This window comes from Actinomadura rugatobispora, assembly GCF_055379765.1.
This window is the reverse complement of the sequence record NZ_AP029191.1, coordinates 10,111,031-10,341,716: the sequence shown is the minus strand read 5'-3', so window position 1 is coordinate 10,341,716 and position 230,686 is coordinate 10,111,031. Positions and strand designations below refer to the sequence as shown.

The 230,686-nt window shown below is 73.4% G+C and carries 143 protein-coding genes (2 of these 143 cut by a window edge); 68 read left to right on the top strand and 75 right to left on the bottom strand.

Going from position 1 to position 230,686, the window contains the following annotated elements; translation table 11 throughout:
• From ACZ466_RS46215 to ACZ466_RS46195, 5 genes are all read left to right on the top strand, one after another.
• On the top strand, positions 1–2,767 hold the final stretch of the coding sequence (locus ACZ466_RS46215; RefSeq protein WP_464041966.1) for a SpvB/TcaC N-terminal domain-containing protein. 4,955 nt of this gene lie to the left of the window's left edge; only the last 2,767 of its 7,722 coding nucleotides appear in the window; the start codon falls outside the window, past its left edge; its stop codon occupies positions 2,765–2,767.
• Between the two features lie 18 nt (positions 2,768–2,785).
• The gene (locus ACZ466_RS46210; RefSeq protein WP_378279322.1) at positions 2,786–9,409 is read left to right on the top strand and encodes a neuraminidase-like domain-containing protein; all 6,624 of its coding nucleotides are present in this window, start codon (positions 2,786–2,788) and stop codon (positions 9,407–9,409) included.
• Positions 9,309–12,533: a Tc toxin subunit A-related protein gene (locus tag ACZ466_RS46205; protein ID WP_378279320.1), complete on the top strand. Its 3,225-nt coding sequence runs from the start codon at positions 9,309–9,311 to the stop codon at positions 12,531–12,533. Before ACZ466_RS46210 ends, ACZ466_RS46205 begins: the two co-directional genes overlap by 101 nt.
• A 76-nt stretch (positions 12,534–12,609) precedes the next feature.
• The gene (locus ACZ466_RS46200; RefSeq protein WP_378279319.1) at positions 12,610–14,826 is read left to right on the top strand and encodes a hypothetical protein; all 2,217 of its coding nucleotides are present in this window, start codon (positions 12,610–12,612) and stop codon (positions 14,824–14,826) included.
• A 111-nt stretch (positions 14,827–14,937) separates the two neighbouring features.
• A complete protein-coding gene (locus ACZ466_RS46195; protein WP_378279318.1) occupies positions 14,938–16,407 on the top strand; it encodes a tetratricopeptide repeat protein in 1,470 nt (489 codons plus the stop codon).
• 51 nt (positions 16,408–16,458) lie between these two features.
• Here ACZ466_RS46195 and ACZ466_RS46190 read toward each other — a convergent pair whose 3' ends face one another.
• A complete protein-coding gene (locus tag ACZ466_RS46190; RefSeq protein ID WP_378279316.1) occupies positions 16,459–17,124 on the bottom strand; it encodes an NADPH-dependent F420 reductase in 666 nt (221 codons plus the stop codon).
• A gap of 92 nt (positions 17,125–17,216) precedes the next feature.
• On the opposite strand from ACZ466_RS46190, the gene ACZ466_RS46185 reads away from it, so the two are divergent.
• Positions 17,217–17,600: a winged helix-turn-helix transcriptional regulator gene (locus ACZ466_RS46185; protein WP_378279314.1), complete on the top strand. Its 384-nt coding sequence runs from the start codon at positions 17,217–17,219 to the stop codon at positions 17,598–17,600.
• Here ACZ466_RS46185 and ACZ466_RS46180 read toward each other — a convergent pair.
• Positions 17,590–18,765 (bottom strand): cytochrome P450, encoded by a 1,176-nt coding sequence (locus ACZ466_RS46180; RefSeq protein ID WP_378279312.1) that lies wholly within the window; start codon positions 18,763–18,765, stop codon positions 17,590–17,592. The two genes, ACZ466_RS46185 and ACZ466_RS46180, sit on opposite strands and share 11 nt — an antisense overlap.
• A gap of 124 nt (positions 18,766–18,889) precedes the next feature.
• On the opposite strand from ACZ466_RS46180, the gene ACZ466_RS46175 reads away from it, so the two are divergent.
• From ACZ466_RS46175 to ACZ466_RS46160, 4 genes are all read left to right on the top strand, one after another.
• Entirely contained in the window at positions 18,890–19,705 is an 816-nt protein-coding gene (locus ACZ466_RS46175; protein ID WP_378279310.1) for an aminoglycoside 3'-phosphotransferase, read from the top strand.
• 132 nt (positions 19,706–19,837) lie between these two features.
• Positions 19,838–21,496 carry an MFS transporter gene (locus ACZ466_RS46170; protein WP_378279309.1) on the top strand — a complete coding sequence of 553 codons (1,659 nt, stop codon included), beginning with the start codon at positions 19,838–19,840 and terminating at the stop codon, positions 21,494–21,496.
• A gap of 77 nt (positions 21,497–21,573) precedes the next feature.
• Positions 21,574–21,828 carry a tautomerase family protein gene (locus ACZ466_RS46165; RefSeq protein WP_378279307.1) on the top strand — a complete coding sequence of 85 codons (255 nt, stop codon included), beginning with the start codon at positions 21,574–21,576 and terminating at the stop codon, positions 21,826–21,828.
• A 19-nt stretch (positions 21,829–21,847) separates the two neighbouring features.
• Positions 21,848–22,690 (top strand): alpha/beta hydrolase, encoded by an 843-nt coding sequence (locus tag ACZ466_RS46160; RefSeq protein ID WP_378279305.1) that lies wholly within the window; start codon positions 21,848–21,850, stop codon positions 22,688–22,690.
• 71 nt (positions 22,691–22,761) lie between these two features.
• Here the strand turns inward: ACZ466_RS46160 and ACZ466_RS46155 are convergent, their stop codons facing one another.
• Positions 22,762–23,556, bottom strand: a complete 795-nt coding sequence (locus ACZ466_RS46155; protein WP_378279303.1) for an SDR family NAD(P)-dependent oxidoreductase — start codon at positions 23,554–23,556, stop codon at positions 22,762–22,764.
• A gap of 132 nt (positions 23,557–23,688) precedes the next feature.
• Here ACZ466_RS46155 and ACZ466_RS46150 point away from each other — a divergent pair, with 132 nt between their 5' ends.
• Positions 23,689–24,507 carry an enoyl-CoA hydratase/isomerase family protein gene (locus ACZ466_RS46150; RefSeq protein WP_378279301.1) on the top strand — a complete coding sequence of 273 codons (819 nt, stop codon included), beginning with the start codon at positions 23,689–23,691 and terminating at the stop codon, positions 24,505–24,507.
• A gap of 37 nt (positions 24,508–24,544) precedes the next feature.
• Here the strand turns inward: ACZ466_RS46150 and ACZ466_RS46145 are convergent, their stop codons facing one another.
• Positions 24,545–25,324, bottom strand: a complete 780-nt coding sequence (locus tag ACZ466_RS46145) for a 2-keto-4-pentenoate hydratase (protein ID WP_378279299.1) — start codon at positions 25,322–25,324, stop codon at positions 24,545–24,547.
• A gap of 63 nt (positions 25,325–25,387) precedes the next feature.
• Positions 25,388–26,161: a 2-keto-4-pentenoate hydratase gene (locus tag ACZ466_RS46140; RefSeq protein ID WP_378279297.1), complete on the bottom strand. Its 774-nt coding sequence runs from the start codon at positions 26,159–26,161 to the stop codon at positions 25,388–25,390.
• Between the two features lie 232 nt (positions 26,162–26,393).
• Here ACZ466_RS46140 and ACZ466_RS46135 point away from each other — a divergent pair, with 232 nt between their 5' ends.
• Genes ACZ466_RS46135 through ACZ466_RS46110 form a run of 6 tightly spaced genes read left to right on the top strand, consistent with a single transcriptional unit; the run spans position 26,394 to position 32,791 of the window.
• Entirely contained in the window at positions 26,394–27,833 is a 1,440-nt protein-coding gene (locus ACZ466_RS46135; protein ID WP_378279295.1) for an aldehyde dehydrogenase, read from the top strand.
• Positions 27,834–27,884: 51 nt separating this feature from the next.
• Positions 27,885–28,298: a RidA family protein gene (locus ACZ466_RS46130; RefSeq protein WP_378279293.1), complete on the top strand. Its 414-nt coding sequence runs from the start codon at positions 27,885–27,887 to the stop codon at positions 28,296–28,298.
• Positions 28,299–28,303: 5 nt separating this feature from the next.
• Positions 28,304–29,968 (top strand): amidohydrolase, encoded by a 1,665-nt coding sequence (locus ACZ466_RS46125; protein ID WP_378279291.1) that lies wholly within the window; start codon positions 28,304–28,306, stop codon positions 29,966–29,968.
• Positions 29,969–29,988: 20 nt separating this feature from the next.
• Positions 29,989–30,510, top strand: a complete 522-nt coding sequence (locus tag ACZ466_RS46120; protein ID WP_378279289.1) for a 3-hydroxyanthranilate 3,4-dioxygenase — start codon at positions 29,989–29,991, stop codon at positions 30,508–30,510.
• Positions 30,507–31,778, top strand: coding sequence for an AMP-binding protein (locus ACZ466_RS46115; RefSeq protein WP_378279287.1), 1,272 nt, complete (start codon positions 30,507–30,509; stop codon positions 31,776–31,778). Before ACZ466_RS46120 ends, ACZ466_RS46115 begins: the two co-directional genes overlap by 4 nt.
• A complete protein-coding gene (locus tag ACZ466_RS46110) occupies positions 31,775–32,791 on the top strand; it encodes an amidohydrolase family protein (protein WP_378279285.1) in 1,017 nt (338 codons plus the stop codon). The genes ACZ466_RS46115 and ACZ466_RS46110 overlap by 4 nt, the downstream gene beginning before the upstream one ends.
• Here the strand turns inward: ACZ466_RS46110 and ACZ466_RS46105 are convergent.
• Genes ACZ466_RS46105 through ACZ466_RS46090 form a run of 4 tightly spaced genes read right to left on the bottom strand, consistent with a single transcriptional unit; the run spans position 32,750 to position 37,238 of the window.
• Positions 32,750–33,565, bottom strand: a complete 816-nt coding sequence (locus tag ACZ466_RS46105) for an IclR family transcriptional regulator (RefSeq protein WP_378279283.1) — start codon at positions 33,563–33,565, stop codon at positions 32,750–32,752. The genes ACZ466_RS46110 and ACZ466_RS46105 overlap by 42 nt on opposite strands.
• Positions 33,558–35,042: an MFS transporter gene (locus ACZ466_RS46100; RefSeq protein WP_378279281.1), complete on the bottom strand. Its 1,485-nt coding sequence runs from the start codon at positions 35,040–35,042 to the stop codon at positions 33,558–33,560. Before ACZ466_RS46100 ends, ACZ466_RS46105 begins: the two co-directional genes overlap by 8 nt.
• 4 nt (positions 35,043–35,046) lie before the next feature.
• Entirely contained in the window at positions 35,047–36,036 is a 990-nt protein-coding gene (locus ACZ466_RS46095; RefSeq protein WP_378279279.1) for an NADPH:quinone oxidoreductase family protein, read from the bottom strand.
• On the bottom strand, positions 36,033–37,238 hold the full coding sequence (locus ACZ466_RS46090) for a CaiB/BaiF CoA transferase family protein (protein ID WP_378279277.1): 1,206 nt from the start codon (positions 37,236–37,238) through the stop codon (positions 36,033–36,035). The genes ACZ466_RS46095 and ACZ466_RS46090 overlap by 4 nt, the downstream gene beginning before the upstream one ends.
• Before the next feature lie 139 nt (positions 37,239–37,377).
• Here ACZ466_RS46090 and ACZ466_RS46085 point away from each other — a divergent pair, with 139 nt between their 5' ends.
• Entirely contained in the window at positions 37,378–38,256 is an 879-nt protein-coding gene (locus ACZ466_RS46085) for an alpha/beta fold hydrolase (protein WP_378279275.1), read from the top strand.
• On the opposite strand, the gene ACZ466_RS46080 is transcribed toward ACZ466_RS46085, so the two are convergent.
• Together ACZ466_RS46080 and ACZ466_RS46075 are read right to left on the bottom strand one after the other, a co-directional pair.
• On the bottom strand, positions 38,225–38,722 hold the full coding sequence (locus ACZ466_RS46080) for an HIT family protein (RefSeq protein ID WP_464041965.1): 498 nt from the start codon (positions 38,720–38,722) through the stop codon (positions 38,225–38,227). The genes ACZ466_RS46085 and ACZ466_RS46080 overlap by 32 nt on opposite strands.
• Complete coding sequence (locus ACZ466_RS46075) at positions 38,719–39,381, bottom strand: TetR/AcrR family transcriptional regulator (RefSeq protein WP_378279271.1); 663 nt, start codon at positions 39,379–39,381, stop codon at positions 38,719–38,721. The genes ACZ466_RS46080 and ACZ466_RS46075 overlap by 4 nt, the downstream gene beginning before the upstream one ends.
• 173 nt (positions 39,382–39,554) lie before the next feature.
• On the opposite strand from ACZ466_RS46075, the gene ACZ466_RS46070 reads away from it, so the two are divergent.
• Positions 39,555–40,703, top strand: a complete 1,149-nt coding sequence (locus ACZ466_RS46070; RefSeq protein WP_378279269.1) for a sulfotransferase family protein — start codon at positions 39,555–39,557, stop codon at positions 40,701–40,703.
• 11 nt (positions 40,704–40,714) lie between these two features.
• The gene (locus ACZ466_RS46065) at positions 40,715–41,752 is read left to right on the top strand and encodes a hypothetical protein (RefSeq protein ID WP_378279267.1); all 1,038 of its coding nucleotides are present in this window, start codon (positions 40,715–40,717) and stop codon (positions 41,750–41,752) included.
• Positions 41,753–41,871: 119 nt separating this feature from the next.
• Here ACZ466_RS46065 and ACZ466_RS46060 read toward each other — a convergent pair whose 3' ends face one another.
• Genes ACZ466_RS46060 through ACZ466_RS46030 form a run of 7 tightly spaced genes read right to left on the bottom strand, consistent with a single transcriptional unit; the run spans position 41,872 to position 48,766 of the window.
• A complete protein-coding gene (locus ACZ466_RS46060; RefSeq protein ID WP_378279266.1) occupies positions 41,872–42,939 on the bottom strand; it encodes an ABC transporter substrate-binding protein in 1,068 nt (355 codons plus the stop codon).
• Between the two features lie 34 nt (positions 42,940–42,973).
• Positions 42,974–43,813 carry an ABC transporter permease gene (locus tag ACZ466_RS46055; RefSeq protein ID WP_378279264.1) on the bottom strand — a complete coding sequence of 280 codons (840 nt, stop codon included), beginning with the start codon at positions 43,811–43,813 and terminating at the stop codon, positions 42,974–42,976.
• Positions 43,810–44,613 (bottom strand): ABC transporter ATP-binding protein, encoded by an 804-nt coding sequence (locus tag ACZ466_RS46050; RefSeq protein WP_378279262.1) that lies wholly within the window; start codon positions 44,611–44,613, stop codon positions 43,810–43,812. Before ACZ466_RS46050 ends, ACZ466_RS46055 begins: the two co-directional genes overlap by 4 nt.
• 1 nt (position 44,614) lies before the next feature.
• Positions 44,615–45,628 (bottom strand): dipeptidase, encoded by a 1,014-nt coding sequence (locus tag ACZ466_RS46045; RefSeq protein ID WP_378279260.1) that lies wholly within the window; start codon positions 45,626–45,628, stop codon positions 44,615–44,617.
• Between the two features lie 17 nt (positions 45,629–45,645).
• Positions 45,646–46,311: a hypothetical protein gene (locus tag ACZ466_RS46040; RefSeq protein WP_378279259.1), complete on the bottom strand. Its 666-nt coding sequence runs from the start codon at positions 46,309–46,311 to the stop codon at positions 45,646–45,648.
• Positions 46,311–47,048, bottom strand: coding sequence for an IclR family transcriptional regulator (locus ACZ466_RS46035; protein ID WP_378279257.1), 738 nt, complete (start codon positions 47,046–47,048; stop codon positions 46,311–46,313). Before ACZ466_RS46035 ends, ACZ466_RS46040 begins: the two co-directional genes overlap by 1 nt.
• Entirely contained in the window at positions 47,045–48,766 is a 1,722-nt protein-coding gene (locus ACZ466_RS46030; protein ID WP_378279255.1) for a hypothetical protein, read from the bottom strand. Before ACZ466_RS46030 ends, ACZ466_RS46035 begins: the two co-directional genes overlap by 4 nt.
• A gap of 162 nt (positions 48,767–48,928) precedes the next feature.
• Between ACZ466_RS46030 and ACZ466_RS46025 the strand changes: the two genes are divergently transcribed.
• Positions 48,929–49,477: a GbsR/MarR family transcriptional regulator gene (locus ACZ466_RS46025; protein WP_378279253.1), complete on the top strand. Its 549-nt coding sequence runs from the start codon at positions 48,929–48,931 to the stop codon at positions 49,475–49,477.
• Positions 49,474–49,818: a hypothetical protein gene (locus tag ACZ466_RS46020; RefSeq protein WP_378279252.1), complete on the top strand. Its 345-nt coding sequence runs from the start codon at positions 49,474–49,476 to the stop codon at positions 49,816–49,818. The genes ACZ466_RS46025 and ACZ466_RS46020 overlap by 4 nt, the downstream gene beginning before the upstream one ends.
• A 15-nt stretch (positions 49,819–49,833) precedes the next feature.
• Here the strand turns inward: ACZ466_RS46020 and ACZ466_RS46015 are convergent, their stop codons facing one another.
• Genes ACZ466_RS46015 through ACZ466_RS46005 form a run of 3 tightly spaced genes read right to left on the bottom strand, consistent with a single transcriptional unit; the run spans position 49,834 to position 52,024 of the window.
• Complete coding sequence (locus tag ACZ466_RS46015; protein ID WP_378279250.1) at positions 49,834–50,511, bottom strand: haloacid dehalogenase type II; 678 nt, start codon at positions 50,509–50,511, stop codon at positions 49,834–49,836.
• 41 nt (positions 50,512–50,552) lie between these two features.
• Positions 50,553–51,125, bottom strand: coding sequence for a CGNR zinc finger domain-containing protein (locus ACZ466_RS46010; RefSeq protein ID WP_378279247.1), 573 nt, complete (start codon positions 51,123–51,125; stop codon positions 50,553–50,555).
• 41 nt (positions 51,126–51,166) lie between these two features.
• Positions 51,167–52,024: an AraC family transcriptional regulator gene (locus ACZ466_RS46005; protein ID WP_378279245.1), complete on the bottom strand. Its 858-nt coding sequence runs from the start codon at positions 52,022–52,024 to the stop codon at positions 51,167–51,169.
• Positions 52,025–52,102: 78 nt separating this feature from the next.
• On the opposite strand from ACZ466_RS46005, the gene ACZ466_RS46000 reads away from it, so the two are divergent.
• Complete coding sequence (locus ACZ466_RS46000; RefSeq protein ID WP_464041964.1) at positions 52,103–53,398, top strand: amidohydrolase family protein; 1,296 nt, start codon at positions 52,103–52,105, stop codon at positions 53,396–53,398.
• A 52-nt stretch (positions 53,399–53,450) separates the two neighbouring features.
• On the opposite strand, the gene ACZ466_RS45995 is transcribed toward ACZ466_RS46000, so the two are convergent.
• Complete coding sequence (locus ACZ466_RS45995; RefSeq protein ID WP_378291135.1) at positions 53,451–54,302, bottom strand: helix-turn-helix domain-containing protein; 852 nt, start codon at positions 54,300–54,302, stop codon at positions 53,451–53,453.
• Positions 54,303–54,373: 71 nt separating this feature from the next.
• On the opposite strand from ACZ466_RS45995, the gene ACZ466_RS45990 reads away from it, so the two are divergent.
• Positions 54,374–55,225 carry a phytanoyl-CoA dioxygenase family protein gene (locus tag ACZ466_RS45990; protein ID WP_378291133.1) on the top strand — a complete coding sequence of 284 codons (852 nt, stop codon included), beginning with the start codon at positions 54,374–54,376 and terminating at the stop codon, positions 55,223–55,225.
• A gap of 24 nt (positions 55,226–55,249) precedes the next feature.
• On the opposite strand, the gene ACZ466_RS45985 is transcribed toward ACZ466_RS45990, so the two are convergent.
• Positions 55,250–55,654 (bottom strand): ArsR/SmtB family transcription factor, encoded by a 405-nt coding sequence (locus tag ACZ466_RS45985; protein WP_378291131.1) that lies wholly within the window; start codon positions 55,652–55,654, stop codon positions 55,250–55,252.
• 101 nt (positions 55,655–55,755) lie between these two features.
• Between ACZ466_RS45985 and ACZ466_RS45980 the strand changes: the two genes are divergently transcribed.
• Both ACZ466_RS45980 and ACZ466_RS45975 read left to right on the top strand, forming a co-directional pair.
• On the top strand, positions 55,756–57,750 hold the full coding sequence (locus tag ACZ466_RS45980) for a heavy metal translocating P-type ATPase (RefSeq protein ID WP_378291129.1): 1,995 nt from the start codon (positions 55,756–55,758) through the stop codon (positions 57,748–57,750).
• 206 nt (positions 57,751–57,956) lie between these two features.
• The gene (locus ACZ466_RS45975; RefSeq protein WP_378291127.1) at positions 57,957–58,739 is read left to right on the top strand and encodes an SDR family NAD(P)-dependent oxidoreductase; all 783 of its coding nucleotides are present in this window, start codon (positions 57,957–57,959) and stop codon (positions 58,737–58,739) included.
• Between the two features lie 11 nt (positions 58,740–58,750).
• Here ACZ466_RS45975 and ACZ466_RS45970 read toward each other — a convergent pair whose 3' ends face one another.
• From ACZ466_RS45970 to aztA, 5 genes are all read right to left on the bottom strand, one after another.
• Complete coding sequence (locus tag ACZ466_RS45970; protein ID WP_464041963.1) at positions 58,751–59,116, bottom strand: hypothetical protein; 366 nt, start codon at positions 59,114–59,116, stop codon at positions 58,751–58,753.
• 46 nt (positions 59,117–59,162) lie between these two features.
• A complete protein-coding gene (locus tag ACZ466_RS45965; RefSeq protein WP_378291123.1) occupies positions 59,163–59,879 on the bottom strand; it encodes a DUF6882 domain-containing protein in 717 nt (238 codons plus the stop codon).
• Entirely contained in the window at positions 59,876–60,079 is a 204-nt protein-coding gene (locus ACZ466_RS45960; protein WP_378291121.1) for a hypothetical protein, read from the bottom strand. The genes ACZ466_RS45965 and ACZ466_RS45960 overlap by 4 nt, the downstream gene beginning before the upstream one ends.
• A 64-nt stretch (positions 60,080–60,143) precedes the next feature.
• Positions 60,144–60,614: a DUF4279 domain-containing protein gene (locus tag ACZ466_RS45955; protein WP_378291119.1), complete on the bottom strand. Its 471-nt coding sequence runs from the start codon at positions 60,612–60,614 to the stop codon at positions 60,144–60,146.
• 9 nt (positions 60,615–60,623) lie between these two features.
• Positions 60,624–61,286, bottom strand: a complete 663-nt coding sequence (aztA, locus tag ACZ466_RS45950) for a zinc ABC transporter ATP-binding protein AztA (protein ID WP_378291117.1) — start codon at positions 61,284–61,286, stop codon at positions 60,624–60,626.
• A gap of 48 nt (positions 61,287–61,334) precedes the next feature.
• On the opposite strand from aztA, the gene aztB reads away from it, so the two are divergent.
• Genes aztB through aztD form a run of 4 tightly spaced genes read left to right on the top strand, consistent with a single transcriptional unit; the run spans position 61,335 to position 65,590 of the window.
• Positions 61,335–62,219, top strand: coding sequence for a zinc ABC transporter permease AztB (gene aztB, locus ACZ466_RS45945; protein ID WP_378291115.1), 885 nt, complete (start codon positions 61,335–61,337; stop codon positions 62,217–62,219).
• On the top strand, positions 62,216–63,415 hold the full coding sequence (locus tag ACZ466_RS45940; protein WP_378291113.1) for a hypothetical protein: 1,200 nt from the start codon (positions 62,216–62,218) through the stop codon (positions 63,413–63,415). The genes aztB and ACZ466_RS45940 overlap by 4 nt, the downstream gene beginning before the upstream one ends.
• Positions 63,409–64,359: a zinc ABC transporter substrate-binding protein AztC gene (gene aztC / locus ACZ466_RS45935; RefSeq protein WP_378291111.1), complete on the top strand. Its 951-nt coding sequence runs from the start codon at positions 63,409–63,411 to the stop codon at positions 64,357–64,359. Before ACZ466_RS45940 ends, aztC begins: the two co-directional genes overlap by 7 nt.
• 37 nt (positions 64,360–64,396) lie before the next feature.
• Entirely contained in the window at positions 64,397–65,590 is a 1,194-nt protein-coding gene (gene aztD, locus ACZ466_RS45930) for a zinc metallochaperone AztD (RefSeq protein ID WP_378291109.1), read from the top strand.
• 97 nt (positions 65,591–65,687) lie between these two features.
• On the opposite strand, the gene ACZ466_RS45925 is transcribed toward aztD, so the two are convergent.
• Positions 65,688–67,358 (bottom strand): TROVE domain-containing protein, encoded by a 1,671-nt coding sequence (locus ACZ466_RS45925; RefSeq protein WP_378291107.1) that lies wholly within the window; start codon positions 67,356–67,358, stop codon positions 65,688–65,690.
• Positions 67,359–67,650: 292 nt separating this feature from the next.
• Here ACZ466_RS45925 and ACZ466_RS45920 point away from each other — a divergent pair, with 292 nt between their 5' ends.
• Positions 67,651–67,908, top strand: coding sequence for a hypothetical protein (locus ACZ466_RS45920; RefSeq protein WP_378291105.1), 258 nt, complete (start codon positions 67,651–67,653; stop codon positions 67,906–67,908).
• Between the two features lie 169 nt (positions 67,909–68,077).
• Here ACZ466_RS45920 and ACZ466_RS45915 read toward each other — a convergent pair whose 3' ends face one another.
• The 5 genes from ACZ466_RS45915 to ACZ466_RS45895 form a co-directional block, all read right to left on the bottom strand.
• A complete protein-coding gene (locus ACZ466_RS45915; RefSeq protein WP_378291103.1) occupies positions 68,078–68,698 on the bottom strand; it encodes a hypothetical protein in 621 nt (206 codons plus the stop codon).
• A 38-nt stretch (positions 68,699–68,736) separates the two neighbouring features.
• Positions 68,737–69,354, bottom strand: a complete 618-nt coding sequence (locus ACZ466_RS45910; protein WP_378291100.1) for a PASTA domain-containing protein — start codon at positions 69,352–69,354, stop codon at positions 68,737–68,739.
• A gap of 83 nt (positions 69,355–69,437) precedes the next feature.
• Complete coding sequence (locus tag ACZ466_RS45905; protein WP_378291098.1) at positions 69,438–70,259, bottom strand: SAM-dependent methyltransferase; 822 nt, start codon at positions 70,257–70,259, stop codon at positions 69,438–69,440.
• Positions 70,260–70,758: 499 nt separating this feature from the next.
• Entirely contained in the window at positions 70,759–71,148 is a 390-nt protein-coding gene (locus tag ACZ466_RS45900; RefSeq protein ID WP_378291096.1) for a hypothetical protein, read from the bottom strand.
• 20 nt (positions 71,149–71,168) lie between these two features.
• On the bottom strand, positions 71,169–72,611 hold the full coding sequence (locus tag ACZ466_RS45895; RefSeq protein ID WP_378291094.1) for a sialidase family protein: 1,443 nt from the start codon (positions 72,609–72,611) through the stop codon (positions 71,169–71,171).
• A 187-nt stretch (positions 72,612–72,798) separates the two neighbouring features.
• Between ACZ466_RS45895 and ACZ466_RS45890 the strand changes: the two genes are divergently transcribed.
• On the top strand, positions 72,799–73,338 hold the full coding sequence (locus tag ACZ466_RS45890) for a hypothetical protein (protein WP_378291092.1): 540 nt from the start codon (positions 72,799–72,801) through the stop codon (positions 73,336–73,338).
• Here the strand turns inward: ACZ466_RS45890 and ACZ466_RS45885 are convergent, their stop codons facing one another.
• The 3 genes from ACZ466_RS45885 to ACZ466_RS45875 all read right to left on the bottom strand — a co-directional run bounded on the left by ACZ466_RS45885 (position 73,339) and on the right by ACZ466_RS45875 (position 76,564).
• A complete protein-coding gene (locus tag ACZ466_RS45885; RefSeq protein ID WP_378291089.1) occupies positions 73,339–73,737 on the bottom strand; it encodes a DUF779 domain-containing protein in 399 nt (132 codons plus the stop codon). It abuts the gene before it with no gap.
• Positions 73,737–75,254, bottom strand: coding sequence for an acetaldehyde dehydrogenase ExaC (gene exaC / locus ACZ466_RS45880; protein ID WP_378291087.1), 1,518 nt, complete (start codon positions 75,252–75,254; stop codon positions 73,737–73,739). The genes ACZ466_RS45885 and exaC overlap by 1 nt, the downstream gene beginning before the upstream one ends.
• Positions 75,255–75,337: 83 nt before the next feature.
• Entirely contained in the window at positions 75,338–76,564 is a 1,227-nt protein-coding gene (locus ACZ466_RS45875) for a sigma-54-dependent transcriptional regulator family protein (protein WP_378291085.1), read from the bottom strand.
• Positions 76,565–76,711: 147 nt separating this feature from the next.
• Between ACZ466_RS45875 and ACZ466_RS45870 the strand changes: the two genes are divergently transcribed.
• The 4 genes from ACZ466_RS45870 to ACZ466_RS45855 all read left to right on the top strand — a co-directional run bounded on the left by ACZ466_RS45870 (position 76,712) and on the right by ACZ466_RS45855 (position 81,041).
• Positions 76,712–78,268, top strand: a complete 1,557-nt coding sequence (locus ACZ466_RS45870) for an alpha/beta hydrolase (protein WP_378291083.1) — start codon at positions 76,712–76,714, stop codon at positions 78,266–78,268.
• A gap of 188 nt (positions 78,269–78,456) precedes the next feature.
• A complete protein-coding gene (locus ACZ466_RS45865) occupies positions 78,457–79,689 on the top strand; it encodes a DUF418 domain-containing protein (protein WP_378291081.1) in 1,233 nt (410 codons plus the stop codon).
• 99 nt (positions 79,690–79,788) lie between these two features.
• On the top strand, positions 79,789–80,583 hold the full coding sequence (locus tag ACZ466_RS45860; RefSeq protein ID WP_464041962.1) for an SDR family NAD(P)-dependent oxidoreductase: 795 nt from the start codon (positions 79,789–79,791) through the stop codon (positions 80,581–80,583).
• Between the two features lie 35 nt (positions 80,584–80,618).
• Positions 80,619–81,041, top strand: coding sequence for a cupin domain-containing protein (locus ACZ466_RS45855; RefSeq protein WP_378291077.1), 423 nt, complete (start codon positions 80,619–80,621; stop codon positions 81,039–81,041).
• A 302-nt stretch (positions 81,042–81,343) separates the two neighbouring features.
• Here ACZ466_RS45855 and ACZ466_RS45850 read toward each other — a convergent pair whose 3' ends face one another.
• Positions 81,344–81,991: a response regulator gene (locus tag ACZ466_RS45850; RefSeq protein ID WP_378291075.1), complete on the bottom strand. Its 648-nt coding sequence runs from the start codon at positions 81,989–81,991 to the stop codon at positions 81,344–81,346.
• Positions 81,988–82,764, bottom strand: a complete 777-nt coding sequence (locus ACZ466_RS45845; protein ID WP_378291073.1) for a sensor histidine kinase — start codon at positions 82,762–82,764, stop codon at positions 81,988–81,990. Before ACZ466_RS45845 ends, ACZ466_RS45850 begins: the two co-directional genes overlap by 4 nt.
• Before the next feature lie 138 nt (positions 82,765–82,902).
• On the opposite strand from ACZ466_RS45845, the gene ACZ466_RS45840 reads away from it, so the two are divergent.
• The 3 genes from ACZ466_RS45840 to ACZ466_RS45830 are packed head-to-tail and all read left to right on the top strand — an operon-like array spanning position 82,903 to position 85,860.
• The gene (locus ACZ466_RS45840; RefSeq protein ID WP_378291071.1) at positions 82,903–83,577 is read left to right on the top strand and encodes an ABC transporter ATP-binding protein; all 675 of its coding nucleotides are present in this window, start codon (positions 82,903–82,905) and stop codon (positions 83,575–83,577) included.
• Entirely contained in the window at positions 83,574–84,527 is a 954-nt protein-coding gene (locus ACZ466_RS45835) for an FtsX-like permease family protein (protein ID WP_464041961.1), read from the top strand. Before ACZ466_RS45840 ends, ACZ466_RS45835 begins: the two co-directional genes overlap by 4 nt.
• Positions 84,508–85,860 (top strand): ABC transporter permease, encoded by a 1,353-nt coding sequence (locus tag ACZ466_RS45830; protein ID WP_464041960.1) that lies wholly within the window; start codon positions 84,508–84,510, stop codon positions 85,858–85,860. The genes ACZ466_RS45835 and ACZ466_RS45830 overlap by 20 nt, the downstream gene beginning before the upstream one ends.
• A gap of 33 nt (positions 85,861–85,893) precedes the next feature.
• Here ACZ466_RS45830 and ACZ466_RS45825 read toward each other — a convergent pair whose 3' ends face one another.
• Positions 85,894–88,827, bottom strand: coding sequence for a helix-turn-helix transcriptional regulator (locus ACZ466_RS45825; protein ID WP_378292817.1), 2,934 nt, complete (start codon positions 88,825–88,827; stop codon positions 85,894–85,896).
• A 214-nt stretch (positions 88,828–89,041) separates the two neighbouring features.
• Here ACZ466_RS45825 and ACZ466_RS45820 point away from each other — a divergent pair, with 214 nt between their 5' ends.
• Together ACZ466_RS45820 and ACZ466_RS45815 are read left to right on the top strand one after the other, a co-directional pair.
• Positions 89,042–93,244: a HAMP domain-containing protein gene (locus ACZ466_RS45820; protein WP_378292819.1), complete on the top strand. Its 4,203-nt coding sequence runs from the start codon at positions 89,042–89,044 to the stop codon at positions 93,242–93,244.
• 191 nt (positions 93,245–93,435) lie between these two features.
• Positions 93,436–94,302, top strand: a complete 867-nt coding sequence (locus ACZ466_RS45815) for a sensor histidine kinase (RefSeq protein ID WP_378292821.1) — start codon at positions 93,436–93,438, stop codon at positions 94,300–94,302.
• Between the two features lie 116 nt (positions 94,303–94,418).
• Here ACZ466_RS45815 and ACZ466_RS45810 read toward each other — a convergent pair whose 3' ends face one another.
• Positions 94,419–95,741, bottom strand: a complete 1,323-nt coding sequence (locus tag ACZ466_RS45810) for an MFS transporter (protein ID WP_378292823.1) — start codon at positions 95,739–95,741, stop codon at positions 94,419–94,421.
• 272 nt (positions 95,742–96,013) lie between these two features.
• Between ACZ466_RS45810 and ACZ466_RS45805 the strand changes: the two genes are divergently transcribed.
• The 12 genes from ACZ466_RS45805 (at position 96,014) to ACZ466_RS45750 (ending at position 107,536) form a co-directional block, all read left to right on the top strand.
• Complete coding sequence (locus tag ACZ466_RS45805; RefSeq protein WP_378292825.1) at positions 96,014–96,847, top strand: alpha/beta fold hydrolase; 834 nt, start codon at positions 96,014–96,016, stop codon at positions 96,845–96,847.
• The gene (locus ACZ466_RS45800) at positions 96,847–97,857 is read left to right on the top strand and encodes an asparaginase (RefSeq protein WP_378292827.1); all 1,011 of its coding nucleotides are present in this window, start codon (positions 96,847–96,849) and stop codon (positions 97,855–97,857) included. Before ACZ466_RS45805 ends, ACZ466_RS45800 begins: the two co-directional genes overlap by 1 nt.
• Before the next feature lie 107 nt (positions 97,858–97,964).
• Positions 97,965–98,963, top strand: coding sequence for a PDR/VanB family oxidoreductase (locus ACZ466_RS45795; protein WP_378292829.1), 999 nt, complete (start codon positions 97,965–97,967; stop codon positions 98,961–98,963).
• A 51-nt stretch (positions 98,964–99,014) separates the two neighbouring features.
• The gene (locus tag ACZ466_RS45790) at positions 99,015–100,268 is read left to right on the top strand and encodes a Rieske 2Fe-2S domain-containing protein (RefSeq protein ID WP_464041959.1); all 1,254 of its coding nucleotides are present in this window, start codon (positions 99,015–99,017) and stop codon (positions 100,266–100,268) included.
• A complete protein-coding gene (locus ACZ466_RS45785; RefSeq protein WP_378292092.1) occupies positions 100,258–101,103 on the top strand; it encodes an alpha/beta fold hydrolase in 846 nt (281 codons plus the stop codon). Before ACZ466_RS45790 ends, ACZ466_RS45785 begins: the two co-directional genes overlap by 11 nt.
• Positions 101,104–101,128: 25 nt before the next feature.
• Positions 101,129–101,299, top strand: coding sequence for a hypothetical protein (locus ACZ466_RS45780; protein ID WP_464041958.1), 171 nt, complete (start codon positions 101,129–101,131; stop codon positions 101,297–101,299).
• 1 nt (position 101,300) lies between these two features.
• Positions 101,301–102,623: a M20 family metallopeptidase gene (locus ACZ466_RS45775; RefSeq protein WP_378292096.1), complete on the top strand. Its 1,323-nt coding sequence runs from the start codon at positions 101,301–101,303 to the stop codon at positions 102,621–102,623.
• Positions 102,620–103,579: a DODA-type extradiol aromatic ring-opening family dioxygenase gene (locus ACZ466_RS45770; RefSeq protein WP_378292098.1), complete on the top strand. Its 960-nt coding sequence runs from the start codon at positions 102,620–102,622 to the stop codon at positions 103,577–103,579. The genes ACZ466_RS45775 and ACZ466_RS45770 overlap by 4 nt, the downstream gene beginning before the upstream one ends.
• Positions 103,576–104,430, top strand: coding sequence for an alpha/beta fold hydrolase (locus ACZ466_RS45765; RefSeq protein WP_378292100.1), 855 nt, complete (start codon positions 103,576–103,578; stop codon positions 104,428–104,430). Before ACZ466_RS45770 ends, ACZ466_RS45765 begins: the two co-directional genes overlap by 4 nt.
• Positions 104,427–105,473, top strand: coding sequence for an LLM class flavin-dependent oxidoreductase (locus tag ACZ466_RS45760; protein ID WP_378292102.1), 1,047 nt, complete (start codon positions 104,427–104,429; stop codon positions 105,471–105,473). The genes ACZ466_RS45765 and ACZ466_RS45760 overlap by 4 nt, the downstream gene beginning before the upstream one ends.
• Positions 105,470–106,795 carry an MmgE/PrpD family protein gene (locus ACZ466_RS45755; RefSeq protein ID WP_378292105.1) on the top strand — a complete coding sequence of 442 codons (1,326 nt, stop codon included), beginning with the start codon at positions 105,470–105,472 and terminating at the stop codon, positions 106,793–106,795. The genes ACZ466_RS45760 and ACZ466_RS45755 overlap by 4 nt, the downstream gene beginning before the upstream one ends.
• 57 nt (positions 106,796–106,852) lie before the next feature.
• Positions 106,853–107,536 (top strand): TetR/AcrR family transcriptional regulator, encoded by a 684-nt coding sequence (locus ACZ466_RS45750; RefSeq protein WP_378292107.1) that lies wholly within the window; start codon positions 106,853–106,855, stop codon positions 107,534–107,536.
• Positions 107,537–107,543: 7 nt separating this feature from the next.
• Here ACZ466_RS45750 and ACZ466_RS45745 read toward each other — a convergent pair whose 3' ends face one another.
• The 5 genes from ACZ466_RS45745 to ACZ466_RS45725 all read right to left on the bottom strand — a co-directional run bounded on the left by ACZ466_RS45745 (position 107,544) and on the right by ACZ466_RS45725 (position 143,009).
• A complete protein-coding gene (locus ACZ466_RS45745) occupies positions 107,544–118,259 on the bottom strand; it encodes an SDR family NAD(P)-dependent oxidoreductase (protein WP_378292109.1) in 10,716 nt (3,571 codons plus the stop codon).
• 40 nt (positions 118,260–118,299) lie between these two features.
• Entirely contained in the window at positions 118,300–128,307 is a 10,008-nt protein-coding gene (locus tag ACZ466_RS45740) for a type I polyketide synthase (protein ID WP_464041957.1), read from the bottom strand.
• 9 nt (positions 128,308–128,316) lie between these two features.
• Positions 128,317–138,396 (bottom strand): SDR family NAD(P)-dependent oxidoreductase, encoded by a 10,080-nt coding sequence (locus ACZ466_RS45735; protein ID WP_378291390.1) that lies wholly within the window; start codon positions 138,394–138,396, stop codon positions 128,317–128,319.
• 31 nt (positions 138,397–138,427) lie between these two features.
• On the bottom strand, positions 138,428–141,676 hold the full coding sequence (locus ACZ466_RS45730) for a type I polyketide synthase (protein WP_464041956.1): 3,249 nt from the start codon (positions 141,674–141,676) through the stop codon (positions 138,428–138,430).
• A 118-nt stretch (positions 141,677–141,794) separates the two neighbouring features.
• Complete coding sequence (locus ACZ466_RS45725) at positions 141,795–143,009, bottom strand: FAD-dependent oxidoreductase (protein WP_378291386.1); 1,215 nt, start codon at positions 143,007–143,009, stop codon at positions 141,795–141,797.
• 219 nt (positions 143,010–143,228) lie between these two features.
• On the opposite strand from ACZ466_RS45725, the gene ACZ466_RS45720 reads away from it, so the two are divergent.
• Positions 143,229–144,326, top strand: a complete 1,098-nt coding sequence (locus ACZ466_RS45720; protein WP_378291384.1) for a DegT/DnrJ/EryC1/StrS family aminotransferase — start codon at positions 143,229–143,231, stop codon at positions 144,324–144,326.
• Between the two features lie 63 nt (positions 144,327–144,389).
• On the opposite strand, the gene rfbB is transcribed toward ACZ466_RS45720, so the two are convergent.
• The 4 genes from rfbB to ACZ466_RS45700 all read right to left on the bottom strand — a co-directional run bounded on the left by rfbB (position 144,390) and on the right by ACZ466_RS45700 (position 147,531).
• Positions 144,390–145,403: a dTDP-glucose 4,6-dehydratase gene (gene rfbB, locus ACZ466_RS45715; protein WP_378291382.1), complete on the bottom strand. Its 1,014-nt coding sequence runs from the start codon at positions 145,401–145,403 to the stop codon at positions 144,390–144,392.
• A complete protein-coding gene (locus ACZ466_RS45710) occupies positions 145,400–145,849 on the bottom strand; it encodes a sugar 3,4-ketoisomerase (RefSeq protein WP_378291380.1) in 450 nt (149 codons plus the stop codon). Before ACZ466_RS45710 ends, rfbB begins: the two co-directional genes overlap by 4 nt.
• Positions 145,846–146,559: a class I SAM-dependent methyltransferase gene (locus tag ACZ466_RS45705; RefSeq protein ID WP_378291378.1), complete on the bottom strand. Its 714-nt coding sequence runs from the start codon at positions 146,557–146,559 to the stop codon at positions 145,846–145,848. Before ACZ466_RS45705 ends, ACZ466_RS45710 begins: the two co-directional genes overlap by 4 nt.
• A gap of 396 nt (positions 146,560–146,955) precedes the next feature.
• Positions 146,956–147,531, bottom strand: coding sequence for a TetR/AcrR family transcriptional regulator (locus ACZ466_RS45700; protein ID WP_378291376.1), 576 nt, complete (start codon positions 147,529–147,531; stop codon positions 146,956–146,958).
• A 61-nt stretch (positions 147,532–147,592) separates the two neighbouring features.
• Here ACZ466_RS45700 and ACZ466_RS45695 point away from each other — a divergent pair, with 61 nt between their 5' ends.
• Entirely contained in the window at positions 147,593–149,173 is a 1,581-nt protein-coding gene (locus ACZ466_RS45695) for an MFS transporter (protein WP_378291374.1), read from the top strand.
• Between the two features lie 40 nt (positions 149,174–149,213).
• Here ACZ466_RS45695 and ACZ466_RS45690 read toward each other — a convergent pair whose 3' ends face one another.
• The 5 genes from ACZ466_RS45690 to ACZ466_RS45670 form a co-directional block, all read right to left on the bottom strand.
• Positions 149,214–153,092 (bottom strand): type I polyketide synthase, encoded by a 3,879-nt coding sequence (locus ACZ466_RS45690; protein ID WP_464041955.1) that lies wholly within the window; start codon positions 153,090–153,092, stop codon positions 149,214–149,216.
• Positions 153,093–153,099: 7 nt separating this feature from the next.
• Complete coding sequence (locus ACZ466_RS45685; protein ID WP_464041954.1) at positions 153,100–163,659, bottom strand: SDR family NAD(P)-dependent oxidoreductase; 10,560 nt, start codon at positions 163,657–163,659, stop codon at positions 153,100–153,102.
• Positions 163,660–163,706: 47 nt separating this feature from the next.
• Positions 163,707–168,572 carry a type I polyketide synthase gene (locus ACZ466_RS45680; protein WP_378287367.1) on the bottom strand — a complete coding sequence of 1,622 codons (4,866 nt, stop codon included), beginning with the start codon at positions 168,570–168,572 and terminating at the stop codon, positions 163,707–163,709.
• A gap of 61 nt (positions 168,573–168,633) precedes the next feature.
• Positions 168,634–174,192 (bottom strand): type I polyketide synthase, encoded by a 5,559-nt coding sequence (locus ACZ466_RS45675; RefSeq protein WP_464041953.1) that lies wholly within the window; start codon positions 174,190–174,192, stop codon positions 168,634–168,636.
• A gap of 34 nt (positions 174,193–174,226) precedes the next feature.
• Positions 174,227–175,492, bottom strand: coding sequence for an activator-dependent family glycosyltransferase (locus ACZ466_RS45670; protein WP_378287365.1), 1,266 nt, complete (start codon positions 175,490–175,492; stop codon positions 174,227–174,229).
• 461 nt (positions 175,493–175,953) lie between these two features.
• On the opposite strand from ACZ466_RS45670, the gene ACZ466_RS45665 reads away from it, so the two are divergent.
• Positions 175,954–176,364, top strand: a complete 411-nt coding sequence (locus ACZ466_RS45665; RefSeq protein WP_378287364.1) for a cold-shock protein — start codon at positions 175,954–175,956, stop codon at positions 176,362–176,364.
• 21 nt (positions 176,365–176,385) lie between these two features.
• Here the strand turns inward: ACZ466_RS45665 and ACZ466_RS45660 are convergent, their stop codons facing one another.
• Together ACZ466_RS45660 and ACZ466_RS45655 are read right to left on the bottom strand one after the other, a co-directional pair.
• On the bottom strand, positions 176,386–179,100 hold the full coding sequence (locus ACZ466_RS45660; protein WP_378287363.1) for an ATP-binding protein: 2,715 nt from the start codon (positions 179,098–179,100) through the stop codon (positions 176,386–176,388).
• Between the two features lie 1,070 nt (positions 179,101–180,170).
• The gene (locus ACZ466_RS45655; RefSeq protein WP_378287362.1) at positions 180,171–180,941 is read right to left on the bottom strand and encodes a thioesterase II family protein; all 771 of its coding nucleotides are present in this window, start codon (positions 180,939–180,941) and stop codon (positions 180,171–180,173) included.
• Positions 180,942–181,202: 261 nt separating this feature from the next.
• Here ACZ466_RS45655 and ACZ466_RS45650 point away from each other — a divergent pair, with 261 nt between their 5' ends.
• From ACZ466_RS45650 to rfbA, 3 genes are read left to right on the top strand one after another with little or no spacing between them, the layout of a single operon-like run.
• Entirely contained in the window at positions 181,203–182,711 is a 1,509-nt protein-coding gene (locus ACZ466_RS45650) for an acyl-CoA carboxylase subunit beta (RefSeq protein ID WP_378287371.1), read from the top strand.
• Positions 182,712–182,728: 17 nt separating this feature from the next.
• Complete coding sequence (locus tag ACZ466_RS45645; RefSeq protein ID WP_378287361.1) at positions 182,729–182,992, top strand: acyl-CoA carboxylase subunit epsilon; 264 nt, start codon at positions 182,729–182,731, stop codon at positions 182,990–182,992.
• Positions 182,989–183,864: a glucose-1-phosphate thymidylyltransferase RfbA gene (rfbA, locus tag ACZ466_RS45640; protein WP_378287360.1), complete on the top strand. Its 876-nt coding sequence runs from the start codon at positions 182,989–182,991 to the stop codon at positions 183,862–183,864. The genes ACZ466_RS45645 and rfbA overlap by 4 nt, the downstream gene beginning before the upstream one ends.
• Before the next feature lie 18 nt (positions 183,865–183,882).
• On the opposite strand, the gene ACZ466_RS45635 is transcribed toward rfbA, so the two are convergent.
• From ACZ466_RS45635 to ACZ466_RS45595, 9 genes are all read right to left on the bottom strand, one after another.
• Positions 183,883–184,545, bottom strand: a complete 663-nt coding sequence (locus ACZ466_RS45635) for a TetR/AcrR family transcriptional regulator (protein WP_378287359.1) — start codon at positions 184,543–184,545, stop codon at positions 183,883–183,885.
• An 83-nt stretch (positions 184,546–184,628) separates the two neighbouring features.
• Positions 184,629–186,704 (bottom strand): MCE family protein, encoded by a 2,076-nt coding sequence (locus tag ACZ466_RS45630; RefSeq protein WP_464041952.1) that lies wholly within the window; start codon positions 186,702–186,704, stop codon positions 184,629–184,631.
• A complete protein-coding gene (locus tag ACZ466_RS45625) occupies positions 186,701–187,783 on the bottom strand; it encodes an MlaD family protein (protein ID WP_378287356.1) in 1,083 nt (360 codons plus the stop codon). The genes ACZ466_RS45630 and ACZ466_RS45625 overlap by 4 nt, the downstream gene beginning before the upstream one ends.
• Positions 187,780–188,823 (bottom strand): MCE family protein, encoded by a 1,044-nt coding sequence (locus ACZ466_RS45620; RefSeq protein WP_378287355.1) that lies wholly within the window; start codon positions 188,821–188,823, stop codon positions 187,780–187,782. Before ACZ466_RS45620 ends, ACZ466_RS45625 begins: the two co-directional genes overlap by 4 nt.
• Positions 188,820–189,881 (bottom strand): MlaD family protein, encoded by a 1,062-nt coding sequence (locus ACZ466_RS45615; protein ID WP_378287354.1) that lies wholly within the window; start codon positions 189,879–189,881, stop codon positions 188,820–188,822. Before ACZ466_RS45615 ends, ACZ466_RS45620 begins: the two co-directional genes overlap by 4 nt.
• Positions 189,882–191,006 carry an MCE family protein gene (locus tag ACZ466_RS45610; RefSeq protein ID WP_378287353.1) on the bottom strand — a complete coding sequence of 375 codons (1,125 nt, stop codon included), beginning with the start codon at positions 191,004–191,006 and terminating at the stop codon, positions 189,882–189,884.
• A gap of 1 nt (position 191,007) precedes the next feature.
• On the bottom strand, positions 191,008–192,030 hold the full coding sequence (locus tag ACZ466_RS45605; RefSeq protein WP_378287352.1) for an MCE family protein: 1,023 nt from the start codon (positions 192,028–192,030) through the stop codon (positions 191,008–191,010).
• Complete coding sequence (locus ACZ466_RS45600) at positions 192,027–192,890, bottom strand: ABC transporter permease (RefSeq protein ID WP_378287351.1); 864 nt, start codon at positions 192,888–192,890, stop codon at positions 192,027–192,029. The genes ACZ466_RS45605 and ACZ466_RS45600 overlap by 4 nt, the downstream gene beginning before the upstream one ends.
• Positions 192,890–193,675: an MlaE family ABC transporter permease gene (locus ACZ466_RS45595; protein ID WP_378287350.1), complete on the bottom strand. Its 786-nt coding sequence runs from the start codon at positions 193,673–193,675 to the stop codon at positions 192,890–192,892. The genes ACZ466_RS45600 and ACZ466_RS45595 overlap by 1 nt, the downstream gene beginning before the upstream one ends.
• A gap of 322 nt (positions 193,676–193,997) precedes the next feature.
• Here ACZ466_RS45595 and ACZ466_RS45590 point away from each other — a divergent pair, with 322 nt between their 5' ends.
• Positions 193,998–194,993: a hypothetical protein gene (locus ACZ466_RS45590; RefSeq protein ID WP_378287349.1), complete on the top strand. Its 996-nt coding sequence runs from the start codon at positions 193,998–194,000 to the stop codon at positions 194,991–194,993.
• On the opposite strand, the gene ACZ466_RS45585 is transcribed toward ACZ466_RS45590, so the two are convergent.
• The gene (locus ACZ466_RS45585; protein WP_378287347.1) at positions 194,893–195,585 is read right to left on the bottom strand and encodes a TetR/AcrR family transcriptional regulator; all 693 of its coding nucleotides are present in this window, start codon (positions 195,583–195,585) and stop codon (positions 194,893–194,895) included. The two genes, ACZ466_RS45590 and ACZ466_RS45585, sit on opposite strands and share 101 nt — an antisense overlap.
• A 176-nt stretch (positions 195,586–195,761) precedes the next feature.
• Here ACZ466_RS45585 and ACZ466_RS45580 point away from each other — a divergent pair, with 176 nt between their 5' ends.
• From ACZ466_RS45580 to ACZ466_RS45560, 5 genes are all read left to right on the top strand, one after another.
• Entirely contained in the window at positions 195,762–197,012 is a 1,251-nt protein-coding gene (locus tag ACZ466_RS45580) for an oxygenase MpaB family protein (RefSeq protein WP_378287346.1), read from the top strand.
• 920 nt (positions 197,013–197,932) lie between these two features.
• A complete protein-coding gene (locus tag ACZ466_RS45575) occupies positions 197,933–200,461 on the top strand; it encodes a sensor histidine kinase (protein WP_378287345.1) in 2,529 nt (842 codons plus the stop codon).
• Positions 200,458–200,928: a roadblock/LC7 domain-containing protein gene (locus ACZ466_RS45570; protein WP_378287344.1), complete on the top strand. Its 471-nt coding sequence runs from the start codon at positions 200,458–200,460 to the stop codon at positions 200,926–200,928. Before ACZ466_RS45575 ends, ACZ466_RS45570 begins: the two co-directional genes overlap by 4 nt.
• Before the next feature lie 9 nt (positions 200,929–200,937).
• Positions 200,938–201,312 carry a DUF742 domain-containing protein gene (locus ACZ466_RS45565; RefSeq protein WP_378287343.1) on the top strand — a complete coding sequence of 125 codons (375 nt, stop codon included), beginning with the start codon at positions 200,938–200,940 and terminating at the stop codon, positions 201,310–201,312.
• 73 nt (positions 201,313–201,385) lie between these two features.
• Positions 201,386–201,919, top strand: a complete 534-nt coding sequence (locus tag ACZ466_RS45560; protein ID WP_378287370.1) for a GTP-binding protein — start codon at positions 201,386–201,388, stop codon at positions 201,917–201,919.
• Between the two features lie 55 nt (positions 201,920–201,974).
• Here ACZ466_RS45560 and ACZ466_RS45555 read toward each other — a convergent pair whose 3' ends face one another.
• Complete coding sequence (locus ACZ466_RS45555; RefSeq protein WP_378287342.1) at positions 201,975–202,649, bottom strand: DUF1275 family protein; 675 nt, start codon at positions 202,647–202,649, stop codon at positions 201,975–201,977.
• Positions 202,650–202,736: 87 nt separating this feature from the next.
• Complete coding sequence (locus ACZ466_RS45550; RefSeq protein WP_378287341.1) at positions 202,737–204,518, bottom strand: SIP domain-containing protein; 1,782 nt, start codon at positions 204,516–204,518, stop codon at positions 202,737–202,739.
• Positions 204,519–204,681: 163 nt separating this feature from the next.
• Between ACZ466_RS45550 and ACZ466_RS45545 the strand changes: the two genes are divergently transcribed.
• Positions 204,682–206,178, top strand: a complete 1,497-nt coding sequence (locus tag ACZ466_RS45545; RefSeq protein WP_378287339.1) for a protein kinase domain-containing protein — start codon at positions 204,682–204,684, stop codon at positions 206,176–206,178.
• 36 nt (positions 206,179–206,214) lie between these two features.
• Here ACZ466_RS45545 and ACZ466_RS45540 read toward each other — a convergent pair whose 3' ends face one another.
• Positions 206,215–216,099, bottom strand: a complete 9,885-nt coding sequence (locus tag ACZ466_RS45540) for a Tc toxin subunit A-related protein (protein ID WP_378287338.1) — start codon at positions 216,097–216,099, stop codon at positions 206,215–206,217.
• A gap of 569 nt (positions 216,100–216,668) precedes the next feature.
• Between ACZ466_RS45540 and ACZ466_RS45535 the strand changes: the two genes are divergently transcribed.
• Entirely contained in the window at positions 216,669–224,552 is a 7,884-nt protein-coding gene (locus ACZ466_RS45535) for a SpvB/TcaC N-terminal domain-containing protein (RefSeq protein ID WP_464041951.1), read from the top strand.
• Between the two features lie 37 nt (positions 224,553–224,589).
• Here ACZ466_RS45535 and ACZ466_RS45530 read toward each other — a convergent pair whose 3' ends face one another.
• The 5 genes from ACZ466_RS45530 to ACZ466_RS45510 form a co-directional block, all read right to left on the bottom strand.
• Positions 224,590–226,863: a glycoside hydrolase family 3 C-terminal domain-containing protein gene (locus tag ACZ466_RS45530; protein WP_378287334.1), complete on the bottom strand. Its 2,274-nt coding sequence runs from the start codon at positions 226,861–226,863 to the stop codon at positions 224,590–224,592.
• Positions 226,864–227,157: 294 nt separating this feature from the next.
• Positions 227,158–227,517, bottom strand: a complete 360-nt coding sequence (locus ACZ466_RS45525; RefSeq protein WP_378287333.1) for a hypothetical protein — start codon at positions 227,515–227,517, stop codon at positions 227,158–227,160.
• Between the two features lie 435 nt (positions 227,518–227,952).
• Positions 227,953–228,846 (bottom strand): alpha/beta hydrolase fold domain-containing protein, encoded by an 894-nt coding sequence (locus ACZ466_RS45520; RefSeq protein ID WP_378287332.1) that lies wholly within the window; start codon positions 228,844–228,846, stop codon positions 227,953–227,955.
• Positions 228,843–229,646, bottom strand: coding sequence for an SDR family NAD(P)-dependent oxidoreductase (locus ACZ466_RS45515; protein WP_378287331.1), 804 nt, complete (start codon positions 229,644–229,646; stop codon positions 228,843–228,845). Before ACZ466_RS45515 ends, ACZ466_RS45520 begins: the two co-directional genes overlap by 4 nt.
• Positions 229,647–229,718: 72 nt before the next feature.
• On the bottom strand, positions 229,719–230,522 hold the full coding sequence (locus tag ACZ466_RS45510) for an SDR family NAD(P)-dependent oxidoreductase (RefSeq protein WP_378287329.1): 804 nt from the start codon (positions 230,520–230,522) through the stop codon (positions 229,719–229,721).
• Between the two features lie 117 nt (positions 230,523–230,639).
• Here ACZ466_RS45510 and ACZ466_RS45505 point away from each other — a divergent pair, with 117 nt between their 5' ends.
• Positions 230,640–230,686, top strand: the start of a protein-coding gene (locus ACZ466_RS45505) for an IclR family transcriptional regulator (protein ID WP_378287328.1). The gene runs 835 nt beyond the window's last position; the window shows 47 of its 882 coding nt (coding positions 1–47); its start codon is at positions 230,640–230,642; its stop codon lies off the right edge, out of view.

Sequence of the window (230,686 nt, the reverse complement as noted above, 5' to 3'; positions counted from 1 at the left end):
CCTCCCCTCTCGGGTGCACCTGGACATCGAAGGCAACCGGCGCGCGGTCATCGACGCCCGCGGCATCGCGGTGATGCGCGGCGACTTCGACATGCTGGGAAACCCCCTGCACACCCGCAGCCCGGACTCCGGCGAACGGTGGACGCTCCCCGACGTGACCGGCAAGCCGATCCGGTCCTGGGACAGCCGCGGCTTCCGGCGGCGCATGACCTACGACGGGCTGCGCCGGCCCCTGGCCGTCTTCGTGGCCGACACGGCGGACGAGCGCTGCGTCCAGCGGACCGTCTACGGCGAGGCCGCCGGTGAGGGCGCGAACCACCGAGGCCGCGTGCACAAGGTCTTCGACGGCGCGGGCGTCCTGGTCAGCGAGGCGTACGACTTCAAGGGCAACCTGCTGCGCGGCACCCGCAGGCTGCCGGCCGACCACCGGTCCGAGATCGACTGGCCGGAGGAGTCCGATCCCGCCACCGAGGCCCTCCTGGATGAGGAGGCGTTCACCGACGCCACCGTTCACGACGCGCTCAACCGCCCGGTCCAGGACGTGGCTCCGCATTCGAACCGGCCGGGAACGACCGTCAGCGTCACCCGCCCCGGCTACAACGAGGCCGGGCTGCTCGAACGGCTGGACGCCTGGCTCGACCGGCCGGACGAGCCGGACACGCCGCTCGATCCGGGCGGCGCCACCCAGCACGTCGTCGGGAACATCGACTACAACGCGCGCGGCCAGCGCGTGCTCGTCGAGTACGGCAACGGCGTCCGGACCGCCTACGCCTACGACCCGCTCACGTTCCGCCTGCGCCGCCTCACCACGCGGCGCGGCGGCGACCTCCTGCAGGACCTGACGTACGACCACGACCCGGTCGGCAACATCACCGGCATCCGCGACGGCGCCAACGACCTGATCTTCCACGATCAGCAGGTCGTGGCCCCCGGCGGCGAGTACCGCTACGACGCCGTCTACCGGCTCGTCGCGGCCCGCGGCCGGGAACACCGCGGCGGAGACGGGCAGGTCGGCCACGACCCCGCGGCCTGGACCGTGCGGACCCTGCCCAACGACGGCCAGGCCCTGCGCAACTACATCGAGACCTACACCTACGACGACGTCGGCAACATCCTCGGCATGCGCCACCACGAGGGCCCCAACCTCGACTCACCCGGCCCGGTCGTCTGGCACCGCCGCTACCAGTACGCCGTCGACGGCAACCGCCTGATGGCCACCAGCCTCCCGGGCGACCCGAAGGACCTGCCCGACCACGTGACCGCGCCCGGATACAGCGCCAGGTACCGGCACGACGCCCACGGCAACATGACCGCGCTGCCTCACCTGGAGTCGCTCGAGTGGGACGAGGACGACCGGCTGCGCGGCGTGGACCTCGGGGGCGGCGCACGGGCCTTCTACGCCCACGACGCCGCCCGGCAGCGCGTGCGCAAGGTCTGCGAGAAGGCACCCGGGCTGGTCGAAGAGCGGATCTACCTGGGCGGCTTCGAGGTGTTCCGGGTCCGGACCGCCGGCTCCCTCACGCTGGAACGCGAGACGCTCCATCTGATGGACGACGCCTCGCGCGTCGCGACGATCGAGAGCCGCACGCAGCTCGCCGGCGCGGATCCGTCGCCGGCGCGGCTCGTCCGCTTCCAGCTCGGCGACCACCTCGGCTCGGCCGTCCTGGAACTCGACGCCGACGCCCGGATCATCTCCTACGAGGAGTACCACCCGTACGGCACCACCGCCTACCTCGCGTCCCGGAACCGGCTCGAAACATCGAAGCGGTACCGATATACGGGCCGGGAGCGCGACGAGGAGACCGGTCTCCACTATCACGGCGAACGCTTCTACGCCTCATGGCTCGCGCGCTGGACGAGCTGCGATCCCCTGGACCTGGTCGACGGCACGAATGTTTTCGCGTACGTGAACGGTCGCCCCACCGGCATGGTCGATCCGGACGGAACCGCCGCGAAAAAGGCGACCACAGCACCAGGGGATTCTCGGAGCAAATACCGAGACGACTTCAAGCGGCGGCGCACCGACAACCCCAAGACACGGAACCGGCCTGGCGCGAAGGCCGGCGAAGAGTCGTGGAAGACGCCCAAGAACGAGAAGGGATGGTACAAGCAGGAACAACGAAGGACGAAAAGCAATTCACCCAGAAAGTGGCGGAATCCTCCTGGCGTGGAGGTCGGCCATCCGTACGACAAGCCGCACCATTCCCATGGGAACAAGGGCGGGCCCGGCCGACCGGAGACCGCCCAGGACAATGCGAACAAGAACCAGATCAGCCAGGGGCGGCCGAGTCCCGAGAAGGTGCTCCCGCTGCCGAAGTCCCAGGTTCCGGACAAGAGCGGGCCGCTGGTCAACGTTCCGCCGGAGAAGCAGTCGAAACCGCTGATCAACGAGCCGCCGAAGATCGACTCGGCGCCGCTGGTCAATGTGCCTCCGGCCACGGAGTCGGCACCCCTGGTCAACGTGCCTCCGGCCACGCCGGCACAACCGCTGGTCAACGTGCCGCCGGCGCCCGAGAGCCCGACGGTGCTGCGCACGAATCCCTCCGGCATGACGCCCGAGCAGATCGAGCGGGTGAAGCGGATGGACGTGCCGATCGAGAGCGACATGAAATTCCTGGACCACGTCGAGAAGGCCGTGGTGACCGCCGTGGTGATCGTCGGCGCGGTGGCGGCATTCGCGGCGGGAATGCGCGGCGGAGGGTCGCTCTCTCCGCAATACAATCCGGCGGTCATCCCGTTCGGGGCGAAAACACCTGACGGTGCTTAGCGGAAGGGGGCGGGTCTCGTGACGGCGTCCGGTGCGGCGGGGGCGAGGTTCCACATCGGCGGGACGGTGCGCGACGACGCGGGGGCTCCCGTCACCGCGGGCGTCGCCGTGGAGGTCGTCGACCTGCGGCTGGGCGGCGAGCATCCGATCGGCACGGCCGAGGTGCGGCCGGACGGCGCGTTCGCGCTGGCCTACGATCCGGAGCCGGTCCGGTCGGGTCCCGGAGCGAGCCTGGACCTCGTCGTGCGGGTCGTCCGGACGTCCGCCGACGGCCCCGCGGCGGAACGTCGCGTGCTCGCCCGCTCCGCGCCGCTCTTCGACGCGGGCCCGCACGAGCGGGTCGACGTCGTGCTCCCGGCGGAGGCGGTGCCCGTCCTCGACGAGCACAGCCGCCTCGTCGGCGACATCGCCCGCGGGCTGGCCGGCGCGGGCGGGCCCGCGATCGGGCCGGCCGGGTTCGTGGAGAACGCCGAACGCCGGGACGTGACGTTCGCGGCCGCCAAGAGCGGATGGGACGCCCGTGCCGTCGCCATGGCCTCGCTCGCCGACCGCGAGGCCGCGAGCACCGGTGTCCCCGCGCCGCTGCACTACGCGCTCTACCGGGCCGGGTTGCCCGCGGGCCCGCGGCTGTGGGCGCTCGCACCGGCCGAGGTGATCGAGACCGTCTGGGCGCGCGCCGCCGAGCACGGGATCATCGCACCGGAGCTGATGGCGGAGGTCCCCGCGAGCCTCGACGCGATCCGCGAGCTCGCCGGGCGGGCCGTCCTCGACCTTCCGGGCGGGGCCGGCGACGGGCGCCTGGACGACCTGCTGCGCGCGGCCCTGCCCGACGAGGCCGACCGGCACCGCTTCGCCCAGATCTACCGCGAGCACCGCGCCGCGCCCGAGGCGCTGTGGTCGCGGGTGCGCGAGGAGCTTCCGGGCAGCGCCGCCCGCCTGGAACTCGACGGCGCGCTGGCCGGCCTGACGCGCAACAACGCCCCGCTGATCGCCAGGCTCCACGACGGTCCGGGCCCGTCGCGGGTCGGCGATCTCGCGGCGGCCGGCTACCACCGGGCGGAGCGATGGCGGCGGGACCTCACCGCCGGCGTGCCGGTTCCCGACGACGTCCCGGGCGAGGACGAGGACGCCCGGCGGGACGCCTACGCGGCGCTGCTGGCCGAGGAGCTGCGGCTGCGCCATCCCACCGCGGTGCTGGGCGCCGAGGTGGCCGAGGGGACGATCCCGGTGGGCGGCCCGGCGGGGACCGATCGCGCGGTGGCCGGCTTCCTCGCCGAGCACCACGACCGGTTCGAGCTGGCCGTGCACCCCATCGACGACTACCTCGGCGCGCAGGCGATCGATCTCGCTCCGCCCGTCCGGGACGAGGTCGCCGCCCTGCAGCGGATCGTCGCCGTCGCCCCGACCCCGGAGGCGGTACGCGGGCTGCGCACGCTCGGCCTCGGCTCCGCGCGTGCGGTGGCCCTGCACGGTGAGGCGGCGTTCGTCGCGCGGTTCGGGTCCGCGCTCGGCGGCGCGGAGGTCGCCCGGGAGACCTTCCGGCGCAGCGATCAGGTCCACAGCGCGGCCCTCGCCACGGCCACCAGCCATCTGGTGGGCAGGGCGGCGCCGGAGGTGTTCGCGGTGCCGCGCGGTGGACCGGCCGCGGCGTCCGGTCCGGGTGCCCGGGCCCGCGCCGCGGCCGAACCGGCGGGCCTGGCGGCCGTGCGCAGGCTGCCGACCCTGGAGACGCTGTTCGGGCCGGGCGACGCCGGCGCCTGCGAGCATTGCGAGTCGGTCCTGAGCCCGGCCGCCTACCTGGTCGATCTGCTCGAGTTCCTCGACGTCGAACCGGCCGCGGCGGGCGGCCGCAGTCCGCTCGAGGTCCTGCTGGCGCGCCGCCCCGACCTGCAGCACATCGCGCTGAGCTGCGAGAACACCGAGGTCGAGCTACCGTACGTCGATCTGGTGAACGAGATCCTGGAGCACGTCGTCGTGCACGCCTCGATCGAGGGGTACGAGGGCCATGACGTGGAGCCGGGCACCAGTACGGCCGAGCTGCTCGCGTCACCGCGGTTCGTGGACGAGGCCGCCTACGCCGCGCTGCGGGCCGCGTCCTATCCGCTCCTGCTGCCGTGGGACCAGCGCCTGGCCGCCCTGCGGGCCTACCTGGCGCGGGCGGAGGTGACGCTCCACGGCGCGGTGGCCGTGCTCGCCGCCGACGACGCCGGCGGCCGGTCGTGGAGCGACGTCGTACGCGAACGGGTGGGTGTCGGACCCGCCGAGCGGGACCTGCTGTGCGGCCCCGCGGTGACGGCGCAGGCGCTCTTCGGCGACGACCCGGCGCGGGTGACGGAGGCGCAGCTGGTGAACGGCGTGGGCAACGCCCGCCGGCTCGCCCGCCGCCTCGGCCTCACCCCGGCGGAGCTCGTGAGCCTGGTCCGGACGCGGTTCGTCAATCCCGACGCCGGCCTGCTGGTTCTGCTCAGCACCCTCGGCGTCGGGCTTCCCGCGATCCAGGGTCTGCACGCCGGGACGATCTCGCCGGCGGAGTTCCGGGCGAAGCTGCGCCCGGACCTGGACACCGCGCCGTTCGGCGGGGACGTCGTCGCGTGGCTCGCGGCCCGGCACGACCGGATCATGAACATCGTCGTCCTCACCGATCCCGGTGGAGGTGAGCCGCCGGCCGGGGATTCGACCGGCGGCTTCGCGTCGCTGGAGCTGAGACGGGCGCTGCCCGACCCGGCCCGCAACCGGCTGCGGGCGGTCGATCTGCTGGCGATCGCGCGGTTCGTGCGCCTGCGGTCCCGGCTCGGCTGGAGCATCGAGCGCACCGATGACGTGGTCGCCGCGCTCTGGCCGGAGGCGATCCCGGTCACGGCGTCCGGCGCCGAGGTCCGGCGCGGCCTCGACACCGGCTTCGACACCGTCCTGGTCCGGCTCGGGCACCTGCTGACCGCGGTGGACCTGCTCGGGCTGGACGTCGAGGAGGACCTGCCCTGGCTGCTCGGCTGCTTCGCGCCACTGGGCGAACGCGGACCCGATGCCCCGTACCGCAGGCTGTTCCTCACCGCCACGCTGCTCGGGACGGATCCGGTGTTCGGTCCCGGCGCGGACGGCAGCCCGCCGGCGCGTCCGGGCGCCCTGCTGCTCGATCACGCCCCGGCGCTGCGGGCGGCGCTCAAGCTCACCGCCGACGAGTTCGCCGCCGTCGTCCGCGCGGCAGACGCCGGACCGGCGACGCCGCTGTCGGTCGCCTCGATCAGCCTCCTGTTCCGCTACGGCTACCTGGCCCGCGTCCTGCGGGTGGGGGTGACCGACCTGGTCGGCCTGATCGAGGCGACCGGCTGGCGGCCTTTCACCCCGCTGGACGGGCCCGATCCCGATTTCCTGAAGCTGATACGCCTCGTGCTGTCGATCCGGGAGTCCGGGCTCCCCGTCGCGCGCCTCGCGGCGCTGGCGCTCGGCACCGGCGGCGGCCCGGACGCGGCGATCATGCCGGTCCTCCGCTCGGTCCGCACCGGGCTCGCCGACCCTCGCGCACCGGGCGGCGGGCAGTGGAGCGAGGCGGCGTTGCGGACCGTGCTGACGTCGGTGTTCGCGCCGGAGGTCAGCGACGCGTTCCTCGGCCTGCTCGCGGGGGTCTCGACGTACACGACCGCCTACCACCAGGACCAGGCGTCTCTGGCGGGGCAGGTGCTGGCGGCCGCGCCGCGGCTCTCCTACGACGCGGCCCGGTCGCTGCTGATCCATCGCGGCGTCCTGACCCCGGAGACCGCCGCCGAGGTGACGGCCCTGCCGGACCTGCCGGCGGGCCTGGCCGAGGCCGTCGCGCGGCTGGTCAACGCCGGGCAGGCCGAATACCTGCCGCTGCTGCGCGCCCACCCGGTCCTGGAGAGGCGCTGGCGGGTCTGGGCCGCCACGCCCGACGACCCCGCCGATCCGGGCGGCGAGGCCCGGCGGGCGGCCTTGGGAACCGCGCTGCTGGAGGAGTTGCGCCCCGCCCTGCGAAGCCGGCGGCTCGGGGAGGTGCTCGGCGCCGCGACCGGCACGGATCCCGAGGAGATCGCGGCCTTCGTCGGGGATGCCGCCGCCATGCCGGGGGCGGCGGCGCCGCGGTCGGTGGGCGACGACCTGGCCGCCGTGACCGCCACCGGCCTGAGCGCGCGTTTCTGGGCGGGCCCGGTGGCGGACCCGTCCGCCGGCCCTCCGACACGGACCGCGCTCGCGCCGGAGATCCACTACGGGCCGGGAGCGGCCGGTCTTCGTGAGGCGGCCGGAATACCCGCCGGAGCGCTCAGCGGGGCGTGGGCCGCGTTCGTCGACCCGGCGGTCTCGGGCGCCTACACGCTGTCGATCGAGTCGGACGGCTCCGCGGTCACCCTCCAGGTCGACGGCCGGACGGTGGCCCTGCGCCGCGAGGGCGCGATCTGGACGACGGCGGCGCCGGTCGATCTCGTCGCCGGCCGGCCGGTGCGGCTCGCGCTGACCGCCAACGAGCTGACCGCGAGACTGAGCCTGCGGTGGCGGGCCGAGGGGGTCGCCCAGGTGGTGCTGCCCGGCGCCGTGTGCTGTCCCGCGGACGCCGTCGCGGCGTTCACCGGCGGCTACCGGCGGCTGCTGGCGGCCCTCGAACTGGCGGCCGCGTTCGGGCTCTCGCTCCGCGAGCTGCGCTTCTTCGCGCGCTCACCGGAGCATCGGATCGGCGACGCCGGCTGGCTGTCGGCGGTGCCCGCCGCCGCCGGCGCCGCGGCCTCGGCGACGCTGGTGCGGGCCGTCGCCGATCTCGCCCGGTACCGGCGGCTGTGCGAGCGCTGGGCGGTCACCGGGACTGCGATCATCGATCTGCTCGACGCCTCCGTGCCGGGCCCGCCGTCCGAGGCGGTCGCGGCGCTCGCCGGCGTCACCCCGCCGATCGTGGACGACGCCGCCGCGCATCTGGGCATGGACGCCGCGGCGCTGCGCGGGCTCGACGGGCTGTGGCGGGTGGCCGACGTGCTGGATCTGGTGCGCGGGCTCGCACTTCCGGTGAGCACTCTCGCCAGGACCATCCGGACCACACCGTCGGCGCAGGACGTACGCGACGTCCGGGACGGCCTCCGCGCGCGCTACGACGACGCCGCGTGGGCGGAGGCGGTGCGCCCGATCCACGACGAGCTGCGCCGCGCCGCCCGCGACGCCCTGGTCGAGCGGGTCCTGCACCTGGAGAACCCCGACCCCGACCTGACCGTCGACCAGGTCACCGGCGGGTTCACCTCTCCCGAGCAGCTCTACGAGAAACTGCTCATCGACGTGCGGATGGACCCCTGCATGACGACGTCCCGCATCGCCCAGGCGATCTCGACGGTGCAGCTGTTCGTCGCGCGGTTCCTGCTCAACCTCGAGCCCGACGTCGTCCCGGAGTCGGTCGATCCGCAGCGCTGGGAGGCGATGAAGCGCTACCGGGTCTGGGAGGCCAACCGCAGGGTGTTCCTCTTCCCGGAGAACTGGCTCGACCCCGATCTGCGCGACGACAAGTCGCCGTTCTTCCGCGAGCTGGAGTCCGAGCTGCTCCAGTCCGACATCACCGACCAGGCGGCCGCCACCGCGCTGGGGCACTACCTGGAGCGGCTCGACGAGGTGGCCAACCTGGAGATCGCCGGCATGCACGTCGACGAGCGCGTCGCCGCGGGCACCGGAGTGCCCGACCCGGTGGTGCACGTCATCGGGCGCACCTCCGGGGCGAAACGCGCCTACTTCCACCGGACGCTCGACGGGACCTGGCGGCCGTGGGAGCGGGTCAACGTCGACGTCCCGGACGATCCGGTGCTCCCGGTCATCTGGAAGGGCCGCTTCCTGCTGTTCTGGCTGAAGGTGTCCAAGCAGCCCGACGGCAGGCAACCCGGCCAGTTCGCCGCGAACGCGCCTGGGGAGACCCGGCTGGGGGATCTGGCCCTGCGGGACCTGACCCTGCGCTCGACGGCGTCCCTGACCGTGAGCCTGTTCTGGAGCGAGTACTACAACGGCCGGTGGCAGTCGCCGCGCACGTCCGACCCCGACCGGCCGATCGACCTGGGTGCCGAGTTCAGCGTGATCGGCGATCCGCTGACGCTGCGCCTGGCCTCGGCCATCGAGCACGACGACGCCGGGGTCCGGGAAAGTCTCGGCATCATCGTGCTCAACCCCAGTCCGGGCGGAACGGGCAACTCCCATTTCCGCCTCTACACCACGCACAGCCTGCCGGTCCGCAAGCAGGACGACACCGCCGGCTCACCGGGTTTCCCCGCCGCCCGGAAGTTCTCCGGCTCGGGCCCGCTCGTCGTCAACTACAACGACGACCCGTTCCATCCTCTGACGGTGCTGCGCGCCAGCCAGTCGCCCTACCTGGCCATCGGGCCGATGCACCGGCTGACGGATCCGCACCGGGCACCGTTCTTCTTCCAGGACCGCAGGCACGTCTTCTACGTCCATCCCGACCCGACCGATCCGGTGCGGCCCAACACTTTCGGACTCTTCCCGGGGCCGCTGGCCGCGCCGCCGGTGTTCCCTTCTCTCCAGTCTCTCCAGGCCGAGAGGATCCGCCATGGCCGACACGACGTCCTTCGTGTTCCAGAACCACTTCCACCCCTACGTGGGGATGCTGGTGGAACGGCTCAACCAGGAGTCGGTGGACGGCCTGCTTGACCTGGCGGTCCAGCAGGTCTCCGAGCCGTTCTTCGACCGGATCTACGATCCGAACGACCCGGCCGCACCCGGTGAGGACGCCAGTTTCAAGGTCACCTCGTTCCCGAAGAACATCGACGTCGGCGAGGCCGGCCCGTACTCGGTCTACAACTGGGAGCTGTTCTTCCACGCGCCGGTGACCATCGCGGTGCACCTGAGCAAGAACCAGCGCTTCGCCGAAGCGCAGCGATGGTTCCATCACGTCTTCGACCCGACCGACACCGGATCCGGCTCCGCCACACCCGTCCCCGACCGGTTCTGGAAGTTCGTCCGGTTCCGTAATCCGCGACCGGGCGACATGCCGCGGGTCGACGAGCTGGTGGCCGTGCTGAGCCGTCCGCCCTCCGAGCTCGGCCCCGAGGAGCGGATCCTGCTGGCCTCGGCCGCGCTGAGCTACGAGGCGCTGCGCCGCGAGCCCTTCCGGCCGCACCGGGTGGCCCGGACCCGCGTGGTGGCCTACCAGTACTACGTGGTGATGAAGTACCTGGAGAACCTCATCGCCTGGGGCGACAGCCTCTTCCGGCTCGACAGCGCGGAATCGATCAACGAGGCGACCCAGCTGTACGTGCTGGCCGGGAACATCCTCGGCCCCCGCCCGGCGGAGGTGCCCCGGCACCGGTCCGCGCCGCGCATGACCTACCGCCGGCTCAAGGACGCCGGAATGGGCGCGTTCGGGAACGCGCTCGTCGAACTGGAGAACCAGCTGCCGTTCGCCCGGACGACCGCACCGGGCGCGGCCGGCGCCGGGGCGGGCGGCACGGCGCTGCTGGGCATCGGGCGCACCCTCTACTTCTGCGTTCCGCGCAACGATCAGCTGGTCGGCTACTGGGACACGGTCGCCGACCGGCTGTTCAAGATCCGCCACTGCCAGGACATCACCGGGGCGGTGCGCAGGCTCTCGCTCTTCGCGCCCGCCCTCGACCCGGGGCTCATGTCCCGGGCCACCGCGGCGGGCGTCGACATCGCCGGAGCGGTCGCCGGCACCAGGGCGCCGGCCTCGCCGGTGCGGGCCGCGCTGCTGGTCCAGAAGGCGCTGGAGATCACGGCGGAGGTCAGGTCGGCCGGCGCCGCGCTGCTGGCCGCGATGGACCGGCGCGACGGTGAGGAGCTCGCGCGGCTGCGGCAGGGCCACGAGATCAGCATGGCGCGGCTCACCCGCGACGTCCGCTTCCTCGGCTGGAAGGAGGCCGAGGCGAACACCGAGGCGCTGCTGCGCGGGCGCGCCATCACCTTCGCCCGCTACCGCCATTTCCAGCTGCTGCTCGGCCGTCCCGAGTCCGAGGTCGACAAGCTGCGCGACGTCGGCCTGACCCGCACACCGGTGACCGAGGCGAACTTCTCCGACGTGCACGAGCGGCTGGTCGGCCGGTACGCCACCGCGATCGCCCAGGAGAGCCGGCCGGCGCCGCGCCTGGCGCGGGACGGCGACCCGCAGGTCCAGGCCGGCGCGGAGAGCCAGGGATCACTGGACCTGATCGCCAACGAGTACGCCGAACTGAACATCCACATGCCGGCGGCGCGGGACAAGCAGCGCGAGGCCACCGACATCGACATCATGTACGGAGTGCTCGGCATGCTGCCGAACATGGGCGTCGACATCGAGCCGCTCGGCGTCGGCGGTCACGTGGAGTTCGGCGGACCGCTGCTGTCGGCGGTCGGGCGGACACTCGCCTCGGCCGCCCGCGGAGCCGCCGAGCAGGACGCCTACGAGGGCGGCCGGGCGGCCAAGATCGCCGGGTACCAGCGCAGGGACCTCGACTTCGTCCAGCAGAGCAACCAGGCCGCGCTGGAACTGATGCAGAACGGACGCCAGCTCATCGCCGCGCTCGTGCACGAGCAGGTCGCACGGCGCGACCACGACGCCGTCGGGGAGCAGATCAACCGGGCCCAGGAGGTGGACGCGTTCCTGGCCTCGAAGGACACCAACACCGAGCTGTACACGTGGCTGCGCGGCGAGGTCGCGCGCGGCTTCGCCGAGTGCTACCGGACGGCGGTCGACGTGGCGCGCGCCGCCGAGCAGGCCGTGAAGCGGGAGCTCATGCGTCCCGAGATCGACGACACGACCTTCATCGGATTCTCGCACTGGGACACCGGCCGCCGCGGACTGCAGGCCGGGGAGCGGCTCCACCACGACCTCACCCGGCTGCAGCTGGCCTACCTGGAGAACAACCGGCGCGAACTCGAACTGACCACCCATGTCTCGCTGCGCATGCTCGACCCGCTGGCCCTGCTCGAGCTGCGCTCGCGCGGGTCGTGCCAGTTCACCGTCCCGGAATGGCTGTACGACCTGGAGGTGCCCGGACACCATTTCCGGCGCGTCCGCACGGTGGCGCTCAGCCTGCCCGCCGTGACCGGTCCCTACACCTCGGTCGCGGCCACGCTGTCGCTGCGGCGCAGCTCCATCCGGCGCGACCCGGGGCTGCTCGCCGACCGGTACACCCGGGTGCCGGGCGAGGATCCGCGGTTCCTGGACTACCCCGGCGCGCTGGAGTCGGTGGTGACCAGTACCGCCGTCCGCGACGCCGGGCTGTTCGACCCCGGCGCGCGCGACGACCGCTACCTGCCGTTCGAGGGGGCGGGCGCCGTCAGCGAATGGACGCTGAGCCTGCCCGCGGACCTGCGCACGTTCGACTACACGACCATCTCCGACGCCGTCCTGCACATCGGTTACACCGCCCGCGCGGGGGTACGGGCCGACGCCGTGGCCGCCGATCTGCGCGAGCGCTTCGCGGCCGCCACGGAGCGGACCCTCGCGCGGTCGTTCAGCCTGCGGCACGACTTCCCTGCGGCCTGGGCGGCGTTCCTGGGCGGCGGCGACGGCCTGTCGCCGCGGATCGACAGGAGCTGGTTCCCCTACTTCACCCGGTCCGCCACGATCACGCTGAACGCGGTCGAACTGTACGGGATCACCGGGGACGATCTCGTGCGGGGGCCGTCGCCCGTGGGGGCCGACGCGCTGGCGGCGCTCAACGCCGAGCTCGCCGCGGAGGGCGGTTTCACTCTGGTCGTCCCCGCCGACGACGCCGTCGTGCGTCGCGACCGGACCGCCGACCCCCATCTCATCGTCCGCTACACGATCCGTTGACCCGCGTGAGAGAGGGCCGGTCCACGATGAGCGTCAAGCTTCCCTGGATGACGGCTCCACGCGGCGGGACGCCCTGATGGCACCCGCCGCATGGACGGGGTTCGGGAGTCCGGGCGAGGTGACCTGGGCGCGGCCGGCCGGCGACGGCGCCACCATCGCCGTCGGTACCGCGGGCGGCCATCTCTACCTGCGCAGGCGCCAGGAGGCCGGGTGGCGCTGGGAGCGCATCGGAACCCCGCCCGGCGCGCTCGAAGTGCTCGACACCGCCCTGCTCGCCGTCGAGGGGTCGACCGCGAGCACACCGATCGCGGTCGGCGACGACTTCCGGGTCTGGCTGCACCGGCCGGGGACGGCGGCCACACCGTGGATCGGCCTCGACGGCCCGCACCTGGACGAGGGCCTGCCGTTCTACGCGGACTGTGGCGACATCGCCGTCAGCACGTCGCGCGACGGCGCGGAACTCCGGCACATGCTCGTGGTCAGCAGCGCTTCAGGACGGCCATGGATACGCCAGGGCATCCAACCCGGCGTCGCCTGGCTCCGGATCGCGTCGGACGAAGACAACGCGATCGCCGTGGAACTCGCGACGGCGTTCGCGTCCGTCGCGCCCGAGCAGGAGCCGCAACCGCATATCTTCGCCGTGGCCCAAGACCCCGAGAGCTCCGCGTCCCGCCTCCGGGTCGCCGTTCTCGAGAACTCCCTCTGGACCTGGATCGATCTGGGCGGCCCGGGTCCGGGCGTCGGACTGAGCATCGAAGGACTCTCGGCGACCAGCATTCGAGACGGCGGCGGCCGGCTCCAGGCGTGCGCCATCGTCCGGCAGACGCTCACCGGCAACGTCGGCATGGTCATCGGCTCGGGCCGGAGCTGGCGGTGGGGCAATCTCCTGCGGCCGCCCGTTCCGGACGAACTCGCGGCGGCCGTGGTCGCGGCGAAGGGCCCGGATCCCAGGCCCGGCGACGAGCCCGTCATCGTGGCCCGCGCGGGCCACGGCATCTGGACGCGCTCGCTGACCGGCGGCTGGACGAACCTGGGAACCACACCGCAAGACGTCGCCGTCGTCGACCCGACGGCCGCCTTCGACATCACCGCACCGGACGGGCGGCGACGCGTGTGGGCCACCGGCGTGTCCTGGGAGTCCGATCTGTGGACGTTCGAATCGGACGACACCGGCGTGCGGTGGGAGAAGCACGGCTGCCCCGGTTCGGTGGTCTCGGTCGTCGGGGCTCATAACGGGCCCCCGGGCGTCGCCGGGAGTAGCGGGGACCGCCTGGCCGTGGCGTACGTCGTCGACGAGCACGGTGCGCTGTGGAGCTGCGAGCAGTGGGGAAACCCTGTCGACGGCTTCTTCCCCTCGTCCTCTTCCTGGACCTCGCACGGCGTGCCCGCGGCCGGCGTCACCATCGCCGAGAGTGTCGGGGTCTACCCTCTGACCGACTTCGACCCGGAGCCGTCTCGGGCTTTCGTGGTCGGCAGCGATGGGCATCTGTGGGCGAGGGCGGTCGACGGGGTCGAGTGGACCTGGGTCGACCATGGCGCACCCACCGGCAGGTCGGTCAAGAGCGGCGTGGCGCCGATCAACACCGATATGGACCACGGCCCGACCGTGCACGTGATGGCCGACGACGGGCGGCTCTGGCTGCACGCCGGGTCCGCCGGCTTCTGGCGCTGGAGCGATCTCGGCGCGCCGCCGGGTCAGCTGATCTTCCGGGCCGTGGGCGCGGCCACGCCCCTGAGCGCGGAGGGACTGGTGCCCGCGGCCGCCGTGATCACCGGGGACGGGCACCTCTGGATCCACGTCACGGACGTCGACTCGACCGAGTGGAGCGACCTGGGCACCCCGGCCCCGGACGAGAAGGTCATCGCCGGGATCGGTGTCGAGGTCGTGACGGAGCCGCCCGACGCCATGGCCTTGGACATCGTGGTCGTCGGCTCACCGAGCGGGCAGGTGTGGAGCTGCCGATGGGCGCGGTTCGGAACTTCGAGCTGGACGGCGCACGGGCGTCCGGGCGACGCGCGCATCCGCGGCGGTATCGGGACCGTGCCCGATGCCACGAGCCCTTCGGGCTTTCTTGTCTCGGTCATCGGGAACGACCAGCAGGTCTGGGCGGCCTCTTCGGCGGCGCCGGGCGGAGCGTGGACGCGCTGGGACCCCCGGTCCACCGCGACCACGATCGTCGGCGGGAAGGCCGCCGTGCTCCTGGACATGCCGTGCGGGGTGCTGCTGGACGGCCGGCGGCGGGTCAACCTCGTGACCCCCGGGGCGCGGCCGGCGGACGGCGCGGGGTCCTGATGGCGGCCCCCGGATCAGAACGATCACACCGGGGTCTTGGTGGTGCCGGGGCGATGCCTCAGAGTCGGAAGGGACGGTTCGCCGCTTGCGCGGCCCGACCCAGGGAGTGCGATGCCCCCGATGGACGGCGAGTACGACGACCTGCACCGGCGCGCGGAGGCCGGCGACCCGGCCGCGATGAACGAGCTCGGCGTCCTGTTCAGCGGGGCGGGGCGGCAGGCCGAGGCCGAGGAGTGGTACCGGCGGGCCGCGGACGCGGGGAATCCGGTGGCGATGGACAACCTGGGCGTCAAGCTCGCGGAGGCGGGGCGCGTCCACGAGGCGGAGCAGTGGTGGCGCCGCGCGGCGGCGGCGGGCGACGCCGGCGCCATGAACAATCTGGGCATCCTGTTCAAGCGGCAGCGCCGGAACGTGGACGCCGAGGAGTGGTACCGGCGGGCCGCAGGCGCGGGCGAGGTCAACGCCCTCTACAACCTGGGCCTGCTCTGCAAGGAGGTGGGACGGGTCAAGGAGGCGGAGCTGCTGTGGCGCCGTGCCGCGGAGACCGGCCACGCCGAGGCCCTCGCCCAGCTGAGCGAGCTGTCCGAACAGGACGCGGACCTCTCCGGCCTCCGCGAGCGCGCCGAGGCCGGCGAGGTCGGGGCGATGACGGACCTGGGGATCGTGCTCACCGAGGCGGATCGCCTGGAGGAGGCCGAGCACTGGCTGGTCCGCGGGGTCAACGGCGGTGACGCCGACGCCCCGTTCAACCTGGGCGTGCTGTACGCGCGAACGGGTCGTACCGATCAGGCGCTGGAGTGGCTGGTGAGATCCGCCGAAGGCGGTAACCCGCACGCCTGCAACGGAGTCGGGCGGATTCAGGCCGAGATCGGCGAGACCGCGTCGGCCGTGGACTGGTTCAGAGCGGCGGCCGATGGCGGTGACACGGCGGCCATGGACAACCTGGCGGCCCTGCTGGACGAGCAGGGGCCGGGAGCGGAGAGCCGCGAGCTGAGGCAGCGGGCCGACCATGTGCGCAGAGCGCACAACAACGCTTCGCTCATGGAGCATATGGGGCGGACCGCCGAGGCCGAGGAGCTCCACCGGCGTGACGCGCGCCGTGGCGACAGCGACGCCATGTGCATGCTCGGGCGCCTGCTCAAGCGCATCGGGCGGCCGGAGGACGCCGAGCGGTGGCTGCGCCGCGCCGCGTTCACCGGAAGCGTCGGCGCGGCCAACGAGCTGGCGCTGACGCTGAAGCAGACGGGGCGGCTGGACGAGGCGGAGGAGTGGTACCGGCGCGCGCTGTCCTCCCAGGACGTCGACGTCATGTACAACCTGGCCATCCTGCTGCAGACCAAGGGACGGCGTGAGGAAGCCGAGCGGTGGTACCGCCGGGCCGCGGAGGGCGGCCACGATGACGCCATGTACAACCTGGCGAACCTGCTGGAGAAGATGGGACGGTCGCAGGAGGCCGAGTCCTGCTATCAGCGGCTGGCGGAGGCGGGAGACCGTGACGCCATGGGCAGGCTCAGCCAGCTCCTGGACGGGCAGGGGCGAGCGGCCGAGGCCCAGCACTGGCTTCGGCTCGCCCAAGGATGAACGGGACGGGGCCGTGACCTCGACGTCACGGCCCCTCTCCGGCCGGTGGGATCAGTCCTTGGCCGCTCGTGCCGCCGCGACGAGCGCCGGGTCGACGTCGGGCACGGCGAACCTCGGGTTGTGCCCCGCCGCGACGACCCTCGTGACGAAGCCGGCGGCCTCCTCCAGCTGCCGGGAGCCGGCGAGTCCTCCGACGACGGCGGTCCTGGCGCCGAGCTTGCCGATCAGCACGGCGGTGAGGTCGAGCGCGCCCTGGTCGTCGCCGCTGATCGCGACGACCGGCGCCGTCTCCGCGGGTCCCGCGTACGGCCACGACGCCCCGGCGAACAGGTGGAGCGCCTTGACCACGTGGGCACCGGGAGCGGCGAGCGCCACCACTTCGGCGGCGGACCCCGACCGGGGCAGCACCTCGCCCGTGGCGAAGTCGACCGGGTTGGTGCAGTCGATCACGGTCGTGCCGGCCAGCGTCCCCCGGGTGCCGCCGATGAGCGAGACGGCGTCCTCCAGTCCGCTCCAGGCGACCGCGACCACGACCACGTCGGCCCGGCCCGCGAAGCCGGCCGGGTCGACGGCCTCGGCCGCCGGTCCGATCTGGTCGGCGGCCCGGCGGGCGCGCGCCGGGTCGCGCCCCGTCACCAGCAACGGATCGCCGGCGGGGGCCCAGGCCCGGCCGAGCGTCACCGCGAGGTTCCCCGTCCCCAGGATTCCAATGTTCACAGTGCTCTCCCTCGTTCCGAAACGTGCTCCCCGGGACGCTACGGACGCCCTTCCTACCGTTCGGTAGGCGGCCGGATGGGAGAATGGACCGCGTGATCGAAGGTCCGTGCCAGACATTCGTGTCCGACTGCCACGTGCGCGTGGCGGCCGAACTCATCAGCCACGCCTGGGATCCCGTCGTGCTGTCGGCGCTGCGCCTGGGGCCCACCCGCCGCAAGGAACTGCTCGTGCGCATCGCGGGCGTCAGCGACAAGGTCCTGACGCAGGCTCTGCGGCGCCTCCAGGCGCGAGGGCTCGTCGCCCGGGCCCCCGAGACCGGGCGATCGTCGGCGCAGGCCGCCGTCTACCGGCTCTCCCCGCTGGGCGAGTCGTTCGCCAACGGGCCGCTGGTCCAGCTGGCACGGTGGGCGGCCGACAACCAGGCCGCACTCGCGGACGCCTCGGATCGTCGGCCGAGCCTGGGGCTCACCACGTGACGGGGACGGCCGTGGGGCCGGCGTCGGTCTGACCGCGGACCCAGACCAGGTCCTCGACGTCGCCCCGCAGCCGGAGGCCGGGCAGCCGCCGGGCGAGAGCGCTGAACGCGGCGGTGAGCTCGATCCGGGCGAGGGACGCGCCGAGGCAGTGGTGCGGCCCCCGCCCGAACGACACGTGCGCGCCGGCGGAGTCGCGGCCGGGTGTGAAGCGGTCCGGGTCGGCGAAGCGCCGGGGGTCGTGGTTGGCGGCCTCCAGCCGGACCAGCACCAGGTCGCCCGGCTCGATCGACGCGCCTCCCAGGTCGGCCTTCTCGTGGGCCCAGCGCGGGAACGGCTCGGCGATCAGACCGGCCAGGCGCCGCAGCACCTCCTCCACGACCGCGTCCAGTTCGGGCGAGTCGGCGAGCCCGTCCAGCCGGTCCTCGGTGACGAGCTGGATCACGCCGACGGAGATGGCGTTGCGCGAGGTCTGGTGGCCCGCCGCGATGATCGAGATCACCATGCCGATCAGCTCGCCGTCGCCGAGCCGCCCGTCCTGCGCGTCCCGCACCCCGATCAGGGCGCTGAGCAGGTCGTCCCCGAGCACACGGCGTTTCGCGGCGACCAGGTCGGCCGCGTACCGGGTCAGGTCGTCCCAGGCCTGCGCCGCGGCGGCCGCCGCCTCCTCGTCGGCGGTGAAGTCGCCGGAGAGCACCTCGACCAGCGTCTCGAAGCGGTCGCGCTCCTCGATCGCCACGCCGAGCAGGTCACCGATCACCTGGGTCGCCAGCGGGGCGGCGAGTCCCGCGACCAGGTCCGCGGGCGGCCCCGCGGCGGCGAAGGCGGCGACCTGCTCGTCCGCCAGGCGCTCGATGTGGGGACGCATCGCCGTGATCGCCCTCGGGGTGAACGCCTTGGAGACGAGCCGGCGCAGCCGCGTGTGGGAATCGCCGTCCTGGAACAGCGTGTCGTTGCCCGTGGACTCCAGGCCCGGCGGCGCCAGCCTGAACCGCGTGTCGGTCAGCACCCCCACCGCGTCGTCGTAGGACGTGACCAGCCACGCCCTCTGTCCTTCCGGGGTGACCACCCGGGCGACCGGCGCGTCGGCGCGCAGTCGCGCGTACGCCGGAGGCGGCCGCAGAGGGCCGGGCCTTTCGAACGGCAGGGTCGGATCGGTGGCGGACATGGCTGAGGCCTTCCTCGGTGGCTGCGTCGGACATGTCCAGTGAAAACTGTGACGTCGCGACAAGGTCAAACCACCCGGAAAACACTTTGTCGGCAGGCGCGTACCCTGGCAGGGTCGTGATCCTATGACCAGCCGCCCCGCCTTCTCCGAGGTTCCGACCGGGCCGGTGCCCGTCCCCGACGTGGTCACGGCGCTCGCCGGAGACGCCACCGTCACGCCGGTGTGGCGCAACGAGCTCGGCGGCCTGACCTTCCGCCTCGAGAACGACGGCGAAGGCACCCGATACGTCAAGTGGGTCGCCGCCGGCACCCCCGAGATCGACCTGCCCGGCGAAGCCGAGCGGCTGGCCTGGGCACGGCGCTGGGCGCGCGTCCCGCCGGTCGTCGACCACGGCACCGACGCCGAGGGCGCGTGGCTGGTCACCGCGGCCGTCCCCGGCCGATCGGCGGTGGAGCCCCGCTGGAAGGACGCGCCCGCGACCGCGGCGGCCGCGATCGGCCGCGGGCTGCGGCTGCTCCACGACGCCCTTCCGCCGGAATCGTGCCCGTTCGACTGGAGCGTCGAGCGGCGGCTCGTACGCGCCGACGAGCGCGTCGCCGAGGGCGAGGGGCCGGCCGAGTGGTCCCCCGAGCACCGGCACCTCGGCCTCGACGAGGCCCGCGCGCGGCTCGGCGACCCGCCCGCCATCGACCGTCTCGTGGTCTGCCACGGGGACGCCTGCACCCCCAACACCCTGCTCCACGACGACGGCGCCTTCGCCGCGCACGTCGACCTGGGGTCGCTCGGGGTGGCCGACAGGTGGGCCGACCTGGCGGTCGCGACCTGGAGCCTGGGCTGGGACTACGGCCCGGGCTTCGACGGCGTCCTGTACGACGCGTACGGGATCGTCCCCGACCCGGAGCGCATCGCCTACTACCGCCTGCTCTACGACCTGGCGTGACCGGCTCCGCGACCGCGGCCCGGCGCCGTTCCCGCTGAGCGGGATTCGGCACGTGACCTGCCTCACCACCCCTCCTAGCGTGTCCCCATCAATCGACCGGTGAAGGGCCACCCGGTCTCTCAGGGAGACGCAATGAAAAAAGAGGAACTCAGGGTCGTCGCGGCGTCCTCGGTCGGGACGGCGTTCGAGTGGTACGACTTCTTCCTGTACGGCTCGCTGGTCCCCGTGATCGGCAGCAAGTTCTTCGGCGAGTACGGCGAGGCGGCGCAGACGGTCTTCGCGCTCCTCACCTTCGCCGTCGGCTTCCTCGTCCGCCCGCTGGGCGCGGTGATCTTCGCACGGCTGGGGGACCTGGTCGGGCGCAAGGCCGTGTTCCTCCTGACGCTGATCATCATGGGGGTGTCCACGGTCGCGGTCGGGCTGCTGCCGACCTCCGAGGAGATCGGCGTCCTGGCGCCGGCGCTGCTCCTGATCTGCCGGATCGCGCAGGGGCTGGCGGTGAGCGGCGAGTTCGGCGCGGCGGTCACCTACGTGTCCGAGTACGCCCCCAATGATCAGCGCGGCTTCTACGTGGGCTGGCTCACCGGGACGACCGCGCTCGCCTTCAGCCTGTCGCTCGCCGCCCAGCTCGCCGTGCAGGCGGCGGTCGGCGTCGAGGCGTTCGACGCGTGGGGCTGGCGGATCCCGTTCATCATCTCCGTCATCCCGCTCGCCCTGTCGGTCTGGATCCGCCTCAAGCTGCACGAGAGCCCCCTGTTCCTCAAGATGAAGGAAGAGGGGACCCACTCCAAGGCCCCGCTGCGCGAGGCGTTCCGGGACCGGCGGCACCGCCGGATGATCGTCGTCGTGTTCGTCATGGCCGCCACGCAGTCGTTCATCGGCTACCTGTCGACCGTGTACGTGCTCACGACCATGCGGACCGGCTTCCAGCTCGACTCGCGCACCGTGAGCGCCGTCTTCATGGTCGTCTTCCTGCTGGGCTTCTTCCTGTGCGTCTTCTTCAGCTGGCTGTCGGACCGCATCGGCAGGCGGAAGGTCATGATCACGGGCCTGGTCCTGGCGGTCGTCACCGTCTTCCCGGTCTTCGGCGGCCTCACGAACGCGGCCAATCCCACCCTCGCCGCGGCTCAGGACGACGTCGCGGTCACCATCCGGGCCAACCCCGACGACTGCTCCTTCCAGTTCAACCCCGCGGGGACCGCGGACTACACCTCCGCCTGCGACCGGGCGCGCGAGGTCCTGCAGGGCAACTCCGTCGAGTTCCAGCGGGAGGACACCCGCGGCGCCACCGAGATCGTGGTCGACGGCGAGACGATCACGGCGGGTCCCACGCTGGAGAAGGACCTCGCCGCGGCCATCCAGAAGGCGGGCTATCCGGCCGAGGGCGCCGCGATCAAGGTGGACTCCGTCACCGACTTCCTGTCCTGGCCCGTGCTCACCGTCGCCGGGCTGCTGCTCCTCCTCGTGGCCTACGCGCAGATGGCCCAGGGGCCCGCGGCGGTCACGATGGCGGAGGTGTTCCCCACCCGCATCCGCGCCACCGCGATGTCCCTCCCCTACCAGGTGGGCGTGGGGTTGTTCGGCGGCTTCCTGCCGGCCACGATGGTCGCGATCGGCACCGAGGCCGGAAGCCTCACGACGGCCCTGTGGTACCCGGTCATCGCCATGGCGATCGGCTCGGTCATCCTGGTCTTCACCCTTCCCGAGACACGGGGCACCGACCTGTCCCGCGTCGGCGAGGAGGAGGAACCGGACGCGCGCGAGGGCGAGAGCGCCGGAACCCTGACCTGACCCATCTCACGGGTGGTGTGCGCTCCGGCCGCGGTGCCGGGGCGTACACCACGCTCTCGATTCCCAAGGATGCCTTGATGCCCATCATCGACGTGTCGTTGCTCGCCGGGCGCTCGGAAGGAGATCTCCGGCGGCTCATGCGCGCACTGCACGAGACGACCGTGGAGGTTCTCGGCGCACCGCCGGAGTCCGTCCGGGTGCTGATACGGGAGATCCCCCCTGCGCACTGGAGCTCCGGCGGCGTCACCATGGCGGAGAAGGCCGCCGACGCTCGCGAGAAGGCCGCCGACGGCGAAGAAGAAAAGGAAGACGGCGACGCGTATGGGAGATAGGGAAGAGGGAGGCGGCGGCATGCCGATCCGGTTCTTGCTGGTGCACGGCGCCTGGCACGGCGGGGCGCACTGGGGCCGGCTCGCCGAGATCCTGACGGGACGGGGGCACGACGTCCACGCCCCGGATCTTCCGGGCCACGGCATGTCGGCGCGCTTCCCCGCGTCCTATTTCGACAAGGACCAGCGGGATCTGGAACGCGCCCCTTCACCGATCAGGAACGTGACCCTGCAGGCGACCGCCGACGCGGTCGTCGCGGCGCTGGAGGCGCTGCGGCGACGGGCCGGGCGGGAGCGCGTCGTCCTGGTCGCGCACAGCATGGGGGGCGCGGTCGCCACGCGCGCGGTGCAGGAGGCCGCGCACCTGGTCGACCACGTGGTGTACGTGTCGGCGTACGTGCCGACGCTGCTGGGGAGCGCCGGCGCGTACCTGGCGCTGCCGGAGGCGTCCGGAGCCTCGGGCGGCGGCCTCTACCTGGGCGATCCCGGCGAGACCGGTGCCGTTCGGATCAACCCGAGGTCAACGGACAGGGCCTATCTGGAGGAACTCCAGGCGAGCTACTACACCGGCGTGCCCGCCGAGGAGTTCCTGGCGTACGCGCACGCGCTCACCCCGGATCAGCCGATCGATTTCCTGACCGGGCAGGTGGGCGCGACGGCGGACGGCTGGGGCCGCGTGCCGCGGACGTTCGTGCGATGCCTGCGGGACCGGGCGCTGCCTTTGGCGCTCCAGGACCGGCTGATCCATGACGCGGACGAACTGACCCCGGGCACCACGTTCCGGCAGGTGAGCCTGGACACCGGTCATGCGCCGTTCGCGTCGCTGCCCGGCGAACTGGCCGATCTGCTCGTCCAGGCGGGCTGAGGCCCGGACCGGCGCCGCGCCGGGCGGCCCTCCCTGATCAGGCTCGCATCGGGAAGGCCGCCCGGCGGTTCTCATCGGGCGCGGAACCGGGTGGTGCTCCACCCGCCGCAGACGGGCAGGGTCACGCCGGTGATGAACGAGGCGTCGTCGGAGGCCAGGAACGCGAAGGCGTTGGCGATGTCGCGGGGCAGGCCGACCCGCGGGATCGGACGGGACCGCGTCACCATGTCGTCGAACAGGCCGGCGCGGATCCGCTCGGCGGTGGCCGGAGTCTCGACCAGGCCCGGCGCGACCGCGTTCACGCGAATGTTCCGGGGACCGTAATCGGCCGCCATCTGCCGGGTGAGGCTGCTGACGGCGCCTTTCGCCGCCGAATAGGGAGCCGATCCGCCGACGCCCACGACCCCGAAAGCCGATGAGGTGTTGATGATGGATCCGCCCGCCTCTCCGAATTGCAGAACGGCCTGCCGCGACATGCGGAACGCGGTCGTCAGATTCATCGAGACGAAGAAGTCGAAATCCTCGTCGGTGGTGGACCCGGCAGGGCCGTCGCCCGCCTTCCCGGCGATGTTCGCGAGCACGTCCGGCGTGCCGAACCGCGTGGAGCACGCCTCGAACACCCGCTCCGCCGCGCCCTCCGCCGTCAGGTCCTGGACGTGGCCGGCGATGTCGAGCCCCAGGTCGCGGGCCTGCTCGCCGAGGGATTCCAGTCCGGCGGCGTCCAGGTCGACCGCGAGCACCCGGGCGCCGCGGGCGGCGAACAGCACCGCGGTCTCGCGCCCGATCCCGGACGCGGCGCCCGTCACGATGGCGGTCTTTCCGGCCAGCTGCGCGGCGACCGGACGGCTCGCCTCCGAATAGTCCATGCGTCCTCCGTCTCACGAGCCATGATGGCCCTCAAAGGGTACGGCAACCGGGCGCGGCGCCCTTATCCGCGTTTTCCATTCAGTGAGAATGGCCGGTGGCCGCCGGAACGCCCGCGTGCCAAAGTCGCCGGCATGAGCGAAACGAATCGCGAATCCGGCGCGGATCCGCGCGCCATTCCCGACGTCCCCGGCCTGGTCGTGTCGTTTCCCGGTCCGGGCGTGGCCCTGGTGGAGATCGACCGCCCGCATCGCCGCAACGCGCTGGACCGCGCCCTCCTGGACGGCCTCCCGGCCGTCCTGGGGCAGTTGAACGGCCGGGACGAGGTGCGCGTCATCGTGCTCTCCGGGCGCGGCGGGGCCTTCTGCGCCGGAGGGGACCTCGCCGTCATCGGGGACATGAGCGGCGAGTCGCCGGAGCAGGCCGCCGCCCGCATGGCCCGCGAGTTCGCGTCGGCGTCGCGGCTGCTGGGCTCCCCGAAGATCACCATCGCCGCGGTCGGCGGGCCCGCGGTCGGCGCGGGGCTCGCCCTGGCGCTGGCCTGCGACATCCGCGTGGGCGGCGGCGGGGCGGTGTTCGCGGCGCCGTTCATCAGGATGGCGCTGGTGCCCGACTTCGGGGTGTCCTGGCTGCTGGCCCGGACGATCGGGCCCTCCGCGGCGATCGACGTCGCGGTGACCGGCCGCAAGGTCGCCGCCGAGGAGGCGCTGCGCCGGGGCATGCTGACGGAGATCGCGGCCGATCCCCTCGGCGCCGCCCTGGAGAAGGCCGCCGCGATCGCCGCCGCGGTCCCGCGCATCGCCGCCGCGACCAAGACGCTCATCCGGGACGCCCTGACCACGGACTTCGACGCGGCGCTGGAGGCGGAGATCGGGCATCAGCTCGACGCCGTCCGCTCGGAGGAGTTCCGCCGGCACTGGTCGGCGTGGTCGGCGGCCGTCCGGGGGACGTGACGCCCCCCGGCGGCCCGGTCGCGCGGCGGCCCCCTGCTCATTCGCCGGTGACGGTCACCGCGCCCAGATGCCCGAACTCCGCCACGATGTGGTCACCGGCGCCCAGCGGGACCGCGTCGGTGAGGCCACCGGTGTAGACGCACCACCCGGCCTCCAGGGTGATGCCCCTGGAGGCCAGGGTGTTGGCCGCCAGGGCCAGCGCCTCCGCCGGGTGCCCCTGGACGGCGGCGCCGGTCGCCGTGTGCACGACCTCGCCGTTGACGTGCAGCACGCAGGGTTCCAGGGCCAGGTCCAGCCCGCGGGGCTGCAGCGCGAGGCTCCCGGCGACGACCCGTCCGGAGGAGGCGTTGTCGGCGACCACGTCGGCCAGCCTGAAGCGGAAGCCGGTGTACCTGCTGTCGATGACCTCGATGCCGGCGTGCACGGACTCGACCGCGGCCAGCGCCCGGGTGGCGGTCACCCCCGGACCCGCCAGGGGCTCGCCCAGCACGAACACGATCTCCGGCTCGACCCGTGGATGGATGAGGGAGTCCAGCGGGACGGGAACACCGCCGCCGAGGACCATCGCGTCCGTCAGCCACGCCGTGAGCGGGGAGTCGACGCCCATCCGCTCCTGCTTGGCCCGGGAGGTCAGGCCGAGCTTGACGCCGACGATGTGCTCGCCCCTCATGAGCCGGCGGGCGAGTGTCTCGTCCTGGATCCGGTACGCCAGTTCGAGGTCCAGCTCGGCCCAGTCGTCGGTGAAGCGGGCGAGGTGCTCGCGCCGGTTCTCCGCGTCCAGAAGCCGGTGCGCCGCCGCCGGGACGGTCCATTCCATGGCTCGTTCGCCTCCATCGGTCGTGGTGGGTGCTACAGGTGATCGCGGGCGGGTCCGGCCCGCTCAGGCCCTCGGACCGGCGAGATGCACGGTGACGACGCCGAGGCGGGTGAAGGCGGCCGTGACCGTCTGGCCGCCCCCGGCCCGGACGGCGGGGGTGAGGGGCCCGGAGAAGACGACCGAGCCCGCGGGCAGGGCCGTGCCGGCGTCTCCGAGAGCGTTGGCCAGCCAGGTGACGGCGTTGAGGGGCGACCCGTGCACGGCGGCGCCCGCTCCGGTCGCGGCGATCCGCCCGCCCTGGTACAGGACGCAGCCTTCCAGGCGCGGCTGGAAAGCGGTGAGGGGCACCTGCCGCGATCCCAGGACGAGGCCGCCCGCCGAGGCATTGTCGGCGATCTCGTCCTCGGGGCGGCGGCCCTCGCCGTCCTCCAGCCGCGAATCGCGGATCTCCAGGGCGGGCAGGGCGTGCGCGATCGCCGACGAGACGTCCGCGACGTTCAGGCCGGGGCCCTGGAGCGGCCGTCCGAGGACGAACGCGATCCCGGGCGCGACCTGGGGGGCGAGGTATCCGCCGGCTTGGACCGGCCGCGACTCCGGGTGGAACACCGTGGACATGAGATGGCCGTACGCCGGCCCGCCCTCGGGTCCCGCGGCGATCTTCCAGCCGCGGACGGTCGCCCCCTGCCGCTCCCAGTGCCGCACCAGCTCGCGCTGGACGGCGTAGGCGTCCACTTCGCTCACGCTTTCGCCAGAGGCCGCCGGCGGTGGCGCGGGGCTGCCGCCGGCGTGGGCGCGCAGCAGCGCCCGCGCGAATTCTTCCCGTCGTCCTTCGTCCACGCTTTCCTCCCCGATTCCGAGATCGGGGATCAACCTCCGCCGAGCCCGTCCGGCCGGGCAAGGCGCCGTTCCCGGTCAGTGGGAATCGCCTGGGAGGCGCCGCGGAACCGGCTCGCGGGCGGCTCGGCGAACCACCGGCCGGGCGATTCCCGGTGAGTGGAAGTCCATCGTTGATGGGCTCGGCGCCGCGCGGTGACAGTGGGTCCAGTCGAGCAGACCAGCGCGGGAGGACATGGTGGAGTCATTCGGGCACATCGTCGGCGGGCACGAGGTCCCGTCCGTCGATGGCGCCACTTTCCAGTCGGTGGACCCTGGTGAGCGCGAGCCGTGGGCCACGGTGGCCCTCGGGTCGGCCGCCGACGCGGACCGGGCGGTCGCCGCCGCCAGGACCGCGTTCGACGAGGGGCCCTGGCCGGAGATGGGCTATCCGGAGCGCGCGGAGGTCCTGCACCGCCTCGCCGACCTCATCGAGGCCAACGCGGAGGCCCTCGCGCTCGCCGACACCGCCGACATGGGCAAGCCGATCTCCGAGACCCGCGGCCACGACGTCCCGAGGGCGGCCCAGAACTTCCGCTTCTTCGCCGACCACGCCGCGATCACGGCGGCCGAGGCGTTCCCCATGGCGTCGGGTTACCACGCCTTCGCCCAGTACGGCCCGGCGGGCGTGGTCGCGGCGATCGCGCCGTGGAACTTCCCGCTCATGCTGGCGTCCTGGAAGGTCGCGCCCGCTCTGGCGTGGGGCAACACGGTCGTCCTCAAGCCGGCGGAGCAGAGCCCCGCGTCGGCGACCCTGCTCGCCCGCCTCGCCCTGGAGGCCGGGATCCCCCCGGGCGTGTTCAACGTGGTGCACGGGTACGGACCCGGTTCCGTGGGGCAGGCGCTGACCGAGTCACCGGGCGTCGACAGGATCACGTTCACCGGCGAGTCGAACACCGGGCGGGCCATCTCGGCGGCGGCGGCGCGCAACCTCACCCCGCTCAGCCTGGAGATGGGCGGCAAGGGCGCCAACATCGTCTTCGCCGACGCCGATCTGGACCAGGCGGTGGAGTGGTCGATCAAGGCCGTCTACACCAACAGCGGCCAGGTCTGCCTGGCCGGGAGCAGGCTGTACGTCCAGCGGGACATCTACCAGGAGTTCCTGGACCGCTTCCGCGCCGCCGCCGAGGCGCTGGTCGTCGGGGATCCCAGGGACGAGGCGACGCGGATCGGCCCGCTGTCCTCGCGGGAGCACCACGAGAAGGTGACCGGGTACCTGGACCTCGCCGTCCGGGACGGCGCGCGGGTCCTCACCGGCGGCCGGGGCCCCGGCTGGACGGTGCTCCCGAGCGTGATCGTCGGGGCCGGGCAGCGCGACCGCGTCACCCAGGAGGAGATCTTCGGCCCCGTGGTGGTCGTCCTCCCCTTCGACGACGAGAATGGTGCGGTCCAAGCGGCCAACGACACTCCGTACGGGTTGAACGCGATGCTCTTCACCAAGGACCTGTCCCGCGCGCACCGGGTCTCGCGGGCGCTTCGCGTGGGGACCGTCTGGACGAACTGCTTTTTCGTACGCGATCTGCGCGCGCCGTTCGGCGGGGCGGGCGACTCCGGTGTCGGCCGCGAGGGCGGCGCCTACAGCCGCGAGTTCTTCACCGAGCCCAAGGCCGTGGTCATGCGGATCGACCCGGCCTGACCGGCTCGCGGTCCACCTTTTGCCGGGGTCCATCTTTATCGAGGAGTTGACATGAGCATTCGTCCTGTAACGACGCGAAGTGCGCCCACGGTCGGTTTCTCCACGGGCACGGCGGCGCCGCTCTCGCAGGCCGTCGTCCACGGTGACACCATCTACTGCTCGGGCACGGGTCCGCTCGATCCGGAGACCCGCACGATCGTCTCCGACGTCTTCGAGGAGCAGGCCGAACAGACCCTGCGCAATCTGCTCGCCGTGGTGGAGGCGGCCGGCGGCAGCAGGGAGAGCATTCTCAAGTGCAACTGCTATCTGCGCTCCGCCGAGTACTTCCCGGCGTTCAACGGCGTGTACCGCCGCTTCTTCGAGAAGAATCCGCATTTCCCGGCCCGCACGACGGTGATCGCGACTCCGCACCGCGACGGCGTTCTCGTCGAGGTCGAGTGCGTCGCGGCCGTGACGGGCGGATGACCGCCATGCCCGATGATCCGCGGGATCTGCTCCTGGTCAACGGGAGGGTGCTGACCCTGGACCGGGACGGCTCGGTCGCGGCCGCGCTCCTGGTCCGGGGCGGCGCGGTGGGGGCGGTCGGTGACGAGGAAGAGGTCCGGCGGGCGGCGCGCGGCGGCGCGCGGGTGCTGGACCTGCGGGGCAGGACCGTCCTGCCCGGCTTGATCGACACCCACTGCCACTTCGAGCAGGCCGGCATGGACGGCGACACCGTCTCCTTCCGCGGCGCGGGCACCATGGACGAGGCGCTGCGGCGGGTGCGCGCGATGGCGGACTCGCTGGACGCCGGCGCCTGGGTGCGCGGGCAGGTGTGGAACCCCGTCCTGCAACTGCGCGAGGGCCGAGTCCCCACGCGCGCCGAACTCGACGCCGCCGGGGACGGGCGGCCCGTCTACCTGCCGATGGGGCACAGCACGTGCGTCAACAGCGCGGCCCTGCGCCTGGCGGGCATCGACGAGGACACCCCCGACCCCGACGGCGGCACGCTGGGCCGCGATCCCGGCACCGGCAGGCTCTCCGGCTACCTGTGGGAGGAGGCCCAGAACCTGGTGGCGCGGGTCGTCCCCGAGTGGACGCCGGAGCAGCGCGAGCACCAGCTCGCGGCGGCGATGCGGGCGCTGAACTCCTGGGGGATCACCTCCGTCGTCGCGGGCGCCCTGCCGCGCCGGGACGTGGAGGTCCTGGCCCGTCTCGCCGAGCGGGGCCTGTCGACCGTGAGGGTCGCAGCCATGGTGCTGCCGTCGGGCGAGCTGATCCCCTCGGTGCCGTTCGAGGAGTGGGAGGGCCTGGTCGGGGGCGGTCCGAGGCGGTACGGCGACGGGACGTGGCTGCGCGAACTGGGGGTCAAGCTGCTGATCGACGGCGGCATGACCTTGGGCACGGCCGCCACGCGGGAGCCGCACAAGCCGGACGGCCCCTACGCCGGCGACCTCCTCGTCGACGGTGAGCGGCTGGCCGGGCTCGTGTCCCGGGCACGCCGCGCCGGGTGGCGCACGGGCATCCACACGGTGGGCGACGCGGCCATCGACCTGGCGCTGGACGTCTTCGCCCGCGCACGCGAGGGCGACGGCCTGGCCGGCGGCACCGGGCCCGGGCCCGACATCCTGATCCACGCCAGCCTCATGCAGGCGGACCAGATGAAGCGGGCGCGCGACCTGGACGTGCTGGTCGCGCCCCAGACCCCGTTCCTGTGGAGGAACCGCGACGCCATCGCCGAGCGGATGGGCCCGCGCCGCGCCGAGGAGGCCGTGCCGCTGCGCTCCATGATCGACATCATGGGCCTCGCCCGCGTGGCGGCCGGGACCGACTACCCCATCAACGATCTGAACCCCTTCCAGAACCTCTACGCCATGGTGACGCGCAAGGACCGGCAGGGGCGGCCCAACGGCCCCGGCCAGGCGATCGGACGCGAGGAGGCCCTGCGCCTCTACACCACCTCGGGCGCCGCCCACACGGGCGAGGAGGGCGTCAAGGGCGCCCTGACGGCCGGGAGCCTGGCCGACCTCGTGGTCCTGGACGGGGATCCGCTCGCCGAGGACCCCGAGGCCCTGCTCGGCCTCGGCGCCGACCTGACCATCGCCGGCGGGGACGTCGTCTTCGACCGCCACGGCGAGCTGACCGCCACCGGCTGACCACCGCACGGAGAACGATCATGCTTCCCAGCCAGATGCCGATCATCGATCTCGACGGCGTCGCGCGCGAACTCGCCGAGTCGGGACGCCGCGTGAAGGTGCTGTGGCAGGACAGCGAGTCGCTGGCCTTCATCGCGCGCGGGCGCGAGTACCGCAGCGAGTTCCATCTCAACCCGAGCGACGAGGTCATGTACATGATCCGGGGCTCGATGAACCTGCACTACCGCGAGCCCGACGGGTCGGAGGGGGTCGCGGTGATCCCGGAGGGGTCGTCGATCTTCACCCCGACCGGGGTGGCGCACTCCCCGCGGTTCCCGCCGGACGCGTTCGTCCTGGTGATCGAGCGGCTCCGCCGTCCAGGCGAGCTCGACCGGTTCCGCTGGTTCTGCCCGGGCTGCGGCGGGTTCCTGCACGAGGAGAGCGTCCACATCGCCGACTACCGGGTCGATCCGGTCGCCGGCGCCTACGCGCGCTTCTACGGCAGCGTCGAGGCCCGGACGTGCAAGGCCTGCGGGACCGTCATGCCGGACGAGCGGCTGTGACCGCCGCCGAGGCGGCCGTCGGGTCCATCGGCGGCGCGCTCATCACGGCGCTGCGCAGGTTCCCCGGCCGGGAGGCGCTCGTCTGCGGCCCCGAGCGGCTCACCTACGCGCAGGTCGCGGACACCGTCGCCCGCCTCCGCCGGGCGATGGAGGAGGCCGGGCTCCGGCCGGGCGACACGGTCGCGCAGATCACGCGGAACCGTCCGGCGCAGTGGCTGGTGACCGCGGCGTGCTACCTGGCCGGGTTCCGCTCGGCCTGCCTGCCGCTCCAGGGGCTGCCCGCGGCGGTGCTCCGCGACCGGCTGGCGGCCGCCGCGCCGGCGCTGGTGGTCGTGGACGCCTCGCGCGCGGCCGAGATCGCCGGATGGGGCGCCCTCGGCGAGGAGGTCGTCTGGGTCTCGGACGGCGAGCTGGAGGGGTGGCGCGAGCTCGGGCGCATGGCCGGGGAGCAGCCGCCGTGCGGGCTGGGCGATCCCGCCCCGCCGTCCGCGGTCGTCCGCCTGGGCTACACCTCCGGCACGACCACCGGCACGGCGAAGGCGGTCCTGCTGTCCAGCGGCGCGCTGTGCTCGGTCGCCCTGATGAACCTGGCCCAGGCGGACTGGCCGGCGGCGCCGCGCGTGCTCTGCGCGGAGCCGGTCGCGGGCGGGTTCGGCAGCATGGTGGTGCCGACGCTGGTGCGCGGCGGGACGTTCGTCATGCTGGAGACCTTCACCGCTGACGGCTTCCTGGCCGCCGCGGCCGCGCACCGTCCGAACGTCCTCCTGATGATGCCGCCCGCGCTGCGGTCGGTCCTGGCGCATCCGGGCGCGGACCGGGTCGACTGGAGCACGGTCGACCTGATGATCTACAGCGGCGCCACGCTCGCGCCCGCGGAGATCGACCGGGCGCACGCGCTGTTCGGGCAGGTGCTGTGCGGGATCTTCGGCCAGGTGGAATGCCCCAAGACCATCGCCCTGCTCGCGCCGCACGATCACGTGTCCGGGGTGGCGGGTCGCGGCTCGTCCCTGGGGCTGCCCTACGCCGGCATGACCGTCCAGATCCAGGACCGGTCGGGCGCACCCTGCCCGGCGGGCGAGGCCGGAGAGCTGTGCGTCAAGGGCCCGGCCGTGATGGACGGCTACCAGGGACGGCACGACGCGGACCAGCCCTTCCGCGACGGGTGGCTGCGAACCGGCGACGTGTGCCGGATGGACGAGCACGGCTACCTCCACTACCTCAACCGGCTCGAGAACGTACTCGACGGACAGGACGGCGGAACCGCATGACGGCCGAGGAGACCGGCGGGCTGATCGACGTGCACAGCCACGCGACGCCCACCGCCCTGCTGGACTGGCTGGCCGGTCAAGGGCTGGCGGACGTGACCGAGGTCGAGACCGGGACGGTGCGGCTGGCCCCCGAGGTCTCAGGGGTCGCGGAGGGCACGCCCATCCCGCTGCACCGCTCCCAGTACGACGTCGACCACCGCTTGGCGGACATGGACCGCATGGGCGTGTGGCGGCAGGCGGTCTCGCTGCCCCCGTTCGTCACCTGCTCCGGCGCCGCCGACACCGGCCTCGCCCGCGAGGTCGTCGCCCGCGGGAACGACGCGCTGGCGGCCTTCACGGCCCGGGGCGGCGGGCGGCTCCTCCCCCTCGGCACGGTCCCGCTGGGCGTCCCCGAGAGCGTCGAGGAGGCCCGGCGGTGCCTGGACGAACTCGGCTGCGCGGGCATCGCGATCGGCTCGCACGGCGCGGGCCGCGAGCTCGACGACCCCGTCCACGAGCCGCTGTGGGAGCTGCTGGCGGAACGCCGCACGTTCGTGTTCCTGCACCCCAACGCCGTGTCCGGTGGCGCCAGGCTGCACGCGTACTGGCTGCCCCAGCTGGTCGGCTACCCCGCGGAGACGGCGCTGGCGGCCAGCCGCCTGATCTTCGGCGGGGTGCTGGAACGGCACGCCCTCACCCTGTGCCTGGCGCACGGGGGCGGCTGCCTGCCGGCCCTGGAGGGCCGTCTCGACCTCGGCTGGCACCGCAAGGCCGTCGCCCGCACCGTGCCGCTGCCGCCCAGCGCCTACCTGGGCCGCCTGTACCTCGACACGGCGACGTTCTCCGCGCGCCTCCTGGAGCGGCTGATCGAGGACTTCGGCGCCGACCGCGTCCTGCTCGGCACCGACTACCCCTTCGAGCTGGCCGACACCGAACCCGCCGCCACCCTGGACGCGCTGGCGATCGGCCCCGCCGACCGGGCCCGGGTGGGCTCAGCCAACGCGCGGCAGCTTCTCGGCCACCGGGACCTCTGACTCGTCCCCGGCCCGGTAGTGGTTCTTCGCCAGTTCCCGGGAGATGGACATCGCCGCCACCCGCAGCGCGGGCTCGACGGTCGACAGGGACCGCGCCCGGGAGTGCATGACGACCGACAGCGCCGCCACGACCTGCCGGTCCCGGTCGAAGATCGGCGCCGCGACGGACACGGTGCCCAGGGTCATCTCCTCGACGCACCGGGCGATGCCCGAGCTGCGGACGTCGCGGAGGGAGCGCATGAGGAGCCCCGGCATGATGACCGTGTGCGGGGTGTACCGGCGCATTCCGGCGCGCAGCACGGACTCCTGGAAGCCGGGGTTCGCGTAGCCGAGGAGCACCTTGCCCACGCCCGTCGCGTACAGGGGCAGCCGGCCGCCCACACGGGAGGCGACGGGCACCGAGCGCCTGCCCCAGACGCGTTCGATGTAGAGCGCCTCTCCCCCGTCCAGGACGGCCAGTTGCACGTTCTCGGACGTCGCCTCGTACAGGTCGTGCATGAAGGGCAGTGAGACGTCGCGGAGGGTGGTGGGCCGGGGGCACAGCGAGCCCAGCTCCCACAGGCGCAGGCCGATGCGGTACGCGCCGTCCTTCTCGCGCTCGAGGGCGCCGAGGTCGACCAGCTCGGTGACCATCCGGTGGACGGTGGACACCGGCAGGCCCGTGGCCTGGCTGAGCTGCACGAGCCGCATCGACGGCTGCTGCAGGGTGAAGGCGTTGAGGAGGGAGAAGACGCGGCTGGAGACGGACTTGTTCGGCCCATTGCCCTCAGGCATGGTCCACCTCCGAGGCAGAGGACCGAGTATCGGCCTGCGCGAGTCGTGGGTTTGAGTCTATCTCGAAAGGGCGGCCCGAGCCTGGTGCTTCTCGTCCGTCCCGGTGGCGGCGCAGGTCGGCGGCCATCACCGCGCACAGCACGACGGCGGTGGCGGTCATCGCGATCCCGAGGTCGGTGATTCCGGCCGGGGCGTCCGGGGACCGGGGCGCCAGCGCCCCGACGAGCCCGACCGCCGCGATCGCCCCGAGGTAGCGGCACGACTGGAAGAGGCCGCCCGCGACGCCCGCCAGGCGGTCCGGGGCGCGCTCGTGCATCAGCCACTGGAGCCCCAGATTGCACAGGCCGTACGGCAGTCCCAGCAGGACGCCGTCCGCGACCAGCAGCGCCACGGGGGTGCCGGGCGTGAACGCGATGATCCCGCCGAGCCCGGCCACCAGCGTCAGCGATCCGGCCATCAGCGCGTGCCGCAGCCGGACCCGGCGCAGGAGGGCGGGGGCGAGCACGGTCACCAGGGCGCCCGTCGCCGCGATGGGGAGTATCAGCAGGCCCGCCTGGCCGGTGGTGAAATGCCGCGTCTCCTGGAACCAGTGCGGCAGTCCGTAGAAGGCCCCGTAGTAGGCGAGATTGAACAGGATGAACAGCACGTAGACCCCGGTCAGACCGCCGGCTCCGGCGAGCGCGCGCAGGTCGATGAACGGCGTCCGGGCGCGGAGTTCCCAGACGACGAACAGCGCCGTCGCGACGGCGAACAGGAGCAGCCCCCGGAGGAACCCGCCCGTGGGCAGCGTCAGCATCATGTCCAGCAGGCCGACCACCGCCGCCGCGAAGAGCGCGATGCCCGGCGCGTCGATGCCGCCGAGCGCCCGCCGCCGCGACGGGCGTCCGGAGGACGGGCGTCCCGCCGATCGGGCGTCCCGGTCGAACAGCAGGGCCGCGGACACCAGCGCGGCGGCCGTCAGCGGCAGATTGACCCAGAAGATCCACGTCCAGCCGCCGGCCGCGACCAGGACGCCGCCGAGGACCGGGCCCACGGCACCGCTGATCGTGTTGACCGCGGCGATGCCGGTCAGCGCGCGCCCGCCGCCGAACCCCGGCCGCCTGAGCATGACCATCGCGCAGGGGAAGGCGGTGGCCCCGCCCACGGCCTGCAACGCCCTGCACGCCACCAGCGCGCCCAGCGTCGGGGAGAACGGGGCCGCGGCGGCGGCCAGCGCCGCCACCGCCATCCCGCCCATGAACACCCGGCGCGGACCGGCGGCGTCGGCGATCCGCCCCATCACCGGCTGGGCGACGCACGCGGTCAGGTAGAACGCCGTCACGATCCAGGTCACCGACGCGAGTCCGGTGCCGTAGTGCCGCTGCACCGGCACGAGCGCCACGGCCACCATCGAGGAGTTCAGGGGAGCCAGCAGCGTCCCCGCCATCAACGTGGCCAGCACGGCCCGGCGGCGGGGCGTGCCCGCGGCTGCGGTCACGCCGCTACTCCGCCCGCCCGGAGACCCGCAGCAGCATCTTGCCGCGCACCCGCCCGGCGGCCAGCTCCGTCAGCGCCGCCGCGCCCTCGTCCAGAGGGACGACCCCGTGGACGCGGGGGCGCAGTTCACCGCGCCGCGCCCAGTCGAAGATCTGCGCCAGGTTCCGCTCGTGGGCCTCCCGCTCGCGCCGGACGAACTCGCCGAAGAAGACGCCGACCACGGAGGCGCCCTTGACGAGGGGAATGTTCAGCGGGAGCGCCGGCACCGTCCCCGCCGCGAAGCCGACCACCAGATGGCGGCCCTCCCAGGCCAGCGCCCGCACCGCCGCCAGGGCGACGTCACCGCCGACCGGGTCGAAGACCACATCGGCGCCGCGGCCGCCGGTGGCGTCCTTGATCCGCTCCTTGATGCCGCCGTCCCCGTACGACAGGGTCGTCTCCGCCCCCTGGGCGCGGGCCGCCCCGGCCCGCTCGTCCGACGAGGCGCAGGCGATGACCCTGGCGCCGAGCAGCCGGCCGACGTCCACCGCCGCGGAGCCCACCCCGCCCGCCGCGCCCAGGACGGCCAGGGTCTCCCCCGCCCTGAGCCCCGCCCGCTGCACGAGCGCGTGGTACGCGGTCGCGTAGGCGACGAGGACGGTGGCGGCCTGCCGGTCCGGCACGTCCTCGGGCAGCCGCGTCACCCGGTCCGCCCGCACGATGATCGTCTCCCGGGCGCAGCCGAACTCCTCGTTGCCCGCGACCCGGTCGCCCACGGCCACCGACGCCACGCCGCCGCCCACGGCGGTCACCACGCCGGAGTACTCGCTGCCCGGCGAGAAGGGCGGGTCCGGCCTGACCACGTGCCGGCCGGCGACGATCAGGGTGTCGTGGAAGTTGAGGCCGACGTAGGCCACCGCGACCGCGACCTCGCCGGGTCCCGGGCGGGGCTCGGGCAGGTCGGCGACCGTCAGCAGGTCGGGCGTGCCGAGACGGTCGCAGATCAGCGCCTTCATGACCGCGGCGCCCCGTTCTCGCGGGACGCGACGACGCCCGAGGCGATCAGGTCGTCGATCTCCGCGTCGCCGAAGCCCGCCTCGCGCAGCGCCGGGCGGGTGTGCTCGCCCAGTTCCGGCGGAGGGGTGCGCAGTTCGGGCAGCCGGCCGTCGTAGCGGATCGGATGGTTGAGCACCGTCGCATGGGTGTCGCCCACGGGCATCTCCATGAGCAGCCCCTCCTCCGCCACCTGCGGGTCGTTCCGGACGTCGTCGTAGGTGGCGACCCTCTCGATCCAGAATCCGCGGGGCTCCAGGCGTTCGGCCAGATCCCGGTAGGTCCAGCCGGCCAGGGTCCGGGCGAGGAGCGCGGTGTACTCCTCGCGCCGGGTGCGGCGCGCCTCCTGGTCGAAGGCCGCCAGTTCGGCGGAGCCGAGGGCGGCGGCGAAGTCGTCCATGGCGCCGCTCAGCGCGATGACCGCGTGCGCGTCGAGGAGGCGGTAGACGCCGTAGGGAGGGTCGATGAACCAGGCGGCGAGGGAGCCGGGGCGGCGGACGTCGTCCTGGCCCTTGCCGCCCGAGTAGTACAGGGCCAGCGACTCCGCCTGCAGGTCCAGCCCGGCGCCCAGGAGGCTGGACTGGACGCGGGTGCCGCGCCCGGTCGCGAGCTTGCGGACGTACGCGGCCAGGACGCCCATCGCCAGCAGCGCCGCGCCGTGGTGGTCCGCGACGGGCGTGCCGGCGGCCGTGGCTCCCTCGCGGGCGTCACCGGTGACCGAGATCAGCCCCGAACGGGCCTGCACGAGCAGGTCGACGCCGGGCTTGCCCGCCATCGGCCCGGACGAGCCCCAGCCCGTCGCCGAGGCGTAGATGATGTCCGGCTTGATCTCACGCACCGCCTCGTACCCCAGCCCCAGCTTCTCCAGGGCCCCGCCGCGGTAGTTCTCCATGAGGACGTCGCACGTCCCGATGAGCGGCCGGAGGACGCGGAGCGCGTCCGGGTGCTTCAGGTCGACGGCGATGGACTTCTTGTTCCGGTTGACGGAAAGGAAGGTCACGCTCGTGTCGCCGAGGCGGATTCCGGCGCTCCCGGCCCGGCGTTCCCAGGCTCCGCCGAAGGGTTCGACCTTGGTGACGTCCGCGCCCAGATCCGCGAGGTACTGCGAGGCGGCGGGCCCCTGCACGAAATGCGAGAAACTGAGGACCTTCATTCCCTCGATCATGCCGGCTTCCTCGTTCCTGACGATTAACGGCTTCGCTGGGACCAGTCAGCCGCACCGCCCGCCCGTGTTCAATCGGCGATTTCCACTGAGCGGGAATCGCGGTGCTTCTCCGGGGCCGCGGCGCCCTCATACTCGGCTCATGCCCCATCGCGACTCCCCCCTCGGGCCCCCGCGGCGGCTCCGCGTCCCCGGCGCCGTGCTGAACTGCGCGGTCACCGGAGCCGGCGAGCCCCTCCTGCTGCTGCACGGCTGGCCGCAGACCGGCCACGCGTGGCGGTCGGTGGTCCCGCTGCTGAGCGACAGGTTCACCGTGGTCACGCCCGACCTTCCGGGCTTCGGCGCCAGTTCGCGGATGGACGGCGGATACGACAAGAAGAACGTGGCCCGGATACTCCACCGGCTCATGGCCCGGCTGGGCCACGACCGCTATCACGTCGTCGGCCACGACGTCGGCGGGCAGGTCGCCTACCCGCTCGCGGCGCTGTTCCCGAATTCGGTCAGGACCGTCACCTTCGTCGAGGCGGGCATTCCCGGGCTCGGCGACAGCGATACCGCCGCCGATCCGCTGCGCGGAGGGTCCTGGCATTTCGGCTTCAACATGGTTCCGGACCTGCCCGAGCTGCTATTGGCGGGACGCGAGCGCGCCTACCTGGAATTCCTCTTCCTGCGCGATTCGATCGGCCTCCACGTCACCGACGCGATCGACGCCGCGGCACTCGACGTCTACGCGCGGGCGCTGTCGGCGCCCGGGGCGGTCCGGTCGACGATGGGCTACTACCGCGCGCTGCCGACCGACATCGAGGACAACCGCCGCCTGAGCCGCGAGGCCCGGCTCGACCAGCCCGTCGCCGTCGTCGGCGCCGTCCACGGCATCGCGCTGAGCTGGCTGGCCTCCGTCGAGCAGGCGGCGAACGACGTCAGCGGCCATCTGGTCGAGGAAGCGGGCCACTACCTGCCCGAGGAACAGCCCGAACGGCTCGCGGCCCTCATATCCGCGATCGCCGGAACGGAGAAGTGACCGGCCACCCCCGCGCCTCGAGGTACCGCCGGACCTCGACGGCGATCTCGTCGCGCCGGGTGATGTTGAGATCGTGCTCCTCCGACCGTCCGAGCATGGTGAACACCCGGGGCCCGCGCCGTTCCTCAGGCAGGTCGTCCATCCGCGCGATGATGTGGAAGTGGACATGGGCGAAGCCCTCGGCCTCGGCGAACTGGGCGACGTAGGTCTTGACGCACCCGGTCACCGCGTGCAGAGCCCGCGACAACCGCACCTGCCACTCCCCGAGAACAGCGGCTTCGGCATCGGTCAGCTCGGCCACGGCGGTCACGTGCCGGAGCGGCATCAGGACCAGCCAGCCGGGCGTGCCCGTGCCGAACGCGTGCGCCGCCCGCCAGTACCGGTCGGCCGCGATGAGCTCGCGCGGCGGCAGCGAGCCGAGGCGCGCGTTGTCGTCGCAGACCGAACATCCCACTGAGAGCGTCACCCTTGTTCGGATCCGGGGTCGGGGCGCCGGTCGTCGCGGATCGCGTCCACGAGCACGCCGATGACCCAGGAGATGGTGCGGGTCGCCTGATCGTCGTCGAGGTTCCACGCGGTGATCAGGCGCTCGTAGGAGGGCAGGTGCCACAGGACGTCGAGGGCGGCCGCCGCCATCCGCCGTTCGGTCTCGGACCAGTCCGGTGCCGACGGGGCGACGGCGCGGACGAGGGCGTCACGGCGGCGCTCGTCCTCGGCCACCAGTGCCGGCTGCCGCGGGTACTCCCCGGTCCAGCGTGAGACGGCGAAGGAGGACAGCGCCGCGAACGCGCGTGCGGCGACGTCGGGGAGGCCGTCCAGGTCGAGCCCGGCGTAGGAGACGCCGGCCTCCTCCTCGAGACGCCGCATGACGGCGCCGTGCAGGTCCCGCTCCGTCGGGAAGTAGCGGTAGACGGTGCGCTCGCCGACGCCGGCGCGTTCGGCGACGGCCTTGAACGTCAGCCCGCGCCAGTCCCACGTCGCGAAGCCGTGCACCAGTTCCGAGGCCGCGGCGAGGATCCGCTCACGGGTCTCGGCGGCCTGCCGGCGCCGGACCGGGCTGTCGTAGCTCCGCCGCGGCCGTGCCGGCTCACTCCCGTCCTTGTCGGGTATTGCCGGGACGCTCATATTGATGGCATCCTACTGCCACCATATTCACGGCAGCGCACTGCCACGAAATTCCGGCCTCCCCCTCGCCCTCGAGTTCAACCGGCCCGGCACCCACCCGCCATCCGAACCACAGCAGTGCCCCGGACGCCGCCCATCGCAGATCGGGGCACACGGCTGAAGGGACCCACCCCATGGCCCCGCACCACGACCTGATCGAGGCTGCCCGAACCCAGACCGGACTCGACGACTTCGGCGACGACTCCTTCCGCGAAGGGCTGGAACGGCTCGTACGCTCGCTGCACGCGGAGGCCCGCCTCCACACCGCGGGCCAGGAGACCCTCCGCGGCCTCATCGTCAACCTGCTCGCACAGCGGCTGCAGGTCGAGGACTGGTACCGGCGCCACCCGGAGATCGACGACGAGCCGGTCGAACGGCCGCTGATCGGCCTCGGGCTGCCGCGCACCGGGTCGACGGCCCTGTCCTTCCTGCTGGCCGAGGACCCCGGCGCCCGGTCGCTCAGCCGGTGGGAGGCGGAGAAGCCGTGCCCGCCGCCCTCGACCGTCTCCGGTTCCGACGCCAGGATCGAGCGCAGCCGGGCCGTGGTGGAGCGGGAGAAGCGGGAGGAGAAGCGCCGCCGGGCGCTCGTCCCGGCCAGCGCGACCGGCCCCACGGAATGCCTGTCCCTGCTGGCGCTCGACTTCAAGTCCCAGATGTTCCAGGGCCTGGCCCTGGTCCCGTCCTACTCCTCGTGGCTGCTCCACGAGGCCGACCTCACCTCGGCCTACCGGTACGAGCGCCGCGTCCTGAAGCTCCTCCAGTGGGGCCGCCCACCGAGGCCGTGGCGGCTCAAGTCGCCGGCGCACCTGCTGTTCCTGGACCACCTCGACCGGGCGTTCCCCGACGCCCGGTTCGTGATGACGCACCGGGACCCCACCGAGGTCATCGTGTCGGCGGCCGACCTCTGCGCCGAGATCACCCGCAGATACAGCGACGACGTCGACCCGCACTACCTCGGCGCGCTCAACGTCGAGCACTGGTCGGTCGGGATGGAGCGGGCGCTGGCGTTCCGCGACCGCGACACCGGCGGCCGGTTCCACGACATCGACTTCCGCGCCATGCAGAGCGACCCGATCGGCGAGGTCAGGCGGCTGTACGCCTGGCTCGGCGAGCCGGTCACCGAGGCGTTCGAGACCGGCATGGACCGGTGGTGGCAGGAGAACGCGGCGCGGCGCGAGCCCAACGTCCACCCCGAACCCGCCGCGTTCGGGATCGATCCCGACCGGGTCCGTCCGCTGTTCGCCGGCTACACCGCGCGCGCCGCGCGCTGGACGGCCCGCTGAAAGGAGCACCCATGACCATCGACCTCACCGGCGGTATCGGCCCCGACCGCGAGACGGTGTTCGCCGAGCGCCCCGACGACCCCGAGATGCGCGATTCGGTCAGCATGTGGATCTCCGACGACCGGGGCGATCTCGGCATCCCCCGGGTGGGGATCGAAGCCGTCGCCTCGTCGTGGGAGGCGCACGGCGTGCAGCTCAACGTGGCCTTCCGCGACGGGACGGTGTACCGCCTGCGCGACTCCGGGAAGACCCATCCCGCGATCGACGCCGACGGGCGGCCCGCCGTCCTGGGCGGCGGCCCGCTGGCGTTCCGGTGCGTGGAGCCGTTCAAGACCTGGACCGCCACGTTCCGGGGCACGGCGGTACGGACGTCCACCGAGAACCTCATCGCCGGCGATGTCGACGGGCCGCCGGTCGAGGTCGAGTTCCACGTCGAGGCCACCATGGCGGTGCCGCCGTGGATCCAGGGTTCGCTCCTGCCCGACGCTGCGGAACGGCTCGAGTCGTCGGTCGAGGGGGACCTCATGGGCGGCCCGCGCTACGAGCAGCTGTTCCGCGCGAAGGGAACGCTGCGCGCCGGCGCCGACGAGCACGCCTTCACCGGCAGCGGGCTGCGGATCCGGCGCCAGGGGGTCCGGCACCTCGGCGGGTTCTGGGGGCACTGCTGGCAGTCCGCGGTGTTCCCCAGCGGCCGGGCGTTCGGCTACATCGCCTACCCGCCCCGCGAGGACGGGACGCCCACGTTCAACGAGGGCTTCCTCTTCGACGGTGACGGCCCGCTCATCCCGGCCCGAGTCGTCGAGGCGCCCTGGCTCGCCAGGCTGCGGCCCTTCGGTGAGGACGTCTCGGTCGTGTTCGAGACCGAACGGGGGCGGACGCGCATCGAGGGCGAGACGGCGCTGTCGACGTTCGACGTCACCGACCGCGGCCCCGAGATGCCGGACTTCCCGGCACTGCACCAGGCGGGGGTGCGGTACCGCTGGAACGGCGAGGAAACTTACGGGATGCTCGAACGCTCCACCATGCGCAACAAGATCATCTGGCCCTGACCGGAGGGCCGCCGAAACCCGCGCGGCCCTCCCCTTCCGGACGGCCTCAGCCGCCGGCTGGGGCGACGACCTCAGCCGTCGCCCCAGCCCCGAACGGTCGCTCGGGCGTGCAATGGGCACTACCGCCCTCGGGCCTCCTGGCGGGACTTTTCGGGGTCGAAGTCGTTGTACATCGGGACCAGCGAGTAGTCGGTCAAGGCTTGCACGGTCACCCCGCGGGCGTCGGCGTCCTTGATGACGCCGTACTTCAGGTAGGTGTCGAGCGTGTGCTGCAGGTCCTCGTTCTTCTGCAGCCCGTAGCGGCCGGCCGAGCCGGGTCCGGCCGAGATCTCCAGCCGCCGCGCCAGGATCCTGGTCGCGGTGCTGAGGTCGGTCTCCTTCCCGCCCGCCAGTTTGGCGGCCGGGAAGTTCTTCCAGTGCATCTGGATGGCGGCGCGCGGGTTCTCCTGGGAGAAGACCATCCCCTTGAAGAAGGCCCGGAACAGGCCGCCGATCGCCTTCGGGCGCTCCTGGACGTCCCGCTTCCGGCAGACCAGGGCGGACGTGCCGGTCAGCCCGTCGGTTTGCGAGCTCACCTCGACCAGCTCCCGGCCGAGCAGCTCACCGACGATCAGGTTGGAGCTGTCGTAGCCGGAGTAGGCGTCGATGTCGCCGCGTCTCAGCGCCTGGGCGGCCTGGGCGCCGTAGCCGACGGCGAGGACCTGGTCCTTGCTCAGAGGGCTGCCCTCCGTCTTGGCCGCCCCGGTCACCAGCTGCTCGTTGATGCCGCCGCGGAGGTTCACCCCGACGGTCTTGCCGGCCAGGTCGGCCGTCGTGCGGATTCCCGACCCGGCCGGGGCGACGGTGCGGAAGATGTTCCCGTTGACGGTGCCCACGATGACCAGGCCGGGATCGTGGCCGATGGCGGTGACCGCGTTGGCGGTCGAGCCGTAGGTGCAGGTGGCCCGCTCGTTCGCGACGGCCTGGATCGCGGCGACCGCGTTGGCCACCGGCTGCATCTCCACCCGCAGGCCCTCGGCCTTGAAGTACCCCATGGTCTCGGGGACCGTGGCGTAGGAGGCGGTGGCCGGGCTCAGCGTCTGGTCGGCGACGGCGAAGGTGATCTCGGTGCGCCCGTCCCCGGCACCGCACGCGGTGGCCGCGGCGAGCGTCAGGACGGCGGTCAGGAACGCGCGGGCTTTCCTCATGGCGGTCTCTCCAGTGGCGTCGGCGGGACGGGGGTCAGGCCCGGTAGCGGGCCAGGAGGCGGTTGAGCACCGCCATGGACAGCCAGATGGCGATCCCGAAGAAGCCCATGACGATCAGCAGCGCGTAGGTCGCGGCGATCGCCCCGTTCTGGGTGGCGGCCTGGATGGCGAAGCCCAGGCCCTCCCGCGCCGAGACGAACTCGGCCACGATCGCGCCGATCAAGGCGAGGACGGCGGCGGTGTTCAGCGCCGGGAGGATGTAGGAGACCGCGTGCGGGATCCGGAGCTTGAACAGGATCTGCCAGCGGCCGGCGCGCACCGACCGGAACAGGTTGTGCTGGTCCTCGCCCACGCTGGCCAGCCCTACCATCGCGTTGACCAGCAGCGGGAAGAAGGCGAGCAGCGCGGCGAGGAACGCCTTGGGGGCCAGGCCGTAGCCGAATCCCGCGATGACCATCGGGGCGATGGCCACCTTGGGGAAGGTCTGGATCACCACGAGGTACGGGTAGACGGCCTTGTGGACGGGTTCGGAGAAGGTGAAGACGACCGCGAGCACGAACGCCAGCACGGCCGCGACCGCGAGGCCGGCCAGCGTCTCGTAGGCCGTGGCGTAGACGTTCGGCCACAGCGCCCCGGAGGCGACCATGTCGCCCAGCGCGGCGAACACGTCCTGGGGCGGTGCGATGAGGAGCGGCGAGACCCAGGCGCGCTCGGCCGCCAGGTACCACAGCAGCAGGGCGCCGGCGAGGATCGCGACGCCGAGGAGGGAGGCCTGGACGTTGACGTTGCCGAGCGGGGCCCAGGGGCGGGCCGCGGCCGTTCCGGGCGCCTTGGCGGGCGCGACCGGCGGGGTGGAGGTGCGTGCGGAGGTCATTGGCTCTTCACCTGTTCCAAAGAGGCCCGGACGCGCTGGGTCGCCTCGAAGAACCCGGCGGTCGCCCGGACGTCGCGCTGCCGCGGCTGGGGAAGGTCGATGTCGATCACTTCGTGGATGCCGCCCGGCCTGGCCTTCATGACCACGATCCGGTCGGAGAGGTAGACCGCCTCGCTGATGCTGTGCGTGACGAACACGACCGTCTTGGGCTCGCCGCGCCAGACCCGCAGCAGCTCGTCGTTGAGCTCCTCGCGGGTGAACTCGTCGAGCGCGCCGAACGGCTCGTCCATGAGGAGCAGGCGCGGGCCGTCGATGAGGGAGCGGGCGATTGCGGCGCGCTGCTCCATGCCCCCGGACAGCTCGCGCGGGAGGCTGCCGGCGAAGTCCTCCAGCCGCATCGTGGCCAGAAGTTCGTCGGCGCGGCGGCCGGCGGCGGCGCGGTCGCCGCCGCGCAGCTCCACCGGGAGCAGGATGTTCTGGCGGATCGTCCGCCAGGAGAGCAGCGTCGGCTTCTGGAAGGCCACGCTCACCCCCGGCGGGGGCTCGGTGACCGTGGCCCCGTCGATCTCGACGCGGCCGCCGGTCGCGTCCAGCAGCCCGGCGATGATCTTCAGGAGGGTGCTCTTGCCGCAGCCGCTGGGGCCGATGAGGGAGATGAACTCGCCCGGCCGGATGTCCAGCGTGGTCGGGGCGAGCGCCTCCACGGCGGTGCGCCTGCGCCGGTAGGTCATGGCGACGTCGCGGACGGCGACGGCCGCCCCCGTCCGGGTCGCGGTGGTGCCGGGGTCAGCGGTGCCCATCTCATTCTCCTCCGCTCGCGAGGGCCGGCTCCGGGACGGGCGCGGGCGCGGGGACGCCCAGCACCTCGTCGTAGAACCGCAGCCAGTTGCCGCCCATGAGCTGCGCCGTCTCGTCGGCCGAGAAGCCGCGGGCGCGCAGCGCCTCGTCCAGGACGGGGAAGTCGCCGGGGCCGCCGAACCACGCGGGCGGCCCGCTGCTCGGCGCGCCGGTGGCCAGGCCCGCGCCCTGCTGCGGGCGCCGGCTCCAGCGCCCGCTGCGCATCCAGGCGCGGTACTCGTCGGTGCCGCCGACGTTGGCGTCGGTGCCGATGCCGACATGGGCGATGCCCGCGATGTCCACGGTGCGGGCGACCATCTCCGACCACGCGGCGGGCGTCTCGATGAAGCCGCGGGTCAGGTTGTGGTAGGTCGTCACGCCGATGACGCCGCCGCCCTCGGCCATCGCCTCCAGCACCGCGCGGGGCTTGTTGCGGGGATGGTCGGTGATGTCGGAGCAGTTGGCGTGGGTGATGGCGACCGGGCGCCCGGAGGCGGCGATCGCGTCCAGGGAGGTGCGGTTCCCGACGTGCGACAGGTCGATGACCATCCCCGCCCGGTTCATCCGCTCGACCACCTCGTGCCCGAACCGGGTGAGGCCGGAGTCGACCGGCTCGTAGCAGCTGCCGCCGACGTCGTTCTGGATGTTGTAGGTGAGCTGGACGACGCGCACGCCGATCTCGGCGAAGAAGTCGACGTAGGCCAGCCGTCCCTGGAGCATGGAGGAGTTCTGGAAGCCCAGCAGGAGGGCCGTGCGCCCCTCGGCCGCCAGCGCCCGGATGTCGGCGGCCGTGCGGGCGATCCCCACCAGGTCGGCGTTGTCCTCGGCGAAGTGCCGCCACTTCGCGACCGCGTCGAGCGACTCGGTGGCGTCCTCCCAGAAGCCGCAGGTGGTGGTGACCGCGCCGATGCGCGCCCGGCGCAGCGTCACCAGCTGGTCGCGCGTCATGCGCGAGCAGTTGAGTCCGTCGATGTACACGGGGTGTCCTTTCCGGGTCAGAGGATTCCGGACGGGGGCGGAGCCATCCCGGTGTGCAGCCGGGACAGGTCGGTGTCGATGCTCAGCGCCTCGTTGGAGGCGTAGTAGAGGGGCCACCAGACCTCCGCGGGCACCTCGATGCCAGTGCCGATCCGCGAGGGCGAGGGGGACGGGGCGCCGGGGAGCACCTCCACCCGGGCCTGCGAGCCCTCGGCGGTGACGGCCAGGCCGCGGCCGATCGCCGCCGCCCACAGCGATCCGGCTTCGAGCAGGTCGGCGTCGGCCAGTCCGCCGACCGTCACGGGCGCGCCGGGCCCGTCCGCGAACGCGCCCGCCAGCACGAACACCCCCACCAGCAGCGAGCTCTGCCCGCCGGCGTCGAGGCGGCGCGGGCCCGTCCGGCGCGGCGGCGCCCAGACGGGGCGGGCGGCGCGGTCGCCGAACAGCCCGCCGAACCGCGCCAGCGCGTCCTGGCCGAACCGGTCCACGCAGTCCACGACGAAGTCGCGGGCCCCGGAGCAGGCCCCGGCCGGGACGCCGGCCACCATCAGCAGCCGCTCGCACACCAGCCTGATCTCGCGCCGGTGGACGGTGAGCGTCCCGGCCATCGACTCGGGCGGGGTGATGGCGCTGACGTCGGGACTCAGCTCCAGCCCGTGGGTGTCCTCGAGATCGATCGTCATCAGAAGGTCCTTTCCTCGGCGATCAGTTCCGCGGAGGCGTTGCGCGCCATCTCCAGCAGCCGGCGGGTCATCTCCGCCACGACCGCCTCGTCCACCCGGACGGTCGGCGCGATCACGCTGAGCGCCCCCATGCAGTGCCCGCGGACCATCAGCGGCACCGCCACCGCGGTGATGTCGCTGCCCAGCCACTGGCTGCGCACCAGGGCGAACCCGCGTTCGGCGACCTCCGCGCAGGTCTCCGGATCGGCCAGCTCGGCGCCGCCCGCCCGCAGCCGGTCGCGCTCGCGCCCGGACAGGTGGGCGACGATCGCCTTGCCCGAGGCCGAGGTGGTGATGGAGATGCTCGTCTGGAACTTCTGCCGCTGGTAGATCCCGACCGGCTCGGCGCGCTCCACGATGAACAGGCCGCCCTGGTCGAGCACCGCGAACGACACCGCCTCCCCCAGGTCGGCCGCCAGCTGGCGCATCCGCGGCTGGAGGATCTCGGCGATGTCGGCCTGGGCGGACCGCATCCGGGCCAGGACCGAGACATGGTGGCTGAGGTGGTACCGGCCCGCGTCGTCCTGGGCGAGCCAGCCCGCCTCCTTGGCGGTGTGCAGGTACTGGTGCATCGCGCCCCGGCTCCAGCCGAGGCGGTCGGCCATCTCGGCGGCGGTGACCGGCCCGGAGGAGAACCCGACCGCGTCGATGATCTCCAGCATCTTCCGCGCGGTGGTGAGCACCTTGGTCCCGGTCATCGACGGCCCCCCGCCCACCAGTGGCGGGCGTCCGGATCGCCCAGCGCCTCCCGCGGCGGCGCGTACTCGAAGATCAGGCCGCGCAGCAGCCGCCGCTGGGCGTCCAGGGTCTTCTCCAGGCCGAAGCAGAACGCGTTGAGGACGTGGATCAGGTAGACGGGGATCAGCTCGTCGTCCCGGTAGTCGACCCGCGCCAGCGCGTACGGGCTGTCGGCGAGGTTCTGCACGAGGGCTGTGGCGCGGAGGGCGGAGGGGTGCGCCAGCAGCAGTTCGCCGACCGGCCGGTCCGCGGGCGCCCCGTCCAGCAGGGCGGCCAGCGCGCCGACCTCGTCCACCGGGTTGGTCGCCAGGTCGTAGGTGTCGGCGGGGATCTCCCGCGCGTGGCCGGAGCGGGGCTCCTCCGAGGCGCGCGACTTGTACCAGACGCGGTTGCGCAGGTCGCCGCGGTTGCGGGGGTAGTCCGTCGTCCAGGGCACGGTGGCGTGGATCGCGTCCCGCAACCGCGCCACCGACCAGGTGGGGTCGGGCCGCATCGACTCGTCCACCACCAGTTCCCCGAGGCGCGGCTCCCAGGCTTCGCGGTCGAGCTCCAGCGCGGTCGAGCGGAACAGCTCGACCGCCTCGGGGCCGGTTCCCGATGGACGCGCCGCCGCCACGGCGCCCAGCGTGAGCCCCGTCCCGTCGGCGTGGGCGCGGGCTCGCCGCGCCCGCAGTTCCCGCCGCATCTGGCGGAGCTCCCCGGCGACCATCGGGCCGCGGGGGAACAGCCGGTAGGGGGTCAGGTCCTCCTCCTTGGACGTGATGAGGCGGCCGAGGAGATCGTCGAAGAGGTCCAGCTCGGGCGCGTCCGCCGGCCACGCGAGGCTCATGGCGCGGGCGGTGGCCTCCTCGTAGAGCCCGATCCATCGGGAGACCAGCCGCGGGCGGTTCATGAAGAACAGCACCAGCCCCAGGGCCGAGCCGTTGCCGACGGCGACGCGCCGCTTCAGGCCGGGTGCCAGGCGGGCCGCGCCCGCGTCCCGCAGCCGGGCCAGCGACTCGACCAGGTCGAAGGAGATCTCCCGCATCATGTAGGCCGCGAGCATCTGCGCGTGGTACGGGAGCGCCAGGGGGTGGTCCGGCCCGTAGGCGCTGAAGTCGACGGTGCCGAAGGTGCCGTTGCCGTCCAGGCCGGTGTTCCGCAGCAGGTAGCCCGCCTCCAGCAGCCGCTCCTCGTCGGGCTGGCGCCCCGCCGCCAGGCTGTCCCGCACCTCGTCGAACGCCCGCAGGCTGCGGTTGGCGCGGAACCAGATCAACGTGCGGTCGGCGGCGCGGCCCGCGTAGAGTTTCGGCATCTCGCGGCGGGTCTGCTCGACCCGTTCGTCGTCGGGCTCGCCCTCCATGAGCGCGCCCAGGACGTCCCAGCTCGACCCGATGATCCGCGGTGTCCGGTTGACCATGCGGGGCTCGGCGGAGAAGGCGGCCACCGAGAGCACGTGCCCGCCCGCGTCGATGCGGTAGACCAGGGTCCCGTCCCCCTCCGGGGTCAGGTCCGCGCGCACCAGGCTGATCTCCCAGCGCTCGCGGTTCATCCGGTCCATCAGAGTCCGGGTGGCGCTGAGCGGGTTGGCGGGCAGAGCGGCCAGCCACCGCGGGTGCATCACCTCCGCCGGGGGGCGGGGCGCCGGTTCTCCCGGGGCGGGGTGGTGCGCCGCGCGTTGCGTCGCCTCGAACGACATTGATCCCCAATCCATCAATATTGGACGGCGTCCGTTATTTGGTAACGGGCACCGTAGATAGGGATTCCATCCGACGTCAAGAGGCGATTTCGGTGCGCGCGGCCACCAACGGAAATGACACGGATTTGTGTCATCTCAGCCATCACCGCTATCCTCGCGGGTGTGCCGAGTGACGCCGAGTTGATCTTCGCCGACCATGTCGGCCGCTTCTACGCACGCCAGTACGGCTTCCCGCCGATGGCCGGGCGCCTTCTGGGGTACCTGTTCGTCTGCGATCCGCCGCAGCAGACGATCGACGAGCTGGCCGAGGCGCTGCTGGCGAGCCGGAGCGCCATCACCGGAGCGGTCAAGCTGCTGGAGGGCTACCGGATGGCGCGCCGCACGCGTGCCGCCGGCGAGCGGATGGACCGGGTGAGCGTGGATCCGGCGACCCAGCAGCCGCAGAACTTCGAATCGGCCATTCACCGGGAGCATGCGGCGCTGTTCCGGGAGGGGCTGGCCCTGCTGGCCCACGCTCCCCCGGAACGCCGCGCGCCGCTCGAGGAGATGGTCGCCCTCGCCGAATTCCTCAGCGAACGACTGCCCGCGCTGGCGGCCGAGTGGCACGCCCATCGCGACGAGCTTCGGGCGACGGGCAGGCTTCCCGTCGCGACCGCGGCGTCCAGACGGTCCGGTGCGGCCGATCAGAGCAAGGGAGAGCACCCGTCATGACCGACCCCGACCTGTCCGCCCTGCGGGATCGAGCCGACTCCGGCGACGCGTCCGCGGTCGACGAGTTGATCGAACTGGCCACCGACCGCGGTGACCTGGAGGAGCTCCGCCGCTTCTCCGACCTGGGCAACGCGACCGCCACCGACCTGCTCATCGAACTCGCCACCGAGCGGGACGACATGGCCGAGCTGCGGCGCCTTTCCGACCAGGGCAACGCCACCGCGACCGACCAGCTCATCGAACTCGCCACCGAACACGACGACATGGCCGAACTGCGACGCCTGGCCGACCAGGGCAACACCACCGCCGCCGACCAGCTCCTGGAACTCACCGCCGAATAGCGGATTCCAGGAGAGTCAGGAGGCGGTGTTGGCGGCGACGATCGCTCTGGCGGTGTCGAGCAGGTCGTCGCCCGTGACGTCGGGCAGCGGCACGGTGTCCAGGCGCCGCCCCTCGCCACGGGAGATCCAGGCGGTGCGCATTCCGGCCTGATGGGCACCGAGCAGGTCCCAGCCGTGTGCCGCGACCATGCAGGCGTCGGACGCGTCGACGCCGATCCGGCGCAGCCCGTTGTCGTAGACCGCGCGGGCCGGCTTGTAGGCCTCGCAGGTGTCGCTTCCGACGACATGGGCGAACCGGTCGCGCAGTCCCGCCTCGGTGAGTGCTCGTTCGGCGGTCGCGGTGGGGCTGTTGGTGATGGTGGCGATGCGGAGGCCGGCGTCGGCGAGGGCGGCCAGCGCCTGCGACGCCTCCGGGAACGGCGGCAGGCAGCCCGCCGCCGCGACGGCCTGCTCCACCCCGGCCTCCGCCGGGTGCCCGGCCAGGACGAGGTGGCGGCGGACCGCGGCGCCCAGGTACTCGGTGAAGGGCCGGTAGCGGCCCGCGAGGGTGTCGGCCATCGCCTGGAAGACCGTGTCGTTCAGCAGGCTCAGCGCGGTGGCCGCGTCGTCGGACGGCGGCGGCAGCGCTCGCGAGATCGGGCTCGGGTCGAACAGGGTGCCGTTGAGGTCGAACACGACCCAGTGGATGCGCATGACCTCATCCTGAGGCGTCCCGTCCGCGTCGGCAACACCATCTAGATAGTGTTCCGCTGACGATAGGCCGCCACCTTGGCGCGGTTGCCGCAGCGACTCGCGGAGCACCACCGCCGCGGCCTGCCGCGAGACTGGTCGATGAACAGCATGCGGCAGTCGTCCATGCCGCACACCCGCACGGGCAGTGACGCCGCCCGCCCGGCCGTGACGACGGCGTCGCGCGCGATCTCCGCCAGCGCGGCCGCCACCGGCTCGGGGCTGTGCCGGGTCACCGTGGCGGTCCGCGGGTCGAACCTCGGTGTCGCCACCGGGCACTCCGCCCACTGGTTCACGGTGCGCGCATCAGCCGTGACGTCGCCACCGCCGAGGACGCCGCGCACCAGGCCGTCGATCGCCTCCCGGAGCACGACCGCGGATACGAGATCCCCGCGGGTGAGGGACGCGTCCGCGCCGGTAAGGCCGCACTCCCGCAGCCATTCGCCGAAGCGGTCCGGGGTCGGGATCCGCTCGACGCGCCGGTGTTCCGGGTCGCCGCGACGCCCGAGCGTCGCAACGAAGTCGAGGCAGAGCGCCCCCGCGTCGAACCGGAACTCTTCAAGCCGGGGTCTCGTCACGCTCTAGAAGGTTAGCGGCACCACGCCCGGCAGCGCGACGATCAGCGGCCGGTCGTCTCGCCATCGGGCGCGGTGGTCAGCCGTTCCCTGCGGAAGGCGGTCGGCGTCTGCCCGGTGTAGCCCTGGAAGGCCCGGCTGAAAGCGCTGGCGCTGTCGAACCCCACGGCCGTCGCCACCCCGAGAACGGTGCTGTCGTCCTGCGTCAGGAGCGTCATGGCGTGCAGCAGCCTGCTGTGCAGCAGGTACTGGCGCCAGGTCATGTCGGTGGCGGCGTGGAAACGGCGGCGCAGCGTGCGTTCCGACACGGTGACGGCCCGGCACACGTCCTCGAGCGTCACCGAGTCGAGATGCTCGTCGGTGTGGCGCATGACCGCCGTGATCAGCGGGTCGTTGCTGGCCGGGAGGAAGTAGGGCTGCTCGTGGTCGAGCCGCTCCAGGACCAGGTCGGCCAGCGCCTCGAAGAAGGAGTCGGCGACCGGGGTGCCGGCCCGCCGCCCTATGGGCCAGCGCGACGAATAGATGATCATCTCGCGGAAGACCGGTTCCACCGGCAGCACCCGGACCCGTCCCGCGCCGTCGCGCACCACGGCCGGGTCGAAGAACACCGAGACGGTCCGGGCCTTCTCGAAGGAGGCCTGGTGGGCCACCCCGGCCGGGATCCACACCGCCTGCCGCGAGGGCAGCCGGTAGCGCGCCACCGTGGTCTGGATCTGGACGATCCCCTCGAAGGCGTACTCGAGCTGGTGCAGGTCGTGACGGTGCCAGGGGTGGGGTTGACGTGCGGTGTCGCCCTCGAAGGCGTAGGCGCCCGCGGTCACCCCGGCCCTGTCGCGCATCGAGACCCACTGGGACGTGGCCGCTGGGGGCAGCAAGTCGGCCGTTCGTGCAATGCCGGTCATTCCTCAGGATTGTACTAATGACTCATGGGCCGGTCACTCCCCTGCCCGGCACCCGCCTCCGAGTGAAGGGAAGCGTCGTTGAACCGCGACGACATGATCCTGATCAGTGTCGATGACCACATCATCGAACCGCCCGACATGTTCGTGAACCACCTGCCCGAGCGCTACAAGGCCGACGCGCCGCGCCTGGTGCACCGCGACGACGGCACCGACGTGTGGCAGTTCCGCGACACCGTCATCCCCAACGCCGCCCTCAACGCCGTCGCCGGCCGCCCCAAAGAGGAGTACGGGCTGGAGCCGCAGGGCCTCGATGAGATCCGGCCCGGTTGCTACGACGTGAACGAGCGCGTCAAGGACATGGACGCCGGGGGCATCCTGGCCTCGATGAACTTCCCCTCCTTCCCCGGCTTCGCCGCCCGCCTGTTCGCCACCGAGGACCACGACTTCTCCCTGTCCCTGGTCCGCGCCTACAACGACTGGCACATCGACGAATGGTGCGCCGCCCACCCGGGCCGCTTCATCCCGATGGCACTGCCGGTCATCTGGGACCCCCAGGCCTGCGCCGAGGAGATCCACCGCGTCGCGGCCAAGGGCTGCCACTCCCTCACCTTCAGCGAGAACCCCGCCGCGATGGGCTACCCCAGCTTCCACAGCGAGCACTGGGACCCGGTCTGGCGCGCACTCGTCGACACCGGAACCGTCCTCAACGTCCACATCGGCTCCTCGGGCCGACTGGCGGTGCCCGCCGTGGACTCCCCGCCCGACGTGTTGATCACGTTGCAGCCGATGAACATCGTGTCGGCGGCGGCGGATCTGCTGTGGTCGCGGGTGATCAAGGAGTTCCCCGGCATCCGCATCGCGCTGTCGGAGGGCGGCACCGGCTGGATCCCCTACTTCCTGGAACGCGTCGACCGCACCTTCGAGATGCACGCCACCTGGACCCTGCAGGACTTCGGCGGCAAACTCCCCAGCGAGGTGTTCCGCGAGCACTTCCTCACCTGCTTCATCTCCGACCCCCTGGGCGTCCGCCTGCGCCACGACATCGGCATCGACAACATCTGCTGGGAAGCCGACTACCCCCACAGCGACTCCATGTGGCCCGGCGCCCCCGAAGAACTCCACCAGGTCCTGGCCGACTGCCAGGTCCCCGACACCGACATCGACAAGATGACCCACCAGAACGCCATGCGCTGGTACTCCTTCGACCCCTTCACCCACATCCCCCGCGACAAGGCCACCGTCGGCGCCCTGCGGCAGGCCGCCGAGGGACACGACGTGTCCGTCCAGTCCCGCAGCCACCGCGTCATCTCCCCCTCGGAGAAGCTCCAGGGCTACCGCGATCGCGCCCAGCGGGCGGTGGCGGCCAGCCGGTGAACCGGTGGCGCCGGCGATCTCGGTGATGCCCCCGGGCGGCGAGAGCGGGCGTTCAGGCGGTGGCGTCCCGCCGGTAGCGCGACGGGGTCGTGCCGGTCTCACGGCGGAAGGCGGTCGCGAAGTGCTGGGACGAGGAGTAGCCGAGATCCGCCGCGAGCATGGTGATCGGCAGGTCCGTCTCGCCGAGCAGCAGCCGGGCCCGCTCGATGCGCAGGCGGGTCCGGTACCGTCCGGGGGTCTCGCCGGTCTCGCCGCGGAACAGTGCGGTGAGGTGCGCGGGCGACAGATGGGTGGCGGCGGCCAGTTCACCGACCGTCAGGCCGTCGGCCAAGTGGGTCTCGATGAGCCGCCGGGCTTGGGCGACGGCCGGGTGCAGCGCCGTACGGCGGCCCGGCCGCGGCCCGTCGGCCAGCCGGGACGCCTCGATCACGAGCAGGGCGGCGGTGTGGGCCAGGCCGGACACGCGCAGCGGCTCGTGTGCGGTGACCTCCCGCAGGAACAGCTCGAACGGCGTGACCATCGACCCCGCGTCCGTGATCACGAACGGCCGGCTCTCCCGCCAGAGGGGGCGCAGGTCGTCCGGCGGCATGAAGGCGGCGGGCGCGAGGGCGGCGAAATAGAAGTGGTAGGGCGCCGTGCACGAGGCAGCCATCGCGTGCGGCACGCCTGGAGGGACCGCCAGCAGGCCGCGCGACGGCACTTCGCAGGCGCGGCCGGCCACGGTCCACCGGGTCGGCGGCCCGGCCAGCTGGAGGTACAGCTCCCAGACGTCGTGGACATGGGTCTGGATCACCCAGCTGGTGGGGGCGTGCTGGTCGCCGGCGTGGACGAGTCCGGGAACGCCCGCCCGCCGCAGGTGCGCGTGGAATCCGGCGCTGAGTCCAGCGGGCCGGTCGATGGACACCCGCGAATTATGTACAGGCGTCCGGGGATCGTGCACGCGACGGAAGGGCCGGTCGTCATAGCGTCCCGGGCATGGCGAACCTACCCTTCACGTCGCTGCCGACCGATGACGATGTGGCGTTCTACCGCGAGAACGGGTACTGGATCTCCCCGCCGATCCTCGGTGACGAGGTCCTGGACGCCGCCGAACGCGGCATGCGCCGCCACCACGCCGGCGACGTCGACCACGGAGTGCCCGGCGACCCCGACGGGAGCCTGTGGGGATGGCGTGCCGCGGACGGCGACGTGCTGCGCAAGAACGACTTCGCCTCACTGCGGGTCGAGGAACTGGCGCTCCTGGTCCACCAGCCCGTCATCGCCGCGTGCGCCGCCCGGCTCGCCGGGGTGCCGGAGATCCGGCTGTGGCACGACCAACTCCTCCACAAACCCGTCGGCCAGGGGCGGCGGAGCAACGTCGGCTGGCACGCCGACCGCCATTACTGGCGCGTCTGCTCCAGCCGGGAGATGCTGACCGCCTGGGTACCGTTCCACGACATCACCGAGGCCCACGGGCCGGTGATGTTCGTCCAGGGCAGCCACCGCTGGAGCGAGCAGGCCGATCTCAGCTTCTTCGATCAGGATCTGGCCGCGATCGAGCGTTTCGCCGCCAGGCACGATCTGCGCGTCGCCAGCGCCACGCTCGAACGCGGGCAGGTCAGCTTCCACCATTGCCGGACGCTGCACGGCAGCGGTCCCAACCGCGGCTCGGGGCCGCGCCGGTCGATCGCCGTCCACCTGCAACCGGGCGACAACCGGCACGTCCCCGGCGGGGTCGGCGCCGCGCACGACATCGACCGGCTGGTCGCGCTCCGGCCGGACGGCTCGCCCGACTACGCCGATCCTGCCCTGTGCCCCCGCCTGTGGCCGCCCGCCGGCCATCCGTAGATCGTTGGCGCGCGGCAGGCGGCGTCAGTACTCGCCCGGCTTCGCGGTGGCGGCGGTGGCCTGTCGCGGAGTCTCGGTGAGACCCAGTTGCAGGTGTTCGATGTGGTAGAGGGCGTGGTCGAGGAGCTCGGCGACGTGGTTGTCGTACAGGGCGTACACCACTGAGCGGCCCTGCCGGGTGCCGGTGACCAGGCCCAGGTTGCGCAGCAGCCGCAACTGGTGGGAGCAGGCGGACTGCTCCATGCCCACGGCGTGGGCGAGCTCGGTGGCCGGCAGCGGGCCTTCGCGCAGCCGGGCCAGGATCAGCAGCCTGGACGGGGTCGCGAGGGCCTGCAGGGTGGTGGCCACCTTGGCGGCGCTGGCCGCGTCCAGGGGTTTGCGCGGGACGGCGCTGTCGACGCTGTCGGCCTTGGCGGCTGCATGACCCATGGCGTGAGTCTATCCGCAGCCCCTTTTACATGAAGACATGTTCATCTATTCCTGTATAGTGGGCGCGCCTCCTGCCCGTGTGCTCACGAAGGACCCCGGCCATGGTCTCCACGCGCGTCACGCCCGCTCCGCCCCGAACCGGTGAAGCGGCGGCTCCACGGCACCGCACACGCGTCCTCGCGCTGGCCGAGGCGCGGTGGGCCGCGGCCGCCCTGGCGCTGTTCCTCGCCGCTCTGCCGCTGTACCTGCTGGACGCGCCCGCGTGGACGTGGGGCCCTCTGTTCGCCCTCGTCTACGCGACCGGCGGGTGGACGCCGGGCCGGGAGGGCATCCGGGCACTGCGCGATCGGACGCTGGACGTCGATCTGCTCATGGTGGTCGCCGCGCTCGGGGCGGCCGCCATCGGGCAGGTGCTGGACGGCGCGCTGCTGATCGTCATCTTCGCCACCTCGGGCGCCCTGGAGGCCGTCGCCACCGCGCGCACCGCCGACTCGGTCCGCGGCCTGCTGGATCTGGCGCCGGACACCGCCACCCGCCTCACCGGAGACGGACGCGAGGAGAGGGTGCCCACGGAGCGGCTCGCCGTCGGCGAGGTGATCCTCGTCCGCCCGGGCGAGCGGATCGGCGCCGACGGACGGGTGCTGGACGGGACCGGCCACGTCGAGCAGGCCACCATCACCGGCGAGCCGCTGCCTGTGGCCAAGCGGCCCGGCGACGAGGTCTTCGCGGGCACCCTCAACGGCACCGGCGCGCTCCGGGTACGGGTCGGCCGGAACCCGTCGGACTCGGTCATCGCCCGCATCGTGTCCATGGTCGAGGAGGCGTCACGGACCAAGGCGCGCACCCAGCTGTTCATCGAGAAGGTCGAACAGCGCTACTCGATCGGCATGGTGGCCGCCACCCTCGGCCTGCTGGCGGTTCCGCCGGCCTTCGGCGCCGCGCTCGGCCCCAGCCTGGAGCGGGCGATGACCTTCATGATCGTCGCCTCGCCGTGCGCCGTCGTGCTGGCGACGATGCCGCCGCTGCTGGCGGCGATGGCCAACGCGGGCCGGCACGGCGTGCTGATCAAGTCGGCCGTCGTCATCGAGCGCCTGGCGCGGGTCGACGCGGTCGCCCTGGACAAGACCGGCACCCTCACCGAGGGCACGCCACGCGTCGTCGACATCCGCCCGCTGCCGGGGAGCGGACTCGGTGGTGACGATCTGCTGGCGCTGGCGGCGGCGGCCGAGCACCCCAGCGAGCACCCGCTGGGACGCGCCATCGTGGGCGCCGCCCATCAGCGCGGCCTCAAGCCTGCCGCGGCGAAGGACTTCGTCTCCGTCCCCGGCCGCGGCGTGAGCGCCACCGTCGACGGCGTCGACGTCAGCGTCGGCAACCCGGACCGGCTGCTGTCCGGCCTGAACGGGCAACGCACCGCCGAAGCCGCGAACGCGGCCGCCGACCTGGACCGCCAGGGCCGCACCGCCGTCCTGGTCACCGTCGGCGGCCGTCCGGCCGGGGTGCTCGGCATCGCCGACCGCCTGCGGCCCGACGCCGCGACCGCCGTCGCCTCCCTCGCGGCGCTGACGGGGACCCGGCCGGTGCTGCTCACCGGCGACTCGTCCCGCGCCGCCGTCCGCCAGGCGGGCGAGGCCGGTGTCACCGACGTGCGCGCCGGACTGCTTCCGCAGGACAAGGTGGCCGCCGTCAGGCAGATGGAGAGCGCGGGGCGCAGGGTGATGGTGGTCGGCGACGGCGTCAACGACGCTCCCGCCCTCGCGGCGGCCCACTGCGGGGTCGCCATGGGCAAGGCCGGCTCCGACCTGGCGCTGGAGGCCGCCGACGCGGTGGTGGTCCGCGATGAGCTGGCCGCCATCCCCACGGCCGTGGCCCTCGCGCGCCGGGCCGAGCGCCTCGTGCGGCAGAACCTCGCCATCGCCGGGGCGTTCATCATCGTCCTGGTGACCTGGGACCTGGCCGGGCACCTGCCGCTGCCGCTGGGCGTCGCCGGACACGAGGGCTCCACGGTCATCGTCGGCCTCAACGGCCTGCGGCTGCTCCGCGAGTCCGCCTGGCGGCGCGCCCGTCCCAGCGGCCGGGGAGGCGCGTTCGTGTAGCATCGGCGCATGGGTTCCTGATCTTGTCCCCGCGTCCGCGGCCTCCGGCCCCGCGAGGTGAAGCGTCCGAGCCGATCAGGTCCCTCGGTTCATCGATCTCAGTGCTCCGGCTCCGCTCGCGTGCGCGTCGTCCCTGACGTGCGGGGCGGCCCGCGGTCCGCCGTGCCTTCCGATCACCCCGCTGAGCGCACCCCTGAGGAGACACGATGATCGATCCCCGCCTTGCCGGCCGCAACGTCCTGGTCACCGGAGGCGCCGGCAACATCGGCGCGGCCATCAGCCGCGCTTTCGCCGCCCAGGGCGCACGCGTGGCCGTTCACCACCTCGCGCAGGACGCTCCGGCGCCCGGGAACGCCGAGTGGGCCCACGCCACGCCCGACACCGGCGCGGCCCGCGAACTCGCGGACGAGCTCGGCAACGGCTCCTTCGCGATCAGCGCGGACCTGGCCGAGCCCGAGGCCGCGCGCCGGCTCGTGGCCGCGGTCGCCGACCGGCTGGGCACGATCAACGTCCTGGTCAACAACGCGGCCCACTGCGAGACGCCCGACACCCTCGACACCCTGACCCACGGCTCGCTGGAACGGCACTACCGGGTGAACGCCATCGCCCCGGCGCTCCTCACGGCCGAGGTGGCACGCCTGCACCACGACGGTGAGCCGCTGTCCATCGTCAACATCACGACCGACGCCGCACGGGCGTTCCCCGGCCAGACCGGTTACGGGACGTCGAAGGCCGCGCTGGAGGGCCTCACCCGATCCACCGCACTGGACCTGGCCGCGCGTGGCATACGGGTGAACGCCGTCGCCCCGGGCCCCGTCCAGACCGGCTGGATGGACGAGGACGTCCTCGCGCGGGCGACGGCGATCGTGCCGATGGGCAGAGTCGGCGAACCCGGCGACATCGCCGACGCCGTCGTGTACCTGGCCTCCCATCAGGCCCGCTGGGTCACCGGCCAGGTGGTGCAGGTCGCCGGCGGGCACGCGCTGTGACCGGGGGCGGGTCAGGCAGATCCGTCCCAATGCTCCCGGTCGTCGTCCAGACGGGGATCGCAGCAGAAGTGGTTGTCGCAAGGATCGCCCACTTCGCTGGCGTAGGCGGCGAAGTGCCGGAGAGGGTTCAGGACGGCCTGCGCGGTGCGGACTTCCAGCGCCGAGGCCGTTGGATCCAGCGGTTCGCCCCACGTGGACGGCGTGTCGTCGATGTCGAAGCACCTGACGCCGTCCACGAACAGTGTCCAGAGTGGGTGATCGGGAAAAGCGTTGATCCGCAGGACCCACCAGCGGCCGTCGACTTCGGCGGCGGCGGGGAAGTACCTGTGCCCCGTCCTGTGCCAGCGCGGCTCGGCCTCCAGCTCGCTGTACGACATCCCTCCAGTGTCCTCGCGCCGCATGAGGGTCCGTGCGGCCGGGGGTTCAGTTCACGGTCACGTGGTCGAGGAGGCCGTCGGCGGTGAAACCGGCGGTCAGGCCGTGGCCGTCGGCGTGGCGGCCGTCGATGACGGCGCCGGACTCCCTGATCCTGAAGCCGTAGTGGGCGGCGAAGCCGCGGACGACCCGGCGGTGGTCGGCGGGGAAGACCTCGATGGCCCGCATGATGAGCCGGGCGGCGTCGAGGCGGGGGAAGGCGTCGGCGGGAAGTCGCGGGTCGTCGACGTGCAGGAAGGCCGAGCCCTGGCCGTCGTTGACGCGGTACGCGTGGACCCCGTTGCCGCCCAGCAGCGCGGCCGCCGCGATGACCATCGTGGTCGCGGCCTGGTAGGGGTCGGGGAAGCCGGAGAAGTCCTGGTGGCCGGTGGCGAACTCGGGGATCCGACGCCGCCGCCCGAACTCGCGGATCTCGCGGACGCGGCTGAACGCGGGCAGCGTCAGGTCGAAGTGGGGGTTCTCCCACAGCCACAGCCATGTTCGGGGGAGGTGGGAGAAACTGCCCAGGAGGGTCGTGCCGTGGAAGGTGCGGTCGCCGCCCACGGTCATGACGCCGTCGTGCATGTCGAACTGGACGTGGCCGTCGCCGAGGGCGTCGATGAGGATCTCCTGGCGATGGATCGCGGCGGCCGATCCCTCGCACCCGAAGGCTTCGAATTCCGGGCTGTGAACGCCGCCCCGAGTCGGTCGCCCGCGCTCGCTCATCGGCGGTCGGTCGCGAACGCTGCGCCGCTGTAGAGCGGGTTCTTGCTCGCGCCTTGGACGATGCCGGGGCCGGAATCCTCCCAGCCCGACAGCCAGATCAAGAGGAACCACGCGGCCGGGACGCACGCGATCGCCGTCGCCGGCCACCCCAGCGTCACGAACCGGCAATCCACGCTGCGCCGGGGGCGCGTCTCCGCCATGCCGGCGACTCTGCCAGGGCGACCGCGGCCGTTTCAACCTGCGGAACGCACCGGTGGAGCGCGGTCATCCGTATTCGTCGACGTCCAGGTAGGCGCCCGTCATGAGGAGGAATTCCAGCACCCGCCGGTCGAGCCCCCATCCGAGGAGCTGATGCTGACCGGCGAGCTTCTGCAGCGCCGCCCCGGGCGGGCTGAGTTCCTCCTCCTCGCCGTCCTCGTCATCGAAGTAGCGGACGACCTCGAGGACCGCGCCGCCGTGCTCGGGACCGTGGACGCCCAGTTCCCGGGACAGTGCCACGACCCGATCCCGGTACGGGCCGAGCCGCTCGATGATCCGGTCGATCTGCTCGTCGACCCTGAGCCCGCGCTCCCTGCACACGATCTTCCACGTGTGCACCGCCGGCCGCGGCGGATCCACCGTACGGCTCCCGCGGACGGTCACCTCGTCCGGTTCCAGGCCCAGCCGGGCCGCCATCTCCGCCGCCGGGACGACCGGGCTGCGCAGCGCGAAATAGGCGTACTGGCTGATGCGCATCCGCGCACCCTAGTGCAGGATCGCGTCCGGAGGGCCCTGGCGGACGAGGCGGCCGTCGTCCAGGAGCAGGCAGTGGCCGGCGCGCCGGGCGGCGCCGGGGTCGTGGGTCGCGTGGACGACGGTGATGCCGTCGCCGGCCAGGTCGTCGATGATGTTCATGATCCGTTCCTGGGCGTCCTGATCGAGTCCGGCGGCGGGCTCGTCCAGGAGCAGGAGCCCGGATCGCTGGGCGAGTCCCTGGGCGATGAGCGTCCGCTGGCTTTGGCCGCCCGACAGCTCGCGCAGCTGCCTGCGGGCGAGATGGGCCACGCCGACGCGCTCCATGCATTCGGCGATCACGGCCTTGTCTTTCCGGTTGAGCGGTCTCCACCAGCCGCGGTGCGCCCAGCGCCCCATCGCGACCGCGTCTCGGACGGTCATGGGCAGCGCGGCGGGGATGTGGACGCGCTGCGGCACGAGCGCGGGACGGCCCGCGCCGGCGTGCTCCACAGCCCCGTCCGAGGGAGTCAGGCAGGCGGCGAGGACGCCGAGCAGCGTCGACTTGCCCGAACCGTTGTGCCCGACGAGCGCGGTCACGCGGGCGCGCGGCACGGTGGCGGTGATGTCGTGCAGCACCGTCGTCGCGCCGTAGCCGGCGCTGACTCCGCGCACCGTGATCGCCGTCTCTGTCACGGATCCCCCCTTGAAACTGATAACGGTTTTCATTGTAGAGTGCCCGGCATGGACTGGCTCCTCGCCCCGTTCGGGGTGTCTTTCGTGGAACGGGCGCTGTGGGGCGGGTTGCTCGTCTCCGGCATCTGCGCCCTGGCCGGCACGTGGGTCGTGCTGCGCGGGATGGCGTTCCTGGGGGACGCGATGTCGCACGGCATGCTGCCGGGCGTCGCCGCGGCCTCGCTGCTGGAGGGCAGCCTGTTCCTGGGTGCGGCGGTCAGCGCGGTCGCGATGGCGGCGGGGGTCACCGCCCTGTCGAGGTCGCCGCGGCTGTCGCAGGACACCGGGATCGGCCTGCTGTTCGTCGGGATGCTCGCCACCGGCGTGATCCTGGTGTCGCACTCGCAGAGCTTCGCGGTGGACCTGACGGCGTTCCTGTTCGGCGACGTGCTGGCGGTCCGTCCGGGCGACCTGGCCGTGCTGGCGGCCGCGCTGGTCGCGGCGGCCGTCGTCGCCGCCGCGGGGCATCGCGCCTTCGTCGCCCTGGCCTTCGATCCGCGCAAGGCCCGGACCCTGGGGCTGCGGCCGCGGCTGGCGCACGCGCTGATGCTGGGCCTGCTCACCCTGGCTATCACCGCGTCCTTCCACGTGGTGGGCACCCTGCTGGTGTTCGGACTGCTGATCGCCCCGCCCGCGGCCGTCGTGCTGTGGGCGCGCAGCGTCCCGCTGGTCATGGCGGGCGCGGCACTGCTGGGCGCGCTGTCCACGGTCGCGGGGCTGGTCGTCTCCTGGCATCTGGGCACCGCGGCCGGCGCCACCATCGCCGCCACCGCCGTCGCGCTGTTCTTCCTCTCGGCGCTCGCGGCCGGCCTGCGCGACCGCCGGCCCCGTCACGCCCCGCCGCCTCCGCGCGGGGGCGGCTCTCCGAGAAAGGAACCCGAGTACACCTCATGATCTGTGGCAGCAGAGGACGCGCATGGACGGCCGCCGCCGCGGCGACGGTCCTGCTGGCGGGGTGCGGCGGCGACTCCGGCTCCGGGGGCGCCTCCGCGGCACCGCAGCAGACGCCCCACGGCTACGTTCACGGCGCCGAAGAGGCGGCCGAGCCACAGTGGCGGCTGATCCTCGCCGAGCCGGACGGTGGCGCGGTCCACACGCTGGATCCCGCCACCGGCAAGGCCGCCGCCGTCGGCACGGTCCACGGCATCGAGGCGGTCGGCAGCGACGGGCGCTTCGCCTACCTGGCCACCGGCGGCGGAGTGCGGGTCCTCGACACCGGGGTCTGGACGGTCGACCACGGCGACCACGTGCACTACTACCGCGCCCGCGCCCGGATGCTGGACCTCGTCCCGGGCACGGGCGGTGCCGCCGACGTTCCCGGCATCGCGGGCGACCTCGCCCTCACCGCATTGTCGGCGCGCGAGGGCGTACGCGTGCTGGACCGCAAGTCCCTGGACGACACCGGGCGGATCGCCGAACCGGTCAAGGTCGCGGGCCGGGTGGCCGTCCCGTACGACGAGCACCTCCTGGTCGCGTCCGCCGGGGAGGGCCGGGTCACCGTCCACGACCGCACAGGCCGCGAAGTGTCGCGGTTCTCCGAGCCCTGTCCCGATCCGCGCGGGCAGGCGACGACCCGGCGCGGCGCCGTCGTCGGCTGCGCCGACGGGGCTCTGCTGGTGACCGGGAAGGACGGCGCGTTCACGGCGAACAAGATCGCCTATCCCGGCACAGTTCCGGAGGACGAACGCGCGGCGGAGTTCCGCCACCGTCCGGGGTCGCCCGTCCTGGCCGCCAAGGCCGGCGCCAAGGGCACCTGGGTGCTCGACCTGGCCGCCCGGAAATGGACCCGCGTCGGCTCGGGCCCCGCGCTGGCGGTGAACGCGGTGGGCGAAGACGCCCCGGTACTCCTGCTGGGCCGCGACGGCACGCTGCACTCCTACGACCCGGCCTCAGGCGAGCAGGAGGCGTCCAGGCGGATCCTCGGCGAGCCCGGCGGCGAAGCGGTGATCGAGGTGGACAGCGCGCGCGCCTACGTCAACGATGCCGCCGGAAAGGCCATCCACGAGATCGACTACAACGACGACCTGCGCCTGGCCCGGACGTTCGACCTCCCCTTCGCCCCGGTCCACATGGTGGAGACGGGATGGTGAGCGCACCGAGCGCTTTCGGACGGCGCCGCCTCGCCGTGGCCGTCCTGGCCGTGCTGTCCCTCGCGCTACCGATCTCCCTGGCGGGCTGTTCCGCGGCGGGCTCCGAGCGCTCCGGCGTCGTGGTCACCACCAACATCCTCGGCGACGTCACCCGCGCCATCGTGGGCGAGCAGGCCGAGGTGACCGTGCTGATGAAGCCCGGCGCCGACCCCCACTCGTTCGGCATCTCCGCGCAGGAGGCCGCGCGCGTCGAGAACGCCGCCCTCCTCGTCCACAACGGTCTCGGCCTGGAGGAAGGCGTGGCGCGCAACGTCGAGGCGGCACGCCGGCAGGGAGTGGCCGCCCTCGCCGTGGGCGAGTCCGTCGACCCGCTCCCCTACACCGAGGGGAAGACCGCACGGCAGCCCGACCCGCACTTCTGGACCGATCCAGTCCGGACGCTCAAGGCCGTCGATCTCATCGCGGCCCAGGTCGTGCGGCGCGTTCCCGGGGTGGACGCCGCGAAGGTCCGCGCCAACGCCGCCGCCTACGGCAGGCAGGTCAGGGAACTCGACGCCTGGATGAGGCAGCGGTTCGCGGCGATTCCGGCCGACCTACGCAGCCTGGTGACGAACCACCACGTCTTCGGCTACCTCGCCCGGCGCTACGGATTCACGGTCATCGGAGCCGTCATCCCCAGCGGCACCACGCTCGCCTCGCCCAGCGGCTCGGACCTCAGGTCGCTGGCCGACGCGGTCCGCCGGGCCGGGGTCCCCGCGGTCTTCGCCGACTCCTCCCAGCCGGACCGGCTCGTCCAGGTCATGGCGCGGGAGACCGGGCTGAACATCAAGGTCGTCCCGCTCTACTCGGAATCGCTCACCGGCGCGGACGGCGGAGCCCCCACCTACCTGCGGATGATGCGCGCCAACGCCGAGGCCATCGCCTCCGGCCTCACCGGACGATGACGCGGCACGACCCCGAACAAGAGAGCGGAGAGCAGCAATGAACAAGGTGAAGTCACTCCGGCCGCGTACCAAGGCCGTACTGCCAGGGGCGATGGTCGCGGTCGCCCTAGCGCTGAGCGCCTGCGGACAGGACGACCCCGGCAACCGGCCCGCCGCGCGGAGCGAAGCGCCGGCACCCGCCGCGGTGAAAGTGAAGGAGCCGCTCGTCGTGACCTATGACGGCGGCCTGCACATCCTGGACGCCGCGACGCTCAAGGTCGTCCAGAGCATCCCCCTCCCCGGCTTCATCCGGGTCAACCCCGCCGGGAACGGCCGCCATGTCATGGTCTCCACCTCGACCGGGTTCCGCGTCCTCGACGCCGCGGGGGCGACCCTGACCAAGGACGAGTTCGCCGCGCCCAAGCCGGGTCACGTCGTGCACCACGCGGGCAAGACCGTGCTGTTCTCCGACGGCGCCGGCAAGGCCACCATCTTCGACCCCCGCCGGCTCGGCGACGGGCTCCCCCAGTCCACCACCCACACCGCCCCGCACCCCCACCACGGCGTGGCCATCGCCCTCGCCAACGGCGAACTGGTGATCACCCTCGGGGACGAGGAGAAGCGCCCGGGCATCCAGGTCCTCGGCGCGGACCGCAGGGAGGTGGCCCGCAGCGAGGACTGCCCGGGCGTGCACGGCGAGGCCACGGCCAAGGACGAGACCGTGGTCATCGGGTGCGAGACCGGAGCCCTGCTCTACCGCGACGGCAAGATCACCAAGGTGCGGGCGCCCGACGCGTACGGGCGCGTCGGCAACCAGGCCGGCCATGAGGACTCCCCCATCGTCCTGGGCGACTACAAGACCGACCCCGACGCCGAACTCGAACGTCCCGAGCGGGTCTCCCTCATCGACACCCGGTCGGGAAGCCTGAAACTGGTCGATCTGGGCACCAGCTACACGTTCCGCTCCCTGGGCCGCGGTCCGCACGGCGAGGCCCTGGTCCTGGGCACCGACGGCGCCCTGCACGTCATCGACCCCGAGCGGGGCGAGGTCACCAGGAAGATCAAGGTCATGGACCAGTGGCGGGAACCGCTGGAGTGGCAGCAGCCCCGCCCCGCCCTCCACGTCCGCGACCACACCGCCTACGTCACCGACCCCGCCGGCAAGAAGCTGCACGCCGTCGACATCGACTCGGGGAAGGTCACGCTGACCGCGCAGCTGCCCCAGTCCCCCAACGAGATCACCGGCACCTGAGGACGGGCGCGGCGGCACGGCGCCCTGTACGCCGTCGCCGCCGCGTGTCACCAGGGTGTGGTCGGGACGTCGTCCGGCCCCGCGCTCATCTCCTCGGTCAGGCGGTCTCCGCCGCCTCGCCGGGGCGGCGGACGAATCCGTTCACGACCATGGGCAGCGACGCGTCCAGGCCGGCGATGTTCAGCACCCCGCCGCCCCGCGGATCGGCGATGGAGTGCCCGACGGGGGTCATCGCCGCGACGACCACGCGCACGGCCGGGTTCACCGCGCGCCTGTAAGCGGCCAGTTCCTGCGCCGGATGCCGCTGGCCCGCCCAGGTCTCGTTGTCGGTTAGCACCACGACCCCGTCCACCGCGAGCCGCTCCTCGCGCGCGTACACGAACGGCAGCGACAGGTCGGTGCCGCCGCCCGACGCCCGCCACGAGCCGATCTCCCGCAGGTTCGTGCGGGCCGTCACCTTGGACGCGTGCACGCCGGTGTCGACGTCGATGACGTGGCAGCCGCCGCCCTCGATCCGGTTGAGGATGACGGCCATCGCGTTCGCGACCTCGTAGGTGCTGCCCAGCGGAGACCCGCCCGAGAGCACCTTCGTGAAGGTCATCGACCCGGAGGAGTCGACCGCGACCAGCAGCCGGCGCCCCGACGGCTCGATGTGCCCGAACGACAGCTCGTACGCCTCCTCCAGCGCGTCGACCACGGCCGGGACCGGGGACCAGCGCTGCTCCTCGGCGCGCGGGTGGGGCTTGGCCGTCCCGGACCCGTACACGCGCAGGGCGAGGAACAGGTCCATCGGGTGGACGCGGGCCCTGGCCAGGGCGCGGGCGTCGGTCAGCCGCGCCGCGGCGCGGCGGGTCGCGTCGCCCATCGGCTTCAGCGTGCCGATGCGGGTCATCCGGGCGAGGTTGCGGATCAGCGCGGTCATCCCGATGGTGTCGACGAGGGCGTCCCACACCCCCGGGTCGGTGAGCACGGCGTCGGGGAGGAACTCCCACAGCACGCCGCGCTCCCGCACGACCCGGACCGCCTCGGCGGCGGTGGTGACCGACCGGGCCGTCAGGTAGGCGTCCACGGCGGGCAACTGGGCGCGGGCCTCGGCGTCGGTGACGTTCCCCGCGATCCAGCCCAGCAGCGCGCGGCGGGCCGGGGAGTCGGCCTTGGGGTGGGCGATGCGCAGCGCGTCGCGCAGGTCGAACGCCTCGCCCGCGGGCGTCCTGCGCTGCCGGGCCTTGCAGACCCGCCACGCCACCTGGTCCACCTCTCCGGTCAGGAACCAGGAGGCGAACATGCTCCGTGCCGCGCGTCCCGCGACGGGCGCGGTACCGCTCCCGGACCGGGACGCCTTGCCGCCCAGATTCTTGTAGTAGCCGAAGAAGGAGGCGAGGTGGTCGGTGGTGCGGGCGACCTGGGCCAGCGCGCCCTTGGCCGCCTGGCGGGCCGGCGGGTCGCCGAAGGTGAACGCGGCGGCCAGCGCGAACAGCGCGGGCCGGTTCTTGGGCGCCCGCGGCGGGCGGGCGGTGGAGATCTCGGTCGCCAGCCGCACCACCCGGGCGCCGTCGGCCTCGACCGCGTCGAACACGACCGCCGCGTTGTCGTCGGTGAGCTCGGCCTCGCCCGCGTAGTAGGTGCCGCCGACCGTGCCGAGGATGAGAAAGTCCTCCAGACGGGTCCACACGTCCTTGGCGAACCCGTACCCGCCGGCGTCGTTGCGGACCTGCTCGGCCGCCCGGCCCGGAAGGGGCCGTGTCTGCGGCGTCTCGACGGTGGACACGGACGTGAGGGGATCACGGGCCATGGTCCGGCCTCCAGGGCTTCGACGGGGAATTGCGCGGACACACGGGGAGAGCGGATGTGGTGACACCCACCGGGTTTTCGGCGCTCTACCTCTGAGCTACACCGGACTTCCGCCCGATGGCGGGATTCGAACCCGCGACAACCCCATTTGCAGTGGTAACCGACGGGCTTCGACCCGCTCTCCCCGCATGTCCGGCTTCGCACGCCGGGCCGGGAGCCTGCACGGATGTAGAACGACGACCACCGGAGATTCTCTGGAAAGGTAACCGATGGCCTTCGACCCGCGCGGGCACCGAGCCCGACGTACCGGATCAAAGTTATCGATCATCGACGACATCCGCACTCGATTATTTCTGGTCCGCCATCGCGGCGCGACGCAGACGCCGGAGACGAAGGCCTGGCTCACCGACGAGCTGGTCGCGCTCGACCCGCACAAGGCGGCGCTGTGCCCGGCGCGTCGGCCGCCTCCTCACAAACGCCGCTCACGGCGGACCTGGGCAAGATGGTCCGCGACCACACCGCCGTGAAGGTCAAGCCGTTCTGCACCGGCCAAGCGAGGCCTGCACACAACAGGCCGCGCCCTGTCCGGGGGCCGTCACAAGCCCAAGTGGCGGCGTGGCAACCCCTTGCTGCCGATCGCCGTGCCCATCAGGCTCCCGGTCGCGGGAGACCTGACTTGTGTGACGTCGTGACCACCTAATTCTCAAGGCCGAACACGGTGGACACTCGCTGTGCAAGCTCTTCCTCGGTGACCGTGGAATCCACCCTGAGCCCGTGGAGGCCCAGTTGCCGGGTCTGCTCGGTGAGCCGGTCGGTGAACAACGCGTCGCGCTGGAGCAGGTTCTGCAGCGCCTGCCGCGGGTCACCGGTCTTGGCGATGAATCCCCATGCCGGGCCGCCGCGGCCGTCGAACACCGCCTGGCGGAACTGGGAGGTCGGCAGCAGCCACACGGCGTGGCCCACGTCGGTGAGCAGGGGGTGGACGAGGTCGGGCAGCAGCCGGAAGCCCTCGGCGATCACCGGCCGGTCGGCGGGGAGGGCGAGAAGGTCTTCAATGATCAGGTTGAATCCTTCGCCGTGGAACCAGTGAAAGGTATCGAGCATCTCGCGCGGACTTCTGGCCACCCAGCGTTCGTCCATGTCCATGGCGGCGAACTCGCCCAGGTAAGGAGCTTGTTCCACGGGCATGCGGCGGGCGTGGCCGGGCATGGCCGCGTCGGTGTCGTAAATGCGCATCCCATACCGTTCGGCGATGCGTCGGGCGAGCGTGGATTTTCCGGACCCGCTGCCGCCGCCGATCCAGTAGACGTGGCGCAACCGCTCCCGCCGAACGTCTCGGGACATCCCGAAGGCGACTACGGGGTGCATGATCCCTTGCTGTCGGCGACTCGCAGGTTCAGCGTCGTGCCGTAGTGCTGGCGCATGCTCTGGCCGGCGGACGGGTCCTGGGCGCAGACGGCGCGTTCGAGGTGTGACCTGTCGTCGTATCCCTCGGTCACGATGGGCTGGCTGCTGACGATCGGAAAGCCGAGTTTCAAGGCGGCCTGTTTGGCCTCATTGCCGGTCTTGCCGACGAAGTTCGGCACGACCGGCCAACTGGAGACGCGCCCGTCGGGCGGACAGGGCACCTGCGGGGGCAGGAAGCCGAGCTCCACCTTCTTCGCCTGAGAGTCCTCGACCTGCGTGCAGACGATCCAGGTACCGGAGTAGGACTCACCATCGAACAGATGATTGTCAGGCAGAGCCCTGTACGCGGTGGTGTAGGCGGGCCAGGAGCGCCTCAACTCGCCGCTGACGGCATCGAGCGTCTTCCCTTTGAAGGAGGGCAATACGGGTGACGAATGTTGCGATCCTGCACCGCGCTCCGCGTCTGCTCCGGCGGAGGTGCTGCCATCGCCCCCGTCCGAGCAGCCGGCCAAGCCGAGCGCGGACATCGTCAACAGACTGAGAACAAGTGGCTTGATCCCTGCCATGTGCCGCTCCCGAGCGTGACCGCGTCGGCCGGCCGCACCCGCGCTCGGCACCAACGCGACAACGATGTTGCGCAGATCCCTGTTCAGGATTTGCGCCCTACTCCTGACAAGACGATGTGGTCGATTCCATCGGCGGGTGTGAGGTTCGGCCCGTCCGGCCACCAGTCGCGCAGATAGGTGAGCCCGGGCTCGACCAGCCGCAGCCCTGAGAAGAAGCCTTCGATCTCTTTACGGCTGCGGAAGTTGCCCGAGCCCATCGAACTGTTGTTGAACACATCGGAGATGTAGCGGGCGATCTGGCTGGCCTCGCTGTCGTCGTCTGGATCGTGCCAGTGGGTCAGCGCGAGATACGAGCCGGCGGGCAGCAGTTCGACGTACTCCTGCATGATCTCGTCCGGCCGCTGCTCGTCGGGGACGTGGTGGATGGTCGAGCACTGGATCAGCCCGATCGGCCGGGACAGATCGAGATGAGAGGTGATCACCGGATCGGCGAACAGGTCACCGGGACGGGTCAGATCCCCCGTCACGAATCGGGTGTTGTCGTTCTCCTCCAGCAGCGCCCTGCCATGCACGGCGACCACCGGGTCGATGTCCACGTACACCACGCGGGCGTCCCGGTTGAGGCGCTGGACGGCCTGATGGGTGTTCTCCGCCGTGGGCAGCCCCGAGCCGCAGTCGAGGAACTGGTCGATCCCGGCCTTGACCAGGAACCGCACGGCACGGATCAGCCATGCCCGATGCTCTTGCGCGAACCGCAGCGACTGGGGGATCTGCTCGATGACCTGGCCGGCGACGCTCCGGTCCACCTCGAAGTTGTCCTTGCCCCCGAGAAAGACGTCATAGACACGGGCGATACTCGCCTTCGTGGGATCGATCCGGGCCGACGCCGGGTCATCCTGAGCCATGTGTCCTCTCCAAGCCTGTGATCACCACCAGGGTCGAATACTAGGGGAAACCACCAGGTTTGGACGGCCCATACACGCCAGACCGCAAGCCCATCCACCCTCGCACCTCCTGTGGGCCGCACCCCTCACTCACCCCAAAACCGCCGGCGTCCGGGCGGGCCCGCGCCATGGGTGACAGGGGCAGCCGTTTTCGCGGGCCTACGCGGAGCCCGTCTCACGCCATGCAACCCCCCGCCAGCGTCGGCCCGTCTCGGCGTATGCCAGGTATCCACCCGGTGCCCGTGGCGTTCGGCCACGGGACGCACGCGGCGGCCATTGCGGATGGGTCCGGCCCGGATCAGGATGGTGGAAAGGTGTCGGGTGATCTCCCGGCGGAGTGGTGGAGGTGTTGCTGGTGAACGCCGCAACCGTGCGGTGCGCCTCGGCATGCGCACCAGACGCCGCCCACACCGCTTCGCTCACCGCCTGACCCGTTCGCACGCGCGGTGGGCGCATTCCCTCACTCGCCGCGGCCGGGTTCGGACTGCTGCCCCACGCCGGCGGCGTCGCGGGTTCGCTTGCGTGCCTGCTGGCCGCCGGCCTGGGGATGAGCGTGCACGCGCTGTTGTCGCGCGTGCTGGCCGCCGAACTCGTCGCCGGCGCGATCGGCAGGCAGCGCGTCTACTCCACCTTGATGATCGCCATCAACGTCGCCGCCTCGATCGGCCCGTTCCTGGCCATGCTCACCTACCGGGGCGGCGACGCGCGACCGCTGTTCATCGTTATCGCCGCCTGCTACCTGCTGGCCGGAGCCTCCCTGGCCTTCGGCGTCCCCGCGCACCTGCGCACCCCGGCCGCCACCACCCGCCGGCCGGTCGGCCGCACGATGCTGCGCGCCGGCCGTCATCATCGTCCGGCCGCGGGCTCTGATCAGGGGGTGGTACGGACGTGGGCGGCGGCGCAGGCGGGGGCGTCGGGGGCGGACCAGGTGCTGGTGAAGCCGTGGCCGGTGGCGACGAGGCCCATCTGCTCGCCCACGAAGAAGCCGCGGGGGCTGGACGCGTCGGGGATGCGGGGAGCCCGGCGCATGTCGAACGACCTTGTCGTGAGGCGGTTCTCGCGCCACTTCGCGGTCGGGCCCGTGCAGGGGACGCCGGGGACGGGACGGCAGCGGGCCAGCCAGCGGTCGGTGAGCAGCGGCGTGCCGGGACCGTTGTGGCGGAAGTCGGAGTAGGAGACGGCCAGGGTCCCGTCGCGGCCCACCGCGGCCGAGACGGTGAAGGCCTGCTGGTCGCCCGCGGGGATCGTGGTCGGGGTCCGGTTCACCTTGATCGGCTCGGTCCAGGTGCGGCCGCCGTCGCCGGACGAGGTCAGGGCGACGCCGTCGGCGGCGCCGCCGCCGAACCGCGCGTCCTGCCAGACCGCGTACAGCCGGCCGGTGCGAGGGTCGATGGCGGTGTCGGAGAGCAGGCTGGTGGTGTGCGATACGTGGTCGCCCGTCTCGGGGTCCTGGATGGTGATCCTGGACCTCATGTCGGCGATCTTCCGCGGCGCGGACCAGGTCGCGCCGCCGTCGGTGGAGCGGACGGCCTGCAGGCTGTACTCGCTCAGGCCGGGGCCGCCCCTGAAGCGGATGTGGGTGTGCAGGTCCAGCAGGGTGCCGTCGCCGAGCACGGTCAGGCGGTGCCCGGTGGCCATGCTGCCCTCGGCCGGTTCCACCACGATGCGGGGAGGCGTCCAGGTGCGCCCGCCGTCGGTGCTGCGGCTGATCCAGCCCTGGTTGCGAGTCCGCGCCTCCGCGGGGAAGCGCGGGCCGACCACGTACAGCACGTCGGGGTCGCGCGGGTCGGGCACCGCCTGACCGGCCGCGACCACGCCCTGCCGCGGATCCGGCTCCTCCAGGATCACCGAGGGGCGGGTCCAGGCCCGGCCGTCGTCGGAGCGGACCGACAGCGCCGCGGACGCCGACCCGTCGGCCATGTCGACGCCGGCGGTGACCACGAGCCCGCCGTCGCGGGTGAAGGTCGCCATGGGATCGTCGACGTAGTCGTAGCGGCCTCCCGAGCAGCGGGTCAGGCCCCGCACCACCGAGCGCTTCCAGGTGCGGCCGCCGTCGCGGGTGACCGCGGCGACCACGCCGCGGTGGTGGTCCTGCGGCCACACGGCGGCGATCCGGCGGGGGTCGGACGGGTCGGCGGCCAGGGTCGGCTCGATCGCGCCGTCCGCCTTCTCCGCGTCCAGGGCCCCGGGAGCGCAGCCGGAGAACGGGCTGTCGCCGGACAGCCGTGACCGCTCACCTCCGTCCGCCACGGCGGCGGAGACGGGCAGCAGCGCGATCACCGGTGCGGCGAGGACGGGCAGGGACTTGCGCATCGCGAACTCCTTCCAGATGGTGATCGCGATTGTCCGAACCCGTTCACGGGGCCGTCGTCCCACACCCGAGGTAACCTCTCGTGCTCCCCCGGGCGCAGACGCACCGACCGGCGCTACTCCCGGCCCCCTCCCGGTGAGGGCCCTCTACCGTGGGACCGCCACGAGTTCTCCGAAGGGCGGCGAGGGCGTGAAGGTCGCACTGGTAGTGCTGCTGTTCGCCGTTTTCGTGGGCTTGTTCTATTTCCTCGACCACGACGAACAGGAGTTGGCCGCCGGCTCGGTGGCGGCCGGAGACAGGCCTTCACCCGCCGACGGGCAAGGGTTCGCCTATCGGATGTCGGCCGGGCAGACGGTCGGTTCCACCTATACGCTGCCGAATCTGAAACGACGCTGGACCGAGCGGATCGGCGTCCGTCCCTACTATTACCTGTACGGCGCCGTGGAATTCCGCGCCGACCGGCGCTGTGCGTCCAATGCGCGATTCGAATGGCGGCTGGGCAGGGAGCGGGATCGTCTGCCTTTGACCCACCGGGTCCGGTTCAACGGTCTGCGCGTCGCCCCGGGCTCTCTGCGGCTGAGCGTCCGGCTGGACGCGCCCGCCCCCTGCTCGGGAACGCTGTGGTTCCACAAGCCCACCGTGGCGAACATCCAGCCTTACAGGGACAGCGAAACCAGGTCGTCGCCGAGCGTCGAGACCGTTAGACGTTGGGGTGGTCCGCCTGCTTGATCACCCCTCCCCGTTCGGGAGGGGCGGCTCGGCTTGGATGCGTTCGGCCTCCTGGTCGGTGAAGAGGCGGGAGCGGATGAGGAAGCGCACGCCGTCGGGCGCCTCCAGGGAGAAGCCGCTGCCTCGTCCCGGAACCACGTCCACGGTCAGGTGGGTGTGCTTCCAGTACTCGTACTGTGCGGCGCTCATCCAGAACGGCGTCCCGTCGTCGACATGGCCCAGCAGCACGTCGGCGCCGCCGACCAGGAACTCCCCGCGCGGGTAGCACATCGGGGAGCTGCCGTCGCAGCAGCCGCCTGACTGGTGGAACATGACCGGGCCGTGCCGCCCGACGAGGCTCGCCAGGGTCCGCGCGGCGGCCGGGGTGAGCCGGACGCGCTCGACCCGTCCGGGTTCCATCAGAAGAACCCCAGGCGCTTGGGCGAGTAGCTGACCAGCAGGTTCTTGGTCTGCTGGTAGTGGTCGAGCATCGCGCGGTGGTTCTCGCGGCCGATGCCCGACTGCTTGTAGCCGCCGAACGCGGCGTGCGCCGGGTAGGCGTGGTAGCAGTTGGTCCACACCCGGCCCGCCTTGATGGCGCGGCCCATCCGGTACGCGGCCGAGCCGTCCCGGGTCCACACGCCCGCGCCGAGCCCGTACAGCGTCTCGTTGGCGATCTTCAGGGCCTCGTCCGTGGAGTCGAAGGTGGTGACCGACACGACCGGGCCGAAGATCTCCTCCTGGAAGATCCGCATGTCGTTGGTGCCCTTGAAGATCGTCGGCTCGATGTAGTGGCCGCCCTCCAGGCCCGGGACCGTGCGGGCGCCGCCGCCGGTCAGCACCTGCGCGCCCTCCTGCCGGCCGATGTCCAGGTAGGACAGGATCTTCTCGTACTGGTCGCGGGACGCCTGCGCGCCGATCATGGTGGCCGGGTCCAGCGGGTCGCCGGTCACGATCGCCTCGGTGCGCGCCACGCAGCGCGCCATGAACTCGTCGTAGATCGAGGCGTCGATCAGCGCCCGCGACGGGCAGGTGCACACCTCGCCCTGGTTGAGCGCGAACATCACGAACCCCTCGACGGCCTTGTCGAGGTAGTCGTCGTCGGCCGCGGTCACGTCGGCCAGGAAGATGTTGGGGCTCTTGCCGCCCAGCTCGAGGGTCACCGGGATGATGTTCTGCGAGGCGTACTGCATGATCAGCCGCCCGGTGGTGGTCTCCCCGGTGAAGGCGATCTTGGCGATCCGGGGGCTGGCGGCCAGCGGCTTGCCCGCCTCGACGCCGAAGCCGTTCACGACGTTCACCACGCCGGGCGGCAGCAGGTCGGCGACCAGCTCGATCAGCAGCATGATGCTGGCCGGGGTCTGCTCGGCCGGTTTGATCACCACGCAGTTCCCCGCGGCCAGCGCCGGGGCCAGCTTCCAGGTGGCCATCAGGAGCGGGAAGTTCCACGGGATGATCTGCCCGACGACCCCGAGCGGCTCGTGGAAGTGGTAGGCGACGGTGTCCTCGTCGAGCTGGCTGATCCCGCCCTCCTGGGCGCGGATCACGCCGGCGAAGTAGCGGAAGTGGTCCACGGCCAGGGGCAGGTCGGCGGCGAGGGTCTCGCGTACGGGCTTGCCGTTCTCCCACGACTCGGCGACCGCGAGCCGCTCCAGGTTCTCCTCGATGCGGTCGGCGATGCGGTTGAGCAGCACCGAGCGTTCGGCCACCGGCGTCGCGCCCCATCTGTCGGCGGCGGCGTGCGCGGCGTCCAGCGCCAGGTCGATGTCGGCGGCCCGGGAGCGGGCCACCCGGGTGAAGACCTGGCCGTCGACCGGGGACGGGTCGTCGAAGTACTCCCCGTCGACCGGCGGGACGAACTCGCCGCCGATGAAGTTGTCGTAGTGGTCGGCGTAGGACACGACGCTGCCGTCGGTGCCCGGCTTGGCGTAGACCATGGGGTGCCCTCCTCTGTGATGGAGGACACGATGCGCCGCGAAGGTTGTCGGAAGGTTGCCGCCGCCCGGTCGCCGGGGCGCGTTCAGTCGCGGAGGGCGGCGTCGATGCGGGCGGCGGTGATGCCGCGGCGGCCGTCGGACGGCCCCAGCAGCCGGTGCGCGTGCTGGTGCACCTCCAGGTCGTAGCGGTGCCGCTCGCCGTACGCCAGCGCGTGCTCGGGTATCGGGGAGGCGAGGACGGCCCTGCGCACCGCGACCTCCAGGTACTCCCGCCACCGCACGACGCCGGGCGCCTCGGACTCGGGCAGCAGCGGGCCGGCGTAGCGCCGGACGGCCGTCGCCGTGTCGCCGGAGGCCAGCGCGTCCAGGACGGCCGCGGCGTCGCACCCGACGGGCTCGGTCAGCGTGTAGCGGCGCTGGGCCAGCGCGCCTCCGAGCGCCCTGCGCAGGTGGGAGACCTGCGCCTTCAGCGAGGTCATCGCCACCGGCCGGTCACCGTACAGGGCCTCGCGCAGCCGCTCGGGGGTGAAGCCGTCCGGCTCCAGCGCCAGCAGGGCCAGGATCTCCAGCTGGCGCGGGCGCAGGGGCAGCGGGGCGCCGTCCCGCAGCGCCCGGCCGTCGCCCAGGCAGTCGAGCGTGACGCGCGGCACGGCGGAGGACGGCGGGGCGGCCGGCAGCCGGGCCAGCCGGCCTTCGATGCCCGCCGCGAGGGTGCGCACGGTCGGCATCACCATCGGGTGCGAACGGTCCCAGGTGCTCGACAGGTCCAGGACGCCCAGCAGGCGCCCGCCCGGCCCGCGCAGCGGGGCCGCGTAGCAGACCCAGCCGTGCAGCGCCTCCACCAGGTGCTCGGCGGAGAACACCGTCGCGGGGCCGCGGTCGCGCAGCGCGAGGGCCGGGGCGCTGGTGCCCATCGCGGTCTCGTCCCAGCGGCCGCCGGGCGCGAAGTTGACCCGTTCGGCGCGGTCGCGCATGACCCGGCCGCCGTAGGTCCACAGGATCGTGCCGGAGGCGTCGGTCACGGCCGCCACGAAGCCCGCGTCGTCGGCGATGGAGCGCAGTTCGGAGGCCATCTCACCGACCGGGCCGGCCAGCGGCGACGCCCGCCACCGGTCCACCACGTCCGCCCGGCCGGGCGCGCTGGCACGGCGCGGATCGACCACGACCCGCGACCGGTCCCACGACGCCGCGATCTCGGTGCGCAGCGCCGATCCCGGTTCGGGCGGGCGAGGGTCCCGGCCGTCCATCAGGCGCGACCACTCGCGCACCAGCCGCGACCGCCGGGTCCGCAGAGCTCCGTCTCCTGCCATCTGGCCCCTCCCGGCCTGAGATCCCGGTCACATCCGATTGTGACACCGCGGGACCCGGCGCGCCGCCCCGCGGTGGGGCTGGCCCCAGTCCGGCCCGGAGGGCTTGCCGCAATGACTTCGGGCCCGGCGGCGGATGGAATGGGGTCCATGATCATCACACGCTGGGCCATGGCCGCGACCGCGCTCGGCGCCGCCGCGCTCGTCGGCTGGGCCGGTGCCGCGCCCGCCTCGGTGTCGGCCCCCCGCTCCCCCGCGCCCGATCTGTCGCTCCACCTCGGACAGCGCCCGGACTGGGGCGCGTGTCCGGCCGATGCCGCGGATCTGGTCGAAGCGGGCGCGCAGTGCGCGGAGGTGACCGTGCCGCTGGACTACTCGGACCCCGGCGGCCGCTCGATCAAGCTCGCGATCTCCCGGATCAGGGCCGGCGACCCGGCGCACCGCCGCGGCATCCTGCTGGCCAACCCGGGCGGGCCCGGCGGGCCGGGGCTGGAGTACGCGGCCCGGCTGCGTCCCGCGCTGAAGGACGCGGCGGACCGGTACGACCTGATCGGCTTCGACCCGCGCTTCGTCGGCCGCAGCACCCCGATCCACTGCGGGCCGTCCCCGAAGGCGCCGCCGACGTACTCCCGGAGGGAGGCGTTCGAGGCGTCCGTGCAAAACGCGCGCGACACCGCGCGGCGCTGCCACGAGCACGGCGACAACGCCGCGCTGCTCCCCCACGCCTCCAGCCGCAACGTGGCCCGCGACATGGACCTGATCCGCGCCGTCCTGGGCGAGCGTGAACTGTCCTACTACGGGGTGTCCTACGGCGGCGACCTGGGCGCCGTCTACACCCAGATGTTCCCCCGCCACGCCGGCCGCGTCGTGATCGACAGCGTCACCGACCCGGCGCTGACCCAGTACGAGAACTTCCAGGCCTCCGGCCGGGCCCAGGAGCGCGGGCTGGACGAATGGGCCGCCTGGACGGCCCGGCGTTCGGCCGAGTACCGGCTCGGCGACACGCCCCGGCAGGTCCGCGCCGTCGTCGAACGCGTCGGCTCCCGAGTGGACCGCGGCCCGCTCCCCATCGGCGACCACGTGGTGGAGGCGAGAGTGCTGGGCCTGTTCCTGCGCCAGATGGTCGGCAACGGGGAGAGCGACGCCACCCTCGCCAAGGCCGTCCGCAACCTGGCCGACGCCGCCGAGGGCCGGGACGTCGAGCCCATCCCGGAGCTGAGCACGTGGCTGGAGCTGTTCAGCACGCCGAGCCCGGAGCTGGACAACCAGTTCAACAGCGGCAACGCGATCTTCTGCGGCGACGGCGGCTGGCCGGCCGGGGGCTGGCCCGACGACCCCGAGCGGTACTGGCGCGACGCCGAGCGCGCCCGCCGCACCCAGCCGGTCTTCGCGGCGACGGCCAACGCGATCTTCCCGTGCCCGTTCTGGAGGACCGAGCCCCGCGAACCGGGGGTCGAGATCGGCAACCGGGTCCCCCTGCTGCTCCTCCAGGCCACGCGCGACAACAACGTCCCCTACACCGGTGCCGTGGCCATGCACCGCAAGCTCAAGAGCTCGCGCATGATCTCGGCCGACCTCCGCTCCCACGGCGTGTACGGACGCGGCGTCGACGGGCTGACCCCGGTCCCGTGCGCGGACCAGGCCGTCAACGCCTACCTCCGTACCGGCGCCCTGCCCGCCGCCGACCTCATCTGCCCGGCAGGGTGAACGGGATCGCGCGCCCCCGTCCCACGTGGTGAGCGGGGGTCTCCGGGGTTACCGTGGAGGTTGGTGCCGGGGACGATTCCTGCGCCTGCCGCCACGGCATCCGACACGGACACCGACCGATGAGCCATCGGATTCTGGACCCTCGCGCCTGGGCCGGGGCGCGCCGCCATCGTCGAGGACGAGAGCTCGTGAGGCCGGGCGAGGTGCCCGCCCGGCCGGGAAGCTCGCGCGCTCCGCCGGCTCCGCCCTCCGCGCCGCCGGAGGGGAGGCTGGTCGGGCTGGACCTGGCCCGCGGGCTGGCCGTGCTGGGGATGTTCGCCGCCCACATCGGGCCGGACATCGAGGACGGGGGCGTGGCCGGCACGGTGATGCAGCTGACGCACGGCCGGTCCGCCGCGCTGTTCGCCCTGCTGGCCGGGGTCACGCTGGTGATCATCGGTGGCCGGCGGCGGCCCAGGACCGGACTGGACGGCCGGCGGGCGAGGGCGAAGATCACCGTCCGCGCGGTGGTCCTGATCGCGCTGGGCACCGGGGTGGCGATGCTCCCGGCCCCGGTGGACGTGATCCTCGCCTACTACGGGCTCTGCTTCCTGCTGGCGCTGCCGCTGGTGCGGCTGCGCGCCGGGACGCTGGCGGTCATCGCCGCCGTCCTGGCGGTGGCCGGTCCCCTGCTGTCCTTCGGGGCGCGAACCGTCCTGGACGAGCAGGCCTGGGCGCAGTCATGGGAGCACGCGATCGCCCTCTACGACCCGCTCGAACGGCTGAGCCACGAAGGCGTCGTCGACCTCGTGCTCACCGGGGCCTACCCGGTGCTGAGCTGGCTGCCGTACATGATCGCGGGCATGGCCCTGGGGAGGCTGGACCTGAGGGCCGCCCGGGTGCGCCACCGGCTGCTGGCCGCCGGGTCGGCGCTCGCGCTGGCCGGCTACGGCGCGTCGTGGCTGGCCTTCCACCTGATCCCCGGGGTGCCCGCGGCCATCGCGGACTCGGGCTGGCTCGAGTCGGGACCGGTGACCTGGTGGCAGGGGCCGGAGACCGGGACGGTGGACACCGGCACCCCCGCCCTGCTGCTGGTGGCGGCACCGCACAGCGGGACGCCGTTCGAGATCGTCGGGAATCTGGGCGTGGCGATCACCGTCGTGGTGTGCGCCGTCGCCCTCACCGACCGGTGGGCCCGGGTACGCCGGCCGCTGCTCCCGGTGATCGCCGTGGGCACCATGTCGCTGTCGGTCTACGTCGCCCACATCGTCGTGCTCGCGCTCCTGGACTCCGACGACACCTTCGGCGGGCTGCCCGTCCTGTCCGCCTTCATCGCCGCGGCCCTGGTGCTGGCGGTGCTGTGGACCCGCCACTTCCGGCGCGGCCCGCTGGAGCACCTGCTCAACGCCGCCGCCCAGGCGGTGGCACGACGCCTCAGATGACGGCCGCGGTCCGGGGCTCCCTTGACACCTGTGTGCGGTCCACTGACAATCGGCACCTAGAGAAAGATCCTTCGCTATTGCGAAGGATAAGGAGGGGCCATGAAGGACGCAGGACGTCTCGCCGGCAAGGTCGCATTGGTGACGGGCGCCGCGCGCGGGATCGGGCACGCGACGGCCGCCCGGTTCGTCGAGGAGGGCGCGCGGGTCGCCGTGGCCGACATCAACCTGGAGGGGGCGGCGAACGCGGCCGCCGCGCTGGGCGCGGCGGCCGTCCCCGTGCACCTGGACGTGACGGACGAGGGCTCGTGGACCTCCGCCGTCGAGTCCGTGGTCGAGCGGCACGGCGGGTTGGACATCCTGGTCAACAACGCGGGCATCGGGGCGGGCGGCCCGCTGCACGAGGCACCCCTCGCCGATCACTACCGCGTCATCGACGTGAACCTGCACGGCGTGCTGCTGGGCATGCGCGCGGTCACCGGTGCGCTGTCGGCGGGGGGCGGCGGGGCGATCGTCAACATCTCGTCCATCGACGGGCTGGTCGGCATCCGCAACCTGACCAGCTACGTCGCCTCCAAGCACGCGGTGACCGGGATGACGCGTTCGGCCGCGCTGGAGCTCGGCCGGTTCGGCATCCGGGTGAACTCGGTGCACCCCGGGGTGATCGCCTCCGAGCTGGTCCGGGAATCGGCGGCGAGAGGGATCCTCGATCGACTGGTCGAGAGGCAGCCGATCCCGCGGATGGGCCGTCCGGACGAGGTCGCCGCGCTGGTGGCGTTCCTGGCGTCCGAGGAGGCCTCCTACTGCACCGGCGCGGCCTTCGTGGTCGACGGCGGGCATCTGGCGGGACCCTGGCGGGAGGACTACACGGGCGCGGGCGCCGCTTCGGCGGGCTGACCGGCTTTCACACCCACCTCGGAAGGAGCGGGCCGATGACCGACGACACCGACCGGCAGGGCGGGGAGGAGAGGCCCCGGCAGTTCTTCTTCGACGTCGCCGAGATCGCGGGCCGGACGACCGCGGAGATCTTCGGTGAGTCCGAGGAGGCCGAAAAGTATTTCGAGCTGTTCGGCCGCGACCTCGTCACCAAGGCCATTCTCCAATCTCCGCAACTGTCCGTTTACCATGAAGCGGCGAAGCCCGGTGAGCGGGTCAAGCCGCACCGCCACGGCACCCACCAGCTGAACTACGTCCTCCGGGGCGAGCTCATCTTCGGCCGCCGGCACGTCGGCCCCGGAATGGGCTTCTTCACGCCCGACCTGCTCTATTCGTGGCGCGCCGGCGACGAGGGCGCCGAATGGATCGAGATCCACGCCGGTCAGCCGGGCGTCTTCCTGCGGCAACGGGAATTCTGACGCGGCGCGGCGACTCGCGGCCGAAAAGGAGAGGCAGGGGGCCGGTCCGGCCCTCTGCCTCTCCCCCGCCGACGCCGGCGGTAACCACCGCACCGACCGGTGCCCCGCGCGTTCTTCACGTGCGGGACCGGTCGTCTCAGTCCCTCGCAAGCCTCCTTGGCCTCGTGGAGCACTTGATCGCGGTGCTCGCCCTCTGCGGTACATCTCATTTCTTGCACGACATCATGCCCGATATGCACTGACTCGGGCTAAAACTGGCTATTTGACTGGATCATTGCCGATCGCTGGATCTCATCTCCCGGTCACTCCGGCGAACCGGGAACGACGAGACCCGACTCGTAGGCGACCACCACGGCCTGGGCACGGTCGCGCAGACCCAATTTGGCGAAGATACGGGCCACGTGGGTCTTGACCGTCGCCTCGCTGAGCTGCAGGCGGGCGGCCAGCTCGGCGTTGGACAGGCCCCCGCCGACCAGGCGGAGGACCTCCTTCTCCCGCGGTGTCAGGCCGTCCAGGCCCCGGGGCTCCGGCGCCGGGCGGGCGAACCGCTCGACCAGGCGGCGGGTGATGGAAGGGGCGAGCAGCGCGTCGCCGGTCGCGACGAGCCGCACCGACGCCACGAGGTGCTCGGGGGTGACGTCCTTCAGCAGGAACCCGCTGGCCCCCGCGGCGAGCGCCGCGTACACGTACCGGTCGAGGTCGAAGGTGGTCAGCATCAGCACCCGGCACGCCGGGTCGTCGGCCAGGACGCGGCGGGCGGCCTCCAGGCCGTCGATGCCGGGCATCCGGATGTCCATCAGCACCACGTCCGGCCGCAGCCGCCGCGCGGCCGTCACCGCCTCCAGCCCGTCGGCGGCCTCGCCCGCCACCTCGATCCCGGCCCTGCTCAGGATCATCCGGAATCCGCCGCGCACCAGCGTCTGGTCATCGGCGATCAGCACCCGGGTCACGGCCGCTCCAGGGGGATGCGGGCCCGCACCCGGTAGCCGCCGCCCAGCCGCCGCCGCGCGTCCAGGTCGCCGCCGTACACCGCGACCCTCTCGCGCAGCCCGGCCAGGCCCCGGCCGGGCTTGTTCTCCGCCGGGGCGGGCCCGGTCCCGGTGAGCACGCTCGGACCGGTGTTGAGCACCTCCAGCCGCAGGTTCCGCGTCCCGTAGCCCACCGTCACCTCCGCTCTCGCCCCGGCCGTGCCGTGTTTCAGCGCGTTGGTGAGCGCCTCCTGGACGACGCGGTAGCCGGTCGCGTCGATCCCGGTGGGCAGCGGCCGCGGCTCACCGGTCACCCGCACGTCCACCGGCAGGCCCGCGAAGGCGATCCGGTCGACCAGGGTCCCCAGGTTGGCGAGTGAGGGCTGCGGGGCGAACGCGTCGCCGTCACCGTCCGGGGCGGGCGCGAGCACCCCGAGCAGGTGCCGCAGCTCGGTCATCGCCTCCCGGCCGGTCCGCTCCACGGCCAGCAGCGCCTCCTCGACCTCGCCGTCGAGGCCGTGCCGGGCCGCGCCCGCCTGCACGACCATGACGCTGACGCTGTGGCTGACGATGTCGTGGAGGTCGCGGGCCACCCGGGCCCGTTCCTCCTCGACGGCCCGGCGCGCCGCGGCCTCGCGCTCGCGTTCCAGCAGCCAGGTCCGGGCGCCCAGGTCGGAGCGGCGCCTGCGCCGCTCCCACAGGGCCCACGCGCACGGGCCCGCGACGAGCAGGGGGACGATCCACGCGGGCAGCACCCGTCCATCCTGGCGCGGTCCCGGACGGATCGCATCATCCTGGCGGGCCAGTGCCCTACATCCGTCGGATGACCCGGCGCCGCACCTACACCCGGGGCCCGACGCGCGGGCGGCGTCCCGCCTCCTACCGTCACGGCCATGGAACCGATGGTCCGGATGACGGACGTGCGCAAGGAGTACGGCGAGACCGCCGCGCTCGCCGGGGTCAGCCTCGACGTCAAGGCGGGCGAGGCCGTCGCGGTGATGGGCCCCTCGGGGTCGGGCAAGTCGACCCTCCTCAACATGATCGCCGGCCTGGACCGGCCCACCTCGGGCACGGTCGCGGTGCGCGGCGAGGACATCACGGCGATGGGCGAGGCCGCGCTGGCCAGGTACCGGCGCCGCCGCGTCGGCATGGTCTTCCAGTTCTTCAACCTGCTCGACGACCTGCCGGTGCTGGAGAACGTGATGCTGGCCGCCCAGCTGCTCGGCACCGCGCGCAGGCAGGCGCGGGCCCGGGCGATGGAGCTGCTGGACGAGCTGGGCATCGCCGACCGCCGCAACGCCTACCCGGTGGTGCTGTCGGGCGGGGAGCGGCAGCGGGTCGGCGTCGCCCGCGCGCTGATGAACCGGCCCGCCCTGCTGCTGGCCGACGAGCCGACCGGGGCGCTGGACTCGCGGGCGGGCGAGCAGGTCATGGACCTGCTCCTGGACCTCAACCAGATCGGCCAGACCCTGCTGATCGTCACCCACGACGAGCGGCTGGCCACCCGGTGCGCGGACCGGGTCGTGGCGTTCGAGGACGGCCGGGTGGCCGCCGAGGTGACCCGGTGAGGGCGGTGTGGCAGGCCGCGCGGTTCGCGGTGCGGCGGCGCAGGCTGCAGACGTCCCTCATCACGCTTGTGCTGCTGCTGTCCAGCGCGACGGTCGTGCTGGCGCTGGGCCTGCTGGTCACCGTGGACGACCCGTACGACAAGGCGTTCGCGCGGCAGCGGGGGGCGCATCTGACGGTCACCTACGCCCCCGCGAAGGTCACGGCGGCGCAGGCGGCGGCGTCGGCGTCCCGGCCCGGCGTCACGGCCGCGGCCGGCCCCTTCCGCACGCAGATCATGAACGTGTCCGAGGGGAACGGGCGCGGGCTGCTGCCGCCCGGCCCCCTCACGGTCTCCGAGCGGGCCGGGCGCGACGGCGACCGGGTGGACCGGCTGTGGCTCAAGAGCGGCCGCTGGGCCACGGCCCCCGGTGAGATCGTGATCGGCAACGACGTCCGGTTCCCCTTCGACCCGATCGGGAGGACGGCGACCTTCGGCGACGGCCGCGCCTTCACCGTCGTCGGGACCGCGGGGTCGATCACGCGGTCCGCCCAGGCGTGGGTGGCGCCGGGGCAGCTGACCGCCCCCGACGGCCTGCAGATGCTCTACCGGCTCGCCGACCCGGGGGCCCCGGCCGGCACGGTCACCGCCGGCCTGCCCGCGGCCTCGAGCCAGAGCTACCTCGTGCCCCGCCAGAAGGCCACCGAGGACGGGAAGGTCGTGATCCCGTTCCTGATCGCGTTCGGGATCGCCGGGCTGATCGTCGCGGTGCTCATCATCGGGAACGTGGTCAGCGGCGCGGTGGTGTCGGGGTTCCGGCACATCGGCGTGCTCAAGGCCCTCGGGTTCACCCCCGCCCAGGTCACCGGCGTCTACCTGGCGATGGTGGCGGTGCCGGGGGTGCTGGGCGGCCTGGCGGGGATCGTGATCGGGAACGCCCTGGCCGGGGGGGGTGATCGGCGCGTTCGGTGAGTCGTTCGACCTGCCGACCGCCAGCGGGGTCTCGGTACGGGTGGACGCCCTGGCCCTGGCGGGGGTGCTCGCGGTCGTCGTCGTCACCGCGCTGGTGCCGGCGGTCCGGGCGGGCCGGATCCCGGCCGCGGTCGCGGTGAGCGCGGGCGCCGCGCCGCGCCGCGGCCGGGCCCTGCGGATGCAGCGGGCGCTGGCGCGGACGCGGCTGCCGCGCCCGGTCAGCCTGGGCCTGGGCCTGCCGTTCGCCCGGCCGGGACGGACCGCGCTGACCGTCAGCGCCGTCGCGTTCGGGGTGGCGGCGGTGACGTTCGCCTACGGCCTCGACCGGTCCGTCAGCTCCTACTTCGCCGACGCCGAGCTCACCGAGACCGTCCACGTCCTGGTCCCCAACGATCTCGGCCGGCCGGTGTCGCTGGACGGGCGGCCCGGCACGGCGAAGGTCGCGCTGACCCGGTTCGAGCAGGTGCACGTGCCCGGGTTCGACCGGGCGGTGCACATGAAGGCCTACCAGGGCTCCGTCACCGACCGGCACGGCCACCGGCTGGTGCGCGGCCGCTGGCTGGCCGGGCCGGGCGAGGCCGTCGTGGGCGACCCGTTCCTGAAGACCGGCGGCAAGAAGATCGGCGACAGCATCGTCGTGACCAAGGACGGCAGGAGCGTCACGCTGCGGATCGTCGGAACCGCGCTCGTGGACGGCGGCGACTCCGTCATCACGGACTGGGCGTCCCTCACCCCGCTCACCGCCCGCACGACGGCGCCCGAGTCCCCGGGCCCCGGTCCGCACGCGCGCATGGCCTTCTCGATCCTGGAGGTCACCCTCACTCCGGGCACGTCTCCGGACGCCTACGTCGCCGCGCTCAAGCGGGACGGGGTGGAGGCCACCACGGCGGCCGAGGGGATCGAGGCCGGGCGGGTGGTCCTCCTCGGGCTGGTCACGCTGCTGACCCTGGGGCTGACCGCCGTCGCCGGGCTCGGGGTGTTCAACACGGTGATCCTCAACACCCGGGACCGGGCGCGCGACTTCGGCGTCCTGAAGTCGCTGGGCGCGACACCGGGGCAGGTCCTGACGGTGGTGCTCACCTCCATGGCGGCGCTGGGCCTGGCCGGCGGGCTGGTCGGGCTGCCGCTGGGCGTCGCCGCCCACCGGGTGGTGCTGCCGGCCATGACCGGCACAGGCGGCCTCATCCTCCCCTACGGCCTCCTGGAGATCTTCCCTTGGCCGCTGATGGTCCTGTCCGTCCTGGCGGGCGTGGCGATCGCGCTGCTCGGCGCGCTGATTCCGGCCGGGCGGGCGGCCAGGATCGGGACGGCGGCGGCCCTGCGCTCGGAGTGAGGCGCGTTCCGCTCGGCTCGGAGTGAGGCGCGGTCAGTCGGCCGTGTCCTCGTCCGCGGTGACGTCGCCGGGCGCCTCCTCCGGGGCGATGCGGGCCAGTTCCACCCGGGAGGCGATGCCGAGCTTCCGGAAGACCTGCCGCAGGTGGAAGGAGACCGTGTGCGGGGACAGGAACATCTGGGTGGCCACCTGGCGGTTGGTCAGCCCTTGGGCGACGAGGCACGCGACGTTGCGCTCGGTGTCGGTGAGGCTGTCCCAGCCCGTGGACGGCCGCTCCGCGTAGGCCCAGTGGCGGCGCCGTACGCCCAGGTTCCGCAGCCGGGCGCGCACGCGGGCCGCGTCCCTGAGGGCGCCGATCCCCCGGTACCCCTCGGCCGCCTCGTCGAACTTCTCGACGGCGGCCTTGCGGTCCTCGATCAGCAGGACCCCCAGGTCCTCGGCGGCGGAGGCGACGCTCCAGGGGTCGCCGTACTGGGCCCCGGCCTCGGCGAGCGCCGTGGCGTCCCCGTGCAGGATCCCGTGCGCGTGGGCGGCCGCGGCGGAGAGCACGGGATGGGCGGGGTTGTCGTGCGCGATCTGCCGGGCGGTCTCCACCACGTCCATGGCGGCCGGCCGGCGGCCCGCGGCCAGGGCGGTACGGGTCATCCAGGCCGCCGCGTTGGGTTCGAGCATGAGCATCCAGCGGCGGTTCCGGACGTCGGCGTAGACGCTGCGGAACCCCTCCATCGCCCGTTCCGGACCGTTCTGGGCCTCGGCGACCGTGGCGGCGGCCCAGGTGCTCCAGAACGATCCGTACATCGCGCCGTGCGCCGCCCGCTGCTCGGACTCCGCGCGCTCGACGTGCCGCACGGCCACCTCCACGTTGCCCCGCCGCAGCTCGACGATCGCCAGGACGGCCAGTCCGAACAGCGCGAACGCGTGGGCGCCCAGCTCGTCGGCGGCCTTCAGCCCCGACTCGGCCTCCGTCATGGCGTCGTCGGGGCGGCCGGCGGCCAGCGCCAGGCAGGCCCGGAAGAAGGCAGGGGCGCTCGCGAACGCGATCGGCCCCGCGGCCTCGACGTCCGCGGCGGCGTCCTGGAGGACGCTCTCGGCCTCGGCGTACCGTCCCACCCCGAAGAGGCAGCGGAACAGGAACAGGCGGGGATGGGCGCGGCGGGCCCCGAGCACCGCCGTGCTCGCCAGGCGCACGGCGTCGTCGATGTCACGGAAGGCGTCCTCGCCCCGCGCCTCCTCCCAGGCGAGGTGCGCGCTGAGCAGCAGCGCCCCCATCACCGCGGCGTCGGCGTGCCCCGCCCGGTCCGCGAGGATCGCGTTCGCCCTGGCCCGGCCCCGCCCGAAGTCGTGCGAGGCCATCAGGCCCTGGAACACCACCAGTTCCGCCAGGCCGCGGACCTCGGGGTCGAGGTCGGGCCGCGCGAGCAGATCCTCGGCCTCGGTCACCGCCTGGACGGGCCGCCCGCTCTGCAGCAGGATCAGCGCCAGTTCGTACCGCAGGCGGTCGGTCCACCGCCCGGACGGCGCCTTCCGCAGCGCCTGCCGCGCGAACTCGACCGCCTCGCCGAGCCGTCCCGCGGCCGTGAGCGCCTCCACCGCCGTCACCGCGCGTGCGTGGAGATCGGCGTCGGCCGGGGCGGTGAGCTCCAGTGCCCGGACGGCCAGGTCCGCCGCCGAGGGCGGCGAATAGGGCAGGACGGCGCGCGCCGCCCGCTCCAGGCCGTCGAGCGCCCGCGCGTCCCCGGGCCGGGCGCAGCGCATGAAGTAGGTGGCCGCCGGGACGACCGCGCCGCGCCGCAGCAGCATCTCCCCGGCCTGGCGCTGGATCGCCGTCCGCACCGGCTTGGAGATCATGTCGGTCGCGATCTGCCAGAGCAGGTCGTGCCGGAACTCCAGCCGGTCCACGGCGGGCACGACGAGCCCCGCCCGCACCGCCTCGGTGAGCCGGGGCAGCAGCCTGTCGACCGGCTCGCCGAGGATCTCGGCGAGATCGTCCACCGAGAAGGAGCGGCCCAGGACCCCGGCCACCTGGAGCAACTGCCGGGCCGGCGCGGACAGCGCCATCAGGCGGCTCCGCGCGTTCGCCCGGACCCGTCCCGCCGAGGGCGGCTGCGGGCGGCCCGGGGCGGCCCCGGCCGCCCCCTCGCGTTCGCGTGCCCTCAGCAGCTCGACGAGGAGGAAGGGGTTCCCGTCCGCGCTCGCCGCCATGGCGAGGACGTCCGGGCCGGGCGGCGCGCCGAGGACGTCGGCGGCGACCTCCGCCACCGCGCGTTCGTCCAGCGGCCCGAGGACGACGCGGGCGGCCCCCTGCCGCTCCAGCTGCCGGTACAGGCCGTCGACGGCGGAGTCGCCGATCCCGCTGGTGCGGGCCATGATCCAGCCGAGCGGATAGGAGGTGAGCTCGGGCACCAGGGACCGCAGCGTCAGCTGGGTCGTCGGATCGACCCACTGCAGGTCGTCCAGCATGATCAGCAGCGGGCCCTGGCCGGCCCGCTCCTCCAGGCGGGCGCGCACCCGCTCCACCAGCACCAGCCGCAGGTCGGCCGCCCCGGTGACGGGCACCTCCCCCGCCGGCACCTGCGCCGAGCGCGGCGACCCCGAGGACCACAGCGATTCGGTCGACCACATCGATCCCGGCGGCACCGGTTCGGGCGACGCCAGCTCCGGCTCCCCCAGCGCGGTCGCCAGCGGAGCCAGCGGAGCCAGGCGCCCGAACTCGTCGGCGGGGCCGTGGGCGACCTCGATGCCCGCTCGCGCGGCGGCCTCGGCGGCCTCGTGGAGCAGGCGGGTCTTGCCCATCCCCAGGCGGCCCTCCACCAGCACCACGCCGCCCCGGCCCTCCCCTATCTGCCGCAGGAGTGCGGCGATGGGCCGCCATTCACGGGTGCGGCCGCGCCAGCCTGGCCGCGACAAAGGGGCGTCCCGGCCCGCACCGGTGTCGTGCGGGCGGCCGTTCCCCCCGTCCACCCCCATGAGTCCATGACACATCGCGACAGGCGTGCGCGCAATATTCCAAGCACCATGCCGACCAGCGAGGACGAGCGGCACAGGCTACATGAACGTGCGATGCGCAAGCTCCTCCGGCCGAATCAGAATGGCGGGGCAGAGAAAATTCAAAAATGTAAATCTTCCTTCAAGCACCATCAGTGAAAACGTAAATTTCAGCTCCGGGTATAGCGTGAAACTCATGGCCACAGATCCGATCCGAACGGTCGAGCTGCATCCGCTGATGGCGGCGATGCAGGCGCTCCGCGACGGGGACTTCCGGGTCCGGCTGCCGACCGACCAGGAGGGCCTCCCGGCCGAGCTCGCCACCGTCTTCAACCAGATCGCCGACCGCAACCTGCACCACGCGGAGGAGCTGCGACGGGTCCGCCGCGAGATCGTCCGCCACGGCCGGCTCGACGAGCGGCTGGCGGCCAGCCCCGGGCAGGGCTCCTGGACGGCGACGATCGACGCCGCGAACACGCTCGTGGACGCCCTGGTCGTCCCGACCGTCAACGCGAGCCGGGTCCTGGAGGCGGTCGCCGAGGGCGACCTGAACCAGCGGGTGGACCTGCACGACGACAGCCGCCCGCTGCGCGGCGGCCTGCGCCGCCTCGGGCAGACCGTCAACCACATGGTCGACCAGCTGTCGCTGTTCACGGGCGAGGTCACCGGCGTGGCCCGCGAGGTCGGCACCGAGGGGCGGCTCGGCGGGCGCGCCAAGGTGCACGGACTGACCGGCACCTGGCGGGACGTCACCGAGGCCGTCAACACGATGGCCGGCCGGCTCACCGCCCAGGTCCGCGACATCGCCCTGGTCACCACGGCCGTCGCCCGCGGCGACCTGACCCGGACGGTGACCGTCGAGGCGACCGGCGAGCTGCTGGAGCTGAAGCTCACGGTCAACACGATGGTCGACCAGCTGTCGGCGTTCGCCGACGAGGTCACCCGCGTCGCCCGCGAGGTCGGCACCGAGGGGCGGCTCGGCGGGCGCGCCCAGGTCCGCGGCGTGTCGGGGGTGTGGAAGGACCTCACCGACAGCGTCAACTTCATGGCGTCCAACCTCACCTCCCAGGTGCGCAACATCGCCGAGGTCACCACCTCGGTCGCCAACGGCGACCTGTCCAAGCAGATCACCGTGGACGCCCAGGGCGAGATCCTCCAGCTCAAGAACACCGTCAACACCATGGTCGACCAGCTGTCGGCGTTCGCCGACGAGGTCACCCGCGTCGCCCGCGAGGTCGGCACGGACGGACGGCTCGGCGGGCGCGCCCACGTCCGCGGCGTGTCGGGGGTCTGGAAGGGGCTGACCGACAACGTCAACTTCATGGCCGACAACCTGACCTCGCAGGTCCGCAACATCGCGCAGGTCGCCACCGCCGTCGCCCAGGGCGACCTCAGCAAGAAGATCGACGTCGACGCCCGCGGCGAGATCCTGGAGCTCAAGTCGACGATCAACACGATGGTGGAGACGCTGTCGGCGTTCGCCGACGAGGTCACCCGGGTGGCCCGCGAGGTCGGCACCGAGGGCAACCTCGGCGGCCAGGCCCAGGTCCGCGGCGGGTACGGGGTGTGGAAGGACCTCACCGACAGCGTCAACGAGCTCGCCCTCAACCTGACCAACCAGGTGCGCAACATCGCCGAGGTCACCACGTCCGTCGCCAACGGCGACCTGTCCAAGCAGATCACCGTGGACGCCCAAGGCGAGATCCTCCAGCTCAAGAACACCGTCAACACCATGGTGAACCAGCTGTCGGCGTTCGCCGACGAGGTCACCCGCGTCGCCCGCGAGGTCGGCACCGAGGGGCAGCTCGGCGGGCGCGCCCACGTCCGCGGCGTCTCGGGGGTCTGGAAGGACCTCACCGACAACGTCAACTCGATGGCCGAGAACGTGACCTCCCAGGTCCGCAACATCGCCCAGATCGCCACCGCCGTCGCCCAGGGCGACCTCAGCAAGAAGATCGACGTCGACGCCCGCGGCGAGATCCTCCAGCTCAAGACCACGATCAACACCATGGTCGACCAGCTGTCGGCGTTCGCCGACGAGGTCACCCGCGTGGCCCGCGAGGTCGGCACCGAGGGCAACCTCGGCGGCCAGGCCCAGGTCCGCGGCGTCTCCGGGATCTGGGAGGACCTCACCGACAACGTCAACGAGCTCGCCCTCAACCTCACCAACCAGGTGCGCGCCATCGCCGAGGTGACCTCCGCCGTCACGCAGGGCGACATGTCCCGCCTGATCACCGTCGAGACCCGCGGCGAGGTCTCGGAACTGAAGGACAACATCAACAAGATGGTCTCCAACCTCCGGGAGACCACCCGCGCCAAGGACTGGCTGGAGTCCAACCTCACCCGGCTGGCCGGGCTGATGCAGGGGCACCGCGACCTCATGGAGGTCGCCGACCTGGTGCTGCGGGAGCTCACCCCGCTGGTCAACGCCCAGTACGGCGCCTTCTTCCTGGCCGACACCGACGGCGACGGCGCCGCGGGCAAGGGGCTGGCGTACATCGCCGGCTACGCCTCGCAGGGACGGACCGTCGACACCGCCGAGATGCCGGGCCACGGCCTGGTGCAGCAGGCCGTCCAGGAGAAGAAGCGCATCATCGTCGAGCACGCCCCGCCCGGCTACATCACCATCGACTCGGGCCTCGGGGAGGGCACGCCGGCGAGCGTGGTCATCATCCCGGTCCCCTTCGAGGACAAGGTGCTCGGCGTCATCGAGCTGGCCTCGTTCAGCCGCTTCTCGGACGTGCACCTGGCCTTCTTCGACCAGTTCGTCGACACCATCGGCGTCGCGATCAACACGATCATCGCCAACTCGCGGACGGAGGCGCTGCTCAGCGAGTCGCAGCGGCTCACCACCCAGCTCCGGGAGCGCTCCAGGGAGCTGCAGCGGCAGCGGGCCGAGCTGCAGCGCTCCAACGAGCAGCTGGAGGAGAAGGCGGCGCAGCTGACCTCCGCCTCCAAGTACAAGTCGGAGTTCCTGGCCAACATGTCGCACGAGCTGCGCTCCCCGCTGAGCTCGCTGCTCATCTACGCCCGGCTGCTGGTCGACAACGCCGAGGACAACCTGTCCCCGGACGAGCAGCTGTTCGCGCGCAACATCTACCAGTCGGGCTCCGACCTGCTGCAACTGATCAACGACATCCTCGACCTGTCGAAGGTCGAGGCCGGCCGGATGGACATCCGGCCCAAGTACCTCCCGCTGGCCAGGCTGCTCGACTACGTGAACGCCACCTTCCGGCCGATCGCCGCGGACCAGGGGCTCGGCTTCGACATCGAGGTCTCCCCGGACGCCCCCCACGACCTCTACTCCGACGGGCAGCGGCTCCAGCAGATCCTGCGCAACCTGCTCTCCAACGCGTTCAAGTTCACCTCGGAAGGCCATGTCAGGCTGCGGGTGGAGCGGGGCACGGAGGCGGGCGAGGGGATCGCGGCCGAGGACGTCGTCGCCTTCACCGTGGAGGACACCGGCATCGGCATCCCGCAGGAGAAGCTCAGCACGATCTTCGAAGCGTTCGAGCAGGCGCACGGCCCCAGCGGCCGCACCGGCGGCACCGGCCTGGGCCTGTCCATCAGCCGCGAGCTCGCCGGCCTGCTCGGCGGCAAGATCACGGCCGAGAGCGAGCTGGGCCGCGGCAGCTCCTTCACCCTCTACGTGCCCGTGGTGCGGCCGCTGCCGGCGGACATGGGCGAGCAGCCCGCGCAACGCGGCGAGGCCGCGGCCTGGGCTGAGCCCGTCCCCATGGGGCCGCGTCTCGGCGCCCCGGCCGAGCTCTCGGAGGGCGAGGCCGCCGGATCCGCTGAGGCCGCCGAGCCCGAGCCCGGTCTCGCGCCCGCGCCCGCGCGTCCACGGCCGATCGCCGCCGTGCCCGACGCCCGGACGGCCGACGGAAGCGTGCGCCGCGCGGCGGCCCGGGCGGCGCAGCCGTCCCACGGGACCCGCCCGGAGCAGGCGGCACGGCCGCCGGCCGGCTCGCAGGTCCTCATCGTCGACGACGACCCCCGCATGATCACGGCGCTGACGCACGTCCTCGGCCGGGCGGGGATGTCGGTGGTGCACGCCATGAACGGCGAGGAGGGCCTCGAGGCGCTCGAACGGAACCCGGACGTCTCGCTCGTCGTGATGGACATCATGATGCCGGTGATGGACGGCTACGAGACCATGCGGGCGATCCGGGAGGACCCCCGGTACGGCGATCTCCCGATCATCGCGCTCACCGCCAAGGTCATCGCCGGGGAGCGGGAGAAGGTGCTCGCCGCCGGCGCCAACGAGTACGTCCAGAAGCCGGCCGATGTGAGCGTGCTGCTCGGCGTCGCCCGCTCCCTGCTCGATCCCGAGGGCGCCGGCGCCGAGCCGTCCGGCGACGCCGCGGCGGCGGCCCCGGGCGACCGCGGTGACGACTGATCCGCCTGTGACCCGGGGGCCGGGGAAGGCGTCCGCGGGGCCGCCGGGCCATGGTCATCGGCGTCCGTGCAGGCAACCCCGCATGGATGTGCGATATGCGGGGACGGGGCCATCGACGAGGATCGAGGTGTACCAGAACGCGCCCGTCGCGGTCGGACAAGGCGCCGGGCGAACCGAGGACACGGCTCCGAATGGATCAGCTGATCAGATTGCGCCAGTACGTCGAGGCGCTCGACTCACTGCCGGGAACCGACGGTGACGAGGGCCCGCGAAGCATGCAGAACGACATGCTCACATCCCACGGCGAAGGCGACGAAGAGGTCACCCGGCTCACCCGCTCGGTCGCACGCTGCATGGGGCGGTTCGAGCAGGCGCTCCGGCGGCAGCGCCGGTTCGCCTCCGACGCCTCGCACGAGCTGCGCGGCCCCATCACCGGCCTGCGCGCCCGTCTGGAGGAGGCGCGACTGCATCCGGACCAGACCCGGATGGACGATCTGATCGAGGACACGCTCTCGGACGTCAAGCGGCTGGAGTCGATCATCACCGACATGCTCATGCTGTCGCGGTTCGAGGCCACCGGGAGCGAGAACGGCAACGGGGGCAGGAAGGTCAAGGCGATCGACCTGGCGGAGCTCGTGGCCTCGGAGGTCGCCCGCCGGCCGGACCGGCTCGCCAACGAGCTGCGGCTCGAGCCCGGTGTGATCGTCATGGGCGCGCGCGGCGAGCTGGCCCAGGTGCTGGCCAACCTGCTGGACAACGCCCAGCGGCATGCCGACAGCACGGTGACCATCGGGGTGCGCCGCGACGGGGACGGCGCCGAGCTGATCGTCTCCGACGACGGCGACGGGATCGACGCGGCCGACCGGGAGCGGATCTTCAAGCGGTTCGTCCGGCTCGACGCCTCGCGTGAGCGCGACAGCGGCGGTACCGGCCTGGGCCTGGCGATCTGCCGCGAGATCGCGCACGCCCACCACGGCACGCTCGAGGTGGGTGGGTCCGCCGGCGGCGGGGCCCGCTTCGTCCTGCGGCTCCCCTGCGCCCGCCGCGACGCTCACTGATCGTCGCGGACGGCCCTGGGCTGAGCCGGCGGGCTCAGGCCAGGGCCGTGCGATCGGCACGGAGGCGCTGCCGGAGGGCCACCGCGGGCGGGATGCCGTCCGGGAAGCAGGTCCCGTCAGGAACCCGGGGGGACTGACGCCGTCCGGGCGGCGGGGCGGGGGGCGCGGGATTCGTCCGGCAGGCGCAGGAACAGCCCGGCGGCCAGGGAGATGAGCGCGACGATCGCCATGTAGATCGCGATGGCGTGCCAGCCGCCGGTCGCCGACCGCAGTGACGTGGCGAGGGCAGGGGCGATGGCGTTGCTCCCGATGAGGCCGATGGTGAAGGCGATGGACATGCCGCTGTACCGGATCGCCGAGGGGAAGACGGCGGAGAAGTACGCGGGGACGACGGCGTAGTTGGCCGAGTAGCCGACGAACAGCAGCGCGAAGCCGAGCAGCATCCAGCCGTACTCACCGGTGTCCAGCAGCGCGAACCAGGCGAACGGCAGGACGACCAGCGACGCGGCCCCGCCCAGGAAGACGGCCCGGATCCCGATCCGGTCGGCCAGCCGCCCGAACAGCGGCACGCAGACCAGCACGACCACGGTGGCCGGCAGGAGGACGGAGAGCATCCTGTCGTTGCTCAGCCCGAGGCCGTTCTTGCCGTAGGAGAGGGAGTACACCGTGGCCATGGTGAAGGCGGTGCCCGCGCAGACGATGGCGAACGCGACCAGGACCACGGTCCGCCAGTGGTCGCGGAAGAGGTCGGCGACCGGCAGCCGGTGCACGGCCCGGTCCTGCTTGACCTCGTGGAACTCGGGGGTCTCCTCGACCGCCAGCCGGACGAGGAGACCGACGATCACCAGCAGCGCGCTGAGCAGGAAGGGGATGCGCCAGCCCCACGCCAGCATGGCCTCGTCGTCCATCGCGAACACCGGCAGGAACACCAGGTTGGCCAGCAGGAGGCCGGCGGTGGTGCCGGTGTTGACGAGGGAGCCGAAGAACCCGCGCCGCTCGCGGCCGGAGTGCTCCACGGTCATCAGGATGGCGCCGCCGTACTCGCCGCCGGCCGAGACGCCCTGCAGGATCCGGGCGATGATCAGCAGCACCGGCGCGGCGATCCCGATCGACTCGTAGTCGGGCAGCAGCCCGATCGCGAGGGTCGAGAAGCCCATCAGGACGAGGGTCGCGACCAGGACCGTCTTGCGGCCGAGGCGGTCGCCGTAGTGGCCGAAGATCAGCGCGCCGAGCGGTCGCGACAGGTATCCGACGGCGAAGCTGGACAGCGCCAGCAGTGTCGACACCAGCGGGTCGTCCGCCGGGAAGAACAGATCGCCGAAGACGATCGACGCCGCGAGGCCGTAGCACGCGTAGTCGTAGTACTCGATCGTGGTGCCGACCCAGCTTCCCAGCGCGGCCTTGGTGCGCCGGCGTGCTGCGGTGGTCGTGGCGGTCATGGGCGCCCTCCGAAGGACAGGGACGGGGAACGCCTCGATCCCGGGGGCGGGATCGCGGCCCGGTGCCGGTGGCGTTCATCCGAGCTTGCCGTACTATGTACGGCACAAAGAACGCTTGTCAAGGGGCGGCCGTCCGATGAATCCCGGGTGACATTTACCGAGGTCGGAGCGTTCGCGCCGCTGCGCCATGATGAATCCCTGGTCTTTTTCTACTTTGAACCGTACAAAGTACTGACAGCATCCGTACCGACACCGATCTCCGGAGGTCGACAGTGAACGAGCGATCGGCGGTCACCCCCGGCCCGCCGGCCGGGATCCCGCAGGTGAGAGCATATGCGGCGACCTCGCACGGGCTGATCCACTACGTGCGGGACGGCCGCGGCGCCCCGGTCCTCCTCCTGCACCAGACACCGCGTTCGTGGGACGAGTACCGGGACGTGCTCCCCCTCCTGGGCGCCCGCTTCCGGGCGATCGCGATGGACACGCTGGGATTCGGCGCGTCCGACCGGCCCGCGGGCCCCTGGAGCATCGAGCTGTTCGCCTCGGGCGTGCTCGCGCTGTGCGACGCCCTGGAACTGGACCGGGTCGCGTTGGTCGGCCACCACACCGGCGGGGTGATCGCCACGGAGGTGGCGGCCCGCGCGCCCAAGCGCGTCAGCGCCCTGGTGCTGTCGGGGGTCCCCTACGTGGACGCCGCGCGGCGGGCCGAGGTCGCGAGACGGCCGCCCATCGACGAGGTGACGCCCCGGCCGGACGGCTCGCACCTGATCGACCTGTGGAACAACCGCCGGCCGTACTACCCGGACGACCGCCCCGACCTGCTGGACCGCCTGGTACGGGACGCGCTGAACGTCCTGGACCGCGTCGAGGAGGGGCACCGGGCGGTCAACGCCTACGAGATGGAGAACCGCATCGGTCTGGTGCGCGCGCCGGCACTGGTGATGTGCGGGGAGCTCGACGAGTTCTCCCGGCCGGACATGGACGCCCTGGCCGGACGGCTCGGCGCGCGCACCGAACTGCTGCCGGGCACCGGCGTCCCCTCGGCCGACCACCGTCCCGACCTGTTCGCCGCGGCGGTGGCGCGCTTCCTCGGCCAGGTGCTGTGATGGCCCCGAGGGTGACGTGGATCCCGACCGGCGGCACCATCGAGGCCGTCGGGCGGGACCGGCTCGACCTGGTGTCCTACGGCGAGAGCGGGCGCCGGATCACCCCGGCGGAGATCCTCGCGGGGCTCCCGGAGCTGGCCGGGGTCGCGGAGGTGCGGGCGGTGCCGTGGGCGGACCCCGGCCGCGCCCAGCTCCCGCCGAGCCACGCGTGGACCCTGGCCGACCTGACGGCTCTGGCACGGCTGGTGCGGCGGGCCGCGTCCGAGTCCGAGGGCGTGGTGGTCACCTGCGGCACCAACGGCCTGGAGGAGACCGCCTACTTCCTCGACCGCGTCCTGGACGGCGACTCCGTCCCGGTGGTCGTCACGGGCGCGATGCGTCCCGCGTCGGCGCTCGGCCGGGACGGGCCGGCGAACCTGCTCAGCGCGGTCCGGGTGGCGGCGCACCCGGGGGCGCGCGGGTGCGGGGTTCTGGTGGCGCTCGACGACGCGATCCTGCCGGCCCGGGACGCGACCAAGGCGACGACCTACCATCGCGGCGCCTTCCGCTCCCCCGCGTTCGGGCCGCTGGGCTTCACCGACGCGGACGGCGCGGTGGTCCTGCGCCGCCGCCCGGCGCCCTCCTCCCCCCGCGCCCGGTTCGATCTGGACGCGCTGCCCGACGCGCCGCCGCGGGTGGACGTGATCGCGTCCTATCTCGGCGCCGACGGGGCGCTGGTGGAGGCGGCGGTGACCGCCGGGGCGCGCGGCATCGTCCACGCGGGGCTGGGCGCGGGCCATCCCACACCCGGCGAGTGGGCCGCGCTGAAGCGCGCCGCCGACGCGGGGGTCCTGGTGTGCCAGGCCGCGCGCGCGGGGTCGGGGCGGGTGGTGGCGCACGGCCCGATCCGCTCGGGGGGCTTCGTCGCGTCCGGCGACCTGAGCCCGTGGAAGGCGCGCGTCCTGCTCAGCCTGGCCCTCGCCCGGGGCGATGACGCCGCCGCCGCGCAGGCGGCCTTCGACGACGCCTGATCGAGCACCGTCCTCGCAGGTCAGGACGCTTCAACTTGACTCCGTACTTTAGACCGTACATAGTACCGACCACAGTGATCCCACCCCCGATCCCGACGGAGGCCGACGTGAACGAACCGGTGGACGACCCCGGCGAGGGAGTGCTCGAACTCCGGGTCGAGCAGCTCCGCCGGGAGTCCGAAGCGGTGCTGTCGGTGACGCTCGCCGACCCCGAGGGCGGCCTGCTCCCCGCCTGGGGGCCCGGGGCGCACATCGACCTGGAACTCCCCGGCCTGGTCCGCCAGTACTCGCTGTGCGGCGACCCCGCGGACCGCCGCACCTACAAGATCGCCGTCCTGCGCGAGGAGGACTCGGCGGGCGGGTCCGCCTACGTCCACGACGAGCTGCGGCCCGGCGACCTGGTCGAGGTCGGCGGCCCCCGCAACCACTTCGCCCTGGTGCCCGCCGAGCGCTACCTGTTCGTCGCGGGCGGCATCGGGATCACCCCGATCCTGCCGATGGTCAACGCGGTCGAGGCGGCCGGAGCGGACTGGCGGCTGGCCTACGGCGGCAGGCGCCGGGAGACGATGGCGTTCCTGGACGACCTGGCCGAGCTGGCCGAGCCGCACGACCCCGCCGGCCGCGGCGGCAGGGTCGGCGTCGTCGTCGAGGCCGAGAGCGGACCGCTCGACCTCGGCGCCCTGCTGGGCCGCCCGGAGGAGGGCACCGCCGTCTACTGCTGCGGTCCCGGCGGGCTCCTGGACGCGGTCGAGGAGCGCTGCGCCGCCGCGTGGCCCGAGGGCGCCCTGCACCTGGAGCGCTTCCAGGCCAAGGAGTACGCCGTCGACCCGGCCTCCGAGCGGGCCTTCGAGGTGGTCTGCGCGCGCTCGGAGATCACCGTCCCGGTGCCCGCCGGCCGCCCGATCGCCGACTGCCTGGACGAGGCCGGCATCGCGGTGCCGACGGCCTGCCGCGAGGGCGTCTGCGGCAGCTGCGAGGTCAAGATCCTCGACGGTACGGCCGAGCACCGCGACTCGCTGCTGTCCCGCGCCGAGCAGGAGGCGGGGCAGACGCTCATGGTCTGCGTCTCCCGGTCCCGCTCCGCCCGCCTGGTGCTCGACCTGTGAGCACCCCGGCCGCCGCCCCCGCATTCACCCCGACGAACCTGGAGGTCAGCCTTGGCCGAGACCGCTGAGACCCCGAACGGCGCGCCCGCCGCCGCGAGGCGCCGCCCGCGCCGCGCCCCCACCGGCGCCTCCGCCCGGACGGCCGCGCCGGGCGGAGGCGCCGCCCCCTCCCCCGCCGGGCAGGACTGGTCGGCCTGGCCCGTCTACAACGACGCCGCCCTCGGCTTCCGCGACTTCTGGTACCCCGTGGAATGGGCCAGGAAGATCGGCTCGAAGCCGGTGCCGGTCACCCTGCTGGGCGAGAAGATCGTCCTGGTCCGGGACGGCGGCACCGTCCGGGCCCTGCACGACCGCTGCCCGCACCGGGGCGTGCCGCTGTCGCTGGGCCGCCGCCAGTTCGACGGCACCATCAGCTGCCCCTACCACGGGTGGACGTTCGACCTGGAGGACGGCAGGCTCTGCGCCGTCCTGACCGACGGGCCCGAGTCGCCGATCTGCGGCAAGCTGTCGGTCCGCACCTACCCCGTCCGGGAGCGGCTCGGGCTGATCTGGGTCTACGTCGGCGACGGCGACCCGCCTCCGGTGGAACGCGACATCCCGGCCGAGCTCACCGAGAACGCGTTCGTGATGGGCGGGCGCACCGACATCCGCAAGGGCAACTGGCGGTTCGCCGCCGAGAACGGCTTCGACGAGGGCCACGCCAAGTACCTGCACAACACGGCGCTGTGGCGGCTGTTCAAGGTGATGCCCGCCTGGAACAAGACCCGGATCGTCGAGTCGGACACCGGCGGCTGGCTCATCCGGGTCCAGGACGAGGTGCACTGGGAGGCCGAGTTCCCCGGCTACGGCACCTGGACCAACAAGCGGTGGTGGAAGCGGATGCCGCTGCCCGACCACCCCGGCAAGTCCGCCGACGTCAACCCGGTCATCGAGGGGATGGACATCCCCGGATTCGTGTCGATCAGGCTGCCCGGCCTGCTCCGCGTCGCCTACCCGCACTTCATCCACTACGAGTGGTACGTGCCGGTGGACGCCGACCACGTCCGGTACGTGCAGATCATGGTGCGGTTCGAGGACGGGCTCAAGGCCAAGGCGTTCAAGGCCAAGTATTTCGCCTGGATCCGCTGGCTCTTCCACGGCCAGTTCACCGGCCAGGACGCCTGGATGGTCGACGTCATGGACGCCCCGCCGGAGAAGCTGTACCGGCCCGACCTGTCCCTGACCGCCTGGCGGCGGCACATCGAGAAGAGCGGCCTGAAGGTCCAGCCGGCCCCGGGTCCCGGTGGGCGTCCCGGTGGACGCTGAGCCGCCGGCCGGCCGGGACGTCGAGGCCGGAGGGGTGCGGCTGCGGGTCGCCGAACTCGGTTCGGGCCGTCCCACGGTTCTGCTGCACGGCGGCGGGCCCGGCTGCACGGCCTGGACCGACTTCGGCCCGGTGGCCGACCGGCTCGCGCGGGGACGGCGGCTGATCTTCGTCGACCTTCCCCAGTACGGCGCGTCCGAGGCCCCCGCCATCACCGGCCCGGCCGTCTCCTTCCACGCCGCCCGCGTGCTGGGCGTGCTGGACGCCCTCGGCGTCGCGCGGGCGGACTTCGCGTGCCAGTCGCTGGGCGGCTCGGTCGCGCTCGCGCTCGCCGCCCGGCATCCGGACCGGGCCGGGCGGCTGGTGGTGACCGGCAGCCAGCCCGTCCCCGCGCCCTGCGGGGTCCGGTCCGACACCGCCCTCGGCCTGCGCGCCCGCGCCGCCTACTACGGGGGCGATGGTCCCGCCCCGGAGAAGATGCGGGCCCTCATCGCGGAACTGGAGTGGCACGACCCGTCCGGCCTGCCCGAACGGACGGTCCTGCTGCGCCACGAGGCGAGCACCACCCCGGCGGCCCTCGACCTGGCCGCCGACCCCGGCCGCCGCGGCGTCCCGGAGGACCTCACCGCCGACCTGACCCGCGTCCGGTCCCCCGTCCTGCTGCTGTGGGGCGAGCACGACCCGTTCGCCGGGCCCGCCTACGCGCAGTCGCTGGCGGCCCGCCTGCCCCGCGCGGACGTCGCCGTCCTGGGCCGTACCGCGCACCATCCCGCCGAGGAGCGGCCCGCCGCGTACGCCGCGCTGGCGGCCGCCCACCTGGACGGGGCACTCCCGTGACCATCCACCGACCGGAGGTTCGTCCATGTCGCGCAAGGTGACCCGCAAGACCCTGCTCTACGCCGCGGCCATCGGGGCCGGGCTGGCCGCCGCCGGCCCGCTGCGCCGGGCGGCGAGCCTGGCGTTCCTGCACGCCACCGGCACCGTCGTCCGGGACGAGCGGCCCGCGGCGCGCCCGGCGGCGGGGGGACGCTGACATGCCCGCACCGCTCGACCCGCAGCGGCGCGCCTGGACCGAGGCCGCGCGGGCGAAGATCGACCCCCGCCGGCTCACCGACCTGATCGCCGGGATGGTCGACATCCCGAGCCCGACCGGCGAGGAGGGGCCGCTGGCCCGCTGGCTGGCCGAGCGCCTCGGCGAGGCGGGGCTGGAGGCCCGCTACCAGCCGATCGACGACGGCCAGGGCAACGCGGTCGGCCGGCTGCGCGGCGACGGCACCGGCCCGGACCTGCTGCTGTACGCCCCGATCGACACCCTCACCGTAGGCACGGAGGAGGAGGACGTCCCGCAGGCCGGCCCGGGGCTGCGCGACGACATGCGCCCGTCCGCCGCCGTGAACGGCGACTTCGTCATCGGGCTCGGCGCGAGCAACCCCAAGGGGCACGGCGCCGCGCTGATCGCCGCCGCCGAGGCGGTGGCCGCGGCCGGGATCCCGCTGCGCGGGGACGTGATCGTCGGTCTGGGCGCCGGCGGCATGCCCACCAACCGGCGCAACGTCCCGCACGCCCGCCGGTACAACGCCGGGCAGGGCAACGGCTGCTCGTTCATGCTGGAGCAGGGCGTGTGGGCCGACTACGCCCTCATCGCCAAGCCCGGCTGGACGGCCGCCTGGGAAGAGGTCGGCCTCTGCTGGTTCGAGGTGCGGGTGCACGGCACCTACAGCTACGTCGGCAGCCGGCACAGGATGGCCTACCGCAACCCCATCGTCGACGCCGGGACCGTGATCGCGGGCCTGGAGGAGTGGTTCCCCGAGTACAGCGCCCGCCACACCGCGGGCCTGGTCGCCCCGCAGGGCAACATCGGCGGCATCGAGGGCGGCTGGCGGCGCACGGCGTCGCTGTCCCCGGCGACCTGCCGCTTCCACGTCGACCTGCGGATCAGCCCGCGCACCACGCCGATGCAGGCCAAGCGCGAGTTCGCCGAGGCGATCGACCGCATCCGCGCCGCCCATCCGGGGATCCGGCTGGACTGGGAGATGACCCTCGCCATTCCCGGCACCCAGACCCCCGAGGACAACTGGATCGTCACGGCCGCCAAGGCCGCCTGGGAGGACCTCGAAGGACGGCCCCACGAGCCGATCCTGAACAACAGCGGCGCCACCGACGCCAACATCCTGCGCGCCCGCGGCATCCCGACCGCCCGGACCGGCATGGACCGGATCGGCGACGACGCGCCGATGCGGCTGGACTTCCCCGCCGGCATGAACGTGGTGGACGTCCGCGAGGCCCGCAAGCTGGTGCGCGCGCTCGTCCACACGATCGTCGACACCTGCACCCGCACCCGGGAGGAGGTGGCGTGAGCGAGATCTTGCTCGGGGTCGGTGCCTCGCACAGCACCCTGATGAACACCCACTGGGACGAGGTCGACCATCTCGACGGGGCGCACCGGTTCCGCGACGGCCTCGCCGAGGCCCGCCGGCTCGTCGAGCGGGCCCGCCCCGACGCCGTGGTCGTGATCGGGTCCAACCACTTCCGCGGGTTCTTCCTCGACCTGATGCCGGCGTTCACCGTCGGCGTCGGCGCGGTGAACGGCGCGGGCGAGGCGGGCACGCCGGCAGGGCCGCTGCCGGTCGACACCGCCCTGGCCCGCCACCTGGTGGACTCCCTGGTCGGCTCCGGGTTCGACCCCGCGTTCTCGCTGCGGCTGACGGTCGACCACGGCATCACCCACGCCCTCCAGTACCTCGTGCCCGGCCTCGATGTGCCGGTGGTCCCGGTGGTGGTCAACATGTTCGCGCCGCCGCTCCCGTCGCTGCGGCGCTGCCACGCGCTCGGGTCGGCGATCGGCGCGGCCGTGCGGTCCGACGGGACCGGCAAGCGGGTGGTGGTGATCGCCTCCGGCGGGCTGTCGCACCGGCTGCCGTGGCCCAAGTGGTACGACGCGCTCAGCGACGACGACCGCTTCCTGGTCGAGGCATGGCTGAACGGCCGCGACTCCTGGAGCGAGTACGAGGTCCGCCGCCGCCAGATCATCCGGGCCGCCGCGCCCGACATCGACCCCGGCTTCGACCGGTGGTTCCTCGACCTGCTGGCACGCGGCGACCTCGACCCGATCACCGCCATGGGCGACGACGAGATCACCCGGCGGGCCGGCAACGGTGCCCAGGAGATCCGCGCCTGGGTCGCCATGGCCGCCGCCGTCGGCTCCGCCGACGGCCGCACCCTCGCCTACGCGCCCGTCGACGCCTGGCTCACCGGCATGGGCGTCGCCGCCCTCCACCCCCAGAACACCCCCCGACAGGAGTCTCACGCATGACCATCTGGACCGACCTGACCGGTATCGACTTCGCCGTCCGCCACATCGACGTCGGCGGCCTGCGCACCCGCGCGCTCCAGGCGGGCGACGGCGAGGCGATCATCTTCCTGCACGGCACGAGCGGGCACCTGGAGGCGTTCGCCCGCAACTTCCCGGCCCACGCGGCCGGGTACGCCTGCCACGCCATCGACATGATCGGGCACGGGTACACCGACGGGTCCGGCGAGCCGTACCGCATCCCCGGCTACGTCGACCACGTGCTCGGCTACATGGACGCCTGCGGCATCGACCGGGCCCACTTCGTCGGCGAGTCGCTCGGCGGCTGGGTCGCCGCGCGGCTCGCGGCCGACCACCCCGGCCGCGCCGGGCGCCTCACCCTGGTCGCCCCCGGCGGCACCGTCGCCAACCCGGCCGTCATGGAACGGATCAAGACCAGCACCCGCGCGGCCGTCGCGACCGACGACATCGAGCTCACCCGCGAGCGGCTGCACCTGCTCATGCACGACCCCGCGGCCGACGTGTCCGAGGAGCTGGTGCGGGTACGGCACGCGATCTACCACCGGCCCGCGTTCGTCAAGGCCATCGACGACCTCCTGTGCCTCCAGGAGATGGAGAACCGGCGCGAAGACCTCCTCACCCCCGAGCAGATGGGCCGCATCACCGCCCCGACCCTCATCGTGTGGGGCGCGCAGAACCCGTTCGGCGACGTCCCCGAGGCGTACCGGATGCGCGACGCCATCCCCGGCTCCCGGCTCGAGATCTTCGGCGAGTGCGGCCACTGGCCCCAGCACGAGCACGCCGACCGGTTCAACGCGCTCAACCTGGCGTTCCTGGCCGAGGGACGCGCATGACCACCCCGGCCGCCTCCCCGGCCGCCGTCCCGGACGTCGGGATCCGCGTTCCGCCCTGCGCCCCCGCAGGACAGGTGGTCGAGACGGTCCGGCGGGCCGAGCGGCTGGGGTTCGACCAGGCGTGGTTCCCCGACTCCCAGCTCCTGTGGCGGGACGTCTTCACCACCCTGACCGCCGCGACCCTCGGCACCGGCCGGATCGGGCTGGGCACCGCCGTCACCAACCTCGCCACCCGGCACCCGGCCGTGCTCGCCTCCGCCGCCCGCAGCGTCGCCGAGCTGGCCGAGGGGCGCTTCACCCTCGGCCTCGGGGTCGGCAACAGCTCGGTCGGGCCGGTCGGGATGCGCCCCTCGACCGGCGCCGAGATGCGCTCCGGGATCGCGACACTGCGGGCCCTGCTGGACGGCGAGGAGTGGGACTTCGGCGGCGGCGCGGTCTCCCGGCTCCGCGACCCCGCGCGGGTCCCGCTGTTCATGGCCGCCAGCGGCCCGCGCAACCTGCGGCTGGCCGGCGAGATCGCGGACGGGGTCGTGCTGCTCAGCGGCGTCTCCCCGGACACGCTGGCCGACGCCTCCGCGCGGGTCCGGGACGGGGCGCTGGCCGCGGGCCGCGCCCCGGTCCCGCTCGTCGCCTCCGCGTACTGCGCGGTCACCGACGACGTGGAACGGGCGGCCCGGCAACTCAAACCGATCTGCGCCTCCATCGCGCAGACCGGCGGCACCAAGGCCCTCGCCCTGGCCGGGATCGACCTGGACGTCCCGGACCGCGTCGGCGGCGTCTACCCCGACCTCGTCCACGCCGAGGACTGGGAGTCGGCCGTCGCGATCTGCTCGCGGTGGGTCAGCGACGAGGCCGCCGCCGCGTTCGCCCGCGCCTTCTGCCTGTTCGGCACGGCCGAGGAGATCGCGGCCCGGCTGCGCGGGCTCGGCGCCGCCGGGGTCCGCGGCGTCTACCTGCAGCATGTCGGGTCGTACGACCTGCCGCACGAACTGATCGACACCGTCGGGGAGGGCGTCCTGCCGCTCCTGCGGGAGGGAGCGTGACCGTCCTGGCGGATCTGGCCGGCCGATCGACGCGGGCGCCGCTGGAGGCCGGCGCCCCGATCCGGTCGCTGGCGGCGCTGCACGTCCTGGACACGGCCGGCTGCGTGATCGCGGGCGCGTCGCATCCACTGGCGGCCGGGCTGGCGGCGCTGGCCGGGGTGAACGGCGGCGGCGGGCTGCCGGTGACAGGGCTCGCGGGCAGGCATCCGCTGCGCACGGCGGTGCTGGTGGAGTCCGTGCTGGCGCACGTGGACGAGTACGACGCGCTGCATCCCGCCGCGGCCGTGGTGCCGTCCGCCGTGACCGTCCCCGCGGCGCTGGCGGTGGCCGACCACGAGGATCTTCCCGGCCGTGCCGTCGTGGACGCGGTGATCGCCGGGTACGAGGCGGTCGTCGAGGCCGGGGCGCGGTTCGGCGGCCCCCGCCTCTACGAGCGGGCCTGGTGGCCGACCGCCCTGTTCGGGGCGCTCGGGGCCGCGGCGGCGACCGCGTCGCTGCTCTCCCTGGACCGGGACCGGACGACCGCCGCCCTCGGCATCGCGTCCGCCGGGCTCGGCGGCCTGCTCGGCTCGGACGTCCTGGGCACGGGCCACTACCTGCTCACCGGACGCGCCGCCGCCGACGGCGTGGAGGCCGCCTACCTGGCCCGTGCCGGAGCGGACGCGAGCGGCACCCTGCTCGACGGACCCGCCGCGGCGGCCCTCGGCGCGGACCTGGCGCGGACCCGGCCCGGCGGTGCCGACGGCCCGCACCTGGCCGGCTGCTCCTTCAAGTCGTATCCGTGCGCCCGCCCGCTGCACGCCGCGCTGGACGCCCTCGCCGCGCTCATGGAACAGGGCGTCCCGGTGGCGGCGGCGCGGCGGATCGACATCGGCCTCCCCGGGCCGCTGCTGCGGTTCGTCACCGCCGACCGGAACCCGCCCGGCCCCACGGAAGCGGCGGCCAGCGCCGCGTTCGCGGTGGCCGCCCTGCTGGCGGGCGCGGCCGGCGACGTCGCCTTCTACCGCGGCACGCTCCCGCCCGGCACCCCGGAGATCACGCTCATCCCGGCCCCGGACCTGGAACGCCACCTGCCGGAGCGCTGGAGCGCCCGCGTGATCGTCCGGCCACCGGGCGGCGGCCCGCCCCGCGAGGAGATGCGGGAGGCCGCCGCGGCACCGGACGAAGAAGACCTCAGGGCCAAGTTCCAGCGGCAACTCGGCCCAGCCCGTGACGAGCGGGCGGCGGACGCGTGGATCGCCCGCTGCCTCGCCCTGGACGAGGTCCCGAGCGCGCGTGACCTGCGCCGCTCGCTCCAGGACTGCTGCTCAGCGCGACATTAGTACCGTATCCTGTACCGTGCTGGAGATCACCGGCGGAACGGGGAGGAGTCAGCGCACATGGCCCGCACGGGTTCACGGCGCGGTGGGCGCACGGTCAGCCTCGAGGGCATCGTCGAGGCCTCGCTCAAGATCGCCGACACCGAGGGGCTCGACGACCTCACCATCCGCCGCATCGCCTCCGAGCTCGGCGTCGGCGCCATGACCCTCTACGGGTACGTGCGCAGCAAGGAGGAGATCCTCGACGCGATGGCGGACCACGTCCTCGGCGGGATCCGCTTCCCCGAGGCCGACTCCTCGGACCCCGCGGCCGTGCTCCGGGCCGCCGCGACCGGCTTCCTCTCCATGATGCGGGAGCACCCCAGCATGGTGCAGCTGATGACCAGCCGGGTCACGATGAGCATGCACTCCATGGAAGGCGGCATGGAGGGGGTCCTCTCCCGCTTCCTGGAGGCGGGCCTGCCCCCGGAGACGGCCGTCCGCTGCTACTCCTTCCTCATCACCTACGCGCTCGGGTTCGCCGGCTACCAGCATCCCCGGCCCTGGGGGCACACCGACCGTCCCGAAAGCGCGGAGCTGCGCCGCCAGCGCAGGCACTTCTACGCCTCCCTCCCGGCCACGAAGTTCCCGAGCGTCGTCGCCATCGCCGAGCACCTGGTCGACCTCCCCGCCGACGCGCAGTTCGACTTCGGCGTCGAATGCTTCATCTCCTCGGTCCTCGCCGGCTTGGAACGCGATCGCTGAACCGCGCCTACGGCTGCAGCTCCTCGTCCAGGATCTCGAAGAGCTCGGCCGCGCTCGCCGACCGCAGGGCCTCGGTCTCCTCCCGAACCTCGTTCTCCCGGTCCCACCGGGAGGCCAGCCCGCGCAGCCGCGCCGAGATCCGGCGGCGCTGCTCGTCGTCCCACTCCGTGCCCGCCAGGGCCGACTCGAGCCGGGTGAGCTCGGTCTCCAGGGCGGCCTCGCCGCCGCCGGTCAGCTCCCCGAACAGGTGCCGGGCGATGGCCGAGGCGGTCGGGAAGTCGAACACCAGCGTCGACGGCAGTCGCAGGCCGCTGGTCGCGCCGAGGCGGTTGCGGAGCTCGACCGCCGACAGCGAGTCCAGGCCCAGGTCCAGCAGCCCCTTGTCTGGATCGATCGACTCGGGTCCGTCGTGGCCGAGCACGCCGGCGATGTGGGTGCGCACCGTGCCCAGCACCAGGCCCTCGTCGGCGGGCTCCTCGGCCAGCCGCCGGGCCAGGACGGGTCCGTCGGCGGGCCGCGCGGCCGCCCGGCCACGGCTCCGGACCAGCCCGCGCAGGATCGCGGGCACCTCCTCCGTGGCGGCCCGGGCCCGGATTCGCGTGAAGTCCAGCCGGGCGGGCACGAGCACCGGCACGCCGAGACCGAGCGCGGCGTCGAACCGCGCGAGGTTCTCCTCGGCGCTCTGGGGGACGATCCCGGAACGGCGCATCCGGCGGAGATCGGTCTCGCCCAGCCGGCCGGCCATCCCGCCGTCCGCGGCCCACGCCCCCCAGGCCAGCGACAGCCCGGGTGATCCGGCCGCGCGCCGCGCCTGCGCGAGGGCGTCCAGGAAGGTGTTCGCGGCGGCGTAGTTGCCCTGCCCGGGGCCGCCGAACAGCCCGGCCGCCGAGGAGAACAGCACGAACGCGGCGAGCCGGTCGCCGGAGGTCAGCTCGTGCAGGTTCAGCGCGGCGTCGATCTTGGGCCGGAACACCGTCTCCAGCCGCTCCGGCGAGAGCGCCGGGATCACCCCGTCGTCGAGGACGCCCGCGGTGTGGAAGACGCCGGTGAGCGGATGCGCGTCCGGGACGCCCCGCAGCAGCGCGGCCAACTCGTCCCGGTCCGCCGCGTCGCAGGCGACGACCTCGACGGACGCGCCCAGTCCGGTCAGCTCGGCCACCAGCTCGCCCGCCCCCGGCGCGGCGGGGCCGCGGCGGCCGGCCAGCACGAGGCGCCGGACGCCGTGCCCGGTGACCAGCCGGCGGGCGAGGTGCGCGCCGAGCCCGCCCGTGCCACCGGTGATCAGCACGGTGCCGCCGGGTGCGAACGCGGGCCGCTCCGCGTCGCCTGCCCCGGCCGTCCTGGCCAGGCGGCACGCCCTCGGCACGCCGTCGTGGAGGGACAGTTCCGGCTCAGCCGTGCCGATCGCCGCCGCCAGCCCGGCGCGGGACGCGCCGGTGCCGTCGAGGTCGACCAGGGCGAAGCGGCCCGGGTTCTCCGTGCGGGCGGAGCGCACCAGTCCCCACACTGGCGCGTGCGCGAGGTTGGGGGCTTCGTACGGGCCCGTCACGACACCCGAGGTCACCACGGTCAGGCACGACCCGTCGAAGCGCTCGTCGGCGAGCCAGGACTGCAGGACGGCCAGCACCCGGGCGGACACCGACCGCGCGGCGTCCCGCAAGTCCCCTTCGGCCGGGTCCGGGACGGGGAACACCACATGCTCGGGCACCGGACCCGCCGCGGCCAGGGCGTCGAGGTCCGCGTGCCGTTCGGCACCGGTCAGGCCCAGATCGTCATCGCCCAGCACGGCGCAGCGCGCCGGACCCGTGCCGTCAACGGGCACGGGCGTCCAGTCCACCTGGAACATGGCCCCGGACCCGCCTACGGGGCGCAACTGCTCCGCGGGGACCGGCCGCGAGACCAGCGAGTCGACCACGAGCACCGGCGCCCCCGCCGTATCCGCGGCGTACAGCGAGAGCCCGCCGTCCTCCGCGGGAGCGAGACGCACCCGCAACGCGGCGGCGCCGTCGGCGTAGACCGACACCCCGGACCACAGGAACGGCAACCGGAGCTCGTCCTCCTCCGGACCGGCCAGGAGCATCGCGTGCAGGGCGGCGTCCGACAGCGCCGGGTGCAGGCGGAAACGCTCCGCCTGCGCCTCCTCCTCGGCGGGCAGGGCGACCTCGGCGAACACCTCGTCGCCGCGCCGCCACACCGCCGTGACGCCCTGGAACGCCGGGCCGTAGCCGAGTCCGCGGTCCGCGAGGCCCTCGTAGGCCCCGTCGAGGCCGACCGGTTCGGCGCCGGGCGGGGGCCACCGCGTCAGATCGGCCACCGGGGCGGGCCGCGCCGGGCCCAGCACTCCGGTGGCGTGGCAGGTCCACCCCGCGTCCTCCCCGGTGTCCTCCTCCTCATCCTCGGGCCTGGCGTGCACGCCGAGCGGACGCTCGCCCGCCTCGTTCTCCGGGCCGACCACGACCTGGAGCAGGACCGCGCCCCGCTCCGGCACCGGCAGCGGCGCCTGGAGCGTCAGCTCGCGGACGGCGCCGCCCCCGGCCTCGTCCGCCGCCCGCGCGGCCAGTTCGAGCAGGCCCGTACCGGGCAGGAGCGCGGAGCCCAGCACCGTGTGGTCGGCGATCCACGGGTGCCGGTCGAGCGACACGCGGCCGGTCAGCAGCACGCCGTCCGAATCGGCGAGCGGCACGGCCGCGGTCAGCAGCGGGTGCCCGGTGTCCCGCTGGCCGAACTCGCCGGGCGTCCCCGCCGAGGCGGAGGCGTCCAGCCAGTACCGGCGGCGCTGGAAGGCGTAGGTCGGCAGGCCGACGCGGCGGGCGCCGGAGAAGTAGACCGGCCAGTCGATCCGCACGCCGTGCGCGTGGAGCCGGCCGAGCGCCTCGGCCAGTGCGCCCGGCTCGGACCGGTCGCGCCGCTGGACCGGGACGAACACCGCGCCGGGGACGCTCTCCTCGCCCATGGACGTCAGGACCGCGTCCGGGCCGATCTCCAGGAAGGCGGTCATGCCCTCGTCCGTCATCGCCCGGAGGCCGTCGTGGAAGCGCACGGTCTCGCGAGCGTGCCGCACCCAGTAGGCGGGCGTGCACAGCTCCTCCGGCCCGGCCACCCGCCCGGTCACGTTGGACACGATCGGGATCCGCGGGGGCCGCGTCTCCAGGCCCTCGACGACGGCCGCGAACTCGTCCAGCATCGGCTCCAGCAGCGGCGAGTGGAACGCGTGGCTGACGCGCAGCGGCCTGGTGGGACGGCCGTCGGCCGCGAACCGGTCGGCGACCGCCGCGACGGCCGCCCGGTCGCCCGACAGCACGACCGACTCCGGCCCGTTCACGGCGGCGATGCTCACGTCGCCGGTCAGCAGCGGCAGGACCTCGGCCTCGGCGGCGCGCACCGCGACCATCGCGCCGCCCTCGGGCAGCGCCTGCATCAGCCGTCCGCGGGCGGCGATCAGCGCGCAGGCGTCGGCCAGCGAGAACACCCCGGCGACGTGGGCCGCGACGACCTCCCCGACGGAGTGCCCGGCGAGCATGGCCGGGCGCACGCCCCACGACTCCAGCAGCCTGACCATCGCCACCTCGACGGCGAACAGCCCGGGCTGGGCGAACCCGGTCTGGTCCAGTTCCGCGCCGTCGCCGAACACTACCTCGGCGAGCGGGCGCTGCAGGAGGGGGTCGAGTTCGGCGCACACCGCGTCGAACGCCTCGGCGTAGGCGGGGAACGTGTCGTACAGGGCGCGGCCCATCCCGGCCCGTTGCGCACCCTGGCCGGAGAACAGGAAGGCGGTCCGAGCCGAAGGGCTCGAAAGCTCGACCGGATGCGTACCGTCGCGCAAAGCGGCGAGGCCGCGCAGCAATTCCGCCCGGTCGCGACCGGCCACCACGGCCCGGTGGTCCAGCGCGGCGCGCGAGGTCACCAGGGACAGGCCGACGTCGGCGAGGGACGGCTCCGCGTGCCGCTCCAGGTGCGACAGCAGGCGCCCTGCCTGCGCCCGGACGGCGGACTCGGTGTGGCCGGACAGCAGCCACGGGACCTCGCGGCCGGGTTCCGTGCCGGCGGCGGGCTCCGGGGCCGGGTCGGCGGGGCGTTCGATGATCACGTGCGCGTTGGTCCCGCTGATCCCGAAGGAGGACACGGCGGCGCGGCGCGGCCCCTCGGTGCCGGGCCAGGCGCGGCGGGCGGTGACCAGCTCGACGGCCCCCTGCTCCCAGTCCACCTCGCCGGACGGGGCGTCCACGTGCAGGGTCTCCGGTACGACGCCGTGCCGCATCGCCTGCACCATCTTGATCACACCGGCGACGCCGGCGGCCGCCTGGGTGTGCCCGATGTTGGACTTGATCGTTCCGAGCAGCAGCGGACGGCCGGCGGGACGGTCCTGGCCGTAGGTCGCCAGCAGCGCCTGGGCCTCGATCGGATCGCCGAGCCGGGTGCCCGTCCCGTGCGCCTCCACCACGTCGACGTCGGCCGGGGCCAGCCCGGCGGCGCCGAGCGTCCGCCGGATGAGGTCCTCCTGCGCCGGGCCGTTGGGCGCGGTCAGGCCGTTGCTGGCCCCGTCCTGGTTGACCGCCGAGCCGCGCACCACGGCCAGCACCGGATGCCCGTTGCGGCGGGCGTCCGACAGCCGTTCGAGGACGAGCACGCCGACGCCCTCCGACAGCCCGGTGCCGTCGGCGGACTCGGCGAACGCCTTGCAGCGCCCGTCCGGCGACAGGGCGCGCTGGCTGCTGAATCCGATGAGGACCTCGGGCGAGGCCATCACCGTGACGCCGCCCGCCAGCGCCAGCCCGCAGTCCCCCTGCCGGAGGGCCTGCGCCGCGAGGTGCAGCGCCACCAGCGAGGACGAGCAGGCGGTGTCGACGGTCATCGTGGGGCCCTGCAGGCCGAAGGTGTAGGCGACGCGGCCGGAGGCCACGCTGGGCAGGCTGCCGTTGCCGAGGTACGGCTCCAGCCCGCTCGGCGCGTCCGTGACACGGCCGAAGCCGTACTCGCCGTACATCACGCCGGCGAACACACCGGTGTCCCCGCCGCGCAGCGTGTCGGGGGCGATTCCCGCCGACTCCAGCGCCTCCCAGGAGGTCTCCAGCAGCAGCCGCTGCTGCGGGTCCATGGCGAGCGCCTCGTGCGGGCCGATCCCGAAGAACTCCGCGTCGAAGTCCGCGGCATCGTGCAGGAACCCTCCGGCCTGGGCGTGGGTCTTGCGCGGAACGCCCGGATCCGGGTCGTACAGGTTCTCCAGGTTCCAGCCCCGGTCGGCCGGGAACGGCGACATCCCGTCCCGGCCGGACTCGACCAGGCGCCACAGGTCGTCGGGGTCCTTCACCCCGCCCGGGAAGCGGCAGGCCATCCCGACGATCGCGATCGGGTCGGTGCCGGCGGCCACGGGAGCGGCGGCCGCCGTCGCGGACGCCGCGGTCTCGCCGAGCAGCCGGGTGCGCAGGTACGCCGCCAGCTCCCCCGCGGTGGGGTGGTCGAACACCAGCGTCGCGGGCAGTTTCAGGCCGGTGGCGAGGTTGAGCCGGTTGCGCAGCTCGACCGCCGTCATCGAGTCGAACCCGAGGTCCCGGAAGGCGCGCCGGAGGTCGAGCCCGCCGGTGCCGGAATGTCCGAGCACCGCGGCGGCATGGGCCGTGACGAGGTCAAGCAGCATCGTCTCGGCGTCGGCGGCGGGCAGCCCGGCCAGCCGGTCCGCCAGCGTGCTGCCCGCCGTGCTTCCCTGCCCGCCGGCGGCCCGGCGCACGGGCACGCGGACGAGCCCGCGCAGGACCGCGGGCAGCGACACCGCGTCGCGCGCCCGCAGCGCGGGCACGTCGAGCAGCACCGGGACCAGGACGGGCTCGTCCTGGCCCAGGGCCCGGTCGAACAGCGCGAGGCCCTCGGCGCCGGAGAGCCCGCGCACGCCGGAGCGGGCCATCCGGGCCACCTCGGCGTCGGTGAGGTGCTCGGTCATCCCGCTGCGCTGCTCCCAGAACCCCCAGGCGAGCGAGACGGCGGGGAGCCCGTGCGCCCTGCGGTGGCCGGCCAGGCCGTCCAGGAAGGCGTTGGCGGCGGCGTAGTTGCCCTGACCGGGGTCACCGAACACGTTGGACAGCGAGGAGAAGAAGATCAGGTCGATGTCCGGCCGGTCGCGGGTCAGCTCGTGCAGATGCCAGGCCGCGTCCGCCTTGGGCCGCAGCACCGTCGCGATCCGCTCCGGGGTGAGCGAGTCGATCATGCCGTCGTCCAGGACGCCGGCCATGTGCACCACGGCGGTCAGCGGGCGCTCGGCGGGGATCCCGGCGAACAGCCGGTCGAGCTCCGCGCGGTCGCCCACGTCGCACGCCGCCAGGGTCACCTCGGCGCCGAGCCCGGCGAGCTCGTCGCGCAACCGGACCGCGTCCGGCGCGGCGGGGCCGCGGCGTCCGGCCAGCACCAGGTGCCGGACCCCGTGCTCGGTCACCAGGTGCCGGGCCAGCAGCGCGCCGAGCCCGCCGGTGCCACCGGTGATCAGCACCGTGCCCGCGCCCCGGTCCCGGGGCTCCGGGGCCTGTGCCGGCTCTGGGTTCTTTACCGGCTCGGGGGCGCGGGCCAGCCGGGGCACGAGCACCTCGCCGGCGCGGAAGGCGAGCTGCGGCTCGTCGGTCCCCAGCGCCCGCGCCAGCGCGGCCTCGGCCGGGACACCACCCTCGACGTCGGCCAGGACGAGCCGGTCGGGATGCTCCATCTGCGCGGACCGCACCAGGCCCCACACCGCCATGCCCACCGGGTCGCCGGCCTCGTCCGGGCCGGTCGCCACGGCCGCGCCGGTGAGGAGGACGAGCCGGGACGCGGCGAAGCGCTCCTCGGCGAGCCATTCCTGGACGAGCGCGAGCACCCGCCCGGTGCTCGCCCGGACCGCGTCCGGCACGGCGGTGCCGGCGGGTTCGGGCGGGCACGCCGCGAACACGGCCTCGGGCACGGGCCCACCGGCGTCCACCGCTGCCACCAGCGCGGCCAGATCCGGGTACCGCTCGCAGTCCGTGCCGAACTCGTCCTCGCCCAGCACGGCGAACCGGCCCACCGGCACGGCCCCGGCCGGAGGAAGCGGCGTCCAGGTCACGCGGTACAGGCCCGCGCCGTCCGAGCCCGCCCCGCGGACGGCGTCGGCCGACACCGGCAGCATGTCCAGCCGGGCCACCGAGAACACCGGCTCGCCCGCCACGTCCGCCGCCTGCACGGTCACGCCGCCCTCGGGCACGGGTGCCACCCGTGCGCGCAGCGCCCGCGCACCCGTCGCGTAGAGCTCCGCCCCGTTCCACGAGAACGGCAGCAGCGTCGGACCGTCGTGGTCGACCAGACCTGTGTGGAGCACGGCGTCCAGCAGGGCGGGGTGCAGCGCGAACGCCCCGTCGCCGGCGTCCTCGGGCAGCTCCACCTCGGCGAAGACCTCCTCGCCGCGCCGCCACATCGCGCGCAGGCCCTGGAACACCGGCCCGTACTGGTAGCCGTGGTCGGCGAGCCGCGGGTAGAGCCCGTCGAGCGGGACGGGCTCGGCTCCCGGCGGCGGCCAGGCGTCCGGCGCGAACGGCTCGCCGCCCTGCGCGATGGGCAGGGCCGTCGCGAGCGTGCCGTCCGCGTGCAGGGTCCAGGGCGCGTCCGGGTCGGCCGCCTCGGGACGCGAATGCACCGACACGGCCTGCCGGTGCGGGCCGTCCCCCGGCTCCACGACGACCTGCAGCCGCACATGCCCCCGCTCGGGCAGCACCAGCGGCGCGTGCACGGTCAGCTCCTCCAGCACGGGGCAGCCCACCTGGTCACCGGCCTGGACGGCCAGCTCCGCGAAGGCCGTGCCGGGCAGCAGCACCGCGCCGAACACCGCGTGGTCGGCCAGCCACGGATGCGACTCCAGCGAGAGCCGCCCGGTCAGCACGGTGCCCTCCCTGCCCGCCAGCGACACGGCGGCGCCCAGGATCGGATGGGTCACCGAGGCCAGGCCCGCCGCGGCGGGGTCCCCGCCCGGCTCCACCAGGTCCAGCCAGAAGCGGCGGTACTGGAAGGCATAGGTGGGCAGCGGCACGCGGCGCGCCCCGGACCCGGCGTAGAAGGACGCCCAGTCCACGGGGAGGCCGCGCACGAACAGCTCGGCCGCCGAGATCGCGAAGCGCCGGAGGTCGCCCTCGCCGCGGCGCAGGGACCCGGCCGCCACCGCGCCGGAGCCGGCCGCGTCGGCGGTCGCCTGGACGTCGGCGGTCAGCACCGGATGCGGGCTGACCTCGATGAGGAACCCGTACTCCTCGTCGAGCACCGCCCGGACTGCCCGCTCGAAGTCGACCGTGCGGCGCAGGTTGGTGTACCAGTACGCGGCGTCGAGCCGGTCGCCGTCCAGCCGGCCGCCGGTGACCGCCGAGAAGAACGGCACCGCCGCCGGGCGCGGGCTGATCGGTGCCAGATCGTCCAGGACCCGCCGCTCGATCCTCTCCACGTGCGCCGAGTGGGAGGCGTAGTCGACCGCGACCTTGCGGGCCCGGATCTCCTCGGCGGCGCAACGGGCCAGCAGCTCCTCCAGCGCGGCGGCGTCACCGGACACCACCACCGACGACGGCCCGTTGACCGCCGCCACGGTCAGCCGGTCGTCCCACGCCGCCAGCAGCTCGCGCGCCCGCGCGACCGGCAGCGACACCGACGCCATCCCGCCGTGCCCGGCCAGCTCCTCGGCGATGGCCCGGCTCCGCAGCGCGACGACCCGGGCGGCGTCCTCGACGGTGAGAGCGCCCGCCACGCAGGCGGCGGCGATCTCCCCCTGCGAGTGGCCGACGACGGCGGCCGGCTCCACACCGTGGGCGCGCCACAAGGCCGCCAGTGCCACGTTCACGGCGAACAGCGCCGGTTGCACGACGTCCACCCGGTCCAGGGACGGCGCTCCGGGGACGCCGCGGAGCACGTCCGTCAGGGACCACTCCACGTGCGGGGCCAGCGCCGCCGCGCACGCCTCCAGTTCGGCGGCGAAGGCGGGCGAGGAGTCCAGCAGGTCCAGTGCCATCCCCTGCCACTGGGACCCCTGCCCGGGGAACACGAAGACGGCCTTGCCGCCCTCGCCCTCCACGCCCTGGGTCAGCCCGGCGGCCGGGGCGCCCTCGGCGAGCGCGGACAGGCCCGCGCGCAGGGTGTCCAGGTCGGTGCCGGTCACGACCGCGCGGTACTCGAACGTCGACCGGGTGGTCACCAGCGACAGCCCCACGTCGGCGGGGCCCGACCCGGGATGGTCGTCCACGAAGGAGAGCAGGCGCGCGGCCTGGGCGCGCAGCGCGTCCTCGTCCCGAGCCGACACCACCCAGGGCAGCACGGCCGGCGCCGCGCCCTCCGCAGCCGGGGGCTCCTCCACGGGCTCCTCCGCGGCGTGCGCCTCCAGCACCACGTGGGCGTTGGTGCCGCTGACCCCGAACGAGGACACCGCGGCGCGCCGCGGCCGGTCACGCTCGGGCCACGGCCTCGCCTCGGTGAGCAGCTCGACCGCGCCCTCCGACCAGTCCACCTCCGGCGACGGCGCGTCCACGTGCAGCGTCCGCGGCAGTTGCCCGTGCCGCATCGCCATGACCATCTTGATGATCCCGCCCACGCCCGCGGCGGCCTGCGTGTGCCCGATGTTGGACTTCAGCGATCCCAGCCACAGGGGATCGTCGTCCTGCCGCTCCCGGCCGTACACCGCCAGCAGGCTCTGCGCCTCGATCGGGTCGCCCAGCCTGGTGCCGGTGCCGTGCGCCTCGACGGCGTCGATGTCACGGGACGTGAGCCGCGCGTTGGCCAGCGCCTGCCGGATCACCCGCTGCTGCGAGGGGCCGTTGGGCGCCGTCAGGCCGTTGCTGGCGCCGTCCTGGTTCACCGCGGTGCCGCGCACGACGGCCAGGACGGGGTGCCCGTTGCCGAGGGCGTCCGACAACCGCTCCAGGACGAGCATGCCGACGCCCTCGCCCCAGCCGACGCCGTCCGCCGCGGCGGCGAACGACTTGCAGCGCCCGTCCGGCGACAGCCCCCGCTGGCGGCTGAACTCGACGAACGTGCCCGGCGTGGCCATCACCGTCGCCCCGCCCGCCAGCGCCAGGCCGCACTCCCGGGTGCGCAGCGCCTGGACGGCCAGATGCAGCGCCACCAGGGAGGACGAGCACGCGGTGTCGACGGTGACGGCGGGCCCCTCCAGCCCCAGCGTGTAGGACACCCGGCCGGAGGCGACGGCGCCCGTGGTGCCGTTCCCCAGGTAGGCCTCGTACTCCTCCATGCCGCGGGCCCGCACGCGCACGCCGTAGTCGTGGTACATCAGGCCGGTGAACACCCCGGTCCGGCTGCCCCGCAGCGAGCCGGCCGCGATCCCGGCCCGCTCCAGCGCCTCCCAGGCCGTCTGCAGCACCAGCCGGTGCTGCGGATCGCTCGTCATCGCCTCCCGCGGCGACATCCCGAAGAACGCCGCGTCGAACTCGGCCGCGTCGTGCAGGAACCCGCCCTGGTCGGTGTAGCTCGTGCCGCGCCGCTCCGGGTCCGGGTCGTACAGCGTCGCCGGGTCCCAGCCGCGGTCCGCGGGGAACCCCGAGATCGCGTCCCGGCCCTCCTCCACCAGCGACCACAGATCCTCGGGAGACCGCACGCCGCCCGGGTAGCGGCAGCTCATGCCCACGATCGCGACCGGCTCGCTCGCCTGCTCGGTCACCTCGCGCAGGCGCTCGCTCGTGGTGTGCAGCTCGGCGGTGACCCGCTTGAGGTAGTCGCGGAGCTTCGCTTCGTTCGCCATCAGGACTCCGTCGGTTCCGCCCCGCCCGGGGTGAGGGTGGTCATTGGCCCAGCTTCTTGTCGATGAAGTCGAAGATCTCGTCGTCGGACGCCGACTCCAGCCGGTCGGCGACGCCCGCGCCGGCGGTCGCCGCGTTCCTCTCCCGCCACCGGTCGAGCAGCCTGCCCAGGCGCTCGGCCACGTCCGCCCGGGCCGCCGCGTCGAGCGTCCCGATCTCGGCGGAGTCCGGCTCCGCGAAGATCTGCTCGAGCCGGTCCAGCCCGCCCAGCAGCGACACCTCCGCCGCCTCCTGCGGCGGGCGCACCTGGAGATCCAGGTACTCGGCCATCGCCGCCGGCGTCGGATGGTCGAACATCAGCGTGGCCGGCAGCCGCACACCGGTCGCGGCGATGAGTCGGTTGCGCAGCTCGACCGCCGTGAGCGAGTCGAAGCCGAGTTCGTCGAACGCCCGGCCGGGCCTGATCGCCTCGGTCGTGGCGTGCCCGAGCACGGTGGCCACCTCGGCGCGGACCAGGGACAGCAGCGCCTGCGCGCGGTCCTCCCCCGTCATCGCCGCGAGCCGCGTCAGGAGCGAGGAGCCGCCGGCCTCGGCGGACGCGGCCACCGCCCGGCGCCGCGCTTCCGGCACCAGACCGCTCAGCAGCGGCGGCAGCAGCCCCGAATCCCGCTGGGCGCGCAACGACGCCGTGCTCAGCCGCGCGGGGACGACCGCGGCGAGGTCCGCGGCGGAGGCGAGGTCGAACAGGGCCAGCGCGTCCTCGGCGGGCAGCGGCGCGACCCCGACCCGCTCGACCCGCTTCATCTCCGCGGCCGTGAGGTGCGCGGTCATCTCGCTGGCCTGCTCCCACAGTCCCCACGCCATCGCGACCGCGGGCAGGCCGTGGGAGCGGCGGACGGCGGCGAGCCCGTCCAGGAACGCGTTCGCCGCCGCGTAGTTGCCCTGGCCCGGGGTCCCGAGGACACCGGCGGTCGCGGAGAACAGCACGAAGAGCTTGAGATCGAGGCCCTCGGTCAGGTCGTGCAGGTGCCACGCCCCGTCCGCCTTCGGGCGCAGCACGGTGTCGAGCCCGTCCGTGTCCAGCGCCGTCACCAGGGAGTCGTCCAGGACCCCGGCGGTGTGCACCACCGCCGTGAGCGGGTGCTCTGCCGGGACGGCGGCCAGCACGGCGGCGAGCGCGTCCCTGTCGGCGACGTCGCAGGCCGCGAGCGTGACCTCGGCCGCGCCCAGCCCGGTCAGTTCAGCGCACAGGTCCCGGGCGCCGGGCGCGCCGGCACCGCGCCGGCTGACCAGGAGGAGCCGCCGGGCGCCGCGCTCGGCGACCAGGTGCCGGGCGACCACGGCGCCCAGGCCCCCGGTGCCGCCGGTGATCAGCACGGTGCCCTCGGCGAGGTCGAGATCGGCCGTCCCGGCCGTGTCCGCCGCGCGGACCAGGCGGGGAACGCTGATCGCACCGGCGCGGATCGCCAGCTGCGGCTCGCCCGTCCCCAGGGCGGAAGGCAGGACACTCCGCGAGTCCGGGGCGTCGTCCACGTCGGCCAGCACGAACTGCCCGGGATGCTCGGACTGCGCGGACCGCACGAGGCCCCACACGGCGGCTCCGGGCAGGTCGGCGGGCGCGTCCGCGCCGGGCTCCACGGCGCCCCGGGTGAGGACCACCAGCCTGGACTCGGCGAGCCGCTCGTCGGCGAGCCAGGATTGCAGAGCCCCCAGCACCCGGCCTGTCGCGGCGCGGACGGCGGCGGGCGTCTCGCCCGCGTCCACCGGCCCAGCCGGGAACACGACCGCCTCCGGCACCGGAGCGCCCGCGTCCAGCGCCGCGCGCAGTTCGTCGACGTCGTCGGAGTCGACGACCTCCGGGCCGGTCGCACCGGCCTCGGCGGCGTTCCACTCGACCCGGTACAGCCAGTCCCGCACGTTCTTTCCGGCGTCGGCCGGGCGCACGGCCGAGAACCGCCGCAGGACCAGCGACCCGATCGACGCCACCGGGGCTCCCGTGGCGTCGGTGGCGTCCACGGACACGGCGCCGCCGTCGGCGACCGCGACCCGTACCCGCAGGCTCGCGGCCCCGGCCGCGTGCAGCGCCACCCGGTTCCAGGCGAACGGCAGGGCCGCCCCCGCGTCCGGGTGATCGGTGAGGCCGAGCGTGTGCAACGCGGCGTCGAGCAGGGCCGGGTGCACGCCGAAGCGCCCGGCGCCGTCGTGCAGATCGTCGGGAAGGGCGACCTCGGCGCAGACCTCGTCGCCCAGCCGCCAGGCTGCCCGCAGCCCCCGGAAGGCGGTCCCGTAGTCCAGCCCGCCCTCGGCGGCACGGTCGTAGATGTCCTCGACCGGGATCGGCGTCGCGCCCTCCGGCGGCCACACACCCGGATCGGCGGCCGGCTCCGGCGGGGTGTCCGGTGAGAGGACACCCTCGGCGTGACGCGTCCACGGCGCCTCGGGCGGGGCGTCCTCGGCGCGCGAGTGCACGGTGAGCCTCCGCCGCCCGTCCTCGCCGGGGGGATCGACCACGACCTGGATCGGCACCCCGCCCGCCTCGGGCAGCACCAGCGGCGCCTCCAGGGTCAGCTCCTCCAGCAGCCCGCACCCGACCTGGTCGCCCGCGCGGAAGGCCAGCTCCACGAACCCGGTCCCCGGGAACACGACCGCGTCGGTCACCCGGTGATCGGCCAGCCATGACTGTGTCCCGGCCGACAGCCGCCCGGTCAGCACCGTCGTCTCCGAGTCGGCCAGCGGAACGGCCGCGCCGAGCAGCGGATGCTCCGCCGCCACGAGGCCGGCCGAGCCCAGATTCCCGGGAACGGCGGAAGTGTCGAGCCAGTAGCGGCGGCGCTGGAAGGGGTAGGTGGGCAGATCGACGCGCTGGGCGGCGGTGCCCGCGAACACCGGCGCCCAGGACACCGGCCCGCCGCGCGTCCAGAGCCGTCCCAACGCACCGATCACCGACGACACCTCAGGCTGGTCCTTGCGCGACACGGGGATGAACTCACCCGCCCCCGTCGCCGACAGCACCGCCGACGGCCCCACCTCCACGAAGTGGGCCACGCCCTCGGCCTCCAGCGCACGAACCCCGTCACAGAACCGGACGGTCTCGCGGACGTGCCGGACCCAGTACTCGGGGGTCGTCACCTCGTCGGACTCGACCAACCGGCCCGTCAGATTCGACACCAACCCCAGACGCGGAGCGTGGGACTGCACGGAAGCCAGCTCCTTGGCGAAGTCCTCCAGCATCGGATCCATGTGCGCGGAATGGAACGCGTGCGACACCCGCAACCGCGTCGCCTTGACCCCTCGCTCCTCCAGCGCCTTGGCCACCGAGGCTACGGCGTCCTGATCACCGGAGATCACCACCGAGGCCGGGCCGTTGACGGCGGCGATCTCCACACCACCCTCCAAGAGCGGTGTGACGTCCTCCTCAGCGGCGGCTACGGCGACCATCGCACCGCCTTCTGGGAGCGCCTGCATCAACCGGCCACGCGCCGCCACCACCTTGCACGCGTCCTCAAGGGACCACACCCCGGCCACATGAGCGGCCACCAGCTCACCGATCGAATGACCACCGACGTAGTCGGGCCGCACGCCCCATGACTCCAGCAGACGGAACAGCGCCACCTCGAACGCGAACAGGCCCGCCTGCGTGAACACCGTCTGATCGATCAAGTCCGGGCGCTCCCACACGACCTCGCGCAGCGACCCATCGAGCAGGCCGTCGAACTCAGCGCACACCTCGTCGAACGCGCTCGCGAACACCGGGAATGACTCGTACAACTCCCGGCCCATCCCCGACCGCTGCGCGCCCTGGCCCGAGAACAGCACGGCCGTCCGGCCGCCCGGAAGATCGTCCGTGCGCGGCGCGGCGTTTCCGGCCAGTTCGGTCAGGCCGGCGATCAGCTCATCGCGGTCCGCCCCGACGACGACCGCCCGGTGGTGCATCGCCGAACGCGTGGTCGCCAACGAGAACCCGACATCGACGAGATCCAGCTCAGGGCGCTCGTCCAGCCACGACGCCAGCCGGGACGCCTGCTCGCGCAGGGCGTCGGTGCTGCGCGCGGACACCGCCCACGGCACCACCGGCAGCACCTCGCCGGCGGGTTCGGCCGTGGCAGCGGGTTCCTCTTCGGGCATCTCCTCGACGATCACGTGCGCGTTGGTGCCGCTCACGCCGAACGAGGACACCCCGGCCCGCCGCGGACGATCGTCCGCCTCCCACGGCACCGCCTCGGTCAGCAGTTGCACCGCGCCGGACGACCAGTCCACCTCTCCGGACGGGGCGTCCAGGTGCAACGACTTGGGGACGATCCCCTGCCGCATCGCCTGCACCATCTTGATCACACCGGCCACACCGGCGGCCGCCTGGGCGTGGCCGATGTTCGACTTCACCGACCCCAGCAGCAGTGGCCGGCCACCCGGGCGGTCCTGACCGTAGGTCGCCAGCAGCGCCTGGGCCTCGATCGGGTCGCCCAGACGCGTCCCCGTGCCGTGGCCCTCGACGACGTCCACGTCGGAGGCCGACAGCCCCGCGTTGGCCAGCGCCTGGCGGATCACCCGCTCCTGCGAGGGACCGTTCGGGGCGGTCAGGCCGTTGGAGGCGCCGTCCTGGTTGACCGCGCTGCCCCGGAGCAGAGCGAGCACGCGGTGGCCGTTGCGGCGGGCGTCGGACAACCGCTCCAGCACCAGTACGCCCGCGCCCTCGGCCCAGCCCGTCCCATCGGCGGCGGCCGAGAACGCCTTGCACCGGCCGTCCGGAGCCAGCCCGCGCTGGCGGGAGAAGTGGATGAACGGCTGCGGTGTCGCCATCACCGTCACGCCGCCCGCCAGCGCCAGCGAGCATTCGCCCTGCCGCAGCGACTGCGCGGCCAGGTGCATCGCGACCAGCGACGACGAGCACGCCGTGTCGACGGCGACCGATGGGCCCTCCCATCCGAAGGTGTAGGAGATCCGGCCCGAGAGGACGCTCGTGGAGTTGTTGACGTCGACGAGGTAGTCCTGCAGGTTGTTCGTACCGACGAAGACGCCGATCTGGTCGCCGTGGGTCGAGGCGGGGTCGATGCCCGCGTTCTCCAGGGCCTCCCACGAGCTCTCCAGCAGCAGCCGCTGCTGGGGGTCCAGCAGCCGCGCCTCGCGTGGGGAGATTCCGAAGAACTCGGCGTCGAACCCGGCCACGTCGTCGAGGAAGCCGCCGGCGCGCGCGTAGTGCTTGCCCGGAAGGCCGGGCTCGGGGTCGTAGAGCCTGTCGACGTCCCAGCCCCGGTCGCGGGGGAAGTCCGACATGGCGTCCTCGCCGCGGTCGACCAGGCGCCACAGGTCCTCGGGCGACCGCACCCCTCCCGGGTAGCGGCAGCCCATCGCCACGATGGCGATCGGCTCGTCGACCGGCGCGGCCACCGCCACCGCGGTCGCCCGGCGAGGTCCGTCGTCGGTCAGCAGCCCCTTGATGTAGCGCGCGACCGCGGCGGCGTTGGGCTGGTCGAACGTCAGCGTGGCCGGAAGCGTCAGGCCGGTCGCGGCGTTCAGGCGGTTGCGCAGCTCGACGGCCGTCACCGACTCGAAGCCGATGTCGCGGAAGGCCCGGTCGGCGGGGACGGCCTCGATCGAGGCGTGCTGGAGCACCGCGGCCGCCTCGGCTCGGACGATCTCCAGGAGCGCCTGCTCGCGCCTCGCGTCGGGCAGTCCGGCGAGGCGTGCCGCGAGCCCGGACTTCTCGGTCGCGGCCTCGGGTGCGGCCTCCGGGGCGTTGAGCAGCCGTTCGACCTCGGGGATCCCGGCGAGCAGCGGGCTGGGCCGGAGGGCCGTGAAGATCGGCGCGAACCGTTCCCAGTCGATGTCGGCGATGACCACTTCGGGATCGTCGTGGTCCAGTGCCCGCCCGAGCGCGAGCAGGGCCAGCGGCGGGGCCATGGCGCGGATGCCCTGCTGGATCAGCTTCTGGTCGATGTCGAGGCCGGAGGCCATGCCTTCACCGGCCCACAGCCCGAACGCGACCGTGGACGCCTTGAGTCCACGCGCCCGCCTCCGCCGCGCCAGGGCGTCCAGAGAGGCGTTCGCCGCGGCGTACACGGCCTCCGCCGCGCCGCCCCAGATACCGGCCACCGAGGAGAAGCAGACGAACGCGTCCAGTTCGCGGTCGAGGAGCTCGTCGAGGAGTTCGGCCCCGGTCACCTTGGCGCCGAGCACGGCGGCGGCGTCGGCCGCGTTGAACTCGTCGAGCCCGCCCTGGCCGCCGACCCCCGCGGTGTGGAAGACCGCCGTCACCTCGTGCTCCGCAAGCAGGTCGCTCAGGGTCGAGCGGTCCGTCACGTCGCAGGCCACGATCGACACCCGCGCTCCGGCGGCCTCGACCTCGGCGGCGAGCCGGTCCGCGCCCGGAGCCGCGGCGCCCCGGCGGCTGGTGAGGACGAGATGCCCGGCTCCGTTCTCGGCCAGCCGGCGGGCGACGGCCGCTCCGATGCCGCCGGTGCCGCCCGTGACCAGCACGGAACCGCGCGGCCGCCACGCCGGCGGCGGGCTGGACGCGTCCGGCAGCGGGGCGGGGCGCAGCCGGCACCCGAACAGGCCGGACGCGCGCACGACGACCTGGTCCTCGGACGAGTCACCGGCGACCACGCCGACGAACCGGTCCAGCGTCCGGTCGTCCAGGTGAGCGGGGAGGTCGACGAGCCCGCCCCATCTTCCGGGCCGTTCCAGGCAGATCGACCGGCCGAGCCCCCAGAGCCCGGCCTGACCGGGCTCTGGCCCGGGGTCGGCGGCGCCGACGGACACCGCGCCGCTCGTGCCCACCCAGAGGGGCGCCTTGATGCCGGAGTCGTCCAGGGCCCGCACCAGCAGGACGGTGTTCGCGAGGCGCCGCGCCACGGCCGGATGCTCTGGATGCGGCTCGTCGTCGAGCGCCAAGAGGGACAGCACCCGGTCGAACGGCCCGCCCTTCGCCTCGAGGTCGTCGATCCGCGCGGCGAGGCCGCTGCGGTCGGACTCGGCCGGTTCCAGCGTGACGGCGGTGATGCCGCGCTTCTCCAGCAGGGACGGGTCGGGCACCAGCGCGTGGCGGGCGTGGCCGTCCGGGACCACGATGAGCCATCTCTGCGGGGACTGCGGCACGGCGGTGTCCGGCAGGGCGCGCCAGTCGATCCGGTAGCGCCAGCCGTCCACGGTTGACTGGTCGTCCCGGAGCCGGCGCCACGAGGACAGTTTGGGCAGGAGGCTGCGCAGAGCCTCCTCGTCGTCTCCGTCCGCTATTCCGAGGGTGCGGCCGAGTCCTTCCGCGTCGCCCTGCTCGACGGCCGTCCAGAAACCGGAGTCTTCCGTGTCGGCGGCCGCTTCGGCGGAGTCGTAGAGCCAGTAGTGCTGACGTTGGAAGGGGTAGGTGGGCAGGTCTTCGACAGGTCGCCGCTCGGCGGCGTTGAAGATCGTCTGCCAGTCCAAGGCGACTCCGGCGCTCCACAACCGCGCCATCCCCCGGGAGAAGGCCCGCACCTCGGGCTCGTCCTTGCGCCACAGCGCGACGAACCCGACTTCATCGCCCTCCAGGCACTCCGGGCCGGACGCCGACAGCACCGCCGACGGCCCGACCTCCACGAACCGGGCCACACCTTCGGCCTCCAGCGCCCGAACCCCGTCACAGAACCGGACGGTCTCGCGGACGTGCCGCACCCAGTACCGGGGATCGGTCACCTCGCCCGCATCGACCATGCGGCCCGTCAGGTTCGACACCATCGGAATGCGCGGCCGGCCGTACTCCACCCCTTCGAGGACGGCCCCGAACTCCTCCAGCATCGGGTCCATCAGCGCCGAGTGGAAAGCGTGCGACACCCGCAACCGGGTCGTTCTGATCCCGCGCGCCTCCAGTTCACCCACGACCGCCTGCACGGCGTCCCGGGCGCCCGACAGCACCACCGACTCCGGCCCGTTCACCGCCGCCAGCCCCACACCGTCGCCCAGCAACGGCGTGACCTCGGCCTCGGAAGCGCGGACCGCGACCATGACCCCGCCGTCCGGCAGGGCCTGCATCAACCGGCCGCGCGCCGCCACGACCTTGCACGCATCCTCCAGCGACCACACCCCCGCCACGTGCGCGGCCGCCAGCTCACCGATCGAATGCCCGCCCACGAAGTCGGCCGACACGCCCCACGACTCCAGCAGGCGGAACGACGCGACCTCGAAGGCGAACAGGCCCGCCTGGGTGAAGACCGTCTGATCGATGAGGTCTTCCCGCTCCCACACCACCTCGCGCAGCGGCTCGTCCAGCAGGCCCGCGAACCCGCCGCACACCTCGTCGAACGCGCTCGCGAACACCGGGAACGCCTCGTACAGCTCCCGGCCCATCCCCAGCCGCTGCGCGCCCTGACCGGAGAACAGCACCGCGACCGACCCGCGCGTCACCGTCCCGGGCACCACAACGGCGTCGGGGGCCCCCTCGGCCAGCGCCTTCAGACCGCGCAGCAAGTCCGCCGGGCCGTCGCCCACCACGACCGCGCGGTGTTCCATGGCGGTGCGGGTGTTCGCCAGTGAGAACCCGACATCGGCCGGGTCCAGGTCAGGACGTTCCTCCAGCAGCGGAACCAGCCGGGCGGCCTGCTCCCGCAGCGCGTCGGCGTTCCGCGCCGACAGCGGCAGCAGGACCGGCCCTTCCTGCCGGGAGGTCCGCTCCGGCGGGGCGGCCGCGGCCTCCTCGGGGGCCTCTTCGAGGATCACGTGCGTGTTGGTGCCGCTGATCCCGAACGAGGACACCCCCGCACGCCGCGGACGGCCATCCACCTCCCACGGCACGGCCTCGGTCGCCAGCTCGATCGCGCCCGAGGACCAGTCCACCCGCGAGGAAGGGGCGTCCACGTGCAGCGATCCGGGCACCACAGCGTGCCGCATCGCCAGCACCATCTTGATCACACCCGCCACACCCGCCGCCGCCTGGGCATGACCGATGTTCGACTTCACCGAACCCAGCAACAACGCACGATCAGCCGAACGCCCCTGCCCATAGGTCGCCAGCAACGCCTGCGCCTCGATCGGATCACCCAGACGCGTCCCCGTACCGTGCCCCTCCACCACGTCCACATCGGTCGCCGACACCCCGGCGTTGGCCAGCGCCTGGCGGATCACCCGCTCCTGAGAGGGGCCGTTGGGCGCGGTCAGGCCGTGGCTGGCGCCGTCCTGGTTGACGGCGGTGCCGCGCAGGACGGCGAGCACGCGACGGCCGTTGCGGAGGGCGTCCGACAGCCGCTCCAGCAGCAGCACCCCCACGCCCTCCCCCCAGCCGAGCCCGTCCGCGCCCTCGGCGAACGGCTTGCTCCGGCCGTCGGGCGCCAGGCCGCGCTGGCGGCTGAACTGGAGGAAGACGCTGGGCGTGGCCATCACGGTCGCACCGCCGGCCAGAGCGAGCGAGCACTCGCCCCGGCGCAGCGACTGCGTGGCCAGGTGCAGGGCCACCAGCGACGACGAGCAGGCCGTGTCCACCGTCACCGCAGGGCCCTGCAGCCCAAAGGTGTAGGCGATGCGGCCGGACAGGACGCTGCCGGCGCTGCCGATGCCGATGTTGGCTTCCAGGTTCGTCGGCACCTTGGACAGGCGGGCGCCGTAGTCGCCGTGCATCACGCCGGCGAACACGCCCGTGTCGGTGCCGCGCAGCGCGCCGGGGACGACGCCGGCGCTTTCGAGGGTCTCCCAGGAGACCTCCAGGAGCAGCCGCTGCTGGGGGTCGATGCCCACCGCGTCGCGCGGGCTGATCCCGAAGAAGGCGGGGTCGAACTCGGCCGCGTCGTGCAGGAAGCCGCCCTCGCGCGTGTAGGACCGGCCGCCCCGCTCGGGGTCGGGGTCGTAGAGCGCGGGGTCCCAGCCCCGGTCGGCGGGGAACGGGGAGACGGCGTCGGCGCCGTCGGCGAGCAGCCGCCAGAACTCCCGCGGTGTGCGGACCCCTCCGGGGAAGCGGCAGCCCATCCCGATGATCGCGATCGCCTCGTTGGACGCGGCGGTCACCTCCAGGTTCGCCTGGCGGAGCCGCTCGTTCTCCTTCAGCGCGCTGCGCAGCGCCCGGACCAGCTTGTCGTCAGCGTTCGGCATGACCTTCCCTCAGGAGTCTGCGTCGTCGAGTTCGTCGCTCAGCGCGAGGCGGATCAGCTCGTCGGCCGCCATGGAGTCCAGGTCCTCGCCGCCGCCGTCGGCCCGCGCGGGCGCCGGGGCCGTCGCGGCCGGCCCCTCGGCGAGCCGGAGCAGCGGGGCGAGCAGGCCGGACTCGCGGAGCCGGGCGATCGGGATGTTCGCGAGGGCCTCCCGGGCGGTGGCGTCCGGATCGCCGGCGGGGGCCGCGGCGGTCCGGCCGTCGTCGAGCTTGCCGTGCAGGTGGCCGGCCAGCGCGGCCGGAGTCGGATGGTCGAACACCAGGGTGGGGGGCAGGCCGAGCCCGGTGGCGGTGACCAGGCGGTTGCGCAGCTCCACCGTCATCAGCGAGTCGAAGCCCAGCTCCCGGAACGGGCGCTCGGGGTCGATGGTGCCGCGGCGGTGGTCGGCGACCGTGGCGATGTGCGTGATCACCAGGTCCAGCAGTCGGTCGCGCAGTTCCTCCGAGGTGAGGCCGTCGAGGACCACCGTGGCGTCCGCGGCCGGGGTCCGCGGTCCGGCGGCGGCCCGCGTCGCGGTGCGCAGCAGGCGGCCGAGGACGGCCGGTGCGGACTCCTGCCCGCGCAGCCCGCCCAGGTCCAGCCGTGCGGGGACGAGGGCGGGCACGTCCGCGGTGTGGGCGATGTCGAAGAGTTCGAGGCCGTCCGCGGTGTCCAGCGGCGCCACGCCGATCCGGCGCATCCGGGCGAGGTCGGCCGAGCCGAGCGAGCCGGTCATCGCGCTGGCCTCCGCCCACATGCCCCAGGCGAGCGCGGTCGCGGGCAGGCCGCGGGCCCGCCGGTGCTGGGCGAGGGCGTCGAGGAAGGTGTTGGCGGCGGCGTAGTTGCCCTGCCCGGGGTTGCCGATGACGCCCGCCACCGCGGAGAACAGCGTGAACATCGACAGGTCCGTGCCGGCGGTCAGCTCGTGGAGGTTCCAGGCGGCGTCGATCTTGGGGCGCAGCACGGCCTCCAGCCGTGCCGGGGTGAGCGCGGCGACGACGCCGTCGTCGAGCAGGCCCGCCGCGTGCACGACCGCCGTGAGCGGACGCTCGGGCGGGATCGTCCCCAGCAGTCCGGCGAGCGCGTCCCGGTCGGCGACGTCGCAGGCGGCGACCGTCGCCTCCGCGCCGAGCGCGGCGAGTTCGGCGGCCGCCTCGCCGGCGCCCTCGGCCGCCGATCCGCGGCGGCTGACCAGCAGCAGGTGCCGGGCCCCGTGCCGCTCGACGAGGTGCCGGGCGATGAGGCGGCCGAGGGTGCCGGTGCCGCCGGTGATGAGCGCCGTCCCCTCCGGGTCGAACGGGACGGGACGCTCCCGGTCCCCGAGGTCGGGGAGCCGGGCCAGGCTGGGCGCGTGGGCCTGCCCGTCGCGGACGGCGACCTGCGGTGTGAGACCGGCCTCGGCGTCGGGGAGGAGCCGGGCGAGCAGCTCGTGGGACGCCGGCGCCGCGTCGAGGTCGATCACGCTGAACCGGCCGGGGTGCTCGGCCTGGACGACCCGGAGAAGCCCCCAGGCCGGCGCCTGGGACAGCCCGGTCACCCGGTCCTCCGGCAGCGCCCCGACCGCGTCGCGGGTGAGCACGACCAGATGCGCCCGGCCGAAGGTCTCGTCGGCGAGCCACTGCTGGATCAGCTCCAGCAGGGCCGCCGTCGTGTCCCGTCCCGCCGAGGCCGCGTCGGCGCCGGTGTCGGGGTCGGCGTCGGGGAGCCCCACAGGGACGACGACGATGCCGGGGACCTCGGCGCCGGAGCCGATCGTCTCCCGCAGGGCGGCGAGGTCCGCGTGCCGCGGGGCGTCCGGAAGGCCGTCGGCCTCGCCGAGCACCGCCACACCGGTCGCGGGCAGGTCGCGGTCCGGGTCCGGCGACGGCATCGGGTCCCAGTCCAGGTGGAACAGGGACTCGTGCCGGGGCGCGGTGAGCGAGGCGCGCAGATGCCGCTCGGAGATCGGCAGGATCGCCAGCGAGTCGACCGAGGCCACCAGGGCTCCGGACTCGTCGGCGACCGTCACCTCGGTCCCGCCGTCCTCCGCCGGCGCCATGCGCACCCGCAGGGCGCGCTGCCCCTCGGCGCGCAGGTCGACGTCACGCCAGGCGAAGGGGATGCGCGGCCTTCCCCCGTCGTCCTCGGGATCGGCCAGGAGACCGGTCAGCTCCTCCGGTATGCCGTCGGCGCCGAGGACGTGCAGGCAGGCGTCCATCAGCGCGGGATGCAGGCGGAAACCGGCCTGCTCGATCGGGTCCGCGAGCCGGACCTCGGCGAACAGCTCCGCGCCCCGGCGCCAGGCCGACCGTACCGACCGGAACGCGAGCCCCCACAGGTAGTGGGCGCGCTCGTCGTGGCGGGCGTAGAGCGACTCCCCGGATTCCAGCGCGACGGCGTCGCGCGGCGGCCACTCGACAAGGTCGGCGGGCACGGGCCGCGTGGCGTCCTCGCCCTCCGCGAGGAGGCCGTGGGCCAGCGCCACCCACGGCTGCCCGGACTCGGTCGAGCGGCAGCGCACCGTGACCGGCCGGACCCCGTCGTCGCCGGCGGGCGGCCCCACGCGGACCTGCAGCTCGAACACCTGGTTCTCGGTGAGGACGAGCGGCGACTCGTGGGTCAGCTCCGCGAGCCGGGCGCAGCCGATCTCCCGGCCCGCCCACGTCGCGGCCTCGACCCACGTGGTGCCGGGCACCACCAGGCTGCCGAGGACCAGGTGGTCGCGGACCCAGGGCTGCGACCGCAGGGAGATCCGGCCGAGGAAGAGCACCCCCGAGTCGTCGAGGTCGATCCGCGAGGTCAGCAGCGGGTGGTCCGCCCCGTCCCGTCCCGCGACGCCGTTCGCCGTTGCGGACGCGGACGGGGGCGCGAGCCAGAAGCGCTCGCGGTCGAACGCGTACGTGGGCAGGTCCAGGGTGCCGTCGCGGTGCCCGTCGTGGCAGGGCGCCCAGTCGACGGGCAGCCCGCGCACGTGCGCCTTCGCGAGCGCCGTGGTGAAGGCGGTCGCCTCGTGGCCGCCGCGCAGCAGCGGGACGAACTCGGCGCCGTCCAGCCCGGGGTGCTGCTTGGCCAGCGCGGTGAGCACCGGATCGGGCCCCAGTTCGAGGTAGGTGGTGGCGCCGAGCCCGCGCAGGGTCTCCAGGCCGTCGCTGAAGCGCACGGCGTGCCGGGCGTGCCGCACCCAGTAGTCCGGCGAGCCCAGTTCCTCGGCCGTGGCCGGTTCGCCGGTGAGGTTGGAGACGATCGGGATCGACGGCGCCGCGAAGGAGAGCCCCGACAGGACCCGGCGGAACTCCTCGCTCACGGCGTCGATGTGCGGCGAGTGGAAGGCGTGGCTGACCGCGAGGCGCTTGGTCCTGCGGCCGTCGCCCGCCCAGGTCGCGGCGATCTCCTCGACGGCGGCCCGGTCGCCGGAGACGACGACCGCGGTGGGCGCGTTCACGGCCGCGATCGACACCCGGTCGTCCAGGCCCTCCAGCGACGCGCGGACCTCCGCCTCCGTCGCCTCCACCGACAGCATGGCCCCGTCCGCGGTGATCGCCTGCATCAGCCGGGCCCGCGCGGTGACCAGCGTCGCGGCGTCGGCCTCCGACAGGACACCGGCGACGTGCGCGGCGGCGATCTCCCCCACCGAGTGCCCCAGGAGATGGCCGGGCACGATGCCGTGCCGCTCCAGCAGCCGGTAGAGCGCGACCTCGACGGCGAACAGCGCGGGCTGCGCGTACTCGGTGCGGTCGAGCAGTTCCCGGTCGGCGTCGTCCGGGCCGAACAGCACCCGGGCGAGCGGGACGCCCAGGTGCCGGTCGAGGTGCCGGCACACCGAGTCGAAGGCTTCGGCGTACACCGGGTTCGTCTCGTACAGCTCCCTGCCCATGCCGGGCCGCTGGCTGCCCTGCCCGGTGAACAGGAAGGCGGTCCCGCCGGAGGCGGGCGAGCCGAGGACCGTCCCGGGGGCCGGCTCGCCGGCGGCCAGCCGGTCGAGGGCTTCGAGCATCTCGTCGCGGTCGCGGCCGACCACAACGGCCCGCCGGTCGAAGGCGTGCCGTGCCGCGAGGGCATGTCCGACGTCCCGCGCGCTCACCGCGGGCCGCTCGCGCAGATGCGCCGCCAGCCGTCCCGCCTGGGCGCGGAGGGCCTTGTCGGTCTTGGCCGAGAGGGGCCACGGCACGTCCCCCGCCGGAGGTCCGGGGTCCGGCTCCGGGGCCGGCGACTCCGGTACGGCGGGGGCCTGTTCGACGATCACGTGGGCGTTGGTGCCGCTGATGCCGAAGGAGGACACGCCCGCGCGGTAGGGGCGGCCGGCGTCCGGCCACGGGATGTCCTCGGTGACCGGCGTGACGGCGCCGGCCGACCAGTCGACGTGCGGGCTGGGCTCGTCGACGTGCAGGGTTCGGGGGATCCGGCCGTGCCGCATCGCCATGACCATCTTGATGATCCCGGCGACCCCGGCCGCGGCCTGCGTGTGCCCGATGTTGGACTTGACCGACCCGAGCCACAGCGGGCGATCGCCGTCCCGGTCCTGGCCGTAGGTCGCCAGCAGCGCCTGCGCCTCGATCGGGTCGCCCAGCACGGTGCCCGTCCCGTGCGCCTCGACGGCGTCCACGTCCGCGGGGCGGAGGCCGGCCGAGGACAGAGCCTGGAGGATCACGCGCTCCTGCGACGGCCCGTTCGGCGCGGTCAGGCCGTTGCTGGCGCCGTCCTGGTTGGTCGCGCTGCCGCGGATGACGCCCAGCACGCGGTGGCCGTTGCGTTCGGCGTCGCTGAGCCGCTCCAGCAGCAGCAGCCCGGCGCCCTCGCCCCAGCCGGTGCCGTCGGCCGCCGCGGAGAACGGCTTGCAGCGGCCGTCGGGGGCCAGCCCGCGCTGCCGGCTGAACTCCAGGAACACTCCGGGGCTCGCCATGACGGTGACGCCTCCGGCCAGTGCGAGCCGGCACTCGCCGGACCTCAGCGCCTGCCCGGCCAGGTGCACGGCGGTCAGCGACGACGAGCACGCGGTGTCCACCGTGATCGCCGGTCCGCGCAGCCCGAAGGTGTAGGCGATCCGGCCGGAGGCGACGCTGCCGGCGTTGCCGGTCACGATGTAGCCGGCGGCCTCGTCGCGGGGGTTGCCGAGGCCGCCGCCGTACTCCTGCGACCAGGAGCCCACGAACACGCCGGTGTCGCTTTCGCGCAGCGCCGCCGGGGCGATCCCGGCCCGCTCGAACGCCTCCCAGGCCAGTTCGAGCATCAGCCGCTGCTGCGGGTCGATCGCGAGCGCCTCGCGGGGGCTGATGTCGAAGAAGGCCGGGTCGAACTCGGCGGCGTCGCGGAGGAACCCGCCGGTCCTGGCGTAGGAGGTGCCGGGGTGGTCGGGGTCCGGGTCGAACAGCGTGTCCAGGTCCCAGCCCCGGTCGGCGGGGAAGCCGGTGATGGCGTCGGCCCCCTCGGCGACCAGGCGCCACAGGTCCTCCGGGGTCCGGACGCCGCCGGGGTAGCGGCACGTCATGGCGACGACGGCGATGGGCTCGCCGTCGGCGGCCCGCTCCCGCGGCGCCGTGACGGCCGCCGCCCGCCGCCCGCCGGCGAGCTCCTCGCGGACGTGGTCGGCCACGGCCGCCGGGGTGGGGCGGTCGAAGGCCAGGGTGGTCGGCAGCGCCAGCCCGGTGGCCGCGATCAGCCGGTTGCGCAGTTCGACCGTCATCAGGGAGTCGAACCCGAGCGCGCGGAACGGGCGTCCGGGGTCGATGGCGGCGGGCTCGGCGCCGGTGACCGCCGCGGCGTGCGCGACGACCAGCCGCAGCGTGCGCTCACGCTGCTCGGTCTCGGAGAGCCCGGCCAGCCGCTCCCGCAGCCCGGACGCCGCGTCGCCGCCGGCGGCCGGGGCCGTGCCGCCGGCGAGCGCCTCCGCCGCCTCGGGGAGTTCGGCGAGCAGGGGCCTGGGGCGGGCGGCGGCGAACAGGGGCGCGAACCGCGCCCAGTCCACGTCCGCGACGACGACGCCCGACTCGTCCGCGGCCAGGATCCGGTGCAGCGCGCCGATCGCCGGTTCGGGCGCCATGGCGCCGATGCCCTGGCGGCGCAGCTGCTCGGCGAAGCCGTCCTCGTCGCCCATTCCGCCGCCCGCCCAGGCGCCCCAGGCCACCGCCGTGGCGGGGAGGCCGCGGCCGCGGCGGTGCTCGGCCAGCGCGTCCGCGAAGGCGTTGGCGGAGGCGTAGGCCGCCTGCCCCGCGCTGCCCCAGACGCCGGCGATCGAGGAGAACAGGACGAACGCGTCGAGGTCGTCGAGCTCGTCGTCGAACAGCTCGCTCAGGGCGGCCGCCGCGGCGGCCTTGGCGTTGACCGAGGCGAACTCGGTGACCGACATGTCCGCGATGGGGGTGCGCCGGTTGACGCCGGCGCAGTGCACGACCGTGTTGATCGGGCCGTGCCGGTCCCGGATCCGCTCCACGAGTCCGGCCAGGGCCGCGCCGTCGCCGAGGTCGCACGCGGCGATCGTGACGGCGACGCCGAGTTCGGTGAGCTCGGCCTCCAGCTCCGCCGCGCCGGGGGCCTGCGGGCCGCGCCTGCTGACCAGCACCAGATGCTCCGCGCCCGCCCCGGCCAGCCAGCGCGCGACGTGCGCGCCGAGCGCCCCGGTGCCGCCGGTGATCAGCGCCGTGCCGCGGGCGGACCATTCGGGTTCGCCGGGGGCCGCGGCGGACGGCGCGGGCAGCAGCCGCCGGACGAACGGCCCGGAGGGGCGCACGGCGATCTGGTCCTCGCCGTCCGGCGCGCCGAGCGCGGCGCAAAGGTGCCGGGCGAGGTCCTGGCCGTCCAGGTCGCCGAGGCCGGTGGGCAGGTCGACCAGACCGCCCCAGCGCCCCGGGTGCTCGAGCCCGACGACGCGGCCGAAGCCCCAGATCTGGGCCTGGCCGGGGTGCTCGACCCGTTCGGACCGGCCGATGCTCACCGCCCCCCGGGTCACCAGCCACAGCGGCGCCTCCACGCCGGCGTCTCCGAGTGCCTGGACCAGTGCCAGGGTGCTCGCCGATCCGACGGAGACGTGCGGCTCGTCCGGATGCGGACGCTCGTCGAGACCGAGCAGCGACAGGACCCCGCCGGCCTCGCCCTCGCCGACCTCGACGGACAGCCGCGCGGCCAGCGAGGAGCGGTCGTCGTCCTCGGCCACCGCCATTCGCCGGATGTCCAGGCCCCGCCCGGTCAGGGAAGCGGCGACGGCGTCCACCCAGGGGTCCTGCGCGTGCGAGGCCGGGACGGCCAGCAGCCAGGTGCCGGTGAGCGGGGCCGCGGCGGGAACCGGCAACGGCATCCACTCGACCCGGTACCGCTCAAGCCCCTCGGCGGCCTGCGCGGGGCCGCGCCCGCCGGTTTCGGCGCGCACCCAGTAGCGCGTCCGCTGGAAGGGGTAGGCGGGCAGGGCGACCCGCCGTCCCCGGTGGATCGTGCGCCAGCCGACGGGCACGCCGTGAACGTGCGCGCTCGCCAGGGCGGCGGCCAGTTCCCGTACGTCGTCGCGGTCGCGGCGCAGTGTCGCGATGGCACCGGGAGCACCGACCATCCCGGTCAGCGTGCCGTCCGGGCCGACCTCCAGGAACGCCTCCACGCCCTGTTCCACGAGGGTCTGGACGCCCTCGTGGAAGCGGACGGTGTCGCGCACGTGCCGCACCCAGTGGTCCGGGTCGCGCAGTTCCCCGGCGGAGGCGATCTTTCCCGTGCGGTTGGAGACGATGGGGATGCGGGGGGTGCCGAAGTCCAACCCGGCCACGACCGCCCGGAACTCCTCCAGCATCGGTTCCATGAGGGCGGAGTGGAAGGCGTGGCTCACCGTGAGCCTGCGCGTCCGGTGCCCCTGCTCGGCCACCGCGCGCGCGACCGCCAGGACCGCAGTCTCGTCGCCGGAGATCACCAGCGAGTCGGCGCCGTTGACGGCGGCGATGTCCACCGCGCCCGCGCCGTGGGCCTCCAGATGGGGCCGCAGGAGCTCCTCGGTGACGCCCACCGCGACCATCGCGCCGCCCTGCGGCAGCGCGTCCATCAGGCGGGCCCGGGCGGCGACCATGGCGGCGGCGTCGGGAAGGTCGAGGACGCCGGCCACGTGCGCCGCGGTGATCTCGCCGACCGAATGCCCCGCCAGGTAGTCCGGCTCGACGCCCCAGTGTTCGAGCAGCCGGTAGAGCGCGACCTCGAAGGCGAACAGCGCCGGCTGGGTCAGGCCCGTGCGGTCCAGCGACTCCCCGGTCCAGACGGTCTCGGCCAGCGAGCCGCCGACGAGGGGATCGAGATGCGCGCACGCCTCGTCGAAGGCCTTGGCGAAGACGGGATGGGCGTCGTAGAGCCCCCGGCCCATGCCCGGGTACTGGCTGCCCTGCCCGGCGAACAGCAGCGCCGTCCTGGCCGGGGCCTCGGCGCGGCCGCGGACGACGTTCGGCGCGGGCGTGCCCTGGGCGAGCGCGGCGAGCCCGCTCAGCAGCTCCGCGCGGGTCTCGCCGATGACGGCGGCGCGGTCGTCCAGTGCGGGACGGGCGGTGGCCAGCGTGTGCGCCACGTCCGCCAAGGGCACGTCCGGGTCGGCCGTGACGAACTCGGCCAGCCGCGCCGCCTGGTCCCGCAGAGCCTGCTCACCGCGCGCGGAGATCAGCCACGACGTGGGGCCCTCCGCGCCGCCGGCCTCCTCCTGCGGTTCCGCGGCGGCCGGCTCGGGGGCCTCCTCCAGGATGACGTGCGCGTTCGTCCCGCTGATGCCGAACGAGGACACGCCCGCGCGCCGGGGCCGCCCGTCGCCGGGCCAGGACCGCTGCTCGGCCAGCAGCGAGACCTCGCCGGACTCCCAGTCCACGTGCCGGGACGGCTCGCCCGCGTACAGCGTCCGGGGCAGGACGCCGTGCCGCATCGCCTCCACCATCTTGATCACGCCGGCGACCCCGGCGGCGGCCTGCGCGTGCCCGATGTTGGACTTGACCGAGCCCAGCCACAGCGGGCGGCCCGGCGGGCGGCTCTGCCCGTAGGTGGCCAGCAGCGCCTGCGCCTCGATCGGGTCGCCCAGAACGGTGCCCGTCCCGTGCGCCTCGACCGCGTCCACCTCGGCCGCCGTCACCCCGGCGTTCGCCAGCGCCTGCCGGATCACCCGCTGCTGCGCGGGCCCGTTCGGCGCGGTCAGGCCGCTGGAGGCGCCGTCGGAGTTCACCGCCGATCCCCGCACCACGGCCAGCACCGGGTGCCCGTGGCGCCGCGCGTCCGCCAGCCGCTCGACCAGCAGCAGCCCGACGCCCTCGCCCAGCCCGGTGCCGTTGGCCTCCGCGGAGAACGCCTTGCACCGGCCGTCGGGGGACAGACCGCGCTGCCGGGAGAACTCCACCAGCAGGCCCGGCTCGGACATCACCGTCGCGCCGCCGACGACGGCGAGCCCGCACTCCCCGCCGCGCAGCGCCCGCACCGCCAGGTGCAGCGCGGTCAGCGACGACGAGCACGCGGTGTCCACCGACACCGCGGGGCCCTCGAAGCCGAAGGTGTAGGCCAGCCGCCCCGAGGCGACCGCGGGAAGGGTGCCGGTCAGCACGTGGCCCTCGACCGACTCGGCCCCGTCGTGCATCCGCGGGCCGTAGTCCTGGGCCATCATCCCGACGTACACCCCGGTGTCGCTGCCCCGCAGCCCCTGCGGGTCGACACCGGCGTCCTCGAACGCCTCCCAGGCGACCTCGAGCAGCAGGCGCTGCTGGGGGTCCATCGCCAGCGCCTCGCGGGGGGCGATCCCGAAGAACGCCGCGTCGAAGTACTCGGCGTCGGACAGGAAGCCGCCCTCGCGGGCTGTCACCGTCCCGTGCCCGTCGGGGTCGGGGTCGTACAGGCCCGCGTCCCAGCCGCGCCGCCGCGGATACCCGCCGATCGCGTCGCCGCCCGAGTCCACCAGCCGCCACAGATCCCGCGGTGACCGGATGTTCCCGGGGAAGCGGCAGGCCATGCCGATGATGGCCACCGGTTCGCTCGCCCGTTCCTCCAGGTCGCGCACGCGCTGCCTGGCGCGCCGGAGGTCGGCGGTCACCCACCTGAGGTTCTCCAGGAGCTCCTGCTCGTTGCCCATCCGATCCTCGCTCACTCGGTGGTCGTCCCGGTCGGCCGCGGCGGCATCAGGGCCCGCCGAACTCGGTCTTGATGATCGTGAGAAGCTCGTCCGCGGTGGACGACTCGAGGTCCCCGCCGGGACCGCCGGTCCCGTTCCCGGGCCCGGAGTCCCAGCGGGACAGCAGTGCGCGCAGCCGGCCGGCGATCGCCGCCCGCTCGTCGTCGGTGGTGACCGCCGTCGACAGCGCCGCCTCCCAGCGGTCGAGCTCGTCCACCAGGCCGGCGGCCGTCGGGGCGGAGTCCGGCACCAGGGCGGTCCGCAGATACTCGGCCAGGGCGGCCGGCCTCGGGTGGTCGTAGATCAGGGTGCTGGGCAGCCGCAGCCCGGTCGCGCGGACGAGCCGGCGGCGCAGCTCGACCCCGGAGAGCGAGTCGAACCCCAGTTCCTTGAAGGACAGGCCGGCGGCCACCTCCGACGCCGACTCGTGGCCGAGCACGATCGCGGCCTGCCGCCGCACGGTGTCCAGCACGACCGTCTCGCGTTCGGCCTCGGACAGGCCGCGGAGCCGGTCCGCGAGCGTCGTGGTCTGCGGCTCGTCGGGCTCTTCCTCCGCGCCCGCGCCCTCCGGTTGCGGCACGCTCGGGGCACCGGTTCCGGGCGCCTCCGGAGCAGGCCAGTACCGGCGGCGCTGGAAGGCGTAGGTGGGCAGCCCGACGCGCCGGGCGCCGCTGCCCGCGAACACCCCGTCCCAGTCCACCGCCGCGCCCCCGGCCCACGCCTGCGCCAGGGAGGCGAGGAAGCGCCGCGCCCCGCCGTCGCCGCGGCGCAGCGACCCCACCGCCAGGACCTCGCGACCGGCGTCCTCGGCGATGTCGTTCACCCCGGAGACCAGCACCGGATGCGGGCTGACCTCGATGAAGACATCGTGACCGCCGCGGACCAGATCCCGCGTGGCGGCGTCGAAGCGGACGGTCTCGCGCAGGTTGGACAGCCAGTACCCGGTGTCGAGGGCGGCGGTGTCCAGCCGCTCCCCGGTGACCGTGGAGTGGAACGCGAGCTCGCCGGAGGTGGCGGACAGCGGCCCCAGCGCGTCGATGAGCTCTTCGCCGATCCGCTCGACATGGGCGGAGTGGGAGGCGTAGTCCACCGCGATCGACCGGTTCCAGACCCCTTCGCCGTCGCAGGTCTTCCCGAACTCGGCCACGGCCTCCGGGTCGCCCGAGACCACGACGGCCCTGGGGCCGTTGACCGCGGCCACCGACAACCGGTCCGGCCAGTGTTCGATCCGTGCCGCGGCCTCGCCCGCGGGCAGCGCGACCGACATCATCGCGCCGGTCCCCGCCAGGCGCTCGCCGACCAGGCGGCTGCGCAGGGCGACGATCCGCGCGGCGTCCTCCAGGGACAGGGCACCGGCCACGCACGCGGCGGCGATCTCCCCCTGGGAGTGCCCCACGACCGCGTCCGGCTCGACCCCGTGAGAGCGCCACAGGCCCGCCAGCGCGACCATCACGGCGAACAGCGCGGGCTGGACGACGTCGACCCGCTCCAGCGACGGCGCGCCCGGGTCGCCGCGCAGCACCTCGGTCAGTTTCCATTCCACGAACGGCGCCAGGGCGCTCTCGCAGTCGGCGATCAGCCCGGCGAAGACCGGGGACCACGCGAGGAGCTCGTCGGCCATCCCCGGCCACTGCGAGCCCTGCCCCGGGAAGACGAAGACCGTGCGGCCCCGGGTCGCGGCCTCGGACTCCACCACCTCGGCGGACGGGTCGCCCTCGGCCAGCGAGGCCAGCGCCGCGAGGAGCCCGTCGCGGTCGGCGCCGACGACGGCCGCGCGATGGGACAGCCCGGCCCGCGTCGTCGCCAGCGACAGGCCCACGTCCGCCGGGTCCAGCTCGGGGCGGTCCTGGACGAAGGACACCAGCCGGGCCGCCTGTGCCCGCAGCCCCTCGGCCCCCTGTCCGGACACCACCCAGGGGACGGCGTCCATGGGCGTGCGGACCGGCTCGTCCGCCGCCTCGGACGGCACGTCGCGGGAGAGCACGACATGGCAGTTCGTTCCCCCGACACCGAACGAGCTCACCCCGGCGAGGCGCGTGCCCTGCCCCGGCCAGGGCTCGGTCGCGGTCGGCACCCGCAGGTTCAGCGACTCCAGCGGGATGTCGGGGTTGGGTGACTCGAAGTTGAGGCTCGCCGGCAGCTCGCCGTGCCACAGGCTCAGCACCACCTTGAGCAGCCCGGCGATCCCCGCGGCCCCTTCGAGATGGCCGACGTTCGTCTTGACCGAGCCGACCGGCAGCGGGCGGCCGGAGGGCCGGGCCGCGCCCGGCACCGCGCCGAGCGCCGCCGCCTCCACCGGGTCGCCGCGCCGGGTGCCGGTGCCGTGCAGCTCGACGTACTGCACCTCGCCCGGGGCGACGCCGGCCCGCCGGTACGCCTCGCGCAGCACCTCTTCCTGGGCCGCGACGTCGGGCGCCGTCAGGCCGGGGCCGCCGCCGTCGTTGTTGACCGCGCCGCCGCGGATCACGCAGCGGATCTCGTCGCCGTCGGCGGTCGCGTCCGAGAGCCGCTTCAATACGACCAGCCCGCCGCCCTCGCCGCGGACGAAGCCGTTCGCCCTGGCGTCGAACACGAAGCAGCGGCCGTCCGGCGAGAGGCCGCCGAACTTGGCGGCGCCGACCGTGCTGTCCGGCGCCAGCGTGAGGTTGACGCCTCCGGCCAGCGCGAGGGACGACTCGCCCCTGCGCAGGCTCTCGGCGGCCATGTGCACCGCCACCAGCGACGACGACTGGCCCGTGTCCACCACCAGGCTCGGCCCGGTCAGGCCGAGCACGTAGGAGAGCCGGTTGGCGATGATCCCGCGGTGCAGCCCGGTCATCGTGTGGCGGGTGATGGCGGCCGGGCCGCGCCGGTGAAGCAGGGTCGCGTAGTCGTCCCAGATGGCGCCCACGAAGACCCCGGCACGGCTCCCGGTCAGCGTGTCCGGCGCCAGCCGCGCGTCCTCCAGCGCCTCCCAGCCCAGCTCCAGCACGAGCCGCTGCTGGGGGTCCATCGCGACCGCCTCGCGCGGCGACACCCCGAAGAAGCCGGCGTCGAAGCCGGCCACCCCGTCGATGAAGCCGCCCCAGCGGGTGTTGGCCTTCCCGGGCGCCGCCGGGTCGGGGTCGTAGAACGCGCCGGCGTCCCAGCGGTCGGCCGGCACCTCGGTGACCGCGTGCTCGGCGGTTCGCAGCAGCCGCCACAGCTCCGCCGGGCCGGCCGCACCGGGAAGGCGCGCGGACAGACCGATGACGGCAATGGGCTCGTCCCCTTCCACAGAATCCGGACCCGGCCGCCGAGCACGTTCCCGTCCATTGCCGAACATGGCCACTCGCGAAACCCCCACCTTCTCAGGTCAATTCAGAGATCGGGCAAGTGAATGAGGCGCGCGCCCTTCAGGCCGCGATTCGCGGCGCCGAAATCGGCTCGTCCCACCTCTCGCGGTGGTCGTACACCCAGCTCAGGGAGGCCGTCTCGTTGAGCGTGACGCGCTTGAAGAACAGCGGCAGGACCAGGTCCCGCATGCGGCGGCGGAACTGGCTGGAGACGATCATCAGGTCGCCCGCCCGCTTGCCGAAGGCGACCATCTTCTCCACCCGCGGCCGGCGCAGGCTCACGAAGCGGCCCAGCGCCTCCTCGACGTCGGGGATGTCGCGCAGGCACTTGCCGAGCACGACCGAGTCCTCGATCGCCATCGACGCGCCCTGGCCGGCGGCCGGCGACACCGCGTGCGCGGCGTCGCCCATGATCACCATCCGCCGGTCCTGCCACGCGGGCACCGTCGGCAGGTCCTGGATCGGCCAGGGCGCCCAGATGTCCTCGGTGGCCGCGATGATGTCCCGCGCCGCCGTCTTGTCCTGGGAGAACAGCTCCAGGAGCCGGCCCCGCCACTCGTCCGGGCCGATGGCCGCGAGCTCCTCCCGCGTCGGCTCCTCCGGCCAGTGCGGCGCCGCGTACCACCAGATCTGCCCGTCGGCGTCGTGCACGTAGGAGAAGAAGCAGCGCTTGCCGAGCAGCATGTACTCGGTGCCCGGCTCGCCCGGCGCCGAGACTCCGTCGGCGTAGCCGCCGGTGTTGACCAGCCGGCCGAAGCGCGGCCGCGGCGCCTCCGGGTCGATGATCTTCCGGACGGTCGAGTGCAGGCCGTCGGCGCCGATGAGCAGGTCGCCGTCCACCTTCCGGCCGTTCTCGAAGTGCCCGACCACCCCGTTCGGGGTGTGCTCCGCGTCGACCAGGCGCATGCCGAACTCGAACGGGATGCCGCGGCGGATCGCCTCGTCGCGCAGGGCCACGTACAGGTCCGCGCGGCGGACGGCGCGGCTCACGATCCCGTTGGGGCCGGCCTTGCCGTTGGGGACCAGGGACAGGCTCCGGCCGTTGCCCATGAAGTAGCGGTTCCGGGGGATGTCGAACCCCTTGTCCAGCGCCGTGGAGATCCCGAGCTCGTGCAGGGCGGTGTGCCCGTTCACGGCGAGGACCAGGTTGGTGCCGACCCCCTCGGCGCCCCTGTCGTAGGCCTCGAAGACGACGGGGTCGTAGCCGGCCTTCTGCAGCGCCATGGCGCTCGCCGGCCCGGCGACTCCCCCGCCGATGATCAACGCGGTGGTCATGCGCTCTCCTGTCGAAAGGTCGTCATGCGCCGGCAGGCAGCGTTTTTCCGCACCGGGGCCTGCCAGGGAACGGTTGGTCGAGCATAAGCGCGGGACAACCCGCTCCCCCAAGAGGGGAAAAACGAAATTGCGGGTGTTAGGGGGCGTCTAGGGGTAGGGGCCGGCGGCCGGCTCGGCATAGTTTCAGAATCGGCAGGAGTCCATTCACGAAGGGGCCCCATGAACGTCCCATTCCTCGATCTGCGGGCGCCGTACGCCGAGCTGCGGACCGAGATCGACCAGGCCGTCCAGCGGGTGCTGGGCTCGGGCCGGTACCTCTTCGGACCCGAGCTCGAGGCGTTCGAGGACGAGTTCGCCGCCTACTGCGACGCCGCGCACTGCGTCGCGGTGGGCAACGGAGGCGTCGCGCTGGAGCTGGTGTTCCGGGCGCTGGACATCGGCCCCGGGGACGAGGTGATCGTGCCCTCGCACACGTTCTTCGCGACCTGGGCGGCGGTCTCCGCGGTCGGCGCCCGCCCCGTCCCGGTGGAACCGGAGGAGGGCACCCGCAACCTCGACCCGGCCCGGATCGAGGCGGCCGTCACCCCCAGGACGCGGGCGATCGTCCCGGTGCACCTCTACGGGCAGCCCGCCGACCTGGAACCGATCGGCAAGATCGCCGAACGGCACGGACTCGCCGTGGTCGAGGACGCGGCCCAGGCGCACGGCGCGCGCTACCGCGGGCGCCGGATCGGCGCCGGTTCGCTCGCCGCCACGTTCTCCTTCTACCCGGGCAAGAACCTGGGCGCCCTGGGCGACGGCGGCGCGGTCGTGACGCGGGACGCGGCCCTCGCCGAGCAGCTGCGGCTGCGGCGCAACTACGGGTCCCGCGTGAAGTACCACCACGAGGTCCAGGCGGGCAACACCCGCCTGGACGAGCTGCAGGCGGCCGTGCTCCGGGTCAAGCTGCGGCGGCTGGACGAATGGAACGCCCGCAGGTCCGCGGTCGCCGGGCGCTACCTCCGGGAGCTCGCGGACGTGGACGGCCTCGAACTGCCCGCGGTGGCACCGTGGGCGGATCCGGTCTGGCATCTGTTCGTGGTGCGCTCGGAGTTCCGGGACGAGTTGCAGGAGCGGCTGGCCGGCGCGGGCGTCGGAACCCTGATCCACTACCCGGTGCCCGTCCACCTGTCGCCCGCGTACGCGTCCCCCGACCGGCCCGCCGGGTCGCTGCCGCTGGCCGAACGCCTCGCCGCGGAGGTGCTCAGCCTCCCGATCGGACCCCATCTGTCCGGCCGGGAGGTAGACGCCGTCGTGGCGGCGGTGCGCGGCGCCTGAGCACGCGGGCCCGGGGCGCGCCGCGCACGAGCGCGCCCCGGGCACGGGCGGGCGGCGGCGGGGTCAGCCCGCCTGGGACGGCACGAGGTCCTGGCCGGGGTACAGGTCGGCGAGCGCCTTGACGGGCTCCCACCAGCGGGTGTTCTCCCGGTACCAGGCGACCATGTCCGCCAGCCCCTTCTCGAAGGAGATCACGGGCTCGAAGCCCAGCTCCTTCTCCAGCTTGGTCCCGTCGATCGCGTAGCGCAGGTCGTGCCCCTTGCGGTCCTCGACGTGCTGCACGAGAGCGGGGTCGGCCTCGCACAGATCGAGCAGCCGCCGGGTGATCCCCAGGTTGCTGACGGGCGTGCCGCCGCCGATGTTGTAGACCTCGCCCGCGCGTCCCCCGGTGAGGACCAGGTGCAACGCGCGGCAGTGGTCCTCGACATGGATCCACTCGCGCACGTTGCGCCCGTCCCCGTACAGCGGAACCGGCTCGCCGCGCAGGAGCCTGGTGATGAACAGCGGGATGAGCTTCTCGACATGCTGGTACGGCCCGTAGTTGTTGGAGCAGCGGGTCACCGAGACGTCCAGGCCGTGGGTCCGCCAGTACGCGAGCGCGATGAGGTCGCTGCCGGCCTTCGACGCCGCGTACGGCGAGCTGGGCACCAGCGGCCACTCCTCGCTCGACGAGCCCGTCTCGATCGAGCCGTACACCTCGTCGGTGGAGACGTGCACCACCCGCTCGACCCCGCCGCGCACGCACGCCTCCAGCAGGACCTGCGTGCCGCCGACGTTGGTGTCCACGAACTCGGCCGGCTTCTGCAGCGAGCGGTCCACGTGGGACTCGGCCGCGAGGTGGACCACGGCGTCGTGGCCGGGCACCAGGTCGCCGAGGAGCCCGGCGTCCCGGACGTCGCCCTGCACGAACGTGAGCCGCGGGTGGTCGGCGGGCAGGTTCGCCCGGTTGCCCGCGTAGGTGAGGCTGTCGAGGACGGTCACGGCGGCGCCTTCGTGACCGGCGTAGTCTCCCTCCAGCATCGCGCGCACGAACTGCGAGCCGATGAACCCGGCCGCTCCCGTCACCAGAACCCTCATCGGTCCTCCCCCGGCGTCCCGTCGCCGCTCAGAGGCCCTCGCCCGGCCCGGGCGGCGTCGCGCAGGAACTCGTCGTAGTCGCGGTAGTAGTCGGACTCCTCGTAGTGCCGGGACGCGAGCACCACGGCGACCGCCCCGGAGGAGAAGTTCGTCAGGTCGCGCCAGATCATCGGCCCGATGTAGAGGCCGACGCCGGGGTCGCTCAGCCGGTGCCGCCGCCGCTCGAACCCGTCGTCCAGCGTGATGTCGAAGCTGCCGTACGCCGCGATGACCAGCTGCTCCAGACGGCGGTGGGCGTGGCTGCCCCGGTCGGCCCCGTCCGGGACGTCACTGATCGAGTAGTAGCGCTTCACCTCGAACGGAATGTGCTGGGAGGTCTCGACGACGAAAATGCATCCCACCTCGTCGCGGTGCTCCTCGAGCTTGATGATCTGCGGGGCGATCATTTGCCGACTCCGACGAAAAGGCCGCGGCCGGTGGCCAGGCCGTCGACGTATTCCACCGCGAGCCCCGCCCGCCGGAAAGCGTCCTCGTACTGCACTTGTTCGAAGAGCGTGCAACGGTGCGTCTCGGTGAAATGCCGGGCCCCGGACTCGGCGTCGGCGATGACGTAGTGCACCGTCATCAGCGACGCGTCGCCGTCGAGCCTGGAGTGCGAGAGCCGGACGATGTCGTAGCCCTCGACCTCGACCGCGTCGCTGGCGACGTACCCGTCGAGAAAGGTCTCGGGGAACCACCACGGCTCGATGACCACCACACCGCCCGGCTCGAGGTGCTTGGCGAACGTCCCCAGCGCCGCGTCCAGGTCCTCCGTCGTGCCCAGGTAGCCGATGGAGCTGAACAGGCAGGTGATGGCGTCGTAGCCGCGCGGCAGCCCGAAGTCGCGCATGTCGGCGCGGTGCAGCGGGACCCCCGGCGTGCCGGCGCCGGCCACCGCGAGCATCGCCTCGGACGCGTCCAGCCCCTCGACGCGATCGAACAGCCCGGCGAACCTGCGCAGGTGCGCGCCGGTGCCGCAGGCGACGTCGAGCAGGGAGCCGGCGTCCGGCCGCCGTTCGCGGATCACCTCGGCGACCCGGCCGGCCTCGGCCTCGAAGTCCTTGCCGCGGGCCTCGTGCAATGGCTCGTAGATTTTCGCCGCATCGATCTCGTACATATGACCTCCGCAAAGAGTTCCCGAGGCTCAGCCGCCGTTTCGACCAGCCGCCGCGCGAGACATTCGGCGGTGTGCGGCGGATTCGCGGCGAAGAAGCTTGACGCCTCAGTGGGCCACGCTGCGCCGATAGCGTTGCTGCCGTCATGTTAGGAGTGGCGGAATTGGGCCAACAACCCCTACTCGTCCCCTAGAAGAAAGGGCCCACAGTTTCTTGGAAAAGGGGGCGTGGGCGGTGTTCCCGGGTAGGCGTGCGCGCCCGTCCGCGGCCGCGCGAACGGGATCCGGCGGCGATGACGGGGCGATGGCGATGGCAGCGCCGGCGCGCGGCTTCACGGGCAGCGCGACATCGTGGAGCGCCGGCTCGACCGGGCTGACCGACGCGAACGGCTCGAACGGCTAGTCCAGCATCACCCGGAGGGCCTCGCCGATGTCGGCGCCCGTCGGCGCGTGCTCCGGCTCCAGCAGCCACTGGAGCGCGAGGCCGGGCAGCATCGCGACCACGAGCGAGGCGATGGTGCGCGCCGTCCGCTCGTCGGCGTTCGGGGAGAGCTTCTGGATCCCCGCGACCAGTCCGCGCCGGGTCTCCTCGAAGCCGGCGGCGAGCTGCTCGCGGACCTCGGGGATGTGCTCCGCCTGGGCGAACGCCTCCATGGCGGAGACCCACAGCGTCCGGTGGGTGGCGAAGGACTCCACCAGCAGGGTGCACGCGGTCTCGAACCGCTCGAGCTGGTCGCCTTCGGGGTCGACGTCGGTGGACAGCGCGCTCATGACCGTGTCGAGCTCCTCGCCCCACTCACCGAACGAATCGATGATGGCGGTGGTCAGCAGCGCTTCCTTGGAGCCGAAGTGGTAACCGATCGAGCCCAGGTTCGTCTTCGAGGCGGCGACGATGTCGCGGGCCGTCGTACGGCCGTACCCGCGCTCGTAGAGGCAGCGCTTGGCTCCCATGAGCAGATCTTCACGATGTCCCACGTCGAGATCCTATCAATCATCCGTGCTATACAAACTTATAAGACGTTCGTATAATCGAGCCATGGTCAACACTGAAGCACGAGCCGGCAGGCGCGAGTGGATCGGCCTCGCCGTGCTCGTGCTGCCCACGCTGCTGGTCTCCATGGACATGACGGCGCTGTTCTTCGCGCTGCCGGCCCTGAGCGCCGACCTGCAGCCGAGCAGCTCGCAACAGCTCTGGATCATGGACATCTACGCCTTCCTGCTGGCCGGATCCATGATCACGATGGGCGCGCTGGGCGACCGGATCGGCCGCCGGAAGGTGCTGCTCATCGGCGCCTGCCTGTTCGGCGTGACGTCCGTCCTCGCGGCCTACGCCAGTACCGCCGAACTGCTGATCGCCGCCCGGGCCCTGCTCGGCGTCGCCGGCGCCACGCTGGCCCCCTCGACCCTGTCCCTGATCCGCAACATGTTCCACGACGCCCAGCAGCGCCGGACCGCGATCGCGATCTGGACCGCCGGCTTCTCCGGCGGCGCCGGGCTCGGGCCGATGCTGGGCGGGCTCCTGCTGGAGAAGTTCTGGTGGGGGTCGGTGTTCCTGGTCAACGTGCCCGTCATGATCCTCCTCCTCGTCCTCGGGCCGCTGCTGCTGCCGGAGTACCGCGCCCCGAAGGCCGGAAGGTTCGACCTGTTCAGCGCGTTCCTCTCGCTCGCCGCGGTGCTGCCGGTGATCTACGGCGTGAAGATGGCCGCGGAGGACGGGGCCGACCCGCTCCCCATCGGATCGATCGCGGTCGGCCTGGTCGTCGGCTACCTCTTCCTGCGGCGCCAGCGGCGGCTCGCCGACCCGCTCATCGACGTCGGGCTGTTCGCCAACCGCGGCTTCAGCACCTCCATCGGCGCCAACGTCCTCAGCATCTTCGCCATGGTCGGCTTCGGCTTCTTCGGCACCCAGTTCATGCAGCTCGTGCTGGGCATGCGCCCGCTCGAGGCCGCGCTCTGGACCCTGGTCATCGCACCCTCGATCGGCCTGTCGGTGATCGTGGCCAGCACCCTGGTCCGGTGGATCCGACCCGCGTACGTGGTCGCCGGCGCGATCGCGCTCATGGGCGCCGGCTTCGTCATCCTCGCCCAGGTCCAGGTGGACAGCTCGATGCTCGTCCTGGGGCTGGGCTTCATCATCCTCACCGGCGGCGCGGGCGCGGTGGGCGCGCTCGCCGTCGACATGATCGTCGCCGCGGCCCCGCCGGAACGGGCCGGCGCCGCCTCCGCGCTGTCGGAGACGGGGTCGGAGTTCGGCGGCGCCCTCGGCGTCGCCATCCTCGGCAGCATCGGCGCCGCCGTCTACCACGACCGCATGGACGACGCCGTCCCGCAGAGCCTTCCGCCGGAGGCCGCGGAGGCCGCCAGGGACACCCTCGGCGGCGCCTCGGAGGTCTCCAGGCACCTGCCGGAGCAGATCGGGATGCCGCTCGTCGAGACCGCGCAGGAGGCCTTCGCCGCGGGGATGCGGGTGTCGGCGGTCACCGGCGCGGCGATCATGGCGGTGACCGCCGTCATCGCCGCGATCACCCTCCGGCACCTGAACCCGGCCGGCGCCGCGGAGGACGCGGTGGAGGACGCGTCGCCCGCGCGGACGCCGGAGCTGGTCGATGAACCGTGAACCCCTGAACGCGGCAGCCGCGGCCGGCCCCGGGTCCGGGTCAGCCGCGGCTGCCGCGCAGCCAGTCATCGACGGCCTCGGCGGTCGTGGCGGCGTGCGCCTCTTCCAGCATCGTGAAGTGGTCGCCGGGCACCCGGATCGAGGTGTCGGCGCCCGGGAAGACGGCCCGCCAGTCGTCGGAGCCGGACACGGCCGCGTCCCGCGCGGCCAGCGCGATCGGTTCCTCGGCGCCGACGAAGAGGACGGGGGCGTCGAGGCCGGCGAGCCCCTCCTCGCCGATCAGCCGGACGTAGCGCCCCATCGACGACAGCCGGGGCGCGGTGAACGGCCCGAGCTCCGACTCCCGCTCGAGCAGGCCGTAGAGCATGCTGTCCCAGACCGCCCTGGTGGCCTCGTTGTAGACCACATAGGTGTCGAGCAGGACCACCGTCTCCGGGCCGCGCCCGAGCCGCTCCAGGTGGGCTGCGGTGGCGTGCGCGAGGATCCCGCCGGACGAGGTGCCCAGGAACGCGAAGGGGCGGTCCCCCGCGTCGCGCCGCACGGACTCGGCGAAGACCTCGACGGCGGCCCGCATCGATCCGGGCAGGCCCTCCCCGCGATTGACGCCCGGCACCCGCAGCGCCGACACCTCGCGAACGCCGCGGAAGTGTTCGGCGAAGCGCACGTACTGCTGCACCCCGGCGAGAGCCATCGGCGACGGGAAGCAGTAGAGGACGGGCTGCTCGGGCCCGCCCGCGAGCCTCACCGGCGGCGGCACCTCGTCGAGGTCGCCGACGGAGTCGACGCGCGGCCGGGTCGCGGCGACGGCCTCCAGCATGTCGAAGCCCGGCTGCATGCGGCCCGCGCGCACCGCCTCCCGGAAGATCGCGCTCAGCGTGTCGCCCTCCGAGCCGAGGGCGGGCCCGGACGGCCCCTGCGGGTTCTGCGCCAGCTCCGCCAGCACGTGCCGGACGAGCTCGTCCGGCGTGGGAAAGTCGAACACCACCGTGGTCGCGAGCTCCAGCCCGGTGGCCGTGTTCAGGGCGGCGCGCAGTTCCAGCGCGGTGGCCGAGTCGAAACCGCTCTCGAAGAACCCGAGCTCCGGATCGACCTCGTCGGCCGAGGCGTGGCCGAGCGCACGGACGGTCAGAGCCAGCACGATCTCCCGCACCCGCAGCTCCCGTTCCTCCGGGGGCAGCTCGCCGATGTCAGGCCCCAGCCGTTCCGCCTCCAACTCGGGCACGGCCGCGGCCAGCGCTGACACGTCGTACACGCCCGCTGCGGGAGTCTCGAGCCAGTAGCGGCGGCGCTGGAAGGCGTAGGTGGGCAGATCGACGCGCCGTGCGGCGGTGCCCGCGAACACCGGTGCCCAGGACACCGGCCCGCCGCGCGTCCAGAGCCGTCCCATCGCACCGATCACCGACGACACCTCAGGCTGGTCCTTGCGCGACACGGGGATGAACTCACCCGCCCCCGTCGCCGACAGCACCGCCGACGGCCCCACCTCCACGAAGTGGGCCACGCCCTCGGCCTCCAGCGCACGAACCGCGTCACAGAACCGGACGGTCTCGCGGACGTGCCGGACCCAGTACTCGGGGGTCGTCACCTCGTCGGACTCGACCAGCCGGCCCGTCAGATTCGACACCAACCCCAGACGCGGAGCGTGGGACTGCACGGAAGCCAGCTCCTTGGCGAAGTCCTCCAGCATCGAATCCATATGCGCGGAATGGAACGCATGCGACACCCGCAACCGCGTCGCCTTCACCCCTTGCGACTTCAACGCCTCGGCCACCGGGGCTACGGCGTCCTGGTCACCCGAAATCACGACCGACGTCGGGCCGTTGACCGCAGCGATCTCCACACCGTTCTCCAGGAGGGGTGTGACGTCCTCCTCGGCGGCGGCCACGGCGACCATCGCACCGCCCTCAGGAAGCGCCTGCATCAACCGGCCACGCGCCGCCACCACCTTGCACGCGTCCTCAAGAGACCACACCCCGGCCACATGCGCGGCCACCAACTCACCGATCGAATGACCACCGACGAAGTCGGGCTGCACACCCCACGACTCGACCAAGCGGAACAGCGCCACCTCGAACGCGAACAGGCCCGCCTGCGTGAACACCGTCTGATCGATCAAGTCCGGCCGCTCCCACACGACCTCACGCAACGACTCATCGAGCAGGCCATCGAACCCGGCGCACACCTCGTCGAACACGCTCGCGAACACCGGGAACGACTCGTACAACTCCCGGCCCATCCCCGACCGCTGCGCGCCCTGACCCGAGAACAGCACGGCCGTCCGGCCGGGGCTCACCTGCCCCTGATCGAGCACTCCGGCACCGGAGGCCAACTCCTTGAGAGCGCGGGCGAAACCGTCCCGGTCCTCGGCCACCACGACCGCGCGGTGATCGAACTCGGCGCGCGTCGTGGCCAGGGAGAATCCCACGTCCAGCACGGACGGCCCGTGCGGGTCGTCCAGGAGCGTCGCGAGCCGGGACGCCTGCTCCCGCACCGCCGCCGGGCTCCGGGCGGAGATCACCCACGGGACCGGCACCGGTTCGGGACCTGACCGGGCCTGGGACGCTTCGGTCTCCTCGGCCGGCCGCTCGATGATCACGTGCGCGTTGGTCCCGCTGATGCCGAACGAGGACACCCCCGCACGCCGCGGACGATCCCCCGCCTCCCACGGCACCGCCTCGGTCACCAGCTCCACCGCGCCGGACGACCAGTCCACCTCCCCGGACGGGGCTTCCACGTGCAATGACTTGGGGACGATCCCGCGCCGCATCGCCAGCACCATCTTGATCACACCCGCCACACCCGCCGCCGCCTGGGCATGACCGATGTTCGACTTCACCGACCCCAGCAGCAACGGCCGGCCACCCGAGCGGTCGCGCCCGTACGTCGCCAGCAGCGCCTGCGCCTCGATCGGGTCGCCCAGACGCGTCCCCGTGCCATGGCCCTCCACCACATCGACCTGGTCCGCGGGCACACGGGCGTTGGCCAGCGCCTGGCGGATCACCCGTTGCTGGGAAGGACCGTTCGGGGCGGTCAGGCCGTTCGACGCGCCGTCCTGGTTGATGGCGCTGCCCCGCACGACGGCCAGCACACGATGGCCGTTGCGGCGGGCGTCCGACAAGCGCTCCAGCGCCAGCAGCCCCATGCCTTCCGCGAAGACGGTGCCGTCGGCGGAATCGGCGAAGGCCTTGCACCGGCCGTCCGGAGCCAGCCCGCGCTGCCGGGAGAACTCCACGAAGGTGCTCGGCGTGGCCATCACCGTCACGCCTCCGGCCAACGCCAGCGAGCACTCCTCGTGGCGCAGCGACTGGACCGCCAGGTGCAACGCGACCAGCGACGACGAGCAGGCCGTGTCCACCGTCACCGCGGGCCCCTCCAGGCCGAGGGTGTAGGCGACCCGCCCGGACACGATGCTTCCCGAGCCGTGGCTCCCGGGGTAGTCGTGGTACATCACTCCCGCGAACACGCCGGTCCGGCTGCCCCGCAGTCCGGTGGGGTCGAGCCCCGCGCTTTCGAACGCCTCCCAGGCGCCCTCGAGCAGGAGCCGCTGCTGCGGGTCGGTTCCCAGCGCGTCCCGGGGCGACATGCCGAAGAACGCGGGCTCGAACTCGCCCGCGTCGTGCAGGAAGCCGCCGTGCCGGGTGTAGCTGGTGCCGGGACGGCCGGGCTCGGGGTGGTAGAGGTCGTCGACCGGCCAGCCGCGGTCGTCCGGGAACTCGGTGATCCCTTCGGTTCCGGTCTCGACCAGCCGCCACAGCTCCTCCGGCGAGCCCACCCCGCCCGGGAACCGGCAGGACATGCCGATGATCGCCACCGGCTCGTGCGACACGGCGGCCAGCCTGCGGTTCTGCTCCCGCAGGCGCTCGTTCTCCTTGACGGAGACGCGCAGGGCCTCGACGACCTTTCCGTCCGGACTCGTCATGGCAGCGTCATCCCTCTCGTGTCGCGTCGTCGATGCCGTTCCCGCCCATCACCAGGCTGACCAGGCTGTCGGCGTCCATCGCGTCGATGGACTCGCCGTCGATCGGCTCGCCGCCGCCGTCCGGGCCGTGCCCGCCGTTCGCGCTCCCGCCCCGGTCGTGGATTCCGGCGAGTTCGAGGAGGCTGTCCAGCAGTCCTGCGTCGCGGAGCCGCGCCAGCGGGATGGCCTGGAGCATCGCCCGCACGTCCGCCGCGCGGGCGTCCTCGGCGCCGGGCTCGGCGGCGTCGAGTTCAACGGTGAGGGCCTGGGCCAGCGCCCGCGGGTTCGGATGGTCGAAGACGACGGTGACCGGCAGGCGGAGTCCCGCCGCCGCGTTGATCCGGTTGCGGAACTCCACGCCGCTGAGCGAGTCGAAGCCCAGTTCGCTGAAGGCCCGGTCGGGCTCGATGGCGTGGGTCTCCCCGTGGCCGAGGACCAGGGCGGCCGTGGAGCGCACCAGTTCCAGCAGTTCGGCCGCGCGCTCGTCGGCGAGGAGCCCGGCCAGGCGGCCCCGCAGCGCCGCACCGGCGTCGGCGCCGGCGGCGGTCCGCCGGGCCGTTCCCTGGACGAGTCCGCGGAGCAGCGGCGGCAGCTCGTCCCCGAGCGCGGCCAGCGTCCTACTGTTCAGGCCGACCGGCACCAGCGCCGGATCACCGGCTGCGGCGGCCGCGTCGAACAGCTCCAGGCCCTGTTCCACCGGGAGCGGCTCGATGCCCATGCGCTGGACGCGGCGCGCGTCGGCGCCGGTCAGGGCCGAGGCCATCCCGTCCCCGGCCCAGACCCCCCACGCCAGCGAAAGCCCGGGGAGTCCCTGCTCTCGGCGGAGTCGCGCCAGCGCGTCCAGGACGCTGTTGGCCGCGGCGTAGTTGCCCTGGCCGGGGGTGCCGAACACTCCGGCCGCCGAGGAGAACAGGACGAACGCCGACAGGCCGAGGTCTGCGGTCAGCTCGTGCAGGTTCAGCGCCGCGTCGACCTTGGGCCGCAGCACCGCGTCCAGGCGTTCCGGGGTGAGAGAGGGCAGCGTCCCGTCGTCCAGCACCCCCGCCACGTGCACGACCCCGCTCAGCGGATGCTCGGCGGGGATCCCCTCCAGCATCCGCCGCGCCGCGTCCCGGTCGGCGACGTCGCAGGCGGCGACGGTCACGGTCGCGCCGAGACCGGCGAGTTCGCCGACCAGTTCGGCGACGCCCGGGGTGCCGGCGCCGCGGCGACCGGCCAGCAGCAGGTGGCGGACGCCGTGCCGGACGACCAGATGCCGCGCGACCAGCCGGCCCAGCGTGCCGGTGCCGCCGGAGACGAGCACGGTCCCGTCCGGGTCCCAGCCCACCGCCGCCGCCGTCGTCGTACCGGGGTCTTCTTCCCGCAGGGGCTCGGCCCGGGTCAGGCGCGGCACGTACACCTGACCCGACCGGATGGCGACCTGCGGTTCTCCCGCCGCCAGGGCCAAGGGGACCGCGTGGTCCCCCGAGTCGGCGTCGACGTCCACGAGCACGATCCGTCCGGGGTTCTCCGACTGGGCGGACCGGACCAGTCCCCACACGGCCGCGCCGGGCAGGTCGGTGGCGGGCGCCTCGTCACCGGCGTCCACCGCGCCCTGGGTGACGACGACGAGCCTGTCCTCGTCCGACCGTTCGTCGGCCAGCCATTCCTGCAGGACGTCCAGGATCCGATGGGTCCCGGCGCGGACCGCGTCCGCGGTGGCCGCTCCGGGGCCGAAGCGCACGACGACCGGCTCTGCGCCCCCGGCCACGGCCGCCTTCCCGTCCGGGACGAGCTCCCAGACCACGCGGAACAGCGAGTCGGGCGCCCCGCCCGCCGCCGCCGGGGCGAGCCGGTCGAACGCGACGGGCCGCAGTATCAGTGCCGCCGCCGAGGCCACGGGAGCGCCCGCGGCGTCGGCGACCTCCACCGACACGGTGTCCTCCCCCTCAGGCCGGATCCGGACCCGCAGGTCGGTGGCACCGGTGGCATGCAGGTCAACCTCGGACCAGCTGAACGGCAGCAGCGTCCGCCCGCCGGAGGCATCGCCCGCCGCGATCACGTGCAGCGCGGCGTCCAGCACGGCCGGATGGATCCCGAACCGGTCGATCTCGGCATCGGCCCGCTCCGGGAGCTTCGTCTCGGCGAAGAGCTCGTCGCCGCGCCGCCACGCACGGTGCAGGGCGCGGAACTCCGGTCCGTAGTTCAGGCCCGCGTCCGCCAGCCGCTCGTAGAAGTCCTCCAGGACGAGCGGCTCGGCCCCGGGCGGCGGCCACTGGGTCAGATCCGCCGACGAGGTGCCGGCTCCGTCCCCCGGGGCGAGCAGCCCGGTCGCCAAGCGCGTCCAGGTGTCGTCGGACGTGTTCTCGGGACGGGCGTGCACGGCGAAGAACCGCGCACCGTCCTCCCCGGAGGCGGCCAGTGCGAGCTGGACGTTGACCCCACCGGACTCGGGCACTACCAGCGGCGCCTCGATCGTCAGCTCTTCCAGGCGGGCCAGGTCGACGCGGTGACCGGCGTGGAAGGCCATCTCCACGAACGCGGTCCCGGGCAGGAGCACGGTGTCGCCGACCATGTGGCCCGCCAGCCAGGGGTGCGTCTGCAACGACAGCCGCCCGGTGAACAGCAGCCCTTCCGAGTCCGCCAGTTCGACGGCGGCACCGAGCAGAGGATGCTCGGCCGGGGAGGCCCCGCCGGCCCCCAGATCCAGCCAGTAGCGCCGGCGCTGGAACGCGTAGGTCGGGAGGTCGACGCGCCGCGCGCCCGTACCGCCGAAGACGCCCTCCCAGTCGATCGGAACGCCGACGACCTGGGCGCGTCCGAGCGCCGTCATCAGGACGGGGGGCTCCTCGCGATCCCGGCGCTGCAGAGCGATCAGCGTGGCGGCGTCCTCTCGCACGCATGCCTCGGCCAGCCCGGTGAGCACGCCGGTCGGGCCGCATTCGAGGAAGGAGCGGACTCCCTGGGCTTCGAGCGTCCGGACACCCTCACAGAATCGGACGGTTCCGCGCACGTGCCGCACCCAGTACTCGGGGGTCGTGACCTCGGCGGGGTCGGCCAGGCGGCCGGTCAGGTTCGACACCAACCCGAGACGCGGGGCGTGGAACTCGACGGCGGCCAGTTCCTTGGCGAAGTCCTCCAGCATCGGATCCATCAACGGCGAATGGAACGCGTGCGAGACCCGCAGCCGCGTCGTCTTGCCCCCTCGCGCCTCCAGCTCCTTGGCCACCGATGCGACGGCGTCCTGGCCACCGGAGATCACCACCGAGGCCGGGCCGTTGACCGCCGCGATCTCCGCCCCGTCCTCCAGCAGGGCCGCGACGTCTTCCTCAGCGGCGGCGACGGCGATCATCGCCCCGCCCTCCGGGAGCGCCTGCATCAACCGGCCGCGCGCCGCCACCACCTTGCACGCGTCCTCCAGCGACCACACCCCCGCCACGTGCGCGGCCACCAGCTCACCGATCGAATGACCGCCCACGAAGTCCGGCCGCACACCCCATGACTCGACCAGGCGGAACAGCGCCACCTCGAACGCGAACAGGCCCGCCTGCGTGAACACCGTCTGGTCGATGAGATCCGGCCGCTCCCAGACGACCTCGCACAACGACTCGGGCACAAGGCCCTCGAACGCCGCGCACACCTCGTCGAAAGCCCGCGCGAACATCGGGAACGACTCGTACAGCTCCCGGCCCATGCCCACCCGCTGCGCACCCTGACCCGAGAACAAAACCGCGACCGAGCCGCGCGACACCGTCCCCGACACCACACCGGGATCCGGCGTCCCCTCCGCCAACGCCCTCAGGCCACGCGAGACCTCGTCACGGTCACCGCCCACCACGACAGCGCGATGGTCCATCACCGAACGGGTGCTCGCCAGCGAGAACCCGACATCGACGAGATCCAGCTCGGGACGCTCGTCCAGCCACGACGCCAGCCGGGACGCCTGCTCGCGCAGGGCCTCGGGGCTGCGCGCCGACACCGCCCACGGCAGCACCGGCACCACCGCGCCGGCGGGCTCCGCTCTCCCGGCGGGCTCTGCTTTCCCGGCGGGCTCCTCCTCCGGCACCTGCTCGACGATCACGTGCGCGTTGGTGCCGCTCACGCCGAACGAGGAGACCCCGGCCCGCCGCGGGCGATCGTCCACGTCCCACGGCACCGCCTCGGTCAGCAACTCCACCGCGCCGGACGACCAGTCCACTTCGCCCGAGGGCTGGTCCACGTGCAGCGACTTGGGGACCACCCCGTGCCGCATCGCCTGCACCATCTTGATCACGCCCGCGACACCCGCGGCCGCCTGGGCATGACCGATGTTCGACTTCACCGACCCCAGCAGCAACGGCCGATCGCCCGAGCGGTCGCGCCCGTAGGTCGCCAGCAGCGCCTGGGCCTCGATCGGGTCGCCCAGACGCGTCCCCGTGCCGTGCCCCTCCACGACGTCCACATCCGACGCGGACACACCGGCGTTCGCGAGCGCCTGACGGATCACCCGCTCCTGCGACGGACCGTTCGGCGCGGTCAGGCCGTTCGACGCGCCGTCCTGGTTGACGGCGCTGCCCCGCACGACCGCCAGCACGGGGTGGCCGTTGCGGCGGGCGTCCGAGAGCCGCTCCAGCACCAGCACGCCCGCGCCCTCGGCCCAGCCCGTCCCGTCGGCGGCGGCCGAGAACGCCTTGCACCGGCCGTCCGAAGCCAGCCCGCGCTGCCGGGAGAACTCCACGAACGTCTCGGGTGTGGCCATGACGGCCGCTCCGCCGGCGAGCGCGAGGGAGCATTCGCCCTGCCGCAGCGACTGCGCGGCCAGGTGCAACGCGACCAGCGACGACGAGCACGCCGTGTCCACGGTCACCGCCGGGCCCTGCAGCCCGAAGGTGTAGGCGATCCGGCCGGAGGCGATGGCGCCGGTGCTGCTGCTGCCGACGTAGTCGTGGTACATCAGGCCGGTGAACACCCCGGCGCCGGTCCCCCGCAGCGTCGCGGGGTCGATTCCGGCGCGTTCGAACGCCTCCCAGGTGATCTCCAGCAGCAGCCGCTGCTGCGGATCGATCAGGAGGGCCTCCTTCGGGCTGATGCCGAAGAACGCCGGGTCGAAGTCGGCGGCGTCGTGCAGGAATCCGCCCTCGCGCACGTAGCTCGTGCCCGTCCGGCGCCCGGTCGGGTCGTACAGCCGCTCGACGTCCCAGCCGCGGTCGGCGGGGAAGCCGGAGATCGCGTCCCGGCCCTGGTCGACCAGCCGCCACAGGTCCTCGGGCGAGCGCACCCCGCCGGGGTAGCGGCAGGCCATGCCGACGATGGCGATCGGCTCGTCGGTCGCGGCGGACGTGCGCGCGACCGGGGCGGGCGCGTCCGTGACGCCGGTCAGTTCCTCCTCCAGGAACACCGCCAGCGCGGCGGGGGTCGGGTGGTCGAAGACGAGTGTCGCGGGGAGCCGCAGTCCGAGCGCCTCCCCGAGCCCGTTGCGCAGGTCCACCGCTGTCAGCGAGTCGAAGCCGAGGTCCTGGAAGGCCATGGACGGGTCGACCTCGGCGGGAGAGCCGTAGCCGAGGACCGCCGCGACCTGCGCGGCCACGAGGTCGCGCAGCGCCTCGGTCCGCTCCTGCTCCGGCAGCGCGCGCAGCCTGTCGGCGGGACGCCCGGCCGCGTCGAGGCCGGACGCGGCCGCGGGGCGGGCGGGGCGCCACAGGCCGTGGAACACCGGCGGCAGGACCGGCAGCCTGCGGAGGGCCGCGGCGTCCAGCTTGACCGGCAGCGGCGCCGGTTCGTTCCCGGCGAGGGCGAGGTCGAGGTGGGCCAGTCCCTCGGCCTCGGACATCGGCAGGATTCCGGTGCGCGAGAGGCGGGAGCGGTCGGCCTGGTCGAGGCTTCCGGCCATTCCGGCGTCCTGCGCCCACAGCCCCCACGCCAGGGAGAGGGCGGGGAGGCCATGGGCGCGGCGGCGGGCGGCGAGGGCGTCGAGGAAGGCGTTGGCGGCGGCGTAGTTGCCCTGCCCGGCGCCGCCGAGCACTCCGGCGATGGACGAGAACAGCACGAACGCCGACAGGCCGAGGTCCTCGGTCAGCTCGTGCAGGTTCAGCGCGGCGTCGACCTTCGGCCGGAAGACCGTGTCCAGGCGCTCGTCGGTCAGCGCGGTGGCGACGCCGTCGTCCAGCACTCCGGCGACGTGCACGACGGCGGTCAGCGGGCGGTCGGCGGGGATTCCCGCGAGGACGGCCGCCAGGGCGTCGCGGTCGGAGGCGTCGCAGGCCACCAGGTCGGCCTCGGCGCCCAGGGCGTCCAGTTCCTCCAGCAGGCCGGCGGCACCCTCGGCGGCGGCGCCGGAGCGGCTGACGAGCAGCAGCCGGAGGACGCCGTGCCGGGCGGCCAGGTGCCGGGCGACGAGGCCGCCGAGGTATCCGGTGGCGCCGGTCACCAGCACCGTGCCGTCCGGGTCCAGCCCCGGGCCCGTGCCGGTCCCGATCCGGGCCCGGGCGAGGCGGGGGACCGACAGCTCGCCGCCGCGGACCGCGACCTGCGGCTCGCCGGAGGCGAGCACGGCGGGCAGCAGGGCGGCGATCTCGTCGGCCGTGGCGGCGTCGTCGGCGTCGACGAGCACGATCCGGCCGGGGTTCTCCGACTGCGCCGCCCGCACGAGCCCGCTCGCCGCCGCGGCCGCCGGGTCGAGGGCCGCGGCGTCCCCGCCGGGCGCCACCGCGTTCCGGGTGAGCACGACCAGCGTGGACGCGGCGGTGCGGTCGTCGCCGAGCCAGGACCGCAGGGCGGCCAGCGTGCGCGAGGTCGCGGTGCGGACGGCGTCCGCGCCGGTTCCGCCGGGGCATTCGGTCACCACCGCGGCGGGGATCGTGTCGCCGAGCCCTTCGAGGTGCCCGACGGAGAGCGGCCCGGCGGGTGCGGGGTGGAAGGGCTGCCAGGTCAGGCGGTAGAACGAGGTCGCGGCGCCGCCGTCCCGTACCGTCCGGTCCACGGGCATGGGCCGGGTCACCAGCGTCTCCACCAGGGCGACCGGCGCGCCGGAGCCGTCGGCGACGCGCATCGCCACCTCTCCGGTGCCGGGGTCGCGCACCAGGTGGACGCGGGCGGCCGTCGCGCCCGTGGTGTAGAGCGAGACGCCGGACCAGGAGAACGGCAGCCGGGCCGCTCCCGGCTCCTCGCCGTCACCGGCGAACCCGTACAGCCCGAGCACGTGCAGGCCCGCGTCCAGCAGGGCGGGGTGCAGCCCGAAGCGGGCCGCGTCGGCGGCCGCGGACTCCGGCAGGCTCACCTCCGCGAAGATCGAGTCGCCGTCCCGCCAGGCGGCCCGGAGCCCGGTGAACACCGGTCCGTAGTCCAGGCCCATGGCCGACAGCTCGTCGTAGACGCCGCCGACCTCGACGGGCTCGGCGGCGGCGGGGGGCCAGGCGCCCAGGTCGAAGCCGGGCGGCGAGGCCGCGGCGCCGAGCCGGCCGCCGGCGTGCCGGGTCCAGGCGGCATCGTGGCCGTCGTGGTCCGGGCGGTCGGGCCGGGAGTGCACCGACAGCGGCCGCCCGCCCCGCTCGTCCGGTTCGCCCACCGTCACCTGGACCACGACGCCGCCGCGGTCGGGCAGCGCCAGCGGCGTCTCCAGCGTGAGCTCGTCGATCCGCGGGCAGCCCGCCTGGTCGCCCGCGCGCACGGCCAGGTCCACGAACGCGGTGCCGGGGAGCACCACGGTGCCGCCCACCCGGTGCTCGGCCAGCCAGGGATGGGTCTCGACCGACAGCCGGCCGGTCAGCACCACGCCGTCGGAGCCCGCCAGGGACACCGCGGCGCCCAGCAGCGGATGCTCGGCCGCCGACAGTCCCGCCGCGCGGACGTCACCGCCGCCGGAGGACGTGTCCACCCAGTGGCGGCGGCGCTGGAAGGGGTAGGTCGGCAGGTCGGCGGGCCGGGCCGCGGTCCCGTCGTACAGTGCCTCCCAGTCCGGCGGGACGCCCCTGGTCCACAGCTCCGCCAGCGCGCGGACGGCCGACTCGGGCTCCGCGCGCTCCTTGCGCAGCAGCGGGACGAAGCCGGCGCCCTCGCCGGTGAGGCAGCCCCGTCCGGCGGCCGACAGCGCGGTGCCGGGGCCGGCCTCCACGAACGTCGTGACACCCGCGGCCTCCAGCGAGCGCACCGCGGCGAGGAACCGCACCGGGCGGCGCACCTGCTCCACCCAGTACGCGGGGTCGGCGATCTCGGCGCCGGCCGCCTCGCCGGTCACCGTCGACACCAGCGGAATGCGCGGCCGCTCCCAGGTCACCGACTCCACCACCGCGCGGAACTCCGCCAGCATCGGGTCCATGTGCGCCGAGTGGAAGGCGTGCGAGACCCGCAGCCGGGTCACCTTGCGGCCTTTGGCCTCCAGCGCGCCGGCCACCGCCAGCACGGCGTCCTCGTCACCGGACACCACCACCGACGCCGGGCCGTTCACCGCGGCGATCTCCGCGCCGCCGTCCAGGAGCGGCGCGACCTCCTCCTCGGCGGCGGCGACCGCGGCCATCGCGCCGCCGGGCGGCAGCTCCTGCATCAGCCGGCCGCGGGCCGCGACCACCCGGCAGGCGTCCGCCAGCGACAGCGCGCCCGCAACGTGCGCCGCCGCCAGTTCGCCGACCGAATGCCCGGCCAGGTGGTCGGGGACGACGCCCCACGACTCGATCAGCCGGAACAGCGCCACCTCGACCGCGAACAGCGCGCACTGGGCGTACCGCGTCTGGTCGAGGAGGTCCGGGCGGGACCACATGACCGCCCGCAGCGGCTCGGGCAGCGACGCGTCGAGTTCGGCGCACACCTCGTCCAGCGCCCGCGCGAACACGGGGAAGGCCGCGGCGAGGTCCCGGCCCATCCCGATCCGCTGCGAGCCCTGGCCCGGGAACACCACGGCGCACAGCCCGTCGCCGGGCGCGCCGCGCACGACCTCGGGCCCGCTCCGCCCCTCGGCCAGCAGGCCCAGTCCGGCCTCGGCGGCCGCGCGGTCGTCCGCCACCACCACGGCGCGGTCCTCGAACGCGGTCCGCGCCGTCGCCAGGGACATCCCGACGTCGACCGGGTCGGCTCCCGACCGCAGCAGCGCCAGCACGCCGCCGGCCTGCGCGCGCAGCGCCGCCTCGCCGCGCGCCGACACCGGCAGCGGCAGGCCGCCGGCCGGCCACCGCCGCTCGCCGCCGGCGTCCCCGGCGGTCTCGGGCGCGTCCTCCGGCGGCGCCTCTTCGACGATCATGTGCGCGTTGGTCCCGCTCACGCCGAAGGAGGAGATCCCGGCGCGGCGCGGCCGGTCCTCACCCGGCTCCCACGGGCGCGGCTCGGTCAGCAGCCGCACCGCGCCCGCCGACCAGTCGACGTGCGTGGACGGCCGGTCGACGTGCAGCGTGCGCGGCAGCCTCCCGTGCCGCATCGCCTCCACCATCTTGATCAGGCCGCTGACGCCCGCCGCCGCCTGCGCGTGGCCGATGTTCGACTTCACCGACCCGAGCCACAGCGGGCGGTCGCCCGCGCGGCCCTGCCCGTAGGTCGCCAGCAGCGCCTCCGCCTCGATGGGGTCGCCGAGGGTCGTCCCCGTCCCGTGCCCCTCCACGGCGTCGACCTGCTCGGCGGTCAGCCCGGCGTTCGCCAGCGCCTGCCAGATGACGCGCTGCTGCGACCGGCCGTTGGGCGCGGTCAGCCCGTTGGACGCGCCGTCCTGGTTCACCGCGCTGCCCCGCACCACCGCGAGCACCCGGTGCCCGTTGCGGCGGGCGTCCGAGAGCCGCTCCAGCACCACGATCCCCACGCCCTCGGCCCAGCCCGTGCCGTCGGCCGCGTCGGAGAACGCCTTGCACCGGCCGTCCCTGGCCAGCCCGCTCTGCGTGCTGAACGCCACGAACGGCGCGGGGGTGGACATGATGTTCACCCCGCCGGCCAGCGCCAGGGCGCACTCGCGCTGCCGCAGCGACTGGCACGCGACGTGCAGCGCCACCAGGGAGGAGGAGCAGGCGGTGTCGACGGTGAGCGCGGGGCCCTCCAGACCCAGGGTGTAGGACACCCGCCCGGAGATCACGCTGCCGGCGCTGGCCGTGCTCAGGTACGCGGCCGCCTCAGGGGACGAGGCCAGGAGCGTCGAGTAGTCCTGGCCGCCGCTGCCGACGAAGACGCCCACCGGTGTCCCGCGCAGGCGGTCGGGCACGAGGCCGGCCCGTTCGAGCGCCTCCCAGCTCACCTCCAGGACCAGCCGCTGCTGCGGATCCATGAGGGCGGCCTCGCGGGGCGAGATCCTGAAGAACCGCGCGTCGAAGTCGGCGGCGTCCTCGACGAACCCGCCCTCGTGGGCGTACTCCTCGCCGAGGACGTCCCCGAGCCGCCAGCCGCGGTCGCCGGGGGCGTCCCCGATCGCGTCGCCGCCCGCGTCGACGAGCCGCCACAGGTCCTCGGGCGACCGCACGCCCCCCGGGTACCGGCACGCCATCGACACGACGGCGATCGGCTCCTGCTCCGCGTCCTCCATCCGGCGCAGCCGCTCGCGCGCCTGGTGCAGGTCGGCCGTGACCCGCTTGAGGTAGTCGAGAAGCTTGTCTTCGTTCGCCATCCCCAGCCTCGCCAATTCCGTTCGTTTCGCCGAAGCCGCACACCCGGTCAGGTGATGCCGAGCTCCTTGTCGATGAAGTCGAAGACGTCGTCCGCGGAGGCCGCCTCGAGCCGGTCCGCCACGCCGCCGCCCGCCGCGTCCGCCGCGGGCTCGGTCAGCCGTCCCACCAGCGCCCTGAGCCGTTCGACCACCCCGTCGCCCTCGATCCGCTCGCGGGGCAGCGTCGCGATCGACGCCTCCAGCCGGTCCAGGTGCGCCTGGATCGGCGCGTCGTCGCCGCCGGCCGACAGCCGGGTCCCGAGGTGGGCCGCCAGCGCCGCCGGGGTCGCGTGGTCGAACACCACGGTCGCGGGCAGCCGGACGCCCGCCGCCCTGCTCAGCCGGTTCCGGAAGTCGACCGCCGTCACCGAGTCGAACCCGATCTCCTTGAAGGCGCGGCCGGGCTCGATCTCGTCGGCGTCGTAGCCGAGGATCGCGGCGACCTGGGCGCGCACCAGGCCCAGCAGCGTCCGGTCGCGCTCGGTCCCGGTCATCCCGGCCAGCCGCTCCGCCAGTTCCGAGGAGCCGGCGGCCTCGTCGTCCGGGTCGGACTCCGCGCCCTGCTGCGCCTCCCGCGCCTCCGGCAGGTCGAGCAGCAGGGGGCGCCGCCGTGCGAGCGTGTAGGGCGGGACGAACCGCTCCCAGTCGATGTCGGTGACCACCAGGCCGCTCTCGCCGCGGTCGAGCGCCTGCCGCAGCGCGCCGATGGCCAGGTCCGGGTCCATCTCCTTGATGCCGAGCCGCCGCAGGAACTCCCCGGCGGCCTCGTCGACCATCCCGCCGCCGCCCCAGGATCCCCACGCGACGCTGGTCACGGGCAGTCCCTGGGAGCGGCGGTGCGCGGCGAGCGCGTCCAGGTAGGCGTTCGCACCACCGTAGGCGCTCTGCCCGGACGACCCCCACACGGCGGCGCCCGAGGAGAACAGCACGAAGGCGTCCAGGGGCCGGTCCGTCAGGAGGTCGTGCAGGTGCCGTGCCCCGGCGACCTTGGCGCGGACGGCGTCCGCGAAGGCGTCCAGCCCCATGGCGTCGATGGGGCCCGGCTCGGGCAGCACCCCGGCCGCGTGGACGACGGCGGTCACGGCGTCGGCCTCGCCGAGGGAACCGAGCAGCTCGTCCAGGGCCTTCCGGTCGGCCACGTCGCAGGCGGCGATCGTGACCCGCGCGCCCATCCCCGACAGCTCCGCGGCCAGCGTGTCGGCGCCCGCCGCGCCGGGGCCTCGGCGGCTGGTCAGCAGCAGGTGCCCGGCCCCGTTCGCCGCCAGCCAACGCGCCACGTGCGCGCCGACCCCTCCGGTGCCGCCGGTGACCAGGACCGTCCCGCGGGGCTTCCAGGCGGGCCGGGCGCCCACCGGGCCCAGCGGCGCCCGGACCAGGCGCGCGGCGAACGTGCCGGACGACCGGACGGCGAGGCGGTCCTCGCCGGTCCGCCCGGCCAGCAGGCCGACGACCTGGCGGGCGGCCCGCCGATCCACCGCGGCGGGCAGGTCGATGGTGCCGCCCCAGGTGTCCGGGCGGTCCAGCGCCAGGACGGCGCCCATCCCGTACACCACGGCCTGCATCGGGTCGACCGGGTCAGCGGCTCCCGGCACGTGCACCGCCCCGGCCGTCGCGCACCACAGCCGCCCCGTGTGGCCGCGGTCGCCCAGCGCCTGGACCAGGGCGATCGTGGCGGCGACGCCGCGGGACAGCACGGGGTACTGGGGATGCTCGCGTGCGTCGAGCGCCAGCAGGGACAGCACGGCGACGGAGGAGTCCGTGCCCGCGAGCCGGTCGGCGAGAGCCCGGCGGTCGTCCGCGTCCGCTCCGACTCGCACGATCCGGGCGCCCGCGGCGGTGAGCTCGGCGAGCAGCGTCCGCGCCGGCTCCTCGTCGGCGACGCTCTCCGGGACCAGCGCCAGCCACTCCCCGGGAAGAGACGCGGCCGGCTCGCCGTGCACGGGACGCCAGTCGACGCGGTACCGCAGGCCGGACGTGCGGCCCTCGTCCTGGGACTGCTTCCACCAGGACGACAGCGCCGGCAGCACCCCGTCGAGCGCGGCCCGTTCGACGCCCAGGCTCTGCGCCAGCGCCGCTCCGTCGCCCTCGGCCACGCTCGCCCAGAACGCCTCGTCCGGCCGGGCCTGCGACTCGGTACGGGCGGGCTCGGTCACCCAGTAGGGCCGGGTCTGGAACGCGTAGGTGGGCAGGTCGACGCGGCGGCCTCCGGCGAGACGGCCGCCCCACTCCGAGCCGCCCCACTCCGAGGCGAGGCCGCGGACGTACAGCTCGGCCAGCGCGCCGAGCAGCCGGTCCGGGCCGCCCTCGCCGCGGCGCAGGCTGCCGGTCACCACGGCCTCGCGGCCGAGGTCGTCGAGCGTCTCCTGGACGCCGATCGTGAGCACGGGATGCGGGCTGGCCTCGACGAACGCCGCGTACCCGGCCTCGGCCAGGGTCCGCACCGCGGGCTCGAACCCGACGGTTCGCCGCAGGTTGGCGTACCAGTAGGCCGCGTCGAGATCACCCTCCCCGATCCAGTCGCCGGTCACCGTGGAGAGCATCGGCACCGCGCCCGTCCGCGGCCTGACCGGCGCCAGGTCCCGCAGCAGGCGCTCCTCGATCGACTCGACGTGCGCCGAGTGGGAGGCGTAGTCGACCGGGACCCGCTTGGCCCTCACGTCCTCGGCGGCCAGTTCGGCCAGCAGCTCGTCGAGCGCGCCGGAACCGCCCGACACCACCACCGACCCGGGACCGTTGACCGCCGCGATCGAGAGCTCGCCCGGCCACCGTTCGAGGCGTTCGCGCACCCGCTCGGCCGGCAGCGCTACCGAGGCCATGCCGCCCCGCCCCGAGGGCATCTCGCCGATGGCCTGGGAACGGAGCGCGACGACCCGCGCGCCGTCGACCAGCCCCAGCAGGCCCGCTACGCACGCCGCGGCGATCTCGCCCTGCGAGTGCCCGACCACGGCGTCCGGGTGGACGCCGGAGGCCCGCCACTCCTCCGCGAGCGACACCATGACCGCCCACAGCACCGGCTGGACGACGTCCACCCGGTCCAGGCTCCCCTCCGAGGAGTCCCGCAGGACCTCGGTGAGCTTCCAGTCCACGAAGGCCGACAGTGCGCGCTCGCAGTCGGCGATCCGCGCGGCGAACACCGGTGAGGTGTCCAGCAGTTCGGTGGCCATGCCCACCCACTGCGAACCCTGGCCGGGGAACACGAAGACGGTTCTGCCGCTCAGGTCGGCCGTGCCCATGACGACTCCGGCTCCGGGGTCGCCCTCCGCCAGTCCGCGGACTCCGGCCAGCAGCTCGGCCGGGTCCCGTCCCGTCACGACCGCCCGGTGCTCGAACGGGGCCCGGGCGGACGCCAGCGAGTGCCCGATGTCGACGGGGTCGAGTTCAGGATGGTCGTCCAGGTGCGCGGCGAGCCGGGCGGATTGGGCGCGCAGCGCCCGCGCGGACCGTCCCGACAGGGGCCACGGGACGCCGACCGCCGAGGTCCCGCGCGGTTCCCCGGGGCTGGCGAGCCGTTCCGGCTCGGCGCCCGCGGGCGGCTGCTCGACGATCACGTGCACGTTGGTGCCGCTGGCGCCGAACGAGGACACCCCGGCCCGGCGCGGGTGGCCGTTCTCCTCCCAGTCCCTCGGCTCGGTGAGCAGCCGGACGGCGCCGGCGGCCCAGTCCACCTTCGGCGTGGGCTCGGCCACGTGCAGGGTCCGCGGCAGCACGCCGTGGCGCATCGCCTGCACCATCTTGATGATCCCGGCGATGCCCGCCGCCGCCTGCGGATGCCCGAGGTTCGACTTGATCGACCCGAGCCACAGGGGCCGGTCCGCCGGACGCGCCCGGCCGTAGGTCGCCAGCAGGGCCTGGGCCTCGATCGGATCGCCCAGCTTGGTCCCGGTGCCGTGCGCCTCCACGGCGTCGACCTCGTCCGGGGTCACCCGGGCGTTGGCGAGCGCCTGCTCGATGACGCGCTTCTGCGCCGGTCCGCTCGGCGCCGTCAGGCCGTTGGAGGCACCGTCCTGGTTGACCGCCGAGCCGCGGATCACCCCGAGGACCTCGTGGCCCTCGGCCAGGGCCCGCGACAGCCGCTCCAGCACCAGCACGCCCACGCCCTCGGACCAGCCGACGCCGTCGGCGTCCGCGGAGAACGACCGGCACCGGCCGTCCTTGGACAGGCCCCGCTGCTTGGAGAACTCCACGAACATGGCCGGGGTCCCCATCACGGCGACGCCGCCGGCCAGCGCCAGCGAGCACTCGCCCGCGCGCAGCGCCTGGGACGCCAGGTGCACGGAGACCAGCGACGAGGAGCAGGCGGTGTCCACCGACACCGCCGGCCCGACCAGCCCCAGCGTGTAGGCGACCCGGCCGGAGACCAGGCTGCCCGCGCCGGTGCTCCCGGCGTAGTCGTGGTACATGACGCCGGAGAACACGCCCGTGTCGGTGCCCCGGACGCCCGCGGCCAGACCGGCCCGCTCCAGCGCCTCCCATGACACCTCCAGCAGCAGCCGCTGCTGCGGGTCCATCTCCGCGGCCTCGCGCGGCGAGATCGAGAAGAACCCGGCGTCGAACTCCGCCGCGTCGTACAGGAACCCGCCCTCGCGGACGTACATCCTGCCCGGCCGGTCCGGCTCGGGGTCGTAGAGCCCGTCGACGTCCCAGCCGCGGTCCGCCGGGAAGGCCCCGATGGCGTCCCGGCCGTCGCTGACCAGCCGCCACAGCTCCTCCGGCGAGTTCGCCCCGCCCGGGTAGCGGCAGGCCATGCCCACGATCGCGATCGGCTCGGCGGAGCGCTCCTCCAGGTCCCGGAGCTGCCGGCGGGTCTGCTGCAGGTCCGCGGTCGCGCGCTTGAGATAGTTCCGAAGCTTGTCGACCTTGTCGTCATCGGCCATGGTCAGTGCACCAGCTCCCAGAGGACGCGCCGGAGTCCGTCATGTACGTGTCGGTGTTCGTTCAGGAGGCGCCGAGCTCGGCGTCGAGGACCATGAACAGCTCCTCGTCGCTGGCGGCGGTGTAGTCGTCCGCGCCCGGAGGGGCCTCGGCCTCCTTGCCCTGCTCGCGCCACTTGCGCAGCACGGCCTCCAGCCGCGCGGTGATCCGGGCGTGCGAACCGTTCGCGTCGGTGCCCGTCAGCACCGCCTCCAGCCGGTCGACCGCCGCCAGGGCCGGCGCCGCCGGATCGGCGTCCGCCGGGGCGAGCTCCTCGGCGAGGTGGCCGGCGAGCACCGCCGAACTGGGGTGGTCGAAGACCAGCGTCGCCGGTAGCCGCAGCCCGGTGGCGGCGGCGAGGGCGTTGCGCAGTTCGACCGCGGCGAGCGAGTCGAAGCCCATCTCCTGGAACGCGCGCTCCGGCTCGATCCGCTCCGGGCCCTGGTGCCCCAGGGCCCTCGCCACCTGCGTGCGCACCAGGGCGAGCAGTTGCTCCTCGCGGTCCCGGGCGGGCAGGCCGGCGAGCCGCTCGCGCAGATCCGCCCCGCCCCCGCCCTGGCCGGCCGCCCGTTCGGTACGGCGCACGGGGCTCCGCACGATCCCGCTCAGGATCGCCGGAACGCCGTCCTCCCGCCGCCGCAGCGCCGGAAGGTCCAGCCGAAGCGGCACGAGGATCGCGTCCTCGTGGACACCGAGCGCCATGTCGAACAGGGCCAGGCCCTCCTCCTCCGGCATGGGCGGCATGCCGAGCCTGTGCATGCGCCGCTCGGCCGCCTCGTCCAGATGCGCGCCCAGCCCGGCTTCGCCCGACCACAGCCCCCAGGCCAGCGACGTCGCCGCCTGGCCTTGGGACTTGCGGTACTCGGCGAGCCCGTCGAGGAAGGTGTTGGCCGCGGCGTAGTTCGCCTGCCCGGCCCCGAGGACCAGCCCCGCGGCGGAGGAGAACAGCACGAACGCCGACAGGCTCAGGTCCTCGGTCAGCTCGTGCAGGTGCCAGGCGGCGTCCGCCTTGGCGCGCAACACCTTCTCCACCTGCGCCTCGGTGAGCGCGCCGACGACCGCGTTGTCGACCACGCCCGCCGCGTGGACCACCGCTGTCAGCGGCCGCTCCGGGGGGACGGCCGCGAGCAGGTCGCCGACGGCGCCGCGATCGGACATGTCGCACGCCGCGATCCGGACGTCGGCGCCCAGGGCCGCCAGTTCGTCCCGCAGTTCGAGGGCGCCGGGCGCGTCCGGACCGCGCCGGCTGGCCAGCAGCAGCCCCCGGACGCCGTGCTCGGCGACGAGGTGACGGGCGATCAGCGATCCGAGGCCGCCGGTCCCGCCGGTGATCAGTACCGTTCCGGCCGGGTCCCAGACGTGCCGGGTGCCGGCGCCGGCGTCCACGGCGACCCTGGACAGCCGCGGCACGCACGGCTCCCCCTTGCGGAGGGCGATCTCGGGCTCGCCGGAGGCGAGGGCGCCGGCGATCCCGCGCTCGGACGATTCCTGCCCGTCCAGGTCGAGGAGGACGAGCCTGCCCGGGTTCTCCGCCTCGGCGGAACGCACCAGGCCCCAGATCGCGGCGCCCGCCAGGTCGGCGACGCCCTCACCCGGTATCGCGGCCACCGCGCCCCGCGTGACGACCACCAGCCGCGAGGACGACCAGCGCTCGTCGGCCAGCCAGGCCCGCACCTGCGCCAGGACCTCGTTGATCGAGGCGCGCAGCCGCGGGAGGACCTCCCGGTCCCCGTCCCCCTCGGCCGCCAGGTGGGGAAGCAGGACCACGGTGGGCGGGAACCCGCCGTCGTCCACCATCGCGTTCAGCGCGGCCAGATCGCGGTGGCGGCCCGCGCCCGGCACGTGGTCGAGGCCGGGCCCGGCGATCGCCACGGTGTCCACGGTGTCCTCCGCGCCGGACGCGCCGAGGCCCGCGGGGGCGATCCAGTCCAGCCGGAACAGCGACCGCGTGCCCGCCGCGGCGAGTTGCTCCGCCGACACCGGACGGGCGACGACCGACTCCACCGTCGCGACGGGGGTCCCGGCCGCGTCGGCCATCTGGACGGCGGTCCCGCCTCCGGCCGGGGCGAGCCGCACCCGGACGGACCGCGCCCCGGTGGCCTGCAGCGAGACTCCCGTCCAGGCGAACGGGATCCAGGTGTCGCCGCCGCCCCGTCCCGCGCCCCCGTCGAGCAGCAGCGCATGGAACGCGGCGTCCAGCAGTGCGGGATGGATGCCGAACCGTGCGGGATCCGGCGCCGCGTCCTCCGGCAGGTCGACCTCGGCGAAGACCTCCTCGCCGCGCCGCCAGGCCGCCTGGAGCCCCTGGAAAACGGGACCGTACCCGTATCCGCGCTCGGCCAGCCGCTCGTACAGCGCGTCGAGCGGAACAGGCTCCGCGTCCTGGGGCGGCCAGCTCGTCAGGTCGGCTGGGGACACCGCCGCCGCACGCGTCAGGACGCCGCTGGCGTGCAGCGTCCACGCCATCTCCGGCGAAGCGTCCTCGGCCCGGGAGTGCACGGAGACGTGGCGGTCGCCCGAACCGTCGTCCGCCTCCACGGTGACCTGGAGGCAGACACCGCCGTTCTCGGGGATGATCAGCGGCGCGGCCAGGGTCAGCTCCGCCAGCACCGGGCGGTCCACCTGGTCGCCCGCGCGGAGCGCCAGTTCGACGAGCCCGGTCCCGGGGAACAGCATCGCGTCCAGGACCTGGTGGTCGGCCAGCCACGGGTCGGTCTGCGCGGACAGCCGCCCGGTCAGGACGACGCCGTCCGAACCGGCGAGCGGCAGCACGGCGGGAAGCAGGGGATGACCGGCCGGGACCTGGCCCAGCCCGGTCGGGTCGGGCGCGGACGCGGCGGCGTCGTTCTCCAGCCAGTAGCGCCGGCGCTGGAAGGGATAGGTGGGCAGGTCCTCGATGGGGCGCCGTTCGGCGGAGTTGAAGATCGCTTCCCAGTCCAGGGAGACGCCGGAACTCCACAACCGCGCCATTCCCCGGCAGAAGGCCCTGGTCTCGGGCTCGTCCTTGCGCGACAGCGCGACGAACCCGCCTTCATCGCCCTCCAGGCACTCCGGGCCGGACGCCGACAGCACCGCCGACGGCCCGACCTCCACGAACCGGGTCACGCCCTCGGCTTCCAGCGCGCGGACCCCGTCACAGAAGCGGACGGTCTCGCGGACGTGCCGGACCCAGTACTCGGGCGTCGTGACCTCGTCGGGGTCGGCCAGCCGGCCGGTCAGGTTCGACACCAGCGCCATGCGCGGGGCGTGGAACTCGACGGCGGCCAGCTCCTTGGCGAAGCCCTTCAGCATGGGATCCATGTGCGCGGAATGGAACGCGTGCGAGACCCGCAGCCGCGTCGTCTTGGCCCCTTGCGACTTCAACGCCTCGGCCACCGCTGCGACGGCATCCTGGTCACCCGAAATCACCACTGAGGCCGGGCCGTTGACCGCGGCGATCTCCGCCCCGCCCTCCAGCAGGGCCGCGACGTCCTCCTCGGCGGCGGCGACGGCGGCCATCGCCCCGCCCTCCGGGAGCGCCTGCATCAACCGGCCACGTGCCGCCACGACCTTGCACGCGTCCTCAAGGGACCAGACCCCTGCCACATGAGCGGCCACCAGCTCACCGATCGAATGACCACCCACGAACTCCGGCTGCACACCCCACGACTCAAGCAGGCGGAACGAGGCGACCTCGAAAGCGAACAACCCCGCCTGGGTGAACACCGTCTGGTCGATCAAGTCCGGGCGTTCCCAGACGACCTCGCGCAACGACTCAGGCAAAAGACCTTCGAATGCCGCGCACACCTCGTCGAACGCGCTCGCGAACACCGGGAACGCCTCGGACAGCTCGCGGCCCATGCCCAACCGCTGCGCGCCCTGCCCCGAGAACAGCACGGCCGTCCGGCCGCCCGGAAGATCGTCCGTGCGCGGCGCGGCGTTTCCGGCCAGTTCGGACAGGCCGGCGATCAGCTCGTCCCGGTCCGCCCCGGCCACGAGCGCACGGTGCTCCATCGCCGAACGCGCGCTCGCCAGCGAGTACCCGACATCAACGAGATCCGGCTCAGGGCGCTCGTCCAGCCACGACGCCAGCCGGGACGCCTGCTCGCGCAACGCGTCGGCGTTCCGCGCCGACAGCGGCAGCATCGCCGGGCCGCCCGGAGACGTCCGCTCGGACGGAACGGCCTCGGCCTCCTCGGACGCCTCCTCGGACGCCTCCTCGGACGCCTCTTCAATGATCACGTGCGCGTTGGTCCCGCTGATCCCGAACGAGGACACCCCCGCACGCCGCGGACGGCCGTCCACCTCCCACGGCACGGCCTCGCGCACCAGTTCCACCGCGCCCGAGGACCAGTCCACCTCGCCCGACGGCTCGTCCACGTGCAGCGATCCGGGCACCACACCGTGCCGCATCGCCAGCACCATCTTGATCACACCCGCCACACCCGCCGCCGCCTGGGCATGACCGATGTTCGACTTCACCGACCCCAGCAACAACGCACGATCAGCGGAACGCCCCTGCCCATAGGTCGCCAGCAACGCCTGCGCCTCGATCGGATCACCCAGACGCGTCCCCGTACCGTGCCCCTCCACCACGTCCACATCGGAGGCGGAGAGCTGCGCGTTGTCGAGCGCGGCACGGATGACGCGCTGCTGGGACGGTCCGTTCGGGGCGGTCAGCCCGCTGCTGGCGCCGTCCTGGTTCACGGCGCTGCCGCGCAGGACGGCCAGCACGCGACGGCCGTTGCGGCGGGCGTCCGACAAACGCTCCACCAGCAGCACGCCCGCGCCCTCGGCCCAGCCGACCCCGTCGGCGGAGGCCGCGAATGCCTTGCAGCGGCCGTCCGGCGCCAGTCCTCGCTGGCGGGAGAAGAGGACGAAGCTGTCCGGGGTGGCCATTACGGTCGCGCCGCCGGCCAGGGCGAGCGAGCACTCGCCCCGGCGCAGCGACTGGGCCGCCAGATGCAGGGCCACCAGCGACGACGAGCAGGCCGTGTCCACCGTCACCGCGGGCCCCTCCAGGCCGAGGGTGTAGGCGACCCGCCCGGAGACCATGCTTCCGGCGCTGCCGTTGCCGACGTAGCCGTCGAGGTCCGCGGGCACGGCGTCGACGTGGGCCGCGTAGTCGTGGTACATGACCCCGGCGAACACACCGGTGCGGCTTCCCCGCAGCCGGGACGGGTCGATGCCGCCGCGCTCGACGGCCTCCCAGGAGGTCTCCAGGAGCAGCCGCTGCTGCGGGTCCATGGCCAGCGCCTCGCGCGGGCTGATCCCGAAGAAGTCCGCGTCGAAGTCGGCCGCGTCGTAGAGGAAACCGCCCTCGCGCGCGTAGGACTTGCCGCTGCGGCCCGGATCGGGGTCGTAGAGCCCGTCGACGTCCCAGCCCCGGTCGCGGGGGAAGTCCGACACGGCGTCCACGCCGTCGGCGACCAGGCGCCACAGCTCGCCGGGGGTCGTGACTCCGCCGGGGTACCGGCAGCCGATCCCGACGATCGCGATCGGCTCGTGCTCGCGTTGCTCGGTCTCGGCCAGCCGCCTGCGCGTCTCGCGCAGTTCGGTGGTCGCCCGCCGGAGATACCCGAGGAGCTTGGCCTCGTCGGTCATTCAGCTCACCCCTTCGTCCGGGCCGCGGTTCCCGTCAGCGACGGCGCCGCGCGGCCAGCTGCTCCAGGTCCGGCACCGCGTCCGCGGGGCTCGGCGTGGCCAGCAGCTCCTTCTGGATCCGCGCGGCGCCTTCCTTGAACGACGGGTCGTCCAGCAGCCGCGCGAGACCCGTCCGCAGGGTTTCGCCGGAGAGGTCCTCCGGCATGATGGTCAGCCCGGCGCCCCGGCTCTCCAGGAGGCCGGCCAGGGCCGGCTCGCCCCACAGGTTGCCGGGCGTGACCAGCTGCGGGACGCCATGGGTGATGGCGGTGCCCATCGTGGTGGCGCCGCAGTGGTGCACGACGGCGTCGCAGGTGGGCAGGAGCGCGTTGAGCGGCACGAAGTCGAAGACCCGGACGTTGCCGGGGACCGGGGCACCCCCCAGTTGCGCCTCGGTCAGGGTCGCGATCACCTCGGCGTCGAGTTCCGCCACGGCCTCGAGCAGCTCGGCGATCGGCGTCCCCTCGATCTCGACGTTGCGCGCCGTGATGCCGAAGGTCATGCACACCCTCCGCCGTTCCGGCGGCTCGAGCAGCCAGTCCGGGATCGTGGACGGGCCGTTGTGGGGCACGAAGCGGACGGGGAGGTTCGGCACGTCGACCGGGATCCGCATCCACGAGGGCATCGGATCGATGGTGAGCTGGCCGGTGACCGTCTCCTCGTCGAACTCCTGGCCGAACTGCTCCAGCCGGCCGGCCAGCCACTCGCCCATGGGGTCGTCCCGCGGCCCCTCCGGGTGCCGGGCCCGCAGCTCGTGGAAGAGGGCCCGCATCCTGGCGAAGTGGTCCTGCCCGAACAGCATGCGCGCGTGGGCGGCGCCGGTGGCCTTGGCGACGACCGGGCCGACATAGGTCAGGGCGTCCCAGATCACCAGGTCGGGCTGCCAGGACCGGGCGAACCGGACGACGTCGTCCAGCATCCGCTGGTCGGCCTGGTACTCGGAGATGAAGTTGGAGTAGAGGCCGAGGGCCCCCTTGACGTAGTCGAGGGTCAGCTTCTCGGGCCGCGTCTCGGCGAGGTCGAAGCCCATCCGGTAGGGGGTGCCGTCGTCGGGCAGCGCGTCCAGCATCTTCGCGTCGGCCGCCATGTCGATCTCGGTTCCGGCCACCACCGCGGTCAGTCCGGCCCCGGTGATGTCGCGTTCGAGGTTGGGGCGGCTGGCGACGCAGACCTCGTGCCCGGCGGCGCGCAACGCCCAGGCGAGGGGGACCATGCCGTACAGGTGGGTGCTGGCCGCGAAGGTCGTGAACAGAACTCGCACGCATTACTCCAACCGCGCTCGTCGGTGCCCAGCGGAAAGGGATGCTCCGGGACCGCGCGCCCCGCGTGATCGGAGGATTTTGCCCCGATCATGCACGGAATCGCGCCATTTCACCCTTGACGCTACCGACGAACGCCGCGCGGCCCCCACCCCTAGACCTCCCTTAACCGCCCCCTAGAACGGCGGCGAGCTGGGAAGGAGTGAGGGGAACCACCACCCCGCCCTCCATGTACAGATGTATAAGACGGAGGTATACTTCTGATCGTCCCCAGCCAGGACCGGAAGTCGAAGTTCGGCGGCGGCCGATCAGCTCAGTGACCCACGGGGGTCCGGAAACGACGAAGAGAGAGGATCGACGTGGCCAGTTCGAATGGATGGATGGCCGGGTGGGACACCAGGGCGACCTGGCGGAGATTCGCCGGCCGGGACCCCCGCCGCGTCCGCTCGGCGGGTCTCGAGTGATGCCGGCGGGCAAGGTTCTGCGCTTCGACGGCATCAAGGGCCGCGGCCTCATCACCCCCGAGGAGGGGGGCGCGGCGATCACCGTGCACGCGAACGACCTGCAAGGCGACAAATATATGTTCCGGCCCGGGGCGGCGGTCTCCTATGACATCGAACACGGAGACCACGGATCGAAGGCGGTCAATGTGAGACTTCTTGATGGCGATTCACCGGCGATACTGTACGCACTGCCCGGCGAAATGCGTGACGAGGAGAGCACCTCGGGGGACGTGCTCTCCATGGACGAGTTCATTCAGGAGGTCACCGAACTGATCATCCGCTCGATGTCCACGCTCAGCGCCGAGCAGATCATGGAATTGCGCACCCACCTCGCCCGGTTCGCCCGGTCGCACAAATGGATACAAGAGTGAGCCGCGGCACGCCGGCCCGGTTCAGGCCGTATCGGTCAGCTCCATCGGAAGGTCGACCGGCAGTTCGGAGCGCCGTTTGATGCTCAGCTTCCGGTAGACGCGGGTCAGGTGCTGCTCGACCGTGCTCTCGGTGATGTAGAGCTTCCGGCCGATCTCACGGTTGCTCAGCCCGCGGGAGGCCAGCGTCGCCACCTTGCGTTCGGCGGCGCTGAGCACCTCCAGCCCGGCGGTCCCGGCCCCGTCCACGGCCTTCGAGCTCGGCAGCAGCCGGTCGTGCAGGACGCTGGCGCCGCACGCCTTGGCCAGCTGGAGCGCGTACCGGGCCATCATCCGGGCCTGGCCGACGTCGCCCACGGACTGCCGGGCACCGCTCAGCTCGGTGTACGTCAGCGCCAGCTCGTACCGGTCGCCGCAGTCCTGGAACAGGTCCGCGGCCTTGCTCAGCAGCCCGATCCGCTCCTTGGCGTCGGCGGTCATCGCGAGCACGCGCAGGGCGACGCCCCGGACGCGGGGGTCGTCGCCTCCGCCGAGCGTCATCTGCTCGCGGAGCAGCTCGCGCGCGGGGTCGCGCTGGCCCATCGCGAGGTAGGCCTGCGCGAGGTCGCTGCGCCACGGCACCACCGCGGGGTGGTCCAGCCCCCACTGGACCGCGTGCCTGCCCGCGGACTGGAAGTCGTTGACCGCGGCGTGCAACCGGTTGGTGACCATGTGGTGGTGCCCGCGGGCGTGCAGCATCGCCAGCCAGAACCGGGAGTGCTTGGCGGACTCCGGGACCACGTGCCTGAGCAGCCTGCGGGCCTCGTTGAAATTGCCCATCGCGGTGTTGGCCAGGACGAGCTTGGCCAGCGGCGAGCACAGCGCCACGCCCCAGCCGTGCGCGGGCAGCGCGTGCAACGCCGCCCGCGCCTGTCCCTCGGCCCCCGTCAGGTCGCCCCTGCGCAGCGCGATGCCCGCGCTGACGTCCAGCAGGACGGCGCGGCGCGTCTCGTCCGCCCCGTCGAGGAGGTGGCCGCACCAGTAGCTCGCCCGCTCGATCCGGCCGTGGTGGATCAGCAGATGCATCGCGCCGATGATCGCCTCGGGCGTCGCGTCGCCGATCCAGCAGCGCTGCAGCACCAGTTCCGCGTTGTCGAGCGACTCCGGGCCCTCGGGCACCGGCGTGAAGCGGGCCCGCGCGGGCGCCGCGCCGGCGTCCGCGCCCTCACCGGGCGCCGGCGGCGGCTCAGCGACGGCGACGATCTCCGGGATCCAGCCGTTCAGCCACTCCATCGTGAGCCGGTGGTCGGCCGGGGCCAGCCGGCGGGCCGCCGTCCCGTTCAACCGCTCCAGCACCACCACGGCGTCGGCGGAACGCCCGAACCACGCCAGCGTGCGGATCAGGAGCAGCGCGTCCTTGGCGTCGAGCCGGCCCGCGGCGTCGGCGGCCATCAGGGCGTCGAGATGCCTGATCACCGCGGCGGCGTTGAGACGCCACTGCGCGCGGACGAGCGCGGCGGTCAGCGCCGCGGAACGTTCCTCGCTGAGCCGGCCCTGCAGGGCCAGCTCCAGACATTCGGTCGCGTCCTTGACCTTGTCGCGTGCCAATTGGTGCTCGGCGGCCGACTCCAGGATCGGCACGGCCCAGCACGGCGACGCGTCACCGGCCGCGACCAGGTGCGCGGCGATCTCCACGTGCGGGGCGTGGTCGTCGTGCAGGACCTCGGCCGCGCCGAGGTGCAGCTCCGCGCACTCCTCGCCGGGAATGTCGCCGAGCACCGCGAAGCGCGCCTTCTCGTGGCGGAACCGGGGGCCGTCCATCAGCCCGTCGTTCCGCAGCCCTTCCAGGTGAGCGGTCACGGCGACGCTCTCCGCCCCGAGCACCCGGGCGATCGTGTCCGGCGTGGCCGACCGTCCCAGCACGGCGGCCGCGCGCGCGGTGAGCAGCAGCTCGTCCTCGCCCCGGTGCAGGCAGGTCAGCACGGCGCGGGCGAAGCGCTCGTCGACGATCGGCTCCCCGCTGCACAACCGGACACGCCGCGAGTGCGCCCGGAAGTCCTCGGCCAGGGCGCGCACGATCAACGGGTTGCCACCGCTCAGCCGGTGGCACTCCTCGGCGAACCCGGGAGTGACCGTGGAGGTCCCCAGCGTGTCCTCGACCAGCCGCTCGACCTCGGCCGGCGACAGCGATCCCAAAGTGATCTGCCTGAAGTACGGCTGGCGGGCGAGTTCGACCCGCAGCGCCCGCTGCTCACGGCCGAGCGACTCCCGCTGGTTCAGGATCAGGAGCACGCGTGCCGCGCCGATCCGCCTTTGCAGCCGCAGAAGGACCTCCAGCGACGCCTCGTCGGCGAAGTGGACGTCATCGACGACGATCACCAGCGGACGCGTTCTCGCCAGTTTCAGCAGGGCGCTGCACACGCGGTGCAGCAGCCTTTCGTTCACGTTCCCGCGGCCGTTGCCCGGTGCCGGGGCCTCTTCTTCTCCCCAGCCCGTCACGGTTTCCCCGATGTCCGGTGGAAGCTGCGCGCTGTCGAGAAGCTGAGAGATCACCCCCAGCCATACGGTGCGTTCCGCGGCGGAGCCCACCGCGCTCAGCAACAATGCACCGGATTCGGCCACGAATTGGCCGAACCGGTAAGCGAGTTCGGTCTTTCCACTCGCCACTCCCCCGCTGACGAGGACGACTCTGCCCTCTCCTCGGGTGCTTTCCAGATAACGGAACTTCAGCTCTTCGAAGGATGTGCCTTGTGCCGACATAGTCGTGATCACCGTGAGATTCCCCAAGATCACTATGACTAACCATGGGGAAACCTACCCGATCCATGTACAAATGTCTAGCGGATCAATGCGCCACGGCTTGAAATCACTTGACTGCGGAGCGTGGCCGTATATCCTGGTTGGTTACCGCGAGGTATGTAGGAACCTGCCAAATGATCCTTCCGCGCACTGTCAAGAGCCGTCAACTTCGTGTCCGACGCCATTACCCTGGCCTTCACGTTCAGGAAATGTCACGGCCATGACAGGAGAACGATCTCCCGCCAATAGTCATGCGCGCCCAGAGCCGTCTGACCTGCATAACCACATCCTTACAGCCAAGGTCACACCGGGCCGTCAACCTCGCGCCGGATGCCGACGGCAATCAATTATTCAACAGTTTATGAGTTCCCCGGGCAGTAGGGCGGCCCGCGGCGCGCCGCCCTGGCGCCCGCCGCCCGCCGGCCTCGTCCGCGGTGCAACTTTTACTTCTCCGTAACCTCGCGTCAGCATTCACCGGTATACACCGACCGCCGCAGACCGTCACCAATGAATGACAAGATCGCTGTAATGCACACGCGAGATGGCGCCTGGATGAAGGAACACCGCGACGACCGGCTCAGTACACCGCGGGCGACGTCACACCGAATCCGGCCCGCCCTCGCGGGGCGGCCACGCCGCGCTCGAAACTGTCGGCCGCCGCCGTCCTGACCGGGCGCGCGTCACCACCATCACGGCGCCGACATCCCTTTCTCACCGCCCCGCAAGGAGACAACGCCCCCCTCACCGCCCTCACGGCCGCCCTCAAGCACCAGGGCGCCGGCGCACATGTACCGACCGGACGCACCGTCCGAGGCGAAGTGCAGGCGGGGAGTGCAGGCAGAGGGAACCCAGACGAAGGAGCCGGAAGGGCTTGGGCTTGTCTCGACGTGCCTCAGGTACCGCGCGAGCGCGTTACCTGGCAGGTGAGGCGAAGCCGGAGGCGAGCCTCACCGGCCAGATCGCGAAGCGATGCCGCGCTCGCCAAAGGCCCGGTTAGGGGCGAGCCGCCAGGCGAGCGACGTAGGCCGGGACTAGAAACACAGCTCGGCGAGGCGCTCGATGGTGGCGGCCGGCTGGGAGGTGAGGTAGAAGTGGCCGCCCTTGAAGACGTGGAGGTCGAAGCCGGCGGTCGTGTGCCCTCGCCAGGCGTTCGCCTCCTCGAGGGTGACCATGGGGTCGTCATCGCCCACGAAGACCGTGACGGGGCATGCCAGGGCCGCGCCGGGGTCGCTCACGTAGGTCTCCACGGCCTGGTAGTCGCCGCGGATCGCGGGCAGGGCCGCGCGCAGCATCTCGGTCTCGTCCAGCAGCCTGGGGTCGGTGCCGCTGAGCCGGGTGATCTCGGCGATGATGCCCGCGTCGTCGCGCCGGTGCACGGCCTCCTGGCGGTACCGGGACGGAGCGCGCCGGCCGGAGGCGACCAGCAGGCTCGGGGCCCGGAACTCCCGCTCCATCCGGCGGGCGACCTCGAAGGCGACGATCGCGCCCATGCTGTGGCCGAACAGCGCGACCTTCCGGTCGCCGCCGCTCGGCGGCCCGCCGTCGAGCCAGGGCCGCAGGGCCGCGAAGACCCCGTCCGCGAGCTCCCCGATGTCGGTGATGGGCTGCTCGGCCCGCCGGTCCTGGCGCCCCGGGTACTGGACCGTCAGCACCTCGATCCCGGGCGCCAGGGCGGCCGACACGGGATGGTAGAAGCTCGCGGAGCCGCCGGCGTGGGGAAAGCACACCAGGCGCGTCCCGGCGTCGGGAGCCGGGTGGAACCGCCGGATCCACGCGGCACTGTCGACAACGAAATCCGGCATCGGATTCAAACCTCTCCGCAAAGGCGCCTGGCTCTCTTCCCCACCGTGCCGCCGCGCCCCGCGGACCTCAACCCCTAGCGACCCCCAAGGGGGTGATAGCGGGCGGATAGGGGCCGCCTCCGCTGGCCACGGCGGCATGGCCGCGGGAACACTGGAATCCGGCCGGTCCACCAATACGCGAGGTGTCATATGGCGTTCTCCGCCAACGCGGCTCCGGTCCCCGAGATGCGGTCGAAAACCGAAGAACTGAACGCGGCCAGAATGGACGTGGAACAGGGACCGTCAACGCGGGCGACGCAGGCGCAGCACGACAAAGGCAAACTCACCGTACGCGAACGGCTCGATCTGCTTTTCGATCCCGGGACCTTTCGTGAGATCGAGGGGTTCCGCCGGCACCGGGCCACCGGCTTCGGCCTGGAGGACCGGCGCCCGCCCACCGACGGCGTGGTCACCGGCTGGGGCGAGGTCGAGGGACGGAAGGTGTTCGCCTACGCGCACGACTTCCGCGTCTTCGGCGGCTCGCTGGGCGAGGCGCACGCGGAGAAGATCCACAAGCTGATGGACCTGGCCGAGGCCGCGGGCGCACCGCTGGTCAGCCTGAGCGACGGGGCCGGGGCCCGGATCCAGGAGGGCGTGACCGCGCTCGCCGGGTACGGCGGGATCTTCCGCCGCAATGTGCGGGCGTCCGGGGTGATCCCGCAGATCAGCGTGATGCTGGGGCCGTGCGCCGGGGGCGCTGCCTACTCCCCCGCGCTGACCGACTTCGTGTTCATGGTCCGCGGCATCTCGCAGATGTACATCACCGGCCCGGACGTGGTGCAGTCAGTGACCGGCGAGGAGATCACCCACGAGGAGCTCGGCGGAGCGCAGGTGCACGGCACCGTCTCCGGCGCGGCCGCCATCGTCTGCGACGACGAGGAGGAGTGCCTGGCGGAGGTCCGCTACCTGCTGTCGCTGCTGCCGTCCAACAACCGGGAGCTGCCGCCCGCCGTGGCCTGCGACGACCCGCCGGACCGCCGGACCGAGGCGCTGCTGGACCTGGTCCCGGCCGACCCCGCCCAGGCCTACGACATGCGCGCCGTGCTCGGCGAGATCGTCGACGGCGGCGACCTCTTCGAGGTGCACGCGACCTGGGCGCCCAACATCATCTGCGCGCTGGCCCGGCTCGGCGGGCACCTGGTCGGGATCGTGGCCAACCAGCCCGCCTGGCTGGCCGGCGTGCTGGACATCCACGCGTCGGAGAAGGCCGCACGGTTCGTGCAGATGTGCGACACCTTCAGCATCCCGCTGGTCACGCTGGTCGACGTGCCGGGGTTCCTGCCGGGCCGGGAGCAGGAGCACAACGGGATCATCCGGCACGGGGCCAAGCTGCTGTACGCGTACTGCGACGCCACGGTCCCGCGCGTCCAGCTGATCCTGCGCAAGGCCTACGGCGGCGCGTACATCGTGATGGACTCCCGGTCGATCGGCTGCGACCTGTCGTTCGCCTGGCCGACCAACGAGATCGCGGTCATGGGCGCGGAGGGCGCGGCCAACGTGGTGTTCCGGCGGGAGATCGCCGCGGCGGACGACCCGGAGGCGATGCGGGCCCAGCGCGTCAAGGAGTACAAGCAGGAGCTGATGCACCCCTTCTACGCGGCGGAGCGGGGCCTGGTGGACGACGTGATCGACCCCGCCGACAGCAGGTCGACCCTGATCGACGCGCTGACGACGCTGCGGGCCAAGAACGCGCGGTTGCCGTCCCGCAAGCACGGCAACCCCCCGATGTGACGACGGAGGACTGACCCGTGACCGAGCAGATGGACCTGCGCATCGTGCGGGGTACGGCCGGCGACGAGGAGATCGCGGCCCTGGTGGTCGCGCTGACCGTGGTGCGCGCGAGGACGGCGGCCGGGCCGGCGGCCCGTGTCGTCCGGCGGGCCGGCTGGAGCACGGACCGACACTGGAGCCGGACGGCATGGCACGCGTGTCCGGGAATGTGGGCCCCCGAGGACGGGCACCCGATCGTGGAGCACCGCCCCGCCCTCGCCGCGGGAGGCCGCCTCCGATGAAGGGCATCCTTCTCGCCGGCGGGTCCGGCACCAGGCTCAACCCGATGACCATCCCGGTGTCCAAGCACCTGCTGCCGATCGGCGACAAGCCGATGGTCTACTACCCGCTCTCGGCGCTCATGCTGGCGGGGATCACCGACATCCTGGTCATCTCGACGGAGGCGGACCTTCCGCACTACCGGCGGCTGCTCGGCGACGGGTCCCAGCTCGGCATCCAGATCGACTACGCCGTGCAGGACGAGCCGAACGGCATCGCCGAGGCGCTGATCATCGGCGCGGAGAAGATCGGCGATGATCCGGTCGCCCTGATCCTCGGCGACAACATCTTCCACGGCGCCGCGTTCCAGTCGATCCTCGAGGAGAACGTGCGCAACGTGCACGGCTGCGTGCTGTTCGCCTACGGGGTGAAGGATCCCGAGCGGCACGGCGTCGCCGAGTTCGACGAGGCCGGCCGGCTGGTCTCCCTGGAGGAGAAGCCCGCGCGCCCGCGCTCCAACCGCGCGGTGACCGGGCTCTACCTCTACGACAACGACGTGGTCGACATCGCCAAGAACGTCCGGCCGTCGGCGCGCGGCGAACTCGAGATCACCGACGTCAACCGGGTCTATCTCGAGCGCGGGCGGGCGCGCGTGGTCGATCTGGGCCGCGGCTTCGCCTGGCTGGACACCGGTACGCCGCAGTCGCTGCTCCAGGCCGGCCTGTACGTCCGGACGCTCGAGGAGCGGCAGGGCGTGCGGATCGCGTGTATCGAGGAGGTCGCGCTGCGCATGGGGTTCATCGACAGCGACGCGTGCCATCGGCTGGGGGCGGCCATGGCCAACTCCGCCTACGGCCAGTACGTCATGGCCGTCGCCCAGGAACTGGCGAGCTGACCCCGCCTCGGCCTCGGTTCATGTGGCCGCGGGTTCGGGGGCCTGCCGACCGCGATCGATGAGCTCGGGGAGGACTCGGTCGATGAGGTTGAGCAGGACCTCCTTGAGCAGCAGGTGCGCTTGGGCCCGCGGCAGCCGGGCGTGTTTGAGCCATTCCCGGCTGACGTTCTCCGCCAGCGCCGAATAGCAGCGGAAGGCCGCCCGGATCTGGGGGTGGGTGCGGGAGTGCGCGGCGAGGCCGACGACTTGGGTCATGTGGTCGACGGCGCCGTCGCGGGCCTCCTCCAGAATGTGTTCCAGGTCGTCGTCGCCTCCGGAGGAGGTCAGGTCCAGCGCGGCGATCCAGGTCTCCCGGTTGCGTTCGAGGAGTGTGAGCCAGGCGTCGATGCTCTGGGAGACGCGCTCCTCCATCGTGACGCCGTCCGGGAAGGCCGGGGTGGGGATCGGCGGGACTCTGAGCATCTCCCTGACGGCGGCCAGGTACAACTCCCGTTTGGTGCCGAAGTAGTGGTTGAGCAGTCCGCGGCTGACTCCCGCGGCCGTGGCGATGTCGGTGTTGGAGACCGACGCGTAGGGGCGCCGGCTGAAGAGCTCGCGAGCACAGGCCAGGATCTGGTCACGCCGCTCGTCGGGCTCTTTGCGGACGCGGCGCGGCGCGCCGTCCGGCATGTGCCTGCTCATGGTGTCCTCGGTCCGGCCGGCTACTGGGCGGCAGGAGGATGAGGCGACCTGCCGGAGGCGGCGTGTCAGGCCGCGGCCGCCGCTCAGCCGCCGGAAGAGGGGGCGGGAGTGGGAAGGGGGGTTCCGTCGCCCTGCTTCTTGCCGTTGGGGTCGGTCATGGATTCGTCGGCGGCGCCGACCGAGGTCACCTCGGTGACGCGCCACCGCTCGCCCTTGCGTACGAGCCGCATGTCCAGGTGGGAGCCCAGGACGCGGCGCGTGCCCGCCGAACTGCGCACCTCCGAGTCCATGACGACGATCGCCCGCGCCGTGGAGTCGTCGATGTCGCCGAGGTAGACGCTGCGGACGGTGGCGGTCGCGTCGGCCTTGAGCCTGGTGATGACGCTCTCCAGGCCGCCGGTGAACGCGACGTCGTAGGTCTTGGCGAAGTCTTCGGAGGCCAGTGAGAGGACGCGGTTCCGGGCCGCCTGCAGGTTGCGGTGGTCGTAGCTGAGCAGGGCCTGCCCGAACTCGCCGGCGCGGGCCCGGACGTCGCGCCGGTCGCCCTCCACGGTCGCGGCCTGGTCGGCCTGGTGCCACTGCAGTCCCGCGGTGACGACGGACGCGAGCAGGACGAGCGCGAACACCGCCCTGGTCAGCGTCGCCCGCCCGGGCAGGCGCGCGCGCCGTCCGCCCCGGTCTCCGGGTGCGTCGTCGTCCGCCTTCGGCTGCTCGCCGTCCCGGTCCTTGCCCTCCGGCTCGTCGGCCTGGTCTTCCTTCTTGCTCTTGCTCTGGGCGTCCTCCCGGCCCTCGCCGTCCAGGTCCTCGACCTCTGCGGGCTCTTTCGTCTCCGTCTTGGCTGGCATGCGCTCCTCCGTTCTGGGGGTCATCTCCGCGCGCGGATGCGGGCGGCGCGTAGGGCTCGTGCGGATTGGAAGACGACCACCGCGAGCACGAGCAGGCCCGCGCCGGGCGGCAGCAGCGGCAGCCAGCGCGAGGGGGCGGTCTGTTCGTCGGCGGAGCCGACGGGCCGCGCCGTGATGGTGGGCTCGGCCGCGCCCGGCGCGGGCGTCGCCGGCGTCCTGGCCGCCTGCCGTTCCTTCTCTTCCTTGGACGAGGCGGACTTGGCCGTCTTCCCGGTCTCCGGGCACAGCTCCATCGCCGGGGCCTTCGGGCGCGGGACGGGACTGGCGTATTCGGTGGCCGCCCGCGAGCCGGAAACGGTGATCACGGGCGAGACCCTCATGTAGGCCCCGGAGGCGTCCCGGGCGGTGACATCGCTGACCAGGGCCTGGAGCGTGGGGGACCATCTCCAGGACGTGCCGGACCTTGGCCGAGTTGGCGGGGGTGAGCAGCGGCCTGGACGGGGTGGCGGCGGCGGTGAGCAGGCAGCCCAGGCCGGGGCGGGACTTGTCCAGGAGCCGGTTCACCTCGCGCAGGGCCGCGGGCCCCTCCTCCAGCACGGTGTTGAGCTGTCCGCGGCTCTGCCGTACCGAGGCGGTGACCCGGGCGAGGTCGCCGATGCCGGACGCCAGTTCCCCGCGGTGGCCGGACAGCGTGGCGGTGAGCCGGGTGAGCTCGACCGACAGCGCGTCCAGGGTGCCGGCGTTGGCGGCCAGGGTGGCGGTGAGCTGGTGGGTGTCGGCGAGGATGCCGTTGATGGAGTCGCCGCGTCCCTGCAGGCCGGTGGCGGCCTCGTGCACGAGCGTCCGGGCGTCGCGCGGGTCGACGGACCGCAGCGTCCGGCTGAGTCCGGCGAACAGCTCCTGGTAGTTGACGGTGGGCGCGGTGCGCGCGACCGGGATGTGGTCGCCCTCCTTCAGGATCGCGTTCCCGGGCCGCGGCGGCTGCGTGAGCTCGATGTAGGGCTCGCCGATCGCCGACTTGCGCAGCACGCGGGCGCCGACGGCGGACGGGACGCGCGCGTCCCGTTCCAGGTCGAGCCGCACGGCGACGTGGCCTTCCCGGAGCCGGACCTGGCCGACCGTGCCGACCCGCACGCCCCGGTGGGTGACCTCCAGGTCGGGGTTCAGGCCGGGCGAGGTGGCGAATTCGGCGGTGACGTGGAAGGGCCGTTCGAGGGCGTCGATGCTGATGATGCTCCGGACCGCCCACACGGCCAGGACCACGCCCAGCAGGGCGAAGAAGACGAGGTTGATGGCGATGCGCGGCTGTCTCATGGGCGCGGTCCCGCCAGGTCGTTCCAGGGCTTGCGCGAGGTCGCCTCGGCGGCGGTTCCTGGTTGCGGCAGGAAACCCTTGATCCAGAGGAAGAGCAGTGCCTGGCCGCTGTGGGAGACCGAGGGGCCGCGCAGGAAGGTGAGCACGGCGTTCGCCAGTACCTTGAGGTCTTCCCCGCCCCGTACGGCGGAGGCGAGCAGCGCGTCGGCGCGGCGCAGCAGGGTGGCCAGCCGGTCGGCGTGGCGGGCCTGCACGTTGGCGTTGAAGGAGCGGGCGAGTTTCAGCAGTTGCTGGATGGCGCGTTTGAGCTGGGCGCGGTCGGCCTGGAGGCGTTCGGTCGCCAGCGTCACGTTGCCCGGCAGCTTGTCGATCTGGGCGTGGCCCTTGCGCAGCGAGCCGCCGAGGCGGGCGAGGTCGTCGAGGGCGCGGCCGAGCTCGGAGGAGGAGGCGGCGTAGCTGTCGGAGACGTCGGCGGCCTTCTTGATGAGGGTGTTGAGCTGCCGGCCCTTGCCGCCGAGGGCGGCCGCGGACTCGCCGGTGATCGTGGCCAGGTCCTGGCCGCCCAGCGCGGCCAGGAGCGGGCCGAGCCGTCCGCTGATCTGCTCCAGGTCCGGCTGGACGGAGGTCTGCGCGATCGCCGCGCCGCGGGCCAGGAACGGGCCGGTGCGCAGGTCGCGGCCGGGGGGCGGGTCGAGGCGCACGTAGTTCTCGCCGAGCAGGGACGACTTGGCGATGGTCGCGGTGGTGCCGGCCGGGATGCGGCGGTCGTCGCGCAGGGCCATGGTGACCCGGGCGCGGAATCCGCTGAGCCGGATCCCGGTGACGGTGCCGACCCGGATGTCGGAGACCTGGACGCTGTGGCCGACGACCAGGCTCTGCACGTCGTCGAAGGTCGCGGTGAGGACCATGTCGCCGCGGGGCGCGCCGATGGTCTGCAGGGAGCAGCCGCCGGTCCCCGCGACCACGACCAGCGCCATCGGGACGGCGACGGCCTTCAGGACCAGGGGCCGCCTCGCCGCCCGGCCCTGCTTGCCCGGACGGTCGCGCAGACCGGCCGGGCGGATCTCGCGTGCGCTCATCGCGGGGCCTTTCCGGGAGGTGGGGTGCAGTTGGCCAGTGCGGGCTGCCCCTCCAGGCAGGGGACGGTGCCCCACCCCATCGCGGTGAACAGCGGCTGGAGCCAGGCGCGGAGGGTGCCGTGCACGACCAGGCGGATGGTCGCGACATGGTTCTGCCGGTCCCATGCCTGGACGGCGACGTCGGCGAACTTGCCGAGGGCTTCGATGGACTGTTCGAGGGAGCCGGCGTTGGCCTTGAGGGTCATCACGATGTTGGACAGGTCGGTGACCGTGCTCGGCAGGGTCTCCTGGTAGGCGGTGACGAGCACCTCGCTCTTGCGGATGGCGCCGGCCAGGCCCTCGACGAAGCCGTTCAGGCGGGTGCGCTCCTCGGCCAGCGTGCGGCTGGTGGCGGAGAAGGAGTCGATGAGCTCGCCGAGCCGGCGGTCGCGGTGGTTGAGGTCGGCCGCCAGCGTGCGCAGTCCTTCGGCGAGTTTGACGATCCGCTGGTCCTGGGCCGCCAGGTTCTGGGTGAGGGTGGCCGTGCCGCGCAGCGCGTCGTTGACGTCGCGCCCGTGCCCCTGGACGCCGTCGGCGCCGCGCGCCACGGCCGAGCCGAGCCGGCGGCCGTCGATGGACCGGTTGAGCCGGGCGAACGCGGCGAGCGCCTCGTCGATCTCGACGGGCAGCTCGGTGCGCTCGACGGGGATGACCATGCCGGGCGGTGCCTTGGCCAGGCCGGGGCGCCACGCGGGGCGCAGCTCGACGTACCGTTCGCCGAGCGCGTTCGCCGAGGCGATGACGGCGCGGGCGTCCCGGGCCACCGGCACGTCCGCGTCGATGGCCAGCTCGACGCGCACCCGGTCGCGTTCGGTGGTGATGGAGGTGATGCTCCCGGCGTCGGCGCCCATGACGCGCACCCTCGACTGCTCGTACAGCGAGGTGGTGCGGGCGAAGTGGACGGTGAGCCGGTAGCCGTCGCCGCCGCGCGCGGTCACCGCGCATCCTCCGGCGGAGGCGGTGACGGCGAGTGAGAGCGCGATCGCGATGAGCCGCTTCACGGCCGGCCTCCTTGGGTCGCCTTGGCCTGGGCCCGCCGGGCGTCGGGCAGCTGACGCGCGAGTTCGGCCAGGTCCTGGGGGGACAGCGGGCCGAGGCCGGTGGCCAGGACCTCCAGCCAGGGCCCGTTGCCGCCGGCCGCCGAGAGGCCGCTGAGCGTCGGGCCCGCCCAGGCCAGGAGCTGGTTGAAGTCGCCCGTGGTGGGCCGCAGGGTGCCCAGGGTGCCGCGCAGGTCGTCGATGACGGTGACCAGCCGCCGCTGCTGCTCGTCGATCAGGCGGGTCATCGCCGCGACGGTGCTCCCGCCGGCGCCGAGGAACGTCGACAGCTCCTGGCGCCGCCGGCGCAGCTCGTCCAGCATGATCTGCACGTTGGCGAGCAGCTGGGACAGCTGCCGGTCCTTGCTGCGGGCCAGGTCGAGCACCCGTTCGCCGTTGGTGAGCAGCTTGTCGATCTGGGGGTCGGAGTCGTTGACGGTCCGCGCCAGGTCGGCGAGGTTGCCCAGCGTGCGGCCGAGCCGGGCCCGGTCGTGCGGGTCGACCTCGCCCAGTTCCGCCATGATGCGGTTGATGGAGTGGCTGTCGAGCCGGGTGATGGTGTTGGTCGACTCGTTCAGGACGTCGTTGACCGTGGTGGGCGTGCCGGTGCGTTCGAGCGGGATGCGGCGGCGCCCCTCCGGCAGGTCGGCCAGGTGCGGTGTGGTGACCGGGCCGGACAGGCGCAGGTAGCGGCCGCCGAGGACGTTGGCGACCTTGACCTCGGCGCGGGTGGCCGGGCCCAGGTCCACCCCGGCGTCGACCTTCCAGGTGGCCAGCACCCGGGCCCGGCCGTAGTCCGGCCGGACCGCGGTGACCTCGCCCGCCCGGATGCCCGCGACGCGGACCTCGTCGCCGGCCCGCAGCCCGCCCGTCTCGGCGAACACGCCGGTGACGGTGTAGCGGTCCTGCAGCAGCCCGCGGGTGCCGACCACGTAGACGGAGGCCACCAGCGCGAGGAGCGAGCCGGCGGACACCAGCCCGACCACGATCCTGTTCCGGTCGCGGAACGATCTCAAGGCCATTCAGGACCCTCCCACCAGGAGGCGGCGCAGGGCGCCGGTGGAGTCGATGCGGGTGGCGCCCGAGCTCGCCGCGGGCCCGGCCGCCTTCCCGGTGCCGCGCTTCCCCTCGGGCTCGCGCGCGCCGGGCAGGCGGGTGGGGTACGGGCAGGGCGGCGCCGCCAGCGTGAGGCAGGGAATGGCCGCCTCGACGTAGCCGCCGTTGTCGGCGGCCGCGAAGATGTGCCGCAGCTTGGGCGTCGCCGAGCCCATCACCTCCGCCACCGTGCGGCTGTTGCGCCGCACGCCCGCGGTGAAGTCCGCCAGCCGCGCGATCACCGCGGCGAGCTCCCGGCTGTTGCCGGCCAGGACCTTGTCGGAGGTGGCGGCCATGGCGGCGAGCTCCACCAGCGCGTCGTCGATGAGCCGCCGGTTGTCGGCGAACGCGCCGCTCAGCTTGACGAGATCGTCGACCGCGCGGCCGATCTGCCGGTCGCGGCGGGCGATGATCTCGGTGATCGTCGCGTAGTCGGCCAGCATCTGCCGCAGGGTGCCGCGGCGGGCCGCGATCGTGGAGGAGAGCCGGTCCACGCCCACGACCAGCCGGTCCAGCTCGCCGGCGTTGCCGTCCAGCGCCTGCGCCAGCGACACCAGCACCTGGTTGACCTGCCCGGGATCGATGCTCCTGGTCAGCGGCGCCAGCTGGTCGACCAGGGCGCCGGCGTCGACGACCGATCGGGTGCGGGTGATGTGCGCCCCCGGTCGCATCGGTGTGGGCGCGGTGCCGGGAATCAGGTAGACGACCCGGCGCCCCATGGCGTCCCGCCAGCGGATCGCGGCCTCGCTGTCGGACGGAACCGTGACCGAGGCGCTCAGGGAGAGCTCCACGCGGGCGCGGCCGCCCACGATCCGCAGGCCCTCGACCCGGCCGACCGGAGCGCCCGCGATCTTCACCTGGTCGCCGACGGCCAGGCCGCTGGCGTCGTCGAAGGTGGCGGTCAGCGACCGGCCGTCCTCGAAGCTCACCCGGGCGATCTGCGCCCCGATGAAGGCGGTCAGCAGCCCGGTGACCGCGACGAAGGCCGTCACCCGCACCGTCAGCGCCAGCCGCGCCCGCCCCTGGGCGGACAGCCCGGACAGCCGCGCCATGTCAGCGGCCTCCCGTCGGACCGCACACCCCGATGATCAGACGGCACGGGTCGGTGGGGAGCCACCCCTGGCTGCGCAGGTAGTTCTTCCCCTCCGGGCCGCGCAGCGAGGTCAGCTCCCCGTACAGCGGCAGCAGCCGGTTGCCCGTGCGGACCGCGTCGCCGGTCAGGCCGAGCTGGGCGTACACGAGCGCGGCGGCCCGCTCCCCCGACCGGAACCCCTCGCCGACCTGCCGGCCCCGCTTGTCGAAGCCGTGCGAGACCAGCGCGGAGATCTCCGCCAGCTGGTCGGCGAACCGGCCGAGGCGGTCGCGGCCGCCCGCGGCGGCCGTGGTGATGAGCGTGTTGGCGTCGCCGGTGACGGCGACGAGGTCGTCGCCCGAGCCCGACGACGCGAGCGTTCCGGTCAGGTCGGCGGTGTCGCCGATGAAGCGGCGGGCCTCGCCGCGCCGCCTGTGCGCCACGTCCATCAGCGTCCCGGTCTGGTCGATGGTTCCGCGCAGCCGCGCGCCCTGCCCGTGCAGCCCCTGGGCGAGCGTGCGGACGATGGTGGAGACCTCGGTGGCCTCGACCGCGCGCAGCGTGGCGTCGGCGTCGGCGAGCAGGTCGGACAGGTCCTGCGGGTCGGTGGTGCGCGCGATGGTCCCGCCGGTGGCCAGGTAGGGACCGCCGCGCTCGCCCGTTCCCGGGACGAGGTCGACGAACTTGGGTCCGAACGCCGACGCCGGCTCGATCGCCGCGGTGGCCGTGGCGGGCACCCGCACCCCCGGCTCCAGCCGCAGGGTGAGCCGGGCCCGGCCGCTGGGGGTCAGCTCCGCCCGCTCCACCGAGCCGACGGTCACTCCGCGGACCTTGACCGGCGCGCCGTCGCCCAGGCCCTGCCCGGCGTGCCCGAACTCGGCGGTCAGGCGGACGCCCTCGGCCCGCAGCGGGCGGGCCGCCAGCACGTACACCGCCAGCGCCGCGGCGGCGAGGGTGAGCACGGAGATGAGCAGCGCCCGGCCCGGCGGAAGGTCGTGGTTCATCCGGTGAGCCTCACGGTCGCGCCGCCGCCCCAGAACACGTAGGACAGCAGCAGGTTCAGGGTGACGATGGTGATGATCGACAGCCGGATCGCCCGGCCCGCCGCCTGCCCCACCCCGGCGGGGCCGCCGGTGGCGTAGTAGCCGTAGAAGCAGTGGATGGTGATCACCGCGAAGGAGAAGATCGCGACCTTGACCGAGCTGTAGACCAGGTCGATCGTCGGCAGGTAGAGCCGGAAGTAGTAGTCGTAGACGCCCGGCGCCAGGTCGAAGAACTCGGTGCTGATCAGCCGGGTGGCGAAGAAGCTGGCGAACAGCGCGATCAGGTACAGCGGGACCAGCGCGATCAGCGCGGCCACCACCCGGGTGCAGACCAGGTAGGCGAAGGAGGCGATGCCCATGACCTCCAGCGCGTCGATCTCCTCGGAGATGCGCATCGCGCCCAGCTCGGCGGTGAACGCCGAGCCGCACTGCGCGGCCAGCGCGACCGCCGCGATCACCGGGGTGATCTCGCGGACGTTGGCGAACGACCCGACCAGCCCCATGAACGACTCGGCGCCGATCGAGCGCAGCCCGGTGTAGCCCTGCAGCCCGACCTCGGTGCCCACGAAGAACGCCATGGTGAAGATCACGAAGATCATGCCGCCGCCGACCACCGTGGCCCCGGCGCCGACCACGATGTCGCTGACGTGCCCGGCGACGGTCTTGGCGTACTTGCGCCGCCACACCAGGTCGCGCAGCGAGTACAGCAGCACCCGCTGCACGAACACCGGCCACTGCGCCAGGTCGCCGCCGCGCCGCACCGCCGTGCCGAGCACCGCCGCCCGTGCGGCGGTCCGCGGGGAAAGGAGCGGGCCGGCCATCAGATCTTGGGCGGGAACGCGACGAAGTACACCGTCGTGATCACGTAGTTGAGGGCGAACACCAGCATGAACGCGACCACGATCGACCGGTTCACCGCGCGTCCCACGCCCACGGGGCTGCTCTCGCAGCTCATCCCCATGTAGCAGGCGACGACCGCCGCGACCAGCCCGAACAGCCACGACTTCAGCAGCGTCACCAGCAGGTCGGAGGTCTGCAGCAGGGACACCGCGCCGTCGAAGTAGGCGCCGGGCGTCACGTCCTGCAGCAGCACGTTGAACACGAACCCGCCGGCCGCCCCCGAGGCGATGACCAGCGAGGCCAGCAGCGTCGCGATCAGGCCGGACGCCCACAGCCGCGGCGTCACCAGGCGGTGCACGGGGTTGACCGCCATCACCTCCATCGCCGACAGCTCGTCGCGGATGCGGCGCGCACCCATGTCGGCGGTCATCGCCGCGCCGCCCGCGCCCGCGATGATCAGCGCGGCGGCGATCGGCGCCACCTCCCGGACCAGGCCCACCACCACCGCGCCCCCGGTCGCCGACTGGGCGCCCAGCTGCGCGGCGAGCTGGCCGACCTGCAGCGCGACGGTGGCGCCCAGCGGCAGCGACACCAGGATCACCGGCAGGCTCGTCACCCTGGCCAGGAACCAGGCCTGCTCCATGAACTCCCAGAACCAGGTGCGCACGTCCCAGGTCCGGCGCAGGCCCTCCAGCGCGACCACGAACAGCTCGCCGACCTCGTTGAGCAGCCCGTGGATCCGCGCCGGGACATGTGCGGTCGCCATGCCGTCACCTCCCTTCCAGCGTCCGTGCGCCGCGCGGCCCGCGCCCCCGACGATTCGCCGGTTCCCGGGAGCGTGGGCCGCACGGCACGGGCCACCCTAGCGACTTATTGACAGCACGCCAATAGAATCGGGAGAAGTATTGGCGGGCCGCCAATAGCGCGCTATCGTCGGGGCTCCACGGCAGAGCGCGACCTGGAAAGGTCCTTGGTCGGAGGCATGCCATGCGTCGTCAACCGCGCCCCCAAACGCGCCGTCAACGGGTGTCCGAGGCGGGACGACGCCGCGGCGCGCATCGTCCGGAAGCGCCGTCCGGGGTCCGGCCGTGACCCCGGAGGACTGGCCGGCCGTCTGCGCCGCGTTCGCGTCGTCCGGCGTCTACTTCGCCGGGATCGCCCTGCTCAAGGTCGCCGCCGACCGGGTGCGGCCGCCGGACGTCCCGTCGCTGACGAGGCTGGCGGTCCGCCTGCTCACCACCCGCCTGAGCATCGCCGGCGCCGTCGTCATGGCCGTCGGGCTGATCCTGCAGTGGAACGCTCTGAGCGCCCTCCCCCTGCCGATCGCCCAGCCCGTCTTCGTGTCGTCCCTGGCCATGCTGCCGGCCATCTCCCTGCTCTGCTTCACCGAGCATCCCAGCGGCCGCGAACTGCTGGCGCTCGCGCTGGTCGCGGGCGCCACGGCGATGACGGCCGCGGCGACCGCGGACATCCCCCTCTCAGGGCATCCGCCGTCGCCGCGGCTGCTCACCGTGATCGTCGCGCCCTGCCTCATGCTGCCGATCGCGCTCTTCGTCATCTACGAGACGGGGCCGGTGGGACGGCACGCCCGCCCGTCGACGGGCGTGGTCTTCGGCCTCACCGCCGGCGTTCTCATCGGCACCGCGGAGGTGGCCCTCAACGCCATGACACGGCTCCCCTTCTCGGCGGCCGATCTGCTGGGCACGCCCTATCCGTACCTGTTCGTCATCGCGGCGGGGCTCGGCGTCTCCCAGTTGCAGGTGGCCCTGCGGCGCCATCGGATGCTGGTCGTCGTCCTGGTCGCGACCGTCGTCGCCAAGACCCACCTGCTGCTGACCGGGACCCTGCTGCACAAGGAGACATGGCCCGCCGGGACGGCCACGGCGCTCCTCCTGGCCGGCGGGATCGCCGTGCTGGCCGCGGCCATCGCCGTGCTCCCCCGGTACGAGGCCGCCGCACCGGAACGTTCCGGAAGCGGCGCTGTCAATCCTGAGGCCGGTCCGGAGAGCGAGCCGGTTCCAGCATGGGCAAGAGGAACCGACGGGCGACTGCGGCCAGCTGATCGTCGTCATCGAGGTCGATGAGATGGCTGGGGATCGCCAGGAACGAGGCGGAGACCCGCACCATCATCTCGGCCACGAAGTCGGTGTCCAGGTCGGCGGGCACGTTGCCCGCCCGCTGCTCCTGGCGGAGCTGGCCGGCGACGAACTCCCGCACGGCGGCGAGGGTCCGCCCGCCGTCACTGATCATCGAGGAGACGAGCAGATCCGGTTCCGTGTCGATCAGGCCGCCGATCAGCGGGTTGCCGCGGATGGCGCGCAGCGAGCTCACGAAGCCCAGCACCACCCGGTCGGCGGCGGTCTCGGCCTGGTCGATGTCGATGAGGAACCGGTCGAAGTAGCGGCGGAACTCCCGGCGCACCACCTGCTCGACCAGCGCGTCCTTGGTGGTGAACCGGCGGTAGACCGTGATCCGGGAGACGCCGGCCCGCTTGGCGACGTCCTCCATGGTGGAACGCTGGATCCCCATCCGGCAGAACTGCTCGTAGGCGGCGTCGAGCACGCGCGCGCGGGTCTCGTCCATGTCGTCGACCTGCTCGACGGCGTCGATGTACGCGCGTTCGAGCAGCGAGTCCGGGCCAGAGGTCGCCATGAGGGCGGACAGCGCAGGTTCCACGGTCTCCTCCTTAGACGACTGATTCTGCCTCACCGGCCGATGGCCGCCGTCATGTTCGGGTCTTGTGGCGGCCGTCACGGTGTGCTCTTATTGGATCTGTCGTCGATGATACGCAGATGCAAAACTCGTTTCACCGTATCAGGACGGTGCTCTCAGCCCCGAGGAGGAGCGAAGGCATGGACACACCCAGCAGGCGCAACGTGTTGATGGCGGGAGGGACGCTGGGCGCGGTCGGTGCGCTGAGCGTCGCGTCCCCCGCCCAGGCGGCCCCACTGTGGACGTGGTCGCCCAAGGGCTCGGTGGCCGGCGCGGGTGCAGGCGCCGACCCCCGCGGCGTCTGGGACCCGGAGGCCGACACGCTGGTCGCCTCACTGATCGACCGGGGCGCCGTGCCCCAGGTCAACAGGCTCCTGCGCACCTGGACCAAGAACGGCCAGGCGCTGCCGAGCGGCCTGCCCGCCGACCTGCGCGCCTTCATGGAGCGCGCCAGGCAGCTGCCGTCGTGGGCCGACCAGGGCAAGCTCGCCACCGCGGTCGACTTCAACGAGAAGCGGGGGCTCTACCTCGGCGTCACCTACGGCTTCGCCAGCGGGATGATGAGCACGATGATCCCCAGGGAGGCGCGCGCGGTCTACTACTCCAAGGGCGGCGCGGACATGCGCGACCGCATCACCAAGACCGCCAAGCTCGGGTACGACATCGGGACGTCGAACGCCTACGATCCCAACGGCGAGATGATCGTGACCTGCGTCAAGACCCGGCTGGCGCACGCGGGCGTACGTCACCTGCTGCCGAAGTCCCCGTACTGGTCGAAGGTCGCCGACGAGGCGATCCCGATCAGCCAGGCGGACATGATGGTGACCTGGCACAGCCTGCCCACGACCGTCATGCAGAACCTGGTCAAGTGGAAGGTGCCGATCCCCGCCAACGAGTCCACGGCCTTCCTGCACTCGTGGCAGGTGTGCGCCCACATGCTCGGCATCAAGGACGAGTACATCCCCAACTCGTGGGACCAGGCCAACTCCCAGGCCAAGCAGGTCCTGGACCCGATCCTGGCCGCGACGCCCGAGGGCATCAAGCTGGCCGACATGCTGCTCAACATGGCCACGATCATCCCGGGCGGCCCCCTCAGGTACATCACCAAACCCATCCTCGGCTCGCTCACCCGCTACGTGCTCGGTGACGAGATCGCCAACTCGCTGAAGATCCGCAGGGAGCCGCTGTGGGACGGGGTCTTCGAGACCCTCTGGGAGCCCTTCGTCCTCGTCCGCGAAGGTCTGCTCTCCCTCGAGAAGGCACCGGGGGCCCTGCAGAAGTTCTACTGGGCCTTCGACGAGATCCTCCGCCTGGCGGCCCTGCTCGTCCTGTCCGGGGGCGACCTGCCGATCAGCATCGAGATCCCGGACGCCAACAACCCGGACTACTGACCGGGACGCCTGAGCCGGTCCTGCGGCCCCGCGAGCGGAGGTAGGCCACCGGTCCCGGCTCGTCACCCACCCCCTGCTCGCTTCGCGCGAGCGCCCCTCGCCAACCTCGGGCTCGGAATCTGACAGTTTCCGAGCCCGAGGCGGTTCCGCCCCGTCCCGTACGGCGGCGGGGAGGAAGGGCACTCGTCTTCACCACCGCTTTCCCGGCCCCTTCAGAAGGAACTCGGGAAATCCGCGAGGAGCGAATCCGCGATGTAAGGACCACCCCCTCGCCCTGCTCTCCAGGTCAGGACACCGGCGCCGGCCCGGCAGCGAGCCGCGGCCGGCAGCGGAACGCTCCCACACCCGCAAGCTCATGAAACGCGATGTGAGACTCCGGGCTCGACGCCGGTGTCGTTACGAGTTCACCGGCCGGGCAATCCCGGCGCGCAACCGTCGCGCCCGGCGCCGCCATTCGCCGTTCCGGCGAGACTGAAAATGACGCCGTACGCCCAACCGGTCGTAAGAGAAGGAGACGGCCCACGGGGCAATAGGCGTCTCCATCGGTCAGAGCGAGATTTCCGCCGGCGCTTTCGCCCTGTTGCGTCGCGGCCGGCCGCCTTATTCGCGAACGTTTCCACGGCCCGCCGGACGCGGCGCCGCCGATGCGCCACCGCTTACACCGCCGAGGCGCCGTCGGCCGAAAGCGGCCCAGTTCGCCGGGGTCGGCGGCCGCTCCGGCCCACGCGATCGTGACGCCGGTCACAGACGATGGTCACACGCTCACGCACGGTCCGAAACGCGAGGTTAACGCCCACTCGCACGGGTCGAAAGCGATTGCTTTCTTATACATCTACACCTTTACGTGTAGAGTATGCGGCCCTTGGAACTGTGGGCCCGCTGGATCCATGGAGTTGCGTGTGGCGAAGAACGACGAAAGTATGAGTTCGCGCAAGCGCGTCCGGTCGCGACCTATCCGCCGCCGACTCGCAGCGCTGCTCGTCGTGCCGTTGCTGTTGCTGGTGGCGCTGTGGGCTTTTGCCACCTTCACGTCCGTCAGCGCGGCGGTGGCGAGGGCGGACTTCACCCGGGCCGTGAACGATATCGGAACCCCGGTCGGGATGGTCTCGGAAACGCTGCGCCTTGAACGCGCCGCCACGGCCGCGGTCCTCGGGTCCCGCGGCGCCCAGGGGGTCGAGCAACTCCAGCAAGGGCAGAAGGCCACCGACGGGGCGCTGGCGGTCTTCCGCCAGAAGACCCTCCCCGCCGCGAGCGAACTCACCGACCGCGAGACCATCCGGGCCATCGGCGACCTGAACCGCGAGTACGGCCGGATCGGCGCCCTCCGGGCCCGGGTCGCCGCGCGGTCGATCGCGCCGCTCGACGCGGTCAACCAGTACAACGCCCTGTCCGACAGGACGACCGGGACGCTGTCCACCATGATCACGAGCCTGGCCCACAGCACCAACTGGATGCTGCCCGGCCCGACGGCGTCCAACGACGTCAAGGCCTACCAGGCGGCCGTGGCGAACCTCTACAGCACCCAGGCCCGCGACCACATGATGCGCGAGGACGCGGTCGTCACGCTCGCCCAGGCCCGCGGCCGGTGGCTGTCGGCGCCGGAGTACGCGGCGTTCGTGCAGGCGGCCGCCGACCGCCGGCGCATGACCGACCTCTCCTTCAACACCTCCAACACGGCGGTGCGCGACATCCTGGGCGCGGTGAACCGGTCGCCGCAGTTCACGCGCTTCCAGCAGCTCGAGCAGACCATCATCGCCTCCCCGACGCGCAGGCCGTCGCCCACCGTGCTGGCGGACTGGCGCTCGACCCTCCCGGCCGCGTCCCAGTCCTGGTTCCTGGCCCTGCAGGGCTCCGGCGGCGCGGTGAACACCCAGCACGAGAAGGACGGCCGGGCGGTGACGTACCAGCTGGCGCTGGTCGGCGGCCTGGGCCTGGCGATCGTGGTCGCCTCGGTCGTGCTGTCGTGGCGGTTCGCCCGCGGCATCTCGGTCGAGCTGCGCGACCTGCAGCGGGCGGCGCAGGAGCTGGCCCACCAGCGGCTGCCCAGGGTCGTGGGCCGGCTGCGCCGGGGCGAGGAGGTCAACGTCGCGGACGAGGCCCCGGACATCAAGGGCGGCCGCACCGCCGAGATCGCCTCGGTCGCCGAGGCGTTCGGCACGGTGCAGCGCACCGCGATCGAGACCGCGGTCGGCGAGGCGCAGGTGCGCGCGGGCATCAGCCGGGTGTTCATCAACCTGGCCTGGCGGAGCCAGTCGCTGCTGCACCGGCAGCTGCGGCTGCTGGACGCGATGGAGCGCCGCACCTCCGACCCCGACGAGCTGGAGGACCTGTTCCGCCTGGACCACCTGACCACCCGCATGCGGCGGCACGCCGAGGGCCTGGTCATCCTGTCCGGCAAGCAGAACGTGCGCGGGTGGAGCGAGCCTGTCCCGGTGGAGCAGCTGCTGCGCGCGGCCGTCGCCGAGGTCGAGGACTACGCGCGGGTGGACGTCATGGCGCTGTCCCCGTCCCGGGTGGAGGGCTCGGTGGTGGCCGACGTGGTGCACCTGCTGGCCGAGCTGATCGAGAACGCGACCGCGTTCTCGCCGCCCAACACCGAGGTGCTGGTACGGGCCGACCAGGTCGGCAACGGGCTGGCCGTCGAGGTGGTCGACCGCGGGATCGGCCTGGACGCCGACGACCTGGCGGAGACCAACCGGCGGCTGGCCGACCCGCCGGAGTTCGACCTGGCCGACAGCGACCGGCTGGGCCTGTTCGTGGTGGCCCGGCTGGCCGCGCGGCACGAGATCCAGGTGGTGCTGCAGCCGTCCGCCTACGGCGGCGTCACCGCCGTCGTGCTGCTGCCCACCGCGCTGCTGGCCGACGGCGAGGCCGCGCCCACCTCGCGGGCCGTCCAGAACGGAAGCGCGCCCTGGCCGGCCGCCCGGACCGGGCGGGTCCTCCAGGCCGAGCCGGCGCCCCCGGCGCTGGTGCCGCCCGGGCCCGCGATGGAGCAGACGCCGGTCGGAGGACGGCACCGCGCCGCGCCGCCTCCCGCTCCCCCCGCGCCGCCGGTGCCGCCAGTGCCGCCGGTGCCGCCTCAGGCGCGGCCCGCAGCCCCGCCCCCGCCGCCGCTGCTCGCGGAGGACGTGCCCGGAATGGGGCGTGCCGACGGGCAGGAGGCCGCGTACGACGCGGAGACCGGCGGGCTGCCGCGTCGGGTCCGGCAGCGGAATCTGGCGCCGCAGCTGCGCTCCGCGCCCAGGTCGCGGGAGGGGACGTCGGAGTTCCCGACCGGCCGCGGCACGGGCGGGGACGAGCAGGGCTTCGGCGACCGGCCGGCGGAGACCAACCGCGATCTGCTCTCGTCCCTGCAGTCGGGCTGGACTGCGGCCCGCGGCGAGGACGAGGATGTGGAAACGGACGGATCGGCAGTGTTCGATGAACGAATCGAGCGGGGGAATCCATGACACGGCAGCGCATGGCCGGAGATTTCAGCTGGCTTCTGGACGAGCTCGTCGACCGCGTGGGCGAGGTGCAGCAGGCCGTGCTGCTGTCGCGCGACGGCCTCCTGATGGGCGCCTCACGCGGGGTGAGCCGGGAGGAGGCCGAGCACATCGCCGCGCTCTCCTCCGGATTCCACAGCCTGGCCAGGGGCGCGCGCGAGCACTTCGGCAAGGACGAGGTGCGGCAGACGATCGTGGAGATGAACGACGCGCTGTTCTTCATCTGCGCCGCGGGCAGCGGCAGCTGCCTGGCGGTGCTCGCCGACGCGGGCGGCAACACCGGTCTGGTCGGCTACGAGATGGCGATGCTGGTCAAACGCGTGCGCAAGCAGCTGGCGGCCACTCCCCGCTCCGACTCCGCGCCCGGTTCGGATCCGGCGGACGCGGGCGCCTCACCAGGAATGGCCGGTTCCTCGCGCGACGCGATATGAGCCGCGGACATGGAGTCCCCGAGAGAGCGCTGGATCGACGCGGACGCCGGGCCGATGGTGCGCCCGTATGCGCTGACCCGCGGCCGCACCCGGGTCCAGGGCGTCCGCCTGGACCTGGTCACGATGCTGGTCGTCACCGGGCGTTCCCCGAACGAGCGGGCGCGCCTGTCCCAGGAGCAGCAGCGGCTGCTCGACCTGTGCCGCAACCCGATGACCCTGGCCGATCTGACCTCCGAGCTGGACCTGCCTCTGGGCGTGATGCGGGTGCTGGTGGCCGACCTGTACCAGCAGGGACTGGTCGAGGAGCAGCGCTCGGCGCCACTGGCCGAACGACCCTCCCCCGAAATCCTCAAGAGAGTTCTCGATGACCTCCGCGCCCTCTGACACCCCGTCGTCCCTGTCCCCGCGAGCAGCCGGTGACTGGCGCAACACCCTCCTGGCCCCCACCGACGCGCACATGGCGCTGAAGATCCTGGTGGCCGGGGGGTTCGGCGCCGGCAAGACCACGATGGTGGGGGCGGTCAGCGAGATCCGCCCGCTGCGCACCGAGGAGGCGCTCACCGACGTCGGCAGCAAGGTGGACGACCTGCACGGGGTGGAGGGAAAGACCACCACCACCGTGGCCATGGACTTCGGCCGCCTGGCCTTCAACGACGGCATCACCCTCTACCTGTTCGGCACGCCGGGCCAGGAGCGGTTCTGGTTCATGTGGGAGGAGATGGCCTACGGGGCGATCGGGGCGGTGGTGCTGGCCGACACCCGCCGGCTGACCGCCAGCTTCGACTCCATCGACTTCTTCGAGCAGCGCGACACCCCGTTCGTCGTGGCCGTCAACTGCTTCGACGGGACCCGCACCCACACGCTGAAGCAGATCCGCACCGCGCTGGACGTGGACCCGCAGATCCCGATCGTCCTGTGCGACGCCCGTCAGCGCGACTCGGTCAAGAGCGTGCTCATCACGCTGGTCGAGCACGCCCTCGAACTCTCCTGAGAGGTCCCAGGGGCGCGATGGCCCGGTAGTGCGATGGTGCTTGCCCCTGGGACCTTCAACGGCCGGGCGGTTCGCTGAGGGCGGCCCGTAGGACGGTCAGCGCCACCGCGCACCAGCAGACCGCGGTGAACGACCAGAGGCGGGCGCCCAGGGCGCCGGCCACCGCGCCGGCGATGTAGAGCACCCAGACCAGCGTGAGCAGGCCCGTGCCGCGCCGCCGGGGGCGCTCGTCGGTGAGCTTGTCGAAGAGCGAGGCCAGGGTGCCGGTCACCACCGTGGTGGTCACGCCTGGAACCTCCAGCCGTACCGCCTGAACGCTCTGGACGCCCATCGCGGCGGCCACCAGACCCACGCGCGCCCAGTCCGGACCGGGCAGGGCCGCCGCCGCGGCGAGCAGCAGCGCCTCCGCGCCCAGCAACGGCAAGAACGCGGCCACGCGCCGCGGAACGCGGAGGCCGCCCCATCCCGCGGCCGCCGCGCCGGCACAGAACGCCGCCAGGGACATCAGCGGTCCCGTCACGCCGGCGTGCGGCCTGTCCGCGCCCGCGTCGCCGATCGGGATGCGCTCGGCGATGCCGATGGCCAGCAGCACGCAGTTGCCCGTCTGGTTGGCGACGAACACACCGCCGAGGACCATGAACGCGGCGGCGTCCACCAGGCCCGCCACCACAGTGAGCGTCAGAGCCGTACGGGCGAGGCCGGACTCCGGAACGCGCAGCCTGAGACGCATGCGTCCACCTTCATCGGCGGCGGCGCGATCCGCGCCGCCGCCACACCGGACACGACCCGACCTTTGAACGGGAGGTCCGGTCGCCGTTCAGGCGGTGCGGAATTCGATCGCGTGCAGGTTGGCGTGGATCCGGGTGGCGGACTCCAGGCGGAGCCCGGCCCGCTCCCCCAGGGCGGCGAACTCGTCGCGGTCGCGTTCGCCGCTGCCGAAGACGGTGTACATCTGCAGGTCGAACGCGGCGGTGCCCGCTTCGTCGGCCGGGGTCGCGACGCGTTCGAGCACGACGACGCGGCGGCCGCGCGCCGCCTCGGCGACCCGGGTCAGGATGGCGACCGCCTCCTCGTCCGGCCAGTCGTGCAGGACCTGTGCCAGGAGGTAGAGGTCCCGGCCCGCCGGCAGCTCCTCGAAGAAGCTCTGGGCGGCGATGGCGACGCGGTCGGCGAGGCCGCGCTCGGCGAGGTGGGCGCGGGCGCGCTCGGCGGTGGTGGGCAGTTCCACGAGGGTCGCGCGGACTCCGGGCGCCTCCGCCAGCACGTGGGCCAGGAACGTTCCGGTTCCGCCGCCGACGTCGACGAGATGCTCGCCGGTGAGGGCCAGTGCCTTGACGAGGTCCGGCGACCAGGTGCCCGACCACCGGGCCAGGTCGCCGTCGAAGGTCCGGCCGAGCCGCTCGTCGCCGGCCAGCTCTGCCCAGAAGGAGTGGCCGGCGGCGTGCTCGAACCCGGACTCGCCGGTGCGCGCGGCGTGCAGCAGGCCGGGCCAGGAGTCGTCGAGGCGGGCGTATCCGTTGCGGTGGTCGAGCCTGCCGTGCACCTGTTCCTCGAGCAGGAACGTCCCCGCCGGGGTGAGGGCGACGACGTCGTCGGCGCCGAGGGTGAAGTACCCCTGGTGCGCGAGCACGGCGAGGATCTTGCGGATGCCGCGGGGGCGGGCGCCGGCGGCCGCGGCGAGGTCCGGGACCGTGGTGCGCCCGTCGGTCACGTGCTCGGCGAGGTCGAGGGTGACGGCGGCGCGGATCGCGTACGGGACGGCGAGGGAGGCGGCGTGCCTGAGCCGGTCCATTTCCTGCGACGTCTCGTGCTGGGCGCGGCCCGCCCGCCAGTAGCCGGCGATGTCGGTGCGGCCGGCCGGGACCCGCCTGTCCTGCTCGAGCCAGCGCCGGATCGGGCGCAGCATGCCGGCCTCTCCGGCCGCCCACGCGTACACCTGGCCCGTCCTCCAGGGCGCGGCCCGGACGGCGTCCATCAGGGCGCCGGGTCCGGCGGTGTCGCGGTGGACCCAGGTGAGGTCGAGGTCGGCACGGTGGTCGAAGGTCTGCTCCTCGCCGGCGGAGGCGACCGAGACGACCGCGGTGACCGGGGTGCCGGCGGGCAGTTCCTCGATGCGGCGCGCGATGGCGGGCAGGGCCGTCTCGTCGCCGGCCAGGAAGTACCAGTCGATGCCGGCGGGGAGGACGGTGGTCCCGCGGGGGCCGGCGACGAGGACGCGGTCGCCGGGACGGGCGCGTCCGGCCCACTCCGCCGCGGGCCCGCCGGCATGGCGGACGAAGTCCAGCTCGAGGCGGCGGGCATCGGGGTCGTAGCGGCGCGGGGTGTAGTCGCGGGCCCGCTCGATCGTCCCGGGCGGCCAGTCCAGGTGGCCGTCCTCCTGGACGGGCGGGACGACCCCGGCCCCGGGCACGATCAGCTTGACGTGGTCGTCGGCGTTCTCGGTGCGGAACGGGGCGATCCGGTGGCCGCCGTTCTCGAACGCGCCGAGCTGGGCGCCGGTCAGCACGACCCGGCGCGTCCGGGGCGTGACGTCGAAGGCGTCCAGGACCTCCAGGTCGCGGACCACGATCGGGAACGCCTTGTGCTCGCGGGCGGCCATGCTCCACGTCCTTCTCGTCAGCCAAAGATCATTTTAATTAGGTTAGGCTAACCTACTATGACCTCCCGGGGCCACGCCGCCGGCGCTCGACCGGCTTTCGACCGCCCCGCCGGGCGCCGGTATGTTTCCGTGGACGGACTTCACGGGACAGGCGGGAGGACCAGTGCGCGGCGGGCTGGTACTGGCGGAGCGATACCGGCTCGAGTCGTTGCTGGGACGCGGCGGCATGGGGGAGGTCTGGCGCGGCGTCGACACGCGCCTGAGCCGCCCGGTGGCCGTGAAGATGCTGGCCAAGCCGGAGGGCGCCGACCCCCTCCTGATCCAGAGGTTCCAGCGCGAGGTGGAGATCAGCGCCCGCCTGCGGCACCCCAACATCGTCGTGATCCACGACGGCGGGGACGACGGCGGCGCGCTGTTCCTGGTGATGGAACTGCTGGACGGGGAGGACCTGTCGGCCCTCATCCGGCGGCATCCGGGCGGCCTCCCGGTCGACCGGGCGCTGCGGATCGCCGCGCAGGCGGCGGACGCGCTGCGGGCCGCCCACGAGCAGGGCGTCGTGCACCGCGACATCAAGCCCGCCAACGTCATGCTGCTCCCCGGCGACCACGTGACGGTGATGGACTTCGGCATCGCGCGGCACGCCGACCAGATCACCAACCTCACCGGCAGCGCCGTCATCGGCACCCCCGCCTTCATGGCCCCCGAGCAGTTCGAGAGCGGCGGCGAGGTCGACTTCCGCGCCGACCTCTACGCGCTCGGCGTGGTGCTCTTCGCGCTGCTGACCGGCCGGGCGCCCTTCGACGCCGACACGCTCCCGGTGCTCATCCGCAGCATCGTGCTCGAACCGGCGCCGAGGATCCGGTCGCTGCGCCCCGACCTTCCCGACTCCCTCGACCGGCTCGTGGACTCACTGCTGGCCAAGGATCCGCGCGCCCGTCCCGCCGACGCCCGCGCGGTGCTGGAGCTGCTGCGCACGGCGGGCACCGCGCCCCCGCCGGGGCCCGCCCCGACGCCGCCTCCGTTCCCGCCGGCCCTCCCCGTGCCGGCGCGGCCGCCGTACGCGGCCGGCGGCACGCGCGTCGAGACCGTCGTCACCGGTGACAACGGCGCGCCCGCCAACACCTACGTCGTGGGCGACGACGACGAGGTCTTCGTGATCGACCCCGCGTCCCGCGTGGACGGCATCAGCCGGGTCGTCGGAGGCCGCGACGCCGTGGCGGTCATCCTCACCGACGGCGAGGAGATCCACGTCATGAACGCCCGCAACGTCTCCGCCAACGCCTACGTCGCCCTGCCCCAGGCCGCGCTGCCGCGCTGGCGCTCCCACCTTGAACGGGCGTCTCTGCACGTGCCCGACCCGGCGCAGCGCAAGGCGCTCCGGAAGGCCCGCCCCGACACGCTCTACAAGCGCGATGACGACTTCGAGATCGGCGACGCGCGGCTCACGGTGATCGACGTGCCCAGCCACATCCGGGGCGGCGTCTGGCTCTACAGCGAGGAGCTGCACGCCCTCTTCACCGGCTTCACGCTCCACACTCCCGACTTCAGGCACCGCCACCAGCACGCCGCGCTGCTCGCCCAGCTGCCGCCGGTGACCCGCGTGCTGCCGGGGTGGGGCGCCGAGACCACGGTCGGCGCCCTGCTCGCCCTGCCCGGCTGACCCGCGCGCCGCACGAAGATCGTCCGCCCTCCGGGATCAGACGACGTCGTACCAGCACAGCAGGTGGACGCGGCAGACCTGCTCCAGCCCCGGAGGCAGCCGGAACACGCCGAGCGTCTCAGGCGTGCTCCCCAGGACCACGGGTTCCGGCAGCTCCAGCACCCCGCAGAAGAGCTGCGGCCAGTCGGCACTGGCGACGCAGTGGACGTCGACGGGCCGGGCGGCCGTGCCGCAGCCGGGCGACCGCTCGAACTCGACCGTGTGGTGGGTGCTCGGTGCCGCGCCGGGGACCTCGAGGAACAGCCCGATCCGCGTCACCCGCGGATCGCGCCGCCCCTGCAGGAACGGGAACATGGTCCGTCCCAGGGCCGGCCGGATCTCATGGGCGCGCGGGCGCCGCCACGCGTCCGGGAGGTCGTGCTCGACGTCGAAGTACCGGACGCCGGAGCCGGGCAGGTGGCGCCGCGCGCTCTCGCTCGCGGCGCGGCGCAGCTCGTCGCCGCCCTCGCGCGCCGTGTAGTTGAGGTGCAGGACGACGTCGGCGAGGGTGGCGACGTCGAAGTGGTTGTTCTCGGGCGGCAGCTCGATCCGCCAGCGGCCGGCCGCGCCGGCGAACTCGAACGGCAGGTACCGGTCGTCGCGGAAGTTCAGCTCGAACATCCCGTGGTCGTTCTGCCCCGCCGAGGTGGCGATCGCCTCGGACGCCGTGTGCCGCGTAACGATCCGGGGATCGTCGGGCACCGGGTCGTAGCCGCCCGCGCCGGGACGGCCGTCCGGGCAGCAGGCGCCGGGCGGATCGACCAGGCGCGGATCGACGCGGGTCGTGCTGCCCAGCAGGGTCAGCCGGCTCTGCACGCCGACGTACGGGCCGACGACGCACGGGACGCTGAGGCTCACGTTCCGGATCCGCCGCATGTAGTGACCCGGGTAGTCCTGGTCGAACAGCCACTCCGGGATCTCGATCTCGCAGCTGCCCGTGGCCTGCAGGGTCAGGAACTCCAGCGGGAAGAGCAGGCGCAGCGACAGGTGCTTGGTGATCTCGTACTCGCGGCGGTTGTCGTCCAGGTAGGCGTGCTCCATCCGCTTGAGGGCGACGGCCAGCCGGTCGCCCGCCTGGAGGCCCTCGTGCAGCCCGTCCCAGACCTCGCCGGTGATGAACGAGCGCGTGTGCCCGCGCTCGTAGTTGAACGCGCGCTCGGCCTGGCGCGCCACGTGCAGGGCCAGGTCGTAGGTCTGCGCGTACAACGCCGCCGTCTCCCGCTGCAGGAACAGGTAGAGCTGGTGGGCGGTGAACTTGTCCCGCAGGTAGTCGTGGACCTCCGCCGAGCTCTCCATCTGCCGCCGGTGGGTGTTCAGCTCGCGCAGGGCGATGTCCTGGCGGCGCTCGGCGGCGAGGATGTGCCGTTCGGCCTGCTGGATCTCGAGGCCGAGGACCTCGACCTGGTGCCGCCACTCCTCCTCGCGCCGCTCCCATCCGGCCTGGGTCAGGCGCAGCCCGCCGGTGGTCGTGGAGAGCTCGCCGAGCGAATTGGCGATGCGGGCCGCGGTCGCGAACACCGAGGCGAGTTTCGAGCCGATCGGTATCTGCTGGTAGAACAGCGGCGATCCGCCGAACCCGGCGACACCGGCGAAGATGTCGGGGGTCGCGCCGATCCCCTGCGCGATGGCCTCGGCGATGTTGCCCGTCGCCCGGAGCGCCAGCGCCGCGTAGACGAGGAAGACGTGCTCGTCCTCGCGGTTGCTCAGCCCGTTCTCGATCAGCAGGTTGTGGTACCGCTGGCGGGTCTGGGCGATCTCCTTGGCCTTGCGCTGCGCCTGCGCGTTCCAGTCGGCCTCGCGCCACTGGTTCTGGCGGATCTGGAGGGTGAGGTCGGACAGCTGGCGCTCGTGCGTCGCGCGCAGCGTGGCGAGGTACTCGGCGTCGCCCTTCTCGTAGGCGCCGAGCAGGGCGTTGCCCAGGTTGCGCAGCTCGGCGGCCAGCTCGTGCGCCTTCTGGATCAGGTACGCGAACCGGTAGCAGCTGTCGGGGGCGCACCAGTCGAGGTCGTCCAGGCACGGCTGGGTGCTCTCCCCCGGGGCGGGGTCGCTCCAGTAGGGCCGCTGGTCGCGCCGCAGCCGGTCGGCGTTCAGGGTGGCGTGGACGAGTCCGAGCCGGTCGGCGTTGCGTTCGTAGATCGCCAGCAGGCGCGGGTTGAGCGGAGCGGGGTCGGGGACGAAGTCCGCCACGGGATGGGGCGGGCCGTGGGGATCGTCCGCGAGCACCGTGGGCGGGGCCTGGCCGAGCACCCTGGCCACCGTCTCGAACACCAGCCGGGCCTGCTGGGACGACTCCGGCGTGTTGCCCCGCAGCAGTGCCGAGCCCCACTCGTCGAGCGTCTCCAGATAGTTCAGCAGGATCGCTCGGTCCCGGAGGGTGGCGACGTCGTGGTCCGCGCCGTCGCCGAGGGCGTGGTGGCGCAGCCAGCTCGTGTCTGACCGCAGCGGGGCGAAGGCGAGGTCGTACCAGCGCAGCGCGGCCTCGAACCGGCAGTGGGCGCGCAGGCTCGCCGCGACCGCGATGGCCGGGGCGTGCACGGACGGCGGCAGGATCGGTGCTCCGGGCGCGTGGAAGGCGAAGTAGGGAAAGGTCGTCAGGCCGCCCGGGTAGGTGGGCGGTGGCGGAGTCTCGTGCAGCAGCGGCAGGGGCGTCGCGGCGTCGTCCGCCAGGTCGTAGCGGAACCCCGGCTCGGGCGCGGACGGGTAGCCCTCCGGGGCCTGGCCGCCCTCGACCGTGAAGCGCAGCGAGTCGTCGCTCCTCCCGGCGAATTCCAGATCCGGCTCCGGGGCGTGCACGCGCAGCGGCTCCGACGACCGGCGGGGCTGACTGAACTCGCCGTTGTGCACCCGGCTCCAGGCCAGGTGGACCGCCGGGTCGCTCGGCCACTGCAGCAGGCGCGGCAGGACGCCCGCGTCGTGCCAGCTCCACGGCACCTTGCCGTCAGGGTCGGCCGCGCGGGCCGGGCCGGCCGGGTCGGTGGGGGCGGGCATCCGGCCGTGGCCGTCGTCGGCGACCTGGGTGACGGCCTTGTGGAAGCGGGCGTCGAGGAGCCAGAAGTAGTACTCGTCGACCGTGGCGGCGTGCGGCTCGCCGCAGTCGCGGCAGCAGGCCGGCTCGCACCCCTCGCGGTGCGGGACGAACTCGGTGGAGGCAGGGGGCTCCCCCGCGGCGGCGACCCGGACGAAGCGCACCCCCATGCGGGTCGCGGCCTGAACCCACCACGGCAGCGGACGCTCCGGCGTCCCGGTCCCGTCCGCGATCGCCGCGTCGGTCGCGTCGGTCGCGTCGCTCGCCGCGCTCGCGTCGCCCGCGAGGGTCCGGTGCCGCGCCGGGAGGCCCGCCGCCGCGAGCCAGGACAGGCGGGCGTGGCGCTCGGGCATGCCCTGCAGGTCGAATCCATGGCGATCAAGGTCGACGCGACGCAGAACGGCGGGCTCGCGCGCCTGGAGGGCGGTCAGGCCGGGATGGGCCGGCGGCCGGTCCGCCGGCCAGTGCAGCAGGCCGCCGGGGACGGGCGAGGTCAGGGACGTGCGGCGCAGTTCGTCCTCGACGAGGCGGAACGCCTCCCCGCGGCGGGCCTCCCCCAGCTCCTCCCAGTCGATCCAGTTCTCGCGGTAGAGACGGCGGCGGACGCACCGTTCCCAGATCCGGTAGGTGGCGTACCGGCGGTCCCACAGCAGGGCGAAGCCCGCCGGGACCGGCAGGGCCGGCTCCAGCCCGAGCCGGGCTCGCTGGACGAACGTCTGGACCGCGCTGACGGCCTCCTCGATCCTGGTGGCCCGCTGGCGCAGACCGGCGTCCACGTCGATGAGCAGCAGTTCCTGGAGGGCCGGCGGATCCTGACCGAGGTGGGCCAGCAGCGCGGCGCGCCCGCGCAGCCGCAACCCGTCGTTGAGGGCCTGGACGTCGGTGTAGCGGCGGGGCTCGCCGTTCTCCAGGCAGCCGTCCCGCACGAACCTGGTGAGGACGGCGTTGCCCGAGCCGTCGCCGGTGCCGGCGCCGGGGTCGTCGGCCGCCCACAGGTCGGGGCGCGCGGTCCGGACGTCCTCGATCAGGAAGTCCTCGCGGAGCCGGTCGAACCACCGGTCGGCGTGCCAGACCCGCACCGTCCAGCGCTCGTCCCGCAGGTCGGCGCCGGTCACGGTGTGGCCGGCGTAGGTGAGCGCCTGCGGGAGGTGCCGCAGGTCGACGTGGAGATGCCGCTGCAGCTGGGCGCTCACGTCGGGGTGGTCCTCGGCGGCCTCGTGGAACAGCAGCCACAGCGGCGGCTCGGGCGCCGACGCCGTCGCCCGCCGCACGGCCGTGTAGTCGAAGATCCGCTCCCACTGGTCGAACAGCGCCTGCCGGCGCCGTGCCGACGGCTCGGCCCGCTGGTCCCGGGCCGGGGACGGCGCCTGGTAGTGGTCGAGCAGCGGCAGCAGATCGGGGGCGAACCAGGCGCGGTGGCTGGTGAAGGGGCCCGACGGCATGCCGCCCGCCCGGTAGGACGACGTCCCCGCGAACAGGTCGGGGTGGGTCAGCAGGTAGCCGATCTCGGACTGGCCGTCGTCGGCGATCGGCCGGGCCGACAACCCGAACCGGTGCGCGGACAGCAGGGCCGTGAACGCGCGCTGGTAGGTGCGGCGGATGTCGCGCAGGCTGCTGGTGTAGTGCCGCTCCAGGTACTGCCGCGCCGTTCCGTCCACGCCCTGGACGTCCGCCGCCAGGGTGCCGTCCTTGCGCTCGCCGAACAGCTGCGAGTGCGGGATCGCCATCAGGTCGTCGCAGGTGTCGTGGCCCGCGTACTTGAGCTGGAACCCGCCGACGGCCGGTGTCAGGTCCTCGGCGTCGCGATGGGCCGGCCGGGGCTGGACGAACTCGACGCTGAGCCGGTACGCGCCGCGCGCCAGCCGCAGCGGGTCGGCGCGATCGCCCGGGACGGTCTCGTCCGGCCAGTCGTGGCTGAGCACGACCCAGCGGCGCTGGCCGCGCCGCAGCGTGACGAGCCAGCGCCCGGTCGCGGCCGCGAAGTCGGGCGGCAGGCCGTCCGGGGTGGGCGCGCCGGCCCGGAACTCGTAGGGGCCGCCCGCCTCGATCAGCAGCGTGCCCGTCCAGCGCACGGTGTAGCCCTCGGCTCCGCCGAGCGGGCGGCCGTCCACGTTGGCGGTGGCGAAGCCGTTGCGGAAGTCGACGAACTCGCGCTCGACGGCCGTCGGGGCCAGGTCCAGGGCCGGGACGACGGTCGGGATCGGGCTGTTGCCGGCGTTCTCCCCCGTGCCGAACACCGACAGCGGCCCGCGCGCCTCACGCCACACCAGCCCCCGGCCCTCGGCGGTGTACTCCCCGGGCAGGCCGGTGCCGGCGAGGCCGAGCAGGGCCGCGAACGCGCCGGCGGACGGGCGGTCCGGCCAGAGGGTCGACGGGGGCTCTCCGCCGTCGCGCTCCCAGGGCTCGGTGCCGGCGTTCTCGTCGGCCGACAGCTCGCGCAGCACGCTCCAGGCGAGTTCCGAGCCCTCGGTGGTCGCCCGCCCGGACCAGTCGTCGACGTGCGCGGCCAGATGCTCGGCGATCAGCTCGCAGCGGCGGTAGAAGAGGGCGAACCGCCGCTGGAACCAGGCCCACCGGGCGTCCTCGTCGGGTTCCTCGATCAGCCGTTCCTCGGCCTCCCGGAGGTCGCCGACGACGAAGGCGAACGGGGCCAGATCGGCCCGGGGCGCGAAGTACAGCTGGCGGACGGCGCGCTGCTCGACGGCGCTCAGCTGGCGGATCCGGCCCAGCTTGGCGATCACCGCCTCGCCGCTGAGCGGCAGCTCGGCCCACAGCTCGTGGACGGCGGTGTCGTAGCGGAACGGCCCCGGCGGGGTGTTCCACATCGGCGCGGAGGTCGGCGCCAGGGGCTGCCGGTACTGGCGGTCCCCGGGCGCCACCGGGACGCCCGCCGCGGCGACGGCGGCCGGGAAGAAGCGGGTGCCGAGCCTGCGCAACGGGTCCGGCCCGGACACCGGCGGGCCGTAGCCGAACCGGTCCCGGAGGGTCTGCTCGATCCGGTCCCAGGTCCAGGCGGCCGCGTCCTCGCCGCCGACCTGGTCCTCGGCGGCCGTGAGGCACGCCCGCAGGGCCCACAGGGAGTGGGCGGACTGGTCGTCGGGCAGCGCCAGCGGGTCGTCCAGCGCCTCGTTGCCCGGCTGGAGCGGGAAGGGGTCGTCGCCGTCCAGGTGCGGGTCGGCGGTGCACAGCAGCAGCACCTCGCCGACGCCGAAGTCGGACGCGTAGATCTTGGCCAGCACCTCGGCGAAGCGCAGCGTGTGGGCCGGGCGCGCGTCCCAGCGGTCGCCGCTCGCCGGGTCGGGGTCGAAACCGGCGAGCAGCGACAGCGGGCCGAGGTTGTCGGCCAGCAGCTTCAGGAACTCGGGCCCGCGCGGCGCGCGGCCGTGCCGGTCGCGCCCGTGGGCCGCCACCTGGTCGAGGAGCTCGTCCAGCGCCCAGGCCCGCTTGGCCGCCCCGGGACCGGCCCACAGCGCCAGCAGGTGCGTGCGGTCGGGGCCGGTGGCGGCCGGGGCCGGGGGGTCGAGCGGATCGGTGAGGGCGGCGCCGAAGTCGTCGCGCAGGATCTGGAAGGCGGCGAGGTCGCGCACGAAGTCGGGGTTGATCATCCCGTCGGGCCTGAACAGCTCGAACGCGACGCAGAGATCCCGGAGCCGGGCGAAGTCGTAGCGCGCGTTCGCCACCCCCTGGAGCTTGCGCCACAGCCGGATGAACACCGCCAGCCGGCGCAGCGCGTCCACCGGCGACGAGGGATCCTGGAAGCGGATGTGGTAGGCGTGCGGATCGCACGGCTCGCAGTCGGGGAAGCGGCGCGGCCCCTCGCCGCCGGACCGGGCGAAGCGGACGAAGCCCGAACGCCACAGCTCCAGGAACTCGCACCAGGTCAGGCCGGTGCGCTCCAGGAACTCCGGGAGCCGGACGACGATCTCGGTCCAGTGCGTCTCCCCGACGGTGTCGGCGTCGAAGCCGTACAGCTCGTGCAGGACGAGCCGCCCCTCCGGGTCCTGTTCGGGGACGTCGCGGGTGAACAGCAGCTCCAGCTCTTCCGGCGACAGGTGCAGGTACTCGGCCGCGAGCTCGCGCTTCACCGGGTAGCGCCACAGGTGCCGCTGGAAGTCGGGCGGCTGGTCGGCGGGGTCGAGGGCCTGCTCGGTGATGTCGGCGCGGAAGCGGCGCATGACCGCGTACCGGCTGGTGCGCAGGTGCGCCAGGTAGGTGCGGTTGATGTCCAGGGCCTGCGCGTAGGGCAGCGACGGCGCGGAGAAGTCGATCTTGAGCTTCTCGTAGGCGCCGGGCCGCCTGACCGGGGTTGCGGGGGTGGAGTGCTCGGGCAGCGCCGCGAACAGGGTGGCCGGGTCGTGCTCGGCCAGCGAGTGGCCGCCGAGCGAGGCGGCGTGGGTGTCGTACACGACGCCGCCGCTGCCCGGCGGGCCGTCGACGGCGGCCTCCAGGCACTCGTTGACCAGGTCGATCACGGGGACGGGGATCTCGAGGGCGGCCCGGCTCGCGGCCAGTTCGCCCAGCCTGCCCCGCCGGCCCGCCAGGAGTTCGGCGAGCGTGGCGGCCGCCTCGCGCTCCGGCTCGTCCCCGAACGGGTCTTCACAGGTGGAGTCCTCGGTGAGCCGGAGCAGGTCGTGGAGGTAGGCGACCGGGCCGAGGGGGGAACGGTGCGGTGGAGGGACGCAGTTGACCAGCCGGCCGTCGGGGTTCACGGGCCGGAACTCGCCGCCGTCCGGGGTGCCGCCGTTCGGTGAGGGCTCGTCCGGAAGTCCGCCGGCGCGTTCGTAGAGGGTGTCGGCGTGCTCCCAGGCGACCGTCCCGGTCAGCGCGGCCCGGAAGTCCTCCCTGGCCGATTCGGCGATCCGGGCGCGGCCGGTGAACCCGCGGGCGTACAGGGCCTCCATGATCGAGAAGGCCCGCTCGGTCGTCCACGGAGGCGGCGGCGTGCCCGCCGCGCCCGCCGCCCCCGTCAGCAGGCTCAGCTCGTTGAGCGTGGTCAGCGCCTGCCAGAGCCGCTCCCCCGCCGCCTCGTCATCGGGCAGCGTGGCGGCGATGTGGGCCCTGACGGCCGCGGCCCGCTCGTCGGTCCACTCCTCCCCGAACTCGAAGTCGCCGCTGGGAAAGGTCGTGATGAAGGCGGTGATGAGGTCGCCCGGCGGTCTCGGGAGGCGGGGCGGCCCGCCCTGCGGCTCCTCGAAGATCGGTGCGGACTCCTGCACGATCGCGAAGAACTGCTGGACGTGGCGGATGAACGCCGCCACCCGTTCGGCGACGCTGCCCGGCCGGGTGAAGTCCGGCAGCAGGTCCGCCGCGTCCGGCCCGGCGAACAGCGCCTGCCAGTCGGCGGCCGGGCGGTCGTCGATGTCGTCCGCGCTTGCGGCGCCCAGCCCGGTCTTGATCGCGCCGATGAGCGGGCCGTGGCCGCCGGCGAGGACCAGCAGGACCAGTTCCAGATGGCCCGCGAGACGGCCCGGATCGGTGACGCCGGCCCAGAAGCCGTCGATGTCCTCGCCCTGGTAGGCGAGCCATGCCTCGACCAGGGACCGCACGTTGGCGCGGATGGGATCGGCCCCGTTCAGCGCGAACTGCGGCGCCGAGCCCTGGACCGCGCCCAGGGCGCGCAGCCGCCTGGCCGCCTGGGCGATCCCGGTGCCCGCAGGCGCCGTGATCACGCCGGAGTCGAGGGCCGCCTGCAAGGCGGACCTGAGCGTGTCCTCCTCCTGCAGCGTGTGGAGCTGGAACCGCTGCTCGGCGGAGATGCTCGTGGGCAGTGCGGCGCCCAGCGCGTAGAAGTACTCGGCGGGGACGGCGAAGACCGGCTCCAGGGGCGCGGGCGGGTCGGCGAGGGGCACGGCCGACGCCAGGACGACCCGGACCGACTTGAACCGCGCCCCGCCCGGGGCCCGCGCGAGCGAGACCGGCATCAGCAGGCCGGCCCTGGACGCGGCGCGGCTGAGCGCCTCGGCCCTGAGGGCGGCGGCCAGGGCGTAGACGAACGGCGCGAGGCGTTCGGAGTCGGCGTTGCCGACGGCGTAGTAGCTGTCCAGATCGCCCTCGAACGTGGCCCGGCTGACCTCGTCGCCCTGCTCCCTGCCGCTGTCGGGCAGGGTGTAGAGCCAGTCGAGCTCCCTGGACGCCTGCGACCCGCCGAAGCGGACCTTGGGCGCGGGCAGCGGCCGGAACGACTGGTTCCAGACGATCTCGTACGCGACGTGGCGGGCCTGCAGCGGTGTCAGCTCCGTGATCGGCAGCGGGGCCGCGCTCCCCGGATCAGCGTCGAGGACCGCCTGGACGGCGTTGCGCAGGTCGGTGAACCGGGGCGGGGTGCCGTCGGCGGGCACCTCGACGTAGTCGTCGGTGTCCAGCCCGGTGCCCGGGGCGGGCAGCGCCAGATAAACACTGGACGTAGGAATATCCGGATAATTCCGACGAGGCGGACGATTTTGCTGCGGGTCCACCGGGACGTTGAAGTACAACTGCCGGTGGACGATGGTGCTGCCGTTCCTCCTGATCACCAGCCGCAGATCCGGCGAGCCGTGCTCGGGGCCCGTTCCGGACGGGATCCGGATCACCGCCGTGGCCACGGCCTTGAACACGTCGGGCACGGGAAGGGGCTCCGGCGGGGGCTCCTCCGTCGGACCCCAGTGCTGCACGATATCCGAATTCTGGTTGGGGCGGAAAGGATCGGTCGGCGGCGGATCGACCGGCGCCCGATAGGTCGCCACTCCCAGCGAGACGCCCTCCAGCGGAGAGGCCGTCGAAAGATCGAACGCCTCGATCTCCAGGCCGTCGAGGTAGGGCGTGAAATCGGCGCCCCCGATGGGTTCGACCGGGTGCAGCCGTATCACGATGAGTGCCATGTCCGCGTCCTTCCGCCCTGTCGGTCGTGAAGCCCTGGCCTGCTCAGACATCGGCAGCGAGTGGTCGGCGCCGGAAGGCGGGCACCGCCCCGATCACATGGCGAAGATCCGTTCGCGATCGAGGGCAGGGTCCGCCGTTCGGCGACTCCAGGGGGGTCGAGTCCCCTCGATTCTTCCTGGCCGACGTGGCCGCCAAACCGCGAATCGCGAGGACTTTCCGAATGGCGACCGGGCGGTCGCTTCACGATCTTCGAGCGCCCTCGAACCGGCTTTTCCGATCATCGTCAACGGCACTCCGCACGCTTCCGGAATTCCTCCCTGTTACTACTGGAACGACGTCTTTGTCCGCAGGACGAATCAAGATTGTTTCTGCGATCCGAGCACTGGATCTTCGTTCACTGATAAAGGACCCTGACCGCGCCAGAAGAGCCCTCCCGGCGCCGTTTTCCGTGGCGCGCCGGAGCCGGGATTCGCGGATTAGTCACCAAGACCGGAGGGTAAAGCAACGATGATCCCCGACACATCCAGCTGCCGGCCTCTGACGGGCCGTCCGGACGAGATGGTGCAGAATGCCGAATCTTGCCTTCTCGCGCGTGCAGGTCCCCGCCGTCTCGCCGCCCAAGGGCGGTGGCGCCGTCCGCGGCGTCGGCGAGAAGTTCGCCGCCGGCACCGCCACCGGCACCGGCTCCATGAGCGTGCCGATCGCGACGAGCGAGGCCCGTTCGGGCCTCGGCCCCGAGCTGGCGCTGACCTACGACTCCGCCAACGGCAACGGCCCGTTCGGGTACGGGTGGAGGCTGTCCACGCCCGCGATCACCCGGAGGACCGACAAGGGCGTCCCGGAGTACCGCGACGGCGACGAGTCCGACGTCTACCTGCTCTCCGGCGTCGAGGACCTCGTCCCCGTGCTGCGTCCCGACGGCACCCGGTTCGCCGACGAGGTCACCGCCCCCGGGTACGTCGTCCATCGCTACCGGCCGCGCACCGAGGGCCTGTTCGCCCGGATCGAGCGCTGGACCCGGCGCGACACCGGCGACGTCCACTGGCGCTCCGTCACCTCCGGCGGTGTGACCACGCGGTACGGCACCGACCGGCGGTCGCGCGTCGCCGAGGGCACGCGGGTGTTCAGCTGGCTCGCCTGCGAGAGCTACGACGACAAGGGCGGCGCGCTCGTCTACGAGTACGTGGAGGAGGACGCCCGCGGCGTCGACCTGGCGCGCGCGAGCGAACGGCACCGTTCCCGGGGCTCCAACCGCTATCTCAAGCGCATCCGGTACGGCAACCGCGTCTCGCGCCTCGTCGAACCGGACCTCGGCAAGGCGTCGTGGCTGTTCGAGGTCGTCTTCGACTACGACGAAGGGCACGTCGAGCCGGTCGCCCCCGACCCGGGCGTGCCGGAGGACGAGCAGCACCGGTTCGTCCGGGCGTCGCCGTCGGCACCGCACGCGTGGTCGGAGCGCCCCGACCCGTTCTCGGCGTATCGCGCGGGCTTCGAGGTGCGCACCCACCGCCGCTGCCTCCGCGTCCTGATGTTCCACCACATTCCCGGCGGCGACGCCGGGGAGCCGGGTTACGACGGGCTGGTGAGCTCCACCGAGTTCGACTACGCCGACCTCGACCTCGGCCCCACCGGTTCCGGCCGGACGGTGACGGTCGACGAGGAGCTGTCCCACCAGGGCAGCACCCGGTTCGGCTCGTTCCTGCGCCGGGTGACGCAGAAGGGCCACGTCCGCGACGACACCCGGCCCGCCGCCGTGCGGGGCGGCGCCGAGTTCGCCACCTATCTCGAGGAGTCGCTGCCGCCGGTCGAGTTCGAGTACTCCCGGCCCGAGATCCACGACGAGCTGCACGACCTCGACCCGGCGACGCTGCCGGACGGCCTGGACGGCCACGACCACCAGTGGGTCGACCTGCACGGCGAGGGCGTCTCCGGCGTGCTCGTGGAGCAGGCCGGCGCGTGGTACTACCACCGCAACACCAGCCCGCTGTCACCCCGGGCCCGGTTCGGCCGTGCCGAGCCCGTCCCCCTTTCGCCGAGCTCGCCGCTCACCGGCGCCCCAGGCGCCGCCCGCTTCATGGACCTGGCGGGCGACGGGCGGCCCGACCTGGTCGCGCTGGACGGCCCCATGCCCGGGTTCCACGAGCACGACGACGGCGAGGGGTGGCGCCCGTTCCGGCCGTTCACCTCCCGCCTCAACCGCGACACCGAGGCGGCGAACCTGCGGCTGGCCGACCTCACCGGCGACGGGTTCGCCGACGTGCTCATCACCGAGGACGACGCGCTCGTCTGGCACCCGTCCCTGGCCGAGGCGGGCTTCCTGCCGGCGCGCCGGGTGGCCCGGCCGTACGACGAGGAGGAGAGCGGGCCGCGCGCCGTCTTCGCCGACGGCGGCCATTCGGCGCTCCTGGCCGACATGAGCGGCGACGGCCTCAGCGACCTGGTGCGCGTCCGCAACGGCGAGGTCTGCTACTGGCCGAACCTGGGCCACGGCCGCTTCGGCGCCAAGATCACCATGGACGGCTCGCCCCTGTTCGACTCGCCCGAGGAGTTCGACGAGCGCCGCGTCCTGCTCGCCGACCTCGACGGGTCGGGCACGACCGACCTCGTCTACCTGCACCGCGACGGCGTGCGGCTCTACTTCAACCGGTCGGGCAACGGCCTGGGCGACGCGCGCCGCCTGAACGTCCCGCCGCCCGCCCAGGACTTCGCCGCGATCACGCCCGTCGACCTGCTCGGCAACGGCACCCTCTGCCTGGTGTGGGCGTCGCCGTCGCCCGCCGAGGCGGGCAGGCCGCTGCGGTACGTCGACCTGATGGGCGGGGTGAAGCCGCACCTGCTGACGCGGGCGGTCAACAACCTCGGCGGCGAGACCACGGTCCGCTACGCCCCCTCGACGAGGTTCTACCTGGCGGACCGCGAGGCGGGCCGGCCGTGGCTCACCCGCCTGCCGTTCCCGGTCCACGTCGTCGAGCGGGTCGAGACCCTCGACCGGGTCGGCCGGCTCCGGTTCGTCACCCGGTACGCCTACCACCACGGCGACTACGACCCCGTGGAGCGGGAGTTCCGCGGCTTCGGCATGGTGGAGCAGTGGGACACCGAGCACCCGCTCGACCCGGCGGTGCCCGCGGCCAACGAGGACGCCGCCTCCCGCGTACCGCCGATCCTCACCCGCACCTGGACGCACACCGGCGTCCACGTCGGAGCGGAAGGCGTCTCGAACGCCTTCGCCGGGCCGGCCGACGCCGGCGATCCCGGCGAGTACTACCGCGAGCCCGGCCTGAGCCACACCCGGGCGAGAGCCCTGCTGCTGGACGACACGGTGCTGCCCGGCGGGCTGACCTTCGAGGAGGAACGCCAGGCGTGCCGAGCCCTGCGCGGCTCGGTGCTGCGCCAGGAGGTGTACGCCCTCGACGGCTCGGGCACCGACGAGTACCCGTACGGCCACCCCTACACCGTCACCGAGCAGAACTACACGGTCCGGATGCTGCAGCCCCGCGCGGGCAACGAGCACGCGGTCTTCCTGGTGCACGCGCGCGAGGGGCTCACCTACCAGTACGAGCGGAATCCCGCCGACCCGCGCGTCGGCCACGCGCTCGTCCTGGAGGTCGACGAGTACGGCAACGAACGGCGGTCCGTCACCCTCGGCTACGGGCGCCGTGCCCCCGACCCGGCGCTGCCCGAGAGGGTCCGTGAGAGCCAGGCGCGGATGCTCGCCACCTACATCGAGAACGACGTCACCAACGCCATCGACACGCCCGGCGCCTACCTGGCGCCGCTGCCGTGCGCCTCGCGCACCTACGAGCTCACCGGTCTCACACCGGTCGAGGGCCGCCGCTTCACCTTCGACGAGGTCGACGCGGCCGTGAAGGCCGCCGTGCCGCTCGCCTACGAGCAGGAGCCCACTCCCGGCCGGCGCGAGAAGCGCCTGCTCGACCACGTGCGCGGGTACTTCCGCCGCGACGACCTCACCGGCCCGCTGCCGCTGGGCGTCGTGGAGCCGCTGGCGCTTCCGTACGAGAGCTACCGACTCGCCCTCACGCCGGGGCTCGTCGGCGCCGTCCACGGCGACCGCGTCACCGACGCCATGCTCGCGGACGAGGCCCGCTACGTACGCCTGGCCGGCGACGACGGGTGGTGGGCGCCGTCCGGGCGGGTCTTCTACTCGCCCGGCCCGGCCGATCCGCCGGAGGCCGAGGCCGCCCATGCCCGCGCCCACTTCTTCCTCCCGCACCGCTACCGCGACGCGTTCCACACCGAGGAGGCGAGAACCGAGCAGTTCGTCACCTACGACGCGCACGACCTGCTGGTCCTGGAGACGTGCGACGCGCTGGGCAACCGTGTCACCGTCGGCGTCCGCGAGCTCGACCCGGCGCTGTCCCCGGTCCGCGGCGCGTACGACTACCGCGTCCTGCAGCCCGCCCTCGTGATGGACGCGAACCGCAACCGGACGGCGATCGCCTACGACGCCCTCGGCGCGGTCGCCGGCACCGCGGTCATGGGCAAACCCGAGGAGGTGCCGGTGCCCGGCGACCGGCTGGACCCCGGTTTCCGCGCCGACCTGACCCAGGCCGAGATCAACGCGGTCCTCGCCGACCCCACCGGTCCGATGGCCGCCACGCTGCTCGGTGACGCCACCACCCGCGTCGTGCGTGACCTGAGGGCCTACTCACGCTCCCCGTCCCCGGAGGGCGGCGTGCCCACCCCGACCGCCGTGTTCGCCCGGGAGGTACATGCCGGCGCGGCGGCGCCCGTGCCGATCCGGGTCGAGCTGGCCTACGGCGACGGGTTCGGCCGCGAGATCCAGCGAAAGATCCAGGCCGAGCCGGGGCCCGTGCCGGGGTCGGTTCCGGGGTCGGTTCCGGGGGCGCCGCACGACGCCGATCCCAGATGGGTCGGCACCGGCTGGACGGTGTTCAACAACAAGGGCAAGCCGATCCGCGAGTACGAGCCGTTCTTCAGCGGCACCCATCGCTTCGAGCCCGATGTCCGGGCCGGCGTCTCGACCCTCCGGTTCTACGATCCGCTGGAGCGGACGGTCGCCACGCTCCACCCCGACCGCACGTGGGAGAAGGTGGTCTTCGATCCGTGGCGGCAGGAGGTCTGGGACGCCAACGACACCGTTCTGGTGGCCGACCCCGCCGCGGACCCGCACGCCGGGCCGCACTTCGCCCGGACGGACCCAGGCGAGTACCTGCCCACGTGGCATGCCCTGCGCACCGATCCGCGCGAGGCGGAGGCGTTCGCGGCGCGCTACCCCGATCCGATCGACCGCGGGCACGAGACACGGGCGGCCGAGCGGACGCGGGTGCACGCCGCGACGCCCACCGTCGCCCACGCCGACGCGCTCGGCCGTACCGCCGCCACGGTCCTGCACAACAGGTTCGCCTACGGCGACGCGCCCGCCGGAGCCGCACCGGTCGAGGAGTTCCACCGCACCGAGGTCGTCCTCGACATCCAGAACCGGCAGCGCGAGGTCATCGACGCCAAGGGCCGCGTCGTCGCGCGCTACGTCCACGACATGGCCGGGGCCCAGATCGGCGGCTCCAGCATGGAGGCCGGCGAGTCACGGGCCCTGCCGGACGCGGCCGGCAATCCCTGCCTTCTCTGGGACGGCGACGACCGGCGGTTCCGCACCCTCTACGACGCGCTGCGCCGCCCCACCGGCACCCTTCTGCGGGAGGGGGACGGCGCCGAGGTCCTCATCGAGCGCACCGTCTACGGCGAGAGCCGTCCCGAACCCGAGACCGGCAACCTGCGCGGCAGAGCGGTCGAGGTCCACGACCAGTCGGGCGTGGTCATCACCGGCGACTACGATTTCAAGGGCAACGTGCTGTCGACCCGGCGCCGGTTCGCCCGCGACTACGCCGGCACGATCGACGTCTCCGCCGACGTGCCGCTCGACGACGAGACCTTCACCGAACGCACCCGCTACGACGCGCTCAACCGCCCCGTCCAGCTGATCGCACCGCACAGCGACCGGCCCGGCACGGTGGTGAACGTCATCCAGCCCGTGCACAACGTCGCCGGGCTGCTGGAGCGGGTGAACGTCTGGCTCGACCTGGACGCCGAGCCCGAGGGGCCGCTGGATCCCGCCACCGCGAGCCTGCGCGCGGTCACCGGCGTCGACTACGACGCCAAGGGGCGGCGCACGCTCGTCGACAACGGCAACGGCGCCCGGACCACCTACGCCTACGACCCGCTGACCAACCGCCTCACCGGCCTCCTCACCCGGCGCGACGCCGCCGCCTTCCCGGACGACTGCCCCGACCCGGCCCCGGCCGCCTGGCCCGGCTGCCAGGTGCGGAACGTCCGCTACACCTACGACCCGGCGGGCAACACCACCCACGTGCGCGACGACGCCCAGCAGACCGTGTTCTTCCGCAACCGGCGGGTGGCGCCGGGCTCCGACTTCACCTACGACGCCGTCTACCGGCTCATCGAGGCCACCGGGCGCGAGCACCTCGGCCAGACCGGCGGCACCCCGAACGCGCCCACCCCCCACTCCTCCGACGACCTCGCACGGCTGCGCCTGCAGCACCCCGAGGACGGCAACGCCATGGGGCGCTACATCGAGCGCTACACCTACGACGCCGTGGGCAACATCGAGTCGATGCGGCACCGGGGCTGCGACCCGGCCCACGCCGGCTGGCGGCGCGCCTACACCTACGACGAGCCGAGCGCGCTCGACCCGGCCGTGTCCTCGAACCGGCTGACCAGCACGACCGTCGGCGGGGTGACCGAGCCGTACGCCTACGACGTCAATGGCAACCTGCTGCACATGCCCCACCTGCCGGTGATGCTGTGGGACTTCCACGACCAGCTGCGGATGACGCGGCGGCAGGCGGGCGACAACGGCGAGCGCACCTTCTACGTGTACGACTCGTCGGGCGCGCGCGTGCGCAAGGTGACCGAGTCCGAGCCCGGCGGGATCAAGGAGGAACGCCTCTACCTGGGCGGATTCGAGATCTACCGCCGCCACGGCTCCGATCCGCTGGAACGCGAGACGCTGCACGTCACCGACGACGAGCACACCGTCGCCAGGGTCGAGACCCGTGTCGCCGGCGTCGAGCCGGGCGTGCCGCGACGGCGCGTCCGCTACCAGTACGGCGAGCAGGTGGGCGCGGGCGCCCTGGAGCTCGACGAGGCCGCCCAGGTGATCTCGTACGAGGAGTGCTCGCCGTACGGCAGCACCACCTACCAGGCGGTCAGCGGCCAGACCGTGGAGCCGAACCGGTACCGCTTCACCGGAAAGGAACGCGACGAGGAGAGCGGCCTGTACTACCACGGTGCGCGCTACTACGCGCCCTGGCTGGGCCGCTGGACGGCCTGCGACCCGGACGGGCTCGCCGCCGGGCCCGACCTCTACGTGTACGCCCTCGGCAACCCCGTGGCGTTCTACGACCCGTCCGGTGCCGCGCCCAAGAAGTACCAGGACCAGCGCTCCAAGGACACGGCCGCGAAGAGGCAGGAGATGGAGCAGAACCTCGCCAAGCCGGTGCAGAAGGGGAAGCCGAAGGTCCCCGACCCGATGCAGAAGAGAGCCGCCGGCTTCTCGAAGACGCCGATCGAGCAACATCACCACACGGGCGTCCAGCAGGCGGCCGAGGTCGGGCTCGACCCGAAGAAGATGGGGCAGCAGATGTCCTCGGTCTGGGGCAGGAAGACCGACCCGACGGTTCAGGCGGGCATCGGCGACCGGCCGGTGTGGGATCCCGGATTCGACGGCAAGCAGGTGACGCCGCACAACGTCGCCAAGCACATCGACTTCGACGAGCAGGCGAAGGGCCCGAAGACGGCGGCGAACCTCGAAGCGGCCGGAGAGGCGAGCAAGTGGCGGCGGCCCGCGACCGCCGACCTGTCCGAGCGGGCCAAGGTGGACTGGACCCGCACGGAGCCGAGACCGGAGCCGTTCCTCGACCTCAAGACCGGGCAGGTGACCAGCCCGAAGGGGGGCCCGAAGGCCAGCGGCCCGAAGGTGAAGGGTCCGAAGGCGCACGGCCCGAAGGTGAAGGGCGGCGGCCTCGTCGGCAAGGCCATCATGCTCGGCGTCGCCGGCTACGTCCTGTTCAAGACCGGGGACGCCTACGCCGCCGTCCAGACGGCGAATCCGGCCGCCAACACCACCGACGCCATCGTGGAGGGGAACCTGAGCGCGGAGAACCTGGCCTGGAGCGTCACGAAGGACGTCTACGGCCTGACCCCGGCGGCGACGGTGACCTCGGCCCTGCAGTTCGTCTTCGAGCCCCAGGGCGACAACATCTACGACCAGAAGCTCGCCGACCGGGCGCTGCAGGAGGGCCGCAACCCCTTCTGCGCGCAGTGCCACGGCCCCGGCGGCGCGCTCGACCCGAACAACGAGTGGAACCGCAAGGCGGAGGCCCGTTCGAAGGTCGATCTCAAGCCCACCGAGGCCGACGCCAAGGCCGCCTACGAATGGCTCAACGCCCGCTGACCGCCGGCCGCGCCCGCCGGCGGCCGCCGGCCGGCCGTCAGCGGGCGAGGTAGTCCTCCAGTTCCGGCGAGGCCAGCGCGCCGCCGCTCAAGGTGATCAGGCGGTTGAGCGGGGTCGACTCGACCATGCGGAGAATCGCCGGGTCGCTCATCGCGGACGCGTGCCCGGCGGTCATGGTCCGGCGCAGCAGCGGGCCGCCCTCAGGGTGCGCGAGCCACTCCGCGAGCGTCGAGTCCAGTGTCAGCGGCCGCACGGGCGGCGGCGCGTCGACCGTCACCGTGGCGGCCAGGCGCAGGTCCCGCGAGGAGGCGCCGACGCCGATCTCGAAGTCGCCGGGCTCCAGCACCCAGCGGCCGAGGCCGGTGCTGTAGTACGACAGGTCGCGGGCGTCCAACTCGAAGCGGACGGCCGCCGACTCGCCGGGCCCGAGCGCGACCTTGGCGAAGGCCTTGAGCTCCCGGACGGGACGGTCCACCGAGCAGGCGACGTCGCGGACGTAGACCTGGACGACCTCCTTGCCCGCCACCGTCCCGGTGTTGGTCAGGTCGAGCCGCAGCCTGACGACCGTCTCGTCGCCGTCCCCCTCGACCACCGCGGACAGGCCGGAGTACGCGAAGTCGGTGTAGGACAGGCCGTGCCCGAAGGGGTAGGCGACGTCGATGCCCTTGGCGTCGTAGTAGCGGTACCCGACGTAGAGGCGTTCGCCGTAGACGACGGTGCCCTCCGAGCCGGGGAAGTTCAGGTGGGACGGGTTGTCCTCGAGCCGCAGCGGGATCGTCTCGGCCAGCCGCCCGCTCGGGTTGACCCGGCCGAACAGCAGGTCGGCGACCGCCCCGCCGCCCGCCTGGCCGTTGAGCCAGCATTCGAGGACGGCGCGGGCGTGCCGCTCCCAGCCCGACGTCCGGACGACTCCGCCGTTGGCCAGCACGACCACGGTCCGGGGATTGACCAGGGCGATCTCTTTCAGCAGCCGCACCTGGACCTCGGGCAGGTCGATGCCGGCGCGGTCGAAGCCCTCGGACTCCTCGCCTTCGGGCAGGCCGAGGAAGACGACGGCGATGTCGGCGTCCCGCGCGGCCGCGACGGCCTCGGCGAGCAGTTCCGGGGCCTCCTCGCCCGACAGGGTGAACCCGGCGGCGAAGGCGAGCCGCAGGGCCGGGCCGGCGGCGCCGGTGAGCGCGTCGAGGGCCGCGTCGATCCGCGTCGGCTTGACGCGCGAGCTGCCCGCGCCCTGGTATCTCGGCGTCCGCGCGAACTCGCCGATCACCGCGACGCGCAGGTCCGCCCGCGGGTCCAGCGGCAGGATCGCGTCCTCGTTCTTCAGCAGGACGGCCGACTCCGCGGCGGCCCGGCGGGCGAGAGCGTGGTCGCGGTCGAAGTCGGCCTCGGCCGGGCCGGTGCCAGGGCCGGTGCGCGGGCCCGTGCCTGGGGAAGTGCGCTCGATCAGCTTCAGCAGCCGCAGGACGGCGCGGTCGAGCGCGCTCTCCTCCAGCCGCCCCTCCCGGACGGCCTCGGCCAGGCGTGCCGCGCTGACCCCGTTGGTCGCCGGCATCTCCAGGTCGAGCCCGGCGGCGACGGCCGCGACGGGGTCCAGGACCGCGCCCCAGTCGGAGACCACCAGGCCGTCGAAGCCCCACTCCTCGCGCAGGACCCGGGTCAGCAGCCAGGGGTCCTGCGCGGCGTGCACGCCGTTGATCCGGTTGTAGGCGGCCATGACCGTCCACGGCCCCGCGTCCCTGACCGCGCGCTCGAACCCCGCCAGGTAGATCTCCCGCAGCGTGCGCTCGTCGACCTCGGCGCTGACCGTCATCCGGTCGGTCTCCTGGTTGTTGGCCGCGAAGTGCTTCAGCGAGGCGCCCACCCCGGTGCCCTGGACGCCCCGGACCAGGGCGGCGCCCAGCCGGCCGCTCACGACCGGGTCCTCGGAGAGGTACTCGAAGTTGCGCCCGCACAGCGGCGAACGCTTGATGTTCATGCCGGGGCCCAGCAGCACCGCGACGCCCGCCGCGCGGCTCTCCTCGCCGAGGGCGCGACCGACCTCCTCGAGCAGGTCGACGTCCCAGGACGAGCCCAGGGCCGCGGCCGTCGGAAAGCAGGTGGCGGGAAGGCTCTCCTCGAAGCTGAAGCCCGCGGCCTCCGGGTCGTGCCTGCGCAGGCCGTGCGGACCGTCGGTCAGCACGATCGGGGGAATCGCCGCCCGGTCGATCGCGGCGGTCTCCCAGGTGCCGCCTCCGGAGAGCAGTGCGGCCTTCTCCTCCAGGGTCAGGCCGGCGAGCACCGCGGGTGCGGACGGTCCGGATGGATCGGTCACGTTCTCGAACCTCTCCTGCGACGGCCCGGTCCCGCACGGGACGCGAGCCCGCTGCCGACTCCACTACTAATGCGGTTTAGTAGCCTAGCACGCGGGCCCGCCGGGCGGAGGCCGCCACCCACCCCCTCCCCCCAAATCCCACCAAAGCGGTCAGCTTCGACGATCGGCGACAATTCGGTATTACCGCCTATGAATTTCGTTCGGAAATACGGCGAGCATTCCCGGGCGGCGAGAACATGAATAGGTGGGCCGGCGCCCAGGGCGCCGACCCACTTACTCAGGAGCGGATGTTACTCAGCGCCGCCCTTCCCGGCCCTCCCGGCCCTGGCCGTGGTGCCCGAAGCGGTCCTCGTTCTCGTTCGACTGGATGACGAACTGGTCGCAGTCGTTGTCGAGGTCGACGTCGCCCTTAATGTCGGACAGGATCGGAGCGAAGATCTGGAAGCAGGCCTGGGCGTTCTCGTTCAGGAACCGGTCGTGGTCGTGGTGCTGGTGGTGGTGGCGGCCGTGGTGGCCGTGGTGGCCCTTGTGGCCGCCCTTGTGGCCGCCCTTGTGGCCGTCGCCGCCGTCGATGGCCATCGCGGGCGAGGCACCGAAGAGGACACCCGCCACGGCCATGGTGAGCGCGCCGGCGGCAGTGATTCGACGGAACATGATGTTTCCTCCCATTGGTTGCGGTGGCTACACGCCGATACCGACACCGTCCATTACGAACTGAGCGGTTGATCGACATTGCAGACGCGCCAGTCCATACCCGCGTTCCGAGGTAAGTGCGTGGCCCGGTGCTTTCTTTCCGAGGCCATTGCCCGCCCCGGAATGTACCGACGAGTAAGCATGTGGGCGCTTCTGAGCGGGTGACGCCTGCTTGATCATGCGACGTTCCGTCATGCTGCTCGTTGGCGGTCACCTGGTGCGGTGGGAGATCGCCCAGCAAAACAGGGGCTGTTAGGCAAAGCGCGCGGTGCGCCGATAGCGGGCGCACCGCGCGCTCCGCGCGGTGGGACCCGCGGGAGGTCACGGATCCCACCGCCATCTGAGCTCGACCGGCTCCAACGGCGTCCGCCGCGGGCCATGGCCGCGGCGGGTCGCTCAGGGGGCGTCGAGGCGGCGGACGAACTCGGCGATGACGTCCAGCGCCGCGGCCGCTTCGGGCCGGTCGGGGAAGACGCTGGGCCAGGCGTGCGGGACGTCCCGTTCGAAGCGGACGGCGGTAGGCACCCCGGCCCGCGCGAGGTTCGACGCCATGGCGACGGTGTCGTCCAGCAGGACCTCGCCGGTGCTCGCGAACAGCAGCGTCGGCGGGAAGGACGCCGCGTCGGCGAGGAGCGGCGACGCCAGCGGATCGCCGGCGTCGTGCCCTTGCAGGTACTGGCCGGCCGCCTGCCGGGCGGCGTCGTGGGAGAACAGCCGGTCGGTCGTGGCCCGCGACGTGTAGGTGCCGGCGACGCAGCGCAGGTCCAGCCACGCCGACATGAGCACGAGCGCCCGCGGGACGGGGACCTTCGCCCCGGCGCACGCCACCGCCAGCGCCGCGGCCAGTCCCCCGCCCGCCGAGTCCCCGATCGCGACCGGCGGCCGGCCGGATTCGGCGAGGACCCGCTCGTAGACGCCCGCGGCGTCGTGCAGCGCCGCCGGGAACGGGTGCTCGGGCGCGAGCCGGTAGTCGACCACCACGACCCGGGAGCCGGTGGCGGCGGCCAGCCGCGCGGCGAAGGGGGTGAACTGGGCGGCCGAGCCCAGCCGGTACCCGCCGCCGTGGAAGTAGGTCAGGACGCCCCGCGGCCGCGGCGGCTCGCAGACGACGCACGGCACGTCCCCGTACCGGACGCCGGTGACCTCGACACCCGGGGGCGGAGCGGGGCGCGGCGCGGCGCCGGCGCCGGCGCGGCGGGCGGCGAGATCGTCCGGCGTCGGCATCGTGGAGCGGCGCTCCCCCGGCAGCGCCCAGGCGCCGGGGGTGCCCGTCGTGGATTCGGTGCTCACAGCGCCAGGTACGGGTCTTTGATGGTGACGCCGCCGTCGACAACGATCGTCTGACCGGTCATGAACGCCGAGAGCTCGCTGGTCAGGAACAGGGCCGCCGACGCGATGTTGAACGGGAGGCCGTTCTTCTTCAGCGGTGCGAGCGTGGCGGACCGCTCCCGCGCCGACTCGTCCTGGTACGCCGCCATGAGACGCGGCGTGAGGATGGATCCGGGGGCGATCGCGTTCACCCTGATGCCGTGGCCGCCCAGCTCGTCCCCGAGTGTGCGCACCCACGAGATGAGCCCCGCCTTGGCGGCGCCGTACGCGCCGTGCCGGACCGACGCCGTCAGGCCGTGCACGGAGGCGATGAAGACCATCGTGCCCTGCGTGCCGGTGTCGACCATGTGCCGCCCGATGTGCCGGCTCAGGAGGTAGGCGTGGCGCAGGTTGATGTCGAACTGGGCGTCCCAGGTCTCCTCTTCCGTGTCGAGCGCCCCGACCCACTCGGCCATGCCGATGATGTCGACGAAGCCGCCCAGCGGCCCGCCGAGCGCCGCCGACCCCTCCTCGACCAGCCGGGCCACCTCGGACGCCTTGGTGACATCGCCGGTCCACGGCACGCCGCCCACCTCCTCGGCGATCTCACGGGCGCGCGTCTCGTCGATGTCGACGCACACCACGCGCGCCCCGCACTGGGCGAGCGCGTGACTGGTCTGGCGGCCCATTCCCTGGCCCGCGCCGACGACGACGAGGTTGCGGTCATCGAGCCTGAGGAGTTCCTGGTATCCCGGAACCGGACTCTGGTCGGTGGACGTCATGGCCGTGGCCCTTTCTTGACGATCTTGCGGTGGGTGGGGGTCGGGCGTTCGGGGTCGTTCGGGGACGCTCGCTCAGGCCATGGCGACACCGCCGTTGGGCCGCAGGACCTGGCCGGTGACGAAGCGCGACGCGTCGGCCGCGAGGTAGAGCATCGCCCAGGCGATGTCGGCGGGCTCGCCGTTCCTCTTCAGCGGGGTGTGCGAGGCGCGCTGGGCGTAGGTCTCCTCGCGCCTGGCCTCGTCGACGCTGCCGTCGGGGTTCGTCCAGTACGGCGCCGTCATGCCGGTCGGCACCCAGCCCGGCGCGACGGTGTTGGCCCGCACGCCGTGCGGGCCGACCTCGGCGGCCAGCGTGCGGGTCAGGGTGGCGACCGCCGACTTGCTCATCGCGTAGCACGAGAGGCGGGGCGGCGCCGAGTCCATCCCGGCCGACGCCACGTTGATGATCGAGCCCGAGCCGCGCGGGATCATGGCGCGGGCCGCGGCGGCGCAGCCCCAGTACGTGCCCTTGAGGTTGACTCCGAGGACGAGGTCGAGCTCCTCTTCGGAGGTGTCGACGACGGTGCCGTAGCGGATGACGCCGGCGACGTTGGCCCAGGCGTCGATCCGCCCGTGGGCGTCCAGCGCGGCCTGGGCCAGCCGGTCGACGGCCGCCCGGTCGGTGACGTCGGTCGGGACGGCCGTGGCCGCGCGCCCGAGGTCGCGCACGGCGGCCGCCGTCTCGTCCAGGCCCGCCTCGGTGACGTCGGCCAGCACGACGTCGGCCCCCGCCTGGGCGAAGGTGATCGCCGTCTGGCGGCCGATCCCGCTGGCCGCCCCGGTGACGACGGCCGTCCGCCCGGTGAGCTCGAAGGCCCTCTCAAGATCTTGGTGCATGGCTCTCCGCCGCATCAGTCGAAGGGAAGTGGTGAAAGAATTTTCGCAATGTGCGAAGGCCCGGTGCCAGTGCGGTACGTTGCACACCGCGCGGCCCAGAACCCGAGGGAGGACGTGATGGCGCGACCGGCACCCGCCGCCGCCCGGGCGTTGCAGATCATCGA

Bases quoted from the DNA above. Each gene is read 5' to 3' on its own strand.
- ACZ466_RS46205 (WP_378279320.1), top strand. From the start codon at position 9,309: ATGGCCGACACGACGTCCTTCGTGTTCCAGAACCACTTCCACCCCTAC.
- ACZ466_RS46200 (WP_378279319.1), top strand. From the start codon at position 12,610: ATGGCACCCGCCGCATGGACGGGGTTCGGGAGTCCGGGCGAGGTGACC.
- ACZ466_RS46195 (WP_378279318.1), top strand. From the start codon at position 14,938: ATGCCCCCGATGGACGGCGAGTACGACGACCTGCACCGGCGCGCGGAG.
- ACZ466_RS46180 (WP_378279312.1), bottom strand. From the start codon at position 18,765: ATGTCCGCCACCGATCCGACCCTGCCGTTCGAAAGGCCCGGCCCTCTG.
- ACZ466_RS46175 (WP_378279310.1), top strand. From the start codon at position 18,890: ATGACCAGCCGCCCCGCCTTCTCCGAGGTTCCGACCGGGCCGGTGCCC.
- ACZ466_RS46170 (WP_378279309.1), top strand. From the start codon at position 19,838: ATGAAAAAAGAGGAACTCAGGGTCGTCGCGGCGTCCTCGGTCGGGACG.
- ACZ466_RS46165 (WP_378279307.1), top strand. From the start codon at position 21,574: ATGCCCATCATCGACGTGTCGTTGCTCGCCGGGCGCTCGGAAGGAGAT.
- ACZ466_RS46160 (WP_378279305.1), top strand. From the start codon at position 21,848: ATGCCGATCCGGTTCTTGCTGGTGCACGGCGCCTGGCACGGCGGGGCG.
- ACZ466_RS46155 (WP_378279303.1), bottom strand. From the start codon at position 23,556: ATGGACTATTCGGAGGCGAGCCGTCCGGTCGCCGCGCAGCTGGCCGGA.
- ACZ466_RS46150 (WP_378279301.1), top strand. From the start codon at position 23,689: ATGAGCGAAACGAATCGCGAATCCGGCGCGGATCCGCGCGCCATTCCC.
- ACZ466_RS46145 (WP_378279299.1), bottom strand. From the start codon at position 25,324: ATGGAATGGACCGTCCCGGCGGCGGCGCACCGGCTTCTGGACGCGGAG.
- ACZ466_RS46135 (WP_378279295.1), top strand. From the start codon at position 26,394: ATGGTGGAGTCATTCGGGCACATCGTCGGCGGGCACGAGGTCCCGTCC.
- ACZ466_RS46130 (WP_378279293.1), top strand. From the start codon at position 27,885: ATGAGCATTCGTCCTGTAACGACGCGAAGTGCGCCCACGGTCGGTTTC.
- ACZ466_RS46125 (WP_378279291.1), top strand. From the start codon at position 28,304: ATGCCCGATGATCCGCGGGATCTGCTCCTGGTCAACGGGAGGGTGCTG.
- ACZ466_RS46120 (WP_378279289.1), top strand. From the start codon at position 29,989: ATGCTTCCCAGCCAGATGCCGATCATCGATCTCGACGGCGTCGCGCGC.
- ACZ466_RS46110 (WP_378279285.1), top strand. From the start codon at position 31,775: ATGACGGCCGAGGAGACCGGCGGGCTGATCGACGTGCACAGCCACGCG.
- ACZ466_RS46105 (WP_378279283.1), bottom strand. From the start codon at position 33,565: ATGCCTGAGGGCAATGGGCCGAACAAGTCCGTCTCCAGCCGCGTCTTC.
- ACZ466_RS46095 (WP_378279279.1), bottom strand. From the start codon at position 36,036: ATGAAGGCGCTGATCTGCGACCGTCTCGGCACGCCCGACCTGCTGACG.
- ACZ466_RS46090 (WP_378279277.1), bottom strand. From the start codon at position 37,238: ATGATCGAGGGAATGAAGGTCCTCAGTTTCTCGCATTTCGTGCAGGGG.
- ACZ466_RS46085 (WP_378279275.1), top strand. From the start codon at position 37,378: ATGCCCCATCGCGACTCCCCCCTCGGGCCCCCGCGGCGGCTCCGCGTC.
- ACZ466_RS46075 (WP_378279271.1), bottom strand. From the start codon at position 39,381: ATGAGCGTCCCGGCAATACCCGACAAGGACGGGAGTGAGCCGGCACGG.
- ACZ466_RS46070 (WP_378279269.1), top strand. From the start codon at position 39,555: ATGGCCCCGCACCACGACCTGATCGAGGCTGCCCGAACCCAGACCGGA.
- ACZ466_RS46065 (WP_378279267.1), top strand. From the start codon at position 40,715: ATGACCATCGACCTCACCGGCGGTATCGGCCCCGACCGCGAGACGGTG.
- ACZ466_RS46060 (WP_378279266.1), bottom strand. From the start codon at position 42,939: ATGAGGAAAGCCCGCGCGTTCCTGACCGCCGTCCTGACGCTCGCCGCG.
- ACZ466_RS46055 (WP_378279264.1), bottom strand. From the start codon at position 43,813: ATGACCTCCGCACGCACCTCCACCCCGCCGGTCGCGCCCGCCAAGGCG.
- ACZ466_RS46050 (WP_378279262.1), bottom strand. From the start codon at position 44,613: ATGGGCACCGCTGACCCCGGCACCACCGCGACCCGGACGGGGGCGGCC.
- ACZ466_RS46040 (WP_378279259.1), bottom strand. From the start codon at position 46,311: ATGACGATCGATCTCGAGGACACCCACGGGCTGGAGCTGAGTCCCGAC.
- ACZ466_RS46035 (WP_378279257.1), bottom strand. From the start codon at position 47,048: ATGACCGGGACCAAGGTGCTCACCACCGCGCGGAAGATGCTGGAGATC.
- ACZ466_RS46030 (WP_378279255.1), bottom strand. From the start codon at position 48,766: ATGTCGTTCGAGGCGACGCAACGCGCGGCGCACCACCCCGCCCCGGGA.
- ACZ466_RS46020 (WP_378279252.1), top strand. From the start codon at position 49,474: ATGACCGACCCCGACCTGTCCGCCCTGCGGGATCGAGCCGACTCCGGC.
- ACZ466_RS46015 (WP_378279250.1), bottom strand. From the start codon at position 50,511: ATGCGCATCCACTGGGTCGTGTTCGACCTCAACGGCACCCTGTTCGAC.
- ACZ466_RS46005 (WP_378279245.1), bottom strand. From the start codon at position 52,024: ATGACCGGCATTGCACGAACGGCCGACTTGCTGCCCCCAGCGGCCACG.
- ACZ466_RS45990 (WP_378291133.1), top strand. From the start codon at position 54,374: ATGGCGAACCTACCCTTCACGTCGCTGCCGACCGATGACGATGTGGCG.
- ACZ466_RS45985 (WP_378291131.1), bottom strand. From the start codon at position 55,654: ATGGGTCATGCAGCCGCCAAGGCCGACAGCGTCGACAGCGCCGTCCCG.
- ACZ466_RS45980 (WP_378291129.1), top strand. From the start codon at position 55,756: ATGGTCTCCACGCGCGTCACGCCCGCTCCGCCCCGAACCGGTGAAGCG.
- ACZ466_RS45975 (WP_378291127.1), top strand. From the start codon at position 57,957: ATGATCGATCCCCGCCTTGCCGGCCGCAACGTCCTGGTCACCGGAGGC.
- ACZ466_RS45970 (WP_464041963.1), bottom strand. From the start codon at position 59,116: ATGTCGTACAGCGAGCTGGAGGCCGAGCCGCGCTGGCACAGGACGGGG.
- ACZ466_RS45965 (WP_378291123.1), bottom strand. From the start codon at position 59,879: ATGAGCGAGCGCGGGCGACCGACTCGGGGCGGCGTTCACAGCCCGGAA.
- ACZ466_RS45960 (WP_378291121.1), bottom strand. From the start codon at position 60,079: ATGGCGGAGACGCGCCCCCGGCGCAGCGTGGATTGCCGGTTCGTGACG.
- ACZ466_RS45955 (WP_378291119.1), bottom strand. From the start codon at position 60,614: ATGCGCATCAGCCAGTACGCCTATTTCGCGCTGCGCAGCCCGGTCGTC.
- aztB (WP_378291115.1), top strand. From the start codon at position 61,335: ATGGACTGGCTCCTCGCCCCGTTCGGGGTGTCTTTCGTGGAACGGGCG.
- ACZ466_RS45940 (WP_378291113.1), top strand. From the start codon at position 62,216: ATGATCTGTGGCAGCAGAGGACGCGCATGGACGGCCGCCGCCGCGGCG.
- aztC (WP_378291111.1), top strand. From the start codon at position 63,409: ATGGTGAGCGCACCGAGCGCTTTCGGACGGCGCCGCCTCGCCGTGGCC.
- aztD (WP_378291109.1), top strand. From the start codon at position 64,397: ATGAACAAGGTGAAGTCACTCCGGCCGCGTACCAAGGCCGTACTGCCA.
- ACZ466_RS45920 (WP_378291105.1), top strand. From the start codon at position 67,651: ATGGCCTTCGACCCGCGCGGGCACCGAGCCCGACGTACCGGATCAAAG.
- ACZ466_RS45910 (WP_378291100.1), bottom strand. From the start codon at position 69,354: ATGGCAGGGATCAAGCCACTTGTTCTCAGTCTGTTGACGATGTCCGCG.
- ACZ466_RS45905 (WP_378291098.1), bottom strand. From the start codon at position 70,259: ATGGCTCAGGATGACCCGGCGTCGGCCCGGATCGATCCCACGAAGGCG.
- ACZ466_RS45900 (WP_378291096.1), bottom strand. From the start codon at position 71,148: ATGATGACGGCCGGCGCGCAGCATCGTGCGGCCGACCGGCCGGCGGGT.
- ACZ466_RS45895 (WP_378291094.1), bottom strand. From the start codon at position 72,611: ATGCGCAAGTCCCTGCCCGTCCTCGCCGCACCGGTGATCGCGCTGCTG.
- ACZ466_RS45885 (WP_378291089.1), bottom strand. From the start codon at position 73,737: ATGGAACCCGGACGGGTCGAGCGCGTCCGGCTCACCCCGGCCGCCGCG.
- exaC (WP_378291087.1), bottom strand. From the start codon at position 75,254: ATGGTCTACGCCAAGCCGGGCACCGACGGCAGCGTCGTGTCCTACGCC.
- ACZ466_RS45875 (WP_378291085.1), bottom strand. From the start codon at position 76,564: ATGGCAGGAGACGGAGCTCTGCGGACCCGGCGGTCGCGGCTGGTGCGC.
- ACZ466_RS45870 (WP_378291083.1), top strand. From the start codon at position 76,712: ATGATCATCACACGCTGGGCCATGGCCGCGACCGCGCTCGGCGCCGCC.
- ACZ466_RS45860 (WP_464041962.1), top strand. From the start codon at position 79,789: ATGAAGGACGCAGGACGTCTCGCCGGCAAGGTCGCATTGGTGACGGGC.
- ACZ466_RS45855 (WP_378291077.1), top strand. From the start codon at position 80,619: ATGACCGACGACACCGACCGGCAGGGCGGGGAGGAGAGGCCCCGGCAG.
- ACZ466_RS45840 (WP_378291071.1), top strand. From the start codon at position 82,903: ATGGAACCGATGGTCCGGATGACGGACGTGCGCAAGGAGTACGGCGAG.
- ACZ466_RS45825 (WP_378292817.1), bottom strand. From the start codon at position 88,827: ATGGGGGTGGACGGGGGGAACGGCCGCCCGCACGACACCGGTGCGGGC.
- ACZ466_RS45820 (WP_378292819.1), top strand. From the start codon at position 89,042: ATGGCCACAGATCCGATCCGAACGGTCGAGCTGCATCCGCTGATGGCG.
- ACZ466_RS45815 (WP_378292821.1), top strand. From the start codon at position 93,436: ATGGATCAGCTGATCAGATTGCGCCAGTACGTCGAGGCGCTCGACTCA.
- ACZ466_RS45810 (WP_378292823.1), bottom strand. From the start codon at position 95,741: ATGACCGCCACGACCACCGCAGCACGCCGGCGCACCAAGGCCGCGCTG.
- ACZ466_RS45800 (WP_378292827.1), top strand. From the start codon at position 96,847: ATGGCCCCGAGGGTGACGTGGATCCCGACCGGCGGCACCATCGAGGCC.
- ACZ466_RS45780 (WP_464041958.1), top strand. From the start codon at position 101,129: ATGTCGCGCAAGGTGACCCGCAAGACCCTGCTCTACGCCGCGGCCATC.
- ACZ466_RS45775 (WP_378292096.1), top strand. From the start codon at position 101,301: ATGCCCGCACCGCTCGACCCGCAGCGGCGCGCCTGGACCGAGGCCGCG.
- ACZ466_RS45765 (WP_378292100.1), top strand. From the start codon at position 103,576: ATGACCATCTGGACCGACCTGACCGGTATCGACTTCGCCGTCCGCCAC.
- ACZ466_RS45760 (WP_378292102.1), top strand. From the start codon at position 104,427: ATGACCACCCCGGCCGCCTCCCCGGCCGCCGTCCCGGACGTCGGGATC.
- ACZ466_RS45750 (WP_378292107.1), top strand. From the start codon at position 106,853: ATGGCCCGCACGGGTTCACGGCGCGGTGGGCGCACGGTCAGCCTCGAG.
- ACZ466_RS45745 (WP_378292109.1), bottom strand. From the start codon at position 118,259: ATGGCGAACGAAGCGAAGCTCCGCGACTACCTCAAGCGGGTCACCGCC.
- ACZ466_RS45740 (WP_464041957.1), bottom strand. From the start codon at position 128,307: ATGCCGAACGCTGACGACAAGCTGGTCCGGGCGCTGCGCAGCGCGCTG.
- ACZ466_RS45725 (WP_378291386.1), bottom strand. From the start codon at position 143,009: ATGACCACCGCGTTGATCATCGGCGGGGGAGTCGCCGGGCCGGCGAGC.
- ACZ466_RS45720 (WP_378291384.1), top strand. From the start codon at position 143,229: ATGAACGTCCCATTCCTCGATCTGCGGGCGCCGTACGCCGAGCTGCGG.
- rfbB (WP_378291382.1), bottom strand. From the start codon at position 145,403: ATGAGGGTTCTGGTGACGGGAGCGGCCGGGTTCATCGGCTCGCAGTTC.
- ACZ466_RS45710 (WP_378291380.1), bottom strand. From the start codon at position 145,849: ATGATCGCCCCGCAGATCATCAAGCTCGAGGAGCACCGCGACGAGGTG.
- ACZ466_RS45705 (WP_378291378.1), bottom strand. From the start codon at position 146,559: ATGTACGAGATCGATGCGGCGAAAATCTACGAGCCATTGCACGAGGCC.
- ACZ466_RS45695 (WP_378291374.1), top strand. From the start codon at position 147,593: ATGGTCAACACTGAAGCACGAGCCGGCAGGCGCGAGTGGATCGGCCTC.
- ACZ466_RS45690 (WP_464041955.1), bottom strand. From the start codon at position 153,092: ATGACGAGTCCGGACGGAAAGGTCGTCGAGGCCCTGCGCGTCTCCGTC.
- ACZ466_RS45685 (WP_464041954.1), bottom strand. From the start codon at position 163,659: ATGGCGAACGAAGACAAGCTTCTCGACTACCTCAAGCGGGTCACGGCC.
- ACZ466_RS45680 (WP_378287367.1), bottom strand. From the start codon at position 168,572: ATGGCCGATGACGACAAGGTCGACAAGCTTCGGAACTATCTCAAGCGC.
- ACZ466_RS45675 (WP_464041953.1), bottom strand. From the start codon at position 174,192: ATGACCGACGAGGCCAAGCTCCTCGGGTATCTCCGGCGGGCGACCACC.
- ACZ466_RS45665 (WP_378287364.1), top strand. From the start codon at position 175,954: ATGCCGGCGGGCAAGGTTCTGCGCTTCGACGGCATCAAGGGCCGCGGC.
- ACZ466_RS45660 (WP_378287363.1), bottom strand. From the start codon at position 179,100: ATGTCGGCACAAGGCACATCCTTCGAAGAGCTGAAGTTCCGTTATCTG.
- ACZ466_RS45655 (WP_378287362.1), bottom strand. From the start codon at position 180,941: ATGCCGGATTTCGTTGTCGACAGTGCCGCGTGGATCCGGCGGTTCCAC.
- ACZ466_RS45650 (WP_378287371.1), top strand. From the start codon at position 181,203: ATGGACGTGGAACAGGGACCGTCAACGCGGGCGACGCAGGCGCAGCAC.
- rfbA (WP_378287360.1), top strand. From the start codon at position 182,989: ATGAAGGGCATCCTTCTCGCCGGCGGGTCCGGCACCAGGCTCAACCCG.
- ACZ466_RS45635 (WP_378287359.1), bottom strand. From the start codon at position 184,545: ATGAGCAGGCACATGCCGGACGGCGCGCCGCGCCGCGTCCGCAAAGAG.
- ACZ466_RS45630 (WP_464041952.1), bottom strand. From the start codon at position 186,704: ATGAGACAGCCGCGCATCGCCATCAACCTCGTCTTCTTCGCCCTGCTG.
- ACZ466_RS45625 (WP_378287356.1), bottom strand. From the start codon at position 187,783: ATGAGCGCACGCGAGATCCGCCCGGCCGGTCTGCGCGACCGTCCGGGC.
- ACZ466_RS45615 (WP_378287354.1), bottom strand. From the start codon at position 189,881: ATGGCCTTGAGATCGTTCCGCGACCGGAACAGGATCGTGGTCGGGCTG.
- ACZ466_RS45610 (WP_378287353.1), bottom strand. From the start codon at position 191,006: ATGGCGCGGCTGTCCGGGCTGTCCGCCCAGGGGCGGGCGCGGCTGGCG.
- ACZ466_RS45605 (WP_378287352.1), bottom strand. From the start codon at position 192,030: ATGAACCACGACCTTCCGCCGGGCCGGGCGCTGCTCATCTCCGTGCTC.
- ACZ466_RS45600 (WP_378287351.1), bottom strand. From the start codon at position 192,890: ATGGCCGGCCCGCTCCTTTCCCCGCGGACCGCCGCACGGGCGGCGGTG.
- ACZ466_RS45595 (WP_378287350.1), bottom strand. From the start codon at position 193,675: ATGGCGACCGCACATGTCCCGGCGCGGATCCACGGGCTGCTCAACGAG.
- ACZ466_RS45580 (WP_378287346.1), top strand. From the start codon at position 195,762: ATGGACACACCCAGCAGGCGCAACGTGTTGATGGCGGGAGGGACGCTG.
- ACZ466_RS45575 (WP_378287345.1), top strand. From the start codon at position 197,933: ATGAGTTCGCGCAAGCGCGTCCGGTCGCGACCTATCCGCCGCCGACTC.
- ACZ466_RS45570 (WP_378287344.1), top strand. From the start codon at position 200,458: ATGACACGGCAGCGCATGGCCGGAGATTTCAGCTGGCTTCTGGACGAG.
- ACZ466_RS45565 (WP_378287343.1), top strand. From the start codon at position 200,938: ATGGAGTCCCCGAGAGAGCGCTGGATCGACGCGGACGCCGGGCCGATG.
- ACZ466_RS45560 (WP_378287370.1), top strand. From the start codon at position 201,386: ATGGCGCTGAAGATCCTGGTGGCCGGGGGGTTCGGCGCCGGCAAGACC.
- ACZ466_RS45555 (WP_378287342.1), bottom strand. From the start codon at position 202,649: ATGCGTCTCAGGCTGCGCGTTCCGGAGTCCGGCCTCGCCCGTACGGCT.
- ACZ466_RS45550 (WP_378287341.1), bottom strand. From the start codon at position 204,518: ATGGCCGCCCGCGAGCACAAGGCGTTCCCGATCGTGGTCCGCGACCTG.
- ACZ466_RS45540 (WP_378287338.1), bottom strand. From the start codon at position 216,099: ATGGCACTCATCGTGATACGGCTGCACCCGGTCGAACCCATCGGGGGC.
- ACZ466_RS45535 (WP_464041951.1), top strand. From the start codon at position 216,669: ATGCCGAATCTTGCCTTCTCGCGCGTGCAGGTCCCCGCCGTCTCGCCG.
- ACZ466_RS45525 (WP_378287333.1), bottom strand. From the start codon at position 227,517: ATGTTCCGTCGAATCACTGCCGCCGGCGCGCTCACCATGGCCGTGGCG.
- ACZ466_RS45515 (WP_378287331.1), bottom strand. From the start codon at position 229,646: ATGACGTCCACCGACCAGAGTCCGGTTCCGGGATACCAGGAACTCCTC.
- ACZ466_RS45510 (WP_378287329.1), bottom strand. From the start codon at position 230,522: ATGCACCAAGATCTTGAGAGGGCCTTCGAGCTCACCGGGCGGACGGCC.